Genomic DNA, 230,686 nt, shown 5'->3' with positions numbered 1-230,686 from the left:
GACCAGGCCCATGGAGAAGCCGGTGGCGGCGCAGGCGGTGTAGATGGAGAGCGCGCGATTGCGCTGGGGGCCCTCCTTGAAGGTCGTGGTGATGATCGAGAGCCCGGCGGGGGCGGTGAACGCGGCGCTCAACCCCTTGATGAAGCGGCTGGCGATCAGCAGCGGACCGGAGTCGACGAGCCCGCCCAGCAGGGAGGCGACGGCGAAGACGGCGAGCGCGATCAGGAAGACCCGGCGCCGGCCGAGCAGATCGGCGGCCCGGCCACCGAGCAGCAGCAGACCGCCGTAGCCGAGGATGTAGCCGCTGACGATCCATTGCAGGGTCGAGGTGGACAGATCGAGATCGGTGGCGATCGAGGGCAGCGCGACGCCGACCATCGAGACGTCGAGAGCGTCGAGGAACATCGCGGCGCAGAGCACGAGCAGCGTGCCCCACAGTCGGGGGCTCCAATGCTCGCGCGCCACAGGGGCGTTGGGCGGAGAGGTCATGCGGAGCACACTTACATGCACGTACATTCAATGCAAGTGCATGTAATGCGTGCGCAACAAATGCCGAAGCCTCTGCTACCGTGCGGTCATGGCGGTGAAGAAGCCCGAGCGGGTACTCGTGGACGAGTGGCGGGACGTTCTCTCGCTGCACGCCCGCACGATGTGCGAACTCGACCGTGAGCTGCACCGGCACGGCCTCGGCGCCAGTGACTTCGAGGTGCTCGACCTGCTCGCGGAGCACACGTCGTCCGTGCGGGTGCAGGAGTTGGCGGGCCGGGTCCACCTCAGTCAGAGCGCGCTGTCCCGGCTGATCGCGCGACTGGAGAAGGACGGGTTGGTCGACCGGGTGATGTGCCCCGACGACCGGCGCGGGGTCAAGGTCGGGCTCACCGACGAGGGCCGTGCCCGCCACGCGGAAGTGCTGCCGTTGCAGCGCGCGGTGCTCTCCCGGATGCTCTCGGACGCCCCGTCCGACTGAACTGCCTGGCTGGACTGCCCGATTGAACTGCCTGGCTGAGCTGTCCGACCGGACCGAGGGGGCTGACCGGGCGCGCGGCGGCCGGACGCGGCCATGGCTGTTCGCCGCCGATGCGCACGGCGCGGGTTCCGGCTCCGGTCCATGGCGATGTGCACGGCGCGGGTTCCGGCTCCGGTCCAAATGGCGCCGGCCGGTTCGATCGGGGGGTTGGCTCCGGGGTCCCCAGCCGGTTCAGCCGTGGTATTCGGTGAGGTCGATCGAGTGCACGCTGAGCGCGAAGCCGTGCACCGGGTGGGTCGTCTCGTACTCCGATGTCATGCCCAGCTTGCGCACCACGTTCTCGGAGGCGTCGTTGGCCATCCGGTTGATGCTCACGACCCGGTCGAGACCGCGGTCCTGGAGTGCGAACTCCAGCGTGGCGTGGGCTGCCTCGGACGCGTACCCCTGGCCCCAGAACTGGCGGCCGAGCAGCCAGCGGATCTCCACGGCGGGCAGCACGGCGGGCAGGAAATCGGGCACCGACAGACCCGCGAAACCGGCCAGCTCGCCGGAGGCCAGCAGTTCGATCGCGAAGAGGCCGAAGCCCTCCTCGTCCCACTCCTCCTCCCAGCGCTCGACGGCCTCCGCCGTCTGCTCCAGGTCGAGGACCGAACCGTCGTCCATCCAGCGCATGACCTCCGGGTCCGCGGTGATCTCCGCCAGTGGGAGGAGATCGTCGTCGTGCCAGCGGCGCAGGATGAGTCGGGGGGTGCGGATTTCGGTCATGACCCCATCTTGCCGAAGCCGGGTGCCCGGACGTTAATCGAGCGCGGATCCGGACGCCCTTCGCAGGTCGTACGGGGTGGGGGCCGGTCGGCGGGGGGTGTACGGGGTGGCGCGGGTCGTACGGAGTGGGCGCGGGGCGAACGGTCGGCGGGGGCTGGGGGCTGGGGGCTGGCGGCCGGGGGCCGGGGCGCGGGTCGGCAGCCGCGGTCGGCCGTGCCCATCGGCCTGTACCCATCGGCCCACGCCGGCCGGGGCGGGCCGTCAGGCCCGGTGGGCCTCCTCGGCCGGAGCCGTCGCGTTCCGTGCCGCGTACGCGATGACCGCCGCCGCCGCGGCGAGCGCCGCCACCGTCGTCAGTGCCACCGGCAGCGAGAACCAGTCGGCCAGGAAGCCGATCGCGGGAGGCCCCAGCAGCATCCCGCTGTACCCCAGGGTCGAGGTCGCCGCGACCCCGGTGGGCCCGGCGAGCGCACCCGCCCTGGCCACCGCCACCGGGAAGATGTTGGCGAGCCCCAGCCCCGCCACACCGAAGCCGAGCAGCACCAGTCCGATCGACGGCGCGAGCGCGCCGAGCAGCATTCCGAACGCCGCCGTCATGCCGCCCATGGCGAGCGTGCGCGTCTGGCCGAGCCGCTCCAGGAGGAAGGTGCCGGAGAGCCGGCCCGCGGTCATCGCCAGGGCGAAGAGCGCGTAGCCGAGGGCCGCGACACCGGGCCGGGCGCCGAGATCCTCCTCCAGGTGGAGCGCGCCCCAGTCGGCCATCGCGCCCTCCCCGTACGCGGTGCAGAGCGCGATCACCCCGCAGAGCAGCACGAGATTGCGGGTGCGGCCCGTCAGTCGGCGGGATGTCCCGCTCTTTTCGGCCACCGCGCCGGTCGGGGGCCGGTGGCGCAGCAGGGCGGGGCCCGCGGCGGCCGTCACGATCAGCCCGACACCGGTGAGCAGCAGGAGGTGGGTGGTGGGGGAGAGGCCGCCGGCGAGCAGTGCGCCCAGTCCCGCGCCGACCATTCCGCCGAGGCTGAAGGCGCCGTGCAGGGTGGGCATCACCGGCCGCCCCAGCGCGGCGATCAGATCGACCGCCGCGCTGTTCAGGGAGACGCTCATCGCCCCGTAGGCGGCCCCGAAGACCAGCAGGACCAGGCCGAGGGCGAGCGCCGATCCGGTGAGCGGCGGCAGGGCGATGCTCAGCGACAGCAGGACGGCCGCGGCGATGGCGACCGGGACGCTGCCGTAGCGGCGGCAGAGCCGGCCGGTGAGCGTCATCGTCACCACACCGCCCGCCGATATGCCGAGCAGCGCGAGCCCCAGGGCGCTCGCGGACGCTCCGGTCTGTTCCTTGATCGCGGGGATACGGACCACCCAGCCGGCGAAGAGGAAGCCGTCGAGGGCGAAGAACACGGTGAGGGCGGTGCGGAGGCGCGACAAGGGAGAGGTGGCGGTGTTCCCGCGAGGGCCCCCCGGGACGGCCGTCCGTATTTTGTTCAGTTTCGGCACAAAGGCAGACTAGGGGCAGGGGCACGATCCGGACAAGGCGGCGGAAGAACTCCCGGATCATGGGAGACTCGCCTCCATGAACGGCAAGGTGACGAGCACCAGAACAAAGCTGGAACGGGGCCGGAGCGCACTCGGCCCCGCGCTGGAACTGGTGCATACGGGCCGTGCGCCCACCCGCGCCGTGCTCACCTCCGAACTCGGCGTCACCCGCGCCACCGCGGGCGCCGTCGCCGCCGAACTGGAGGCGCTCGGTCTCATCCGGGTCGACTCCCGGCCCACCGCGGCAGCCGGTTCCCAGGGCAGGCCCTCCCACCGACTCGCCCTGGACGACAGGGGCCCCGTCGTCCTCGCCGCCCAGATCCACCCCGACGGATTCCGGGCCGCGCTCGTCGGGCTCGGCGGCCGGACCGTCGCCACCGCGCCCGGCTGTGTCACCGTCTCCGCCGACCCCGCCCAGGTGCTCGGCGCCGTGGTCGAGGTCGGGGCGGCGCTGCTCCGCGCGAGCGGACGCCGGTGCGTGGGCGCGGGTCTCGCCGTACCGTCCGCGGTCGCCGAACCGGAGGGCACCGCCCTCAACCCGCTGCACCTCGCCTGGCCGGCCGGGTCCCCCGTACGGGAGATCTTCGCCGAGCGGGTGCGGGCGGCCGGGATCACCGGCCCCGCCTTCACCGGGAACGACGTCAATCTCACCGCGCTCGCGGAACACCGGCACGGCGCCGGCCGCGGCGCCCAGCACCTCCTCTGCGTCGCCACCGGTCACCGAGGCGTCGGCGGCGCGCTCGTCATCGACGGCCGGCTGCACAGCGGCAGTTCCGGACTGGCGCTCGAAGTCGGCCATCTCACCGTCAACCCCGAAGGCCGCGCCTGCCACTGCGGCAGCCGTGGCTGCCTCGACGTCGAGACCGATCCGCTCGCCTTCCTCACCGCGGCCCACCGCGACCCCGGCCCCGAGGTCTCCCTGCTCCAGCAGGCCCGGGAACTACTCCGCACCGAGTACGCCGCCCCCGCGGTCAGACGGGCCGGCGAGGAACTCATCGACCGCCTCGGCCTCGGGCTCGCCGGCCTCGTCAACATCCTCAACCCCGACCGCATCATCCTCGGCGGGCTGCACCGCGAACTCCTCGCCGCCGACCCCGAGCGGCTGCGCGCCGTCGTGGCCGATCGGAGCCTGTGGGGGCGGAGCGGCGGGGTGCCGATCCTGGCCTGCGCGCTGGACCACAACAGCCTGGTGGGGGCCGCTGAGCTGGCCTGGCAGCCGGTGCTCGACGATCCCCTCACCGCGCTGGCCTGACGGTCCGGGGGCCGGGAGCCACCCGTCCGGGGGCATGCCGGACGCCTCGCGGGCCGGGAACGGGTAGGCGATCACCCATGACCCCTGAGCCCCCGGGCGCGGAGTCCCACCCGCCCCGGCCGACGCGCCTGTACCGCAGGATCGCCTCCTCACCTATCGGTCTCGGCTGGAACCGCGGCCGGGAGATGGAGCTGCTGCACCGCGCCATGGGGTTCGCCGCGCTCGGCTTCCTCACCCTCGTCCCGCTGCTCGTCGTCGTCGCGGCGGCCGATCCGGCCAGCGGCCAGGGCTTCGCCCGCTGGCTGGGCCAGGCGCTCGGTGTCTCCGAGTCCTCCCAGGAGGAGGTCGAGCAGCTCTTCGGGATGCCGGGAACCGCGCTCCAGCGCACCACGGCCTTCGGTCTCGCCGCGCTGGCCGTCTTCGGACTGACCTTCGGATCCGCCGTCCAGACCGGCTACGAGAAGGTCTGGGACCTGCCGACGGCCCGCTGGCACACCCTGTGGCGCCATGTCATCTGGCTGGCCCTGCTCATGCTCGCGCTGCTGATCTTCGTCAACACCCCGGTGCCGTCCGGCTCCGTCCCCGGTGTCATCGGCGCCGCGCTGGCCGATCTGGTCGGCACCTGCGCCTTCTTCTGGTTCTCCCAGTGGCTGCTGCTCGGTGGCCGGGTCCGCTGGGGCGCCCTGCTGCCCGGCTCCGTGGCGACCGCGCTCGCCCTGCTCGGTCTGCGGGTCTTCTCGCAGTTCGTCTTCTCCCCGCTGATCGCCTCCAACGCGGTGACCTACGGACCGTTCGGGACCGTGCTGGTCCTCCAGTCCTGGCTCGTCGGCGTCGGCGTGGTCGTCTACGGCGGCGCGCTGGTGGGCCGGCTGTTCCACGAGGAGCGGGTACGGCGACGGTTGGAGCGCGAACTGCTGCCGGACGAACCGCTGGACGAAGACGAAGGGGAGCAGTCGTAGCAGCGCCCGGGTACTCCGCGCGGGGTAGGCGCGAAGCCGCTGAACGTACGACGACGCGGCCCCGGCGCGGCGGGATCCTCGGAAGGCACAGGCGCTGAGGCGCCACCGGCGCCACCGAGGAGACGAACCGATATGAACACCCTGGCGTACGGGGACGGATCCGGCCCCGGTCCGTGGATTCCGCTCTTCCCGCTGATCTGGGCGGCCGTCACCGTCGGCGCCATCGCTCTGTTGCGCCGCACCCGGGGCCGCCGCGGGCGGCACGACGTCCCACGGGCCGGCATACGTCCGGACCATGCCGTCCCGGGTGCGCCCGGCGAGAACTCACCCATCGCCCTGCTCGGCCGCCGGTTCGCCGCGGGCGAGGTCGATGAGGAGGAGTACTGGCGGCGGCTCTCCGTCCTGGAGGAGCGTTTCGGCCGCGTCGGCCAGGGCGATGGCCGCTGACCGAAGGGCCGGTACGGGACCGGGGCGGTGGTCTCCGGCCGGCGCTCTGGTACGGGGCCGGTCTCTGGGCGCCGGGTCGCTGAGGGGCCGGGGTCAGCCGGGGAGGGCCGACCCGGCCGCGCTGGGCTCACGCACCCCGTCGGGGGCTCCGGTGAGCGCCGGACCGGTGTCCGGGGCCGGGGATTCGTGGGCCATGGGGCACGGCGGCAGCGCCGGGGCGGGCGGTGTGGCGAGGGTGAACCAGACGGTCTTTCCCGTCTCGCCCTGGGGCCGTACGCCCCAGGTGTCGCTCACGGCCGCTATCAGTCCGAGCCCGCGCCCGGAGGTGGCGTAGAGGTCGTCGTCGCCGGCTCCGGTGTCCAGGGCGGGCAGCCGCGGATCGTGGTCGCGGACCGAGACCGTGAGCCGGTCGAGCAGCAGCTCGATGTCCACGACGCACATCTTGTCCGGCTGGGCGTGCCGATGAACATTGGTCAGCAACTCCGTGACGCCGAGCGCCGCCGGGTCGATCAGGGGATCGAGATTCCAGTGGCGCAGATGCGCGGAGATGATTCTGCGGACCTGACCGATCCGCGACGGCAGGGCCTGGAGCTCGACGGTGCAGTGCCTGCTTGGCTGGCTGATCACGGCTGCGACTCCCCGAAGTAGGTCCGGAAGAAGACGAAGGTCGGATCCAGCAGTTGGCCATCTGCTGAGTCGTGCGCTCCCCGTGGCGGAGGAAGGAGCTGGATCGCAGCGTCACCGCCGACGCACCCTGAGTGAGGTGAGATCAGCGTGGACCACTCCCCTCGGTCCCGCAACTCGGCGCCGCGGAGGGTCGTGGATCGTGACGGGGCTCTGACGCCGCCCGGTACCCGAGGCATCGGACGGCGCCGCGAAGGGACGGGGTCGTCAGTCTTCGGTGACGCCGGCTCCGTGGACGGCTTTCAGGAAGCGGCCCGCCAATATTTCGCCGTCCGAACGCTGGTCGCGCTGTCCGAGGGTCAGCCGGTACCGCGTGCCGTTCACCGTGAGCGCCGTGCTCGCCTGGTCGGCGAACCACGCCTTGCCGGCCGTGACCGCGCGCACCGGAGCGCTGTCGATCACTTTTCCGTAGCTGGTGAGCAACTCCAGCTTGCCGTCCTTGATCAGCACTTGACCGGCCTTGGTGAGCGAGCGGGGCCACCGCTCGATCCGTACGCCCGTGGCCCGGAATTCGGGCTCAGCCATCGTCATCGGCCCTCCGCCCCCTTTCGTCACGTCGCTTCTGGCAGTCTGCACAACTACGGGCGTGCGCACCAGTACGTGTGGACAATGCCCCACACTTCGACCCGCCCAAGTGACTCCTATGGATCCCCAAAGTGAACGTTTGTGCAGGTGGGGTGCTTACTGTGGCGGATGGGAAGTGGTGAGTCGAACACTGCGAGGGATGGCGGACATGGGTACCGATGAGCAGCGTGTGACGGGCGGGGCCATGGCGACGGTCGATGTCGACCACAGCGATCAGGACTATCGGTCCTGGCTGAAAGAGGCCGTCCGCAAGGTCCAGGCGGACGCCAACCGTTCGGCCGACACCCATTTGCTGCGCTTCCCACTGCCGGAGCAGTGGGGGATCGACCTCTATCTGAAGGACGAGTCCACCCATCCGACCGGCAGCCTGAAGCACCGGCTGGCCAGGTCGCTCTTCCTCTACGGGCTCTGCAACGGCTGGATCCGCCCCGGCAAACCCGTCATCGAGGCGTCCAGTGGGTCCACCGCCGTCTCCGAGGCGTACTTCGCCAAGCTGATCGGCGTCCCGTTCGTCGCGGTGATGCCCCGCACCACCAGTCCCGAGAAGATCCGGCTGATCGAATTCCACGGCGGCAGCAGCCACTTCGTCGACGACGCGCGGAAGCTGTACGAGGAGTCGGCCGCGCTCGCGGAACGCACCGGCGGTCACTACATGGACCAGTTCACCTACGCCGAGCGGGCCACCGACTGGCGGGGCAACAACAACATCGCCGAATCGATCTACCAGCAGCTCAGGCTGGAGCGCTACCCCGAGCCCGCCTGGATCGTCGCGACGGCCGGCACCGGAGGCACCTCCGCGACCGTCGGACGGTATGTGCGGTACATGCAGTACGACACCCGGATCTGTGTGCCCGACCCGGAGAACTCCTGTTTCTTCGACGGCTGGACCCAGGGCGATCCCACGGCCGTCGGTGAGCGCGGCTCCCGGATCGAGGGCATCGGACGGCCGCGGATGGAGCCCAGCTTCGTACCGGGCGCCATCGACCGGATGATGAAGGTCCCCGACGCGGCGAGCGTCGCGGCCGTCCGGGCGCTCGACACGGCCATCGGACGGAAGGCGGGCGGCTCCACCGGCACCGGGCTGTGGAGCGCGCTGAAGATCGTCGCGGAGATGGTGGCGGCCGGGCGACGGGGGAGCGTGGTCACCCTGATCTGCGACCCGGGTGACCGGTACCTCGACAAGTACTACTCCGACGACTGGCTGGCCGAACAGGGCCTGGACATCGCGCCGTACGCGGCGGAGCTGGAGCGCTTCCTGGCGACGGGCCTCTGGCCGGAGTGACGGCCGGGGGCCACGGGCGGGCGGGGGCTCTGGGATGGGCGGGGGGTTCTGGGGCGGGTGGCCGCTACCGGGCGGTGGACGCGGCCAGTCGCCGGTCCAACTGGCGCACCGAGACCCGGAACGACCTCGCGAGCCCCGGCCTGAGGAGTCGCATCAGCGCGCGGTAGGGCGGGGGCCCGTCCGTCGCGAACGTCCACCGCACCCGGCTGCCGCCCGCCGTCGGGGTGATCCGCCACTCCTCCGCCAGCGCGCGCATCCCGGGCGCGTTGGTGGCGTCCACCCGGTACGCGTAGCGTTCGCCGGGGTCGGTGGCCAGGATCGTCTCGTGGAAGACCACACCGACCCGGAGCCTGACGTCCCGGCCCGCGCCGCCCTGGGTCGGGGTGGCCGCCGTGACCGCGTCGAACCAGTCGGGCCAGCCCGGCACATCCTCGGCGAGGGCCCGGTACACGGCCTCGGGCGAGGCCACCATCCCGGTCGTGAAGACCAGCCGGACCGGCGCGCAGCCGATGAAGTCGAGTTCCACGGGGCGGAGTCGGCGTGCCATGGACCGTACCTCCGTACGAGAGGGGGCGGGGCTGGGCCGTCACCCTAACGAACGCACCGTCAATTGTCCGCACCTCAGGGCCGTTCCACGGCCTTCCGTCCCGGCCGCCCCGGCTGTCGCGCGGGTGCCCGGAAGCCCCCCTCGTCGGCGTCGTCAGCGACTCGGTGTGTCCCCCGTATCGCCCGTACCGCGTGCCTCAGCCGTACCCGCTGTGCCTGCCGCACCGGCGCCGTCCCGCAGCAGTCCGTCCAGCGCGCGGCCGAACACACCCCGGCCCACCCGGGCGACCAGCGGGTCCAGCGCCCTCGGCAGCGGTCGCAGCCGTAGGTCCTCCGCCCACACCACCACCGCGCCGGTGCCCCGCGGGGACACCTCGATCTCCGCCCAGCCCGTGATGACCCGGCCGCGCTTCTCCAGCCGGCAGCGGCCGGGCCTGTCCCGCGCCGGCGGCTCCCACCGGACGACCTCCATCGGATCGTCGAAGCCGACCGGGCCCACGCCGGACCGTACGACGAACACCGTGCCGACCGCCGTCTCCCCGCTCGTCACCGAGGCGAGCCGCGTCAACGGCACCTGGGCGGCGTGGGACCGCCAGTCGGTCACCCGCCGCCAGACCTCGTCGGCGGTCGAGGCGACCTCCCGGGTCAGCCGGAACTCGGCCATCCGGGTCAGCCGCCCTGTCCGGCGGCGTCGGGACCGCCCGCCACCACCAGACCCGGGAGCTGCTCCGCGCTCTCCGCCCGGGCCTCGGCCGACAACCCCTCGTCGGTCACCCAGGTGTCGACCTCGGCGAGCCGGGCGAACGAGCTGAGCCCCACCGTCCCCCACTTGGTGTGGTCGGCGACCACCACCACCCTGCGGGCGGCCCGCACCAGGCGCCGGTTCGTCTCCGCCTCGGCCAGATTCGGCGTCGAGAGCCCCGCCTCCAACGAGATCCCGTGCACCCCGAGGAAGAGCACATCGAAGTGGAGCGTACGGATTGCCTGGTCGGCGACCGGACCCACCAGCGAGTCCGACGGAGTCCGCACCCCTCCGGTGAGGACCACGGTCGCGGCACCCGGCCGGGGCGCGCCCGGCGGCCGTGCCGCGTGGAACACGTCCGCTACCCGGACCGAGTTGGTGACCACCGTCAGGTCCGGCACCTCCAGCAGTTGGTGCGCCAGCGCGTAGGTCGTGGTCCCACCGGAGAGCGCGATGGCGCTGCCCGGCGCCGCCATGCGCGCGGCGGCCCGCGCGATATCGTCCTTGGCGCTCAGTTCAAGCGCCGACTTGGCCTCGAACCCCGGCTCATGCGTACTCGCCTCGACAACCGGCACCGCGCCGCCGTGCACCTTCTCCACGACCCCCTGCCGGGCCAGCGCGTCCAGATCCCGGCGTACCGTCATATCGGAGACATGGAGTCTGCGGGTCAGTTCGTTGACCCGTACTCCGCCGCGCCTGCGCACCTCGTCGAGGATCAGTGCGCGCCGCTGCTCCGCGAGCAGGTTCTGGTTGTCGGTCACCGCCGGGGCCGGTCCTTCCGTGTCGTCGATGTCCATCGCCGTCCGTGCGACCCTCACCGGGGCGCACGGGGGGTCACATCCTCCCACGGTCCGTTCCTCGCCCGATCGCGGAAATTCGGTGCCAGCGGTGTCATCAACCGTCAGAATCCGGGATTCTGGGGCGGGAACGCGACAGCGTCGCCGCCGCCCCCACCGACCGAACCTCTCAGAAGGCGAGTCACCGAAGTGACCTCTGCAACTCCGGCCCCGCAGACCGGAGGGCCCGCGCTCGAACTGCTGGTCCACGGCGTCGGCGGCACCACCCCACAGGAGATGCTCGGGGATCCCCGGACGGTCCGGATCACCGGGGACCAGAAGGCCGCCGTCTTCCGGCGCGCCGACGACGAGAGGGCGGAGAGCGGCCCCGGCGAGCACCGGGACCGGCCCGTGCCCGAGGCGTACTGCTGGTCCAACCTCACCTCGGGGAACAGCGCTCGCGCGCTCTGGCTGCTGCTGCTCCCCTTCATGGTGGTGAACCTCGCCCACTGGATGCGCCCGCGTGCCAAGGGACGCGCCGGTACCACCCGGTTGTACGGGGTGCTGGTGCGGCTGATCGCGCTGAGCCTCACCGTGCTGCTGACGGCCGCCGCCTGCGAGGTCGCGCTCGATCTCGTCGCCTGGCAGTGCGCCGGGGTGAGCGCCTGCGCCGACGGCCGCTCCTGGCTCGGCTTCCTCTCCGCCGACCAGGGCGGCTGGTGGTCACAGCCCGGCCGGCGCCTCGCGCTCGCCGCAGTCGTGCCCACCGCGCTGGTGGGCCTGCTCTGGTTCCTCTCCAACCGCACCTGGAGCGCGTACGAGTCCCAGCGCCCGCCGACGGGCGGCGAAGTGACCGACGGTGAGATCGGCCCGGACGAGGACGGAGCGGACCGGCCACAGCCCCCCGCCGCGACCACGGCGTCCGCGGCGGGCGGGACGCCGCCGCCCGCCGTCCGGCCCGCCCTCGGCCGCCCCGGCTTCTGGTACGGCCGCCGGCTCGTCGCCCGGCTGCGCGCCGCGCACACCGCGGCCGGATTCCTCACCGTCTCCGCGGCCGTCGCCGGGGCCGCCGCCCGCCACGACCGGGGCGCCGACAGCGCCTTCCGCGAGGTCTTCGGTCTGCTCCTGGAAGGGACGATCGTCGTCGGCGTGCTCGCCGTGGTGGCGGTCGTCATCCGGCGCGGACGCAGCGAACGGCGGCTCGACGCACGGTTCGACCGGATCGCCGTCGGCGCCCTGCCCGCCGCCTCGCTCACCGTGCTCGCCCTCGCCCTGGTCTACGCCGCCTGGTCCCGCCCCGGCTGGGAATCCGCAGGTACCCTCCCCGGCGATGTGACCTTCCGGGTCATCACCCTCGCGCAGGGCGCCCTGGTCGTCGCGCTCGGCGTCGCCGCCTTCCTGCTGCACCGGCACGCGCCCCACCCGCGCACCGCGCTGCGCGGACTCGCCGGCCCCGCCGTCGCCATGCTCGCCTGCGGCCTGGGCGGAGTGATGACCGGAGGCGTCGCCCAGCGGGTCGCCGACTGGCTGGACGGTCCCGGCACCCCGGGCATGGACGGCGACGGCTCCATCCCCGGCCCCCCGATCCTGCTGAGCTGGCAGGCGTCGGTCATCCCCGCCCTGCTGCTCGTCCTGCTCGTCCCGGCCGTGGTGCTCGGCGTACGGACCTGGCGGACCTCCCGCCGGCTCGCCGCCACCGTCGAGACGGAGTACGCCGCCCTGGACGCCGAGGAAGCGGACTCTGGCGGCTGGCGCCCCGACTCCGTCCGTACCCGCCGTATCGCCGGTGTCCGGTCCCGCGCCGGGCTCACCGACGAGGCCCCCTGGCTCATCGGTACCGTCGCCGGCGCCGCCCTGGTCCTGGGCGTGGGCGCGGTCCTCGGCGCCTGGGTGAGCGGGAAGGTCCCCGGCAAGGCGTTCGGCGACAGCGGCGACTTCGCCGAATCCGTCGCCGAGACGGCGCAGTCCCTCGGCTCCTGGCTGGTCGGCCTCGGGTTCGTCCTCTTCGTCACGCTGGGCCGCCGCGCCTACCGCGACGCCTCCGCCCGGCGCACCATCGGCATCCTGTGGGACGTCGGCACGTTCTGGCCGCGCGCCGCCCACCCCTTCGCGCCGCCCTGCTACGCGGAGCGCGCCGTGCCCGACCTCACCTGGCGCATGTGCGTCTGGACCGAACAGACCGGGGGCCGGCTGGTCATCTCCGGCCACTCCCAAGGCAGTGTGCTGGCCGCCGCCGCCGTCTGGCAGTTGCCCACCGCCACCCGGGAACGGGTCGCGCTGCTCACCTACGGATCCCCGCTGGAACGGCTCTACGGCCGCTGGTTCCCCGCCTACTTCGGGCCCGCCGCACTCACCGAGCTGCGCGACCAGATGGACTGCTGGCGCAATCTGTGGCGGCCCACCGACCCGATCGGCGGCCCCGTCCTGGTCGCCGCCGACGGCGAGAACCCCCCGGTCGACCGGGCGCCGCTCAACGATCCACTGGTGTACGGGCGGTCCCGCCGCCACCCGTTGCCCGAGCCGATCCTCGGACACGGCGACTACCAGGCCGATCCCGCCTTCGACCTGGAGCGCCGCGGACTCCTCGACCGGCTGTCACCGACCGTCCCCCGGCAGTCCCGGGAACCGGCCGACACTCAGGGCAGTTCGGGCAGATCCTCCGGATAGAGCAGGGTCAGCGCGTCGGTGTCCACATCGACCAGCTCGGCGACCCGGCCCGCGTGCCGCTCGACCATCGACTCGAAGGTCTGGCGCGCGGTCCGGCCGTTGCCGAAGGCGGCGGTCCTGGGCAGCGCGGTGAAGTACTTCCGCAGGGCGTCGCCCGTGCCGTCCGCCAGCCGGTACTCGTGCTCCTCGGCCTGCTGCTCCACGATCCTGAGGAGTTCGTCGGCGCCGTAGTCCTGGAAGGTGATGGTCCGCGAGAACCGGGAGGCGACACCGGGGTTCACCGACAGGAAGCGCTCCATCTCCGCGGTGTAACCGGCGACGATCACCACGACCGCGTCCCGGTGGTCCTCCATCAGCTTCACGAGGGTGTCGATGGCCTCCTTGCCGAAGTCCCGGCCGGAGTCCTCGGGGGAGAGGGCGTACGCCTCGTCGATGAAGAGCACCCCGCCGCGCGCCCGGTCGAACGCCTCCTGGGTGCGGATCGCGGTGGAGCCGATGTGCTCGCCGACCAGATCGACCCGGGAGACTTCGACCAGATGGCCGCTGCCCAGCACTCCGAGCGCGGCCAGGATCTCCCCGTACAGCCGGGCGACGGTCGTCTTGCCGGTGCCGGGGGAGCCGGTGAAGACCAGGTGACGGCGGACGGACGCGGCCTTCAGGCCCGCCTCCTGGCGGCGCCTGCCGACCTCGATCATGTTCGTCAGCGAGCGGACCTCCAGCTTGACGCTCTCCAGTCCGACCAGCGCGTCCAGTTCACCGAGGACGGCGTCGGAGGTGCGGCGCGGCTCCGCGACGGCGGGTGCCGGGGCGGGCGCGAGGGGCGGTGCCACCCGGGTCGGGGCGGTGGTGAGCAGACCGGGGGACCGATCGGCGGTGAGCACGGAGGCCGTGCGCTCGGCCACCGCCCGCTCGGCGGGCCCCACGCCGCTCTCGTCGCTGACGCAGTCCTCGATGACCAGGAGGGCGGGGTCGGCGAACTCGTAACCGCCGCGCGCGCACCGCTCGGTCCGGCAGCGGCTCAGTGTCGTACGGCAGCCGGCCATCACATGGAAGCCGTAGCCCCCGCTGCCGGTGACCCGGCAGCCGCGGAAGGTGCCACGGCCCTCGGCCGACACATAGAAACCCGCCTCGGCGGGGGAGGTGATCGTGCAGCGCTCGATGACCGGGTCGGCGCCCTTGGTGACGATGACTCCGGTCTGCGCCGCGTCCACGGTGCAGCCGTTGAGCGTGCCGCCGCTGCCGTGGTCACGGAACCAGGCGCCGGTGGACGCCTCCCGGATGCGGCAGTCGTCGAGCTGCGCGGTCGCGCCGTCGCTCACGGACACCGCCGTGTTGCGGATCTGGGAGAGGTCGCTGTCCACCACATCCACGCGCGAGCCCCGGTCGAGCACGAAGAGCGCGTCCGGGACGTCGTGGACCCGGCAGGAGTCCAGCACGGCGGTGGCGCCGTCGCTGACCCAGACGGCGGGGTAGTCGCCCGTACTGTCATGTATCTCGCACTGATTGGCGTCCACCCGGGTGCCCGGGTCCCACACCGACAGGCCGTTCCGCCCGAAGCGGCGCACCGTGGAGCGGGTGAGCGTCAGCACCGACCGGGAACGCAGGTCGATCGCGTTCTCCGGGATGTCGTGGATATCGCAGTCGGAGAGCGTGAGCACGGCGTCCGTGTCGAGGGTGACCCCGTCGGCGGATGTGCGGTGCACCCGGGAGTCGGTGAGATGCGCCGACGCCCGCGACGCGATCTGCACGCCCGCGCCCTTGATCTCGTAGATCTCGCAGCCGACGGCCTCCAGACCGCTGCCCTCGCCGGTGACGGCCAGGCCCGCGCCGGAGGTGTGGTGCACCCGGCAGCGCTCCAAGCGGGGGTGCCCGCCGCCGCGCACCGAGACGCCCGCCTGTCCGGCCGAGACGATCTCGCACTCCTCGAACACCCCGCCCGCGCCGTCCAGCACGGCGATGCCGACGCCGGCCGGATTGTCGACGGTGCAGCGGCGCACGGTGGGACGGGCCGCGCCCCGCACCTCCAGACCGGCCGCGGACCGGGTGGCGATCCGCAGATCGATCAGCTCGGGGGTGCCGTCCTCCACCAGCACGGCGGGCGCGGTCGGATCCTGCCCCTCCACCTGCAGATTCTGCACGGTGGCGGAGGCGCGCACGATCAGCGGCACCCCGTCGACCGGTGCGATCCGCACCGAGCCGAGCACACTGTCGGGGCCGCGCAGGGTGACCGCCCGCTGGACGATCAGATTCTCGCGGTACGTCCCCGGGGCGAGGGTGAGGATGTCGCCGTCACCCGCCGCCTCCAGGGCCGCCGCGAGCGACGCGTACTCACCCGTGCGGCGCCGCCACCGCGACGTGCCGGTGTGGGTCACCTGAACCGTGCCCTGTGCCATCGTGCTGCTCTGCCCCCACCTCGTGGTCTGTACCGGCGCGCCTCGACGAGGGGGACGCCCCCTTGGGACCTGTCTTCCGAACGGTGCCCGGTCCGCCCGGGGATTCCCGGGCCGGCCGACCGACGGGGCCCGTCCGTGCCCCCGGAGCCGAGGTCCTGGCCCCGTGACGGGGTCGCACCACCGTAGCGCGCGCGGGCGGCGGTAGTTGACGGCTCACCGGGTCAGCTACCCGCGCCCGCGCGCCCCCAGTCGGGACCGACGGCCGCCCAGGCCCGGTCGAGCCGGGCGTATCTGCGGCGGAAGAGGCGCCAGAGGAGGAGTCGGTGGACGCAGACGATCAGGACCATGGCGGCGAATGCGGCGCCCGCGCCGGTCAGCGCGGCGTGGACCCGGACGGTGGAGAGGTCCAGCGGTGGCGGGACGATCCGGCCGGTGTCATCGGTCCAGAGGGTGAGCCGGTCGCCCGGGTGGGCCGTCCGCGGGCTGGTGAAGACCCTGCCGGTGTGCCGGCCGCCGTCCACGGATATCCAGCGGGCCAGCACGGCCCGCCGCTTCTCCCGCGCGGTCGGTGCGTCGGGGTCGTACGCCGCCGAGCGGGTCGGCGGGGCCGGTCCGAGCACGGTCGCGATGACGGCGTGGCGCTGCTGGCGCTGTTGACGCGCCGACTGGCGCAGGGAGTCGTCGGTCGCACTGCCGGCGAGCCAGCCCACGGCCGGGGCGCAGCCGACCATCAGCAGGGCGGCGACGAGGGCCACCCACGCCTCGACGAGATCGGTCGGCCGGCACAGCGGCTGACGGCGCCAGCGCCAGACTCCGGTGGCGGCTCGCACCTCCCGCACCCCCCTTCCGCCTCCATGACGGCCCGACGCCGGACGGCACGGGCACGGCCGCTCGGAGAGAGGAACGTCACCCCAGACGTCACGCTGAGGTCACCCCTGTCCGGTCACGCCCTTGCACTCGTCAACGCGCGGGGCACGGCCCGGGGTTCCCACAGACCTCAACGGGTGGGAACCCCGCCGCCGTCGGTGAACGGGGGAAGGGAGTCCGGAAGAATTGCCGCAAGAAATGCCGGAAGAAATCCGGAAGGAAGGGGGCAGTGGTTCGCGGACCTCCCCGTGTCAGTACCCCTGGCCCTGGTACGGGCGGTTGTACGGGTCGTTGTAGGGCGCGGGGGCGGGCGCCGGCCTGGCGGTCGCCGGGCGCATGGCCTCGTACCCCGTGTTCACCGGCCGCTGTTGCGGATATCCCCCCTGCGGGCCCGGATAGCCCCGGGGCACCTGCGGCTGTTGCTGGGGGATGTACGGCGCCGGGGCGTGCTGGAGCGGCATGGGCTGCTGCGCCTGTTGCGGATACCCGTACAGGGGAGCGGCCTGGGCCGCCGAGGGACCCGCCGGGAGGGCGGGCAGCGCCGCGGGCAGTGCCGGCGGGTAGCTGTTGCCGGTGTCGTACGCGGAAGGCACTCGGATCGGAGCGATCTGAGGCGTGCCCCGCTCTGCGACGAGGGAGTCGTAGATCGGGGTGTCAGCGAAAGACGGTGCGGAGTAATAGCCGCCGCCGTAGTTGGCGCGGGGGGAGGTCATGCCACCTAAGTTAAGCCCACGATGTGCCGGTTGGGGAGCCCGGTCCCCGGGTTGTTTCGGTGGATACGGACGCCCCTGTGGAAGCAATGCGAGCGAACCCGGGAAAATCGGTCGCGCGAAGGCGTAAGAATCGGGTAAAGAGCATGTTCGGAGCGGGGTTACTCGTGAGTTGGCACGGGCGCTCGGCAGGGCATGGGGACTACGTTGTCACCCGGTGAACTCCTGGTGACAATCCGACTCGCGATGGGGGTCTTCATGTCCATGCTTAAGGGAGCCAATACTCCGGTACCGGCGCCGCGTGTACGCGTCGAACTGGGGTGGGGCGCGGGACCGTCGGTGCCGGACGTCGACGCCTCGGCGCTCCTCCTCGCGGCCGGCTCCGGAAAGGTCCGCTCGGACGGGGACTTCGTCTTCTACAACCAGCCGGCGCACGCCTCCGGAGCCGTACGCCACGAGGGCAAGCGAACCTCGGCAGCCGGAGTGGTCGACGCGGTGGAGGTCGATCTGGCCCGGGTGGAGCCCGGCATCGAGAAGATCGTGCTCGCTGCCTCATCCGACGGCGGCAGCTTCGGGCAGGTGCCCGGTCTCCATGTACGGGTCATCGACGCCGCCTCCGGCGCCGAGATCGCGCGGTACGACAGTCAGGACGCGACGGTCGAGCGCGCGTTCGTCCTGGGAGAGCTGTACCGCCGGCAGGGCGCCTGGAAGTTCCGGGCCGTGGGCCAGGGATACAGCGCCGGCCTCGCGGGGCTGGCGACGGACTACGGCATCACCGTCGACGCACCCCGACCCGCGCCCGCCCCCGCGACTCCCACCCGCCCCGCCGCCCCGGTGTCCATGGCCCGGCCCTCGACCCCCGCCGCGCCGGTCCCACCCCCTGTCGCCGCCCGACCCGTCCCACCCCCCGCCGCCGCCCAGCCGGCCGCGCCCGTACGCCTCTCCAAGGTGACGCTGACCAAGGACGCCCCCTCCGTCTCGCTCACGAAACAGGGCGGCACATCCGGCGCCATGCGCGTCAATCTGAGCTGGCAGGTCCGCAAGCAGTTCAAGGGCTGGGGCGCCAAACTCGGCCGGGCGATGGCCATGCACGGCGATCTCGACCTCGACCTGTGCGCGCTCTTCGAACTCACCGACGGGCGGAAGGGCGTCGTCCAGGCGCTCGGCAACGCCTTCGGGGCGCTGCACCAGCCCCCGTACATCCACCTCGACGGCGACGACCGCACCGGAGGCACCTCCGGCGAGAACCTCACCATCAACCTGGACCACAAGGACCAGCTCCGCCGGGTCGTCATCTTCGTCACCATCTACGAAGGTGCGCGGAGCTTCGCCGACCTCGACGCCACGGTCACGCTCCAGCCGCAGCACGGCGCCCCCATCGACTTCTCGCTCGGCGAGTGCACCGTCCCCTCGACCGTCTGCTCCCTGGCGCTGATCACCAACACCGGATCCGACCTCGTCGTCCAGCGCGAGGCCCGCTTCCTGGTGCCGGAGCGGGGCGTGAGCCCGCAGCGGACGGTGGACCAGACCTACGGCTGGGGCATGAACTGGACCCCCGGCCGCAAATGACTCCCCGGTCGCCGGCCGGGGAGTGACGGGTGGTCAGCGCTCCGGCGCGGCCTCGGGACGGGCGTACGTACGCCCCTTCCAGGCCGCGCCGCGACCGCGGTGGTGCTGGACGGCCGAGTCGACCGTCATCAGCAGATAGAGCAGCGCGGTGAACGGCAGCAGCGGAGCGAGCAGCGCCGGCTGGCCGTAGTGGCGGAGCATCGGCAGATAGGTGCCCGTCATCACCGCCCACGCCACGCCGCCCGCCCACGCGGCCATGGCGTCCCCGCCGACCAGGCCCGCGACGAGCGCGACGGGCGGCACGAGATAGATCAGGGCGAGCCCGACGACGGTTCCCGCCAGCAGCAGCGGGCTGTGCAGCAACTGCGCGTACGCACTGCGCGAGACCATCCGCCACAGCTGGGCCAGTCGCGGATAGGGCCGCACGCTCTCCACCCGCTCGGCCAGCCCGAGCCAGATGCCGCCACCGCTCCGCCGGACCGCGCGCGCCAGGGACACATCGTCGATGACCGCCCCCCGGATCGACTCCGGTACCGCCGCGCGCTCGGCGGCCTCGGTGCGCAGCAGCACACAGCCGCCCGCCGCCGCCGCCGTCGTCCGCGCGCCCCGGCGGTTGACCCACCGGAAGGGATAGAGCTGCGCGAAGAAGTAGACGAACGCCGGTACCACCAGCCGCTCCCAGCCGCTGACGACCCGCAGCCGCGCCATCTGCGAGACGAGATCGAGGCCGTTGGTCCGGGCCGCCGCCACCAGCTCCCGCAGACTGTCCGGGGCGTGGGCGATGTCCGCGTCAGTGAGCAGCAGATACTCCGGCCCCCGGGCCCGGGCGCTGGCGATCCCGTGCCGCAGCGCCCACAGTTTCCCGGTCCAGCCGGGTTCCGGCTCGCCGGGTGCGACCACGCTGAGCGGCAGTCCGCCGTGGCGTTCGGAGAGGGCCCGGGCCAGCTCCCCCGTACCGTCCGCGCTGTTGTCGTCGACGAACACGATCTCGGCTCGGCCGGGGTAGTCCTGGGCGAGCAGCGAGGGGAGGCTGTGCGGCAGCGTCCCGGCCTCGTCCCGGGCCGGGACCACGATGGCGACATCCGGCCAGTCGGCCGGATCGACCCGGGGCGGCAGCCGCTGGTCCGTCCGCCAGAAGAAGCCCTGCCCGAGCAGCAGCCACCCCCATGCGGCCAGTGATCCGACGGCGGTCCAGGCGACGGCGCTCATGCGCCGCAGTCTGCCCCACCGGACGGCTCCCGGCGGGGGTGTCGACTATGGTGACCGGGTGAAGATCGCGCTCATGGACTCCGGAATCGGCCTCCTCGCGGCAGCCGCCGCGGTGCGTCGGCTGCGGCCGGACGCGGATCTCGTGCTGTCGTCGGACCCCGACGGGATGCCCTGGGGGCCGCGCACTCCGGAGGATCTCACCCGCCGCGCGCTCGTCGTGGCCCGCGCCGCCGCCGCGCACCACCCCGACGCCCTCATCGTGGCCTGCAACACCGCATCCGTCCACGCCCTGCCCGCGCTCCGCGCCGAACTGGAGCCCGCCGTCCCGGTCATCGGCACGGTCCCGGCGATCAAGCCGGCCGCGGCGGCCGGCGGCGCCGTCGCGATCTGGGCGACCCCGGCCACCACCGGCAGCCCCTACCAGCGGGCCCTCATCCGGGACTTCGCCGGCGCTGTCGAGGTGACCGAGGTGCCCTGCCCGGGTCTCGCGGACGCCGTACAGCACGCCGACGAGTCCGCCGTCGACCGGACCATCGCCGCCGCCGCCGCGCTGACCCCGCGGGGTGCCCGGGCCGTCGTCCTGGGCTGCACCCACTACGAACTGGTCGCCGAACGCATCCGCGCCGCCCTGGGACGGCCGGTGGCGCTCTACGGCTCGGCGGGCGCGGTCGCGGCGCAGGCGCTGCGGCGCGTCGGAGTGCCCGCCGCACCCGGTGCGGCCCCCGGCGGACGGCTCATGGTGCTGTTCAGCGGGCGCGAGGCGGCCCTCTCCGAACAGGCCCTGAGCTACGCCGAGGCGCGGCTGTTGCGCACCGTGACACCGGCGCACTGAATGTCACTGATGTCGGAAATGTGATCCTTCTGACGGACTCGATGCCGAGCCGGCGGAAGCTGGGTACTCTGCTGACATGAGGCACCCCCACGACTCGACGCACACCACCGCGTTCCCCGCGGAGCCCGTGCCCGCGGTGTGGACCGGTCGTGCGACCAACCGCCTTCAGTGGCTGCTCGCCATAGCGGGAGCCGCCTGTATCGGCCTCGGCGTCACGCTGGCCGTCCACTCCACCTGGACATCGGGCTTCGCCCCGCTGCTGATGTCCGTCGTCGGCTGCGTCGCCGCGGGGCTGCTGGTGCTCTATGGAACCCTCGCCTTCGTCCATGTCGCCGTCACGGTCGACAGTGACGCCGTCGAAGTGCGCTGTGGCCATATGGGGCTGCCGCGCCGCCGGATCCCGCTCTCCCATGTGGTGGGCGCGGAGTTCGCGCCCAAGGTCAATCCGCGCCACTGGGGCGGCTGGGGCTATCGCTGGCGCCCGGAGATGGGCACGGCCGTCGTCGTCCGCAGGGGCGAAGGCATCATCGTCACGCTGGGTGACGGTAGGACCTTCACCGTGACCGTCGACGACGCCGAAGCGGCGGTACGGGCCATTCGCGACCGGCTCCGTCCGGCTCCGCTCCCCGGCCCCGCCGAGATCTGAGCCCCCCGCCGCCTCTCCCTCCGCCTTCCCGCTGTGCCCGGGGCCGCCCCTTCTCCATGTCGGTGCCGCCCCCGCGCCGCCACCCGAATGCCGTAGCGGGTCCCACCCGCGGGAAGGCCCGCCGCGCTCCCGGGAAGCCGCCGCCGCGGTCTCGGAGGGGGAATGGGCTGCGGTCCCGGAGGGGGAATGGGCCAGGTTGACGTCACCCCGCTCCGAGGAAGTCCCCGGCCCCCGGGTCCACCCGCCCGGCCTGCGGTCCGCATACCTCCCCACCGTAGACTCCGCCAGGTGAGCGCCGCCAACACTGCCCCTGACGCCCCCCGGCCCGCCCCCCGCGCGAGGCGGGCCCTGGCACGCCGTTTCGCGCGGCCCGGCGCCGCCGCTCTCGCCGGAGTGGGGCTCTTCTTGAGCTTCCCGCCCCGCCCCCTGTGGTGGCTGGCGCTCCCCGCCTTCGCCCTCCTTGGCTGGTCCCTCTACGGGCGCCGGGCGCGGGCGGCCCTCGGGCTCGGCCAGCTCGCCGGACTCGGCTTCCTGCTGCCCCTGCTCAGTTGGACCGGCGAAGAGGTCGGACCGGTGCCCTGGATCGCGCTGGCCGCCGTGGAAGCGCTGTTCATCGCCGTCACCTGTATCGGCATCGCCGCCGTCACCCGACTCCCGGCGTGGCCGGTGTGGGCCGCCGCCGTCTGGATACTCGGCGAGGCCGTGCGCGCCCGGGTGCCCTTCGGTGGCTTCCCCTGGGGCAAGATCGCCTTCGGCCAGGCCGACGGTTTCCTCCTCCCCCTCGCCGCCGTCGGCGGCACCCCCCTGCTCGGCTTCGCCGTCGCCCTGTGCGGCTTCGGGCTGTACCAGGGCGTCCGGCTGCTCACCGCCTACCGGCGCACCCATGAGCTGCCGCGCGGCCCCGTCGCCCTCGCGCTGCTCACCGTCCTCGCCCCGGTCACCGCCGCGGTCGCCGCACTCCCGCTCGTCGACGACTCCGCCGAGGACGGCACCGCGACCGTCGCCGCGATCCAGGGCAACGTCCCCCGCCTCGGGCTCGACTTCAACGACCAGCGGCGCGCGGTCCTCGACAACCACGCCAACCGCACCGAGGAACTCGCCGCCGATGTGCGGGCGGGTCGGGTCGCCAAGCCCGACTTCGTGCTCTGGCCGGAGAACTCCTCCGACCTCGACCCCTACCGCAACCCCGACGCCCGGGACGTCATCGACCGGGCCGTGCGCTCGATCGGCGTGCCCACCGTCGTCGGCGCGGTCCTCAGCCCCGACACCGGCAAGCTCCGCAACACCCTGATCGAGTGGGACCCCGAGCGCGGCCCCGTCGACACCTACGACAAACGCCATGTGCAGCCGTTCGGCGAGTACATCCCGATGCGGTCCTTCGTGCGGCTCTTCAGCTCCGACGTCGACCGGGTGCGCCGCGACTTCGGCCCCGGCGACAAGGTCGGTGTCTTCGACCTCGCGGGTACCAAGGTCGGCCTGGTCACCTGCTACGAGGCCGCTTTCGACGATATGGCGCGCGACACCGTCACAGGTGGGGCCCAGCTCATCTCCGTACCGAGCAACAACGCCACCTTCGGTCGCAGCGAGATGACTTACCAGCAGTTGGCCATGTCCCAGGTGCGGGCCGTCGAGCACGGCCGGTCCGTCGTCGTCCCCGTCACGAGCGGGGTGAGCGCGGTGATCATGCCGGACGGGAAGGTCGTCCAGAAGACCCGGATGTTCACCCCGGACGCCCTGGTGGCCGAGGTGCCGCTGCGGTCCTCGCTCACCCCGGCCACCCGGCTCGGCGTCTGGCCGGAGATCGTGCTGCTGCTGATCGCGGCGGCCGGGTTCGGCCGGGTCGGCGCCGGAGCCGTACGGGCGCGGCGCGCGCGGTCGGCGGCGGCGGACGCGGGGACCACGGTCGACACGGGGACCACGGCGGGCGTGTAGCTCGCCGCCGTCCGTGCCCCGGGGAGCCCGCCGCCGTCCGTGCCCCAGGGGCCCGCCGTCGCCTGGTCACTGGTGTGCCCGCGGGGCGAACTCTCCCCGCCGTATGGGCTTTTCCCCATTCTTGGGGCGGGCGGGGTCGCCAGCCGCGGGACCTCGCCCTCCGATGCGACCCGTTCGAACGAGAGTCCTGGACAGGGCTAAGGTCGGGGGTCATGGGGACACCTGATTTCATCCGCGAACTCCGGGCGACGGCCGGTCAACAACTGCTCCTCCTGCCGGGGGTCAGCGCGATCGTCTTCGACGACGAGGGACGGATCCTGCTGGGCAGACGTGCCGACGACGGCAAATGGTCGATCATCGGCGGTATCTCGGAGCCGGGCGAGCACCCCGCGGTCACCGCCGTGCGGGAGGTGTACGAGGAGACCGCGGTGCGGTGTGTTGCCGAGCGGGTCGCCCTCGTCCAGGCGTGGACGAAGCCGGTCACCTACCCCAATGGCGACAGTTGCCAGTACGTGGACATCACCTTCCGCTGCCGCGCGATCGGCGGGGAGGCCCGGGTGAACGACGACGAGTCGCTGGAGGTGGGCTGGTTCGCCGTGGACGCGCTGCCGGAGCTGCCGGAGTATCTGCACTTCCGGATCAAGCAGGCACTGTCGGACGGGCCGACCTGGTTCCAGCAGGCCCCGGACGACGTCTTCGACGATCTGTCGTAGGCCGTCCGCCTCCCTACCCTCCTCGGCCCCTGGCGGATCAGCGCGAGGGGTCCGGGGTGCGGCGGCGCGCGGCCCGCCGCGCTGGCACCACGGCGAGGACGACCGCGGCGGCGACCAGCCCCGCGCACGTCAGCAGCAGCGCCCCCGCCGACGGCGGCAGGGCGACACCCGCGCCGACACCGCTCCTGGCCCCCTCCAGATCGATCAGCGGACGGGCCACCAGGAGGCCCGTGAGGACGCCGACGACGGCCGCGGCCCCCGCCGTGACCGCGCTGTGGGTCACCACGACGCCCGCGAGCTGGCGCGGGGTCAACCCGATCGCGCGCAGCGCCGGCAGCTCGCCGGAGTGGTGCCGTACGGCGGAGCTGACGGAGGCCGCGAGTTCCGCCACCGCGATCAGCGCCAGTACGCCGATGAGCCCTGCGAGGACCCCGCCGGCCGGTGCGGGCGATGCGACCGGGGGCGGCGTACGGCGGATGTCGACACCGGGCAGCGCGGCCGTCAGCGTACGGGCGACGGCGTCCGGGTCGGCCCCCGGCCGCGTCAGCAGCGCGTACGGCTGCGGGGCGGTGGCGGTACCGCTCTCGCGCAGGGTGTCCAGGGTCGTGGAGATGACCAGTCCGCTGTGTTCGGGTTCGAGCGAACGGCCCACGACATGCAGGATGTGCGGGGTGCCGCCCACGGTGAGGCGTACCCACTGACCGACCCGCAGCCGGGTCGCGTCCAACAGCCCCTGCCCGGCCACCGCCTCGTGGGACGCGGACGGCGCCCGGCCCTCCACGGTGACGAAGGAGTACGGCAGCGCCCGGGTGCCGAGACCACGCAGGGTGACCGACCGGGTCTGGCCGGGTATGAGCGCGGTCACCTCGGCCACCGGGTGGACCGACCTGACCCCGGCCTGGGCTTGCAGCCGTGCCAGCGCGGAGGCGTCGAGCCCGCCCTCCTGGCGGGCGGTCAGGGGAGCCACCGGATTCACCCGCCCACCGCCGTCCCCGCCGTCCAGACCGTCCAGGGTCGCGACCGCCGACAGGGCCACGGTGACCATCACGACGGGGACGGCGAGGCGCCCGACACCCGCGAGGAAGCGCCGCCGCCGGTGGACCGCCCCGCGCCACCCCAGGACCAACGGGGGCGGTGCGCCCCGGCGCAGGGCGAGCCGTGCCGTACGGGACATCCGGCGCGGCACCGACCGGGCGCCGTGGGCGGCCGGGATCGGCGGCACATCGGCGGCCCGCCAAGCGGCGTACGCGGTGGCGGCCGCGATGACCAGGACCGTCCCCGCGCCGACCGCCGCGTACGCCCCGGCGGCGCCCGGCAGGACCCAGCCGTACGCCGATGCCTCACCGATCGGGCCCGGCACCCGCGCGCCGAAGGACGCCACTGCGATCGATCCGAGCGCCACCCCGGCGCCGGCCAGTGCCGTGTGCTGTCCGAAGAACATCACGGCGATCTGCGCCGGGGTCATCCCGACGGCCTTGAGCACCGAGATGTCCCGGAGATGACCGATGACCCGGCCACCCACGCCCCCGGTGACGGCGACGGCCGCCGCGAGGAGGGCACCGAGGCCGAAGACCCGGAGCAGCCGGCCGAGCAGCCGGTTGTCGTCGGCGAAGTCGGCCCTCGCCTCGCGCCAGGTGGAGACCCGGACGACATGCTCCGGGCCGACGGCGGCGATGGCCTGCTGGACGACGAAGTCGGTGTCGTCCGGGGTGTCGAGGCGCAGCCCCGCGGTCAGACCGCCACTCGCCGCCCCGGCGTACCGGGCCACCGTCGCGGCCGACGCCCAGGCGACACCGGGCCGTTCGCCCGCCTCGTACCCCGCCTCAGCCGTGGCGACGATCCCGACGACCCGCAGGGTGCGCGGCGGCCCCGGGTGTTTCGTCCGTACGGTCAGCAGGTCGCCCGGCCGCACCCACAGGGCGCGCGCGGTCGACCGCTCCAGCATCACCTCACCCTCGGCGGTGCCGGGCCGGGTGCCGGACAGGGTCCCGCCCGGCGCGGGGTCCGGGGTGCCCGGCTCGGTGGCCCGGAGGTCCAGCGCGGCGCCGGTGGTGGCGCCCACGACCGTGAGGGAGACGGTGGGGGAGGGGCCGGACACCTCCTGGACCCCGTCGAGTCCGGCCAGCCGACGGGTGTCCGCGCCATCGGTCAGCCGGAGCCAGACGTGGTTGCCCCGGGTCTCCGTGAACAGCCGCTGCCACGGACTCGCGGCGAACTGGAACAGTGCCGCCGACAGCAGCAGCGCCGCCGTGATCCCGGCGGTCGCCAGCGTCAGTGTGACGGCCTGCCCCCGATGGGTGCGCAGATCGGCGAGGGCCCAGCGTGAGATGGCGCGCACGGTCACTCCGGTAGTTCGACGGGGCGCGCGACACCGGTCCGGAGCATCCCGCCATCGCCACCATCACCGTCGCCGGCCATGTCAGCGTCACCTTCGGCATCGCTGTCACCGGCCATGTCACCGTCGCCGCCAGCAACACCATCACCGGCCATGTCGGCGTCACCGTCGGCGTCGGTGAACCGGGTGTCGTCGATGATCCGGCCGTCACTGAAGCTGATCACCCGCTCGGCCGCGCTGGCGACCCGGGCGTCGTGGGTGACCAGCACGATCGTCTGCCCCTGTCGGTGCCGCGCGGACAGCAGCCGTACGACCTCCCTGGTGCCCCGGCTGTCCAGACTGCCCGTCGGTTCGTCGGCCAGCAGCAGATCGGGTCCGTTGACCAGGGCGCGGGCGAGCGCCACCCGCTGCTGCTCGCCGCCGGAGAGATCGGCGGGCAGGCTGTTCTCCCGTCCGGTCAGGCCCAACCGGGCCAGCAGATCGGTCGCCGCCGCCGCGCTCTCCCGGGCGCCACGGCCCGCGAGCAGCGCGGGCATCTCGATGTTGTCGGCGACCGTCAGCGTCGAGACGAGCTGGGAGAACTGGAAGACGATACCGATCCGGCGCCGGCGCAGCCTCGCCCACCGCGCCTCGCTCAGCCCGTCCACGCGGCGGCCGTCGAGCGTGATGGTCCCGCCGTCGGGGCGTTCGAGCCCGGCGAGCAGATGCAGCAGGGTGGACTTGCCCGCGCCCGAGGTCCCGGTGATCGCCACGAACTCACCGCGCGCCACCCGGAGATCGACACCGCGCACCGCGCGGACCCGGGCGCCGTCATGGGCATGGCTCTTGGTCAGCCCGCTGACGGCGAGGAGCGGCGGGCGGGCCGCGCCGGTGCTCATTCCAGTTCCTCCTGACATCGCTCCAGCCAGTCCAGATCGGCCTGGAGGTGGAGTGAGGCACCCTCGATCAGCAGCTCCGCGATGCGTGCGTCCCCGGTGGCCTCGCCGGTCTCCAGCCGGGAGAGCGCGCGCATGAGGTTGAGGTAGTGGCGGCGCTGCTTGTTGATCAGATCGATCTGGTCCGGCCGTCCGGTGCCGTGCGCCAGCGCGAGCTTCATGAAGAAGTCGTCGCGGATCCGGGGGGTTTCGGACGGCGTCTCGTACCAGGCGTCCACCGCTTCCCGCCCCGCGTCCGTGATCTCGTAGATCCGCTTGTCCGGCCGGTCCGACTGGCTGACCAGCCTGCCCTTGATCAGCCCGGCCTGTTCGAGTCGGCCGAGCGTCACATAGATCTGACCGATGTTCGGCTGAGGGTACGCCGCACCCAGGAGTTTCTCCAGAGCCTGCCGCAGCTCGTACCCATGGGCGGGACCACCGGCGAGCAGCGCCAGCAGATGAAGACGCACGGTGCCGGGTTCCCTCCTGGGACGGGTGGCCTTGACGACCCCACCCACGACGCTGCGCCGCGGGCGACGAATGAACGCATCCGGGAGTCATATCGGCCCGCGGACCTCCATGATGCCTGGTACGGAGTACAGGCGTGGTGGCGGTACGGGCACGGACGATCCACCCGGACGCGCGCCTCCCGGTGGTGAGGAGAGAGCGCGAGTGAGGTTCAGGACAGGGACGGCGGGCCGGACCCTGCTCGCCGCCGTCGTGCTGCTGACGGCCGTCGCGGGCCCCGGCGGCCAGCGGGGCGGCGGTACGACCGGCTCGGACGGAAGGGGCCCGCTGACCGTGGTGACGGGCCGGGACCTGACCGGCTACCTCCGCGACGTGCTGGCCGGATGGAACCGCACCCACCCCGGCGAGGAGGCCCGTCTCGTCGAACTGCCCGAGGCGGCCGACGAGGTGCACGCGCAGATGCGGGAGAGCCTGCGGGCGGGCAGCGACCGGTTCGACGTGCTCAACATCGATGTCGCCTGGACCGCGGAGTTCGCCGGCCGGGGCTGGATCGCCCCGATCGACCCGAGCGGGCTGCCGCTGGACCGGCTGCTGCCCTCGGTCGCCGACACGGCCACCCACCGGGGCCGGCTGCACGCCGTCCCCTACGTGACCAACACCGGGCTGCTCTTCTACCGCAAGGACCTCCTGGACCGGGCGGGCGAACGGCCGCCGCGCACCTGGGACGAGCTGGCCGGTCTCGCCGAGAGGCTCTCGCGCCGCTACGGCATGGACGGGTACGCGGGACAGTTCCTGCCGTACGAGGGGCTGACGGTCAATGTCACGGAGGCGATCCAGTCGGCGGGCGGCGCGCTCGTCGGCGCGGACGGCCGGCGGGTGACCGTCGACTCGCCGCAGGCACTGGCCGGACTCTCCTTCCTCAGCCGGGGCATACGGGACGGATGGATCCCCGAGGAGGCCCTGCGGTACAAGGAGGAGGACTCGCGGCTGGCCTTCCAGTCCGGGAAGCTCCTCTTCCTGCGCAACTGGCCCTATGTGCACGCCCTGGCCTCCGCGCCCGGATCGCCGATCGCGGGCAGATTCGCCGCCGTGCCGCTGCCGGGGCCCGAGGGGCCGGGCACCGGTGTGCTCGGCGGATCGAACCTCGCCGTCAACTCCCGTACGGAACATCCGCGTTCGGCCGCCGATCTGTTGGCGTATCTGCTCAGCGAGGACGTCCAGCGCCGGGTCCTCACCGCGGGCGGACTGCCGCCCGTCCGGGCGTCGCTGTACGCGGACCCGGATCTGGTGCGGCGCTTCCCCTATCTGCCGGCCCTGGCGCAGAGTGTCCGTACGGCGCGGGTGCGGACCAAGAGCGCGCGGTACGAGCAGGTGAGCCTGGCGGTCGCCGCCGTCACCCATGGCGCGCTCGCGGGGCGAGTCGCCCCAGCGGCGGCGCTCGCTCGATTGCAGCGGGAGCTGGAGTCCGTGGTGACGGGCCGTTAGCCGGCCGTCCCTTCCTCGCTACATACGCGTTCTTCGCTACATACATGTTGAGTAGGGCTGGCTCCTGCCGTTGACGCACCGGGTGCCATCCGCCGCCCGGTTGGTTGTCACGTGCTTCTTCTGATGGCTGAACACCCCTTACTGTCCTGTGAGTTCCGGCCGATGGCTTGACTCTGTCGACCCATCGCTACCTAACATGAATGTAGGGAGAGAAGCGGGGCAGGGGGAAGGTGCCAGGGTGCGCACCCCTTGGCGGACCGCGGAATCGACGCTGATTCGAGGAACCGACCATGCAGACCAGCACCGTGAGCCCCGCCGCCGTCCGGCGTGGCGGACGCCCCCGTGACGCGGCTCCCCGGGTGGTGGTCGTCTCGCTCGACATGGCCGCCAGTCTCGAATGGGTCAACCGGCTGCGCAGGGCGTGCTCACTGCGCTGTGTCGTCCGGCCGTGGGGTGACCGGCTGGGTTACGAGTATCTGCGCCGCGCCCGCGGCGTGCTGGCCGTGCTCGACTGCACCACTCCGGAGCCGGTGGCGGAACTCACCCAACGAGTGCGGTCGTTGCGTCTGCTGGCGCCCGTGACGGTGTCGCTGGACACCCGGGACGATGCGGCGGCCCTGCTGGCTGCCGGCGCGCTCAATGTGCTGCACCGGGGGGCGTCGGAGGCGGCGCAGGCGGCGCGGATCACCGCCGATGTGCGCTGGCTCTGCCGGGAGATCGCCGCGGAGGGGGGTGGCTACCGCGGCGAGGACGACGGTGGTCCGGATGAGGTTCCGTCGCGTCCCTACAAGAGTCAGAGTCTGCTGCTCGACGTACTGGTCAGCGCCCAGCGGCCGTTGTGCTGCCACGATGTGCGCTATCTGCTGGGGGAGGCGGCCCGGCCGATGAGCCTGCCCGCCGTACGGGCGCGGATCCAGCGGCTCGCCCCGCATCTCGCACGGCAGGGGCTGGTGTGCCGTCGTACGGTCCGCTGGGGGGCCGACACGCTGACGCTGCACGCGGTCGACGGGCGGGGCGGGTGGAGCGGGGCGGCGGGGTGAGGTCGACTCAGACGGCGTTACGGATCATGATGCATCCGGCCGTGTCCACGCGTGTGTTCGAGGCTCGGTCGGTCAGCGCCGAGTGGGCCGTTGTGCCCATCCAGAGTGCCAGCGTGGTGAGAATCGTTGCTGACATTGCTGTCAAAAAGACTTTGTGCACGGGGGAACGTTTCCTCTCGCCCTGCGTGATCACTTTCAGGCGAGAACCTACCGCAAGAGTTCTATTCTCGAAAATCAGTGCGGAGTTACCGGCGGTTTCATTTACCGGCCGGCGGGGGTGATTTGTATAGACCATTGTCCGGGCCCCGACAAGTGGCCCCGACAAGTGGCCCGGCAGGCGACCCCGGAGAATGGTGTCGGGCGAGTGCGGCCCCCGACGAGTGGAGCCTCTCGACGCCGGAATGCCTCAGTGGTCCGCGGTCGACGAGTCCCCGGAATCCAGCGCGCGGCGGATCTCGGCCAACACTCCCCGCGCCTTGACCTCTTCGTCGAGATTGTGGGTCCGCGAGGCCGTGACGACCGCCGCCTCCAGATAGCTCCGCGCGGTGGCCGCCCGACCCTCGGCCAAGTCGGCCTGCCCTAGGCCCCGTAGCGCCTGCACGCGCTGGTGGGGTGCCCCGATCGTGTCCGCGATGGTGAGGGCGTCGAGATGGTAGGTAATGGCCTTCTCGTTCTCGCCGGCGCGGTGATAGGCATCGCCCATACCGATCAGCGTATCGGCCTGACTCTTCTTGTCGTCCAACGCGCGGAATTCCTGAAGGGTTTCCAGGTATAGTGGAAGGGCCGACGCGGGTCCACTGGTCTCGGTTAATACATCGGCGAGATTTCTGCGTACCGTCGCCCGGTCGTATCGATTTCCCATGGCTTCCAGAATGGAAAGGGATTCTTCGAAGGATCGACGGGCCGACGGAAGGTTTCCCTTACGCAGATAGAGATCGCCCACGTTGTTGAGGGTTTTCGCGAGAGCAGTCCTGTCGGAGGTCTCCCGGAATCCCGCCAGGGCCTTGCGGAAATGCTCGATCGCACGATCGTGTTCGCCCAGGAAAAGCAGGCTGATGGCCAGGTTGTTGTGTGCCCGGGACAATTCCCAGACATCGCCCGACATCGTTTTGATCGCGAAGTACTTCTGGAAGTGCACGAGGGCGGTGCGGTTCTCGCAGAGGTGCCAGTTCAGCATCCCGAGCGCCAGCAGGGCCTCCGCCTCGCCCTCCGCGTCCCCGGTGCGTCGGGCGATCTCCAGGGCGCGCTCCCCGTTCGCGGCGGCCTCGGGGTAGTGGCCCGTGTTCGCCTGACTGACGCTCAGTTGCGTCAGGGAACGGCTCAGCGCGGATTCGTCGCCGCTCGCTTCCCAGTGCTCGGCGGCGTGCCGGAGTACGTGTCCGGCCTCCTGCCAGTGGCATTCCAGATCAAGGAATCCGGCGATCGCGTAGGCCAGTCGGGCGCCGAGATCCGGATGCCCGTGAGCATATGCGAACTCCTCCGCGGCCAGGAGGTTGCCGTGCTCGGTGGTGAACCAGGATTTCGCGCTGTCGGCGTCGAACGACGGAAGACGACCTTCCGTGGCCGGCCCGTCGATCGGTCCGTCGATCGGTCCGTCGGCCGGGGCGAGCCGCATACGCCGGGGATAGGCTAACTGATCCGCCGACTCGGCCGTCCGAAGATAGAAATCAGTGAGCCGGAGCATGGCCTGCTCGCGCTCCCGCGCGGGATCTTCGGACAGCGCCAGGGCGCGTGCGAACTCGACTAGCAGATCGTGGTAGCGATACCGATTCGGCACTGGTTCACGCAGCAGATGACAGGTGAGGAGATCCTCCAACAGCCTTTCCGTGGCTTCCTGTTCGAGATCGAGCAGCGCCGCCGCCGCGGCCGCTGTGAAGTCCTGCCCCGGGTGCAGGCCCAGCCTCCGAAACGCCGTCCGCTGAGGCTCGGTGAGGGTCTGGTAGGAGAGATCGAAGGCGCGTGCAACCTCGGATTCGGCGTCACGGATCTCAGCCAGCCGTCCCGGTCCCCGGGCCAGCCGTTCGGCCAGCGTGGCCAGCGTCCAGGAGGTGCGGGCGCGGAAGCGGTTGGCGACCAGCTCGATGGCGAGCGGCAGGTAGCCACAGAGTCGGACGATGCGCGCGGTCTCCTGGATGTCCTGGGTGCGCTCCTCGCCCGCGAAGCCACGGAAGAGCGCTATGGCGTCGTGGGCGGGCAGGATGTCCAGCGGTACGGACAACGCGTGCGGCAGACCGCCGAGATGGCGGCGGCTGGTGATGATGGTCAGGGAAGGGGACCCGCCGGGCAGCAGCGGACGGATCTGGTCCGGGCCCGCCACATCGTCGAGCACGATGACCGCCCGGCGCTCGGCCAGCATGGTGCGCCACAGGGCGCTGCGCCCCTCCAACTCGGCGGGGATCTGATCGGCGGGCGCGCCCAGCAGCCGGAGCAGGGTCCCGAGGGCGGCCTCCGGGCTCAATGGTTCCTGAGTGGGGGAGTGGGCCCGGAGGTCGAGATAGATCTGGCCGTCCGGGAACCGCGCGGCGAGCCGTCCGGCCGTGTGCACGGCGATGGCCGTCTTCCCGACCCCGGCCATCCCGCTCACGGCCTCCAGGGTGACCACCGGGCCGTCCCCGGCCGCCGTGTCGATCGCCGCGTCGAGGGTCCGCAACTCGGAGCGGCGGCCGATCAGTGACGGCTGATGGGGGAGGTTGCGGGGCGCCAGCACGGGCGGCCCCTGCGCGGAGCGGGGGACGGACACCGGTGCCGCCGCACCCCGTACCAGCGCGCCGGGGGGAATCCGGTCCAGGACGCCGCGGTGGATACGGTTCAACTCGGCCCCCGGCAGCGATCCGTACTCGGCCATCAGGAGCTGACGGGCCCGCTGGTGCACCCGCAGCGCATCCGTGTACCGCCCGCTGCCGTAGTACGCCAGCATCAGATGTCCCAGCAGGGTCTCGTCCCCGGGCCGCCGATCGGCGAGCGCGGACAGTTCAGCGACCGTCTCCGCGAAACGCCCCAGTGCCAGCAGCGCTGCGAGCCGGGCGACCGTGGCACCGAGGCGTTTCTCCGCGAGGGAGACGCGCACGGTCTCGGCCCACACCCCCGGCAGTCCCGCGAGGGCCTCGCCCTTCCACAACCCTTCCGCCCGGGTGAGCAGTTCCACCGCCCGTGCGTCGTCGCCGTCGGTGCGGGGGGTGTCCGCCAGCCGCTGGAATCGGTACCAGTCGACACACCCCGGATCCGTCTCCAGCGCGTAGGTGTGCGCCCGGCTGGTGACCCGGGGCGCGTCCGGACCCGTACCGGCGGTCCGTAACCGTCGCCGCAACCGGGAGACGTACGTATGCACGTTCTGGCGTGCGTGCGGTGGCGGGTCGTCGTCCCAGAGCCGGTCGATCAGGGTGGCCAGCGCGACCGGTCGGCCGGCCTCCAGCGCGAGCGAGGCCAGGACGATCCGCTCTTTGTCCGATCCCAGTTCCAGCCGACCCCGACCGCTCACCGGAGCCGCCCCCGCCTGGTCCTGCCAGAGCCCTACGGGCCCAAGTAAGTGGATCTCCACAGCGCCCCCGCTGGCTCGTCCTCCGTCGGCCGACAAGCTGTGACCGAGCTTGGCACGGGGTGGTAAGGGCCGCCAGATGTGGTCCCGTACTGGCTGGATCCCATTCAAGGGAGATCGTTTCCGTGCTGGTCAGGGTATGGCTCAGAGGGATCCGTTGAGGGCCGGCCGACAGCGAGGGGGCGGATGGATGAGCGCACGGGGTGCCCATGGCGACAGATCCCAGGCGAACACGGGGGAGGGGAACGTTCCGGCTGCGGAGAACGCCATTGGCGGCTCGGCCCGGTTGTACGGTCCCACCATCCAGGCGCGTGAGGTGCGCGGCGATATCCACATCCACGCCCCGGCGGGGGACGGGCGGCCACCCCTCCCCGTACCCCGTCAGCTTCCCCCCGTACCGACCCACTTCACCAACCGCGAACCTGACCTCACCGCCCTGAGCGCGCTGCGGGCGCGGGCCCAGCCGTTGATCGTGGTGAGCGGTCAGGCGGGGATCGGCAAGACGACTCTGGTCTCCCGGTGGCTGCACGGGCTCGACGGCGCCTTCCCCGACGGCCAGTTGTACGCCGATCTGCGCGGCCATTCGATCACCGGCCGCCCGGCGGGCCAGAGCGAAGTGCTGGGACGGTTCCTGCGGGCGCTCGGGGCCCGGACGGTACCGGCGGACCCCGCCGAGCAAGTGGCCCTGTGGCGTTCCAGCACGGCCGACCGGCGGATCGCGGTCATGCTCGACAACGCGTTCACCGCCGCGCAGATCCGGCCGCTGCTGCCTGGCGGCCCTGGCTGCCTGGTCGCCGTCACCGGTCGCCGGATGCTCTCCGGGCTCCGGATGGACGGGGCGGCGTTCCACAGCCTCGAAGCCCTCGATACGGCGGAGAGCGTCGAGTTGCTCATCCGCGGTGTCGGCGCGGACCGGGTCGCCGGTGAACCCGCCGCCGCGCGCCGGATCGCGACGCTCTGCGCCGGGCTGCCGCTCGCGGTGTGTCTCGCCGCCGCCCGGCTCGCGTCGCGCCCGCGGCAGCCCATGGCGGCGCTGGCCGACGCCCTGGCCCGGACCCCGGGTCGGCTGACCGCGCTGGAGGTGGAAGGGGAAGAGACCGTGCACAAGGCCCTCGACGCGTCGTACGCCGTCCTGACCGAGGGGGCGGCCCGGCTCTATCGCCGGCTCGGCCCGCTGCCGCTGTCCACCTTCGATGCGCTGATCGCGGCTGCCGCCGCCGCGGAACCGCTGGAGCGGGCGGAGCGCGCCCTCGATGAACTGATCGAGGCCAATCTGATGGAGGACCTCGGCGCCGAAGGCTGCCGATTCCACGATCTCGTCCGGGTCCACGCCCAGGACCGCGCTCTCACGGACGACACCGAGGCGGTCCGGGAGGAGAGCCTGCGCCGGGTCTGCGAGTGGTATCTGGAGACGGCGACCGAGGCGCAGCGGCTGCTGACCCCGATCCAGTTGACCCTGCCGCGCGCCTACACCCTCCCCTCGCCCGGCCTGCCGGTTCCGTTCACCGACGACGCCGGAGCGCTCGCCTGGCTGGACGCGCGGCGGCTGCACCTGATGGAGATCGTCCGCGCCGCCGCCGAGCGGGGCTGGCACGCCACAGCCTGGCAGCTCGTCGACGCGCAATGGCCCCTCTACCTGCGGCTGCGGCATTACGACCTATGGATCGAGGCACATGAGATCGGCTTGGCCGCCGCCAGGCGGGACGGTGACGGTGCCGCCGAACGCCAGATGCTCAACTCGGGCGCGATCGGACTGAGCGGCGCCGGGCGCACCGACACCGCCGCCGAGTGGTACCACGCCTCACTCGACGCGGCACGCCGGGCGGGGGACGCGCGGGACGAGGGACAGGCACTGCTCGGGCTCGGTGCCTGCCACCGCGAAGCGGGACGGATGGACCAGGCCGTGCCCTGCCTCCACAGCGCCATCTCCGTCTGGGAGGTCTGCGGCTATCCGCGCGGCGCCGCTCTCGCGCGGATCGTGCTCGGCGAGATCGCCCTCGCCGGAGCCGAACCCGGCACGGCCGTGGGGCACTTCACCCTGGCGCACGACGACATGGTGGCGGTCCGGGACCCTCATGACGCGGCACGCGCCCTCGCCTTTCTGGGCCGCGCCAGGGCCCGTGCCGGGGAGCGGGCGGAGGGCGTGGCCCAGTTGACGGAGGCGCTGGCGGTGTTCGTCGCATCGGGAGCGGCGCACTGGCAGGCCCGTACGCTGGAAATGCTCGGCGAGAGCGCCCGGGACGGCGGGGACGAGGGAAGCGCCCGCGAGTACACCGCGCGGGCGCGCGCCCTCTACGAATCCACCAGCCCAGCCGATGCCCGACGGCTCAGCGAGGCGGGCACCGATCGCGGGACAGAGCGCTGAGCGAACCGCCCGCCACCAGCCACGCGTGCAGACAGGACGGCAGCAGGGACACCTCGGGCCGGACGGCACACGGCACGACGACCGCGGCCGCGGTGCGGGCCGCGCCACCGGTCACCAGCCAGTGGCCGCCCGCCGTCAGCGGAACGGCGAGGAGGCCACAGCCGGGGCCCGCAGATCCGGTCGTGGCCAGCCATCGCAGTGCATCGGCGTACGCCCGGGGACTGCTGCCGTACAGCACGTCGGCGCACTCCCAGGCGGGTGGATCCGGGCAGAGATCGGTGTCCACGGCGAGGTGTTCGTCCACGTGGACAGGGTCCAGGGGGTGTCGCGGTCGGAGGGGCGGCACCAGGAGGACGTACGGTGGGTGGCCGAGCCCGTCCCGTGCGTACAGGCCGTACCGGGGTGGGGCGCCGGCCTCCGGGGTCAGTTCCCGCAGGCCCACCGTCACGAAGCGCCTCATGCCGAGGCTTCCCAGGGCTCCGATCCCCAGGTGTCCAGGGGCGGCGGATGGGGGAGCGGTACGGTCGTCGGCTCGTGGGCGGGTTGGCCGAGGCCGAGGACGCGGTACATCAGACGGCGCATGTTGCGGTTGAACCGGCCCGGTTCCGAGGTGATGCGGGAGCTGATCGCCGCGTAATCCTCCGGGCGGTACTCGGCCGTCGCGTAGTGGAGTTGCTCGATCAGCGGGTGGGCCGCGGAGAGCGCCGGGGCCGTGACGGCGAGTGCCGCCGCGGGGGACGCCGGGTTGATCTCCTGCTCCGGGGACGAGGCCAGCAGCACCGGGGCGCCGGTGAGCGTCCCGTACAGCGTGACGGAGCCGTGGTCGCCGATGATCCAGTCCGCGGCGATCAGGACGGCGCGCCAGTCCGCCCGCGGGGGCAGGAGGACGGTCCCGAGCCGGCTGCACCGGGCCAGCCACGACCTGACCTGCCAGGCGCCGTGCCCGGACCAGACATTGGGATGGACGAGGACGGCCGTGCGGTACCCCTCGTCCGGTAGTTCGCCGATCAGTCGGGGCAGCAGGGTCTCGAACCGTCCGAACGACGACCACGGTCCCCAGGTCGACGCGGCGACCACCAGCTTCTCGCCGTCGGCGAGACCGAGCGCCCGCCGATAGGCGTCACGCAGCGGCAGGCTCGCCGTGATCCGGTCGTGGACCGGGTCGCCCGCGACGCTCACCAGGGGGAGCGCCTCCGGGCAGGTGCGGGCCAGTTCGTCCACTTCGGCGTGGTGCGGGACGACCACGGCGGCCGGCAGCCTGCCGCCGGGGGCGATGTCCTGCCGGCGCAGTCCCGCGACCCCGGCGCCGGGTACCCCGGCGATCCGCTTCAGATAGTTGGCCCCGTGGGGCACGGTGATCAGTGGTGCCCGCAGGTGCTCGACGCCGCGAGGCCCGGCGGCCAGAGCGAGGTCGAAGGTCATCCGTACGGCGTCGTCCCACGGCACCACCGCACTGCCCAGCCGCGCGAGAAAGAGCGGCACCTCGTCCCCGAAGGCGTGCGGCGGTGCGGTGAACACCACCTGTAATCGGAAGTCGGCTTCGAGCAGCGACAGGATGTCGAGGAGCCGTTTGGTGTAGGTGACCGTGTGCACCACGGCCAGGACGCGCTTGCCGCCCACCAGTGTCAGCCACTGGCGTCCCTCTGTGTTCGTCTTCTCCGCCTGCATGATGTCCCCCGTGTCTCCCGTTCGGGTCCGTCCGGACGAGCTGTCGTGGGGGACCTGCCCGGCCTCGCCGGACGGAAGGCTTGCCGGACCCTTGAGAAAACCTTGCAGGGGTTCACGGGGTGGTGTGGACGGCCGCGCGGGTGGGCGCCCGAGGGCCGGGACGCGTCAGATCAGCAGGGCACGCGGTTCCTCAGAACGGCATCCGGCCACGGGCACGTCGCCCCGCCGAACCGCTCTTGCCGACCGCGCGCGAGCTGCTGCGGAAAGGCTTGCTGAAGAGCCTGCCCAGGATGCCCGGGGCCTTGCCCCCGGCGCGGGTTCCGAGGCCGAGGGTGCGTTGAGTGCCCCGCTCGGGATGGCGTGACAGCCGTGGGACCAGGAAGGCCAGTACGGCCAGGACAGCGCAGACGACGACGATTCCGACAACCATCATGGTGGGCTCCTTGGGTCGAGGTTTCCGGTCACCGCTCGCTTGCCCGGTGCGCGGGTCAACATGCGTGGCTGTGATGAGCGGCTCGCACGCGGGTTCGGGGAAGCCGGGGCCCGTGCCCCGGGGTGACCGGTCGGTGCGGGTGATGGGCCGACGGGGGGTGACCTCGATGCTGGTCGGCGCCTCATCGGCGTGCCGGAGCGTCAACCGGCTCCTGTCCTTATAACTATATTTCGTGCCTTCTGTCCTTCGTATCGCGACCGCCGACGACAGCGGGCCGACCTCCGGGGTCCCATGGCGGCGCTGATCCTCTGTCACTTCCTGCTCGCGGCCTGCGCGAGCCCCCTCGTCCGACGGCTGGGCACCCGGGCCTTCGTCGTGTTGGCGCTGCCCCCGGCCGCCGCCCTGGCATGGGCCTGCACGCACTGGGGTGAGGCGGCGGCCGGAGGGGCGGAGAGCTGGACCCTGGCGTGGCTCCCCGCGTACGACGTCTGGCTCGCACTGCGGCTGGACGCACTCTCCCTGCTCATGGTGCTGCTCGCGGCCGGTGTCGGCGCGCTGGTCCTGCTCTACTGCGTACGGTACTTCGCCGACGACACCCCACTGCTCGGCCGGTTCGCCGGCAATCTGTTGGCGTTCGCGGGCGCCATGCTCGGCCTGGTGCTCGCCGACGACCTGGTCCTCCTCTACGTCTTCTGGGAACTGACCACCGTCTTCTCCTATCTGCTGATCGGCCACGGCAGCGAGCGCAAACAGAGCCGCCGCTCCGCCCTCCAGGCGTTGACCGTGACCACCTTCGGCGGACTGGCGATGCTCGTCGGCTTCCTGATGCTGGGCCGGGCCGCCGGCACCTACCGGATCTCCGCCCTCGTCGCCGATCCCCCCGCGCCCTCCACGACCGTCTCGGTGGCCGTCGTACTCATCCTGCTGGGGGCCCTGTCGAAGTCGGCGATCTGGCCGTTCAGCGTCTGGCTGCCGAACGCGATGGCCGCGCCGACACCCGTGAGCGCCTATCTGCACGCCGCCGCGATGGTCAAGGCCGGTGTCTACCTCATCGCCCGGCTGGCTCCCGCCTTCGCCGACGCGCCGCCGTGGCGGCCCCTCCTGCTGGTCCTCGGTGCGCTGACCATGCTGCTGGGCGGCTGGCGCGCCCTGCGCCTCAACGACCTCAAATTGGTGCTCGCCTACGGCACCGTCAGCCAGCTCGGCTTTCTGACGGTCCTGGCCGGGGCCGGCTACCGGGACGCCGCCCTCGCCGCCGCCGCGATGATCCTCGCCCACGCGCTCTTCAAGGCCCCGCTCTTCCTGGTCACCGGGATCGTCGAGCACGCCGCCGGCACCCGCGACCTGCGGGAGCTGTCGGGCGTCGGCCGGGCGCTGCCCGGGGTCGCCGTGGTCGCCGCCGTCGCCGGGGCGTCCATGGCCGGGCTGCCGCCGCTGCTCGGATTCGCCGCCAAGGAGGCGGCGTTCACCGCTCTGGCGCACGGGAGCGCGGCGGACCGCTGCACGCTGGTCGCCCTGGTCGCCGGTTCGGCGCTGACCACCGCGTACACCCTCCGCTTCCTGTGGGGGGCGTTCGCCCGTAAACCGGGCCTCCCGGACACCCCCGTCCACCGCGTCGGCCCCGCCTTCCTCGGTCCACCCGCCCTGCTCGCGGCGGCCTGTGTGGTCCTCGGCCCCGGGGTCGGCTGGCTGAACGGACTGCTCGGCGCGTACGCCGCCGCCTTCCCCGCCCCCGCGTACCCGTACCGGCTCTCGCTCTGGCACGGGCTCGGTGTGGCGCTGCTGCTCTCCGCGGCCGCGTGGACGGGCGGTCTGCTGCTGTTCCTGGCGCGGGGGCAGGTGGTACGGCTGTCCCGACGGGTCGCCTGGCCGACCGCCGACCGGGTCTTCGGGCTGGTCCTCCTCGGACTTGAGCGGCTCGCCCTCCAGGTCACCGGCTACTTCCAGCGCGGCTCCCTCCCCGTCTACCTGGCCACCGTGCTGCTGGTGCTGCTCGGCGGCCAACTCGCCGTACTGGCCGTGGACCGGCCCTGGCGCGGCGCCGCGCCGCCCCGGCTCTGGGACTCCCCCGTCCAGGGCGCCATCGCCCTGCTGACCTGCGTGGCGGCCCTGCTCTGCCTCCAGGTGCACCGCCGGATGAAGGCCGTGGTGATGGCGGGGCTGACCGGCTACGGCACGGCGTTGCTGTTCGTCGTGCACGGCGCCCCCGATCTGGCGCTCACCCAGTTCTGTGTGGAGACCGTCTCCCTGCTGGTGTTCGTCCTGGTGCTGCGCCGGATGCCGGTGCACTTCCGGGAGACCATCAGCCGCCGCCGGCTGATGATCCGAGTACCGCTGGCGCTCGCCGCGGCCACCGCCGTCTCGTTCGTGCTCTGGGTCGTCGCCGCGGCCCGCCGCGCGCCCCCGGCCGGGGAAGCGCTGGTGTACGAGACCGCGCACCACGGGGTGAAGGACGTGGTGGCGACGATCCTGGTCGAGTACCGGGCCTGGGACACCCTGGGCGAGTCGGCGGTGCTCGCCGTGGCCGCGGTGGGGGTGACCAGCCTGGTCTACCTCCAGCGCCGGACCGATTCCGCGTACGAGTCCTCGCCCGTCCCCCGGGAGCTGGGCGGCCGTACCGCCTGGTCCTTCACCTCGGGGATCGTCACCCCGCTGCCCGCCCCGGAGGACACCGCGCCCGAACGCACCTGGCTCGCGGCCGGACAGACCCTCGCCCCCGAGCACCGGTCGGTGGTCTTCGAGGTCGTGGCCAGGCTGGTCTTCCATCCCATCCTCGTCCTCTCGGTCTATCTGCTGTTCTGCGCGGAGAACCTGCCGGGCGGCGGCTTCGTCGCCGGACTGGTGGCGGGGGTGGCCATGATGGCGCGCTATCTGGCGGGCGGGCGCTTCGAGTTGGGCGAGGCGGCCCCCGGCCATCCCGGGCTCTTCACCGGACTCGGCCTGTTCCTCTCCACGGGCGTGGCCCTGCTCGGGCTCATCGACGGCACCGCCCTGCACGCCTTCTCCTACGACGGGCGGCTGCCGGTCATCGGTGCGTTCCACCTGGGTACGCCGGTCCTGTTCGACACGGGGGTGTATCTGCTGGTGCTCGGCGTGGTGCTGGACATCGTGCGGGCGCTCGGCGCCAAGGTGGACCGCCAGATCGAGCGGGAGGCGGCGGCGCGGGAAGCGGCCGGGCGGGGGGCGGGCCGATGACGGTCAGCCTCGCGCTGCTGGTGACCGCCGGGGTGCTGTGCGCCGTGGGCGGTGTCCTGTTGCTGATGCGCGCGCTCAGCCGCATCCTGCTCGGCGCGGTGATCCTCGGCAACGGCATCAACCTGCTGATGATCAGCGCCAGCGGGGCGGCCGGCCAGGCGCCGCTGCTCTATCCGGGCGTCGTCCTCTCCCGGGTCACCGATCCGCTGCCCCAGGCCATCGCGCTCACCGCCATCGTCATCACCCTCGCCACCACGGCGTTCCTGCTGTCGATGGCCTACCGCAGCCAGCGTGTCAGCGGCACGGACGAGGTGCAGGACGATATCGAGGACCGACGGGTCGCACTCCGCGCGGAGGTGCAGGAGCAGCGGGCCGCCCTGCGCGAGCGGCACGGCCCCCGGGGGCGGGGGCCCGAGGGCGACCGGGCCGAGTACCGCACGGAACGCCGCCGGCTGCGCGGGGTGCTGCGGGAGGACCGGGCGCTCCAGGCCAGGGCCCGGGACGCGTCGGGCGATCTGTGGAACGACATCCTCGGCGAGGACCCGGAGGACCCGGAGAGCCTGCGCGGCCCCGAGGACGCAGGGAGCCCGCACGCACCAGAGAACCCGGAGCACCCACAGGACCCGAACACCCCCACGGACCCCACGGACCTCCCCGACGACGGCGAGAAAGGCAGCCGATGAACGCGCTCGTGCCCCTGCCGGTACTGCTGCCGCTCTTCGCCACCGGCTTCGAGCTGGCGCTCGGCACCCGATTCCCGCGCGGCCAGCGGATCGTCAGCGTCGTCGTGCTCACCGCCGTCCTGGGCCTCTCCATCGCCCTGCTGATCGCCGCCGACACCCGGGGCCCGCTCGTCGTCCACCTCGGCGACTTCGCGCCACCCATCGGCATCACCCTGGTCGCCGACCGGCTCGCCGGCCTGATGCTGACGGTGTCATCCGCCGTGACCCTGTGCGTGCTGGTGTACTCCCTCGGACAGGGCATGGCGGACCGGGACGACCGGACACCGCTCGCCGTCTTCCACCCGGCCTATCTGGTGCTGGTGGCGGGCGTCTCCTGCACCTTCCTCGCCGGAGACCTGGTCAATCTGTACGTCGGGTTCGAGATCATGCTGGTGGCGAGCTTCGTCCTGCTGACCCTCGGCGGCACGGCCTCCCGCGTCCGAGCCGGTTCGACCTATGTCATCGTCTCGCTGATCTCGTCCATGGTGTTCTTCACCGCCGTCGCGCTGACCTACGCGGCGGCGGGTACGGTCAATCTCGCCCAACTCGCGGTGCGGCTTGCCGATCTTCCGCTGGGCGTACGGACCCTGCTGGAGGCGACGCTGCTGACGGTGTTCGCCGTGAAGGCCGCCGTCTTCCCGCTGGCGGCCTGGCTGCCCGACTCGTACCCCACCGCGCCCGCGCCGGTGACGGCGGTCTTCGCCGGGCTGCTCACCAAGGTCGGCGTCTACTGCATGATCCGTACGGAGACGCTGCTCTTCCCCGGAAACCGGCTGGGGCACCTCCTGATGGCCGCCGCGCTGGCGTCGCTGATCATCGGGGTGTTCGGCGCCGTGGCCCAGACCGACCTGAAGCGGCTGCTGTCCTTCGTCCTGATCAGCCATATCGGCTACATGGTCTTCGGGATCGGACTCGGCTCCCGCGCCGGACTCGGTGGCGCGATCGTCTACGTCGTCCACCACATCACCGTGCAGACCGCCCTGTTCCTGGTGGCCGGCCTGATCGAGCGGCGCGGCGGGACCACCGAACTGACCAGGATCGGGGGGCTGGCCAAGGCCGCCCCCGCACTCGCCGTGCTCTTCTTCCTGCCGGCGCTCAACCTCGCCGGCATTCCCCCGATGTCCGGGTTCATCGGCAAGCTACAACTGCTCCGGGCCGGTGTCGCAGAGGCCGACGCCTGGGCCTACACCCTGGTCGCCGCCGCCTCGTTGACCAGCCTCCTCACCCTGTACGTCATGGCCAAGGTCTGGAACCTCGCCTTCTGGCGGGCGGCGCCCCCGGGCGGCCCCGCACGGGGGACGGTCCTGGACGAACCGGATCTCGACGATTCCGACGAGGGCAGCGAGACCGGCCCCTCCGGCGGGGCGCCCGCATGGCGGCCAGCCGGGCAGGCCGTGACCGCCACCCTCTCCGGCCGGGCCATCACGACCACCACCGACCGACTGCCCCGCACCATGACCCGGGCGACGGCGGCACTGGTGCTGCTCTCGCTCGCCTACACGGTGCTGGGCGACCCGTTCACCACCCTCACGGACCGCGCGGCGGCCGAACTCCTGGAACGTTCCCCCTATATCGAGGCGGTGCTCGGCCCATGACGGCCCCATGATCTCCCTGAAGTTCCGCGACCCGGAGCTGCCGCCGTACAGTTGCGCGGTGGTGGGGCGTCGGCTCCGAGTGCTGGACCTGCCGCTGATCGCCTGGCTGACCGTCATCTGGACTCTGCTGTGGGGGACTCTGAGCTGGGCGAATGTGCTCAGTGGTCTGCTGGTGGCGGTGATCGTGTGTCTGGTCTTCCCGCTCCCGGTGGTCAATCTCGGGCTGCGGCTGCATCCGCTGGGCATCGCTCGACTGGCGGTCCATCTGCTCTGGGACATGTACACCTCCGGCCTGAAGGTGGCCCGCCCGATGTTCGACAGCAGGCCCTACCGGGCGGCCGTACTGGCGGTTCCGCTGCGCTGCCGCAGCGATCTGATGCTCACCGCTACCGCGGTCGCCGTCTCCAACGTCCCCGACGGATCGGTGGTCGAGGTCCGTCGCTCCAGCGCCACCCTCTTCGTCCACATCCTGGAGGCGGACCACCCGGGCGCGGCCGACCGCGCCAGCCGGTCGGTGTGGCGGATGGAGGAATTGACCGTACGGGCCTTCGGCGACCGGGACGAGATCGCCCGCGTGCGGGTGGCACCGCTGGGCTCGGGGGGCGGCCGGTGAGCGCGGCCGAGACGGTGGACGAGATCCTGCTCACCGCGGCGGCGGTGATGATCCTCGTCGCCGGGGCGCTCGTCCTCTTCCGCCTCTGGCGCGGTCCCTCGATGCTCGACCGGGCGATGGCGCTCGACGTGTGCGCCGCGCTCATGATCGCCGGCATCGGGGTGCGGTCCGCGATCAGCCGGGACGCGTACTACTTCCCGATCATGCTGGTGCTGGCCTTCCTCGGCTTCACCGGATCGGTCGGCATCGCCCGCTTCATCGCGGTCCGCGACCGGGCACCGGAACGGCCCAGGCCCGGGACCGGTACCGGACCCGGGAGTGGGGAGGGACGGCGGTGAACGCCTGGGCGCAGGTGGCTGACACCACCGGTGCGGTGCTCCTCCTCCTCGGCGCGGCCTTCAGCCTGCTGGGTGCCATCGGGATGCTGCGGCTGCCCGATGTGCTCTCCCGCAGCCACGCGGCGACCAACCCCCAGTCGCTCGGCATGCTGCTGGTGCTCGTGGGGGTCGCCCTCCGGCTGCGCAGCGGTATCGACCTCGGCACGCTCGGCCTCATCGGCTTTTTCCAGTTGCTGACCGGCCCGGTCTCCTCCCATCTGGTGGCCCGGGTGGCGTACCGCACCGGTCAGGTCGGCCGGGAGGGGCTGCTCTTCGACGATCTCGACGAGCAGCTCAGCGCGGGGCCGCCGGGGAGTGGTACGGCCCCCGGCGGGCGGGACTCCTCATGAAGCGACCGGCCGGGGGTCGGGTCAGGGTTGCCAGAAGGTGTAGTACCCGTACCACCCGAATTCCGCTCCCAGCAGGTAGAGGGCGTAGAGAGAGTTGAGGAGGGCGCAGAGGACGGCCAGGGAGTGGCGGGCCCCGTCGACGGTCGTGCGGATCAGCCGGACACCGATCCACAGTCCGGCGATGACCGTCCCCCACACCACCCCGTAGGCGAGGAGGCGGCTGACGGAGAAGATCACCCAGTCGGGCAGCCGATCCATGTTCCGGAACAGGGTCAACAGGCCGTAACCGCCCCCGACATAGCCGATGGGAGGGATGGCCAGCCCCGCGACCAGGAGTCTCCGCTGCCGGGCCGCCGACCGGACCGCCGACCGGGCCGCGGTCACCGGGCTGACGGTCGGCGGCGGTGGCGGCCGGAGCGGGGCGAACACGGGCATGGTGGGCAGGGGTCGGTGGGCGGGTCTGGGGGGTTCGGCCGGTCCGGTCGACTGCCGCAGGGCGAGGACGATCGCCCGCATCTCCGCCGCGGAGCACGGCCGCTGGTCCGGGTCCTTGGCCAGGGCGCTCGACACCAGCCGCTGGACCTCCGGGGAGACGGCGACCCCCACCTCCGACAGGAGCGGCGGGTATTCGTACACATGCTGATAGAGCACGGTCGGCACGGATTCGGCCTCGAAGGGGCGTCTGCCGGCGAGTAGTTCGAAGAGCATCACCCCGGTCGAGTAGAGATCCGACCGCGGGTCGAGAGTCAGGCCCCGGGCCTGTTCAGGTGACATGTACGGGGCGGTGCCCACCACGGTCCCGTCCCGGGTGACCGCGGTCGACGTGGCCCGTAAGGCCCGTGCGATGCCGAAGTCCAGCACCTTCACGGTGCCCCGCGCGGTGACCATCACATTGGCCGGTTTGACGTCCCGGTGGACCAGTCCGGCCTCATGGCTCGCGGCCAGTCCGGCCAGGACGTCGGCCGTGACGCGCAGGGCCTCGGCCAGTGGGAGGGGACCGTTGGAGATCATGTCGCTCAGCGACCGGCCGTCGACGTACTCCATCACCAGATAGGGCGTGGGCGCACCGCCAGGGAGGGCAGGTTCCTCCCCGATGTCGTGCACGGCGATCACATTGCCGTGATTCAGCGCGGCGACGGCGCGCGCCTCGCGGCGGAACCGGGTCCGGAAGCTGTCATCGGCGTTCGCGTGATCCATGATCTTCACCGCGACCCCGCGCTTCAGCGCCGTGTCCGTGGCCCGGTAGACGGTCGCCATACCGCCCCGGCCGACCACCTCCTCCAGCGTGTACCGCCCGGCGCCCACCGAAGTCCGCTCTCCTCCGTACGTCATGGCCGTCCCCCTGTCGACTGCGCAAAGAGTAGAAGCAACGAGTGCGGCTGGCAGGAGATATGACGAATCGTCATGGACGTCAGGTGGTCACACCATGGGCGTCAACCGCGAGTTGACACCCATGGTGTGTCAACTTAAGGTTGACGCATGGAGAATCCCGTGGGGATGAAGAATCCCGTCCGGCTCGACGATCTGATCGACGCCATCAAGAAGGTCCACTCCAACGCCCTCGACCAGCTCACCGACGCGGTCGTCGCCGCCGACCATCTCGGCGAGGTGGCCGACCACTTGATCGGCCACTTCGTGGACCAGGCGCGGCGCTCCGGCGCCTCCTGGACCGAGATCGGCAAGAGCATGGGGGTGACGCGGCAGGCCGCGCAGAAGCGTTTCGTCTCGAAGGACGGCGGTGAGGCGCCCGATCTCGATCCCAGCCAGGGATTCAGCCGGTTCACCCCGCGCGCCAAGAACGCGATCATGGCGGCGCAGAACGAGGCCCAGGCCGCTGGTAATGAGCGGATCGCCCCCGCGCACCTCGTTCTCGGCCTGCTGATCGAGCGGGACGGGGTGGCGGCAAAGGCCGTCGTGGCGCAGGGTGTCGCGCTGGACGCCGTCCGGCAGGCCGTGACCGAGACCCTGCCCCCGGCCGTCGACGAGGTGCCGGAACTGGTTCCGTACGACGCCGGGGCGCGCAAGGCGCTGGAGCTGACCTACCGGGAAGCCCTGCGGCTGGGACACAACTACATCGGCACCGAGCACCTGTTGCTCGCGCTGCTGGAGCAGGAGGACGGTACGGGACCGCTCACCGGCCTCGGTGTCGACAAGGCGCGCGTGGAGGCGTACACCGCCGCCGTACTGGCCGCCGTGAGCGCGGCCCAAGAGGGCTGACCCTGGGCCGGGGGCCGTCCGCACCGGCTTCGGCCTGGCCCCCGCCGGGGAGCACCCGTGGCGCCGGCCGGGCCCTGCGGTGACCGACCCGCGGTGGTCGCGGGACCGCACACCGGCCGGACCTCACGGCCGGGAGGCCGCGCCGTGGTCGACCGGCCACCGACCCGAGGCCGGCCGGTCAGCCTCCTCCTTCATGCGTCGGGGATGTCCACCGCGGCGAGTCCTCCATGCGTCGAGGATCTCCACCGTGGGACGCCGTGGCGTGTACGGAGCCCAGCCAGGGTTCCCGGTGGTGGCGAACGCGACGTGGGGCCCGTCGCGTAGGGGAGGGAGCGGTAACGCTCGCCGGCCCCGGCACGCAGGCCGCGCACGGTGCCCGCCGGGGGTCTCGACGACCGGATCCTGCTGTCGGGGCACGGGACATGCCTCCTCTCTGGAGGGGGACATCAGGAGATGCGGGAGAAGCCCGCCCACTCCTTGATCGTGAACTTCGAGCCGCTGCGCGCGACCTCCGCGGCGCCCCGGCCGCCGAAGTGCGCCGGGAAGACCAGCGCGTTGTCCTCGGCGGCGCGGCCGAGCAGCTTGCGCCGGGTGGCGCGGGACTCCGCGGGGTCTTCGCAGAAGCAGGAGTTGATGTCCGGCTCCGCGATCTGCAGCGTGGTGCGCACCAGGTCCCCGACGAACAGGGCCCGATCGCCACCGGATTCCAGCGTGAGCACGGACGAGCCCGGAGCGTGCCCGGGAGCGAGATCGAGACACAGGTTCTTGTCGATCCGGTACGTCCCCTCCCACAGATGCGTGAGCCCCGCCCGGTGGACCGGCGCGACACTGTCCTCGAAGACGTTCTGGTTTCCGCGGCCGAGCACGGTCCTGTTCTCGTTGGCCGGGTCCCAGAAGTCGAAGTCCCGCCTGGTCATCAGGTAGGTGGCGTTGGGAACCAACTGGCGGGCGTCAGCGTCTCGTACTACGCACGGCTGGAACAGGGCCAGTCCCGCGGGGCATCGGCCGAGGCACTCGACGCGATCGCCCGCGCTCCGCTGCTCGACGGCCATGAGCGCGAGCACCTCGACCGGCTCGCCGGGGCCGCCCGCCACACGCCCCGGCCGCGCCGCCCACGGCCCGAGAGGCTCGCCGACGAAACACGCGACCTGCTCCGCGCCGTCGACGGCGTCCCGGCGCTCGTGCTCGGCCGCCGTACGGACGTGCTGGCCTGGAACACCCTCGGGCACGCCCTGCTCGCCGGTCACCCGGACCCCTCGGCCCGGACGACCCGGCGCGCCGCCCGAACATGAGCCGGATGCTGTTCCTGGATCCGCACGTTCAGGAGCTGTACGGGGACTGGAGGCGCAAGGCGCGCGCGGTGGTGGGCAGTCTGCGCGTCGCCGTCGGCTCGTCGTCCGAGACGGCCCTCGCACTCCTCCGGCAGGTCAACGGCAGCGGGGCGCCGCACCCGGACAGCGTCGGCGCGGCGGCGAACTGAGCACTGTGGCCGTCCCTCGCGCTCGTCGCCGCCTGTTCGACGGCCCTGCTGGCGGTGGCGGCGACGGCGTTGCGCGCCCGGGACGTCCGACCGGGCGGCATGGCTCCGGTCCGGGGCGTGGCGCCTCGGGGGGAAGAGAATCCGGCGGCCTCGGCCCAGGGGTAGACCGAGGCCGCCTGATGGGCAGTCCGCAGGGGGCGGAGTGCCCGGACGGAACACCGCGGAGGGCGACGCGAGGAGGAGTGGCGTCGAGGGGTCCCCGGTGTCCGGATCTGGCCGGTCGGCGCGGGCGGATCGTGGTTCCGCCCGCGTTCATCAACCGGTCGGCGGGGTGGGCCCCGGAGGCCGGCCGCTGCGAGCCCCGCATAAGGCGGGGCGAGGAGTGAGGTACATGGTCGCGGACTGCCGACTTTCCTGGAGGGCACGGGCCGCCTGGGATCCCGTGGGCACCCGATCAGTGATTCCCGGGGGTACTCGATCAGTAAATATATATACCGTCGAGTACGCAAGGGTATGAAAAAATTCATGCACCGCGAGGGCTGAAATCCCCTGTTCGCCCGGCGCCGGCGCGGTCCGGCGAGAGGGCGCGGCGGAGGGTTCCGCGCGGTCCGGCGAGAGGGTGTGGCGGAAGGTTCGAGCGGTCCGGTGGGAGGGCTCGGCGAGGGGGCTCGGAGCGGTCCGGCGAGAGGGTGGCGGGGGGAGGTCGGGGACCGGTTGGGCACGTCGGTCCTCGGGCCCCCGAGGGGCGGCGGGGCGCTTCACTCCTCAAGGAAGAAGTTGTGCTGCTCCGCGGCCTGTTCATACCCTTCGAGACGGGCCTGGGTGCGCTGGGGATCGGCGTCCGCCATCGCCTGGAGGAGGGCCGCCGAGAGGACGCCGGGCGCCGCGTACGAGTCGAAGACGAGCCGTGACCCGGTGGCGGCGGTCAGGGTGGCGTCGGCCTCGTCCACCAGCGGGCCGAGCGCCAGATCGGTGATCAGGGCCACCTTCAGCCCCGCGCCGCGGGCCGCCCGGATGGCCGCGAGGGTCTCATGGGCGTGCCGTGGCATCGCGAACGCCAGTACCCAGGTCCCGCCGGCCGCCCGCGCCTGGAGCAGGGTGTCGTAGGCGACGCTGCCGCCCCGGGTCACCGTCCGCACATCGGGATGGATGCGCCGGGCGGCGTAGGCGAAGTACTCGGCCAGCGATCCGGAGATGCGCAGTCCGAGGATGGTCAGGGGAGTCGAGCGCGCCAGCTCGCGGCCGATGTCGAGCATCTGGTCGGGGTCGGCCAGGGCCCGCCGCAGGCTCTCCAGATTCTCGATCTCGGCGTCGACGGCCGCCTGGAGTTCATTGCGCCGGTCGGCCTCGCCGGTGTCGGGCGACGCGGCGACGGCGCTCAGCGCGATCGGCTGTAGCGCCTCCCGGAGCGCCGGATACCCGCTGAAGCCCACCGAGGCGGCGAACCGGGTGACCGACGGCTGGCTGACCCCGACGCGCTCAGCGAGGTCGGTGATCGACAGGAATGCCGCCTCGGTGAGGTGGTCGGCGATGTACTGCGCGATGCGCCGCTGCCCGGGGGAGAGTCGGTGGCCGCCGAAGAGGGCGAGGACCCTGTCCACGGGGGCCGGCTCCGCTTCGGGGGTCAGCCTGCCCGGCGTGATCGCAGACGCCTGTGCGCGTGCCTGCTGATCTGATGGCACCGGTGTCACTCCTTCTCGTCCCACTCGGGGCTCAACATAGCCCAGGAGTCCGGCCCCTGAGACGGAAGTGGGCCCGTATGCGGTCGGCCGTCTCGGATTCCGGACGATCACGGCGTGGTACGGCAGCGCCCGCCCCGGCCGGGAGTTCGCAAGCCCGGATCGGGCGGCACTTGCGCGAGAACCAACGTTCTCCCTAAGCTCGCCCCGAGAAGTAGAGAACGATCGTTCTCAGATCTCTTCGTACTGCCGCACGCTCTTCGTGCTGCCGCACGCATCCGACGCCCGGTCTCGGCCGGCGCCGGAACCGACGCCAAGGAGACCCATGTCCATGCGACCCCCCGTGCCTCCCTTCACCCGTGAGTCGGCCATCGCGAAGGTCCGGCTGGCCGAGGACGGCTGGAACACCCGCACCCCCGAGAAGGTGGCCCTCGCGTACACCGAGGACTCCCGCTGGCGAAACCGCGCCGAGTGGGTCACCGGCCGCGACCAGATCGTCGCCTTCCTCGCCCGCAAATGGGCCAGGGAGCTGGACTACCGCCTCATCAAGGAGCTCTGGGCCCACGACGGCGACCGCATCGCCGTCCGCTTCGCCTACGAGTGGCGCGACGACTCGGGCACCTGGTACCGCTCGTACGGGAACGAGAACTGGGAGTTCGACGCCAGTGGCCTGATGCGCACCCGGCACGCCTGCATCAACGACACCCCGATCAAGGAGCGGGACCGCCGCTACCGCTGGCCGCTCGGTCGCCGCCCCGACGACCACCCCGGCCTCTCCGACCTCGGATTCTGAGACCGGGGCCGCAGCCACGGAGATGCGCGGTACGGCCAGGGTGGCGCATCCTGACTGTGTGACCTGGTACGGCGCGACCGGCCGCCCCCCGCCGGGAGAGCACGAGGCGGCGGCCGATGACGCGACGCCGGACGAACTGGAGCTGGTGCTCGCGCAGGCGGCCGTGCGGGCGATGGACGCGGTCGGCGGCTACGCGGGCGGGGTCTTCCTCCGCTCCGACGCACCGGGCCTGCTGCGGCTCGCCGTGCTCGCCGGGCTGCCCACCCGGCTCTTCCGCGCCTGGTGGCGGATGCATGTGAACCGTTCCTTCCCGGTGGCCGAGGCGTACCGCTCGGGCCGGGCCGTGCACCTCGCCGACGCCGAGGACGCCATGCGCCGCTTCCCGCAGCTCATGGCGGGTCTGCCGTTCCCGTTCAGCTCGCTGTACGAACCGGTCGTCAGCGGACGGCAGCGGTTCGGTGTGCTGGCGGTGCTGCGCCGGGCCACCCCCGGCCGCCCGGTCGAGAGCGCCGACCGTGACCGCATCCACCAGGCGGCACGGCACCTCGGCGCCGCGCTCGGTGCCCTGAGCGAGCGTGGTTCGGCCGTCATCTGGGACCGCGAACCGGTGTCCGTGCAGGTGCCCGCCACCGCCCCCGCGGTACGCGTCGGTCACTTCGCGTGGGAGCTGGACACCGGTGAGGTGACCGCCGACGGTGAGGTGTGCGCCCTCCTCGGGGCCGATCCGGCGCGCTTCCCCGGCACCATCGGGGCGCTGACCGGGCGGCTCGCGCGGGAGGACGCCATCGGGCTCTGGACGCTCGCCCGGCGGGTCGCCGAATCGACGCGCCCGACCTCCCGCCGGATGCGGCTGCGCGCCCCCGACGGTCTCCCGTACCTGCTGGAGCTCTCCGGTGGCGGGGCCACCCCGGCCGGGGACGGCCGGGGCGCCCGCCTCACCGGCTCGCTGCTCGACCTCGGCACCGGTACGGTCCTCTCCGACGCCACCGACCGGCTCCCGCGCGGTGTCCTCTCCCTCGACCGGCTCGGCCGGATCACCTATCTCAACCACAACGCGGAGACCGTGCTCGGCCGGGGCCGGCCCGAACTCGTCGGCCAGGTGCTGTGGGACGCACTGCCCTGGCTCGGGCACCTGTCCTACGAGGACCACTACCGGGCCGCCCTGCTCTCCTACAACCCGGTCCACTTCGTGGTCCGCCACCGGGCCCACGAATGGTTGTCGGTCTCCCTCTACCCCGGCCACGACGGGCTGACCGTCACCCTCGTCGAGGCGGAGGGCCCGCCGCCACCGGAGGCCGATCGGGTCTCCCTCACCGGGCTCGGACCCCCGGGCGACCGGGCGTCGGCCATGTACCGCCCGGTCGCCCTGGCCATCGCGCTGACGGAGGCCGTCACGGCCCGTCAGGTCTCCGCCGTGGTCACCCAGGAGCTGCTGCCCGCCTTCGGCGGCCGGCAGCTCGCCATCTACCTGCTCCACGAGCGGCATCTCTTCCTCGCCTGGGAGACCGGTTTCCCGCTGGGCTTCCTGGACCGCTTCGACGGGGTCGCGCTCGACGCCCGGCTGCCCGGTGTCGAGACCCTCACCTCCGGCCGGCCGCTGTTCTACGAGTCGATGGAGCATCTGGCCGCCGCCTACCCCGGCATCCCGCTCGACGCCCATGTGGGCGCGCGGGCCTTCTTGCCCCTGATCGCCTCCGGTCGCCCGGTGGGCTCCGTCATCCTCGGCTTCGACCAGCCGCGCGGCTTCGGCCCCGAGGAGCGCACGGTCCTCACCGCACTGGCCGGACTGATCGCGCAGGCACTGGAACGGGCCCAGCGCTACGACACCGAGGCGGCCCTCGCCCGGGGACTCCAGGACGCCCTGCTGCCGCACCGACTGCCCCTCCTGGCCAACGCGAGCACCGTCGGCCGCTATCTCCCCGGCACCCAGGGCATGGACGTCGGCGGCGACTGGTACGACGTCGTGGAGACCGGCGACCGACTCGCCCTCGTCATCGGCGACGTCCAGGGACACGGCGTCTCCGCCGCGGCCACCATGGGCCAACTCCGCAGCGCGGTGCGGGCCTTCGCGCTCAGTGGGCACGACCCCCAGGAGGTGATGAGCGGGACGAACCGACTGCTCATCGATCTCGATCCCGGCCAGTTCGCGAGCTGCTGCTACATCGTCATGGACCCGGCCACGGGCCACACCCAGGCGGTACGGGCCGGGCACCCGCAGCCGCTGCTGCGCCAGCCGGACGGCCGGACGGAGGTGCTGGACCTGGCGGGCGGAGTGGTCCTCGGCGTGGACGAGGCGGCCACCTACCCGGTCACCGAACTGCGTCTGGCGGCGGGCGCGGTGCTCGCGCTGTACACGGACGGGCTGGTCGAACAGGCGGGCATCGATATCGACCTCGGTGTCGAGCGGCTGCGCGCCGCCCTCGCCGACTGCGGGCCGTCCCCGCTGGCCGAGACGGCGGACCGGCTGATCAGCGAGGCGCGCCGGGCCACCGACCGGCCGGACGACATCGCGCTGCTGCTGGCGTCCCGCTGGTCATAGGTGCGAGGCCCCCGCACCGCGAGGCCCCCGCACCGCGAGGCCCCCGCGGTGCGAGGGCCCCGCTACGGCGGAGGTCAGGACCGACGCAGGGTCAGTTCGGCGCGGTGGTTGTCCAGCAGCACGGGGAACGGGACGAAACCGCCCGACGTGTCAAGCCGGAGCAGCGTCACCTCGCCCTGTGCGGCCCCGGGCCGGAACCCGGCGCCGTCCCGGTCGACACCGCGCCAGGTGCGGACCCGGCCGTCGCAGCGCGCCGCGCTGCCCTCCGGTTCGGCACGGGCGGCACCCTGCAGCACCTTGGAGCCGATGATGACCGGCCCGGAAGCCGACGACCAGCACCGGTAGGTGCCGGTGAGGGTGAGGGAACCGTCCGAGCCGATCCGGCCGGCCGGATCGATGGTGATGGAGTCGGGGGCGAATTGCGCGCCGGCGGTGCCGGGCGTCAGACCAGTCATGAGGGCGGCGGCGAAGCACACCGCGGAAATGAGGGTAGCGCGTCGAGCGGTGATCATGATCGCCCCAACGAGTGAGGGGCAGCGGGGTATCGGCCGTTCACGCGTACGAGTGAGTCGCACCCTATTCCGAATGCCGGTCGACCGGGTGTTGGATGGTCGAGGATTCAACGAGGTTATTCACTCGTCATCGCTCAGCATCGGTTGGCGTCGGTCGGCATCGGTTGGCATTGGTTCCGTCCATGCCACCGGCGCAACCACCGGGCGGGGTGGAAAAGCATCGGCCGTAGTTACTCGGACGTGTGTTTTCGCTCTCACTTGATCGTGAGTAGGGTGTGGTCCCGCTGCCGGTGATCCACGAGGTTCCGGCGTTGTTCGGCCTGGCCGGAATCGCGGATGACGTCGTCCGGGGGGAACGTGGAGGGGATCGTGCCTGCTGGCTCGTTCGATGGGCAGTACGTGTGGCATCCGGCCGCCGACGACCATCAGCTCGCCCGTGCATGCATCGATGTGAAGGCCGGTCGGTACTTCAGCGCACGGGCCGTACTCCAGGAAGCCCGCGGCGACTACGACCTCAGGGCGCACCGCTCCCTCGTGCTCGCCTCCGAGGCGGCCGACTCCGACCTCGCCGAACGCTGGCTGGGCGAGGAGCCGGGACCCGAGTCCGCACTCCTGTGGGCCCGAGTGGCGATGCTCCGCGCGCTGCGCTCGGCCGACGCCGGCGACCCGCACACCGCCATGCTGCTGACCATCGCGCACACGGCCGGCGAGCGGGCGGCGCGGCTGCTCCCCACCGACCCCACGCCCTGGGTCGCCCAACTGGCCATGGCCCGGGTGCGACGACCCCTCGACCGCGCCCCACAGGGCCTGCTGACCGCGCCACCGGGGCCCTGGCAGCTCTTCGCCCGGATCCTCCGGCTGGACCCCTGGAACCGCGAGGCGCACCATCGGTTCCTGGCGTTCTTCTTCACTCGGCACGGCGGCACGGCCAGCGCGCGCTGGGACGTCGCCTCCTTCCTCAGCTCCCGGGCCCCGGCGGCGTCCGCGCTGCGGATGCTGCCGCTGGTTGCCCTCGCCGAGGAGTACGACCCCTCCTCGCTGCTCGCCTACCGGACCTGGCGGCAGCCCCAGTGGGTGGCGACGGCGACCGGGGGCCACCAGAACTGGTTCCCCGGGGTGTCCGCCTATCGATTCACCCCGGTCCTCGATCTCTCCTATCTGGCCCACGCCCTCTATCTGGGGCGCTGCGAACCCGAGGCGCGTGAGGTGCTGTTGGCCATGGGCCCTTTCGCCTCACGTATGCCATGGAGCCTTTTCGGCGCCCCCGATGTGCAATTAACCAAGGCGAGACGCGCCTGCGGACTTCCCGTGCCGGATTCTGGCTGAATTCCGCCGCCCCGTCTCTCCAGACATCAGCGGAAAGGACGCGGTTGTGTCCGATCGCACCACTGTCCCTCGATCGAGAAAACGTCAGCGCGATGACGCATCGGTCACCCTCGACGACGACGCGACACTCCACGCCATGGGGTACCCCCGCAAACTCACCCGGCGCTTTCGCGCATTCGACAACTTCGCAATCTCCTTCACCATCATCAACATTATCTCCGGGGTGTTCTCCGCCTTCGGCTTCGGCATGGGCGCAGGCGGTCCGCTGGTCCTCGTCTTCGGCTGGATCGGTGTCTCCGTCATGGTGCTGTTCGTCGGCGCCGCGATGGGGGAGATCGCCTCCGCCTACCCCACGAGCGGCGCGCTCTACTTCGCCGCCGGTAAGCTCGCCAAGCGGCACCGCGGCGCCTGGTCCTGGTACACGGGCTGGCTGAACTTCGTCGGTCAGATCGGCGGCACCGCCGCCACGGGCTACGCCGCCGCCACCTTCATCCAGGCGTTCATCGTCATGCAGTGGCCGGGATACGAGGTGACCGGCCACCGCACGGTGGTGATCACCACCCTGATCCTGCTGTTACAGGCGCTCGCCAACACCTACACCGTGCGGCTCGTCGCCACCCTCAACCGGATCTCCGTGTGGTGGCTGATCATCGGGATGACGGTCATCGTCCTCAGCCTCGTCCTCATCCCCACACACCACCAATCCCCGGCGTTCGCCACGCAATTCGTCAACGAGACCGGCTTCACCAACGGCCTCTACGCGGCAATGCTCGGACTGCTCGTGACCAGTTGGACGTTCACCGGCTTCGACGGCAGTTTCCACATGTCGGAAGAGACCGTGAAAGCGACCGTCAACACGCCCAAGGGCATCATGTGGGCGATCGGCTGCTCCGCGGTCGCCGGACTGATCCTCATGCTCTCGCTGGTGTATGCGATCCGCGATTACTCGGCTACAGCGAGTGCCTCCGCGCCACCGGTCCGGATTCTCGTCGATGCCCTCGGCACCGGTACCGCCAAGCTGCTTCTGCTGATCGTGATCGGCGCGATGCTGTTCTGCGGTCTCGCCAACATGACCAGCAATACCCGTCAGATCTTCGCCTTCTCGCGCGACGGCGCGATGCCCGGCTCACGGCTGTGGCATTCGGTGTCCCCGCGCACCCGCACCCCCGTCAAGGCGGTCTGGCTGGCCGCCGCCTGCTCCTTCGTACTGATCACCCCGGCGTGGTGGTCGCACACCGCCTTCACCGCGATCGTGAGCGTCAACGTCGTCGGGCTCTACCTCGCCTACGCGGCCCCCATCTTCCTCCGGCTGCGCCTCGGCGACGAGTTCGAGCCGGGCCCCTGGCACCTCGGCCGCTGGAGCCGACCCATTGCCTGGACGGCCGTGGTCTGGATCGCCTTCAGCAGCGTGCTGTTCATGTTGCCCCACGCCTCCCCGATCTCGCCCACCACCTTCAACTACGCGCCGATAGCCCTGGCGGCGGTCCTCCTGATCGCCACCGCGTGGTGGTTCACCACCGCCCGCCGGCGCTTCCAGGGGCCGGTCAGCTACGGCAGCCCCGACGAAGTCGCCGCCATGGACCTCATCTGACGGCCGGTCAGCACCACTCCAACGGAAGGGACACCCCACCATGAGCAATCCCCTCACCCAGGAGGCGGCCGGACTCACCGTCGCCGGCGCATCCCAGGAGGACTGGCGGCAGGTGGCCGCCTGGTGCGCCGACGAGGGATGGAACCCCGGCGACAACGACGTCGACTGCTTCCACCCCACCGACCCCGCGGGGTTCTTCGTCGGCCGCATCGACGGGCGGATCGTCTCGTCGATCTCGATCGTCACCTACTCGGACCAGTACGCCTTCCTCGGCTACTACGTCGTCCACCCCGACTTCCGCGGCCGGGGCCTCGGGCTCGCCACCTGGCGGGCCGCCTTCCCGCACGCGGGCAACCGACTCGTGGGCCTGGACGCCGTCCCGGCCCAGCAGGCCAACTACCAGCGCTCCGGCTTCACCCCCGCCCACGGCACCGTCCGCTACGGCGGTCGGCCCGAACGGCCCGGCCCATCCGGCCGGTTCGCAGACGGCACCGTGCCCGTCACCCCGGACCTGGTGGACGCCGTCGCCGCGTACGACCGCGGCTGCTTCCCGGCCGACCGGCGCGGGTTCGTCGCCCGCTGGCTGACCGGCCCGGGGCACCTCGCCCGCGCCCGGGTGCGCGGGGGCGAGATCACCGGCTACGGAGTGATCAGGCCCGGCCGGGACGGGCACCGCATCGGCCCGCTCTTCGCCGACACCCCGGGCGACGCGGAGGCGCTGCTCGACGGCCTCACCGCGCACCTCGGCCCCGACGACGTGGTGGCGCTCGACATCCCCGAGAACCGGTCGGATGCCGCCGCGCTGGCGCTGGCCCGCGGGCTGACGCCGCAGTTCCCGACCGTACGCATGTACACCGGACCGGCTCCCGAGATCCGCGCGGAACGGGTCTTCGGCGTCACCTCGCTCGAACTCGGCTGACGCCCGGGACTCCCTCGCGGGGAGTCCCGGGCGCCCGCCCCGGTCACCCCGACGGGGCCGGCGCGACCTCGGACGGCGGGGCCGAACTGCCCACGGTGCTGTATCCGTCCGTCGGCGGCTGGGCCGGGGGCGTCGTCGGTTGCTCCGGTGGTGGTTCGACCGGCGGCGGCTCGGTCGGCGCCGGGGTCGTCGGCACCGGCGTCGTCGGCTTCTCAGCCGGCGTCGTCGTCGTGGGCTGCTTCCCCGGCTCCGTCGGCGGTGTCACCCCCGGGGGCTCCACGGGGAGGGGTGTCGCCGGCGGCGCGGTCTTCCTGTCGTTCGCCCCCGTGTCGCCCGGGGGCCGGGCGAACCAGTCCTTCGTGGCCGGATCGACGACGACGAAGTCCTTCACCGGCTGCGCCGCGGGCTCCACGATCACCACGGTGGACGACTGGTAGCCCGGCCACGAGTCGCCCTTGTGCTGCACATCGCCCTTCAGCGCGACGGGCGGGGTCAGCGGATTGCCGCACGCACAGCGCACTCTCGGGACCCCGCGGTCGTCCACCAGGACGGCCGTCCCGGCCTGGAGCACCGCCTGCCGGCTCGTATCGGCGCCGTCCTTGTAGCCGTGGTACGTGATTCGGGTGTCCAGCCGCAACTGGAGGGGGGTCATGGCCCGCAGGGTGTCCGGTACGGCCCCGGGCTCGATGCCCAGAACGGTTGCGAACGCCGCCGCCCTGGCCGACTGCTCCGTCAGATAGCGGATCTGCTTCTCCACATCGCAACTGGCCTGGTTCTTCGTGCCGCTGTAGAGGCCGGGGGCTGCGCCGTCCACACCGCGGGTGGCCCCGCCGCCGGGCTGCGAAGCGGTCGCCTGCCCGGTCGGGCTCTCGTCGACGGCCTCCTCACGGACGCTCGACGCGGTGTACGGGTCCGGTCCCGGCGCGTTCGCGGCCTGGAGGAAGACCTCGCTCTTGCCGGCCGTGCCGGTGCCCGAACCGTCCCCGCTGCCCGGACGGGTGAGGACCACGATCAGCACCACGGCCGCGACCACGGCGGCGGCGATCGTCGCCACCTTGGGGACGGAGCGCCACCAGGGCCGGTGACCGTGCTCGTCCGGGCCGCTCGGGCCGTCCGGGCGGTCCGGTCCGCTCGGGGGGCCGGTCTCTCCGGGACCACCCGGTCCCGCCGGACCGGTCGGGCCGCCACCGCTCGGTGGCGGTGGCGGTGGCGGGACCGGCTCCTCTCCCGACGGGCCCGACAAGGGGCCGGACGGGGGACCGGTGGGTCGTTCGGAGGACGGCGGTTCGGCGCTCATGGGCTCTTCTTCCCACTGCTCGCATTCGCACTGTTCGAACAGAAGCGAGAAACCTGTACGTTCCTCGCGTATGGGCCCATTGTGTGCCGGGTACTCCTCCGGTCCGCAAGCCGACCGCGTCCGCCCGCCCGCATCCCCGCCCGCCCGCATCCCGACCGGCCCTCCCCGACCGGCCCTCCCTGGCGGGCGCCGCCCCCGCCCGCTGCTTAGCGTGGCAGCGTGAGCCAGCAGGAGACCCCGGACCGCGCCCGCGCGGCACGCCCCCCGCACGGCTGGGTCCAGGCCCTCGTCGCGGTGGTCGCCGGTCTGGTGGCCCTCATCGCCACCGCCGCCATCGGACTCTGGGCGGCCGGGGCGGCGACCCTGCCCGCCGGCGCCTTTCCCCGTGTCGTCGCCGCCACCGTCGTCCTGGCCGTCGGTGGCACCGTCGAACTCTCCGGAGACGCCGGCCCCATCGCCGGCGGCACCTCCGCACTCGCCGTACGACCGCTCTCGGTGACCCTCGCCGGAGCCCTCGCCCTCGCCGCCGGCTTCCTCCGGCCGCTCCGCCACCGGGCCGTCGTCGGCACCCGGGAACTCGCCGGCTGGGCCGCCAGGCTGGCGCTGCTGTGGGCGGTCGCCCTCCTCGCCCTCGCGGCCTTCGCCCGCCACACCTTCGCCGTCTCCCCGGGCGGCACCATCGGCGAACTCGGTGACCTGCTGGACGCCGCGCCGACCGTCGGCTTCCGGGCCGATGTCCCGCGCACCCTCGTGGTCGGACTGCTCTGGCTCGCCGCCCTGCTCCTGCTCTCCCTCGCCGTCTCCCGTACGGCCCCGCTCCCCGCCCGGCTGGTCCGCGGCCAGCAGTCGGTACGGCCCGCCGCCTCGGCCATGGTCGCGCTGCTGCTCGCCTGGGTCGCCGTCGGAGCGGTCGCCGGTCTCGTCGTCGCCGCCACCCAGGGCCACCCCGCCGAGACCTTCGCCGTGATCCTGCTGGGGTTGCCCAACCTCGTCTGGCTTGCCTTCACCCTCGCCATCGGCGCCTCCTGGGACGGCCGGGTCGACGGCCCCTTCGGGCTGCCGATGCCCCGCGTGCTCGACCAGGTGCTGCGCACCCCGGACGGCGGCACCGTCGATCTGGGCACCCTCGCCGGACACGATGCCCGCGTCTGGTTGCTGCCGGTGCTCGGCGCGGCCCTGTTGCTGGGCGCGGCCGTCCTGCTGGCCGTGCGCTCACCGGCCGGAACCCCGCCCTGGCGGCACGCGGTGCGGATGGCGGTGGCGCTCGTCCTCACGGTGCTGATCGTCTGCGCCGTCGTCACGATCCACGCGCACTACGGGCTCTCGCTGTTCGGGATCGGGGACCTCGGCGGTGGACTCACCGCCGAGGTGACCCTGGAACCCCGGATCTGGCGGGCGCTGGGCCTCGCCGCGCTCTGGGGGCTGGCGGCCGGCTTCCTCGGCGGCCCGCTCGCCGCCGGTGTCCACCGGCGCGGCCAGGTGGACCACCCCGACCCCTCTAGCCCGGAGCCGGGTCGGGGCTAGGTCGTGTCTTCAAAGTCCCGTCTGGCTGCCGTGCCCTGGCCCGCACGCCCCCTGGGCCCTGCGGGCCTGGGGGACCCCCACCCTGCGTTGTCGTCAGTCGCCAATACACCGCATTGACTCTCCCCCAGCCTCCGGCCGGGAGGTGCCCCCATCCTCCGCCTTGGGATCCGTCCCCTCGGCCCCTGCGGGCCTGGGGAGACCCCACGCCTCGGCCCTGTGGGGCCTGGGGAGACCCCACGCCTCGGCCCTGTGGGGCCTGGGGAGACCCCACGCCTCGGCCCTGTGGGGCCTGGGGAGGCCCCGTGCCTCGGCCCTTGCGGGCCTGGGGAGGCCCCATGCACCAGAGCCCGCCAGCCCCGCCCTCCGGGCGGACGACGCTACTGTGAAGACACTCCCTAGAGGGGTCGGGCCCGGTTCAGAAAGGCAGCCCGGGGAAGACCGGGCGCGCCCATGCGGGTGGCAGCGGGGGCGGGCCGGGACGCGCCGCCCCTGCCGGGACGGCGTGCGTCACCCGTGTCGGCGGATGCCCCCGCTCGCCGTTGTCCGGCCGCCGCACCGCCGCCCGCAGCGCAGCGACGAACTGGCCGCAACTGTCGTACCGGTCGTCGGGGCTCTTCGCCAACGCCTTCCCCAGGACGGCGTCCACCCCGGCGGGCAGCTCCGGCCGGTGTTCGGTCAGGGGCGGGGGCGCGTCGAACTGATGTGCCCACAGCAGCGCCATATCGTCGTCGCGTTGGAAGGGCGGTGCCCCGGCCAGCGTCTCGTAGACCACGCACGCGAAGCTGTAGACGTCGCAGCGGCCGTCCACCGGCCGCCCGGAGATCTGCTCCGGCGCCACATAGTCGAGGGTGCCGACGAACTGTCCGACCGTGGTGAACCCGGTCAGCGACAGCGACTTCTTCGTCAGCCCGAAGTCCGTGAGATAGACGTGCTCGGGATGGTCGCTGTCGGTGCCCTCGGCGACCAGGATGTTGCCCGGTTTCACGTCCCGGTGTACGAGATCGTGGGCGTGCGCGGCGTCGAGGGCCGACGCGACCTGAGCCGCGATCCGGCCGGCCGTGGCGGTGGGCAGCGGGCCCTCGCGGTTGAGGAGGGCCCGCAGATCCTGGCCCGCCACGTACCGCATGGCGATGTAGAGCAGCCCTTCGGTCTCACCGGCCTCGAAGACCGGCACGATATGGGGGTGGTCGATGGCCGCCGCCACCCGGGACTCATGGGTGAACCGCTTGCGGAAGGTGTCGTTGCGGGCGAGTTCGGGGGCGAGGAGTTTGAGGGCCACGGTCCGGTCCAGCCGCAGATCGCGGGCGCGGTAGACCACGGCCATGCCGCCGCGCCCGATCTCCTGCTCGACGCGGTAGTCCGCGATCTGCCTCCCGACGAGGTCGGACGCCCGGCCGGCCGGCAGACCACCCTCCGTCGGGTCGGTGGCGGGGGACCTGCCGTCGGCCGCGCCATCGGTGGCGTCGGTGCCATCAGCGGCATCTGTGCCATTGTCGGGACCCCCACGCGGTCCGGCGGCCATCAGCGGTCACCCAACCGGGTGGGCGGATACGCGCCGGACCCGTCATCGGCGGCCGGTGGCGCGGTCGGTGACGGCGCGGTCGGCGGTGGCGCGTTCGGTGATGACGTGGTCGGCGGCGGCGCGGTCGGTGACGCGGTCGGTACGGATGGCTCCGGTGCACCGTCCTCGTACGGCTCGGCGGCCACCCGGGTCGGTGGCGACGGCGGTACGGGACCGGCCGGGGCGCCGTCCCGCGATGGTCCGGTGGGTCCCCCCGGTGGCGCGGCCGGGGGGACCCCCGGCCGCGCCGAGTCCGGGACGGGGGTCGTCCCCGCCGGGGTGCTCGCGGTCGGCGGATCGGCCGCATCCGCCGACGCGTCGGCCGGCCCGGGCGTGTCCGCCGCCGCGTTGACCGGTCCCGTCGCGTCCGCCGCCGCGCTCACCGGACCGGCCGGTACGGCGAAGGTGGCCAGCCGGGTGCCGTCCCCGTACACCCAGCGCTCGTGTTCCGACTCGTACAGCCACACCCCCTCGCCGTCCACCACCGCCCCCACCCGCAGCCCCCGCGTTCGGCTCCGGAAGGTCTCGCCGTCGATCCGCCCATTCGACAGCTCGTCCACCGCCTGCCGGTACCGGCCGAGCGCCTCCTCGGCCCGGGCGAGCAGCGGCCGGGGGTCGGCCGTGCGGGCGAGCGGCTGTCCCGACGGCGGCGGGCTGTGCCCCACCGGGACCAGCAGCCGGCCGTCCACCCACGCCGACCAGCCGTTGGCACAGAGGATCCGGCCCCAGTCGCCGCGCCGGTCGAGCAGCCGCACCGGCAGCAGCGGGTCCAGTGGTTCGGTCGGCCGGGAGACGTCGGGGGCCTCCCACGCGGGCAGCCCGTCGTACGGGACGACATGGGTGGGGCGGAAGTCCTCGCCGGCCATCGGCCTCCCGCCCTACTTCCGCATCACGGCGGGCTCATGGCGACGCAGCAGCCGCGCGACGAGGAAGCCGAAGAGGACCGAGAGCACGACCATCATGCCCATGTTGGTGAGCCAGACGGCCGTGGAGTGCTCGAAGAGCGGGTCGGCCGTCAGAGTGCCCGGCACGATCCGGGAGAGCCCGATGGTGCCCGCCATCGCCCCCAGCGCCCACCGGGAGGGCACCAGCCAGGCCAGTTGTTCGGCCACCGGCAGGCCGTCCAGCCGGAGCAGCGCGCCACAGAACACCACCTGGACGATGGCGAGGAGCACCAGCAGGGGCATGGTGACCTCCTCCTTGCGGACCAGCGCGGAGACCAGCAGCCCGAGCATCATCGCGGTGAACGAGAGCAGCGCCACCGCCAGTGTGATCTCCAGCAGGGGTGGCATCAGCACGCCCCGGCCGCCGGGGGCGCCCAGGTCGACGCCCGCGAGGCCGACCAGGGTGAGCACGACGGCCTGGAGGACGGTGATGGTGCCCAGCACGACGACCTTGGACATCAGATAGGCGGACCGGGAGAGCCCGACGGCCCGTTCACGCTGGTAGATGACGCGTTCCTTGACCAGTTCCCGTACGGCGTTGGCGGCTCCGGTGAGCACCCCGCCGACGCACAGGATGAGCAGCGCGTTCATCGCCGTCTCCCGGTCGAGCCGGCCACCGGCGAGGGCGCGGGCCATCGCCCCCATCACGAACGGCAGCGCGATCATGATGGCGAGGAAGGTCCGGTCGGCCGCGAGGGCGGACGCGTACCGCCGTACCAGCGTCCAGAGCTGGGCGCCCCAGCTCTGGGCCTTCGGCGGCGGTGCCACCGGGGCGGCGGCGGCCCCGTCCCCGGCCGGCACCGGCTGGGGCGAGGAGGCGTACCGCTCGTGGAACGGGGAATCGCGGTAGGCGCCGGCCCAGTCCCGCTCGCGGTCGTTCTCGAACGCCTCGAACGCCTCCGGCCACTGAGTGAAGCCGAAGAAGGGGAGGGCGTCCTCCGGTGGGCCGTAGTACGCGATCCGGCCGCCGGGCGCGAGCACCAGCAGCCGGTCGCAGACATCGAGGCTGAGCACACTGTGGGTGACGACGATGACCGTCCGTCCGTCGTCAGCGAGGCCGCGCAGCATATGCATCACCGAGCGGTCCATGCCCGGGTCGAGCCCGGAGGTCGGTTCGTCGAGGAAGAGCAGCGACGGTTTGGTCAGCAGCTCCAGGGCCACGCTCACCCGTTTGCGCTGACCGCCGGAGAGGGAGTGGATCGGTTGGTCGGCCCGCTCCTCCAGGCCCAGTTCGCGGGTGACCTCCGCCACCCGGGCCAGCCGTTCGTCCTTCGCGGTGTCCTGGGGGAAGCGCAGTTCGGCTGCGTAGCCCAGCGCGGCGCGCACCGTGAGCTGGGTGTGCAGGATGTCGTCCTGCGGTACGAGTCCGATGCGCCGGCGCAGTTCGGCGTAGTCGCGGTAGAGGTCACGGCCGTCGTAGAAGACCGTGCCGCGGTCGGCGGGGCGGAGGCCGGTGAGGGCGTTGAGCAGGGTCGACTTGCCCGCGCCGCTCGGTCCGACGACGGCCAGCAGGGACTTCTCGCCGACGGGGAAGGAGACGTGGTCGAGCAGCGTCTTGCGGCCTGCGTCGACGGTCACCGTCAGGTCCTGCACGTCGAGGGAGACCTCACCGGTGTCGACGTACTCCTGGAGTTCGTCGCCGACCAGCGAGAAGGCCGAGTGGCCGATGCCGACGATGTCGCCGGCGGCGACCGGTGCGTGGTCGACGGGGCGGCCGTTGAGGAAGGTGCCGTTGTGGGAGCCGAGGTCGGCGATCTCATAGCTTCCGTCCGGATGGGCACGGAGTTCGGCGTGGTGGCGCGAGACGGTCAGATCGTCGATCACCAGGTCGTTGTCGGCGCTGCGGCCGATCCGGACGGTACGGGCCGGTAGCGGGCGTACGGTGGTCGGCTGCCGGAAGGAGCCGGTGGGGGCCGGCTGGGGTACCCGCACCGCGGGACGGTCCACGAGCCGGGCGCGGGGGCCGTCGGAGGCGCTGCCGAACCGGATCTCGCTGCCCGGTCCGATGCTCCACTCATGGACCCGGCGGCCCTCGGTGAAGGTGCCGTTGGTGCTGTTCTCGTCCTCGATCGTCCACTGGCCGTCGCGCCCCTGAGGCGGGTGCAGCACGGCATGGTGCCATGACACCCGGGTGTCGTCGAGGACGATGTCACTCAGCGGGTCGCGCCCGACGTGATAGTCCCGCCCGGGACGCATCACCGTGGAACCGCCGTCGATTTCGAGGACGAGTTCGGGTGCGGTCGGAGCGGCGGGTCGCTCTGCCATGTTCGAATTCTATCGATTGATGGCGATATGCGCCCCCTGCGGTCCGATGGGGATGCATCCCACCGGACCGCAGGGGGCGTGGTACGGGCGATCAGCCGCGCGTCAGCCGCAGCGTCAGGATCTGGAACGGCCGCAGCTCCAGCGCCACGCCACCGTCCGTCACCGTCACCCCCTCGGCCGCCAGCGGGCGCTCCAGGAGATCCGTGACCACCGCCCCGGCCAGCGGAAAGCCCGTCCGCAGGGTCGCCTTCGCCCGGCCGCCCCGGGACTCGTACAGCCGGACGACCACATCGCCCGAGCGGTCGTCGGCGAGCTTGACCGCCTCCACCGTGACGGCCGGTTCATCGCTGCTCACCACCGGCTCGGAGCCCCCGGCCGCCGCCACCCGCAGCGGCAGATTGAGCGCGTACCCCTCGGCAACGGCGTCCGCCACGCTCGCGCCCGGCAACAGGGAGTAGGTGAAGCGGTGCCGGCCCTGGTCCGCCCCCGGGTCCGGGACGCGCGGCGCGCGCACCAGGCTGAGCCGGACCGTGGTCGTGCTCCCGCCGTCCGCGCGGGTGGTGCGGGAGACATCGTGTCCGTACGTGGCGTCGTTGACGATCGCGACACCGTACCCGGCCTCCGCGATCCGTACCCAGCGGTGCCCGTAGACCTCGAAACGGGCCGCCTCCCAGCTCGTGTTGGTGTGTGTGGGGCGGTGCACATGCCCGAACTGGATCTCGGCGGTGGAGCGGTCGGCGTGGATGTCGACCGGGAAGGCCGCCTTGAGGATCTTTTCGGACTCGTGCCAGTCGATGTCCGTCTCGAAGTCGATCCGAGGGCTGCCGGCCCGTACGGTCACGGTCTGGACGATCCGGGACCCGGTGCCGAAGGTGCGCTCGACCCGGACCGCGCCGAGCAGCGGCCCGGACGCGACGACGGTGACCGTCCCGGCGGCGGGCAGCTCGGTGAATCGGTGGCGGTAGTGCTTGTCGATGTCCCAGGCGTCCCAGTGGTTGGGCAGATCGGTGTGCAGCCGCAGCAGATTGCCGGGCGCGGCCAGCACCTCGCGGTCCGCCACCAGATCGCGCACGGAGGCGAGGGTGCCGTCGTCGGCGAAGGCCACCCGGACCAGACCGTTGTCCAGCACTCCGCCGTCCGCCGTGACCGGGGCCGGGGGAGTGCCGGTGCCCAGCGGCGCGCTGCCGTTCGCCGGTACCTCGCTCCAGACCGGTGGCCCGTCGGCGGGCCGCACCACCTCGGCGCGGGCGTACGGGCTGGTGTTGAACACCCGCGGCCCGCCCGCGCCGAGCGCCGCCAGCGCCCGCCCGATCAGCGCCGCCAGCTCCGCCGCGACCCGCGCGTACTCCGCCTCCGCCTCCTGGTGCACCCAGGCGATCGAGGTCCCCGGCAGGATGTCGTGGAACTGGTGCAGCAGTACCGTCTTCCACAGCCGGTCCAGTTCGTCGTACGGGTAGTCGTACGGGTGGGAGGGGTCCGGTGCGCGCAGCGCGGCCGCCGTCGCCCACAGCTCGGCCTCCCGCAACAGGTGTTCACTGCGCCGATTGCCCTGCTTGGTCCGGGCCTGGGAGGTGTAGGTGGCGCGGTGCAGCTCCAGATACAGCTCGCCGGACCAGACCGGCGCGTCCGCGTACTCCGCGCGCGCCGCGTCGAAGAACGTGTCCGGGTGCTCGATCCGCACCTTCGCCGAGCCTTCGAGATCGGCCAGCCGGCGGGCCCGCTCCATCATCTCCCGGGTGGGACCGCCGCCGCCGTCGCCGTGGCCGAAGGGCGCCAGCGAGCGGGTGCCCCGCCCCTTGTCCTGGTAGTTGCGGACGGCGTGCGCCATCTCCCGGCCGGAGAACTCGACGTTGTAGGTGTCCACCGGCGGGAAGTGGGTGAAGATCCGGGTGCCGTCGATGCCCTCCCACCAGAAGGTGTGGTGCGGCAGCTTGTTGGTCTGGTTCCAGGACAGCTTCTGGGTGAGGAACCACTCGTTCCCCGCCAGCTTAGCGAGCTGCGGGTAGGCGGCGTTGTAGCCGAACGAGTCCGGCAGCCAGACGCCCTTGGTCTCGACGCCGAAGTGCTCCAGGAAGAACCGCTTGCCGTGCACGAACTGCCGGGCCACCGCCTCGCCCCCGGGCAGGTTGCCGTCCGATTCCACCCACATGCCGCCGACCGGCGCCCACCGGCCGTCCGCGACGGCCTTCTTGATGCGCTCCCACACCTTCGGATAGTGCGCGCGGACCCATTCGTACTGCTGGGCCTGCGAACAGGCGAAGACCAGCTCTCCGTACTCGTCGGCCAGCGCCGTCACATTCGAGAAGGTGCGGGACGTCTTGCGCCGGGTCTCCCGGAGCGGCCAGAGCCAGGCACTGTCGATATGGGCGTGGCCCACGGCGGACAGCGTGTGCGCGCTGGCGTGCGCCCGACGGGTGAGCACGGGCCGCAGCGACTCCCGGACGGCTGCCGCCGAACCGGAGACGTCGTCCAGGTCCAGCAGGTCCAGCGCGCGATCGAGCGCGTACATGATCTCGTGGCGGCGCGGCTCGTGCTCGCCCAGCTCGACCATCAACTCCCGCAACACCTGGAGATCGAGCGACAGATGCCAGACCTCTTCGTCGAGGACGGCGAGGTCGGCCCGCGCGAAGGTGTAGAGCGGGTTGCTGCCTGCCGTCGCCCGGTCACCGAGCGGGGTCGGCCGGAAGCCGTGGGCCAGGATGTCCGGATTGGAGGCCGCCTCCAGCAGGAAGTCGATCCGCTCGCCGCCCGCCGCCGTCCGGGCGACGGGAACGTACTGGTTCTGCGGATTGACCGCCTTCAGCGGGGTGCCGTCGACCGTGTGGACCAGGGCCTCGGCCTGATTGCCCGGCTGGTCGCCGGTGAAACCCAGATCGAAGAGGGCCTCCACCCGGCGGCCCGCCCACGGGGCGGGCACCACACCGCGGACCCGGAACCAGGTGGTGCCCCACGGCGGCCCCCAAGGGGTGCCCATGGCGAAGGGCTCGTACGACTGGGAGGCGGCCTCCGCGAACGGCACCGGCTCGCCCGGCGCCTCCCAGGAATCGACGGTGAGGGGGAGGGTGAGGGAGTGGATCGCGGGCTGGACGCGCTCGATCAGAACGCGGGCGACGCGCTCCTCGATACGGCGGCGTTCGTCGTGCATTCACTGCTCCTAGCGGAGGTACCCGAGGGTTCGATGAGCCGCCGTGTACCCCTCCACCAGCCTGCGCGCGACGGCCACCGAGTCCACCAGGGGGTGCAGGGCGAACGCCGCGACGGCCCGTGCCCGGGAGCCGCTCTCGGCCGCTGCCAGCACCTCCCGTTCGACCGCCTTGACCGCGCACACCAGCCCGGTGGCGTGATCGGGCAGCGGCGCCACGGTGACAGGATGCGCGCCGTTCGCGTCCACGAAACACGGCACTTCGACCACTGCGTCCGCGTCGAGCGCCGAAAGCGTGCCCCGATTCCGCACATTGAGGATCAGCGTCGTACGCCGATGGTGCGCGATGGCCCGCATCAGGGCCAGCGCGACCTGCTCGTACCCCCCGGACTCCAGATCGGCGGCGGCGCGTTCACCGGCCCCCGCCGCCTCCCGGTTGTGGGCCATATAGGTGGCCTCGCGTTCGGCGCGGGTACGGTCCCAGGTCCGGAGGGCGGGGGTGTCGGGGCGCTCCATCGCCGCGTAGAACCGGGCCTGTTGTTCGTACAGGAACGTCCCGCGCGTCTGTTCGGCCTCCTGGTACGCGCGCACCGTCTCCCGGTTGAAGTAGTAGTAGTGCAGATACTCGTTCGGGATCGCGCCGAGCGACTGGAGCCAGTCGGCGCCGAAGAGCCTGCCCTCCTCGAACGAGGTCAGCAACTCCCGGTCGGCCAGCAGTCGGGGGAGCTCGTCGCGGCCCCGCACCCGTACCCCGCGCAGCCAGCCCAGATGGTTGAGGCCCGCGTAGTCGAACCAGGCGGTGTCGGGGTCGGCGCCCAGCGCGTGGGCGACCCGCCGTCCCAGACCCACCGGCGAGTCACAGATTCCGATCACCCGGTCGCCCAGCTCCCGGGACATCGCCTCGGTGACCAGACCGGCCGGATTGGTGAAGTTGATGACCCAGGCATCGGGCGCCAGCCGGGCCACCCGGCGCGCCAGGTCGACGGCGACGGGGACCGTACGGAGCCCGTAGGCGATACCGCCGGCGCCGACGGTCTCCTGGCCGAGCACCCCCTCCGCGAGCGCGATCCGCTCGTCGGCGGCACGCCCTTCGAGGCCGCCGACCCGGATGGCCGAGAAGATGAAGTCGGCCCCGCGCAGCGCCTCGTCCAGATCGGTGGTCACCACGACCTCCGGGGCGTCCGGGACACCGGCCGCCTGGTCGGCGAGGACCCGGGCGATGGCACCCAGCCGCCGGGCGTCCAGATCGTGCAGCACGACCCGGTTGATCCGGCCATCGGCGCGATCGCCGAGCAGCGCGCCGTAGACCAGCGGCAGCCGGAAGCCGCCACCGCCGAGGATCGTGAGCCTCATACCCGTACCACCTGTACTCCCGCCCGGTCGAAGGCCGAACCGCGGGTCCCCCCGGCGGGCGGGATCCACAGCCCGGGGTCCACGGGCACGTTACTCGGGAGTGTCGCGGAAGCAGCGCGGTCCGCCCGCGGGGCGGGGCTCCCGCGACACATCCCGTGGCGCCGCGGTCACGGCCGGGACGGGCCCTGGAAGGCGTCCAGGATGCGTTCCGCCGCCAGCGTCGCCGTCAGCTCGCCGTCCCGGACCAGCCGCTCCAGACCGGGCGCGAGGGCCCGCACCCCGGGGTCGGCCCGCAGCCGGTCCCGGAGCGTGTCGTGGACCATCGACCAGATCCAGTCGATCTGCTGGTCCCGGCGTTTGGCGGCGAGCCGGCCCGTCGAGTCCAGCAGCGCCCGGTGCTGCTCGATCCGCTCCCAGACCGTGTCGAGGCCGGTGGACTCGCGGGCGCTGCAGAACAGCACCGGGGGCGTCCAGGCCGCGTCCGCCGGATGCATCAGCCGCAGCGCCCCCGCCAGCTCCCGCGCGGCGGAACGGGCATCCCGTTCGTGCGGGCCGTCCGCCTTGTTCACCGCGATCACATCGGCGAGTTCCAGGACGCCCTTCTTGATGCCCTGGAGCTGATCGCCGGTCCGGGCCAGGGTGAGCAGCAGGAAGGTGTCGACCATCTGTGCGACGGCGGTCTCGGACTGGCCGACCCCGACCGTCTCCACGAGCACCACGTCGTAGCCGGCGGCCTCCATCACGATGATGGTCTCCCGGGTCGCCTTGGCCACCCCGCCCAGCGTGCCCGATGTGGGGGAGGGCCGCACGAAGGCCGCGGGGTCGGTCGCGAGCCGCTCCATCCGGGTCTTGTCGCCCAGGATGGAACCCCCGGTACGGCTGGACGACGGATCGACGGCGAGCACCGCGACCCGGTGGCCGAGCCCGGTGAGCAGCGTGCCCAGGGCGTCGATGAAGGTGGACTTCCCTACCCCGGGCACCCCGCTGATGCCCACCCGCCGGGCCGTGCCCGCGTACGGCAGGAGTTCCGTCAGCAGCCGCTGCGCGAGCGCCCGGTGGTCGGGGCGGGTGGACTCCACCAGGGTGACGGCGCGGGCGATGTACGCCCGCGAACCGTCGCGCACGCCCTTGACATAACTGTCGATGTCGATCGTCGGAGGCATCGAAGGCACGATCTCACAACTCGTGGCCGAGCGAGGCGGCCAGGGTTCGCACCAGATCTCTGGCCGCGTCCGGAATCACCGTGCCCGGCGGGAAGACCGCCGCCGCCCCCGCCTCGTGCAGCGTCTCGATGTCCTGGGGCGGGATCACCCCACCCACCACGATCATGATGTCCTCCCGGCCCTCCGCCGCCAGCTCCTCCCGCAGCGCGGGCACCAGCGTGAGGTGACCGGCCGCCAGCGAGGAGACGCCGACGATGTGGACGTCCGCCTCCACCGCCTGGCGGGCCACCTCACCCGGCGTCTGGAACAGCGGGCCGACGTCGACGTCGAAGCCGAGATCGGCGAAGGCGGTGGCGATCACCTTCTGGCCCCGGTCGTGGCCGTCCTGGCCCATCTTGGCCACCAGGATGCGCGGACGGCGGCCCTCCGCCTCCTCGAACGCCGCCACCAGCGCCCGGGTGTCCGCCACGGACGGCGATTGTCCCGCCTCGTTCCTGTACACACCGGAGATCGTACGGATCTGGCCCGCGTGCCGCCCGTACACCTTCTCCAGGGCGTCGGAGATCTCACCGACGGTCGCCATCGCCCGCGCCGCGTCCACCGCGAGCGCCAGCAGATTGCCCTCCAGGCCCTGGCCACCGCCGCGTTCGGCGGCCGCGGTCAGCGCCCGCAGCGCGTCCTGGCAGACGGCGTCGTCCCGCTCCGCACGCAGCCGCCGCAGCTTGGCGATCTGCTGGGTGCGCACCGAGGAGTTGTCGACCTTCAGCACGTCGATCTGCTCATCGGTCTCGACCCGGTACTTGTTCACCCCGATGACCGGCTGGCGCCCGGAGTCGATCCGGGCCTGGGTACGGGCCGCCGCCTCCTCGACCCGCAGTTTCGGGATGCCCGCGTCGATCGCCTGGGCCATGCCCCCGGCCGCCTCGACCTCTTCGATGTGCCGCCAGGCGCGCCGCGCGAGGTCGTGGGTGAGCCGCTCCACATAGGCGCTGCCGCCCCACGGGTCGATGACCCGGCAGGTCCCGGACTCCTGCTGGAGCAGGAGCTGGGTGTTGCGGGCGATCCGCGCGGAGAAGTCGGTGGGCAGCGCCAGCGCCTCGTCCAGTGCGTTGGTGTGCAGCGACTGGGTGTGGCCCTGGGTCGCCGCCATCGCCTCGACACAGGTCCGGGGCACGTTGTTGAAGACGTCCTGCGCGGTGAGCGACCAGCCCGAGGTCTGCGAATGGGTGCGCAGCGAGAGGGACTTGGGGTTCTTCGGGTCGAACGTCTTCACCAGCTTCGCCCAGAGCAGCCGCGCGGCCCGCAGTTTGGCGATCTCCATGAAGAAGTTCATGCCGATCGCCCAGAAGAACGACAGCCGGGGCGCGAACGCGTCCACGTCGAGCCCGGCACCGAGGCCGGCCCGCAGATACTCCATACCGTCCGCGAGCGTGTACGCCAGCTCCAGATCGGCCGTCGCCCCGGCCTCCTGGATGTGGTAACCGGAGATCGAGATGGAGTTGTAGCGCGGCATCCGCTGCGAGGTGTACTCGAAGATGTCGGAGATGATCCGCATCGAGGGCTTGGGCGGATAGATGTAGGTGTTGCGGACCATGAACTCTTTGAGGATGTCGTTCTGAATGGTCCCGGCCAGCTTCTCCGGCGGTACGCCCTGTTCGTCGGCGGCCACGATGTAGAGCGCCAGAACGGGCAGCACGGCGCCGTTCATCGTCATCGAGACGCTCATCCGGTCCAGCGGGATGCCGTCGAAGAGCTGCCGCATATCGTAGATCGAGTCGATGGCGACCCCGGCCATGCCGACGTCCCCGGTCACCCGGGGGTGGTCGCTGTCGTAGCCCCGGTGGGTCGGCAGGTCGAAGGCGACCGAGAGCCCCTTCTGACCGGCGGCGAGATTGCGCCGGTAGAAGGCGTTGGACTCCTCGGCCGTGGAGAACCCGGCGTACTGACGGATCGTCCAGGGCTGGTTGACGTACATCGTCGGATACGGACCGCGCAGATAGGGCGCGACCCCCGGGTAGGTGCCCAGGAAGTCCAGCCCGGCCAGGTCCTGTTCGGTGTACAGCGGTTTCACGGGGATGCCCTCGGGCGTCTCCCACACCAGATCGCCGTCGCCCCGGCCGGTGGCCTCCTTGACGGCCGTGCGCCACTGGTCCTCGGTGGCCTGCGACGGGCCGCCGCCGAGCTGGACCTTCGTGAAGTCGGGGATGCCCATCACGCCACTCCGATTCGATCGAGTACGGAGGTGAGAACGGCGACCGCATCACCGCCCGCGACGACGAAGTCGTCCACCCCCGCCTGTACATAGGTCTCGCGCAGTTCGCCGGGCCGGCCGGCCAGATACACCCGCAGCGCCCCCGCGGCCTTCAGTGCCTCGGCGACCGGGGCCGCGTGCTCGGCATAGACGGTGTCGCTGGAACAGATGCACGCCACGGTCGCGCCGCTGCGGGTGAAGGCTTCGGCGACCGAGTCCACGTCGACCGTCACCGGATCGTGGACGGGTTCGATCCCGCCCGCCTGGAAGAGGTTGGCGGCGAAACCGGCGCGCGCGGTGTGGACGGCGGCCGGGCCGAGGGCGGCGAGGAAGACGCGCGGCCGGGCGCCGGTGGCGGCCAGATGCGCGTCCGAACGGGACCGCAGGGCCTCGAAGGTCTCGTCCCGGCGCACCCTCGGCAGCCCGCCAACGAGCGGCACCGGCGCGGGGTCGCGCACCACCGGGTCCTGGGTGAGCAGCGGGAACTCGCTGACACCCGTGATCGGTTCCCGCCGCTTGGCGATCCGGGTGCCGCGCGCCCGCCAGGTGGTGTCGATCCGCTCGGCCACCAGTCCGGCGCGGAGCGCCGCGGCCTGGCCGCCCGCCCGCTCGATCTCCTGGAACCAGTCCCAGGCGGCGTGCGCGAGGTCGTCGGTGAGCTGCTCCACGTACCAGGAGCCGCCGGCGGGGTCGATGACCCGGCCGATGTGCGACTCCTCCACCAGGATGGTCGAGGTGTTGCGGGCGATCCGGCGGGCGAAGGCGTCCGGCAGTCCGATGGCGTGGTCGAAGGGGAGCACGGTCACGGCGTCCGCGCCGCCGACACCGGCCGCGAGCGAGGCGACCGTGGTCCGCAGCATGTTCACCCACGGGTCGCGCCGGGTCATCATCACCGGAGAGGTCACCGCGTGCTGCCGCTGGCCCCCGGCCCCCGCAGCGCCGGACGCCTCTGCCACCCGGGCCCACAGCCGGCGGGCCGCCCGGAAGGTGGCGATCGTCAGGAACTGGTCGGCGGTGGCCGCATACCGGAACTCCAACTGCGCGCAGGCCGCTTCGACGGAGAGCCCGGCGTCGGTGAGGGCGCGCAGCATGGCGACACCGGTCGCCAGCGAACACCCCAATTCCTGGGCGGCGGAGCCACCGGCCTCGTGGTACGGCAGCGCGTCCACGGTCAGCGCCCGCACCCCCGGGTGGGAGGTGTGGCAGAGCAGGGCGAGTTCGGCCGCGGCGGCGGTGTGGTCCTCGATGCCGTCGTACGCGCCGGTCCGCGCGGCCAGGCCCAGCGGGTCGGCGCCCAGATTGCCGAGCGGGTTCGCCGTGCCGCGCTCCTCGACGATGCGGAGGAACGCGCGGGCGGCGGCGTCGGTTTCGGCTCCGGCGTCGAGGACGAGGGGCGCGAGGTCGAGATGGACGCCCGCCAGGGCGGTGGCGAGGCCGGAGAGTGGGACGCCGGTGGCGCCGACGGAGAGCCAGACCGAGGCGACGCCGTGCTCCAGGTCCGCGAGGATCGCCTCGTTCGTCCGGGCGGGGTCGGGGCGCTCATGGCGCTGACGTACATCCCAGCCGGAGACCGCACCTCCCTGGGGCCGGCCGCCCCGGGTGAAGGGGGCGAACCCCGGGAAACCCGGGGCAGCGCCGTCGGCAGCGGTGTTGGCGGCCGTGTAGAGGGGGCGGGCGGTGACGCCGTCCCCCAGCGCCGTGGACAGCACGGCCTCGGCCTCCGCGGCCGGAACGACCTTGCCTGTCTTGCCCAGCACGCCGGCGACCAGTCGCTGCCACTCGTCGTGGGTGGCGTCCGGGAATTCGGCGGCCAGGGAGAACCCGTCTTCGGGGAGGACCGTCATGTCTCCGATGCTAGGGCAGCGCGCCAATCACGCAGCAGAGCGAGCACTTGTGACGTTGCACTCTAGGTAATGGCCTTGATCCTCACCGTTCGATGGACTAGATCCCGTCCCGTTCCTCTCCACACCGCCCCCGGCCGTCCGGCGGGGGGCCGGGTCCGTACGCACACCCCCTCGGCCGGGGTCCGCCACCACCGCCGTGCGCTCCCGGGGAGACTGGTTCCATGCGTATCGCCCTCAGCCAGATCACCACCGGACCCGACCCGGCCGCGAATCTCGCTCTCGTCCGCGAACAGACCCACCGCGCGGCGGAGGCCGGCGCCGCCCTCGTCGCCTTCCCCGAAGCCACCATGGCCTGCTTCGGCACTCGGCTCGGACCCGTCGCCGAGCCGCTGGACGGCCCCTGGGCGACGGAGGTGCGCCGGATCGCCCGCGAGGCCGGAGTGGTCGTCGTCGCCGGGATGTTCACCCCGGCGGCCGACGGCCGGGTCACCAACACCCTGCTGGCCACCGGACCGGGCGTCGAGGCCGCGTACGACAAGATCCATCTGTACGACGCCTTCGGCTTCACCGAGTCCGCCACCGTCGCCGCCGGGTCCGAGGTGGTCACCATCGAGGTGGATGGTGCCCGGGTCGGCCTCGCCACCTGCTACGACGTCCGCTTCCCCGAGCTTTTCCGGGCCCATGCCGATGCGGGTGCCGTGCTCACCCTGCTGCCCGCTTCGTGGGGCGACGGTCCCGGCAAACGCGACCAGTGGGAGCTGCTCGTCCGCGCGCGTGCCCTCGACGCCACCCTCTGGGTCGCCGCCGTCGACCAGGCCGATCCCGTCGCGTCCGGCCGGGCGGTCCCGCCGAAGACCCCCGGCGGGATCGGCCACAGCGCCGTCGTCGGCCCGGACGGCACCGTACGGCAGCGGTTGGGGGCGGCGCCCGGACTACTGCTGGCGGAGGTGGAGCTCGCCGAGGTCGAGTCCGTGCGGAAGGTCGTACCGGTGCTCGCCAACCGCAGGCTCCGGGCCTGAGCGCGTGCCGCCCCCGGCCGCCGGGGGCGGCACGCTACCCCGCCAGCAGCACTCCCAGGGTCGTCCCCAGATGGGCGTCGACCGCGGCACACGCCGCCGCAGCGTCGCCCGCCTCCAGGGCCGTGAGGATCGCCCGATGCTCCGCCAGCGCCGCCTCCCGCCGCCCCGGTCGGTCGAAGAGCCCCACCGAGCCGGCCCGGATCTGGCGCCCGCGCAGCCCGTCGTAGTGCCGGTCGAGCAGGGTGTTCCCCACCGCCGCGACGATCGTGGCGTGGAACAGCTGGTCCACCGCGATGAACTCCTTGGCCGTCCCCGGCCCGGTGAGCGCCCGCTGCCGGTCGAGGAGACCGGTCAGTTCCACCACCGGGGGCCGGCCGGCGGCGATGACGGACTCGGCCGCGTACCGCTCGACGACGCCCCGTAGCTCCATCAGCTCGGTGATCTCACGGCCGGTCAGTGGGACGATCTGCGCCCCGCGCTTGGGCACCAGCCGGATCAGGTCCTCGGCGGCGAGCAGCAGCAGGGCTTCACGGACGGGTGTGCGTGACACCCCGATGCGGTCGGCGATCTCCTGCTCGGAGAGGAACATCCCCTGGGTGTCGGGGTCGGTGAGCACCTGCTCCTTGAGAAACGCGTACGCCATGTCCCGGCCCGACGCCACCGTCGACCCCTCCCAGTTGTATACAATGCGTATACAAAAAATACCATGCAATACCCCTATGCGTATTCGAGGGCACCTGGTAGGGGTACCCCTATCGGCCGCCCGGTCCGCTTCGTCCGCGTATCGGGCCCCCTGCCGGGCTATAGCTCCAGGGACCACAGTCCCCGCCTCTCTCCCCCGGTGAGCCCATGTGCTGGAGCGCGACCGCCGACCTCGTGGCCGGGACCGCCGTCGGCGTGATCGGGGTGGTCTGCGTGGCGCACGTCCGCCGCGTCCGCGATCTGCCGCTGGCCGCGCTGCCCCTGCTACTCGGGATCCACCAGATCGTCGAGTCCGCCGTCTGGCGCGGCGGAGGGGGGCCGGGGCCCGCGACCGACGCATGGGCCGTCATCGCGCTGCCGGTGCTGGTGATCTGGGTGCCGCTGGCCGTCCTGCTCGCGGCACCCGCCTCCGTACGCCCGCGGCTGGCCGTCCCGGTCGCGGTCGGCGTCGCCCTGGCGGGCTTCCTCGCCCACCGCCTGGCCACCACCACGGTGACCGCCGAGATCCGGGGCCGGACCGTGGGGTACCTCCTGGATCTGCCGCACGCGCCCCTGGCTGTGGCGGGCTATCTGCTGGCGACCGTGGGTGCCCTGCTGCTCGCCGCCGACCGGACGCTGCGGGTGCTCGGCGCCCTGGTCGGAGTCGGGGCGGTGGTCTGCGCGCTGCTGTGGCGGACCGCGTTCGTCTCCACCTGGTGCGCACTGGCGGCCGTCGCCTCGATCGTCCTCCTCGTCTGGGTGCGCGGCCGGTCAGCCACAGAGACCGCGGGCTGAACCCGTCCGCCTGGGGCCCTCGGCGGATGGATTTCGGCGTACCCCGATATTCCGCGCGGACGCGGGTACCCGACGCCGTAGCCGACCTCAGGAGGCCATCATGACCACCGGCAGTACCGCCTTGCGGGACCGTACCCGCGGACGGATACGCACCTGCGTCCCGGCGTGGGAAGAGCGGCGTGCCGTCGCCGCGCCCGACCGGGACGCGGGCCGGGACGCGCCCGTGCCCGAGAGCCCGGAGACCGGTCCCGAGAGCAATGTCGTCCGAGGCGAGGACTGATCGGATGCGCCAGCCACCACGACACCGCTCACCCGGCCCAGGCGGCCGGGACACCATGGAGTGGCAGCGGGACGCCGCCTGCACGGACGAGGATCCCGAACTCTTCTTCCCCATCAGCAGCCTCGGCCCCGGGTCCGAGCAGGTGGCCCGCGCCCGGGAGGTGTGCAACCGCTGCCCGGTGGCGGATGCGTGTTTCGACTGGGCCAAGCGGACCGGACAGCGCACCGGGGTGTGGGGCGGCGTGAGCGCCACCCAGCGCGGCTCGGTGGGGCGCCGCTCGCGCCGCGCGGGCGTTCGCTGAGGCTTGCCAGAGGCTCCTCGGGTGGACGAATACCCCCCGGCGGACGGATTCGCTGTGGCGCGCCCTCGCCGGCCGGTTCCGGTGACTTCCCCCGGCCGGCCGGCGCGGGGCCCCGTCCGCCAGGAGCAGACCACTTTCCGACCAGGAGGAGCGAGATGACCGACCAGAAGTCCGAGCAGCCGGTCCCCAGGGACCTGCCCGACCAGCAGGTCCAGGAGGATGACGCCCTGGATGTGTCGGTGCCGCGATCCGATACCGCCGCCGATACCGGTACTGACGCCGATGTCGGCACCGATGCCGATGCCGATGCCGACGCCGATCCCGACCGTCGTCTTCCGGACGCGGACGAGTCGGGCGCGGGCCGGAGCGGCGAACCCCGGAGTGGTTCCGTCCACCCCGAGCAGCCCGTACCGGATGAGCCCTCCGGCTGATGCGCCGCCCTCCCGGCGGCACGGCCCGACTCGCCGTCGGGACGGCGTCGGGTGAGCCTGGGAGAGAACAGCGCACGGAGAGCGAGGAACCACGGTGAACACCAGTGAGCAGCGTGCCGAGCCGGTCGTCGTCACGATCAGCGGGTGTCGCAAGGAGGACGCCGACACGGTCTTCCACGTCCTGGCGCGGTCGTACGCGTCGGACCGCGCGGACGACGACAGCCCGCAGTACGTGTCCGAGGACCACGCGACCGTGTGGACCGCGACCTTCGACGTCACGGCCGCGGCGACCCCGACCGGCCCCGTCCCACTCTCCGCGCCCGTCGAGGCGGGAGTCCAGGGCGGCTACTGGGCCGTCGACCGGATGCGGGAGACGCTGGCCGACGCGTTCGACGTCAGGGACGAGGGCATGGCCGCGGGTGACCAGGAGAAGGACGTCCAGCTCCGGCTGGAGAGCCGCAGCCCCGCTCCGGCCGGCGGCTGAGGGGAGCCCGCCATGGCCATCGCGACCGTGAACCCCACCACCGGCGAGACGCTCCAGACCTTCGTCCCGCTGGAAGCCGCGGACATCGAGGAACGCCTCGCCCGCGCCGCCGCGGCCTTCGACACCTACCGCACCACCGACCTCCCCGACCGGGCGCACCTCCTCACCCGCGCGGCCGAGTTGCTCCTGGAGGATCAGGACGCCATCGCCCGCACCATGACCATCGAGATGGGCAAACCCGTCGCGGCGGCCCGCGCGGAGGCGGCCAAGTGCGCCAAGGCGATGCGCTGGTACGCCGAGCACGCCGCGGAACTCCTCGCCGACGAGCATCCGGCCGCCGATGATGTGGCCGACTCGGGGGCGGAACGGGTCGTCGTGCGCTATCGGCCGCTCGGGGTCGTCCTCGCCGTGATGCCCTGGAACTTCCCCCTCTGGCAGGTGCTGCGGTTCGCCGCGCCCGCTCTCATGGCCGGCAACACGGTCCTCCTCAAGCACGCGTCCAACGTCCCGCAGACCGCGGTCTACCTGGAGGAACTCTTCCACCGCGCGGGCTACCCGAACGGCTGCTTCCAGACGCTGCTCATCGGCTCGGGAGCGGTCGAGGACATCCTCCGCGACCGCCGCGTCGCCGCCGCGACCCTGACCGGAAGCGAGCCGGCCGGCCGCGCGGTCGCCGCCGTCGCGGGAGACGAGGTGAAGAAGACCGTCCTGGAACTGGGCGGCAGCGACCCCTTCATCGTGATGCCGTCGGCCGATGTCGAGGCGGCGGCGGCCACGGCCGTCACCGCCCGGGTGCAGAACAACGGCCAGTCGTGCATCGCCGCCAAACGGTTCATCGCGCACACGGCCGTCTATGACGACTTCTGCGCCCGCTTCACCGAGGGAATGCGGGAGCTGACCGTCGGGGACCCCATGGAGGAGTCCACCCAGGTCGGACCGCTCGCCCTGGAACAGGGCCGGGCCGATCTGGAGGAGCTGGTCGGCGACGCCCTGGAGCGGGGGGCGACGGCCCTGTGCGGTGGACGGCGACCCAGCGACCGGGCCCGGGGCTGGTTCTACGAGCCCACTGTCCTCGCCGGGGTCGATGACCGGATGCGGATCCACCGCGAGGAGGCGTTCGGCCCGGTGGCCACCGTCTACCGGGTGGCGGACCTGGACGCGGCCGTCGCCCTCGCCAATGACACGCCCTTCGGGCTGAGTTCCAGCGTCTGGACCCGGGACGTGGACGACATGGCGCGGTTCGCCCGAGACATCGAGGCGGGAGGCGTCTACATCAACGGCATGACTGCCTCTCATCCCGCCCTCCCGTTCGGCGGTGCCAAGCGGTCCGGCTACGGCCGGGAACTGGCCGCCCACGGCATCCGGGAGTTCTGCAACATCACCACGCTCTGGTACGGCCCTGGAAGCTGACCGCCGGGGGGACCCGCTCCCCACCCCTGGCCCCCCGCCGGGGGAGCCGGTTCAGCCCGCCGCCGCCAGTACGGGCCGGCGTCCGCCGAGCGCCGACGAGAACGTGGCGACGGCCTGGTCGAGACCGCCCGCCGCCTCCGGGGCGACGGTGACATCGCCGTCGTCCCGTACGGCGATGTGCCGGTCCAGGGTGAACCAGCCCTGGACGATGTGCGCCGCGCCCATCGAGGAGAGCACCGGCCGCAGCGCGTAGTCGATGGCCAGTACATGGGCGGTCGTCCCTCCGGTGGCCAGCGGCAGCACGGTCTTCCCCGCCAGGGCGTGCTGCGGCAGCAGATCGAGCAGCGCCTTGAGCACTCCGGAGTAGGCCGCCTTGTAGACGGGGGTGCCTATGACGACCCCCTCGGCACGCTCGAAGAGTGCCGTGGCCGCGATGATCGCCGGATGGCTGAAGTCGGCGCCGAGCAGCGCTTCGGCGGGGAGGGTACGGACGTCGAGGGGGAGTATCTCGTGGCCGTCGGCGGTCAACCGGGCATCGAGGTGGCGCAGCAGACGCGCGGTGCGGGAACCAGCGGAGGGGCTGCCGGAGACGGACACGACAACGGCCATGGGAATTCCTTCGTGGGGGAGGGCACCGGGCGCCGCGTCGGGAGGAGCACGTGGCGCGCCGGTGCCGGGCAGGGGTGAAGTGAGGAACGCGGCCTCGTCGACCGGGTGAGCGCGGCACGGCGGCGTGCTACGGACGCGGAACGGTGTCGGGGCGTACGGGGGAGTACCGATGGCCCACCCGCCCCGGGCCGGTATCGGGAACCGTCGCGCACGGGGTGGGCGCGGTGACGCTCACGGGGGACGCGAAGAGCGGGACGGTGCCCGCTAGACGAGCTAGACGAGCTAGACGAGCTCAACAGGCTGGGCGAGCCGGTGCCGTCGACAGGCGGCACTCGACACACGGGCGAGATCGACGTGTCGTCGCCGTGTGAGATCGAGTCGTGGCCGCATGTCCCGATTGCAACAAGTGGTGGTCGGATCAGTCAAGTGATCCCCGGTGTGGTCTTGCATCCCGGACTGGTCCGACCACCGGTGCCGGGCGGGGAGCCCGCCCGCCCCAGGAGCGGGCTCCCACCAGGGGTGTTCACCGGGGTGTTTAAACGTTGGGCACCTTCAGGCGGTCCCAACTGGCCTTGCCCGGGATGCCGTCGGCCGCCGCGCCGGTGTAACCCAGCTTGCGCTGCCAGGCCGCGTACGACGCCCGGTCGGCGTCCGTCCAGGTCGGGCCCGGACCGGACTGGTACCGGCCGCAGCCCTCCGCGACCAGCCGCCGTCCCATCGCCGTCACGATGGCGGAGCGCCGGCCGGCCGCGAAGAACGCGGCCCCCGGGAACGGTTCGTACGACGTGGGCTTGGGCTTCGGCTTGGTGACAGGGGGCTTGGTGACGGGCGGCTTGGTGACAGGGGGCTTCGTGACGGGCGGCTTGGTGACAGGGGGCTTCGTGACGGGCGGCTTGGTCGGGCCCTCCGGGCCGCCGTCGAGCCGCGCCCCGACCCGGGCGCGCATCGACTCCATGGTGAAGCCGCGCGGGTCGATCTTCCCCGGCTGCCACTCCAGATGCCCGATCACCGAGCGCCGTGACCAGCCGTGCGCCCGGCAGATCGCCGCCGACGCCTTCTCGATCGCCGCCAGTTGCGCGGCGGGCCAGGGGTCCTTGCCGTCACCGAGGTTGACGCACTCGAAACCGTAGAAGTGCCGGTTGCCGTCGGTGTTCGCCTCGTTGTCGGCGGGCAGCGACGCGGACTCGCCGACCACGGCGCGGAGCACCTCGTCGTCGCCGAGGCCCGCGTGGTTGGCCCGTCCCGCGCTGACGAGATGGACCGTGCCGTCCTTGGTTATCACGCCGTGACAGAGCGGTCCGGGCAGTGTGGAGTGGCCGTTGTAGCAGAGCTCCACCGAACTCTGCGCCCCCGAGGTGACGGTGTGATGGATCATCACCCCGTGTACCGGCCCCCAAGGGCCCTTGTGATTGCGGTTGTGCGTACGCCAGCTTCGGTGCTCGACGACCGTGAGCCCTTCGTCACGGAGGACCTTCAGCAGCCTCGCGGCCGACAGAGGAGTTGCCATCGTGATGCTCCTTGCGCGCTGGTACATCTGTTCCCGCTCGATCCGCCCGCGTGGCGGTTCGTGCGATGGGTCGCGACAACATTCGCATGAGGGGGTGAAGGTGTCGCAGGGGCCCCAGTCAGACAAGGTCTGTTCTGTCGTCTGATCACCGTCCAGGGATGGGTATTTCCGGGCACAGTGGCTGATTTCTCTGTGAGGGCCGGCTTGTTGTTCCTTGGAGGCGTCAACGTCTGTCGCCGCACCCGGTCAGGCGTCCGTCATGCGGCCCAGGCGGCTCAACGCGCCGTCAGCACCCGACGGTGCCCTGCCACACGGCCATCGGCGCGCTCGGCGGGCGCGTCCGCGCCTCCGGATCGATCCAGGTCACCGCCACGGGATCGAGGAACGCCTCCGCATGAGAGACGTGGCCGCGCCGGCGCACCGACGAGGGCTGTGGATCGCGGATCAGCGACTCCCGCGGCAGCCCGCAGGCGTGGAGCAGTGCCGCCGTCTCCTGTACGAACTGCACCGGACCGCAGAGGTAGACGCTCTCACCGGACCAGTCCCGCCGTCCCCTGAGATGCGTGTGGAGCCGCTCGGCCGCCCGGGTCCTGCCCTCGTCGCGTTCCTCGTGCCACCAGTATGCGCTCAGCCAGGGGTGGTCGCGCAGCAGGTCGTCGAGGAAGGCTCCGTCGTAGAAGTGCGCCTCACCCCGGGCCACGGCGTCGATCCGGACGCGGGGGGCGGGTCTGCGCGCGAGTAACTCATCGAGGACCGGTTTGACCGGGGCCCAGCCCGTGCCCGCCGCGATGAGGGTGACGGCCGGGGTGCCCGGGGGCGGCGCGAGCGCGGCTCCCGACGCGGCGCCGAGCCGCAGCCGCTGTCCGGGTTCGGTGTGGTCGCACAGGACGGTGCTCAGCAGGCCGTCCGCCACCCTGCCGACATGGAATTCGAGGATCCGCTCCCGCTCCCGTGCCTCCGCCGCTGCCCCGCCGGCCAGGGAGTACGGCCGCCAGACCCCTGGCAGGTCCTGGTGCTCCAGTGCCGCGTACTGGCCCGGGAGCCAGGGGTAAGGGGTTCGGACGGCGGCGCGGACGACCGCCGTGTGATCGCCGTGCAGTCGGTGCGAGACCACGGTGGCCTCCCAGAAGGGGGGCTCGTGCTCGGCCACGGACCGCCGGGCCCCGGCCGCCATCAGCTCGGCGACGCCCCCGTACACCCGCAGCCAGGCCGCCCTCGTCGCCCCGTCCCAGGTGGTCGGGGAGTGCTGGGCCACCGCGGCGACGAGGCTCTCGCCCACCGCCGTGTAGTCCCGGTCCACGATGCCGAATTTGCGGTGGTCCCGGCCGAGCCGTGCCAGATGGGTGGGGAGCCCGGGGTGGCCGAGCTGCTCCACGACATGGACCAGCGAGGTGAACATGCGCTGGTACTGGTCGGTCATATCGACCGGGAAGAGTGGTCGAAGATGTGGATGGTGTCTAAACAAATGGGCGTAGAAGAACCGGACCACATGGCCGGCTCGCCGTCGGACACGCTCCAGGCTCGCCCTGACCACATGAATGTCGTGGGCGCTGCCGTCGTCGTTGTCGTCCATGAAGATCCCCCGGGGCTGCACGAATGCGCGTCACGGGAACGCGCGACAAGTGCCGAGCCAGCGCACCGTATCAACTGAGTGGCGGATATGAGCCGTTGAAAGATGAATATGTTCCGGCCGGTGCAAAATCGATGCCACCGGCCGGTTCGGGGCTCTCACCGCCGGGGGGAGCGGTCCCCCCGGCGGGGTGGCCCGGCAGGTCGCTCGGCCGGGGGCGGCCGAACGATCAGATGCCCTGCCAGTCCGGCTTGGCGGCGTACGTGGCGCGGAAGTAGTCGGCGAGTTTCAGCCGGGACGCGGCGGCCTCGTCCACCACCACGGTGGCGTGCGGGTGGAGCTGGAGGGCCGAAGCGGGCACCAGCGCCGCGAGCGGGCCCTCGACGGCGAGCGCCACCGCGTCCGCCTTCGCCTCGCCGGTGGCCAGCAGTACCAGGTGGCGGGCCTCCAGGATGGTGCCGATGCCCTGGGTGATCACATGGTGGGGGACCTCGTCCAGGTTGTTGAAGAACCGGGCGTTGTCCTGCCGGGTCCGCTGGGTGAGGGTCTTGATCCGGGTGCGGGAGGCGAGCGAGGAGCAGGGTTCGTTGAAGCCGATGTGCCCGTCGGTGCCGATGCCCAGGAGCTGGAGGTCGACGCCACCGGCCTCGGTGAGCGCGCGGTCGTACGCCTCACAGGCCGCTGCCACGTCCTCGGCGGAGCCGTCGGGGCCCATGAAGGAGGACTCGGTCAGCCCGAGCGGCTCCACGACCTCGCGCAGGACCACCGAGCGGTAGGACTCCCGGTGGCCGTGCGGCAGGCCCACGTACTCGTCCAGCTGGCATATCCGGGCGCGCGACGCGTTCACATCGCCGGCGCGCACCTTGGCGGCGAGAGATTCGTAGATCGGGAGCGGAGTCGAGCCGGTGGCCACTCCCAGAAGGGCGTCGGGCTTACGGCGCAGCAGGTCGGCCATGGCCTCGGCGATGAGTTCGCCGCCGGCGGCGGCGTCCGGAACGATGACAACTTCCACGAAGATCCCTGTCCCTGTGTGTGCGTCTCGGTGTGCGCAATGGTGTAGACCAATCTACCGGGTGGGTGGGGGTTCTGTCGCGTACGCGATCACCTCCTCGCCGCCGGACGGTCTCATCGCCGGGGGACACCAGCACCGTCCCCGACGGTCACGGAGCCGTCCCGGTGACACCGGCCACCGGGCGCCGTCAGCCCCGGGGGCCGGGTCCCGACGGTCCGGGGGAGCGGTCGTGGCCACGGCCCGGAGACCCCGGGAGACCCCTTGAGGTCGCCCGGAGGCCCAGAGATCAGAAGAGCGGTAGCTGGCCGGGGAAACCGGGCACCACCACGCCGTCCAGCGACGGCTGGAGGGCGCGTTCGTACGGAGCCTGCAACCGCGAGCCGGGGCAGGAGACCAGCTCGGTCGTCGTCCGGGAACCAGCCGGGTCGTGGCGGGCGAAACGGCCCGCGACCACGGCGATCTCGCGACGGCAGACCGGGCACAGCCGGCGAGGAGAGGACATGCCCCCAGTCTGCCAGTCCACCCGGGGCGGGGCCGGTCCAGGCGCCTCGGGGGCCATGACCGCCCATCCGGCCCGGGACAGTGGATTCCCTGGCGACGGGCGGCCACGGTGGTTACCGTGGCGCGCATGGAGTCAGTGACAGTGTTCGGGGAGAACCTGTTTCCCGACCGGCAGCCCTGGGACGTCGTGTTCGACACCCTCAAGGTCTCGCACAGCGAGTTCTGGGTGCTCGCCGAAGGGGGTGACCACGGCGATCTGGAGTCCGCGATCCCCCAGGAGGGTGTCGTGTCGGCCCACGGCACCGCCGTCGGCGTGCCGACCCGTGCGTCCCGGACCCGTATCGGCATCGCCCTCTCCGTCTGGGGCGAGACACCCCCCGACGGCCGGGGCGTGTATCTCGGCACCTGCCGTGTCGACGCCCCCGCCCGGGAGTTGACCTGCGTCAACGTGGAGGGCCGGGAGCCCGGCCCGGCCCTCGTGCTGCCCGACGCCGGCGAGTACGGCGTGAAGGCTTGGCGGTGCGCTTCCGAGGAGCCGGAGCGGTACGACATCCGCGTCTGGCCCTGCCCCGACCGCTGACCCCCCGGCCGGCCTGCCCCGACCGTTGCCCCCCGGCCGGCCTGCCCCGACCGTTGCCCCCCGGCCGGCCTGCCGCGGTCGCTGCCCCGGCCGGCCTGCCGCGGTCGCTGCCCCGGCCGGCCTGCCGCGGTCGCTGCCCCGGCCGGCCTGCCGCGGTCGCTGGACCCCGGCAGCCGGGCCCGTCGGCCGGGCCCGGTCGCTGGACCCCGGCAGCCCGGCGCGCCAGCCCGCCCGCCCGCTGGACCCCGGCAGCCCGGCGCGCCAGCCCGCCCGCCCGCTGAACCGAGCTGCCGGGCCCGGTCTCCCGTCCGACCGCCGCGCCCCCGCCCCACACGGGGACAATGGGCCGGTGACCTACCGCTACCTCATTCTCGGCCCCACCCGCGCCGTCCGGCCGGACGGTACCGGGGTCGGACTCGGCGGAGCGCGGCTCCGGGCGCTGCTCACCGCACTCGCCGCGGGCGCGGGCCGCGCCGTGCGCCCGGCCGAGCTGGGCGCGCTGATCTGGGGAGCGGACGATGACCGGCCCGCCGACGAGGCCGCCGCCCTCCAGGCCCTCGTCGGGCGGCTGCGACGGGCCATCGGACCGGCATCCGTCGAACTGACCCCCGGGGGATACCGGCTCGCCGCCGACCGCGACGCCGTCGACCTCTTCCGGTTCGAACGGCTCACCACGGAAGGCATCACGGCACTCGACGCCGGACACGCCGCCGAGGCCGCCGCCCTCCTGGACGAGGCCCTCACGCTCTGGCGCGGGCCCGCGCTCGCCGATCTGCCCGAAGCGGGCTCCGACCCCGTCGCCGTACGCGCGGAACAGCGCCGCGACCAGGCGCGCGCGGCCGGTTTCAGGGCCGCCCTCGATCTCGGCCGCGCCCCGGACGTACTCGCCGAGCTGACGGCGTACGCCGCCGAATCCCCGTTCGACGAATCCCGCCAGGCGCTGCGGCTCCGCGCCCTCGCCGCTGCCGGCCGCCCGGCCGAGGCCCTCCAGGCGTACGAACAGATACGGGCCCGGCTCGCCGACCGGCTCGGCACCGACCCCGGCGCCGAACTCCGCGCCCTGCACGCCCGGCTGTTGACTCCCGCCGCCACCGTCGCGGCCGGGCGCGGCAACCTCCGCGCCCGTCTCACCTCGTTCGTCGGACGCGAGAGCGAACTCGCCGACCTCGGCGTCGCCGTGCGGACCCACCGGCTGGTGACCCTGGTCGGCCCCGGGGGCGCGGGGAAGACCAGACTCGCGTTGGAGGCCGCCGACGCGGTGATCGGGGCCTGGCCGGATGGTGTCCGGGTCGCCGAACTGGCCCCCGTGCGCGATGAGGGCACCCTCCCCGAGGCCGTACTCACCGCGCTCGGGGCCCGGGAATCGCCACCGAGGCTCCCCGGCGCGGCCGAGCCCCGCGGGCCGCTGGACCAGCTCGTCGAGCACTGCGCGGAGAGCCGGCTGCTCCTCGTCCTGGACAACTGCGAACACCTGATCGACGCCGCGGCCCGGCTCGCCGACGCGCTGCTCGGCCACTGTCCGGGGGTGCACATCCTGGCGACCAGCCGTGAGCCCCTGGGCGTCCCCGGGGAGTCCGTACGGAGCGTCCGTCCGCTGCCCCCGGAGACGGCGCTGCGGCTGCTGGCGGACCGGGGTGCCGCCGCCCGCCCCGGGTTCCGGACGGACGACGATCCGGACGCCTGTGCCGAGATCTGCCGCCGCCTTGACGGGCTGCCGCTCGCCATCGAACTGGCCGCCGCCCGGCTCCGGATGCTCACCCCGCGCCAGATAGCCGACCGGCTGGACGACCGGTTCCGGCTGCTGACCGGCGGCAGCCGCACCGTCCTGCCCCGCCAGCAGACCCTGCGCGCCGTGGTCGACTGGTCCTGGGACCTCCTCGACGCCCCCGAACGCGCCGTCCTGCGCCGCCTCTCCGTCTTCTCCGGCGGCTGCGCGCTGCCCCAGGCCGAGGAGGTCTGCGGAGCGAACTCCCTTAGTGGGCGGGATGCGCCCGACGTGCTCGCCACTCTCGCCGCGCTGGTCGACAAATCGCTGGTCGTCGCCGTCCCCGACGCCGGCGACGGTATGCGCTACCGACTGCTCGAAACCGTCGCCGAGTACGCCTCCGAGCGGCTCGACGAGGCCGGCGAGCGCGACGCCGTCGTCCGCCGCCATCTGTGCGTCTACCGGGAGCTGGCCCGTACCGGCGAACCCGAGCTGCGTGGGCCGGGCCAGGCCGGGTGGCTGGACCGCTTCGAAACCGAGCACGAGAACCTCCGGACCGCCCTGCGGGCGGCCGTCCGCCTCGCCGACGAGCAGGAGGCGCTCTGTCTGACGCTCGCCATGAGCTGGTTCTGGCAGCAGCGCGGCCACCAGGCGGACGCCCGCACCTGGTCCACCGCGGCGGCCGCCCTCACCCCCGACCCGTTCGCCGCCCCCGTCCGGCCCGCCGGGCCGCTGGCCGAACGCTGCACGGACACCCCGCTGCCGTGGACCGGCGAGACACTGTGGGAGGCGCGCCGCAGCACCCATCTGATGGTGCTGGCGTGCAGCGGCATCGAGGACTCGGTGGCGGGGGCGACCGCCGGGCCCCGGCTCCAGGAGTACCTGGGCCGGATCGTCGCCGCCTACCGGCCGGGACTGCCCCAGCTCCGCCGCCAACCGGGCTCCATGTGGTTCTTCGCCCGACTGATGAAGGGCGGCTTCGGCGGTCTGCTCGACACCGTGGACGCCATCGTCGCGGCCAACGAGGACCCGCCCCCGGGCACCGGCTGGGACCTCGCCTTCGCCCTGATCATGCGGTCCCGGCTGCGCTCGGAGGGACGGGACGGGCAAGGGGGTGACGCCGACCGCGCGCTGGCGCTCTTTGCGGAGGCGGGTGACCCGTGGGGCGTCGCCGAGGCGCTCTCCGCGCGCGGCGAGGAACACGAGCGGCAGGGTAGGTACGCCGCGGCGGCGGCGGACTACGAGCGGGCCGCGCGCGACTCCGAACGGGTCGGCGCGCACTCCCAGGCGACCGTCTTCACCGCCCGGCTGGCGGCCGTCCGGTTGAGGACCGCCGCCGACGCCGACGAACTGGCCCGCGCCGAACGCGCGCTTCTCGATGTGGTGGAGGAGGCGAGGGGCCGGGCGAGCGAGGTGATCGGCACCGGGCGGATGCTGCTCGCCCGGCACTACGGCGCCACCGGCCGCACCACGCTCGCCCGGGGCCAACTGCGCCGGATGGACGGCGAGACGCACACCGGCGCCCCCGGCCTCTTCCACGGCCTGCTCGCGGGGACGCACGGCTGGCTGGACTGCCTGGACGAGGAGTACGAGCGGGCCCGGGAGCGGGTGCGGGAGGCCGTGGGGCATCTCGGCAGCCTCGCCTACGTCGTCGCCCCCCAGCTCGTCGCCGACCAGTTCCTCTGCGCGGCCTGGGCGATGGCCGGTCTCGGCGCGGCCGGTGACGGGGCGCGGATCCTGGCCGTGTACGACGACGGTGACCGGGGTCAGGGCAGCCTCGGCTTCCAGCCGTTCGACGACGGGCCGACGGTGCGGCGGCGTACCGAGGCCGCGCTGCGGGCGGTGCTCGGCGACGCGGAGTACACCCGGGCGTACGAGGCGGGCCGGGGCCTCTCCGTGCGCGAGGCCGCCGCGCTGATTTGACGCCCCCGCCCGCCGTGCCCAGGGCTGTCCCCTAGGGAGTGTCTTCAAAGTAGCGTCGTCCGCCCGGAGGGCGGGGCTGGCGGGGTCTGGTGCGTGCGATCGCAAGGCGGAGGAGGGAGTCAACGCGGAGCGTTGGCGACTGACGACAACGCGGCGAGGGTGCGTGCCAGGGCACGGCAGACAGACGGGACTTTGAAGACACGACCTAGTCCGTGGTGCATCCCCGCGCGGCGTCAGATGTACGAGGCCCTCCCGGGCCTGCGGGGATCAAGTGTGGGGTCTCGCTGGGCCGTGTCGAGGTGTGGTGCTTCCTGGGGCTGTGGGGCCGGGGCGTTGCGCCTCCCGGGGCCCGTGGGGGTCGAGGCGTGGCGCCTCCTCAGGCCGCAGGGCCGAATGGTGGGGCCCCCCGGGGCCCGCGGGGGGTCTTCCCGGGCCCCAGGGCCGAGGAGTGGCGCCTCCCCGGGCCCGCGGGGGCCGAGGAGTAGGGCCTCCCCGAGCCCGCAGGGGCCCAGGAGTGGGGCCTCCCCAGGCCCGCAGGGGCCCAGGGGACGCGTCGTAGCCGTCGTCGTGCGCCCGCCAGGGATGTCGTGCGCCCTCAGGGAGCACGGGAAACCCCTTGGGAGGGTGGGCACCGGGCGGGGGCCGCCGGGTGCCCCGGCCGGGGCACCCGGGCGCGGAGGTTCAGCGGACCCCGACCAGACGGGCGGAGACCACCACGTTGTCGTCGTACCCGGTCCGCTCGGAGAACCGACCGGCGCAGGTGATCAGACGCAGCTCCGGCCGGGGCCCGTCCCGGTAGACACGGTCGGCGGGAAAGCCCCGCTGGGCGTGGACCTCGACGCCGTAGACGGAGAAGACCGCCGTACGACCGTCCTCGCGGAGGATCTCCACCCGGCTCCCCCGTTCGAGTGAGCCGAGCAGATAGAAGACGGCCGGCCCCTTCGTACTGTCGACATGTCCGACGATCACGGAGGTACCGCGCTCACCCGGGGCGACGGCACCCGTGTACCAGCCGGCGAGCCGGGCCCGCTCCGGTGGCGGGGCCTCGATCCGGCCGTCTCCGGCGAGACCGACCCGGCTCACCGGGGCGTCCACCCGCAACGACGGCACGATGATCCGCCGGGGCGGGGAGTGCGGGAGCGGGCCGGGTGCGGACAGCCCGGTCGCGACGGCCGGCCGGGGCGCCGTGAGGACGGAGCCCGGCCGGGGCGGCCCGGCGTCCGACCCGCTCGCACCGGCGCGCAGCAGGAAGACGCCGAGCAGCAGCAGACAGAGCAGGGTGAACCAGGCACCGCGCCGGGAGGCCGTGTCCATACCGGGTCGCCGTCCGGGCGTCAGACGCCGTCCACCGCGCGCCGGCGCAGCAGCACGGCGCTCCCGCCGACCGCGCCCGCGACGAGGGCGGAGCCGACGCCGAGCCACACCGGATCCGGACCGGTCAGGCTGCCCCCCGAGCCCGCGGCCACGCCACCGCCGGGCTTCACGGGGAGGTCCGGGAGATGGGATCCGCCCCCGGGGTCCGTGAACGGATCGGCGCCGGTGTGGGCGCCGGGGTCAGGTACCGGGACGGTACCGGGATCGGTGAACGGATCGGCGCCGGTGCGCGTCCCGGGCTCGGCCGACGTGCCGTAATCCGCCTGGGTCACGGAACCGCCGACGGTCAGTGCGGCGGTCCCGCGCTCACCCTGACAGTCGAAGGTGACGTCGTAATCGGTCCCCGGCTTGGCCTTCTCGGAGATCTTCGCGCTGCCGGGCAGCCCCTCGGTGAGGGTGACCGTATCGAAGGCGTCCGACGAGACCGTCACGGCCGCCGACGGACACTCGACGGCGTTCAGCGTCACGGTGCCACCGGGCGCGACCCGCGCGGGCGAGACCGTGAAGCCGAACGAGGTGACGCTGGTCCCGCTACCGCTCCCACCGGGGTCCGCGAGTGCGGCCGGCGCACCGAGGGCGAGCGCGGCGGTGGTTCCGGCGAGGGTGAGGGACGCGATACGTAGGGCCCGCATGGTCAGCTCTCCGATGGTAGGAAACGCACCAGCGGGACCGACGCTAGGCAGCGGGCCGGGGCGCCGCCACTCCTGGGGGGCCGAACGGCACCCGCCCCGTCCCCGCCTCGCCCGCGTCCCGTCATTCCTTCCGGTAGTCGTACGCCTCCGCCGCCGCGGCCTCCACCGCGTCCAGATCGCCGCCCACCGAAGCCGTCACCACGGCGCCGACAGCACCCTCCACGAACGGCGCGTCCACCAGCCGGGCCCCCTCCGGGAGTTCGTCACCCTCGGCCATCATGGACTTCACCGTCAGGACCGCACTGCCGAGATCGACCAGGATGGCGACGCCCGCACCCCGGTCGACGGAGGCCGCCGCCGCCGCTATCAGCTCGGAACTCGTGCCCAGACCGCCGTCGGGGGTGCCGCCCGCCGAGGCGACCGGGGCGGTGCCGCCGCCCGCGAGCCGTACGGCCAGCTCCGCGACGGACCGCGCCACCTCGGCGCTGTGGGAGACCAGGACTATGCCGACCTGCTTGCCCTCACTCATTCCGCCACCTCCGCGTCGTGCCGGACCGGGAAAGGCCGGCTCGCCCGCCCTCGCGGGCCCGGGCCGCCTCTCCGCTCATTCCACCATCTCCGCGAGCGCGGCGACGAGCAGCGCCGACGAGGTCGCCCCCGGATCCTGGTGCCCGATGCTGCGCTCGCCCAGATAGCTCGCCCTGCCCTTGCGGGCCTGGAGCGGAGTGGTCCCCTGCGCACCCTTCTCGGCGGCGTCGCGGGCCGCCGCGAACGACGCGGTGGTGTCCTCCAGCGCCGCGACGGCCGGTTCCAGGGCGTCCAGCATCGTCTTGTCCCCGGGCTTCGCCCCACCGAGCTGCGCCACGGCTGCGACACCGGCCCGCAGGGCGTCGGCGAACTGCTCGGGGGTCACCTCGGGGGCGTCCCCGAGCGCTTTGCCCGCCCGGCGCAGCAGCGTCCCGTAGAGCGGTCCGGAGGCACCGCCCACCGTAGCGATCAGCTCCTTGCCCGCCAGGACCAGCACGGCCCCCGGGGTCGCGGGCGTCTCCCGCTCCAGCGCCGCGGTCACTGCCGCGAACCCGCGCTGGAGGTTGCTGCCGTGGTCGGCGTCACCGATCGCAGAGTCGAGCTCCGTGAGTCTCCCGGCCTCCTGGTCCACCAGCGCGGTGGACATGATCAGCCAGCGTCGGAAGAAGTCGGCGTCGAGCACATCAACCTCCTGTGATGAGTCGGTTCCCGGGCCGATTCAGATGCCCCAGCGGAGCGCGGCGGTTCGTACCGGCGCGTCCCAGAGTCGCAGCAGTTCATCGTCGACCTGGCAGATCGTCACCGAACAGCCTGCCATGTCGAGCGAGGTCACATAGTTTCCGACGAGGGTACGGGCCACGGACACACCTCGCTCGGTGAGAATCCGCTGCACCTCGGCGTTGAATCCGTACAGCTCCAGCAGGGGAGTGGCCCCCATGCCGTTGACGAGCACCAGGACGGGGCCGGTGGGCGTGCGGTCCTCCAGCACGGCCGCCACGACGTACTCCGCGATCTCCCGCGAGGTCATCATGGAACGGCGCTCGCGTCCCGGCTCTCCGTGGATCCCGATACCCAACTCCAGCTCACCGGGGGGTAGTTCGAAGGTCGGGGTGCCCTTGGCCGGGGTGGTGACGGCGCTGAGCGCGACGCCGAAGCTCCGCGAGGTGTCGTTCACCCGCTGGCCGATCTCCTCGACCTGCTCCAGCGGCGCCCCGGCCGCCGCGGCGGCCCCGGCGATCTTCTCCACGAAGAGCGTCGCGCCCGTGCCGCGCCGGCCCGCCGTGAAGAGGCTGTCGACCACCGCCACATCGTCGTGGACCAGCACTCTGCCGAGCCGGATGCCCTCCTCCTCGGCCAGTTCGGCGGCCATGTCGAAGTTGAGGACGTCGCCGGTGTAGTTCTTGACGATGAACAGCACGCCCTGTCCGCTGTCGACGGCACCCGCCGCGCGCAGCATCTGGGCCGGTACGGGACTGGTGAAGACCTCACCGGGACAGGCCGCCGACAGCATTCCGGGGCCCACGAACCCGCCGTGCAGCGGTTCATGTCCCGATCCACCGCCGGAGACGATCCCCACCTGTCCCGCGACGGGCGCGTCCCGCCGCATGATCACCCGGTTCTCCACATCGACCAGGAGGTCGGGGTGTGCCGCCGCCATGCCCCGTAGGGCGTCGTCAACGACGGTCTCGGGACCATTGATCAGCATTCTCAACGCGATCTCCTCGGCAGGCTGGCGGATGAGCCTTTGAACTGCGTTCACGCGGTTCAGGGCGGTTCGAGCAAGCGGTGATCCTGGCGGTACCTGATGACCGGCGGTGAGGTCACCCCCTGGCGGGGGCTGACACCGACCTCGCGCCGACGTTTCTGATGGCTGGTCAGGGTGGTGCGGCCCGGCGGCGTCCGTCCAGTATGCGCGGGAGACGGGCGGGGGAGGAGTCGGGTGCGGCTGTTGGGGCGAGCCCGGGAGTGTCACCGGTCGTGCTCGGCGGGTCGGGAGCGAGTCACCGAGACGGGGCGCGTCCGCGTGCGCAGGGGCGTGGGCCGGCTGCTCGCCCAAGGGTTTCGGGTGGGAGCGGGGTCCGTCCGGGCTGGGGGCTCCGGGCCTCCGCCCGCCTTCGCCCGGGGTGGGCACGGCTCAGGTCCTGTCCGTACGGTCGGGGGACGCGGGCGGACTCCGCCGCGCGGGTGAGTCGCCTCCTCGCGGGAGCGGTGTCGCGCTCCCGCGGGAGCGGATGGGAGGGGCGGGGTCGCCTTCGCCGTCGGTCCGGGCGTTGCCCAGCCGGCCTCGATCGAGCCGGGCGGGATCGAACCGGCCGGCGACAGCCGAAGCCCGCCGCCGAGTAGGGAATCGACCGAAGGAACGAGCCGAAGGAACGGACCGAAGGAACCGACCAGCCGCACCGCCCGAAGGCGTCGGCCGGTGCGGCGCTGGTGGGCAGGGCCGGCCGAAAGGTGTCGGCCGCGGCGGAACCAGCGGTGGGCCGATCGGTGGATCCGGCCGCCGAGCCGGAATACACCGGATCCGGAGACGGGTTGGGGCCGGTATGGCAGACACATCGTTCGACCCGTACGCGCTCCTCGCCCACAGCCGGCTCGGCGTCCTCGCGACGATCAAGTCCGACGGCCGCCCCCAGCTCTCCCCCGTGATGCCGTCGTACGACCGCGCCACCGGTGTCATCCGGGTGTCGACGACCGAGGGCACCGCGAAGATCGCCAACCTGCGCCGGGACCCACGCGCCACGCTGGAGGTGACCAGCCCGGACGGCCGGGCCTGGGCCACCGCCGAGGGCACGGCCACCATCGTCGGCCCGGGCACCGACCCCCGTGGTCCCGAGGTCCAGGCGCTGGTGGACTACTACCGTGCGGCGGCCGGCGAGCACCCGGACTGGGACGAGTACCGGTCGGTCATGGTGTCCGAGCGGAGAGTGCTGATGACGATGACGGTCGACCACATCTACGGCGCCCACATCGGTTGACCGCCGGGGGGCCCGACCTCCACCCGCTCGCCGACCCCTGACCGAACCTGGTCAGGGGTCCTCCGACCGGAGCTTCATGGCAACGGACCATGGGGTGAAGGAGGTTGGGGGCGTCTCCTGCGCATCAGGGGTCCGCCGCTGGACGCGGCATGCGTGAAGCGGGCCTGTTCGGTGTGGCGGCGCTGACCCACCGCGCGGGGCCGGGGCGGTGCGGGGGACGGGCGGACGGAAGCGCCGGACGGGAGCGACACCGGAGGCTGCGGGAGCGGGCGCGGGGCCGACACCTGACGGCGCCATGCGCCCCTTCCCACAGCCCTCCCCGCTGTTGTCCCACTGCCGTACCGGAGGCGGTCGTGGTGGAAGCCCCCCGGAGGATCGTTCACTCCTTGGGGTGGCTCTCCGACCGGGCTGTTGATGCTGTGGTGCTCCGAGGGTCACAGTAAGCGTCGAGTTCCCGGGTATCGCGATGACCCGGCCGCTCATCGGCCGGACGGCGGCCGTGTCGATCGTCGACACACCGGTCGACGCGGTGTGCGGCTGAGTGCGATGAAGCCTGGCCGCGCGCTCGCCGCGCCGGTGCGCGCGCCCGGTGGCGGAAGGGTGGACCTGATGTTCGGCGCGGACCGCTCGGCCGAGACCCCACCATCCCCGTACCAATGCCCCCACCGCCCCCTGTGCGGTGCGCTCGTGGGGAGTGCGCCGGGGGATCCGGACCGCCGCCGTACCCGCCCGCCCGGCCGTCTCCTCCCCAGGGGGACGGTTCGCCCCGCCGTACGGACGCCCCCGGTCGGGGGCCTGGCGCCATGAGCACGGCCATCACCACGAAGGGTTCGACGCCATGACCACCCCCGCACTGGCGGCCACCGGACGGTGGACGAGGACCGGTGATCTGCCCACGGCGGCCAGTTGGTACGGACAGTACGACGGTGCCGTCCTGCTGCGCAGCGGCAAGGTGCTCCTGGTGGGCGGCGCGGACGGACGGGGCGCCCCGGTCGCCGCGACCGCGCTCTACGACCCGGCCGCCGCCCGGTGGACGGCGGGCGCTCCCCTGCGGTCACCCCGGCGACTGCACACCGTGACCCGGCTCGACGACGGAAGGGTGCTCGTCGCTGGGGGTACGGGTGGGGCGTCGCCGCTGTCGCCCAGTCCGGCGACCGCGGAACTCTACGACCCGGTGACCGACACCTGGAGCCGGGCCGGGGATCTGCGCGAAGCGCGCCGAGGACACAGCGCCGTCCTCCTGGAGAACGGGAAGGTGCTGGTGGCGGGTGGTGTCGCGGCCGGCTCCCGCGATCCGGCCGACGGTCTGCGCTCGGTGGAGCTCTACGACCCGGCCACCGACGCCTGGAGCCCGGCCGCGCCGATGGCCCGCGCCCGTACCGGCCACTCCGCCGTACGGTTCACCGGCGGACGGGTGATCGTCTGCGGCGGCGCCGTGCCGCCCGCCCGGACCGGGGAGACCGCGCTCGGCCCCTGCGAGCTGTACACCCCGGCCACCGACTCCTGGGCGCCCACCGGCAGTCTGCTGGAGCCCCGGAGCGACCATCAGACGGTGCCGGTGACACACACGGCGGCGCTCGTCGTCGGCGGCGCCACCCCCGGTGCCCCGGAGGACGGCGCCCACGACCCGTACGGCACGCTGACGACCGAGCGCTATGAGCTGGCGACCGGCCTGTGGACGGCGCTGCCACCGATGCCCGGCGGTCGGGGCGCGCACCGCGTCGTACCGCTGGGACCCACCACCTTCCTGCTGATCGGCGGCACCGCCGACGTCCACGACAACGTCGGCTACCAGAGCGCCCTGATCCTCGACAGCGCGGCCAGGACCTGGACGCCGGCGGCCGGCTCGCTCACCGGCCGGTGGGCCTTCGCGGCCGTGGCGCTCGCCGACGGCAGGGTCCTCGTCACCGGCGGCACCGTGCACTCCGGGCTCGCCGCCGCCGATCCGGACACCGATGAACTGACCGCCACCACGGAGATCTTCACCATCGGGGGTCCATGACCCCGGTCGCGGTGGCGTGCCGGTGCAACGGAGTGAGACACCGTCATGGCGCGGCCAGCGCGACATATCGGGAGTTTAGGGTCGCACCATGGCAATCGACAGACTCACGGTCAGTACCGTGCCGGGGCTCATCGACGCGCTGAGCGGCGCCGGGGGCGCGGCCGACATCCTGATCGAGGGACGGCTGCGCGGGGTGCCGCCCCTGACCCTGCCCGGGGGAGTGGCGCTGCACGGCGCGGGTCCTGGTGCGGCGCTCGTCTTCGACCAGGGCGGGGACGGGCTCCGCCTCACCCGGGACAACCGGGTCGGTGGCCTCCGGCTGGAGACCGCGCCCGCCGCCCGGGCGATCCACAACGACACCGCGGTCGACACCCTGGGCACCCTGGAACTGCGCGAGGTGTCCACCGTGGGGCGGGTCGAACTGCTCGCCCGCGAGCGGGTCCGCGCCGGACACGTCCGCGTCGACGGCCTCGACATCGAGGCGGCGGACGCCCGTGAGTGCCTGCCGCGACCCCGCGGATACAACGTCGAGGTCATTCAGGGCGCCTTCACCCTCTACAACCAGCAGACCGACCCGGCCGCCCTGATCACCTGCGAGCTGACCGGGCTGACGGCCGGACGGGACGGTGCGCCGGTGCGCGGCGGTGGCGTCTTCGTGTCCGGCACCGACGGCGGCGGTCGGGTGACGGGCGAGCGGCTGCACACCGGCCCGGTCTTCTCCGACGGGGGTATCCCGGCCGGTACCCCCGGACAGATCAGCGGTGGCGTCTTCGTCGTGTACGCGTCGGTGCGGGAGGTCGTCAACCACGGCCCGGTGACCACCTACGGCGTCAATGACATGGTGCTCGACCTGTGGGGCGAGGTGGGGAGCTGGACCGCCCACGCGCCGATCACCTCGTACGGCCCCAGCGGTATCGGGTTCGTCCTCTTCGGCACCCTGCGGCGGCTGGCCGTGCACGCGCCGATCGAGACCTTCGGGCTCGGCGCACGCGCTTTCAACGTCTACGACGGCACCGTGGAGACCGCCGAGTTCGACCGGATCGTCACCCACGCGGACGCCGCGGTCGGCATCCAGATCAGCAAGCCGGTCGGCACCATCACCGTACGCCGGGGCATCGAGACCCACGGCGCGAGCGGCGAGAGCCTGGTCAAAGGCGAACTCATGACCCTGGCCGCCACCGCCCTCAGCCTCAAACCGGGCGCCCGCGCCCGGCTCGTCCGCGTCGACGGCGGTATCACCACCCACGGTCCGGGCACCCCGGCGGTGGAGGTCCTGGGCTCCGTCGGGGAACTCGACATCAACGGCCCCATCACCACCAGGGATCCGTCGCCGGACGGCTGACCGGCCGGCCCGTCCGCCGCCTCGGGACGTACGGAGGGGGAAACGGCTCAGCGCACCCCGGCCCGGCCCGATCCACGGCCGTGCCGGTCCACATTCGGCCGACTCGAAGACCGAACCGGCAGCCGGGCGCGGGATCGTTCGGCGGGGTCGCCGGGCGCGGGATGGGTCGCCGGGGTCGCCGCGCACGGGTGTCGGGTGACTGTGGCCCCCGCCCGCCGGAACCCGCTGCCGAACCTGCCGCCGAACCCGCGCCGCCCCGCCCGCATCCGACGGCCCGTCACCCGATCGGGCCCTTCGGCCAGGGCCGGTCGGGCCGCGGCGCGGGACCTGAGTCCGCCGTTGAGGGACCTGCGACCCCTCGCACCCGCGTGTATCCGCGGCCATGCTGGATACGGGATCAAGAAACGGAAGTGATCCCATCCGCTCCAGGAGGTGTGCATCATGTCCCGCACCGTCACAGTCGGCCTCGACGGTTCCCGCGAGAGCCTGGCCGCCGCCGAGTGGGCGGCCCGCGAAGCGAAGCTGCGCGGGCTGCCCCTGCGGCTGGTCAACGTCTGGGAAACGGTGCCCCTGGTCCAGGCGCCCTTCCTGGGCGGCGAGACCCAGCAGCACTGGTCCGAGCAGATCCCCCGGGAAGCCTCCGAAGCGCTGCGGCTGCGCCACCCCGAACTCGACGTCACCGCCGAACAGCTCACCGGCCGGCCCGCCGAGGTCCTCACCGAGGCGGCCGGGGAGGCCGATCTGCTGGTCCTCGGCTCCCGGGGCCTGAGCGGCATCGGCGGCTATCTCGTCGGCTCGGTCGGGCAGGCCGTCATCGCCCGCGCCGAGCGCCCGGTCGTGCTGGTCCGTCCCGCGGAGCCGACGGGCGACGGCGAAGCGGCGGCGGAGGAGGCGCAGGAGGTCCCGTACGGCCCGGTCGTCCTGGGGCTCGACACCAACGACCCCTACGACGAGCTGATTGAGTTCGCCTTCGACGCGGCCGGACGGCGGTCCACACCCCTGCGCGTCGTCCACGGCTGGAACCTGCCGCCCTACTTCGCCTACGGGCTGCCGCCCGACCCCGAGCTGAACGACCGGCTCGCCGAGGAGGAGGCCGCCACCCTCGCGGAGACGCTGAGCCCCTGGCGGCGCAAGTACCCCTCGGTCGAGGTGGTCGAGGAGTCCCGGCCGGGCAAGGCCGTGGACCAGCTCGTGGACGCATCGCGGGACGCCGCCCTGCTGGTCGTCGGGCGTCGGGTGCGGCGTTCGCCCTTCAGCCGCATCGGATCCGTCGCCCACGCCGTACTGCACCACGCCACCGCGCCCGTCGCAGTCATCCCCCACCCGTGAGGCGGTGACTCCCCCGCCCCTCGCCGGGGGAGTGGCCCCCGGCGGGGGGCCCGAGCCGCCGTTCGTGGTCGTTACGAGGCGATGAGGCTCGCCGCGTGATCGGGGACATAGGTCTGGAGATCGCGTGGCGGGCGGGTGTACCCGGTGGACGGCGGGCGGTCCGGAATCTCGATCACAGGGAGCGGCACCTCGCGGTACGGCACCGACGACAGCAGATGGGCGATCATATTGAGCCGCGCCCGACGCTTGTTGTCGCTCTCGACGACGTACCAGGGCGCCTCGGGGATGTCCGTGTGCACCAGCATCTCGTCCTTGGCCCGGGAGTACGCCTCCCACCGGGTGATCGACTCCAGATCCATCGGCGAGAGCTTCCAGCGCCGGGTCGGATCGGTCAGCCGGCGCCGGAACCGCTCCTCTTGGACGGCGTCGCTCACCGAGAACCAGTACTTGCGCAGCAGGATCCCGTCCTCCACCAGCATCCGCTCGAAGATGGGGCACTGGTGCAGGAAGCGCTGGTGCTCGGCCGGGGTGCAGAAGCCCATCACCTGCTCCACACCGGCCCGGTTGTACCAGCTCCGGTCGAAGAGGGCGATCTCCCCGGCGGCCGGCAGGTGTTCGATGTACCGCTGGAAGTACCACTGCGTCCGCTCGCGCTCCGTCGGCTTGGGCAGCGCTACCGTCCGGGCGACTCGCGGATTGAGATGCTCAGCGACCCGTTTGATGGTGCCGCCCTTGCCGGCTGCGTCCCGGCCCTCGAAGACCACCACCAGCCGCACGCCCTCCACGCGCACCCACTCCTGAAGCTTCACCAGCTCCGTCTGGAGCCTCAGGAGTTCCTGTTCGTACACGGAGCGCGGCAGTGTCGCCGCGGATCGTGCCTTCTTGCCCGCCATACGCTCTCCCCAGCTCGGTGATGTTCTCCACCGACCCTAGGGCGTGTCTGACGGATCTTCCTGGGCTCCCGTCCGTCGGCACGCGCCGGCACGCACACTCCTCGGCCGCTGTCCGAACGGATCCAGCCGGGCGGTCAGTGCGGCCGGGGGGTGAACCGGGTGGCGAGGACGGCCGCCTGGATGCGGCGCTCGACGCCCAGCTTGGCGAGCAGCCGGGAGATGTGGTTCTTGACGGTCTTCTCCGAGAGATAGAGCCGCTGGCCGATCTGCCGGTTGGTCAGCCCCTCACCGATCAGGGCGAGGATCTCCGCCTCCCGCTCGGTCAGCCCGCTCAGCGGCGTCGCCGCCTCGGCGGGCTCGTCCGGCGCCCGCAGACTGCTCATCAGCCGCGCCGTGGTGGCCGGGTCGAGCATGGACTGTCCGGAGGCCACCGTCCGGACCGCCGTCACCAGGTCCGAGCCCTTGATCTGTTTGAGCACATAGCCCGCCGCGCCCGCCATGATCGCGTCGAGCAGGGCATCGTCGTCGTCGAACGAGGTCAGCATCAGACAGGCGATCCCCGGCATCCGCGACCGCAGCTCCCGGCAGACGGTGATGCCGTCGCTGTCCGGCAGCCGGATGTCGAGCACGGCGACGTCGGGGCGGAGGGCGGGACCCCGCACCAGCGCCTGTGCACCGGATCCGGCCTCGCCGACCACCACGATGTCCGGTTCGGCGCCCAGCAGATCGTGCACGCCGCGGCGGACGACCTCGTGGTCGTCGAGGAGGAAGACCCGTATCGGGCGCTGCGCGGAGAAGGCGGTCGAGGCGGTCACGTGAGGGGCTCCCTGGTTCTTCGGTGTCCGTTACGAGGGTGCCCCCGGCCGGCCGGGGAGCGCCAGGGGCCGAATGGCCCCCTCGCCCCGGAGCCGGTCTCCCCCCACCGGGGGAGGGGCGCCTATCCTCGCGCGCTCGTCCCGCCGCCGTGGGGCGCGTACAGGTCCAGCAGCCGGGTCCTGGCCGACTGGAGCCGGTGGGCGAGGACCGAGCCGACCCACAGGGCGACCTCGTGCCCGAACCACGGGTCGGCGTCGCACATGCCCCGTACGTCCGCCGCGTCGAACTGGAGCGCCCGTACGGGGGTCGTCGCCTCCGCGCCCATATGCCACACGGCCGGCCGGTACAGCCAGGACCATCCGACGAGTTCGCCGTGGGCCAGGGATTCGATCACCGGTCGGCGGCGGCCGGGGACCCGGATGTCGAGGGTGATCAGACCGGTCCGTACGACCCAGAACCGGTCAGCGTGGCCGCCCTCGTCGAAGAGTCTGGTCCCCTGCGGGAAGCTCACCTCGGTGGCCATCCGCATCAGTTGGTTCCGGTGCTCCGTCGGAAGAGCGCTCATGGTGGTGGTCGGACTCGTCACGGTCCCCTCGCCTTCTCCCCGTTCCCGCTTCCGTACCCGGTCGCGGCCCCTGTCGGTACGGCTCCAGCGTCCACCGCCGGGGCGCCGGAACCACAGGTGCCGGCCGGGGCCGGAGTGGGGGCCGAACGGCCCTGACGCACGGCCGGGTTCCGGCGGGCGATACCGTGCGAGTGGCCCTGGCGGGCCGGGTCGGGTGGAGAGTCTCGGAGGGCTCATGAGTGGGGACGGACAGGGTGCGGGCCGGCTGCCGCGCCTGCGGTTCGACGAGCTGCTGGACGAACTACAGTCCCGTATCGACGATGTACGGGGCACCAGGGACCGGCTGAACGGGCTGCTGGAAGCCGTGCTGTCGGTGGGGCGGGAGCTGGATCTGCCCCAAGTGCTGCGCGGGATCGTGGAGGCCGCCGTCGTCCTGGTCGACGCCGGATACGGGGCCCTCGGGGTCGTCGGCGCCGACCACCGGCTCGTCCAGTTCCTGCCGGTGGGCATCAGCGACGAGCAGTGCGCCAGGATCGGCGATCTGCCGTCCGGACACGGGCTGCTCGGGGAACTGGTCCGGCATCCGGAGGCGCTGCGGTTGGCGGATCTGTCGGACCATCCCGCGTCGTCCGGCTTCCCACCGCACCACCCGCCGATGCACTCGTTCCTCGGGGTGCCCATTCGCGTACGCGACGAAGTCTTCGGAAATCTGTATCTGACGGAGAAGCGCGACGGCGGCGAGTTCGATGCCGAGGACGAGGCGGTGCTGTCGACCCTCGCCGTCGCGGCCGGTATCGCCGTCGAGAACGCCCGTCTCTTCGAGGAGGTACGGCTCCGGGAGCGCTGGCTCTCCGCGAGCGCCGAGCTGACCAGCGCCCTGCTCTCCGGATCGTCCCAGCGCCAGGTGCTGGAGACGATGATCGAACGGGCCCGCGGGATAACCGCCACCGAACTGGGCGTCGTCTACCTGGTGGAGCGCGGCGGCGGCCTCCGCGCCGAGCTGGCGTTCGGACCCGGCGCCGACGCGCACCGGGGGATCGCGCTGCCGGGTGAGGGGGCATCGGCCGGCACGGGGACCCTGGCGGGGGTGGCGCTCGCCGAGGGCGCCCTGATCACCGCCGTTGACGTGGCCGACGACGACCGGGTGACCTTCGAGGCGGGCCGCTGGGCGGGTTTCGGGCCCGCCGTCGCCGTACCGATCGGCACGAAGGGCCGGGTCAGGGGTGTTCTCCTGCTCGCCCGCAAGTCGGGGCGGCCTCCGTTCACCGACGCGGAGACCGCTCCGCTGTCGGGCTTCGCGGGGCAGGCCGCGCTCGCCCTGGAACTTGCCGACCGGCGCCGTGACGCCGAACAGATGGCGCTGCTGGCGGACCGGGACCGGATCGCCCGCGATCTGCACGATCTGGCGATCCAGCGGTTGTTCGCCACGGGGATGACCCTCCAGAGCGCGGGCCGGTTCGTGGAGCATCCGGAGGCCACAGAGCGGCTGGTGCGGGCGATCGACGACCTGGACGACACCATCAAAATCATCCGCTCGACCATCTTCGGGCTGCGTGAGCGTGAGACGCCCAACGCGTCGCCCGGTCTCCGGGTCCGCGCGGTACGGGCGCTCGAACAGGCGGCCGGGACGCTGGGCTTCGCGCCCGCGCTGCGGATGGAGGGGCTGATCGACACGGATGTGCCGCGCCCGGTCGCGGACGAGGTCGTGGCGGTGCTGGGGGAGGCGCTGACCAATGTGGCCCGACATGCGCGGGCGACGAAGGCGGAGGTCTCGCTGGTGGTGCGGTCCGGAACGCTCACCGTGGCGGTTGTGGACGACGGGGTGGGCGTACCGGCGGTGGCGGAGGGTCGGCGCGGCGGGCTGCGCAATCTGGCGGAGCGGGCGGACCGACTGGGCGGGGAGATGACGGTCGCAGTGGCGGGGGCCGGCGGCACCCGGCTGGAGTGGCGGGTTCCGACGACGGCGGGGGAGTGAAACCGGACGGCGCGCGGTACTGGTGCCGTTGATTCTGTCGGTGTCGGTGTCGGTGCTGCCGGATGCGTCGGCGGTGGCAGTGTCGGTGCCCGCCGTGGACCGGTACCGCCATGGGCCGGGTGGTCTCGGTCGGGCGGCCCGGGAGTCCGGGGAATCGACAGATGCGCCCCCGTTGCCGTACCGGACCGGGTTCGGCATGGTGGAGGGAGGACGGGACCGTCCGCCGCCCGTGGCCGTAGCCGCCCACGGGCGGCGGACGGGGGACCCGGAGACGGTGACTCCGCCCAGGGTCCGAGGCGACAGGTCGTCCCCGGGCCCGTGAACGACGTGTCGGGACACGGTCCGGAACCGGCGGGTCGGGACACGGTCCGGCCGGAAGTGACGGGTCGGGACACGGTCCGGAAGCATCGAGCCCGGATGTACTCGGATATGTCCGGACGCATCCCCAGGGATCGGAGGCCCCCGACCATGGCCGTTCCCCGCGCCCTCACCAGCGCCCTCACCACCGTGCTCGGCGCCTTGTTCGTCGGCTGTCTCGCTCTGCTCGTCGGCTGCGCCGACGCCGTCGGTGATCCGACCGCCGCCAGGGGCACCATGAGCGGCGAACGTGCCCCGAGCGACCTGAGCGCCCCCAGCACCCCCGAGCGCCCACTCCCGGTGGCGTCCGCACCGGCGCCGACACCGGTGCCGCCAAAGGACCGGACAGTGCCCGCGACCCTCGCCATCCCCGCGCTCGGCCTGGCGGACCTGCCGGTCGTCCCGTACGAGGGCACGACGGACGACACCCCGGGCACCGTGATCCAGAACCGCGGTGTGGCGGCCAGCCCCTACGGAGCGGACGGCGGGGTCGGCCCCGGCGAGATCGGCAACTACCTGGTGACGGCCCACCGGCTGTCCGCCGGCGGCCCCTTGCGCGATCTGCCGTCGCTGCGGAAGGGCGACACCGTGGTCGTGACGGCGGGCGGCCGGGTCCACACCTACGAGATCACCGAGACCCGGAGCACCTCCTTCCGCTCCGGACGCTCCCTCGCCGAACAGCGGGCGCCGGTCCCCGGGCAGCCCGGCGAGCGGCCCACCCGCGCGATGATCACGATCTCCACCTGCGCCACCCCGGAGGACGACGCGGCGGGGAACTTCTGGCGCGACGACCGGGGCAATCCGGAGCACCGCATCGACAAGATCGGTGTCCTGCGGGGCGCGCCGAGCCCGGCGCCCTCCCCCTGAACCCCGGCCCGGCGCCCTCCCCCTGAACCCCGGCCCGGCGCCCTCCCCCTGAACCCCGGCCGGGGTGCCTCCCCCTGAACCCCGGCCGGGCGGCAGGGCGCGTCAGGGCAGGGTGCTCACAACTCCCGGGCCCGTACCACCAGCGAACGTCCGAGCAGCGGCACCGTGACGGCGGCTATCCCGACGAGCACCAGCAGCCAGGGCCAGACCGCCCCGAAGCCGAAGAGCGCCCCTTCCCGGATGCCACGGATCCCGTAGGTGACAGGGTTGGCCCAGGACAGCCACTGGAGGACCGGCGCCATCCGGTCGACCGGGTAGAACGACGGACTGGAGAAGAGGAGGACGGGCGCCACGATGTTGATGGTGACGCTGAACCGCCGGAAGTCCGAGAACAGCGTGGCGAGCAGCAGATAGAGCCCGTTGAACGCCATCGAGGCGACCGCCGTCACACAGAGCACCGCCGCCCAGTGCGATGCCGGCCAGCGGAAGTCGAAGACGGTGATGGCCACCAGGAGGGCAGCCAGGCTCTGCGCCAGGATCAGCAGGGTGCTGGCGAGCAGTTTGCCGAGCACATAGCTCGCCCGCCCGAGCGGATAGGACCACAGCTCGACGTCCATCCGCCCCATGCGCTCCTGGAACAGCGAGGTCCCGGCGGTGGTGGCCGCCGCGAGCATCGAGGAGAGCAGCACCGCGGGCACGGCGAACTCGCTGTACGGGACCGTCCGGCCGCCGTACTCGACCTCGCCCACCAGATTGGCCAGGGAGGTCGCGAAGAGCAGCAGGTAGACGGCGCTCGGGACGATGGACAGCAGGAGATTGGTGCGGTTACGGGTCAGCAGGCAGTACTCGCGGTACATGGTGGCGGTCAGCCCGCCCCCGGGCAGTGCCGGCGCGGTGGCGGGCGCGGTGGTCAGGTCAACGCTCATGGCCGGCCCCCACGAGTTCCAGGAAGGCGTCCTCCAGCGACGGCGAGCGGTACTCGACGTCGTCGACCCCGATCCCCAGCTCCCGGGCGCCGGTGAGCAGCGCGGGCAGCCGGGTACGCACATCGGGGCCGGCGATCTCGACCCGTCCGTCCGTGACCGCCACCCGCAGCCCGGGGCAGTCGAGCTGGGCGCCGAGCGCGCCGGCCAGCCGGGTGGCGTCCCGCGAGCTGAGCGGGCGCAGCAGGGCGATCTGGCCGCCGAACCGCTCGGCGAGTTCACGGGGCGCCGCGTACTCGACCAGCCGCCCCCGGTCGATGATCAGCACCCGCTGGCAGTTGCGCTCCAGCTCCTCCACGTAGTGGCTGGTCCACAGCACGGTGGTGCCGTGCTCGCGGCGCAGCTCGGACAGCAGTTCCCAGACCTGGCGGCGGCCGGTCACATCGAGTCCGGCGGAGGGTTCGTCGAGCAGGAGCAGTGGCGGGGTGCCGAGCAGGGCACGGATCATCTGGAGGCGGCGCAGCTCACCGCCGGACAGGGTGAACACGAGCTGGGACGCCTTGCTGTCGAGCCCGAAGGCGCCGAGCGAATCGGTCGCCGCCGCGCGCACCTGGCGCCAGCGCAGCCCCTTGAAGGCGGCCGCGATGCGCAGGTTGTCGAGCACGGTCAGCATCATGTCGAACGGGCCGCTCTGGTGGACGACGCCGATGGCGCGTTTGGCGTGACCGCCCTTCGCGGCCGGGTCCGCCCCGAAGATCTCGATGGTGCCCCGGCACGGCACGGTGACCCCGCAGATCATTTTGGTGAGGGTGGTCTTGCCCGCGCCGTTGGCGCCCAGCAGTCCGACGACGGCTCCCGCCTCGATGTCGAAGGAGAGTCCGTCGACTGCGTTCCGGTCCATGTCCTGGTAGCGCTTGACCAGGTCACGGGCCCGGATCGCGGCCGGGGGGCGGGGGCCGGGCTCAGGCATCCGCCACGGCTTCCGTGCCGGAGCGCCGCTCGCCGTTCCCGGATGTCGCACCCGCGTCCGACCCTGCTTCCGAGCCCGCACCCGCGTCCGACCCTGCACCCGCACTCGATCCCGCTTCCGCCTCCGGGCCCGTCGCGCCGACCGTTCCGTCTGTTCCCCCCGCGCCGTCCTTGACGACCAGGCCCTGCCCGGTGAGCCGGGCGAGGAAGTCCGTGACATCCCGGCCGATCTCCGCCAGTTGCTCCGGGTCCTCGGCCCCGTACCGCCGGCCCACTTCGGCGGTGATGTCCTCGGCGCTCCGGCCCTCCGAGATCAGCAGCCACAGTTCGGTCGCGGTGCTGTTGAGGGTCTGGAATTCGCCCGACTCCGGTTCGTAGAGACGCACTTCCCCGTCCTCGGCCATCCAGACGACGTCCGGGTCGATCCGGTAGGTCATGGTGCTTCCCTTCACTTGACCATCGGGAGAATGGGCAGTTGCCGACGGCCCGCTCTCTTCCAGTCCTCGTAGACGGGGTGGACGCTGTCGTCCGCGACCAGTCGGGGTCGCAGCATCTCGTCCTGGTGATCGAGGAGTTGCGCGCCGGTCGCTCCGATTGCGCGCCACCAGTTGGTGACCATCGAGTGCCGCAGCACCCGGCAGAGATGGCGGCCGTTCTGGTGGATGTCGCCCGACTCCGCCATGTGGTAGCCGCGGCAACCGCCGCCGCAGGCCGCCCGGATGTAGCAGCGCCGGCAGTCGCTGAGGTTCTCCCCCTCGAAGACGCTGTTGCGGCGCATGTCGGCGAAGACCGGGGAGGCGAACAGTTCGGCCAGTGGCCGATGTCTGACATTGCCGGCCTGGTGGACGGGCTTGGTGACGAGTTTGCAGGGGTACACGTCACCGAGGGAATTGATATAGATCTCGGTGCCGCCCATACCGCAGTTTCCAGTGATCGAACAGGGTTTGCTGGCGCGGGGGCCGTCGGGCAGCAGTGCGGCGGCCCGGGGATTCGTCCACATGAATCGCTGGACCTTCTGGAATTCGGTCCAGCCGAAGTCATAGCCGTCGCTCGCGGCCCGCCCCAGGTCGGAGTGGTTCATCAGCCGCACCCGGCGGACCTTGAGGCCGGCGACGAACCGGGAGACCTCGTCGAGCGCGTCCACGTTGTCCGGGGTCACCACATGGTTGATGACCGGGACCACCCCGGCCTCGTTGAGCAGGTTCAGCCCGTGGGCGGTGCGCCGGAAGGTGCCCTTGCCGCGGGTCTTCTCGTGGAGTTCCGCCGTGCCGCCGTCGACGCTCACGGTCACGGTGGTGAAGATGTCCGCGATCCGCTGCGCGGTCGCGGCCGTGCGGATCATCGTGCCATTGGTGATCATGTTGACGGTCAGGCCCCGGTCGCGGGCGTGCTCGGCGACGGTGAAGAAGTCCTTCCGCAGCATGGGTTCGCCACCGGTGAGGATCAGCGTGCTGGTGTCCATATCGGCGATCTGGTCCACCAGGCCGAGTGATTCCTCGGTGGTCAGCTCACCGGGCAGACACTTCTCCGACGACGCGTAACAGTAGGGGCAGCGGAGGTTGCAGCCGTCCGTGATCGCGTAGTAGACGAGCCGCAGCGCGGGTTCGCTCTGGCGCACCCGGGGCTTGCGGCCGGGCAGGTAGACGATCCACTTGAGGACCAGTTTGGCGAGCGTCTGTTCCGTGGTCCGTGTGTCGGCGGGGGAGGTGCCGTGCCGGGCGAGGGCCTGGAGCACCCCGGTCTCCGCCTCGGTCAGCGCGCACCACGCGGCCAGTTCGGGGTTGGCGACCAGTCGTTTTCCGGAGTCCGGGTCCAGGAAGTAGACGAGGTCGTCCGGGACGGCCAACGTGTCCCATTGCTCCAGCAGCTTCATCCGTCACCTCTTCGTGGGCTCGCCGATGAACGGGCGGGGGAGCCATGAGGGTCCCCCGCCCGTGGTGCCGTGCGGTGTCTCAGGTGGCTTGGCCGGAACCGGCGCCGGAGCCGCCCGAGCACTCACAGGAACAGGATGCGGCGGCGGTGAAATCGATCGGGAGCAGCTCGGGCCTGACCCAGACAGGAGGCTTCACGATGGAGTGTCCTTTCCTTCGATTGCTTCGACGAAAACGTCCTTGCCGCGCCGGACACAGGGGTGTCCCGACAGTGGGTAATCGGGATCCGGACCGACCCGCCCGAGGAGAAACAGCGGATGGCGTTGCTGAATCTTTTCGGTCTGGCGGGATATCGACGGCCTGGGTGTTTCCCGTGATCCGGGCAGATCACAGTGTTGAAGGAGAGATCAGGCAAGTCAACAAGGAATGCAGTAGTCCGGATTCGGCCTTTCGGTGAGTTAACTTTGCCATTGCTATGGCTTTGAGTAATCGCTAGAAATTCGCCATGGCCGGTAGGCGCCGCTTTCTCCCGCGGCCGGCCCGGAGCACCGACAGGCCGCCGCCCTGCGGCCGATGGGCGTCCCCGGCGGTCATCCCCCCGGCGGCCGACGTGCTGGCGGGGACCCGGTCTACGGTCGTACCGCGTCGGCCGACCGCCGCAGCGCCGCCCGGAACGCGCGGATCGCCGGATGTTGGCTGCGCCCCCGGCGTACGGCCGTGAAGACCCGCCGGGAGCGACGGCCCCGAGGCAGCGAGTGCAACGGCACGGTGGGAGTGCGGCCGTGCCAGACCAGATCCGGCAGCAGCGCCGCCGCGTGACCGTGTTCCACCAGACGCAGATGGAGCAGCAGATCGGTCGACTCGAACCGGATGTCCGGCTCGAAGCCGGCGTCGCGGCAGAGCGTCATGGCCCAGTGCCGCGCCGCCGTGCCCTCCGGCTCCAGTACCCACGGCCGGTCGGCCAGCCCGCGCAGGGTCGTCGGCCCGGCCGCCGCACCGGTGTACGGAGGGGCCAGTCGCAACGGGTCCTCACAGAGGTCCTCCCGTTCGACGCCGGGCGGCCGGGGATCGGGGTTGCCCGGATACTCCTCGGCGACCACCAGATCGAAGTCCCGGGCGAGCAGCGCGGGGAGTGCGTTCTCCGGCTCGGTCTGGGTGACGTGGACGCGCAGCATCGGATGGGTGTCTCGGAGCAGCGAGAGCGCTGCCGGGACCAGGCTGAGGGCGGCGGTCTGGAACGAGGCGACCCGCAGGGTTCCGGTGAGGTCGACGAGCGAGGCGGCGATCTCCGCCTCGGCCTGCTCCAGCCGCTCCAACACCGCCTCGGTGTGGGCGACCAGGATCTCTCCCTGCTCGGTCAGCCGCACCCGCCGCCCCACCGGCTCCAGCAGGGGGACGCCGACCTCCGACTCCAACTGGGAGAGCTGCTGGGAGACGGATGAAGGGCTGTACGAGAGGGCGGCGGCCACCGCGGCGAGCGTGCCCCGGTGCTTCAGCTCGCGCAGTAGCCGCAGCCGGTGCAGGTCAAACATCGGGACCCCGTTTCCATTCATCGGAATTTCCGATGATTATCATTCGAAATGCTTCGCTGGACCGAGCATAGGCTCAGCGGGCACGGTGGTCGGGTGACCAAGACTCCCCTCCGGGGCCGGCCCGACGGCCCCCAGCGCTCCCCCCGGTACGACCGCCCCGCAACCGATCGCCCCCGAGCCGACCGCCCCGAAACCGGCCGCACCCGAGGCATCCACCCGGGGCCCGGCCGCACCTGGTACGCCCGTACCGTCGCCCCCGTCCTGACCTGCGATCCGGTCCCGGCCGCCGTGGGCGAGTTCCATGCCTCGCTGCCCGGCTACGCCCGCACCCCCCTCACCGAACTCCCCGCCCTGGCCGCCGCGCTCGGTGTCGGCCGGGTCTTCGTCAAGGACGAGTCGGCCCGGCTCGGCCTGCCCGCCTTCAAGGCACTCGGCGCTTCCTGGGCGGTGCACCGGGTCCTCGCCGAGCTGCCTCCGGGCAGCCGGGTACAACTGGTCACCGCCACCGACGGCAACCACGGCCGGGCCGTGGCCAGGATCGCCCGGCAGCGCGGCCTGCCCGCCCATGTCTTCGTCTCGCGGGGAGTGCACCCGGAGGCCGTCGCCGCCATCGAGGCCGAGGGGGCGCGGGTCACTCGGGTCGACGGCGACTACGACGAGGCCGTGAGCCGGGCGGCGCGGGCGGCGGCGGACGCCGGCAGCGTGCTCCTCCAGGACACCGTGGTGACCGGGGACGACCGTGTGCCGCGTTGGATCGTCGAGGGCTACGCCACCCTCTTCGCCGAGATCGACGCCCAAATCGCCGCGGTCGGCGCCGGGGGGCCGGCTCTGATCGCTGTGCCCGTCGGAGTGGGTTCACTCGCCCAGGCCGCGGTCACCCATGCCCGCAGCCGCCCGGTCGGAACCGCCGCCCCCGCCCTGCTGGCGGTGGAACCACAGGCCGCGCCCTGTGTCCTGGCCAGTCTGCTCGCCGGACGCCGGGTCACCGTCCCGACCTCCGCCACCGCGATGGCGGGCCTCAACTGCGGCACCCCGTCACGGCTCGCCTGGCCCTTCCTGCGGGACGGGCTCGACGCGGCCGTCGCGGTCACCGAGGCGGAGTGCGCCGATGCGACCCGCGCCCTCGCCGGTCTCGGTGTCGAGGCGGGGCCCTGTGGCGCCGCCTCGCTCGCGGGTGTCCGCGCCGCCCTCACGGGTGACGGCGCCCCCGGCCGCCGTGCCGCGCTCGGCGCCGGTCCGTCGACCACCCTGGTGCTGCTGAGCACCGAGGGCCCTGCCGCCAACCCCCACCGCGTCGACGCGGTGTGAGCCTCCGGGCCCGGCCCACACCGCCCGGTGCCGGCCGCCGGTGGACCGCCGTCCCCGGTCGGCCGGTGACGATCGCCGGGTCGCCCACGCCCGGCCCGCCGTTCTCCAGATGCCCCCCGGCGGGCAGTCCGCGGGACCTCGTGTCCGTTTCGGCGCCCGTACGGCACGAGGCCGGGCGCCCACCCCCGACGCGCCGCCCGGCGCTCTCAGCTCCCCTCAGGGCATCGGGAAGTACTGGCGCGGCGTCAGCCCCACGATCCGGTGGAACGCGGCCACGAACGAACTGGCCGATCCGTACCCCACCCGGCGGGCCACCGCCTCGATCGGCAACTCACCCGCGAGCAGCGGCATCGACGCCTGCATCCGCAGCCGCTCCCGCCACTGGCCGAACGTCAGCCCCGTCTCCGCCGTGAAGAGCCGCGCCAGCGTGCGGGCGCTCGCGCCGACCTCGCTGCCCCACGCCTCCAGACCGCGGCCGTCCCGGGGATCGCCGGCGAGCGCCCGCGCCACCGCCCGCGCCCGGGGATCCCTCGGCTCGGTGACGGACACACTGGTCACCGGCAGCGGATCCAGCACGTCGAACACCACGGACTCCGCCCGTTCCCGCGCCCGCGCCGTCAGATCCTCACGGTGCAGATGGTCGATCAGGGCGCTCAGCAGTGGACCGACCGACACCACCGTCGGCTCCGTCCAGGCGTCCGGGCACCTCAGCGGATCGAGATACGGGCTGCGCATGTCCACGGTCCCCATGGCGCCGGTCGCGTGCGGCAGCCGGGCGGGGATCCACAGCGCCATCGACGGCGGCAGCAGCCAGGCCCCCGCCGCCGTTCTGACCGCGAGCAGACCGCTGCGGGACCAGGCGAGTTGATGGACCGGATGGCGGTGGGTGGGAAACCAGGCGCCCTTCGGCAGCGTGAAGGTGCCGACGACGATCGCGGTCCCCGGGGCGGCTCCGTACGGCGCCAGATGTCCGTTCTGCGACATGAGTCGGAAGCCTAGCCCGTGGCGGCCCCGGAGCGAACCGGCTTACCGTCGAATCATGCCGATGAACAAGGCGCACCGCCGACTGTGCAGCTCGGAGAAGTGGGCGAAGACGATGGAGGAGACCTTCCTCCCCTGGGCCCTCGACGGCGTTGAACTCGGCTCCGACGTGCTGGAGATCGGCCCCGGATACGGCGCCAATCTGCGCGTACTGATCGGACTCGCCCCCCGGGTGACCGCCGTTGAGATCGACGGCGACTCCGCTCGGCTCCTCGACGAGACCTGGGGCGACCGGGCGCGCATCGTGCACGGTGACGCGTCGGCCCTGCCACTGCCGGACGGGTCCTTCTCGGCGGTGGTGGCCTTCACGATGCTGCACCACGTACCGACGGACGAACTCCAGGACCGGATCTTCGCCGAGGCGTTCCGGGTGCTGGCCCCCGGCGGGGTCTTCGCCGGGAGCGACAGCCAGCCGAGTCTCCGCTTCCGGCTGCTGCACATCGGGGACACCATGAACACCCTGGACGCGCGCGAGCTGCCCGGGCGGCTGACCGCCGCCGGATTCACCGGTGTGACGGTGGAACCCTCGCCCCTGCCGGGTGGCCGCAGTATCCGCTTCCGGGGCCGCAAGCCGTCATAGCGGTCGCTGGGCGGCGGACTGCGGTGGCCCCTGGTCGACCGCGAGCGAGAACGAATGGCCGGCCGGATCGGAGTAGATCCGGACGTCGCGCGGCCCGCCGTTGTCCTTGGTGTCCACCGGTCTGGCACCCAGGCCCACGGCCTCGCGCTCGGCCTCGTCCATATCGGCATGGGCCACCAGGACGCGCAGGTGGGCCTGTTGCGAGTCCTCCGGCCTGGGCCAGCTCGGGGGCGCGTACCCGAGGTCCCGGCGAATGGCGAGCCGCACCCCGGCGTTTCCGACGATCTCCACGAAGTCGGGGTCGTTCCCGATCCGGACCTCGGCGTTCAGGAGGGCGGCGTAGAACTCCGCCAACTCCAGCGGTTCGGCGCAGTCCAGGACGAGCACACTGGTCTTTTCGACTGTCATGGCGTGCGTCTACCCCCTGTTCCCGCCGCCATACGGTCGTACGGGCGGTCAGGCGGCGCGTAGCGGCGGGCGACGGAGGGCCGTACGGGGATCGCGCGCGCCCCCCGGCTGTGCAGGCTTTCGATAGCGCCCCCGCCCGCGCGCTCCCCACCGGTCCGGGCGCGCTCCCCGCCCGCCTTCACCCCGCCGTCCAGGCGAGCAGCTCATCCGCGCCCCAGGTATTGATCACCCGCTCGGACGGCACCCCACCCCGTTCCGCGCGGGCACAGCCGATGATCTGCCAGTCGAGCTGTCCCGGCGCATGCGCGTCCGTGTCGATCGCGAAGAACACCCCCGCGTCGACCGCGGCACTCAGGAGCCGCATCGGCGGGTCCAGCCGTTCGGGCCGGCAATTGATCTCCACGGCCGTGCCGTGCGCCGCGCAGGCATCGAACACCCGCGCCGCGTCAAAGTGCGACTCCGGCCGGGTGCCGCCCCGACCGGATCCACCACCGCGCGACCGCTCCCGGCCGATGAGCAACCGCCCCGTGCAGTGCCCGACCACATCCACCAGCGGATTCTCCACCGCCGCGATCATGCGGCGGGTCATCTTCGCGGACTCCATCCGCAGCTCCGAGTGGACCGATGCGACCACCAGGTCCAGTTGCGCCAGCAGTTCCGGTTCCTGGTCCAGCGAGCCGTCCGACAGGATGTCGCACTCGATACCGGTCAGCAGTCGGAAGGGGGCCCACCGCCGGTTCAGCCCCGCCACCACGTCCAACTGCTCCCGCAGCCGCCCGGCTGAGAGACCGTTGGCGACCGTCAGCCGGGGGGAGTGGTCGGTGAGCACGGCCCACTCGTGTCCCAGTGCGATGGCCGTCCGGCCCATCTCCTCGATCGGACTGCCCCCGTCCGACCAGTCCGAATGTAGATGGCAGTCGCCCCGCAGCAGGGCGCGCAGTGCGCCCCCGCCGTCGGCGAGCGGTGCGCCGGCCTCGTCCTCCAGCCGCTGGAGATAGCCGGGCACCTCCCCGGCCAGGGCCTCCCGTACGACCTTCGCGGTCTTCGGCCCGATGCCCTTGATCCGCTCCAGTGAACCCGTCGCGGCGCGCTCGGCGAGCTCGTCGCCCGTCAGCTCCGCCAGGGTGGCGGACGCGGTTCGGAAGGCGCGGACCCGATAGGTCTCCGCCCGAGCGCGCTCCAGCAGGAACGCGACCCGGTCCAGCGCCTCCACGGGGTCCATGTCCGGCTCCCTCACACCCGTCGCGACCGTGCTCCGGGACCACGGTCCCGGAGCCTCCCCCCACTGTCGCGCGCCGCTCCCACGACGGCACGCCGGGGCGCACCCCACGGGCCGGTTCCGCCGCCCGGAGGCGATGGTCATGGGTTTGGAAGGCCGCAGGCGTGCAACACGGAGTCAGGAGGTGCTCATGGCCGACACATCGAAGAACACGCGGGAGAAGGACCGGGAGAAGGACGGTGACGCACCGTCCGCGCCGGGCGTCACGGAGGTCCTGCGCAGAGCCGGCGCGCAGCTCGCCGAACTCACCGGTCGGGAGACCGAATCGGTCTCCTCGTTCGTCCGGACGGAGGACGGCTGGTCGCTGGAGGTGGAGGTGCTCGAACTGGCACGCGTCCCCAGCACGGCCAGTCTGCTCGCCTGCTACGAGGTGACCCTCGACGAGCAGGGTGAGCTCACCGGTTACCGGCGCATCAGGCGCTACGAGCGGGGTAGGCCGGACCCTCGTTAGCACCGGCCCCCGGTAGGGGCCCGTACGCGCGGTCATCGGGCCGGCCGGAGCACCGGCGCGCCACCGAGGGCGCCGCACGGATCGGACGCACCGATCGGACAGACCCCCCGCCGGGGGACCCCGTCATCGACGCGACGCGATCGACACGGCGCACCCGCCGAGGGGCGCCCGCGAAGCGTCACCGACGGCATGTCACGGACGGCATGTCACCGACGACAAGGAAGGCTGATAGCGATGACAGTTGTGCCCGCACAACAGCAGTCAGGCGGAGGCGGCGGCTCCAGCGGCCTCTACGACGTGCTGGAGCTGATCCTCGACCGAGGTCTCGTCATCGACGCGTTCATCCGCGTCTCCCTCGTGGGCATCGAGATTCTCAAGATCGACATCCGGGTCGTGGTGGCCAGCGTCGACACCTATCTGCGGTTCGCCGAGGCGTGCAACCGCCTCGATCTGGAGGCCGGCCCGCGCAAGGACCCGGGGCTCCCCGATCTGCTCGGCGAGATGACCGAGTCCGGCGCCCGCGGCAAGACCAAGGGCGCGCTCTCGGGCGCCGCCCAGACGGTGGCGGACTCGTTCCAGCAGGCGCGTGACGACAGCAAGGGCGAGGAGCGGTCCGAGTCCAAGCCGCGTGCGCGCACCCGCCGCCCGGCCGCCCGGAAGCAGGAGGAGGAGACGGAATGAGCGTCTACGTCTACGGCATCGCCGACAGTGCCCATCCGAGTCTCCCGGAGCGGACAGACGGGATCGGAGATCCGCCCCGGCCGGTCCGGGTCGTCCGGCACGGCCGGATCGCGGCCCTGATCAGCGACGCGCCGGACGAGGTACGGCCGAAGCGCCGCGATCTGCTGGCCCATCAGAACGTACTGCGGGTGGCCGGCGAGACCGGTGCGGTCCTGCCGCTGCGGTTCGGCGGTGTGTCGCCCGACGAGGAGACCCTGACGTCGGTCCTCGCGGACCGTGAGGAGTACTACGTCGAACGGCTCGGCACCCTTCAGGGCAAGGTCGAGTACAACGTGAAGGTCACCCACGACGAGGAGGCCGTGCTCCACCGCGTGCTCGCCGACGACCCCGGCCTCCGGGCGATGGCCGAGACCAACCGGGGCGCGGGCGGCGGCTCGCACAGCCAGAAGCTCCAGCTCGGCGAGGCCATCGCGGCGGCCGTCCAGCGCCGGGAGACGGACGACGCCGATCTGGTGCGGTCCGCGCTGGAGGGCGCCTGTGAGGAGATGAACGCCGGGCCGCAGAGTCTCGGCTGGCTGGCGAACCTCTCCTTCCTGGTGGAGCGCGACCGCAGCGCGGCCGTGGTGGAGGCGGTCGACGCGCTGCGGGTGGCACACCCCCATCTCGTACTGACGCTCACCGGGCCACTGCCCCCCTACAGCTTTGTGGAGTGAGCGTGGGGCTGATCGGTGAACTGCTGGCACTGCCCGCCGCCCCGTTCCGCGGCTCCCTCTGGGTGCTGCGGAAGGTGGTGGACGAGGCGGAGCGGCAGTTCTACGACCCAGCGGCCGTCCAGGCCGAACTGGCCCGTCTCGCAGAACAACTCGAAGCGGGCGAGATAGACGAAGCCGCGTTCGACCGCCAAGAGGACGAACTCCTCGACCGGCTGGAGACCGCGCAGAACAGAGAGCAGGGACGATGAACACCAGGCTGACGATCGGCCTCGCCGTGGGCGCGGGCTATGTGCTCGGGCGTACGAAGAAGGCGAAGCTGGCGTTCGCCGTCGGCACGATGGTGGCGGGCCGGCGGATGACGGCCGGACCCGGGGCCGTCGGAGAACTGATCACCCGGCAACTGCGGGAGAATCCGCGCTTCAAAGAGTTGGGCGATCAGCTCCGCGGCGATCTGAGCGGTGTCGGCAAGGCCGCCGCCGGGGCGCTCGTCATGAAGCGGCTGGACTCGCTCGCCGACCGGCTGCACGACCGGACACTGGACGTCCAGGACCGGATCGACGGCGTCACCCCCGGAAAGTCCGGAGAATCCGGCGACGATGGTGCCGGTGGTGACGACGCTCGGCCCGACGGCGATGGCGATGGCGAGGCGGAGCGGGAGGAGAAACGGCCCGCGAAGAGGTCCACCGCTCGGAAGTCCACCGCCCGGAAGTCCACCGCGCGCCGGGCGTCCACCGAGTCGGACAGGACCGCGGGCACCGCGCGCCGGGCGGCGAAGAAGGCCCCCGGCTCCTCAGCCGGGAAGAACGCGTCGAACGGGGGCCGGAGCCGTGGCTGACACATCGAATCCGTCGCTCGTCGACCACCCCGCCGTCCAGCGGTTGAAGGACGAGGCCCAGGGCTATCTGGCCGCCCGGGCGCAGCGGGCCCTGATGTCCGCCGGCGAGAAGCTGGGCCGGGCCACCGGCAGGCTCGACGACATCGCGGAGGGCCGCAGCCCGGGGCTGGCCAAGGCGGCACTGGCCACCGGCCGCAAGGTGGCCGAGGGAAAGAACCCGGTGCGGGGCGCGCTCGAAGCCGGGGCGTCGCACGTCAAGGACAACGTCACCCAGGCGCTCAAGGGGCTCGGAAAGAAGAAGTCCAAGGGTGGCGGCGGCAAAAAGCCCGTCGTCATCATCGAATCGGTCGATGTGGGTGTTCCGGTCCGTGAGGCGTACGACCAATGGACCCGTTACCAGGACTTCTCCACCTTCGCGCACGGCGTCAAGAGCGCGAGCGCGGCCGACGACACCACATCGGACTGGCAGGTCAAGGTGTTCTGGTCCAGCCGGAGCTGGCAGGCCCGGACGACCGAGCAGATACCGGACACCCGGATCCAGTGGACGTCCGATGGCGCCAAGGGCAGCACCAAGGGCGTCGTGACCTTCCACTCCCTCGGCGACACCCTCACCCGGGTGCTGCTGGTCGTGGAGTACTACCCCCAGGGGCTCTTCGAGCGGACGGGCAACATCTGGCGCGCCCAGGGCCGCCGGGTACGGCTCGACCTCAAGAATTTCGCCCGGCACATCTCGCTCCGCGGTACGGCGGAGGACGGCTGGCGCGGCGAGATCCGGGACGGCGAGGTGGTGCTCAGCCACGATGACGCCGTCGCGGATGAGGAGGAGCGGGCGGCGGACGCCCGGGACGAGGACTGGGCCGACGGCTCCGGCGACGGCCCCGTCGAGTACGAGGACGAGGACGAGAGCCAAGACGCATCCGGCGACGCGGCCGACTACGAAGACGACGACGAGGCCGACGTCGAGTACGAGGACGAGCCGGCCGACCCGGAGGACGAAGCCGAGGACGCGGAGGACGGCGGCTACGAGGACGAAGCCGAGGTCGAGGATGAGCCGGCCGCCGAGGAAGAGGGCTACGAGGACGACGGCTACGAGGACGAGACGAACGCCGATGCCGATACCCGGGAGCGCCGATGACCACGCCGACCAGGCTCTCGGACCCGTACGGCTCCGGTGGTGGCGCCAACCTCGCCGATATCCTCGAACGGGTGCTCGACAAGGGGATCGTCATCGCGGGTGACATCCGCATCAACCTCCTGGACATCGAACTCCTCACCATCAAGCTGCGGTTGATCGTCGCCTCCGTCGACAAGGCGAAGGAGATGGGCATCAACTGGTGGGAGGACGACCCGGAGCTCTCCACCGGAGCCCGGCGCCGGGAGCTGGCAGCCGAGAACGAACGGCTCCAGCGGCGGATCGCCGAACTGGAGTCGGCCGGACGGGAGGGCTCCGGCGAGGTCAAGACCGGGACCGGGACCGTGGAAGAGATCAGGGGAGAACGGGCATGACCGACCTGCGCTATGTGTACGCCGTGACCCGCCCCTTCCAGGCCGCGCTGCCCGCGGATCTGCTGGGTGTGGCCGGGGCCCCGGCGTACCGGCTCGACCATGACGGGCTGGTCGCCGTGGTCTCCGCCGTGCCCGCCGAGGACTTCGACGAGGTTCCACTCAAGGAACGCCTCGAAGACCTCGACTGGCTCGGCGCGACCGCCCGCGGGCACGAGGCCGTGGTGACCGCCCTCGTCTCCGTCACTGGGCCGTTGCCGCTGCGGCTCGCCACCGTCTGCCGTGACGACGACGGCGTACGCCGGCTGCTCGAATCCGGCCGGGCCCGGTTCGTCCGGACCCTGGACCGGCTCGACGGACGGGTCGAATGGGGGGTGAAGGTGTACACGGAGGCACCGGCCGCCGAACCGAAGGCACCCGCCGCTGAACCGGAGGCGCCGGCCGAGCCCGCCCCGGCCACCGGCCGCGACTACCTCCGCCGCCGGCTGCGGGAACGCCGTACGGGCGAACGCTCCTGGGAGCACGCCGACGCCGTCGCGCGTGGACTCCACGGGGAGCTGTCCCGCCATGCGGAGGCCGTCCGCTGGCACCGGCCGCAGCAGGCCCGGCTCTCCGGGGTGCCCGGCGAGAACATCCTCAACGCCGCCTATCTCGTACCGCGGGCGTCCGGCGCCGCCTTCGTCGAGACGGTACGGGAGTGGCCGGCCGCGCCGGGGGTACGGGTGGAGCTGACCGGGCCCTGGGCCCCGTACTCCTTCGCAGACGCAGACGCAGACGCAGACGCAGACGCAGACGCAGACGCAGACGGGGAAGCGGGCGCGGGCCGGGACGCGGCGGGCGATGCCCCGCCCACGGTCACCGGCGACGGGACCGGCGGTACGGAGGGTGGCGGACCGCCGCGCGCGGAGGACGGCCGATGACCTACGCGGAATCGTCCCCGCTGGCGGAACGACAGGTCGCCCTGGTCGATCTGCTCGACCGGCTGCTCGCCGGCGGTGTGGTGATCAGCGGTGACCTCACCCTGCGGATCGCCGATGTGGACCTCGTACGGATCGACCTCAAGGCCCTGGTCAGCTCCGTCACCGACCAGGTGCCCTCCCCCTGGGAGCCGGCCCCGGACCTCCTGGAGGGGAGGCTGTATGACTGAGCGTCGCAAGCTCGACCTCGATGCCGACACGGTCGAACGCGATCTCGCGAAACTCGTACTGACCGTGGTGGAACTGCTGCGTCAGCTCATGGAGCGCCAGGCCCTGCGGCGGGTCGACACAGGAGATCTGACCGAGGAGCAGGAGGAGCGGATCGGGCTTACCCTGATGCTGCTGGAGGACCGGATGGGTGTGCTGAGGGAGGAATTCGGGCTGAAGCCCCAGGACCTCAATCTTGACCTCGGGCCGCTCGGACCGCTTCTCCCCAGGTCCTGACCCGATACCGGATCTTCTCCCCGGACCTGATCCGACCCAGGAAGCAATTGGTGGCGGCGGTGCCCGAAACGCGCACATCGATCGGAGGCGCTGTCGCCGGGTTCGTCGGGCTGCACTGGCGGGACCCCGCCGTGGTCCAGACGGTCCGGTCCGCCACTGCCGCCACCATCGCCTATGTCGTCGCCCTCTGGCTCAGCAGTGAACCGGCCCCGCTCACCGCGCCCCTGACCGCCCTGCTCGTCGTGCAGGTGACGCTCTACTCCACCCTCACCACCGGTATCCGGCGGGTGAACGCCGTGGTCGCCGGGGTGCTGATCGCCAGTGCCTTCAGCGTGCTCGTCGGGCTCTCCTGGTGGAGCCTCGGGCTGATCATCTTCGCCTCGCTGATCGTCGGGCACATGGTCCGGGTCAGCGAGTTCGTCCCCGAGGTCGCCATCAGCGCCATGCTGGTGCTCGGCGTCACCCGGGTGGCGGACACGGCCTGGGACCGGGTGTTGGAGACACTCATCGGCGCGGTGGTGGGGCTGCTCTTCAACGTGCTGTTCGTGCCACCCGTCTGGGTGGACACCGCCGGCGAGTCCATCGCCGATCTGTCCCGGCGGATGCGCCGGCTGCTGCTCCGGGTCGGTGAGGAGGTGAACGCGCCCGCCTCCGTGGAGATCGCCGCCGCCCGGCTGCACGAGGCGCGCCGACTCGACAACGACGTCGCCGATGTGGACGGGGCGCTCCGCCAGGCCGAGGACAGCCTCCGGTTCAACCCGCGCGTCCGGGAGGGGCTGCTCCACCGGGTCGTGCTGCGGACCGGCCTGGACACGCTGGAGATCTGCGCGGTGGTGCTGCGGGTGCTGGCCAGGACCATGACCGACCTCGCCAAGGAGCGGGGCGACGAGGACCTCTTCCAGCCGGAGGCCGGGCGCGCCATCGAGGAACTGTTCGCGCATATCGCCGACGCCCTGGTCAGTTTCGCGGTGCTGGTCACCTCGCAGGTGAGCGAGAGCGCCGAGGCCGCGGAACGCCGTCTCGCCTGGGAACTCGCCGCCGCGGCCGTCAGCCGGGACCGGGTGGCGGCGCTGCTGCTCGCGGGTGTCCAGCGGCATCCGGGGAACTGGCAGTTGCACGGTGCGATGCTCACGGAGGTCGACCGGATCCTGGACGAGCTGGACCCGGAGCACCGTTCCCGGCGCCTGATGGAGGAACTGGACCGCAGCGCCCGCGAACAGCGGGAGAAGTACCCGCGGCTGGCTGCGGCCCTCCAGTGGATGAAGGGCCTGCGCCGGCGCCGGACCGCCTCGCGCTAGCGCACGGCAGTCAGACACGGTCTGACGGGGGCGCCGCCTCCCGGGAACGTACGACAACTCGTGGGTCGAACGGCACGGCTCCGGCATCCGGGCCGTTTCATCCGGTTTGATCCTGGGATACCCGTGTACGGCGCGGCGGTGGGCCCCCGGTCACGGGAGCTCTCCCCGTCAGTCAGGAGGCGCCCCATGAGCGGTACCGGAGAGGCCACGGCGGGCACCATCACCACTCGGGTACCCGCGCGGTTGGACCGGCTGCCCTGGTCGCGATGGCACTGGATGATCGTGATCGGCCTGGGCACCGTATGGATCCTCGACGGTCTGGAAGTGACCGTCGTCGGGAACATCGCCGGCCGGCTCTCCGAGGACGACAGCGGACTCCCCATCAGCGACGCCCAGGTCACCGGGGTGGCGGCGGCCCTCTATGTGGCCGGAGCCTGTTCGGGTGCGCTCTTCTTCGGCTGGCTCACCGACCGCTACGGCCGCAAGAGACTCTTCCTGATCACCCTGGCGGTCTATCTGACCGCGACCGCGCTGACCGCCGTCTCCTTCTCCGTCTGGTGGTTCTTCCTCTTCCGCTTCCTCACCGGCTTCGGTATCGGCGGCGAGTACGCGGCCATCAACTCCGCCATCGACGAGCTGATCCCCAGCAAGTACCGGGGCCGGGTCGATCTGATCATCAACGGCAGCTACTGGCTCGGGGCCATGGGCGGGGCACTGCTCTCGGTGCTCGCGCTCAACACCGACATCTTCCCCGCGAACATCGGCTGGCGGCTCACCTTCGCCCTCGGTGTCGTCCTCGGTCTGGTCATCCTGCTGGTCCGCCGTCATGTGCCGGAGAGCCCGCGCTGGATGCTCATCCACGGTCAGGCCGACGGGGCGGAGCGCCTCGTCGACGACGTGGAACGCCAGGTCGAACGGGAGAAGGGCCGGACCCTGCCCGAACCGGCCACCGAGATGACCATCCACCAGCGGCACAGCATCGGGTTCGGCGAGATCGCGCGGACGGTCTTCCGGGTCTATCCCCGGCGCGCGACGCTCGGCTTCGCGCTCTTCGTCGGGCAGGCGTTCCTGTACAACGCGATCACCTTCGGCTTCGGCTCGATCCTGGTCAAGTTCTTCGACGTCTCCACCAGTACGACCGGGTACTTCTTCGCCGTCATCGCCTTCGGCAACTTCCTCGGGCCCCTGCTGCTCGGCCGGCTCTTCGACACCTGGGGCCGACGACCGATGATCGCGGGAACCTACATCCTCTCCGGGCTGCTGCTGTACGTCACCGCCTGGTTCTTCGGCGCGGGCTGGCTCACCGCGACCACCATGACCGCGTGCTGGGCGGTGGTGCTCTTCTTCGCTTCGGCCGGGGCGAGTTCGGCCTACCTCACGGTCAGCGAGATCTTCCCCATGGAGACCCGTGCGATGTCCATCGCGTTCTTCTACGCCATCGGCACGGCGGCGGGCGGGATCTCCGGCCCCCTTGTCTTCGCCGAGCTGACCGAGAGCGGAGTCGTCGCCGACGCCGTGCTGGCGTTCTGCGTCGGGGCCACGCTGATGGTGCTCGCCGGGTTGGTCGCGGTGTTCTTCGCGGTCGCCGCCGAGGGCCGTTCCCTGGAGGACATCGCGACCCCGCTCTCCGTGCTGCCCCCGGCGGACACCGGCCGACCGACGGCGGGAGGGAAGGAAGGGCGGAACGGCGGCACCCCCGGCGGTCCCGCCCTCTGATCCCCCCGGCAGGTCACCCGGGCGCCCCCCGGGTGGACCGGTATGACCGGGGTGTTTCACAAGAGGCGCAACGGGCACGTTGGGGGCGACAGGTCGCAGCCATGCGCGGGTGATGAGAGCCGGTGCACTGGCGGTGGACAGCGCGCCCTGCCAACCTCGGCGGAGCGCGCCTCTCGCCGGGGGTACGGCGGGCCGGACGAGGGTCAGGGAGACAGGAGAGCCCATGGTGTCGGGAGTTGCCGGACAGCCACCGGGAGACGGCGCGCTCGGTGGTCGCTTCGGCGTCGAGGTGATACCGGATGCCGGCGTGGCCGGCCCCCTTGTTCTCGTCCTCGCGGGCGAACTCGATCACGACACGGCCGAACCGCTCCGTGACGCGCTCCGGGCGGGCGTGGACCATGCCTCCGGGCGCGTGCTGGTCGACTGCGCCGGGCTCCAGTTCTGTGATTCCACCGGACTGAACGTCCTGCTGCGGGCGAGACTGGACGCCAAGGAGAGCGGCTGCCGGCTGGAACTGGCCGCACTCCAGCCACCCGTCGCTCGCATGTTCGAGATCACGGGGGCTGACACGGTGTTCCAGATCCACGAGAGCCTGGAAGCGGCGCTCGCGGACGAGCGACGGCCGGAGACCTAGGGAATCCCCCGCCGACCTGCCCGGACCGGGAGCCCCCGGCCGGGCGGCGGTGACCGATGACAACACAGCGGACGGGCGTGCCGGAGTACGGCGGGCGGTCCGGACTGTGACGAAACGACCCAGCGGAGGAGTGATGGCCACGGACCTCCGTGGGCAGGAACAGACACGCCGGCTCGGGCTGTTCGGTACGGCCGGAGTGGTCGGCCGCTGCCGGGACTTCACCGCGCGGGCGCTCGCCGACTGGGGGTGGGGTCCGGGCGCCGAGGAGCGCGTCGACGATGTACTCCTCCTCGTCTCCGAGCTGATCACCAACGCGTGCCTGCACGCGGGCGGACCGACCGAGCTGGTGCTCCGCCACCGCCCCGACCGGCTGCGGATCGAGGTCGCCGACCCCAGCTCCGAACCACCCCGGCCGCGCCCCCGGGACGTCACCCTGCCCGGCGGCCACGGCCTGATAGTGCTGGAGCGGCTGGCGCGGCGCTGGGGATCGGTGCCGGCCGGGGAGGGCAAGGTGGTCTGGGTGGAGGTCACCCCGACGATCGACCCCGAATGAGCGTCACCCCCCCGCTGAAGGGTCGGCCGCCCCTTCGGCGACGGGGGAACCGCCTGCTCCGTGACCGTCCCGGAGCCATGGCGGTCGTCCTCCGCGTTCACCGGGTGAACTCCCGTTCTGCCGTTGTTCAGGGTGTCACCGGGTTGCCGACATGACAGAGTGGATGCGTGTGGGCAGCCGTTGAAACTGCTGTGCGCCACGGCCAAACCACCTTTCCGAGTTCTCGCAGCGCGGTGCCGTCGACCGGTGCCGGGAGTCATGAGAGGTGAGGTCAGCGATGGATCTGCCCGACCCCGTGGCCGATGCGGGCGGTGCCTCGCCCGGACCGCACCGGGCTCCGCCCTCCGCCCAGCTCAGCGAGGAGGGGCTGCGCAAACTGCTGGCCGGACTCACCGCCGTACGCGACGGTGATCTCTCCGCCCGGCTGCCCGACGAGGCCGAGGGGTTACTCGGGGAGATCGCGACCGTCTACAACGGCATGGTGGAACAGTTGTCGCTGGTCACCGCCGAGGTCACCCGGGTCGCCCGGGAGGTCGGCGGACAGGGCCTCCTCGGCGGCCACGCCCGCGAACCGCGCGTCAGCGGCGTCTGGAAAGAGCTGACCACCGGCGTCAACACCATGGCCGACAATCTGACCGCACAGGTCCGGAACATCGCCCAGGTCGCGACGGCGGTCGCACGCGGCGACCTCACCCAGAAGATCAGGGTCGACGCACGCGGCGAGATCCTGGAGCTGAAGGAGACCATCAACACGATGGTGGACCGGCTCTCGTCCTTCGCCGAAGAGGTCACCAGGGTCGCCCGCGAGGTCGGTACGGAGGGGAAACTCGGCGGCCAGGCCACGGTCCGGGGCGTCTCCGGCACCTGGAAGGACCTCACCGACAACGTCAACTTCATGGCCGACAACCTGACCAACCAGGTCCGGAACATCGCCCAGGTCACCACCGCCGTCGCACGCGGCGACCTCACCCGGAAGATCGACGTCTCCGCGCGCGGGGAGATCCTGGAGCTCAAGACCACCATCAACACCATGGTCGACCAGCTCTCGTCGTTCGCCGCCGAGGTCACCCGAGTCGCCCGGGAGGTCGGCAGCGAGGGGCGCCTCGGCGGCCAGGCCGAGGTGGAGGGCGTCTCCGGCACCTGGAAACGCCTCACCGAGAACGTCAACGAACTCGCCGGCAACCTCACCCGCCAGGTCCGCGCCATCGCCGAGGTGACCAGCGCGGTCGCGGAGGGCGACCTCACCCGCTCCATCACCGTCGAGGCCCCCGGGGAGGTCGGCGACCTCAAGGACAACATCAACGCGATGGTCGAGTCGCTCCGCGTGACGATCCGGGCCAACGAGGAACAGGACTGGCTCAAGACCAATCTGGCCCGGGTCTCCAGTCTGATGCAGGGCACCAGAAGTCTCTCCGCCATCGCCGACCTGATCATGGACGAGGTGCCGCCGCTGGTCTCCGCCCAGTACGGCGGCTTCTTCCTCACCCGCGACGGCGAGCGCGGTCCCGAGCTGGTCATGACCGCCGCGTACGGATCCCCCGACGATCCGGACCACGGACCGCGCCGCTTCCTGTTCGGCCAGTCGCTCGTCGGGCAGGCGGCGCGCAGCCGCCGCACCATCGCCGTCCACGACCTGCCCCCGGGGTACGCCACCATCGCCTCCGGCGCGGGCGCCATGGACCCCAGCACCCTGGTGGTCCTGCCGATCGTCGTGGAGGACCAGGTACTGGCCGTCATCGAGTTGGCGGCACTGCGCCCCTTCACCCCCATCCACCGGGATTTCCTCGATCAGTTCATCGAGACCGTCGGGGTCAACGTCAGCTCGCTCATCGCCAACCTGCGCACCGACGAACTGCTCGAACAGTCCCAGCGGCTCACCGCCGAACTCAGCGCCCGCTCGAAGGAGTTGCAGGCCCGGCAGGAGGAGCTCCAGCGCTCCAACGCCGCGTACCGGGAGAAGGCGGCCCTGCTGGCCGACCGCAACCGGGACATCGAGCGGAAGAACCTGGAGATCGAACAGGCCCGCCAGGAGCTGGAGGCGCGGGCCCAGCAGCTCTCCCGCACCTCCATGTACAAGTCCGAGTTCCTGGCCAATATGAGCCATGAGCTGCGCACTCCGCTGAACAGCCTGCTGATCCTGGCCCAGTTGCTCGCCCAGAACCTGGAGGGCAACCTCTCCGACAAACAGGTCGACTACGCCGAGGTGATCCACTCGGCCGGCTCCGATCTGCTCCAACTGATCAACGACATCCTCGATCTGTCGAAGGTCGAGGCGGGGAAGATGGATGTCCACCCCGAGGCGTTCGAGCTGCGCCAACTCCTGGAGTACGTGGAGGCGACCTTCCGGCCCGTCGCGAGCGAACGCGAGCTGGAGTTCCGGGTGATCGCCGCGCCCGGCATCCCGGCCGGACTGACCACCGACGAGTCCCGGCTCCGGCAGGTGCTGCGCAATCTGATCTCCAACGCGCTGAAGTTCACCGAGCGCGGCCGGGTCGAACTCCGCGTCGAGAACGCCACCGCCGCCGAACTCCCCGCGGTGTTGCGCGGCAGCGGCCCCACCCTCGCCTTCCGGGTCAACGACACGGGCATCGGCATTCCGGCCAACCGGCTCCAGAGCGTGTTCGGCGCCTTTCAACAGGGTGACGGCACCACCTCCCGGCGCTACGGGGGAACCGGCCTCGGGCTCTCCATCAGCCGCGAGGTGGCGCATCTCCTCGGTGGCACCGTCACCGTCGCGAGCACCCTGGGCGAGGGCAGCTCCTTCACGCTCTACCTGCCCGTGCACGCGCTGTCCGGCCCCCGGCCCGCCGTCCCGGACGCGACGGCGGAACTCCTCCCGGACCAGCGGGAGCGGGAGCCCGCCGGGGACCGGACGGTCCTGGTGGTCGACGACGACACCCGCAATGTCTTCGCCCTCACCGAGGTCCTGGAGAGCGAGGGCATGGTCGTCCTCCAGGCGGGTGGCGGCCGGGCGGGGATCGAGCTGCTGCACGCCCACGGCGGAGTGGACCTGATCGTGATGGATGTGATGATGGCAGGGATGGACGGTATCGCCACCATGGCGGCGATCAGGGAGATGCCCCGGTTCGCCCAGGTGCCGATCATCGTGGTGACGGCCAAGGCCATGCCGGGAGACCGGGCCGATGTGCTGGCGGCCGGAGCCAACGACTACGTGGCCAAACCGGTGGAGACGGATGTGTTGCTGAGGAAGATCCGCGCACTGCTGGCGGACAGCCACTGAACCGGTCCCGTACGGGTGTAAGGGGCATTGTTCCTGGGCACCCGGGGCCCGTAATCCCCGTAGGAAAGGCCGGACTCATGGGCTGGATGAAGGCGAAGCTCAAGCAGGCGATGGGCAGCAAGAAGGAGGCGGACGGCGCCGCGCTCGGCGACGAACGCATGAAGCGCGAGGGCCGTGAGGAGCGTGTGCGCGGCCGTGACGAGGCGGCCGAACTCCGGGCGGCGGCGCGCCGCCGCAGGCACGGAGAGTAGGCCGCGCCTCCCGGTGGGTCGCCGCGTTTCCGGTGGCGCGCCGTACGCGTGGTAGGGCCGCACCGCTGTCGGTGCGCACCACGTGTGACAGCGCGTCCCGTGCTTCTGGTGTCCCGCTCCGCGCCTCGACCGCTGGTGGGCCTGCTTCCCGGCGGTCGAGGCGCCCTCGGCGGTCATGCCCACAGCAGGGCTCAGTCCGTGCCCTCGGTGGTGTCCCGGACCCGGACCGCGATGAGGCTCGTGTCGTCGTCCGTGTCTCCCGTCGCCGCCCCCAACAGCCGGTCGACCTGTTCATCCACCCCGTACCCGCTCAACTCCTCCGCGCGGTGCAGCAGTGCCGACAGGCCCTCGTCCAGCGCGTCGTGGCGGCGCTCGATAAGGCCGTCGGTGTACAGCAACAGGGTGTCGCCCGGTTCGAGCCGGGTGGTCGTCTCCTGGTAGGTGGCGTCCGGCATCGCCCCGAGCAGGATGTCGCGGGGCGGTTCGAGCAGCCGCCCCCGGCCGTTGCGCAGCAACAGCAGGGGGAGGTGTCCCGCGCTGGCCCAGCGCAGGGTGCGGTCGGCGGGGTCGTAGAGCGCGCAGACGGCGGTCGCCGTGGGGTGGCCCGGAGTGTGCAGGGTGACTTCGTTCAGCCACGCCATCAGCCGGCCGGGGGTGTGTCCGGTGAAGGCCAGTCCGCGCAGCGCGTTGCGCAGGGCGACCATGCCGGTGGCGGAGTCGATGCCGTGTCCGGCGATGTCCCCCACCGCCACCAGCACCTTCCCTCCGGGCAGGGGGAGTACGTCGTACCAGTCGCCGCCGACGCGATACTCCTGCACGGCGGGCCGGTAGCGGGCGGTGGCCTGGAGCCCCGGCAGCATCTGGAGCGCCGGGACCTCCGGGACGATCGCCTGCTGGAGCTGGAGGGCCAGCCGGTGGCGCATGGCCGCCCGCGCCTGCACGGCGGTGAGCTGGTCGAAGGTCGCCGAGAGCGCGACCTCGGTGTGGTACTCGGCGGACACGTCCTGGTAGACGCCGGTGATGCCGATCAGAACCCCCTCCGCGAGCAGCGGCTCCGCCGTGATCCGGACGTGTCGGGGGCGGCCCTCGTCCCGGACGAAGCGGATCACGGCGGCGGCGCCGTCGCGGCGCTCGGTCAGCTGGGTCAGCAGCTCGTCGAAATCGTCCTGGTCGTCGGGGTGCACCCGGCGCCGCAGCTCCGTGACCGGGATCGGCGGCCGGTCCCTGGGCACACCGAAGATCCCGTACGCCTGCTCGCTCCAGGTCGAGGTGCCCGTCAGCAGACTGTCCTCGAACGAGGCGATGCCCTGGAGCCGGGCGATGGCACGGACGGCGGAGATGCCCCGGTCGCTGCTGGTGTGCCAGAGCACGAGGGTGCGCCGGGAATCCAGTGGCAGCGCCCGTACGTCGAGGAACGGGGCGCTGCCGGAACGAGTCTCGCGCTCGGCGGGCAGCCGGGCCGTGCGCTGGAGTGAAGTGCTCCGCGCCGCCCGGTCCGCCAGCCGGGCGATATCGGCGTGGACCAGCGGGAACAGTCTGCTGAGCGGCTGTCCGGCCGATCCGTCGGCGACGCCGAGTGCCGTTCTGGCGGCCTTGTTCAGATGCTCCACCGTCGGCGCCGGATCACCGGGTTCGCGGTACAGGGTCGCGGCCGGGTGCGCCAGGGCGTCGAGGAGGTCGTCGAGCGCGGGCAGCGGGGAGGTTTCGTGCTCGACGGCGGTCAGTACGCGCGCGGCGACCTCCATCAGGTCCTCCAGGGCGTGGCGCAGTGGCTCGCCGAACTCCGTGCGGTCGGGCCAGACGACCAGCGCCACGCCGACGGTCGCGCCCCGCAGGCGCAGTGGCAGCAGGGCGCGCCCCGCCTGGGGGCCGGGGCCCGGCAGCACATCGCCCGTCGGTGGTCCCGCGTCGAGCCAGACGGGCGTGCCGTCCAGCAGGGGCGACCGGAAGTGCGGGGGGAGCGCGGGGGGAATCCACTGCCACTGGGCCGCCTCGGTGGCGCTCACCCCCGCGTGGCCGGTGAGCCGGAGGCAGCCGGACTCGGTGTGCCGCCAGAGCCAGAGGGCTCGCGCGCCCAGGGGCGTGAGGCCGCCGCGGAGCAGGGTGGCCGCGGCCTCGTTGACGGTGTGGCGGGCCTCCGCCGCCGTCGCGGTGCGGCGGGCGCGACGCGCCTGGGTCCGGTCGGTGCCGGGGGCGGGTGGGGCGGCGGTGACCGAGATGGTTCCGGCGACGCCGTTGACGATGTCGGCGGCGAGGTCCTCCACGCCGACCCCGGTCTCCCGGGCCAGCCGGGTGAGATGCTCACCCGCATCGGCGGGCGATGTGGTGAGCCGGGTGGCCAGGACCCCGGTCGCGAGATCCAGCAGCCTGCGCCTGATGAGCTCGGCCCGTAGCCCGGCGTTCTCGGCGGACAGGTCCGCCACCGTGGCGGACAGCTCGTCCTGTTCGCGGCCCGGATCCGAAGGATCGCGCGGGTCCCGCGCAGGCGTGATCACAAGCACTCCCATCCCGGCAGGAGGCGCGACACCGCGTGATCGCGCCGTTCCGGATTGTACGGGCGCCGCCCCGGCGCGGCACGGGATACCAGTCATGTCATGACCATGCTTGGACAGGAGTGCGAGGCCGTTGCGGAGGGCTTGCGTGCTCCTGTCCTGGTTGTGGCCGGATGGCCGTCGAATGGGTGAGCGTGGCGGGCGGAGGGGCGGGTGCATGACTCGAACGTGAATTCGAACGGCGTGTCGTGGGCATCGCCCCTCCGTGACGGTCGGCGATCCATCCGCCCGATCGGTCCCTCGGCGAGCGCTTCCGTGCGGTCTCCTCCACGGCGGGTGCGGCTCGCGAGGCCCCCGCGTGACCTCAGTGGCTCCGCCCCGGCAGCTCCGCGTAGGCGGCCCGCATGGCCGCGCGGACGGGTGCCGGGGGCGGCGGCCCGTAGGTGCTCTCGACGATCTGCCGCGCGATCTCCCGCAGCTTCACATTGGTGTGCTGGGAGACATCCACCAGTACCCGCCACGCCTCCTCCGGAGTGCAGCCGGCGGTCGCCATGACGATGCCCCGCGCCATGTCGATGACCGGGTGGGAGGAGAGGGCCTGCCGCAACCCCGCCACCTCGGCGCGCAGCGCGGCCGTCTCGCCCGCGCCGGTTCCGGTTCCGGTGCTCGCGAGTCCGCCGGGGTTGGTCTCCGTGCTGGCGGGCCCGCCCGTGCCCGGGCTGGTGTCCGTGCCGGCGGGCCTCCCCGTGACCGCGCTGGTTTCCGTGCTGCCGACGTCGCCCGCCGTGTCCCTGACCTCGCCCGTACCGGTGTCCGCGTGGTCGCCCCCGACCCGGTCCCGCTCCCTGCCGGAGCCCGCCCGGGCCCCGGCGGCGGCGTCCGCGCGGTCCATCCCTCCGTCGTCCGTCCAGGTCATGGCCTTCCGCTCCCTTCGAACGGCCGGGCGGTGCCCCTCATCCACCGCTCCTGCCCCCGGAGCGGCGCCGGACACGCACCCGCAGCCGGGGGGCCTGCGCACGTTTCGGGCCACGGGAGCGCGGTACCGGGAGAGCATGCGCCCCTTTCGTACGGGGGAGCGCAGGCGCCCGACGGTTGGGCCCTCAGCCGTCGGGCGCCGCCCCGGCCCGGGGCGGGGGAACTGTCAGGCGCCGCTGGTGATGGTGAACAGGGCCCCGTCCGGGTCCCGGATCGTCGCCTCCAGGGTGCCGTCCGCCGCCGTCCGCCGGTCCAGGACCGTGCCCCCGTGGTCCCGCGCCGCGTGGGCCGTCGCCTCCAGGTCCGTGACGGGGAAGTGGACGTCCCACCGGGGTCGGTCCAGCGGATGGGGGGCCGCGCCCCGTACCCCCGCCGTACTGAGCCGCGCCAGCACATGGCCGCTGCTGATCAGGACGACCTCGTCGTTCTCGTAACTCACCTCGCAGCCGCCGGGCGCCCCGCTGGCCCAGTCCAGCACCTCTCCGTAGAAGATCGCCGCCTCGAACGCGTTCCGGGTCCGCAGCAGCAGCCACGCCGGCGCGTTCTTGTGCCCGGACTGCCAGTCGGGGATCCTCGCCCCCTCCCAGATGCCGAAGACCGCGCCGTCCCGGTCCGCCGCCAGCGCACCCCGCCCCAGGGAGAAGGCCAGCGGTCCCACGGCGACCGTCCCGCTGCGCTCCCGGATGCGCGCCGTGGTCACGTCCGCGTCCGCGATGGCGAAGTACGGCGTCCAGGCGACGGCCATCTGCATGGTGGGCGCCAGCGCGCCGACACCGGCGACCGGGGCGCCGTCGAGGAAGGCCACCCGAAATTCGGCCCCGAGCTTGCCCTGGTGGAACTCCCACCCCAGCACGGCGCCGTAGAAACGCTGGGACACATCGAGATCCCGGGCCATCAGACTGACCCAGCAGGGCGCGCCGATGGCGTCGGCGGTCGATGCCATGCCCGGCTCGTCGGCCGGATTCGTCTTCTTGTCCATCACACTCGTGTCCTGAGGTAGACGAGGCGTATCGGCGGAGGCCCCGGTGGCGGGGTCCGTGGACCAGGTGGCGCGGGCGTGCCGGGGGTGGGGCGCGCTGCGGAGATCCGGGGTTCCCTCATCCTCCCCGGCACCCCGCGTCCCCGCGAGTCGCGCGCCCTTTCGGCGCGACCGGTGGGGGTGTACGGGGTCACACCGGGCGGGCGGCCGTCTCCCCACCCGGTGTGACCCCGTACGGGGCGACACTGGGAGCGGGGGGCGGGAAGGAGAACGTCGCCATGACGCACGCCGAGAACCAGCACAGGGGCATCGACGCCGGCCGGCTCGGTGAGCAGGAGCTGATCCGGGAACTGGAGAACATCCACCGGAGCAGGCACGACACACTGCTGCACGGCTCGCGCGGCGCGCTCGCCGCGCACACCACCCGCATGGCCGAGCTGGAGGAGGAGTATGTGCGCCGCCATCCGGACCGGCCGGTGGCTCCCGGCCGGACGCGGGCCGGCGCCCGCGCGCGACCGGCCGCGACCTGACCCGTCTCGCGGAGGTGCGGTGGCCGTGCCACGGCCAGGAACCGTCCCGTGACCGCCCGCGCTCGTCGCTCCCGGGAGCCGTCCGGCAGCCGTACCCGGGGGAGCCGTACGGACGTGGCACGCGCCCTGCCGCTCGCCGGTCGCCCCGCTCCGAACGCCGGTGACCGTCGGAACAGCGGCCGCCGTTCGGTGACCGGCGGGACAGCGGCCGTCCGGGAAAACCGCTCCGGCCCTTCAGCGCCCCGGCGCCTTCGCGAACACCTCGGTGAAGGCGGCGGCGAAGGCCGTGAGATCGTCGGGCTTCCTGCTGGTGATCAGGGTGTTCGGGCCGTTCGCACAGATCCGTACCCGCTCGTCCACCCAGATGCCGCCCGCGTTGCGGATATCGGTGCGCAGGCTGGGCCAGGAGGTGAGGGTCCGCCCGCTCAGCACATCGGCCTCGACCAGCGTCCAGGGTGCGTGGCAGATGGCGGCCACGGGCTTGCCCGCCTCGAAGAAGGACCGTACGAACGCCACCGCCCGCTCGTCCGTCCGCAGCAGGTCGGGGTTGGCGACACCGCCGGGCAGGACCAGGGCCCCGAAGTCGTCCACCGACGCCTCGCCCACCCGTTGGTCGACGGGGAAGGTGTCCGCCTTGTCGAGATGGTTGAACGCCTGGATCCGGCCGGACTCCGTGGAGAGCAGCGAGGGCGTGTCCCCGGTCTCCGTGACCGCCTGCCACGGCTCGGTCAGTTCGATCTGTTCGGTGCCCTCGGGCGCCACCAGAAATGCGATCTTCACGGTTGCTCACTCCTCCATATGCGTTTCTCGGGTGCCTCCCACCCTCGGTGACGGGGCTCGCGCTGTCGCGTCCGCGCCGACGTACCTCGCAGTACCCCCGCCCGCCCGTTCCACGCGGCCGGACGCCCCGGGCGCGGTGGGGCACACCCGTTCGCATGACCGGTCCTGCCCCGGGTACCCGGGAGGGACCAACCACCCGCACAGGAAGGTGATCCAATGGGCCTGGGAGGGTGCATCATCCTCATCGCCGTCGGGGCGATCCTCACATTCGCCACCGACTGGGAGATGAAGGGCGCCAATCTCGATGTGATCGGTCTGATCCTGATGGCCGTGGGGCTCATCGGAGTCGTCACATTCAGCAGCATCGCCAAGCGCCGCCGTGTCGTGGTGCCGCCCACCACTCCCGTGATCGACGAGCGGCGGAATCCCCACCCGTACGAGTAGTCCTCACCCGTACGAGTGAGCGATGGTGCGCCGGGTCCGGGGCGGGACCGGGGGCGCGGGTCGCCCGGCAGCGGGGCAGGGGGGCAGGGGGCACCCGGAAGGCCGATCACAGGCTGCGCGGGACCGGTCGAGGGCCGGAGGCTGTACGAGACGGGCGCGGACCACGGGCGTCGGGGGCGGGTCCCCCGGCCGCACATGCGGTGGTGGCGACCGGCTCGGGCCGGCCGGCCCGGGTGCGCCGCCCGCCCTGTCCGCCTTCCGTCCGTACCGGAGTCGCACGTGAGTCGTTCCCGCGCCGTCGTCGCAGCAGCCGGATCCGCCGCGTGTCGGGCCGCCCGCGCCGGCCCCTGACCCCGCGGGGGCAGCGCGGAGATCGCACCGCCGAATCCGGTCGGCCACCTCCTCAGCCCGCCGCCGCTCCGGGCCGTCCGGCTCGGGTCCGTCCCCTTCGGTGGCCCCCCGTCCGAGCCCGCGCGGGTCAACCGGCGTCCCCTCCCGGCGGTTCCGGGAGCCAGCAGATTCTCCCAAGGAGCTGTGAGATGCGAAATGAACAACTGGCAGAGCTGGGACAGCAGTTGCGGGTGGACACGGTCCGCGCCACCGACGCGGCGGGATCGGGACATCCGACCTCTTCGATGTCGGCCGCTGACCTGATGGCCGTGCTCGCCGCCAACCACCTCCGCTATGACTTCGGAGAACCCCACCATCCCGGCAACGACCGGCTGATCCTCTCCAAGGGGCACGCCTCCCCGCTGCTGTACGCGCTCTACCGCGCGGTCGGCGCGGTGGACGACGAGGAACTCCTCACCCTCCGGCGCAGCGGCAGCCGGCTGGAGGGGCATCCGACCCCGCGACTGCCCTGGGTGGACGTGGCCACCGGCTCGCTCGGCCAGGGGCTCCCGGTCGGCGTCGGCATGGCACTGGCCGGCCAGCGGCTGGACCGTCTCCCGTACCGCGTCTGGGTCCTCGCGGGCGACAGCGAGATGGCGGAGGGGTCGATCTGGGAGGCCGCCGAACACGCCGGGTACGAGCGGCTCGACAATCTGACGCTGATCGTCGATGTGAACCGGCTCGGACAGCGCGGCCCCACCCGGCACGAATGGGACCTCGACGCCTACGCGAGCCGGCTGCGCGCCTTCGGCTGGCACACCATCGAGATCGACGGCCACGACGTGGCCGCGATCGACGCCGCCCTCACCGAGGCCACCGCCACGGAGGGGCGGCCCACGGCGATCGTCGCCCGCACCCACAAGGGGCGTGGGGTGGCGGCGGTGGAGGACAAGGAGGGCTGGCACGGCAAGCCGCTGCCCGACGCCGGGCGCGCGATTGAGGAGCTGGGCGGCCCCCGGTTCGTCAGCGTGGACGTGGCAGCGCCGTCGGACGGCCGGGTGCGCCATGAACCCCCCGGCGACCAACCCCCGGCACCGACCTACGCCATCGGCGACGAGGTCGCCACCCGGGACGCCTTCGGGGCCGCGCTCGCCGCCCTCGGCTCCCGGCGCACGGACGTGGTCGCGATCGACGGCGAGGTCGGCGACTCCACCCGGGCCGCCGCCTTCGGCGAGGCCCATCCCGAGCGCTACTTCGAGTGCTACATCGCCGAACAGCAACTGGTGGCGACCGCCGTGGGCATGAGGGCCCGCGGCTATGTCCCGTACGCCACCACCTTCGCCGCGTTCCTCACCCGGGCACACGATGTCATCCGCATGGCCGCCGTCAGCGGTACCGCGATCCAGCTCGTCGGCTCGCACGCGGGCGTCGCCATCGGCCAGGACGGCCCCTCCCAGATGGGGCTGGAGGATCTGGCGATGTTCCGTTCCCTGTACGGGAGTACGGTGCTCTACCCCTGTGACGCCAACCAGACCGCCCGGCTGGTCACGGCCATGGCCGAGCTGCCGGGCATCGGCTACCTCCGCACCAGCAGGGGTGCGACGCCGGTGGTGTACGGCCCCGACGACGAGTTCCCGGTCGGCGGTTCCAAAGTGCTGCGTTCGGGCGACGCCGACCGGGTCACCGTCGTCGCGGCCGGTGTCACCGTCCACGAGGCGCTGCGCGCCGCCGACCTGCTGGCGACGGAGGGGATCGGGGTCCGTGTCATCGACCTCTACTCCGTCAAGCCGGTCGATGTGGCGACCCTTCAGGAGGCGGCCGAGGCGACCGGCTGTCTGATGACCGTCGAGGACCACCGCCCCGAGGGCGGCCTCGGGGACGCCGTCGCCTGTGCCTTCGCGGACGGCCGTCCGCTGCCGAGGCTGATCCGGCTCGCCGTACGGAACATGCCCGCGTCGGCCACGCCGGAGGAACAACTCCTCCTCTCCGGCATCGACGCCGAGTCGATCGCGGCGGGGGTACGGCTGTTGGTGGAACAGGCCGTGGTGCGCTGACCCCGCCCGGGCGGAGGACACGGAACACATGAGTGACGGCGGCCCGCGGGCCGCCGTCACTCATGTGTCCTCAGGTGCTGTCCGCGTCAGTCGCGGCCGACCGCTACCAGCGGTACCAGCGCGAGCGCTTGCCGCCGGCCGACGTACTCCTCATCACGAAGCCGAGGAGCCAGACGGCGAGCACGATCAGGGCGATCCACCACAGTGCCTTCACCGCGAAACCCACACCGAACAGAAGAACAGCGAGCAGAAGAACAAGCAGGATAGGAACCATAGTTTCTGCACCTCCGTCACGCCGTCTGCCCACAATCAATCGATACACGCACACCGTATTCACTCCCTCCATTCAGGGAAGTTCTTTCGCTGCGCCGCGTTTGCCTCGGGGCGTTGGGGGCACGCGCCATTCGTGCTTCGGACCGGAGGCACGCTCGCGGAGCCGGAATGATGTCGCACCGTAAATGAACGCCCGGCAGCCCGCGGTCGCAATCGTCCCGTCCGCACTGCCGAGGGAGTGGCGCGCATCATGCGCACACAGACGAGCACAGAGCATCCGCACGACGACACCCCCGACACCCAGGCCGCCTTCGTACGACTCGCCGAACTGCCCGACGGTCCCGAGCGTGCCGATCTGCGCCAGGATCTGGTGAACGCCTGGCTGCCCCTGTCCGAGCGGCTCGCCGGCCGGTTCCGCAACCGCGGCGAGGCCCTGGAGGACCTCCGGCAGGTCGCCGCCCTCGGCCTGGTCAAGGCCGTGGACCGCTACGACCCCGAGCGTGGCAGCGCGTTCGTCAGCTTCGCCGTGCCGACCATCACTGGCGAGGTGAAACGACACTTCAGGGACCATATGTGGACCTTGCACGTACCGCGCCGGGTCCAGGACCAGCGCAATCGTGTCCGCTCCGCGCAGCACGAACTGAGCCGGACCGTCTCCGGCCGCGCCCCCACCCTGGCGGAGATCGCCGAACAGGCCGGGCTGTCCCCCGAGGAGACCAGGTCGGGCCTGGAGGCCATCGGATCCTTCAGCACCCTGTCCCTGGACGCCGAGATCCCCGGCGCCGGCGCGGGGCACACCATGGCGGACGCCCTGGGCGGACCCGATCCGGCGCTCGATGTCGTCATCGACCGGGAGGCCGTCAAGCCGCGGCTGCGCAAGCTGCCCGAGCGCGACCGGAAAATCCTCTACATGAGGTTCTTCCGCGATATGACCCAGAGCCGTATCGCGGCCGATCTGGGAATCTCCCAGATGCATGTGTCACGACTGATCAGTAATTCCTGCGACCGGCTGCGCCGCGAAGTGATGCAGGACGCCGCATAGGCCCTGGCCGGCGTGGCGGGGGATTCGTTACCAGTGTACGAACGAAGGGGAGGTGTCCCGGTGACGCGGAATGAGAACGGCCGCCGCCGAGGTCGACAGGAGACCGAGGAGGAGCGGGCCGACAGACGCTGGACCGATCTGCTCCAGGAATTGCGGGTGGCCCAGACCGGGGTGCAGATCCTCTTCGGATTCCTGCTGGCCGTGGTCTTCCAGCCGCGTTTCACCACCCTGTCCGACATCGACCGGAACATCTATCTGGTGACGGTGATGCTCGGCGCCGCCACGACCGGCGCCCTCATCGGACCGGTGTCGTTCCACCGGATGCTCACCGGCCGGCGCCTCAAACCGCAGACGGTCGGCTGGGCCTCCCGGCTCACCGTCGTCGGCCTCGTCCTCCTCCTCTGCACGATGGCCTCCGCCCTGCTGCTCATCCTGCGGGTGGCGCTCCACAAGTCGGTCGCCCTCTGGCTCGTCGCCGGCATGTTCCTCTGGTTCGTGCTGTGCTGGTTCGTCCTACCGCTGTGGGCCCGTATCCGGTACGCCGACGACGCCGCTCCGCACGACGACCACGACACGGCGGCCGGTTTCGACGCCGAAGCCGAAGCCGACGCCGAGAGCGCGGCCGGTTTCGACAACGGCTCCGCCGACAAGCCGGGTGATCCGGATGGTTCGGGTGGGTCGGGTGGGTCGGCTGGGCCAACTGGTTCGGGCGGCGGTGGCACCGGGCGCTGAGACCCGCCGCACCCGCGTCCGCCCGGGCCGGCTCGGGGCCGCCCGCACGGCGGCCCCCAGCCGCCTGCCAATGACGCAAGGCCGCCCGCAGAGCGCGAACGGGGACCGCCCCCGGGAGGGCCTGTTCCCATCAGTGTTCGCGCGCCCCCTGGTGCGCCGGGGCGAGGCCCGCGATGCTGACCCGGACAGCGCGTGCCATGTGCTCGACCAGCCGTGATCCAGGAGTAGTCGTGGGCCCAGGCGGAGCCGGTCGGACCGGCGAGACCAGATGGTTCGGCAGCACCGGTGGGTTCAGCCCGTTCAGCGCGTTAGGTGGTTCCGGAGGGTTCGGTGGACCGGGCCGGACCCGGCGGATCGCCGTACTCTTCGCGACCGTGTCCGCGCTGGTGATGGGAGCGCTCTCCCCGGTCGCCGCGGACTCCACCCCCGACCCCCGCCCCGGCAACGCCGCCGAAGTGCTGCGCCCCGTCGCCCCGCCACCGGCGAGCGCCCCCGCCGGCGACGCCCGGCCCACGGCCGACGGCGACGGCATCGAGACCGCGCGCGCCGGCCGGCCGATCGCCCCGGGGATCCGACTCACCTCGTACGACCGGCTCGCATCCGATAAATGGCTGCGCGTCGACACCCTGTCCGTCGACCTCCACGACAGCGGGGTGGGGGCCGACTACCTCTCCACCGGAAAGGTCACCGGCCGGGACACCGTCTCCCGGCTCGCCGCCCGCCATGACCCGGGGCGCGGCCGGCGCACCGTCGCCGCGATCAACGCGGACTTCTTCGACATCAACCAGACCGGGGCGCCCCAGGGCCCCGGCATCGCACGCGGCGCCCCCACCCACTCCCCGGCCGACGGCGCCCACCGGGCCGTCGGCATCGGGCCGGAGGGCGCCGGACGCGTACTCCGGCTCTACTTCGACGGCACGCTGACCCTGCCGTCGGGGCCGCACCCCCTCACCGCGTACAACGCGGCCAACGTGCCCGTGGGCGGGATCGGCGCCTACACCGCGGCCTGGGGCGACGCCGACCGCGCCCTGACCGTCGACGCGGCGACGCCCGTCGCCGAAGCGGCCGTACGGGACGGCCGGATCGTCTCCGTCACCACCCGCCCCGGCACCGGCCCCATCGACCCCGGCACCACCGTGCTGGTCGGACGCGAGGCCGGGGCCGACCGGCTCGCCGCCCTGAGCCCCGGTGACCCGGTCTCCCTCGCGTACCGCCCGCGCACCGACGGCGGTCCCGTGCCGCGCACCGCGGTCGGCGGTCGGGAACTCCTCGTCGTCGACGGCGTACCGCAGAACCACGACGGCCAGGCCAACAACACCGCCGCGCCCCGCACCGCCGTCGGATTCTCCCGGGACGGCCGTACCATGCGGGTCCTCACCGTCGACGGACGGCAGGCCGACAGCGGCGGGGTCACCCTCACCGAACTCGGTCTGATGATGAGCGCGGCGGGCGCGTACAACGCCCTCAACCTCGACGGCGGCGGCTCCTCCACCCTCGTCGCACGTGAACCCGGGAGCGACACCCTCCAGGTGGAGAACAGCCCGTCCGACGGCAGCGAGCGCACCGTCCCCAACGGACTCGCGCTCACCGCGCCGGACGGCAGCGGCCGGCTCCGCGGCTACTGGGTGGCGACCCGTACCCCGCCCGCGAACGCGCCCACCGCCGACCCGGTCAGGGGCGGCCACCCGGAGCGGGTGTTCCCCGGGCTCACCCGCAGGCTCACCGCGGCCGGCCACGACGAGACATACGGCCCCGCCGTGGGGAGCCCGCGCTGGCGGTCCCTGCGGCCGTCGGTGGGCCGGGTCGCCCCCGGCGGGGTGTTCCGCGCCGCGCGGAGCGGTACGACGACGGTCCGCGCCGAACGCGGGCCGGCCGGGGGCGGGATCGCGCTGACCGTGCTGGGCGCCCTCACCCGGATCGAACCCACCACCCGCCGCATCGGACTCGCCGACGCGGACGCCACCGGCTCCTTCGGCGTCCTCGGCCTCGACGCGGGGGGCAACAGCGCGCCGATCGAACCCGCCGATGTCCACCTCTCCTACGACCGTGCGCTCTTCGACGTCAAGGGCGACGGCGCGGGCTCCTTCACCGTCACCTCCCGCACGGGCACCGGCGCCGGGCGGATCACCGCGACCGCCGGTGGTGTCACCACCGCACTCGCCGTCGGAGTCGGCCTCACCGAACAACGGGTCACCGACTTCGACGACGCCGCCACATGGACCTTCAGCCAGGCGCGCGCGGACGGATCGGTCTGGGCGACGCCCGCCGGGCGCAGCGGCACCGGACTCGACCTGACGTACGACTTCACACGGTCGACGGCGACCCGCGCCGCCTACGCCAACCCCCCGGGCCGGATCACCGTGCCCGGCTCGCCCCAGTCCTTCACCCTCTGGATCAACGGTGACGGCAACGGCGCCTGGCCGACCCTCCACCTCAAGGACGCGGCAGGCACGGACCAACTGCTGCGGGGGCCCTACCTCACCTGGACCGGCTGGCGGCGGGTGACCTTCGCCGTGCCACCGGGGGGCGCGCTGCCGCTGTCGGTCCACCGCTTCTATCTCGCCGAGACGGCGGCGGCCAGACAGTACACCGGCCGGATCGTGATCGACGGCCTCGCCGCACAGGTGCCGCCCGACGTCGAACTCCCCGAACAGCCGCGCACCGCCGAACCGTTGATCGACACCGCGGCCGGCACGGCGGGCCGCGAGTGGCGGTTCGCCGTCATGTCGGACGCGCAGTTCGTCGCCCGGGACCCCGACAGCGCGATCGTCCGGCAGGCGCGCCGCACCCTCCGCGAGATCAGGGCCGCCCGGCCCGACTTCCTCATCGTCAACGGGGATCTCGTGGACGAGGGATCACCCGCGGACCTGGCCTTCGCGCGCCGGGTGCTGACCGAGGAACTCGGTGACCAACTGCCCTGGTACTACGTGCCCGGCAACCATGAGGTGATGGGCGGCCGGATCGAGAACTTCACCGCCGAGTTCGGTCCCGCGCACCGGACCTTCGACCATCGCGGCACCCGCTTCCTGACCCTGGACACCTCCCGGCTCACCCTGCGCGGCGGTGGCTTCGACCAGATCAGGAATCTGCGGGCCGGGCTGGCGGAGGCGGCGGACGCCCCGGGGATCGGCTCGGTCGTCCTGGTCGCGCACGTGCCGCCGCGCGATCCGACCGTACAGAAGGGCAGTCAGCTCGGGGACCGCAAGGAGGCCGCGCTGATCGAACGGTGGCTGGCCGACTTCCGGCGTACGACGGGGAAGGGCGCGGCCCTCATCGGCAGCCATGTGGGTGTCTTCCACGCGGGCCGGGTGGACGGGGTACCCCAGCTGATCAACGGCAACGCGGGGAAGACGCCGGCCGGCCCCGCGGCCGACGGCGGCTTCACCGGCTGGTCGCTCGTCGGCGTCGACCAGGTGACCGATGCGGAGCGCCGGGCCACCCGCCAGCGGCCCTGGGACCTCCGGCCCGACTGGCTCTCCGTCCAGACCCGCCCGCACACCGACGCCCTCACGCTGGCCGCGCCCGGCGAATTGCGCCCCGGCGGGAGCGCGGAGGTCCGGGCGACCATCACCCAGGGGGTACGGGAGGTTCCCGCCGCCCACCCGGTGAGCGTGGACTGGACGGGCTCCGCCCCCCTCCACATCGGTCCGCCGTCCACCGCCGGCCCCGGCCACACGGCGGCCTTCGACCCGCGGACCGGTCTCCTGACGGCGCTCCGGCCGGGGACGGTGACCCTGGAGGTGGCGGTGCACGGCGTGGTCCGGCGGGCGGAGGTACGGGTGCCGGGCGCGGAGGTGCGCCGACCGGCCGCGCCGGGACCGCCGTACTCCGCCGTCCCGTACTCCACGGGCCGGGCGCCGGTCCACGCGCGATGACGCCAGGGTGGCCGTGACGGCGGGGAGCTGCGGGTGCCCCCGGCCCGTGTCGGAACCGGCGTCAGACGGGCTGTGCCGAGCCGCCGTCGTCCACCTGGTGGCCGGGTACGGACGGCCACCGGACCGTCAGCACCACGGACTCCTCCTCCGCGTACCAGGAGTGGTCGACACCGCGGCCCCAGACGACGTAGTCGCCCTGCTCGGCCAGGAGAACGGTGCGCCCGGGGAGCCGCACCTGGAAGCGACCGCTGATCAGGACCAGCAGCGCGGTGCGCTCCTCGCCGGTCACCCACTGGGCCCGCTCCTCGCCCGGCCGGTGGACGCCCCACTTGATCTCGACGGCCTCGCTGTGGCGGGGGTCGGCGGCGTCCTTGAAATGGCCGAGCAGCCACCCCCGGTCCAATGCCGCGTCCCGGCCCGCACGGCCCACATACACGCTGTCACTCATGTCCCGGAAGGTAGCAGTCGGGTCTTGGGCCGGCACCGGGCCCCCGACCAGCGCTTTCGCACCACGAGGTGCGGCGGTGCCCATGGCCTCGGACCCACCGGGGCACCCCGGCCCTCGCCGTGCGAGAACCACCGGCACCGGGCAGCCTTGGTCAGGAGCGCTGCTGAGGAGGTGGACAGCTTGACCGGGCCGCGGGCCTCCCGAGCGGCAGCGCCGGGCGGCGGGGACGAGGGCTCCGAGCCCCTGCTGTCCGTCGCCCTGGCCGAGATCATGGAGGGCGTGCAGGCCCAGTCCGGGGCCGTGTACCTGCTCACCCCCGGTGACCACACCGGCGGGGACGCGCTGGAGATGGCCGTCAAGGGCGGGCTGCCCCGCTCCTTCTCCGAGCCCTGGGAACGCATCCCGCTCACCTCGCGCGCCCCGGTCGCCGACGCGGTCCGCGAACGGGGGGTGGTCTGGGTCTCCGGCGATGAGGAGATGGCCCACCGCTACCCCGGGATCGCGATCGTCCTGCCCTATCCCTACTGTCTGGCCGCCGTGCCCGTCATCGCCGGGGACACCGTGTACGGCGCCGTCTACGTCACCTGGCCCGGCAGCCATCCGCCCGAGCTGTCCGAGGCCGAACGCGCTCATCTCACCGCGGCCTGCGACCGACTGGCCGGCCGGCTCCGGCACGCCGCCGACGAGGGACATCCGATCGTCCCCGAGACGTACTTCGCGGGCCCCGACGCGATGGCCCGCTCGGTCGGTGCGATCGAGGCCGTACGGATGCTCGCCCGGCTGCCGCAGGGGCTCTGCGCCCTCGATCTGAACGGGCGCGTCAGCTACGCCAACCCCGCCTCGGGGGAACTCCTCGGCATCCCCGTCTCCCGGCTCACCGGCAGCCGCCTCTGGACCGCGCTCCCCTGGCTGGGCGACCCCGTCCACGAGGAGCGCTACCGCGCGGCGATGATGAGCCAGCGCCCCACCTCGTTCACCGTGCTCCGGCCGCCCCGGGAGTGGCTCACCTTCCGACTCCACCCCGGTCGGAGCGGCCTGAGCGTCCATATCGCCCCCGCCCGCGACGCCGGCCCCGAGGGATCGTCGGACGAACTGCCGCCGCGCCGGCCCGCCCGGCTGGTCACCATCTCCCACATCCTCAAGCTGGCGAGCGCGCTGACCGAGGCCGTCACCGTCTCCGACGTGGTCGAACGGGTGGCGGACGAGATCATGCCCGCACTCGGGAGCAGTGCCCTGGTGGTGCTGGCACCCGAGAACGGCCGGCTGCGGGTCCTGGGCCAGCGCGGCTACGCCGACCCGCAGATCGTGGCGCGGTTCGACGGCACGCCCCTGACCGCACAGATCCCCGGCGCCCAGGCCCTGGGCACCGGCGTCCCCTCGTTCTTCTCCTCGCGGCAGGAACTGGAGCGCGTCTACCCGGCGCGGTTCACCACCCCGGACGGGATGTCGGCCTGGGCCTATCTCCCGCTGATCGCCTCCGGACGCCCGGTCGGCACCTGCGTCCTCGGCTACCAGAGCGAGCACCGGTTCTCCACCGACGAACGCGCCGTGCTCACCAGTCTCGGCGGTCTCATCGCGCAGGCACTGGAACGGGCCAGGCTGTACGACACCAAACTCCGGCTCGCCCAGGGGCTCCAGTCCGCGCTGCTGCCGCACAGCCTCCCCGCGCTGGAGGGCCTGGAGGTGGCCGCCCGCTATCTGCCGGGCACCCAGGGCATGGACATCGGCGGCGACTTCTACGACCTGATCCGCACCGGTCCCACCGCCGCCGCCGTCATCGGCGACGTACAGGGTCACAATGCCGCGGCCGCCGGGTTGATGGGCCAGGTCCGCACCGCCGTACGGGCCTTCACGGCCGTCGGCCAGTCACCCGGCCAGGTCATGGAGCGGACCAACCGGCTGCTGATCGATCTCGACGCCGAGCTGCTGGCCAGTTGCGCCTATCTCCATCTCGATCTCGCCGCGCACCGCGCGTTCATCGCCCGCGCCGGACACCCCCAGCCGCTGCTGCGCGACCCCGACGGCCGGGTCCATGTGCTGGAGGTGCCCGGCGGGGCCCTGCTCGGGGTGGACCGGGCGACGGCCTATCCGACCACGTCGGTGCCGCTGCGCCCCGGGTCCGTACTCGTCCTCTACACCGACGGGCTGATCGAGCGGCCCGGCGCCGACATCGACGAGGGACAGGCCGCGCTGGCCGACCGGCTCGCCCGTGCGGGCGACGGCCCGCTGGAAGCGCTGGCGGACACCCTGGTGGGAGAACCCGGCGTACGTGGCGTACCCGGTGTACCCGGCGTACCCGATTCGCCGGGGCAACGCGGCGATGACACCGCGCTGTTGCTGCTGCGACCCCTCGGCTAGGGCGTGTCCGGTCGGCCGGTCAGTGGCTCATCCAGCGCCATCCGGTCAGGCGGTCAGGCGGTCAGGCGGATCAGGCGGTCGGTCGGCCGCTCAGGCCCAGCTCACGGTCGCCGAGGGGCGCGAAGAACCGGGCCACGTCCGCGTCGGTCACCCCGGACAGTTCGGCGGGGGACCAGCGCGGCCTGCGGTCCTTGTCGATGACCTGCGCCCGTACCCCCTCGATCAGGTCAGGGGAGGAGAACGCGGCGCACGACACCCGGTACTCCTGATCGAGCACCGGCTCCAGCGCGCCGATGTCGCGGGCCCGGCGCAGCGCGGCGAGGGTCACCTTGAGCGAGGTCGGCGACCGGGTGAGGATCGTCTCGGCGGCCTCCTTCGCGGCCGGATCGCCGTGTGCGGACAGCCGGTCCACGATCCGTTCCACCGAGTCGTCCGCGTAACATGCGTCGATCCAGCTCCGGTGACCGGCGAGTTCGCCCTCCGGGGGTGCCTGGGTGAACAGCCGCAGCACGTCGGGGAGTTCCGTACGGGCCAGCGCCGAGATCAGTTCCGGCAGTCGCCCCGCGGGGACGAAATGGTCGGCCAGGCCGCAGAGCACGGCGTCGGCCGCGCCCACCGCCCGTCCCGTGAGCGCGAGATGGGTGCCCAGTTCGCCCGGCGCGCGAGACAGCAGATACGTACCGCCGACGTCCGGCACGAACCCGATGCCCGTCTCGGGCATCGCCACGGCTGACCGCTCGGTGACGATCCGTACGCTTCCGTGGGCCGAGATCCCGACACCGCCGCCCATCACGATGCCGTCCATCACGGCGAGGTACGGGGTGGTGAGGCGGGCGATCCGGGCGTTGAGCCGGTACTCGTCCCGCCAGAAGTCCGGCGATGCGACGCCGCCCGCCACGGCGTCCGCGTGGATGGCGCGGATGTCGCCGCCCGCACACAGTCCGCGCTCACCGGCTCCGGTGACCACGACGACCTCGACCGACTCGTCCCGTTCCCAGGCGGTGAGCGCCGCGTCGATGGCGCGGACCATGGGGTGGGTGAGCGCGTTGAGGGCCCTGGGGCGGTTGAGGGTGAGATACCCCGCGCGGCCCTCGGTACGCAGCAGGACGGAGTCGGACGCGTCGGGGGCCATCGGCGGTTCCTTCCGGTGGTGGATCTTCCGCGCCCATCCTCGCGCACCGGTCGCCGGCGTGATGAGGCGGCCGGGGTGGGAAGGCGGCCGGCACCCGGGAGTTGCCGGCGCGGGGAAGTGCCCCGCCTGCGGGAACTGCCGCCGCGGGGGAGCGGCTGCCGAGTCGCCTCGTCGCCGCCGGGCGGGCGGGGGCTGCCCGGGTGCGTGCCGCTCGGTACGTCCGGGTGCCCGGATCCGCTCCTGGCCCTTCCAGATTTATGCAACACGTTCTACCGTGTGCGCCGCGCCCGGGACGGGCCGCGAGACCCTGGAGGGGCCGTGCACCTCGCATACACGCCTGAGCAACAGCGGTCGCGCGCCGAACTGCGCGCCTATTTCGCCGCACTCGTGCCCGAGAACGGTTACGCCCGCCACGCCGACCCGGCCGAGCAGAAGCGCTTCTACCGCGAGACGATCCGCCGCCTCGGTGCCGACGGCCGGCTCGGCGTCGGCTGGCCCACCGAGTACGGCGGTCGCGGGCTCAGCCCCATGGAACAGTTCATCTTCTTCGACGAGGCCGCCCAGGCCGGGATACCGCTGCCGCTGATGGCCCTCAACACCGTCGGTCCGACGATCATGCGGTTCGGCACGGCGGAACAGAAGGGCTACTTCCTGCCGAAGATCCTCGCGGGCGAGATCGACTTCGCCATCGGCTACAGCGAGCCCGACGCCGGGACCGACCTCGCCGCCCTCCGGACCCGCGCCGTACGCGAGGGGGACGAGGAGACCGGCCACTACACCGTCAACGGACAGAAGATCTGGACCACCAACGGCGACACCGCCGACTGGGTCTGGCTCGCGGTGCGCACCGACCCCGACGCGCCACCCCACCGGGGCATCACCATGCTGCTGGTGCCGACCTCCGACCCCGGCTACTCCTGCACCCTCATCAACACCCTCGCCTCGCACGACACCACTGCCAGCTACTACGAGAACATCCGCGTCCCCGCCTCCCGCCGGGTCGGCGCCGAGAACAAGGGCTGGCGGCTGATCACCCATCAGCTCAACCACGAGCGCGTCACCCTCGCAGCCCACGGGACCATGGCCATCCGCGCCCTGCGCGACGTGCGGAACTGGGCCGCCGACACCCAACTCGCCGACGGGCGCCGTGTGATCGATCTCGGCTGGGTGCGCGGCCGACTCGCCCGGACCCACACCCGGCTCGACGCGATGAAGCTGCTCAACTGGAGGATGATCGACGCTGTCCAGGAAGGCACGCTGACCCCCCAGGACGCCTCCGCCGTCAAGGTCTACGGCTCCGAGGCCCGTCGGGACGCCTACGCCTGGCTGATGGAGGTCGTCGGCGCGGCCGGACCGCTCAAGGAGGGCTCGGCGGGCGCCGTACTCCACGGCGAACTGGAGCGCGGCTACCGCTCCGCCGTGATCTTCACTTTCGGCGGTGGAAACAATGAGATCCAGCGCGAGATCATCTCGTGGATCGGGCTGGGTATGCCGAGGGTACGACGGTGATGTGAGCGATTTCGACACCCATTTCCGGCCATGGAATCGTAGCGGCGCCCGCCGTGTATGACTTCGCTCCCCGTGAGGATTCTGCCTTGGTCGGAACATCTCTCGTCCTGCGCCCGGAATTCAACCTCGGATGCCGGTGGGGAGTGCCGGCCACTCCTCCTCTGAGGGTCGCCACTCGGCCATGGTCCGGCGTCGCCGGCCGTCATCGATACGAGTATCGCGGCTGTCGATGCCGTGTACATCCTGTTCGGTCAGATTCTCGTATTCCGGCCATGGTCTGACCTTATGGAGTTGGCGGCCGGGATTTCCCGCCGATGTGCGCGCCCGGTCGGAAGCAATTCCGAGGACCCCCGCGCGAGCGGGCCATGTGCAGCCGGTGGCTGATTTCGCGAGTCGCCCTTGCGGGGCGATCCCCTGTGGAGGGGTCGGGAGTGGTCGCGGGCTCCCGGGCCCGATGGGCCGCCGTGGCGCGCCGGCCGGTACCGGGGTGAAGTCGCCTCCGGGGCGCGCGAGTTGCCGAAGCGGGCGCCGGCCCGCGACCGCCACCGTCACGGCGGCGCCCGGGTCCGACTGATGTTCGAAACACTCCGCCCCGAAGGTTCCGCTGGAGGTGTCCGCGGGGCTGGAAGTGGCCCGGTTGGCCATTCCGGGAAGCTCGCGGTTGACCGGTGTTGGCAGCCCAGAGAACCCCTATCATCACAGGTCACCAGGCATGTCCTCGTCACCGAGGTGCCCGTGTCCTGACGCCGGGCGGAGGATCCGCTAGCAAAGCTGAGCACAAATTCCACACATCCTCTCTTCATACCGGCTCCGATGCTCTAGATTGACCGTGCTTCAACTGTTCGGACGTGACGCGACCGGTAATGATCTTCAGGTCCGGCGCTACGGACAGGCACTAGTCGCATCCCCGGCGCCGGCCGTGGGGTGATCAATTCTTGGACCCGAGAGGGGCCTTGGGCGTGGGGATCGCCCGAGGTTTCGACGGGTTCCCGCACGCCTTGAGAGCCCGGCAGGGCATACGAGTCCCCGGCCGTCAGGGCGGTTTGTTTAAACGGCACTGAAACAGCCGGGATGTCATGCGCGGGGGGCGGGGGCCTCCCACGGGGAGGAACAGCGCGGCACGGGAGGCGGGGGCCTCCCGGGGGGAGTACCAGTGTTAGGCGAACACGTTGAACCACTGCAGACCTGGGGGGTTCTGTGCATCAGGGGGGATTAATCAACCCGTTTCCGTCGGCGCGCGGGCGTCTGGCGGACGGGGCAATCAACCAGCCCGCGACCGATTGGGAGCGGCGGTACCGCCGTACCGTGATCGTCAGCGATACCGTGGCCACGGCCTTCGTGGTGGCGGCGATCGGTAACTTCTTCGGGGCCCGGGACGCGGCCAACTGGCACGAGAAGTGGGGAATTCTCGCCTTCGGCACCGAGATGCTGGTGCTGGGAGCGCTCGCGGTGAGCCGTTCGTGGGCCCCGGCCGTGCTCGGCCAGGGCGCCGAGGAATTCCGCCGGCTCGGACGCTCCCTCTTCGCGGCGGCCGTCGTTCTGGCGCTCGGCGGGATCGCCTTCACCTCGCGCAACATCAAGCTCTGGATCTTCGTCGTGATCCCCGCGATCGCGCTCGTCACCATGACCACGCGGTATCTGCTGCGCCTCTGGCTGCACAGAGAGCGGAAGGAAGGGCGGTGCCTGAGACCGGTGCTCGCCGCCGGGAGCCCGGCCACCGTACGCGATCTGATCACCCGGGCCCGTAAGTCCCCGCACCTCGGCTGGCGGGTGGACGCGGTCTGCACGACGGACGGTCTCGGGCTCGACGGTGACCACCTGGACGGAGTGCCGGTCGTCGGCCGACTGACCGACGTCGCCAACCACGTCCGTCGCGACGGCTACCGTGTCGTCGCGGTCACACCGGACCCGCACTGGTCACCGCACCGGCTGCAACGGCTGGCCTGGAACCTCGAAGGCAGCGATGCCGAGATGGTCGTGGCCCCCGTACTGATGGAGGTGGCCGGCCCGCGGCTACACGTCGACGCGGTGCTCGGGATACCGCTGCTGCGGGTCAGCATGCCGACCTTCACCGGGGGCCACCGCGCGGTCAAAGCGGTCTTCGACCGGCTGGGCGCCGCGGTGCTGCTGATTCTCTTCGCGCCCCTGATGGTGCTCGTCGCACTGCTCGTGCTGACGGAGAGCCGGGGCGGGGCCTTCTACCGCCAGCGCAGGGTCGGCAAGGACGGCCGCGAGTTCACCATTCTCAAATTCCGCACCATGGTCGCCGGGGCCGACGGGGCGCGTGCCGAGCTGGCCGCCCGCAACGAGGGCGCCGGACTGCTGTTCAAGCTCCGTCGGGATCCGCGGGTGACCCGGGTGGGAGCAGTGCTGCGCCGGTACTCGATCGACGAGCTCCCGCAGCTTTTCAACGTACTCACCGGATCGATGTCGCTCGTCGGTCCGCGGCCTCCGCTACCGGAGGAGTCCGCCGCGTACGGCCCGGACATCCGGCGCCGGCTGCTGGTCAAACCCGGACTCACCGGGCTGTGGCAGATCAGTGGACGCAGCGACCTGCCGTGGGAGGAGGCCGTCCGGCTGGACCTGCGGTACGTGGAGGACTGGTCGCTCGCCCTGGACACAGTGATCTTGTGGAAGACGCTGCGTGCGGTGGTCTACGGGCAGGGGGCCTACTGATGCGCGGGGGGCTGCGGTTCAACGCTCCCGCCGGCGCGCCGACTGCAGGCCGGGAGGGCCTGCCTGGGGGGAGTGACGGGTCATGAGGATCAGTGTGTTCGGGCTCGGCTACGTGGGCTGTGTGTCGGCCGCGTGCCTGGCCAGCATGGGTCATGAGGTCATCGGTGTGGACGTGAACCAGGTGAAGGTCGACCTGGTCAACGACGGCAAGGCCCCGGTGGTCGAGGAGCGGATCGGCGAGCTCATCGCCGAGGTCGTGCGGACCGGGGCGTTACGCGCCACCGACGACGTCCGCGAGGCGATCATGGGCAGTGAGGTGTCGCTGGTCTGCGTGGGCACGCCGTCGGAGCCCAACGGCAGTCTGTGCACCACGTACTTGGAGCGGGTCACCGACCAGATCGGTGCCGTGCTGGCGGAGCGGGGCGGCCGGCACACCGTCGTGTTCCGTAGCACCATGCTCCCGGGCACCTGTCTGAACCTGCTGGTACCGATCTTGGAGAAGCACGTCGGCGGCATCGCCGGGGTGGAGCTGGGGGTCGCGGTCAACCCGGAGTTCCTGCGCGAGGGCACCAGCGTGCAGGACTTCTTCGACCCGCCCAAGACCGTCATCGGCGAGCTCGACCCGGCGAGCGGCGACGCGGTGGCGGCGCTGTACGAGGGCCTGCCCGGCGAGGTGTTCCGGGTGCCGATCCCGACGGCCGAGGCGATCAAATACGCGGACAACGCGTTCCACGGCCTCAAGATCGGTTTCGCGAACGAACTGGGTGCGGTGTGCCAGGCGCTCGGGGTGGACTCGCACCAGGTGATCGACGTGTTCCTGGCCGACCGCAAGCTGAACATCAGCTCCGCCTACCTGCGGCCCGGTTTCGCCTTCGGCGGCTCCTGCCTGCCCAAGGACCTGCGCAGCCTGGTCCACGCGGCGCAGCGGGCCGACGTCTCGGTGCCCATCCTGTCCCATGTGCTGCCCTCCAACTCCGCACATCTCCAGCGTGCGGTGGAGCTGGTCGAGCGCACCGGCAAACGCCGGGCCGGCCTGTTCGGACTGTCCTTCAAACCCGGCACCGACGACCTCCGCGAGAGCCCGCTCGTCGAGCTGGCGGAGAGGCTCTACGGCAAGGGGTACGACCTGCGGATCTACGACGCCAACGTGAGCCTCTCCCGGCTGCTCGGCGCGAACCGCGAATACATCGAGAACCGGCTGCCGCACCTCGCGCACCTGCTCGCGGACTCCGTCGACGAGGTACTCGAACACGCCGAGGTCTGCCTGGTCGGGACCAGGGATCCGGACGTCCTGTCGGCGCTGCCCCATGGTGACGGTCCGGTGCTCATCGACCTCATCCACCTTCCCGACGCCGAGACGCGCCGAACTGAACCGGGGTACGTGGGCCTTGCTTGGTAACACATCGTTCGATGACACGACCAGCGAGGAGCGCCGGGGCCGGCGCGCGCTGATTCTGGTGGAGAACCTGTCGGTGCCGTTCGACCGGCGGGTGTGGCAGGAGTGCACGACACTGCGGGACGCGGGCTGGGAGGTGCACGTCATCTGTCCCCGGGGAAGTACCCGGGACACCGAGGCGGAGGCGGAGATCGACGGGGTGCGGATCCACCGCTACCCGTTGCGCGCGGCCACCGGGGGGCCCAGCGGCTATCTGCGGGAGTACGGGGCCGCGCTGTGGCACACGGCCCGGCTGGCCCGCAGGGTCGGACCGGTCGACGTGGTCCACGCCTGTAACCCGCCGGACCTGCTGTACCTGCCGGCGCTGTGGCTGAAGCGGCGCGGCGCGCGGTTCGTCTTCGACCAGCACGACCTGGTACCCGAGCTGTACCTCTCCCGGTTCGACCGCGGCGAAGACCTGCTCTACCGGGCTGTGTGCGCGCTGGAACGGCGGACCTACCGGGCCGCGGACATAGTGCTCGCCACCAACGAGAGCTACCGGGACGTCGCGGTACGCCGTGGCGGCCGGCGGCCTGAGGACGTCTTCGTGGTGCGCAGCGCGCCCCAGACCGACCGGTTCCAACCCGTACCGCCGGAGCCGGAGCTGAAGCGCGGCAAGCCGCATCTGCTCTGCTACCTCGGTGTCATGGGTCCCCAAGACGGCGTCGACTACGCCCTGCGGGCCCTCGCGAAGCTGCGCGACGAGCTCGGGCGGACCGACTGGCACGCCGTGTTCGTCGGCGCCGGCGATGCCTTCGACGCGATGGTGGAGCTGTCCCAACGGCTCGGGCTCTCCGAACAGGTGCAGTTCACCGGACGCATTCCGGACGCCGACCTGGTGCGCTACCTGTCCACCGCGGACGTATGCCTCTCCCCCGACCCGCACAATCCGCTCAACGACGTGTCGACCATGAACAAGGTCCTGGAGTACATGGCGATGGGCCGACCGATCGTCTCGTTCGACCTCCGGGAGGCACGGGTCTCCGCCGGCGAGGCCGCCGTCTACGCGCCCGCCAACGACGAGGCCGAATTCGCCCGGCTCATCGCGCTGCTGTTGGACGATCCGGAGAAGCGGGCCCGGATGGGCAAGATCGGCCAGGAGCGGATCAGCGGGCAGCTCTCCTGGCGGAACTCCCAACGATCGCTGCTCGCGGCCTATGCCGCCGCCTGCCGCGACCACGCTCCGGTAGCGGCGGGCAACCCGGTCCGGATCCGGAAGAGGCCGCACCGTTGAGCGAGGACACGATACGCCTGGCCACCATCGGGCGGATCCTCCGTCGGCGCTGGCGGTTCCTCACCGTCATCGCCGTGGTGGGAGCGCTCGGCGGCTACGGCACCTCGGTGCTGTTCCCGCCGCGCTACACCGCGTCGGCATCGGTACTGCTGCCGGGGCAGTGGGAGGAGCGCGAGCTGCTGACCCAGGTGAACATCGCCACCAGTTCGGCGGTGGTCGACCGGGTGGCCGCCACACTCCGCTGGAACGGCGTCAGCGGCGCCGAGCTGCGGGATCGAGTGAGCGCCAAGGCCGCTGACGGGAACATCATCAAGATCTCCGGTACGGCCGAGACCCCGGTGCGCGCACAACAGCTCGCGGACCGGGCGGCCCAGCAACTCGTCACCTTCGCCCAGCGGATCGCGGGCGACGGCGCCGACCCCGAAGCGGCCACGGGACCCGAGTCACTGCGGCAGAAGGTCGTGCAGACCAACCGCCGCATCACCGACCTGGCCAATGCGGCCGATCCGGGGCGGACCGTGGAGAGCGTGCAGGCCCGCACTTCGCTCGAAAAGCTGCGCATCACGCTGGAAGAGGCCATGAAGAAGCTGGACCAGGCCGAATCGGCGAGCAGTAAGGCAGGCATGGTCGTCATGGGGCCGGCGGCCCGACCGACCGGCGAGGCGCCGCCGACGAGGACGCACCTCATCGTCGCGGGGGCACTGCTGTCCGTCCTGCTCGCGGTCATCGGCCATCTCGCCGCCGCCCGGGTGAACCGGCGGCTGCGCACCGAACCGGAGATCGCCAGGGCGCTGGGTTCGGTGCTGTTGGGCACCGTCGACGTGCCGGCTGAACGGCGCGCGCACCGGCCCGAAGGCCGTGGCCCGCGGGCCCGGATCAGCCGGCTGTTGGAGATCGACACCCGGTGGGACGTACCGACCCCACAGGCGTCCGGGGACGAGGCCAGCAGACGGATCCGCTACCGCCGGGTCTGCGCTCGCCTCCGGGACCGGCTGCCGGCCCCCGGGCCGCTGCTGGTCGTCGTTCCGGCCGGTGACGCGATCGCCGCCGGGGCCGCCGCACAGCTCGTTGCCGAGGCCGGGAGCGATCCTTCCCCGACCTCTTCGAGCGGGGGAAACCCCGTGCTGCGGGTGGTGGAGGTCTCGATGTCCCGGCCGATGGTGCCGGACAGCGACACCGAGTCCGGAGCCCTGGTCGTGCTCAGCGCGGGCAGTTGGACCGCGCCCGAGCTCACCTCCATCGCCGAGGCATGTGCGGACGGCGGGCACGACGTCGTCGGCATCGTCGTCGCCGGCGCGGTCCGGGACCGTCCGGCGCGCCCCGCCGGCCATCCTCCGGATGACGCCACCCCGGCGCTCGCGGTCCGCGGCCACGCGACGGGAGAGTCAGGGTGACGAGCACGACTCCGGAGCCGTCGGCAGCCGCTCCGCTGCTGGACCTACAGTCGCTGGTGGTCGCGGTGCGCAGACGCCGCCGCCTCTGGTCCGCCATGGCCCTCCTGGGGCTGCTGGCCGGCGTCGCGGTAGCAGTCCTGCTGCCACCGCCGCCGACCGCGGTGACCAAGGTGCTGGTTGCGCATCAGGAGGACCAGCCGAACGACACCGGGACGCTGATCCGCACCGACGTCGCACTGCTGGGGACCACGCGGATCGCCGGCAAGGCCCTGCAATCCCTCAAATCCCCGGAGAAGCCGGAAGACTTCATGCAGGACTACCGGGGTACCGGCCTGACCAACAACCTGCTACAGATCGAGGTGACGGGCGACAACGACGCGCAAGCGGTGGCCCGGGCCAAGGCGCTGGCCGACGCGTTCGTGGCGGACCATGTGAGCCGGATGTGGGAGGCCGCGAAGGCCGAGGCCAAGGTCTTGCTCGACCAGCGTGACCGGATGCGGAACGAGCTCGCCGAGGTCAACAAGGCGATCGGCGACCGGCCGCAGGACAGTGACCCGAAGGCGTCGGCGAGCATCGAGTCGCTCTTCGCCCGCCGGGCCGAGCTCATCGCACGGATCGCCGACTTCGACCAACGCGCCGCGGAGGCGCGCACGGGAACACCCCAGGTCATCGCCGGCACGCAGATCGTGGACGCCCCGCGCGCCGTGCGGCACTCCCTGCCCAGGGCCGCCGCCACCAACGCGGCGATCGGGCTCGCCATCGGGCTCGTCATCGGGCTCGCACTGGCCGCGGTCGGCACGGTGGTGGCGGACCGCCCCGTGCTGCGCCGGGAGATCGCGGCGAACCTCGGCGCCTCGGTCATCGCGGAGCTGCGCCGCGCCCCCGGCCGGTCGGCCGGACGGTGGGGGACCCGACGGACCCGGGCGGCACGCGAACGGCTCACCGCGACCCTGACCCGCACCGTGCGCGGCGCCGCGGAACCGGTATCACTGCTGGAGCTGGGCTGTGCCCGCGGCACGAGCGTGATAGCCCTGAATGTCGCCAGGGCACTGGCGGCGGAGGGACCGGTGGTCGTCATCGACGGCCTGCCGGGAACCGAGCTCACCAACAGCCGCCAACAGCCGGGGGACCCGACCGTGGTCAGCGGCGAGCGTCCCGCGGCCGAGTCGCACCAGGGGCGCCGGATCGGCGTCGGCTCGGTCGCGCCCGGCACGGCGTGGACCGACCTCCGGTACCTCGGCAGCCGGACCGTGCTCGTCGTCCGTGCCGGGCACGGCAGCGCCGCATGGCTGCACACCGTGGCGCGGCAACTCGCGGACCAGCACATTTCGGTGATCGGTGTGGTGCTGATCGACCCCGATCCGCGGGACCGGACCGACGGCACGCTGTGGGACGGGCCGCACATCACGCGCAGCGGCCAGGACGAGCGGTCGGCCTGGCAGAACGGAACGGGCCAGGTGTGGACGGAGCGGCTGGCCCGACAGAACGGGACGGGTCAGTTGCGGACGGAACGGCCGTCGATGCCGGCCGCACGGGTCCCGGACAGCGACCAGGAGGCGCGGTAGAACATGTGTGGCATCGCAGGCACGTACCGATGGCCGGACGGGAAGGTCGTGACCGACCGGCTCACCGATGTCCTCGCCCACCGCGGCCCGGATGGAGCGGGCCGGTACAGCCACTCCGCGGGTGACGCCGAAGTGCACCTCGGGCACCGTCGGCTGGCCATCATCGACTTGTCCGAGACCGGCGCCCAGCCGATGGTCTCCGGCGGCCTCGCCCTCACCTACAACGGCGAGCTCTACAACGCGCCCGAACTGCGCGCCGAGTTGGCCGCCGCCGGGGTGCGCTTCCGCGGTACCTCCGACACCGAGGTGCTGCTGGAGGCATGGCGGCGCTGGGGCACGGACTGCCTGCCCCGGCTGCGCGGCATGTTCGCGTTCGCGGTGTTCGACGAGCGAACCGGTGAACTGGTGCTCGCCCGCGACCAGCTCGGCATCAAACCGCTGTTCCTGCTCCGGCGGGGGTCGGGCCTGATGTTCGCCTCCGAGCTCAAGGCGCTCGCCGCCGCGACCGGCGGATCGCTGGAGGTGGACCATGCGGCACTGGTGGCCTCGCTGCTCTACTACTGGGTGCCGGACTCGCGCTGCGCGTTCCGCGAGGCGGAGAAGTTGCCGCCGGGGAGCTGGCTGCGATGCCGGCCCGACGGCCGGGTGGACCGCGGGCGGTTCTGGAACCTCCGGGACGTCGCCAGCGAAGGTCAGGAACGGGCCCGCAGCGGCGAGCGGCCGGACCTGGCCGCCGTCGTCGAGGAGTCGAACCGGCGGCACCTGCTCTCCGACGTACCGGTGGCGACCTTCCTCTCCGGCGGGCTGGACTCCAGCTACCTGACCGCGCTGGCCGCCCGCCAGCAGCCCGGGATCTCCGCGTACACGATCGCGTTCCGCCCCGAGGACGCCAAGTTCGAGGCGATGCCCGACGATCTGCGCTATGCCCGGCAGGTGGCCGAGCGGTTCGGCGTCGACCTGCATGAGATCGAGATCGCTCCGCAGGTGCTCGACCTGCTGCCGCAGATGACGTACCACCTGGATGAGCCGATCGGCGACCCCGCCGCGATCAACACCTTCCTGATCTGCTCGGCCGCCCGGGAGGCCGGGGTCAAGGTGATGCTCTCGGGGATGGGCGCCGACGAACTGTTCGCCGGGTACCGCAAGCACCTGGCCAATCTGCTCGCGCTGCGCTACCAGCGCATCCCGCGGCCCCTGCGGCGCGGCCTGTCCGCGACCGTGGACCGGCTGCCGGTCGCCACGTCCCGCCGGGGGTACCGGTCGGTGCGGTTCGCGAAGCGGTTCCTCTCCTTCGCCGATCTGTCGGAGGAGACCGCGTTCCGGCGCAGCTACACCATGTACGACCAGCAGGAACTGCTCGCCCTGGTCAACCCGGATCTGGCCGGGACGGTCGATGACGTGCTGACCGAGCATGCCGACGTCTACCAGGACAACGACCTCGACGACTTCGTCAACCGCATGTGCCTGGGCGACGCCCGGATGTTCCTGCCGGGCCTGAACCTCGCCTACACGGACCGGTCGAGCATGGCCGCGTCGACCGAGGTGCGCGTGCCGTACGTGGACGTCGAGGTGGTCAAGGCGGCGTTCGCCCTGCCCGGTGATCGCAAGATCGTCGGACGGCAGAGCAAGGCGGTCCTCAAGGAGGCGGCCACCTCGATCCTGCCCCGGGAGATCGTCTACCGGCCCAAGGGCCTGTTCAGCGCCCCGCTGCGGGCCTGGATGAGCCGGGATCTGGCGCCGCTGGTGCGCGAGGTGGTCAACGACGGCGTACTCGTGCGTTCCGGGTTCCTGCGCCGCGAAGCGCTGGCGCGGCTCGTCGCCGAGGACGCCGCCGGGCACCGGGACTTCTCCAAGCATCTGTGGCATGTGCTGACCCTTGAGTACTGGTACCGCAGTGCGACTTCTGGCTCCGGCCAGAACCAGACGGCTTGACGGCGTGGAATGCAGAAACAAGAGGAGCTCGGGTGAAACAGGTTGTGCAGAACTACAAGAGTGGCGAGCTGGCGCTGCTCGACGTACCGGTGCCGGGGTGCAAGCCGGACGGTGTACTGGTCCGCAGCGGATACTCGCTGATCTCCACCGGGACCGAGCTCATGAAGGTGTCCGAGGCCGGCATGTCGATGCTGGGCAAGGCCCGCTCCCGGCCGGACCAGGTGGCCAAGGTGGTGCAGAGCGTGGCCACCAACGGAGTGCCCGCCACCTACCGCAAGGTGATGGGCAAGCTGGACTCCTACACACCGCTGGGCTACTCGCTGTGCGGGGTGGTCGAGCAGGTCGGCACCGGGATCGACGATGTGTCGGTCGGTGACCTGGTCGCCTGCGCCGGCAATGAGCACGCATTGCACGCCGAGCTGAACTGGGTGCCGAAGAACCTCTACGCCCGGGTGCCGGACGGCCTCGCGCCGCAGCACGCGGCCTTCGGCACCGTGGGGTCGATCGCCTTGCAGGGCGTCCGCCGCGGCGAGTCACAGCTCGGCGATGTGGCACTGGTCATCGGCCTCGGGCTGATCGGGCAGTTGGTGGTGCAGTTGCTGGCCGCCTCGGGAGTCCGGGTCGTCGGGGTCGACCCCGACCCGGTCCGCTGTGAGCTGGCCGAGCGGCTGGGCGCCGCGGCCTGCGGCGCGCCCGATTCCGCGGCCGTGGCGAGCTCCGTCGCCGAGCTGACCAACGGTCACGGCGTGGACCAGGTGTACCTGGCCGCCGGTGGCGCCAGTAACCAACCCGTCGAGCTGGCCGCCCGGATGAGCCGGGACCGCGGCCGGGTCATCGACATCGGCAAGTGCCGCCTGGACCTGCCGTGGAACGCGTACTACGAGAAGGAGCTCGACGTCCGGTTCTCCCGTTCGTACGGCCCCGGGCGGTACGACCCGTCGTACGAGCTGGAGGGGCGGGACTACCCGATCGGCTATGTGCGTTGGACCGAGCGCCGGAACCTGGCGTGCTTCCTCGATCTCCTCGCCCTCGGTCGCGTCGATGTGGAGCCGCTGGTCTCCCATATCGCCGACTTCGATGACGCCGTCGAGACGTACCAGCGCCTGAAGGACGGCGACCTGAAGGCCGTGGCCGTGCTGTTCCGCTACCCCGGTGCCGCCGAACACCCGGCCAAGACGGACCCACCGGTGGTGGCCGTGCCCGCGGTGCGACGCGGTGGCGGAGCCGCCACCCCGGCCCGGTCCGCCACGGCGCCGGTGCGGCTGGCGTTCGTCGGCGCGGGGAACTACGCGACGTCGATGCTGCTGCCGCACCTGGCCGGTCGCGACGGCGTCGAGTTGTCCACCGTCGTCACCACGACGGCGCTGTCCGCGGTCAACGCGCAGCGGAAGTTCGGCTTCGCGGAGGCCACCACCGATCTCGACGCCGCGCTCGGCGATCCGTCCATCGACGCGGTGTTCGTGGTCACCCGGCACAGCTCGCACGCCGAACTGACCCGGAGGGCGCTGCTGGCCGGCAAGACGGTGTTCGTGGAGAAGCCGTTGGCGCTCACCGAGGACGAGCTGACCGGCGTGCTGGCGGCGGTGGAGGAGTCCGGCAACGACCGGATCCAGGTGGGCTTCAACCGCCGGTTCGCGCCGCTGCTGCGGCAGGCCAGGAAGCAGTTCGGCGTCCGGACCGGCCCGGCGAGCGTCCGCTACCTGGTCAACGCGGGCCGGCTGGAGCACGGTAGCTGGTACCTCCAACAGGACAGCGAGGGCTCGCGGTTCGCCGGTGAGGGCGGACACTTCATCGACACGGTGAGCTGGCTGCTCGCGGCCGACCCGGTCTCGGTGTACGCGGTCGCCACCTCCGGCGACGAGGGCGGTGGTGACCTCCAGGTCGTGCTGCGCTACCCGGGTGGGTCCACCGCCACCCTCAGCTATGTCACCAGCGGCCCGGCGAGCTATCCCAAGGAGACGCTGGACCTGATTGCGGACGGCAAGGTGCTGCGCCTCGACGACTTCGTCCGTGCCTCGGTCTACGGCCGCAAGCGGTGGACCAGCCCGCGGCTGTCCAAGGCCCGTGACAAGGGCCAGCGCGCCGAGCTGGACGCTTTCCTCAAGGCGGTACGGACCGGCGGACCGATGCCGGTGCCGCTGGAGTCGCTGGTTGCCACCACGGCGGCCACCCTCGCGGTACAGGCCGGCCTGGTCGGCGGCGCGCCGGTGACGTTGGCGAGGGCGTGATGGCCACGAGCACGCCGGTGGGCTGGTACCTGCGGCGGCTGTCCCGGATGGGACCGCGGGAGATCGGCGGCCGGGTGACCGACGCGGTGCGCAGACGGCGTTGGCGGTCGGCGCAGCCGGACGGCCCGACCGTGACCGGCGCCCGGTTCACCGCGGTACTGCCCGCCGGGACGATTGCCACGGTGCCACCGGACGCCGCGAAGCGACTCATCGCCGAGGCGGACCGGCTGATGGCCGGGCACGTCACCTACTTCGGGGTGGCCCGCGACGACCTGGTCGACCCGGACTGGCGGTATGACCCGAAGACGGGGCGCCGGGCACCGTGGGGCTACGCCTTCGACGTGCCGTACCGGAGCGAGGAAGCGGCCGGGGACATCAAACAGATCTGGGAGCTGTCCCGGCACCAGTACCTCACCGTGCTCGCGGCCGCCTACGCGATCACCGGGGACGAGCGGTACGCCGAGCGAGTGGCCGAGCACCTGCGGTCGTGGTGGACGGCCAACCCGCCGCTGCGCGGAGTGCACTGGATCAGCGGCATCGAGCTGGGGATCCGGCTGCTCTCCTGGGTGTGGGTCCGCCGGTTGCTCGACGGCTGGCCGGGCGCGGCCGGGCTGTTCGAGGGCAATCCGGTGGCGCTCCAACAGATCTGGCACCACCAGCGCTGGCTGGCCGCCTTCCCCAGCCGGGGCTCCTCGGCGAACAACCACATCATCGCCGAGGCCGCCGGGCAGGCCGCCGCGGCCTGCGCATTCGGCTGGTTCCCCGCATCGGCGGGGTGGCGGGCCGACGCACTGCGGTCGCTGGAGCGACACCTGGGCGGCAATACCTTCGACTCCGGCCTCAACCGCGAGCTGGCCACCGAGTATCACGGACTCGTGCTGGAGCTCGGCCTGGCCGCGGTGGCCGAGGCGGACGCCGCCGGCGTGCCGGTGCCCGGGTCCATCCGACCGGTGCTGCTGCGCATGACCGACGCGCTCGCGGCCATCGTCGACGGCCGGCTACGGCCGCCGCGCCAAGGGGACGCGGACGATGGACACGGCCTGGTCGTGGACGGCGCGGGCACCAACCGCTGGGCCTCGCTCCTGGCCACCGGGGACGCCGTCTTCGGCCGACTCGACTGGTGGCCGGCGGTGACCGGCACCGATGTGCGCACCCCGCTGCTGGCCGCGCTCATCCGACCCACGGCACCGGCCGAGCCCCGCCCGCCGGGCCGCCCGAACCACTTCGCCGACGCGGGCATGACCATCCTGCGCGGCCCGGGGGACATCTGGTGCCGCTGCGACGGTGGTCCGCACGGTTTCCTGTCCATCGCCGCGCACGCCCACGCGGACGCGCTGTCCGTGGAGGTCCGGCACGACGGGGTCGACGTGCTCGCCGACCCGGGGACGTTCTGCTACCACGGGCAGCCCGAGTGGCGGCAGTACTTCCGGTCGACCCTCGGTCACAACACCCTGCAACTGGACGGCGCTGACCAGTCCGCCTCCGGTGGCCCGTTCCTGTGGACCCGGCACGCCCGCAGCCGCGTCCTGGTCGCGGACACGTCCGACGCCTCCGCCGGGGGGACGGCCCGCTGGTGCGCCGAGCACGACGGATACCAGCGCTCGGTGCACCGCCGCCGGGTGGAGCTGACCGCCGCGAGCCAGGAGCTGCGCGTGGTCGACGAGGTGCGCGGCCCGCGCCGGGCCGCGCGGCTGGCGTTCCACCTCGGGCCGGCGATCGCCGCTGAGCTGGTGGGCAACCGGGCGGTGCTCACCTGGACCCGGGACGGCGAGGATCGCTCCGCGGTGCTCGACCTGCCCGAGCAACTGACCTGGCGGGCGCATCGCGGCGAGACCGACCCGCCGCTGGGCTGGTACTCCGCCGGCTTCGGGCGCAAGGAACCCGCCACCACGCTGGTCGGCACCGGCTTCGCCGACGGCGCGGCGCCGGTGGGCGAGTTCACCACCGTACTCAGGTTCCGCGATGAGACGCGGTGCCGGGGCGCGCGGGCCCGGCACGACCCGACCTAGACGCGGTGTGCCGGGGCGTACGGGATCCACAAGAAAGGGCTGAGGGGGACGCGTGGGGATCAAGTGGCGGAAGTGGGCGGTGCCGGTGGCCGCGCCGGCGCTGCTGGCGACCGGCTGTGTGAGCACGCCGGCCCCCCAGGCGGAGCCGACCGCCACGCCGCCCACGTCGGTGGCCCGGGTCTGTGCCCAGCCCGCGACCGGACCGACGAAGGCGCCGGCAGGCGCGGTGACGGTCGACCCCGCGGTCGTCGGTGACCTGGCCGCGAAGACCCGGAGCAGCCCCCCGAACACCACGTTCTGGCTTCGACCGGGCAAGCACAGGTTGGAGCCGGACCGCTATGCCCAGGTCATGACCAAGAAGGGGAACCGCTACCTCGGCGCGCCGGGCGCGGTGCTCGACGGCCGGAAGGTCAACCAGTACGCGTTCAGCGGCACCGACCCCGACGTCACCATCCGCCACCTGACCGTGCAGGGTTTCGTCGCGCCGCACAACGAGGGCGTCGTCAACCACGACATGGCCGACGGGTGGGTGATCGAGCATGCGACGATCCAGTACAACTCCGGCGCCGGACTGATGGCCGGTGCTCGGCAGGCGGTCCGCGCAAGCTGCCTGCGCGGAAACGGTCAGTACGGAATGAACGCCTACAAGACCGGCGACTCCATCCGCGGCCTGGTGGTCGAGGGCAACGAGATCGTGGGCAACAACACCGACGACTGGGAGCGGCGCCGGCCGGGCTGCGGCTGTACCGGAGGCGTCAAGTTCTGGGCCGTCAACGGCGCCGACGTACGCGGCAACTGGGTGCACGACAACCGCGGAGCCGGGTTATGGGCGGACAACAACAACAACGACTTCCGCATCGAGGGCAATCTGCTGGAGGCCAACGACGGTGCCGCGCTGATGTACGAGACCAGCTACAACGCGGTCATCCGGCACAACACGATCCGACGGAACAACTGGGTCGAGGGCCGCAAGTACGCCGACCGCGGTGACGACTTCCCGTACGCAACCATCTACGTGTCCGAGGCCGGCGGCGAACCACGGATCCCGGCCCGCACGGACAAGATCGAGATCTATCGGAACGTGCTGGAGAACAACTGGTCCGGGATCACCCTGTGGGAGAACGCCGACCGGTTCTGCAACAGCCCGGCCAACACCTCGACCGGCTACTGCACCCTGCTGGTGAAGGGGACCGACCGCTGCGCGCAGCCCGCGATCGCCACCGCACCGCTCTACGCCGACTGCCGGTGGAAGACCCAGCGGGTGGAGATCCACGGCAACCGCTTCGTACTGGACCCGTCCGTCGTCGAGTGCACGGTGGAGTGCGGCCGCATGGCGGTGCTGGCCAACTACGGCACCTATCCGGACTGGTCGCCGTACCAGGGCAAGCGGGTGGCCGAGTCCATCACCCACAAGCAGCACAACCGCTGGCACGACAACGTCTACCGCGGACCGTGGAGCTTCGTCGCCAACGACCCGAGCCGGAAGCTCGACACCGTGCAGTGGCAGGGCCCGCCGTACCGGCAGGACGCGGGCAGCACCTTCGACCCGAGGGCCGGTGGTTGAGATGGGCGGAGACCTGATGCGCGGCGGGCCCTCGGGGCCGGACACGGCGGGCACCCGGCCCGCCGCCGAACCACGCCCGGCCGGCACACCCAAGGCCGTCGGGATCGTCTGGGCGCTGCTGGCCCTCAACACGCTCGGCTCGGCCGGGGCGAAGACCGTCATCCCGCTGCCGCGCTCCCTCATCCAGATGGCCACCATGGGCGCACTGGTCGCCGCGTTCGCGCTGGCCCTGGCGCTCAATCTCCGGCTGCGCGTCCGGGCCAGCGCCTTCGTGTTCCTGCTCACCCTGCTCCTGGTGCCGAGCGTGATCTCCAGCGCGAACCTGGAGGTCGGCTACGGCGCGCTGTTCCGCTGCACCCGGCTGGCTCTCTTCGTCGGCACGCTGTGGCTGCTCAGCCGCTGGTGGGACGGCAGTCTGACGTTCGTCAGGTACCACATACGGATGTACTTCGCGGTGCTCGGGTCGGTGGCCGCGGGCCTGATCGTCGCACCGGGCGTGGCCATGCCCGAGTACTACGGCGGGCGGCTGGTCGGCGCGTTGTGGCCGCTCACCCCGCCGCAGATCGGACAGTACTCCGCGGTGATCATCGGGCTCACCGTGCTGCTCCTGCTGGGCCGCCGGACCACCGGGGCCAGCGCGGCGGTGATCATCATCCCGACACTCGTCCTGCTCGCGTTGACCCATACCCGGACGGCCACGCTCGGCCTGCTCGTCGGGTTGGCGCTGGCGATCGGCTCGCTCATCCTGACCAGCGCCGCCGCCCGCCGGTTCTTCACCTGGACGGTGCTGTGCGCCGGGGTGGCCGCGGTGGCGTTCAGCTCCGCACTCCAGGCGTGGTTCCTGCGCGGGCAGAGCCAGGAGAGCTTCTCCAACCTCACCGGCCGGGCCACGGTCTGGGACGCCCTGCTGGCGGCGCCCCGGACGACCGGGGAGAAGGTGTTCGGCGTGGGCCTGGGCGACAAGTCGTTCGGCGGGCTGCCGATCGACAACAGTTGGCTGGCCGCCTACCACGAACAGGGCCTGATCGGCGTCACCATCGTGGCGGCGATCATCATCGTGCTGGGCGGCGTCGCGTTGCTGCGGCCACCGTCGCTGCCGAGGGCCTGCGCGCTCTTCCTGATCAGCTACTGCGCCATCTCGTCGTACACCGAGGCCGGTCTTGGCGACGCCTCGCCGTATCTGCTCCATCTGGCCCTGGCCGCCGCACTGCTGGCGGCACCCGCCACGGCCACGTCCCTCTCGACAAGCGCAGTTCCCCGACGACGTATCCCGCGATGGGACCGGAGGTGACATGAGTATGCACGTCCTCGTGGTGCACAACCGCTACTCCTCGGCGCAGCCGAGCGGAGAGAACAGGGTGGTCGACGAAGAGGTGGGGCTGCTGCGTGCGGCCGGCCACCGGGTCGAGGTCTTCGAGCGGCGCAGCGACGACATCGCCGCCCGGTCCCTGCTGGGCAAGGTCGCGGTGCCGCTCCTCGTGCCGTGGAACCCGGCGGTCCGCACGGAGCTCACCGCCCGGCTCCGCAGCGACCGCCCGGACGTGGTGCACATCCACAACGTCTTCCCGCTGCTGTCGCCCGCGGTGCTGGCGGCCTGCGCCGACGCCGGCGTGCCCACCGTCGCCACACTGCACAACTACACCCAGGTCTGCCCGCCGGGCACCCTGCACCGGAACGGCCGGCAGTGCACCGAGTGCGTCGGGTCGGCGACATCGCTGCCCGCCGTCCGGCACGGCTGCTACCGGAACTCCCGGCTGGCGACGGTGCCGCTCGCGGTCAGCCTGTCGATCAACAGGCGGCGGTGGTGGTCCGGCGTCGAGCGGTTCTTCTGCATCTCAGCGGCGCAGCGCGATGTCCTGGTGCGGGCCGGGATGCCCCCCGAGCGGCTGTCGGTGAAGCACAACTTCGTCCCCGACCCGGGCGCCCGCCGCACGGGCGCCGGCGAACATCTGCTCTTCCTCGGCCGGCTCGCGGAGGCCAAGGGCGTCTCACTGCTCATGGCCGCGTGGGACGAGATCGCCGCGGACGGCGGGGTGGGCGTGCCGCTCGTGATCGCCGGCGCGGGGCCACTGGAGCATGAGGTGACCGCCTGGGCCGCGGGCCGTGACGATGTGCGGTACGTCGGCCTGTACGACCCGGCGGAGTGCCGACAGGCCGTCGCGCGGTCGGTCGCCGTGCTCGCTCCGTCGACGGCCTTGGAGACGTTCGGTCTGGTGGTCGCGGAGGCGATGGCGGCGGGGGTCCCGGCCGTCGCCGCCCGCCACGGCGCCTTCGTCGAACTCATCGACGACGGGGTGACGGGGCTGCTGCATCGACCGGGCGAGCCCGACTCGCTCGTCTCCTGCCTGCGCCGGATCACGGCCGAGCCGGCCCGCAACCAGGAGATGGGCCAGGCGGCCCGGCGCCGTTACGAACAGGGTTTCAGCCCGGCAGTCGGGCTGGAGCGTCTGGTGGATGGGTACCGCACCGCGATCGCGGGTTGGTCCGGCGGCGGGGACAGTCCGCCGTCGGTGGCGGACGGAACTGGCTCGCGGCGGGGGAACCCGCGCGGGCAGGATGGGGGCAGTAGATGACAGGATGCCGACTCTGCGGCTCGGCGGCGATGGCAAGCGTCGTCGATCTCGGAGCGACCCCGCCGTGCGAGAGCTTCCTCGCCGCGGACCAACTGGACCAACCGGAGCCGACGTACCCGCTGCACCTGCGGGTCTGCACCGACTGCTGGCTCGCGCAGATCCCTCCGCTGATCACCCCGGAGGAGACGTTCACGCAGTACGCGTACTTCTCCTCCTACTCGACCTCCTGGGTGGAGCACGCGCGCACGTTCGTCGCCGACGCCGTACCGCGGCTGGGTCTCGACCCCCAGCAGAGGGAAGCCTTCGTCGTCGAGGTCGCGAGCAACGACGGATACCTCCTCAAACACCTGGTGGACCGCGGGATCCGCTGCCTCGGCGTCGAGCCGTCGGTGAACGTCGGTGCCGCGGCGCGGGACGCGGGCGTGCCCACGCTCACGGCGTTCCTGGACCCGGCCACCGGCGCCGCCGTCCGTGCCGAGCACGGCCCGGCCGACCTGGTCGTGGCCAACAACGTGTACGCGCACATCCCCGACGTGGTCGGGTTCACCCGGGGGCTGCGCGCCCTGGTCGCCGACGACGGCTGGGTCTCCATCGAGGTGCAGCACCTGCTGACCCTGATCGAGGAGAACCAGTACGACACGATCTACCACGAGCACTTCCAGTACTACACGGTCGCGTCCGCGATCCGGGCGCTGGCGAGCGGCGGACTCGCACTCGTGGACGTCGAGCTGCTGCCCACGCACGGCGGCTCCATCCGGTTGTGGGCCCGACCGGCCGAGGTGGCCGGCGAGCCGACCGGCCGGGTGGCCGACGTGCTGGACCGGGAGAAGGCCGCCGGGCTCCAGGAGCTGTCCGGGTACACCGAGTTCTCCGCCCGGGTGGCCAAGGTGCGCCGGGACCTCCTGCGGTTCCTCGTCGAGGCGGCCGAACGCGGTGAGACGGTCGTCGGCTACGGCGCCCCGGGCAAGGGCAACACCCTGCTCAACCACTGCGGTGTCCGGCCCGACCTGCTCCCGTACACGGTCGACCGCAACCCCTACAAGCACGGCAGGTTCACCCCGGGCACCCGCATCCCGATCCTGTCGCCCGAGCAGATCAGCACCGACAGGCCGGACTACGTGCTCGTCCTCCCCTGGAACCTGCGGGCCGAGCTGATCGAGCAACTGTCCTTCGTGCACGCCTGGGGCGGTCGGCTGGTCTTCCCCATCCCGGAACTGAGCATTGTCGAGGTCACAGCATGAAGGTCGTACTGTTCTGCGGCGGATATGGGCTGCGTATGCGCAGCGGTGCGTCCGACGACATACCCAAGCCGATGGCGATGGTCGGCGCCCGACCGCTGATCTGGCACGTCATGCGCTACTACGCGCACTTCGGGCACACGGAGTTCATCCTGTGCCTGGGATACGGGGCCCACCACATCAAGAACTACTTCCTCAACTACGAGGAGACGACGTCCAACGACTTCGTACTGCGCAACGGACGGACCGAACTGCTCTCCACCGACATCGCCGCCTGGACGATCACCTTCGTCCAGACCGGTATCGAGTCACCGATCGGGGAACGGCTGCGCCGGGTGCGGCACCATCTGGAGGGCGACGACATGTTCCTCGCCAACTACGCCGATGTGCTCACCGACGCCCCGCTGCCGGAGATGATCGACCAGTTCGCCCAGCGGGACGCCGGCGGTTCGATGATGGTGGTGCCCCCGCAGTCCTCGTTCCACTGCGTGGACCTGGGCGAGGACGGTCTGGTGGGAGGCATCACCGCGGTGAGCGAACTGCCGCTGTGGGAGAACGGCGGCTACTTCGTGCTCCGTCAGGAGGTCTTCGACCACATCCCCGAGAACGGGGACCTGGTCGCCGACGGATGCACCCAACTCGCGAAGGGGGGACGGCTGGTGGCACACCAGCACCGCGGCTTCTGGAAGCCCACCGACACCGTGAAGGAGCGGGCCGCGCTCGACGCCGCCTACGCCCGGGGCGACCGCCCGTGGGCCGTGTGGGAACGGGACGCCGCGGGGGCAAGGGTGGATCAGCACAGCAGCAGGGACGGCGCCGAAGCGAGGACCGCGTGATCCGGCTCGGGGCCGGGAGCCCGGACCGGCTCGTCGCGGTGGGCGCGCACTGCGACGACATCGCCATCGGCGCCGGCGGCACACTGCTGACGATGTGCCTCGCCCGGCCGGGCATCCGCGTCGACGCGCTGGTGCTCTCCGGCGGTGGCGGCGAGCGGGAGCAGGAGGAGCAGGCCGCGCTCGCCGCCTTCTGCCCCGGCGCCGACCTGCGCCTGACCGTGCTCAAACTGACGGACGGCCGGCTGCCGGCGCAGTGGGACGAGGCCAAGGCCGCGATCGAGGAACTGCGCGAGCAGACCGAGCCGGATCTCCTGCTGGCCCCGCGCACCGATGACGCGCACCAGGATCACCGCGGCCTGGCCGAGCTGGTGACCACCGCCTTCCGCGACCACCTCGTGCTCGGCTACGAGATCGTCAAATGGGACGGCGACCTCGGCCGCCCGACGGCGTACCAGCCGCTGTCGCCGGAGATCGCCGAACGGAAGGTGCGGCTGCTGCAGGACCACTACCCCTCGCAGCGGCACCGGCCCTGGTACGACCGGGAGGCATTCCTCGGTCTCGCGCGGATCCGCGGCATCGAATGCCACGCGCGCTACGCCGAGGCGTTCGCCGTCACCAAACTCACACTCAATCTGGGGGGATGAACCGTGCGCGTACTGCTGACCGGACACCAAGGCTATCTGGGCACCGTGATGGCCCCGGTACTCGCCGACGCCGGCCACGAGGTCGTCGGGCTGGACTCCGGCCTGTTCGCCGACTGCGTGCTGGGCCCACCGCCCACGGACCCGCCGGGGGCCCGGGTGGACCTGCGCGATGTCACGGCCGAACACGTGGCCGGGGTGGACGCCGTGATCCACCTCGCCGCGCTCTCCAACGACCCGCTGGGAGCGCTGGCGCCGGAGCTGACCTACGACATCAACCACCATGCGTCCGTGCGGCTGGCCCAACTGGCCCGCGACGCCGGAGTGCGACGCTTCCTCTACGCATCGACCTGCTCGGTGTACGGCGCCGCCGGCGGTGACGACCTGGTGGCCGAGGACGCCCCGCTGCGCCCGGTGACGCCGTACGCGGAGTCCAAGGTGCGGGTGGAGGACGATCTGCACGCGCTGTCCGACGGCGACTTCAGCCCGGTGTACATGCGCAACGCCACCGCCTTCGGCTTCTCGCCCCGGCTGCGCGCCGACATCGTGCTGAACAACCTGGTGGGCCACGCCCTCCTCTCCGGCGAGGTGCTGGTGCTGTCCGACGGGACGCCCTGGCGCCCGCTGGTGCACGCGGCCGACATCGCACGGGCCTTCACGGCGGCGCTGACCGCGCCACGGGAGGCGGTGCACGACCGGGCGTTCAACATCGGCAGCGAGATCAACAACGTCACGGTCGCCGAGATCGCCGAACAGGTCGCCGATGCGGTGGCCGGCTCACGCGTGGTGATCACGGGGGAGAACGGCGCCGATCCGCGGTCGTACCGGGTCGACTTCTCCCGGTTCCGCACCGCGGTGCCCGGTTTCGACTGCGCGTGGACGGTGAAGCAGGGCGCGCTCGAACTCGCCGACGCCTACCGGAAGCACGGGCTGACCCGGGAGGACTTCGAGCAACGCTTCACCCGGCTGGCCGTGCTGCGCGCGGCACTCCAGCAGCAGGGCGCCGGCGCCGTCGACGACACCCTGCGGTGGCGCCGATGACCGCGGTCGGCGAGCAGATGCACGCGCTGGTGGAGCGGCTGTACCCGCTGTGCCGGAGCATCACCGGCGACGGTGTGCGCGCCACCCTGGACATCATCGGCGAGTACGTTCCCTTACAGGTGCACGAGGTGCCGACCGGGACGCAGGTGCTCGACTGGACGGTGCCGCAGGAGTGGAACATCCGGGACGCGTACATCGCCGACAGCGCCGGCAACCGGGTCGTTGACTTCGCCGCGTCCAGCCTGCATGTGCTCGGCTACAGCCTGCCGGTGTCGGCGACCATGTCACTGGCCGAGTTGCGTGGACATCTGCACACCCTGCCGGACCAGCCGACCTGGGTGCCCTACCGCACCAGCTACTACCAGCCGGAATGGGGATTCTGCCTGGCCCAGGAGACCTTGGACGCGCTGCCGGATGGCGAGTACGAGGTGCGCATCGACTCCACACTCGCCGACGGCCACCTCACCTACGCCGAGCACGTCGTCCCCGGGCAGGTACCCGACGAGGTGATCGTCTCCTGCCATGTCTGCCACCCGTCGCTGGCCAACGACAATCTGGCCGGTATCGCGGTGGCGGCCTTCCTGGCCCGGGCGCTGGCGGAGACGACGCCGTGGTACACCTACCGGTTCCTGTTCGCGCCCGGCACCATCGGGGCGATCACCTGGCTGGCCCGCAACGCGGAGCGGGTGGAACGGGTCAAACACGGGCTGGTGCTGGCCTGCGCCGGTGACCGGGGCCCACTGACGTACAAACGGAGCAGGCGCGGCGACGCGGAGATCGACCGAGTGGTGCAGCACGTGCTGGGCGTGACCGAACGCCCGCACCGGGTAGCCGAGTTCACTCCATACGGCTACGACGAGCGACAGTTCTGCTCGCCCGGGTTCGATCTCGGTGTGGGCTCGCTCACCCGGACCCCGTACGCCGGCTACCCCGAATATCACACCTCGGCTGACAACCCGGACTTCGTCTCCCCGGAGGCGATGGCGGACACGCTCGCCGTCTGCCAGGAGGCGTTCTCCGTGCTGGACCGCAACCGGCGCTATCTCAACCTCAGCCCCTACGGCGAACCACAGCTCGGCCGGCGTGGTCTGTACGCATCGCTCGGCGGTCGCAGCGACGCGAAAGAGGCCCAACTGGCCATGCTCTGGGTGCTCAACCTCTCCGACGGCGAGCACAGTCTGCTGGACGTCGCCGAGCGGTCCGGGCTGCCGTTCGACACCGTCGCGGTCGCGGCCGACGCCCTGCGCGGCGCCGAGCTGATCAAGGCGTGACACCGATGCCCACCCGGAGGGAGAAGACGACCCCGGCCCCCCCGGCGGCCGGACCGGCCGGAGCCACCACCCGACGGGCCCTGGCCGGCCGGCTCTCCTGGGGACTGGCCGACCAGGCGGTCTGTAGCATGACCAACTTCGCGGTGGGGATCTATGTGGCCCGCTCGCTGGGGCTGGCCGCGTTCGGTGTGTTCAGCCTGGCCTGGGTGACCTACGGCGTGGTGCTCAGCGTCTCCCGGGGGCTGGCCACCGACCCGCTCGTGGTGCGCTTCAGCGGAGTGTCGGACGCGTCCTGGCGCGGGGCGACGGCCCGCTCGTCGGGTACCGCACTCGTCGTCGGTGTCTCCCTCGGCGCGGTGTGCCTGGTGGTCGGGTTGGCTCTCGGCGGCAGCGTGGGGCCCGCCTTCGCCTGCCTCGGCGTCGTGCTGCCGGGGCTGCTGCTCCAGGACGCCTGGCGGTTCTCGTTCTTCGCCGCTGGCACCGGGCGTAAGGCGTTCGTCAACGACCTCCTCGGTGGCATCGCGCTCATCCCGGCCATGGTGGTGGCGGCCCGCGTGGGCAGCGTGGGCGCCTACGTCGTCGCCTGGGGCGCGGCCGCCGCGGTGGCCGCGGGATACGGCTGCCTCCAGTCCGGCATCCGGCCCCGGCTGACCGGAGCGCGCGCGTGGCTCCGCGACCACCGTGACCTCGGCTACCGGTACCTGATCGAGAACGTCGGCGTCAGCGGCGCCGGCCAACTGCGGGCGTACGGGCTCGGCGCGATCGTCGGGGTCAGCGCGGTGGGCGTGGTCCGGGGCGCCGAGCTCCTCCTCGGCCCCTTCCTCGCCGTGCTGATGGGGCTGTCGTTGGTCACCGTCCCGGAGGCGGTACGGGTGCTGCGGCGGGCCCCGCACCGGCTGGGCAGATTCTGCCTCCTGTTGGGCGGCGGGCAGGCCGCCGCCGCGCTGCTCTGGGGCGCGGCGCTGCTGCTGGTGCCGGACCGGGCCGGGGAGCTCGTACTCGGCGGCGTCTGGGACGCCGCGTCCGAGCTCATCGTGCCGGTCACGCTCGGGGTCGCGGGCGCCGGCCTCGGCACCGGCGCGGCGGCCGGGCTGCGCGCCCTCGCAGCGGCCCGGCGCAGCCTGCGCTGCCAGTTGATCGCCTCCGCCTGCTATGTCAGCGGTGGGCTCGGCGGGGCGGTCGCCGCCGGCACGGTCGGCTCGGCCTGGGGCGTCGCCGCCGCGACCGTCTGCGGCTCGGCCGTGTGGTGGCTGCAACTGCGGTCCGCCCTGCGCGAGCGCCACCAGAACCCCATCCCCGAAGTGAGGACACCATGACCGCCCAACCCCGGCTCAGCATCGGCCTGCCTGTGTACAACGGCGAGGAGTACCTGGCCGAATCGCTCGACGCCCTGCTCGGCCAGACCTACGACGACTTCGAACTCGTCATCTCCGACAACGCATCGACCGACGGCACCCGGGACATCTGCCGCCGGTACGCCGCGCGGGACTCGCGCATCCGCTACATCCTGCTGCCCAGGAACATCGGCGCCGCACCGAACCACAACTACGTGTTCACCGAGTGCCGCGGCGAGCTGTTCAAGTGGGCGTCGCACGACGACCTGTACGCGCGGGACCTGCTGCTGCGCTGCGTGGAGGCGCTGGACGAGCGGCCCGACACCGTCCTCGCCCACACCGGCCAGGCGGTCATCGACGGCGACGGGCAGGTGAAGGTCCCGTACGAGTACGGGCTCGCCACCGACTCGCCGCACCCGCCGGAGCGCTTCCGCAGCATGTTGTTCGAGCCCGGCGGTGACGACTTCTACGGGGTGATGCGGGCCGATGTGCTGCGCCGGGTGAAGCCGCACGACAGCTACCACCACGCGGACCGCACGTTCGTCACCGAGATCGGCCTGCACGGGCCCTTCCACCAGGTGCCGGAGCTGCTGTACTTCCGCCGCGACCATCCCACCCGCGCCGAACGGGCGAACCCGAGCAAGCGCTCCCGGTGCGTCAACCTGGACCCGCGCCGGGCGGGCCTGCTGCACCCGACGCCCCGGCTGCTCGCCGAGTACGTCTGGGGCTTCATCGCGGCGATCCGGCGGGCGCCGTTGTCCCCGGCCGACCGGCGTGCGTGCTACCGCCACCTGGTCTCCTGGATGGCCAGCCGGAGCCGGCCGGGCGCCGGCGAGCGGGTTGAGGACCGCGCCCCGGTCGATCCGGGCCTGCTCACCGTCTCCGTCGACGCCCTCGTCGCCGGCCGGGAAGGCAGGCGGGCATGAAGTCCGCGAACGGGATTCCGCTGCGCGTCGGGGTGTTCGGCCTGCTCGGCTCCGGCAACCTCGGCAACGACGGGTCGTTCGAGGCCCTGCTCGGCTACCTCCGCTCCGCACACCCGGACGCGGTCGTGGACGCGCTGTGCGGCGGACCCGAGATCGTCGCCACCCGGTACCGGATCCCCGCGACGCGGCTGCACTGGTACCGCGGGGAGTACCGGACCGCGTCGCGTGCGGGCGCGATCGCGGGGAAGGGCCTCGGCAAACTCGTCGACGCCTTCCGCACCGCCGCCTGGGTGCGCCGGCACGATGTGGTGATCGTGCCGGGCATGGGCGTTCTGGAGGCCACGCTGCCGCTGCGGCCCTGGGGCTTTCCGTACGCGCTGTTCCTGCTCTCCGCGAGCGGCCGGCTGTTCGGTACCCGGGTCGCGCTGGTCAGTGTCGGCGCCGCCGCGATCCGCAGCCGGCCCACCCGGGCCCTGGTGCGCTGGTCGGCGCGGCTGGCCACCTACCGTTCGTACCGGGACACCCTCTCCCGCGACGCGATGCGGGCGATGGGCGTGGACACCGCGCGTGACGAGGTCTACCCGGACCTCGCCTTCGCCCTGCCGACGCCCCCGGCGAGCACGCCCACGGGCCGGCCGGGCCCGGTCTGCGTCGGCGTCATGGCCTTCAGCGGCGGCAACGACGACCGCGCCCGGGCCGAGGAGATCTACCGGCGCTACCTCGACGGGACGACCCGGTTCGTCCGCGCGCTGGTCGCGGACGGCAGACCGGTCCGGCTGCTCACCGGCGACGAAGTCGACGCGCAGGTGGTCGCCGCGATCCTCGACGCGGTGGACTCGCCGCTGGTCACCGCTGCCGAGACGGCCTCGCTCGCCGACCTGATGAAGGAGATGGCGGCCGCCGATTCCGTGGTGGCGACCAGGTACCACAACCTGCTCTGCGCCCTGAAGGTCGGCACACCGACGCTCGCACTCAGCTATGCGGCGAAGAGCGACGCGCTCATGGCCCGGATGGGTCTGGACGCGTACTGCCACCCGGCTCGCGAGGTCGACGCCGACCGGCTGCTCGAACAGTTCCGGGCGCTGGAGCAGAGCGCGGCGGACGTGCGGCGGACCCTCACCGAGCGGAACCTGACCACCACCCGGCGCCTTGAGCACCAGTTCACCGCCTTGACCGCGGCTGTGTTTCCGGCAGTTCAGGCGGCGCCGGCGACCGACCACACCCATGACCACGCCCTACGGGAGACTCCATGAAGGCGACCGGAATCCCGGCGATCGCCGGCGCGTACCTGTTCGAATCGCCGTCCCACGCCGACGAGCGCGGCTTCTTCTGCCGTACCTTCGACGCCGACGTGGTCCGCTCGGTGGGCCTCGACCCGGACGCCTTCGTCCAGGACAGCGTGTCCCGCTCGGTCCGGGGGGTGCTGCGCGGCCTCCACCTGCGCTCCGGAGCCGGCGAGGCGAAGCTGGTGCGGTGCTCGTACGGGAGGATCTTCGACGCCGTCGTGGACCTGCGGACGGACTCGCCGACCTACCGCAACCGGGCCTTCTTCGAGCTGTCCGGTGAGACACAGCAGACCCTGTACATCCCGGCCGGGTGCGCGCACGGATTCCAGGCACTGACCGAGATCGCCGACGTCTCGTACCGGATCGACCGCCCGCACGATCCGACCGAGGACGTGACGATCGCCTTCGACGACCCGGAGCTGGCCATCCCCTGGCCGCTGCCGCCCCTGTCGATGTCCCAGCGGGACCGGGAGGCGCCGAGCCTCGCCGAGGCCCTCCAGCAGAACGAGAAGTGAGGTCCGCGTGGACACCGAAGAGTTCCTCCTGCCCCGGTCGCGGCTGGCGAACGAGCGGCTGCACACCCTGATCCCCGGGGGCGCGCACACCTACGCCAAGGGCGACGACCAGTACCCGGCAGACCTGGCGCCGGTCATCAGCCACGGCCGCGGTGCCCACGTCTGGGACGTCGACGGCAACCGCTACCTCGAATACGGCTCCGGCCTGCGGTCGGTCAGCCTCGGCCACGCCCACCCACGCGTGATCGAGGCGGTGCGGCGGCAACTCGACCGCGGCAGCAACTTCGTCCGGCCGTCCATCGTGGAGGTCGAGGCGGCTGAACTCTTCCTGGCCACCGTGCCGACCGCCGAGATGGTGAAGTTCGCGAAGAACGGCTCCGACGCGACCACCGCGGCGGTGCGCCTCGCCCGTGCCGTCACCGGACGCCCGCGGGTGGCCATCTGCGGCGACCATCCGTTCTTCTCCGTGGACGACTGGTTCATCGGCACCACACCGATGCCCGCCGGCATCCCGGCGGCGGCCACCGAGCTGACCGTGGCATTCCCCTACGGAGACCTGGCCGCCACGGAGGAGCTGCTCACCCGGTACCGGGGCGAAGTCGCCTGTCTGATCCTCGAACCCGCCACCCACACCGAGCCGCCTCCGGGATACCTGGCCGGCCTGCGCGAGCTGGCCGACCGGCACGGCTGCGTACTGATCTTCGATGAGATGATCACCGGCCTTCGCTGGTCCGAGGCGGGCGCTCAGGGCCTGTACGGCGTCGTCCCCGACCTCTCCACCTTCGGCAAGGCACTGGGCAACGGGTTCGCCGTCGCCGCGCTGGCCGGGCGCCGCGCACTCATGGAGCGGGGCGGGCTGCGCCACTCCCACGACCGCGTGTTCCTGCTGTCCACCACGCACGGTGCGGAAACGCACTCGCTGGCCGCCGCGATGGCCGTGCTCACCACCTATGTGGAGGAGGGCATCACCGCGCAGTTGCACGCCATCGGCGAGCGATTGGCCGCCGGTGTCCGCTCCGCCGCGGCCAGTACGGGCGTCGGCGACCACCTCGTCCTCCGCGGCCGGGCCAGCAATCTGGTCTTCGCCACCCTCGACGAGCACCGACAACCGTCGCAGCAGTACCGCACCCTGTTCCTGCGCCAACTCATCGCGGGCGGGGTGCTCGCCCCTTCGTTCGTGGTGAGCAGCGCGCTGAGCGACGCCGATATCGACCACACCGTCGACACGGTGGCCCAGGCATGTGCGGTGTACCGGAAGGCACTGGACGCCGCCGACCCCACCCCCTGGGTGGGCGGACAGCCGGTGAAGCCCGTGTTCCGCCGCTTCGCGTGAGGTGACGTCAGCTGCGCTTCCGTCGCCGGGCATCAGCCAGCCAGCGGGGCGTCAGCCGGCCAGCCGGTCGGTCAGCCACCCGGTCGATCAGCCCTGCGCTCGCCGGTATCACCGCGAGCGCGGTGCACCAGCCGCCGAGGACGTCGGTCGGGTAGTGCGCGCCCAGAGCGACCTGCGCCCAGCCCATGGCCGCGCCGGCGACCAGCGCCGCGGCGAGCACGAGCAGGGTGCCCGCCGTGCTGCCGAGACCGAGCCGGCCGACCGCGAGCAGCGCCACGATGAGGGCGAGCGCGGTGAGGAAGGCGGTGTGCCCGCTCGGGTAGGACAGGTGCGCACCGTGGATGGTGCGCCCGGCCAGCGGCTTGATCAGCGTCGTCGTCCCGACGGTCAGACCGAGGCCGACCACGAGGAGCACCGCGGCGCGAGGTCGTCGAAGCAGCAGACAGCCCATCACGGCGGCCCCGGCCAGCAGCGCCGCTCCGGCGGGCTCCGCCAGGAAGTCCGTCGCCAGCGCGAGGCTCCGCCACGGCGTCCGCACACCGTCCAAGGCCGGCTGGATCCACGCGTCCACCGTGCCCGGCCGGCGGTGGCCGGCGTGCAGGACCCCGAGCCCGACGACCATCAGGGCGGCGAGGACCGCGATCAGTCCGAGCCGTGCGCGCAGCGAGGGCGGCAGCACCGCGGGTGCCGGCCGGCCGGTCACCCGCCCACCGCGCCCGGTCGACCCGCGGTGGCCCGCCGCGATCGGTGGACGGTGGGGCCGATCCCGACTCGTCGGGACGGGGTGCGGACGGGGCCCTTCACTCGACCGGCGGGCAGCCCTGAAGCAGCGGCTTCGCGAGCCCGGCCACCGTCGTGGACCATGTGGCTGATGCGATGCACCGTTCCCCTCCCGTGGGGCCGTTGACGCCATGTCACCCGCCGCTACTTGCCACCCAACCGGTCGTGGCAAACCGCTGCCGGACACTCCGCCACTCCGCCACTCCGTGCCTCCGTGCGGGTGCCGGGTGCCGGTGCCACGGAGTGAGGGGGCACGAGCCACTGATTCACCGAGTCGCCGAAACCGTGAGCGTGTGATGCGTCGTGGTCGCCGCCTCCGGGTAATCCGTCCGTCAATAGGTCGAACCCATGTGCCAACCGCGTCGCGCGAACCATGCGGGGGCGGTGCCGACTCCCGTTGGCACCGCCATGGGTCAGGTCCGTCCACCGGTGCCATCGGGAAAGCTGGTCACATCATGAAGAACGCCGACGGCACCACGGGCGACCCGGGCCTCTTCGGGCCCGACTCCGTCACCTGGCACCTGCACGGCGACCCGATGATGTGGGTCGCCGGGGTCCGGGCGCTGTACCTCCAGGCGCTCCACCCCCGCGCGGTACGCGGAGTCATGCAGTTCTCCGACTTCCGCGAGAACGCCTGGGGGCGGCTGCTGCGCACGGCGGACTTCGTCGGCACCATCAGCTACGGCACCACCGAGGCCGCCGAGACCGCGGGTGACCGGGTCCGCCGCATCCACAGCCGTCTCAAGGTGACCGACCCCGCGACCGGTGAACGCTACGGCGTGGACGAGCCCGAGCTGCTGCTGTGGGTGCACTGCGCCGAGGTCGACTCGTACCTCCAGGTCGTCCGCCGCTCCGGCTATCCGCTCAGCGACGCCCAGGCCGACCGCTACGTCGACGAGCACCGCGTCGGCGCCCGCCTCGTCGGCCTCGACCCGGATCAGGTGCCCGCCACCACCGCGCGGCTCGCCGCCTACTTCGAGGAGGTCCGGCCCCACCTCGCGGTCGGCGCCGACGCCCGTGAGATCGATGACTTCCTCCAGCGGCCACCGGTCCCCGCCCTCCTCGTCCCGGCGCGGGCACTCCTCTGGCGGCGGGTGGCGGACCTCGCCTACGGGGCCCTGCCGCCCTACGCCCACGAGCTGTACGGCAGACCCGCCCCCACCGCCGAACGGGTCACCCGGCAACTCGCCACGACCGGCCGTCTGCTGCGCCGGGTGCCCGCCCGATTGCGCTGGCAGCTCCCCCCGGGACACATCCTCAGGGCGATGGCCCGACTCGGCCCCGGGGTGCGGCCCACCCCGTACGGTCCGCGGTGACAGGAGTCCATACTGGACGGGCCGGGGAGGGCGCAGCAGAGCGACGGGGGCGACAGCACGCGATGGCGGAATCCAGGCTGATCCACGACCGGTACCGGCTGGTCGAGGTGATCGGGCGCGGTGGCATGGGCGAGGTGTGGGGGGCCGTGGACGAGTCGCTGGGGCGGCGCGTCGCGGTCAAATGCCTGAAACCGGTCGGATCCCAGCACCAGTCCTCCTCCTTCGCCCCGGTGCTCCGGGAGCGCTTCCGCCGCGAGGCCCGGGTGGCCGCGGCCCTCCAGCACCGGGGGGTCACCGTCGTCCATGACTTCGGTGAGTACGAAGGGGTCCTCTACCTGGTGATGGAGCTGCTGGACGGCCACAACCTCAGCCAGCTCCTGACCGCGAACGAACAGCGCCCGCTGCCGGTGGACGAGGTCGTCGACATCGCCGAACAGGTCGCCGACGCCCTCGCCTACACCCATGAGCGGGGCATCGTCCACCGCGACCTCAAACCCGCCAACATCATGCGGCTCACCGACGGCGCGGTGAAGATCTGCGACTTCGGCATAGCGCGGCTCGGCGAGGACATCGGGTTCTCCTCCCGCCTCACCGGTACCGGCATCGCCATGGGCACTCCCCACTACATGTCGCCCGAACAGATCAGCGGCGGCCGGGTCGACCACCGCAGCGACCTCTACTCGCTGGGCTGTGTGCTGTACGAGATCGCCACCGGCTTCCCGCCGTTCGACCACGACGACGCCTGGGCGGTCCTCGTCGGACACCGCGACACCGAGCCGCGGCCGCTGCGCGCCCACCGGCCCGACATCCCCGACCACTTCCAGCGGATCGTGCTCGAACTGCTCGCCAAGGCGCCGGACGGCCGGCCCACCGACGCCAAGGACCTCCGGTGGCGGATCGCCCGTGAGGGCCGTACGCGCCCGCTGCCGCCGCCGGCCCTCCCCCGGGAGACGCGCCTGCCACCGTGGACCCGGGGGATGACCACCGGACACAAGGCACTGGGCACCGCGCTGCGGACCGTACTGCCCGACCACACCGAAGGGCTGACCGGCGAGTGGACCACGTCCGTCGAACCCGCCGTGCCGTTCGGCGGGGCCCCGCCCGCGCCGGGCCCCCCGGCCGAGCGGCCCACCCCGTCGCCCGAACTGCTCGCCGTCCTCACCGGCCGGCACAACGGGGGCCTCAGCCTCGGCCGGCTGGGGCGCTGGGAGGAGGCGGGCGAGGTGCACCGGGCGGTGGCCGCCGAGCGGGAGCACGCGCTCGGCCCCGACCATCCCGACACCCTGGCCAGCCGCTACGAGATCGGCTTCACCCTGAGCCGGACCGGCCGGGTCGAGGACGCGCTGCGCGAGTTCGGCCGGGTCGCCGACGGCCGGGAGCGGGCCCTGGGCGCCGACCATCCGGAGACCCTGGCGGCACGGCAGGAGACCGCCTTCGTGCTCGGCAGGCTCGGGCGCCACTTCGAGGCGCACGACGTTTACGCCGCCGTCCTCACCGCGCGCGAGCGGACCATGGGCGCCGACCACCCCGACACACTGCGCTGCCGGCACAACCTCGCCTTCAACCTCAGCAGGCTCGGCCGTCTTGAGGACTCCTTCCGGATGGTCCGCGACGTCGCGGTGGCGCGGACCAGGGTGCTCGGCGCGGACCATCCCGACACGCTCGTCACCCAGTACGAAGTCGCCTACGCCCTCGGTCGGCTGGGCCGCTGGGCCGAGGCGCTGACCACCTATCGCGACGTGGCCGCCGCCCGCGCCCGCGCGCTGGGAGCCGACCATCCCGACACCCTCGCCGCCCGGTACGAGGTGGGCATCAGCCTCGGGCGCCTCGGGCGGGGCGAGGAGGCCCTGGCGCTGTATCGGAGCCTGGTGGCGGACCGCACCCGGGCGCAGGGACCGCACGACCCCGAGACCCTGCGCGCCCGGCACGGCCTCGGTGTCAACCTGGGCCGGCTGGCCCGCTGGGAGGAGGCGCTCGCCGAGGCGCGCGAGGTGAGCGCCCTGCGCGGCCGCGTCCTCGGCGCCTCGCACCCGGACACCCTCGTCTCCCGCCGCGAGGTGGCGGTCGGCCTGGGCTGGCTGGGCCGCTGGGCGGATGCGCTGACGATCTACGGGCAGGTTGCCGAGGCCCGTGAGCGGGTCCTCGGCCCGGACCACCCGGACGCCCTCGCCAGCCGCAACGACGAGGCCCACTGCCTGGAACAACTGGGCCGCCACGCGGAGGCGGTCGACCTCTACCGCCGCGTCGCCGCCCGCCGCGAACGCCGCGCCCCCCAGGGCTGAGCCCCTGCCCGGCACCGAGGCTCGGCTCGGTTTCATCAGGCGTAGGGCCGCCCCAGCGCTGGGTTCTCCGCTCCCCGGCGTCCGGGCGGCCTGAATCCAGCCCCTCCGGTGTTTGAGGAGCGCCCGGTGGCGCTGGCACGTCGTCGAGCCGGGGTGCGCACTGCGGTGAGGTGTCGAGCGGCGGCCTGAATCCAGCTTCTCCGGTGTTTGCGGAGCGCTTGGTGGCGCTGGCACGTCGTCGAATCGGGGTGCGCACTGCGGTGAGGTGTCGAGCGGCGGCCTGAATCCAGCTTCTCCGGTGTTTGAGGAGCGCCCGGTGGCGCTGGCACGTCGTCGAATCGGGGTGCGCACTGCGGTGAGGTGTCGAGCGGCGGCCTGAATCCAGCCCCTCCGGCGATTGAGGAGCACCCGGTGGCGTCGCCAGGCCGCCGAGTGGGTTCGCCCGGCGCTGGGCGGGCCGCACCGCCCCCGGCCTTCGCGGCGTTCGGGAGACCCGAATCCAGCCCCTCCGGCGATTGAGGAGCGCCCCCGCGCGAGCGGGAACCAGGGTTCGGCATACCCGGGAGCGGCAATGTTCCCGGCATGTCCGCCCACACCTCGTACGACACCGTCATCATCGGCGGCGGCCACAACGGTCTGGTCGCCGCCGCCTACCTCGCCCGCGCGGGCCGCTCCGTCCTCGTGCTGGAGCGCGCCGCGCGCGTCGGCGGTGCGGCCGTCTCCACCCGCCCCTTCGCCGGGGTCGACGCCCGGCTCTCGCGCTACTCCTATCTGGTGTCGCTGCTGCCGTCGAAGATCGTGCGCGACCTCGGACTGGACTTCTCCGTACGTAAACGCACGGTCTCCTCGTACACCCCCCGCGGCGACGGCGGTCTCCTCGTGGGCGCCGGGCGCACACGGGAGTCGTTCGCCGCGCTCACCGGTGGCGACCGCGAGTACGCCGCCTGGCGGGAGTTCTACGGCATGACCGCCCGCGTCGCCGAGCGGGTCTTCCCCACCCTCACCGAGCCACTGCCCACCCGTGAGTCGCTCCGGGCCCGTGTCGATGACGAGACGGCCTGGCATGCCCTGTTCGATGCACCCATCGGCGAGGCGATCGAGAGACGGTTCTCCGACGATCTCGTACGGGGAGTGGTGCTCACCGACGCCCTCATCGGGACGTTCGCCGACGCCCACGACCCCGGCCTCGCGCAGAACCGCTGCTTCCTCTACCACGTGATCGGCGGGGGGACGGGGGACTGGGACGTCCCGGTCGGAGGCATGGGCGCGCTCACCGACGCCCTGGCCACCGCGGCCCGGGCGGCCGGGGCGCGGATCGTGACCGGGCACGAGGCGACCCGTATCGAGACGGACGGCCGATCGGCCGATGTCACCTGCCGGACACCGGACGGGGAGGTCACCTTCGCCGCCCGCCGGGTCCTGGTGAACGCCTCCCCGAGGGAACTCGCCGCTCTGCTGGGCGAGCCGCCCCCGGCCCCCGCCGAGGGCGCCCAGCTCAAGGTGAACATGGTGCTGCGGCGGCTACCGGCGCTGCGCGACCGCACCGTCGATCCGCGCCACGCGTTCGCCGGCACCTTCCATGTGTCGGAGGGGTACGAACAGTTGGCCACCGCCTACCGGGAGGCCGCCGCTGGCTCACCGCCGAGCGCGCCGCCGTCCGAGATCTACTGCCACTCACTGACCGATCCGTCGATCCTCGGCCCGTCGCTCGCCGCCGAGGGCTTCCAGACGCTGACGCTGTTCGGGCTGCACACCCCCGCCCGGCTCTTCACCGATGACCACGACGCGGTCCGCGACCGGCTGCTGGCGGCCACCCTGGCCGAGCTGGACTCCCATCTGGCGGAACCGCTGGCGGACTGTCTCGCCCTCGACGCCGACGGCGAACCGTGTGTCGAGGTCAAGACTCCGCTCGACCTGGAGCGCGAACTCCGGCTGCCGGGCGGTCATATCTTCCACCGGGACCTCTCCTTCCCGTACGCGACCGACGACACCGGGCGCTGGGGCGTCGAGACGGCGCACGCCAATGTGCTGCTGTGCGGCGCGGGTGCCGTGCGCGGCGGGGGAGTGAGCGGGGTGCCCGGCCACAACGCCGCGATGGCGGCGCTGGGCCGGTGAACCGTTCCCCCGGCCGGGGGAAGTTCAGTCCCGCGACACCGTCCAGCCGGCCGCCTCGATCCGGGCCGCGTCCTGGGGCCTGCTCTCGTCGAAGACGGCGCGGCCCCGGTCCTCGACCCGGATGGCGTCGACGTACGCGCCCCGGCCGACGTAGCGGTGGTCGGTCGTGTAGCGCCAGCGCAGCCGTACGCCCGTCTCGTGCCAGGACGACAGATCCGCCGTCAGCCGGTGCCAGACCCGCCCCGACCACCCGGTCACCGACGCGGTCGGCGGTTCCGTCCCCCGCGTCGTGGTGAAGGGCACCGGTCGCCAGGTGGCGCCGCCGTCCGGCGATCCCTCCAGGAACAGACCGTCGGCGCCGGGCTCGATGTCCCACCACAGGGAGCAGCGCAGCCGGGTGTGCCGGCCGACGGTGAGCGGGGGCAGGGTGAGGGTCGCGGTGGCGGCGTTCGCCATCCCGGAGAACCAGGCGGTACGTCCCCGCTCCGGGCGCACGGGGACGGCACGGGCCATGTTGTTGGCGGCGGCCACCCGGGGTGCGCTGCCCGACCGCCAGGACCGCACCGGGTGGACGGAGTTGCCCAGCACGATCAGGAACGAGTCGGTGCTCGGGTCCAGGACCAGACTGGTCCCGGTGAAACCGGTGTGACCGGCGGTGCGTGGGGTGGCCATGGCCCCCATGTACCAGTGCTGGTACAGCTCGAAGCCGAGGCCGTGTTCGTCCCCGGGGAAGGCGGTGTTGAAGTCGGTGAACATCAGCTCGACGGAGTCGGGGCGCAGTATCCGGTGCCGGCCGTAGACGCCGTCGTTGAGCAGTGTGCGGGCGAGGATCGCCAGGTCCCAGGCGCAGGAGAAGACCCCGGCGTGTCCGGCGACCCCGCCGAACGCGTACGCGTTCTCGTCGTGCACCTCGCCGTGGATGAGACCGCGTTCCAGACCCGACCAGGGCGCCCGGGCGTCCTCGGTGGCGGCGATCTTCGGTTTCCAGGAGGCCGGTGGGTTGAATCGGGTGCGGCGCATCCCGAGCGGCTCGGTGATCTCCTCCCGGAGCAGCACGTCCAGAGCCCGTCCGGTGAGCTGTTCCAGGATCAGTTGGAGTGAGATCAGATTGAGGTCGGAGTAGAGGTACTTCGTCCCCGGGGTGCTGGCGGGAGCCTCGTTCCACAGCATCCGGAGCTTCCCCTCCCGGGTCGGCTCCCGGTACAGCGGGATCCAGGAGCGGAACCCCGAGGTGTGGGTCAGTAGCTGCCGCACGGTGATGTCCTGTTTGCCCGCGGCCCCGAACTCCGGGAGGTACGAGGCGACCGTGGCCGCCAGGTCCAGTGCGCCCCGCTCGATCTGCTGGACGGCGAGGATCGAGGTGAACAGTTTGGAGACCGATGCCAGATCGAAGACCGTGTCCTCGGCCATCGGGATCTGCTGGTCGGGCGGGAGCTCCACCCCCGTGTCGGTCTTCTCGTCGTACGCGGCGTAGCGGACCGCCTTCCCGATCGGCCGGTGCAGCGCGACGGTGCCGCCGCGACCTGCGAGCAGGACCGCGCCCGCGTACCAGGGGTGTTGGGGGGAGGGGGCCAGAAACGATTCCGCGTCGGTGACCAACTGATCCAGCCGGGCGGCGATCAATCCGGCCCGCTCGGGGGTGCCGCGCCGCAGGGTCGGCCGTCCGCGCCCCGGGGCCACCGAGCCGCCGACGTCGGCCGCTCCCGCCGCCGCGAAGGGAATCGGTGCGAGCGCCAGTGCGCCGCCCAGTGCCAGTGCGCCGCCGCCCAGCCTCCGTCGGCTGATCCCGTCGCCCGCGGTCGCGTCCTCTGTCATCCGGAGCCCTCTCCTGAAAGAACCTGAAAGTGTTTTTCGGGAACTCGAACAGCAATGAAACTTTCTTGCCACTGTCGGAGGCTGTCAACCGCCCAAAGAATCTGACACTGCATCAGAAAACCCCTTCCCTCGGCCACCCGGCTGCGGCATCCTGCCGCCCATGGAGACGGAGCTGAGCAAGTCACTGGGGATCGAGCACGCCATCTTCGGCTTCACGCCCTTCCCCGCGGTGGCCGCGGCCATCACCAGAGCGGGCGGCCTCGGTGTCCTGGGCGCCGTCCGCTACACCGCGCCCGACGACCTCGAACGCGACCTCGACTGGATGCAGGAGCACACCGACGGAAAGCCCTACGGGCTCGATGTCGTCATGCCCGCCAAGAAGGTCGACGGAGTCACCGAGTCGGACGTCGAGGCGATGATCCCCGAAGGGCACCGCCGGTTCGTCCGCGACACCCTCGCCCGGCACGGCGTCCCCGAACTCGCCGAGGGCGAGGCATCCGGCTGGCGTATCACCGGCTGGATGGAACAGGTCGCCCGGGACCAGCTCGATGTGGCGTTCGACTATCCGATCGCCCTCCTCGCCAACGCCCTCGGCTCACCGCCCCCGGACGTCGTCGCGCGCGCCCATGAGCGCGGCGTCCAGGTCGCGGCCCTCGCCGGCAGCGCCCGCCACGCCCGCCACCACGCCGACGCCGGGATCGACATCGTGGTCGCGCAGGGGTACGAGGCCGGCGGGCACACCGGCGAGATCGCCTCCATGGTGCTCACCCCCGAGGTCGTCGAAGCGGTCGACCCGCTCCCCGTGCTCGCCGCCGGCGGTATCGGCAGTGGCGAACAGATCGCGGCCGCCATCGCCCTCGGCGGACAGGGCGCCTGGCTCGGCTCGCTCTGGCTCACCACCACCGAGGCCGAACTCCACTCCCGCGCGCTGACCGCCAAACTCCTCGCCGCGGGCTCCGGCGACACCGTCCGCTCCCGCGCCCTGACCGGAAAACCCGCACGCCAGCTCCGTACCGAGTGGACCGACGCCTGGGACGGCGCGGAAGGACCGGCCGCGCTCCCCATGCCGCTCCAGGGACTCCTGGTCGCCGAGGCCGTCTCCCGTATCCAGAAGCACGGCGTCGTTCCGCTGCTCGGCACCCCCGTCGGGCAGATCGTCGGCCGGATGAACTCCGAACGGAGCGTCCAGGCGGTCATGGACGACCTGACACGCGGGTTCGAACGCGCCGTGGACCGTGTCAACCGCATCGCCGGAAGGGGCTAACGATGACCGAACGGCCGAACGGCTTCTGGGCCCAGGCGACGGCGGATCCGGACCGGACGATCCTGATCGCACCGGACGGCGAACGCTGGAGCGCCCGGCGGCTGCACGCCGCCGCGAACCAGCTCGTGCACGGGCTGCGGGCGGCCGGCCTCCGGCGCGGTGACGTCTTCGCCGTCGTCCTCCCCAATGGTGCCGAGTTCATCACCGCCTATCTCGCCGCCTCCCAGGCCGGTTTCTACGTCGTCCCCGTCAACCACCATCTCGTCGGCCCTGAGATCGCGTGGATCGTCGCGGACTCCGGAGCCCGGGTCCTCATCGCCCACGAGCGGTTCGCGGACGCGGCGACGGTCGCCGCCGACGAGGCGGAGCTGCCCGCCACCCACCGCTACGCCGTCGGCACGGTCGACGGATTCCGCCCGTACGCCGAACTCCTCGCCGGCCTGTCGGAGTCCCCGCCCGACGGACGGACCCACGGCTGGGTCATGAACTACACCTCCGGCACCACCGGACGGCCGCGCGGCATCCGCCGCCCGCTGACCGGACGGCTGCCCGAGGAAGGCCATCTGGGCGGTCTGCTCGGCATCTTCGGCATCCGGCCGTTCGACGGTCACACCCACTTGGTCTGCTCGCCGCTCTACCACACCGCCGTCCTCCAATTCGCGGGTGCCGCGCTGCACATCGGACATCCGCTGGTGCTGATGGACAAATGGACACCCGAGGAGATGCTCCGCCTCATCGAAGCGCACCGCTGCACCCACACCCATATGGTGCCGACGCAGTTCCACCGGCTCCTGGCGCTGCCCGAAACCGTACGGGCCGGCTACGACGTCTCCTCGATGCGCCATGCCATCCACGGTGCCGCTCCCTGTCCGGAACATGTGAAACGGTCGATGATCGACTGGTGGGGAGGATGCGTCGAGGAGTACTACGCGGCCAGTGAGGGCGGCGGCGCCTTCGCGACCGCCGAGGAGTGGCTACGGAAGCCCGGAACCGTCGGCAAGGCGTGGCCCATCAGCGAACTCGCCGTCTTCGACGACGACGGCAACCGGCTGCCGCCCGGCGAACTGGGCACCGTCTATATGAAGATGAGCACCGGCGCCTTCCGCTACCACAAGGACGAGGCCAAGACCCGGAAGAACCGGATCGGTGACTTCTTCACCGTGGGTGACCTCGGCGTCCTGGACGAGGACGGCTATCTGTTCCTCCGCGACCGCAAGATCGACATGATCATCTCGGGCGGGGTCAACATCTACCCCGCCGAGATCGAATCGGCCCTGCTCGCCCACTCGGCGGTCGCCGACGCCGCGGCCTTCGGCATCCCGCACACCGACTGGGGCGAGGAGGTCAAAGCGGTGGTCGAACCGGCCGACGGCCACCAGCCGGGCGACGCGCTCGCCGCTGACATCCTCGCCCACTGCGCGCGTCTGCTCGCGGGATACAAGTGCCCCAGGTCCCTGGAGTTCATCGAGGTCATGCCGCGCGATCCGAACGGCAAGCTCTATAAGCGCCGGCTGCGCGCACCTTACTGGGAGGGCCACGAACGCGCGATCTGACGGCCCGGCTCCCGCGGCCTCGGGAGAACCCCGTTGGCGCAGCACCCCGCGCGCCCCGCTGCCGTTCCTGGCAGCGTGGCGACCATGACGACCGGCACGGCAGGGCTCAGATCGAAGTGGACGACCTGGGTGCCGCCCCTCGCGGTGGTCGCCCTCGCGTGCGGGTGGGGCCGCGACCTCTCCGGAGCGGCCGTCGCGGTCGTCGGGGTCTTCCTGATCGGGGCCGTCCTCGCCGCGGTGCACCACGCCGAGGTCGTCGCCCACCGGTCCGGTGAGCCGTTCGGGTCACTCATCCTCGCCGTCGCCGTCACCGTCATCGAGGTGGGACTCATCGTCACCCTGATGGCGGGCGGCGGGGAGAAGACGTCCACCTACGCCCGGGACACCGTCTTCGCCGCTGTCATGATCACTTGCAATGGGATCGTCGGCCTCTCCGTCCTGGTGGGGGCGCTGCGCAATCGCGTCGCCGTCTTCAACGCCGAGGGCTCCGGTGGCGCCCTGGCGACCGTGTGCACGCTGGCCACGATGACGCTGGTGGTGCCGGCCTTCACCACCGGCCAGGCCGGCGCGGAGTTCACCGGTGACCAGCTCGCCTTCGCCGCCGCCGCCTCCCTCTGTCTGTACGGGCTCTTCGTCGGCGTCCAGACGGTGCGGCACCGCGACTACTTCCTGCCGGTGCGGCCCGAGGGCAGCGAACGCGATCCCGACCCCGACGAGCACGCCCCGCCGCCCAGCCAACGGGAGACCTGGGCCAGCGCCATCCTCCTCCTGGTGGCGTTGGTCGCCGTCGTCGGCAACGCCAAACTGGTCTCCCCGGCCATCGAGAACACCGTGGAGTCGGCGGGGCTCCCGACGGCCGTCGTCGGTGTGGTGATCGCGCTGCTCGTGCTGCTGCCCGAGACCCTCGCGGCGGTACGCGCGGCCCGCCGGGACCGGATGCAGACCAGTCTCAACCTGGCCTACGGCTCCGCCATCGCGAGCATCGGGCTCACCATCCCGGCCATCGCCCTCGCCTCGATCTGGCTGCCGGGACCCCTGGTCCTCGGAGTGGACGCCACCCATATGGTCCTGCTGGCCCTGACTGCCGTGGTCAGCGCCCTGACGGTGGTCCCCGGCCGGGCGACCCTGCTCCAGGGCGGGGTCCATCTCGTACTGTTCGCTGCATTTGTCTTTCTCTCCTTCAGCCCCTGACCAGCCCCTGACCAGCCCCTGACCAGCCCCTGACCAGCCCCTGACCAGCCCCTGACCAGCCCCTGGCCAGCCACTGGTGGCATGGAGGCAATCGAGGGCAGGGGCTGCCTCCGGCTCTACGGGTGGAGTGCTCCGCCCCCAGTCGTACCGGGCGGTGGAGCGCCGCCCCACCTCCTGGCTCCCCTTCCTGGTTCCCGCCGCTGGCCTTGACCTCCTGGCTCCCCCTCTTCCGGCTCCCGCCTCCTGGCTCCAACCTCCCGGCTCCCGCCTGCCTGGGGCCCGGCCCGTGCCGTACCGCTAGCGCAGGTCCACGATCCGCTTGATCTTGCCCACTGACCTTTCGAGGGCCTCCGGGTCCACCACCTCGACCGCCACCGAGACACCGATACCGTCCTTGACCGCTGCGGCCATCGCCTCGGCCGCCGCGGCGCGCTGCGCGGGCGTCGCCGCCGCCCGTGCCTCCGCCCGCACGGTCAGCGCGTCGAGCCTGCCCTCCCGCGTCAGGCGCAGTTGGAAGTGCGGCGCGAGATGCGGTGTCCGCAGCACGATCTCCTCGATCTGCGTCGGAAAGAGGTTCACCCCGCGCAGGATGACCATGTCGTCGCTGCGGCCGGTCACCTTCTCCATCCTGCGGAAGACCCGGGCTGTGCCGGGCAGCAGTCGGGAGAGATCACGCGTCCGGTAGCGGATCACCGGCATCGCCTCTTTGGTGAGGGAGGTGAAGACCAGCTCGCCCGGCTCGCCGTCGGGCAGCACCGCACCGGTGAGCGGATCCACTATCTCGGGCAGGAAGTGGTCTTCCCAGACATGGAGACCGTCCTTGGTCTTCACGCACTCCTGCGCCACGCCCGGACCCATCACTTCCGAGAGCCCGTATATGTCCACCGCGTCGATCGCGAAGCGTTCCTCGATCTCCCGCCGCATCTCCTCGGTCCAGGGCTCCGCCCCGAAGATGCCCACCCGCAGCGATGTCGTCCGGGGGTCGACCCCCTGCCTCTCGAACTCATCGAGCAGGGTGAGCATGTAGGACGGCGTCACCATGATGATCTCGGGGCGGAAATCCTGGATCAGGCGGACCTGACGCGAGGTCATACCGCCGGATGCCGGGACGACGGTGCAGCCGAGGCGCTCGGCGCCGTAGTGGGCGCCGAGGCCACCGGTGAACAGTCCGTATCCATAGGCGATGTGGACCATATGGCCGGGGCGCCCACCGGCCGCGCGGATCGAGCGGGCCACGACATCGGCCCAGACGTCGAGGTCCCGCTCGGTGTAGCCGACGACGGTGGGCCGGCCGGTGGTCCCGCTGGAGGCGTGGACGCGCCGCACCTGGGACCGGTCCACCGCGAACATTCCGAAGGGGTAGTTGTCCCGGAGGTCGGCCTTGCTGGTGAAGGGGAATCGTCCGAGGTCGGCGAGTGTGTGGCAGTCCTCGGGATGCACCCCGGCCCGGTCGAACGACTCGCGGTAGAAGCCGACACGGTCGTACGCGTGGCGGAGCGTCGCCCGCAGGCGTTGCAGTTGCAGTGCTTCCAACGCGTCGCGGCCGAGTCGTTCCGCCGCGTCCAGCAGGTCCGTCATGCCGGCCACTCCTGTTCCATATCGGGCGACCGATCATTCGGTCGTGGCGATATGGATCAGTAACGCAGCCGGACCTGTCCGCTGGCAAGGGGGGTTGACCGCACTTTCCTTCCTGTGGCGGACCGCGCCCGGGACCGCGGTGCACCTCATTGCGGGGCCCGGGCCCGGTCCCGGGCGGCGACGATCTCCGGATGCCCCGGTTCACCGCGTACGACCACGTCCCATCCGCCCATCACATCCGTCCCCCTCGTGACCACCTCCGCCCGGCCCGCGACCGTCGCTCCCGGACCCGGCAGGTCGGTCCCCGCGTGGTGGCGGGGAGAGGCCGCGGCCGGTGGCGGTGGTTGCGCGGGCGCCGACCGCTGGCCCCCCGGCGGTCGCGGCGGTCGCGGTGGTCTCAGGGGGTCTCCGTGACCTCGGCCGGATCCATGGTGGCCGGGTCCATGGCCTCAGCCGCCACGGCCCTCGCCCACCGGTAGTCCGCCTTGCCGCTGGGCGAGCGCTGGATCTCCTCGGCCACCACCAGCCGGCGCGGGATCTTGTAGCCCGCCAGCCTGGTCCGGCAGTGCGCCTGGATGCCCGTCAGGTCCGGGGCCTCGGCACCCTCGCGTATCTGCACCACCGCCGTCACCCGGTTGCCCCAGGTGGCGTCCGGCACCCCGGCCACCAGGGCGTCGTAGACATCCGGATGGGATTTGAGCGCCTGCTCCACCTCCTCCGGGTACACCTTCTCGCCCCCGGTGTTGATGCACTGCGACCCTCGGCCGAGGACGGTCACGATGCCCTCCTCATCGACCGTGGCCATATCACCGAGCAGCACCCAGCGGTCCCCGCCGCGCTGGAAGAAGGTCTCCGCCGTCTTCCGCGGATCGTTGTAGTAGCCGAGCGGGACATGCCCTCGCTGGGCGATGCGGCCCGGCTCGCCGACGGCCACCGGCTCGTAGGTCACCGGGTCGACCACCTGCGTTCGACTGTTGACCTGGAGGCGGAAGCCCTTCTCCGGGCCCGAGTCGGCCGTCGCGGTGCCATTGAAACCCGACTCCGACGACCCGAAGTTGTTCAGCAGCATCACCCGTGGGGCCAGCGCCATGAACTGCGCGCGCACGGTCTCCGACATGATCGCCCCCGACGAGGAGACGCTGAACAGCGAGGAGAGGTCGGTGCCCTTGCCCGGTCCGTTCAACGCGTCGATCAGGGGCCGCAGCATCGCATCGCCGACCAGGGACACGCTGGTGACCTTCTCCTTCTCGATCGTCCGCAACACGTCTTCGGGGACGAATTTCCGGTGCAGGACGACCCGTTGGCCGAAGTTGAGACCGATGAACGCGGTCAGCGTGGAGGTGCCGTGCATCAGCGGGGGAGTCGGGAAGAAGGTGATGCCGTCCCCGCCCGCGGCGACCCGCTGGGCCAGTTCGCCGGGCGTGCTGACCGGCTCACCGGTCGGCGCCCCGCCGCCGAGGCCCGAGAAGAAGAGATCCTCCTGCCGCCACATCACCCCTTTGGGCATCCCCGTGGTCCCACCGGTGTAGATGATGAACTGGTCGTCGGCCGACCGTGTCGCGAAGCCGCGTCCGGGGGACGCCGCCGCCTCGGCCTCCGCGAAGGGGACGGCTGCCAGTTCCGGGGTGCCCCCGGGCGGTGTGCCGACCCGCACCAGATGGCGGAGCTTCTCCGTCCTCGGCAGCGCCGCCGCGACCCGTTCGGTGAACTCGGCGTCGAAGACGAGAGCCGCGAGGTCGGCGTCCCGGTAGAGGTAGACCAGCTCCTCCTCCACATACCGGTAGTTGACATTGACCGGCACGATCCGGGCTTTGAGGCAGCCGAGCACGGTCTGGAGGTATTCGACGCCGTTGTAGAGATGCAGCCCGAGGTGTTCGCCCGGTCCGATGCCCGCGTCGAGCAGGTGGTGGGCGACGCGGTTCGCCGCCGAGTCCAGCTCCGCGTAGGTGAGCCTGCGCTCCGTGCCCGAGCCGGGGCGGTCGACGTACACCAGTGCCTCACGGTCCGGGACCACGTCCACGATCGACTCGAAAAGATCGGCAAGGTTGTACTCCACCGCTCCTCCTGACCCCGGCGCGCGCCGGTTGGGCATTGGCTCGGGCGGTCATTAGAGCGCCCGCGAGCACAACTGTGAAGGGGCCTGGCCAGATTTATCTGACTGCCTGTCAGGAAACTATTGAACTGAGACCCGCCCTACTGCAACCTGTTCTAGGTCTTGAGACGGGAGACCGCACAAATGGGAGAAGACGTGGGACCACACCCGGGAACCGAACATCTCACCGTGCGACGCGAAGGCGCCACGCTGGTGCTCACCTTGAACAGGCCCGAGGCGAAGAACGCGCTCTCGCTGCCGATGCTCGTCGGCCTGTACGACGGCTGGCTGGCGGCGGACGAGGACGACGCGATCCGCTCGGTCGTCCTCACCGGGGCGGGGGGCGTCTTCTGCGCCGGGATGGATCTGAAGGCACTCGCCGGCAAGGGTATGGACGGCCAGGGGTACCGGGACCGGATGAAGGCCGACCCCGACCTCCACTGGAAGGCGATGCTCCGCCACCACCGCCCCCGCAAGCCGGTCATCGCCGCCGTCGAGGGGCACTGTGTCGCGGGCGGCACCGAGATCCTCCAGGGCACCGATATCCGTGTCGCGGGAGAGAGCGCCACCTTCGGCCTCTTCGAGGTCCGGCGCGGCCTCTTCCCGATCGGGGGCTCGACCGTACGGCTCCAGCGTCAGATACCCCGCACCCATGCTCTGGAGATGCTGCTCACCGGCCGTGCGTACAGCGCGGACGAGGCTCAGCGGATCGGGCTCATCGGACAGGTCGTCCCCGACGGCACCGCCCTGGAGCGGGCACTCGCCGTCGCGGAACAGATCAACGCCTGCGGTCCGCTCGCCGTGGAGGCGGTGAAGGCGTCGGTGTACGAGACCGCCGAACTGACCGAGACCGAAGGGTTGGCCGCGGAACTCGCCCGTGGCTGGCCGATCTTCGACACCGATGACGCGCGGGAAGGCGCCCGCGCCTTCGCCGAGAAGCGCGCCCCCGTCTACCGGCGTGCCTGAGCCCAGGAGGATCCGGATGCCCGAAGTGCTGCGCGCCCCGCTCGTCGTCGAGTTCCCCTTCACCCGCTCGCTCGGCCCCGTCCAGAGCGCCTTCCTCACCGGACTGCGTGAGCGCACCGTCCTCGGCGTGCGGACCGGCGACGGCAGGGTTCTCGTCCCACCCGTCGAATACGACCCGGTCACCGCCGACGAGATCCGTGAGCTGGCCGAAGTCGGCTCCACCGGTACCGTCACCACCTGGGCCTGGAATCCGGCCCCCCGCCCGAATCAGCCGCTGGAGACCCCCTTCGCCTGGGTGCTGGTACGGCTCGACGGCGCCGACACCGCCCTCCTGCACGCCCTCGACGCGCCGGGGCCCGACACCGTGCACACGGGAATGCGGGTACGGATCCGCTGGGCGGACGACCGCGTCGGAGCCATCACCGACATCGCCTGCTTCGAGCCGTACGAGAGTGAGCCCGGCCCACCCGCCGCCGACCACCCGGGCGTCTTCCGGTCCGCCGTCACCGGCATCGTCACCCCCGCCCGGCTCGACTACACCTACGCGCCCGGCCGCGCCCAGACCGATCATCTCAACGCCCTCGTGGACCACCGGATCGTCGGCGAACGCTGCCCGTCCTGTCGACAGGTGTACGTCCCGCCCCGTGGCGCCTGTCCGACCTGCGGTGTCGCCACCTCCGAACAGGTCGAGGTCGGCCCCGGTGGCACCGTCACCACCTACTGCGTCGTCAACATCAAGGCGAGGAACCTGGACATCGAGGTGCCGTATGTCTACGCCCATATCGCCCTCGACGGCGCCGGTCTCGCCCTCCACGGCCGGATCGGCGGTATCGCCTACGACCAGGTGCGCATGGGCCTGCGCGTGGAACCGGTCTGGACCTCCGGCAGCCGTCACCCCGACCACTACCGGCCCACGGGCGAGCCCGACGCCGACTACGACACCTACAAGGAGTTGCTGTGACGCGGTACGCCAGGGACACGGCGATCGTCGCCTTCGCGCAGACCGACCACCGGCGCCACAGCGACGAGCTCTCCGAGGTCGAGATGGTGATGCCGGTACTGCACCGGGTCCTGGCGGCGACGGGGCTGACGACCGGCGACATCGGCTTCACCTGCTCCGGCTCCTCCGACTATCTCGCCGGGCGGGCCTTCTCCTTCACCATGGCCCTCGACGCCGTCGGCGCCTGGCCTCCGATCTCCGAGTCCCATGTGGAGATGGACGGCGCCTGGGCGCTGTACGAGGCATGGGTGAAGATCCTCACCGGTGAAGCCGATATCGCCCTGGTCTACGCCTACGGGAAGTCATCATCCGGCGAGGTGCGGGATGTCCTGACCCGGCAGCTCGACCCGTACTACGTCGCTCCGCTCTGGCCCGACTCCGTGGCGCTCGCGGCGCTCCAGGCCCAAGCGCTGATCGACGCCGGGCACACCGACGAAGCCGCGCTGGCCGGGATCGGAGCCCGCAGCCGTGCGGACGCCGCGTCCCACCCGCACGCCCAACTCAAAGGCGTCGTCCCGCAGGGCGACCATATTGTCCGCCCCCTGCGGACCGGGGACTGCCCACCGATCGGCGACGGGGCGGCCGCTGTGATCATCGCGGCCGGGGAGCGCGCCCATGGGCTGTGCGAGCGCCCCGCCTGGATCCGTGGCATGGACCACCGGATCGAGGCCCACAGCCTCGGGGTCCGCGATCTCACCGACTCGCCCTCCACCCGGCTCGCGGCGGAGCGCGCCGGAGCGTTCGAGCGGCCCGTCGACACCGCTGAACTGCATGCGCCCTTCAGCTCCCAGGAGGTCGTCCTGCGGAGAAGCCTCAACCTCGACTCCAGGGTGAGAGTCAACCCGTCCGGTGGAGCGCTCGCCGCCAACCCGGTGATGGCCGCGGGGCTCATCCGCATCGGCGAGGCCGCCGCGCGCATCCACCGCGGTGAGTCCGACCGCGCGCTCGCCCACGCCACCTCCGGGCCCTGCCTCCAGCAGAACCTGGTCGCCGTTCTGGAAGGGGAACCCCTGTGAGCAGAGAGCCCGTCGCCGTCGTCGGGATCGGCCAGACCAACCATGTCGCCGCCCGCCGTGACGTCTCCATCGCCGGACTCGTCCGCGAGGCAGCCCGCCGGGCCCTGGACGACGCGCAGCTCACCTGGTCCGACATCGACGCCGTCGTCATCGGCAAGGCCCCCGACTTCTTCGAGGGCCTGATGATGCCCGAGCTGTATCTCGCCGACGCCCTCGGTGCGGTCGGGAAACCGATGCTGCGCGTGCACACGGCGGGCTCGGTCGGTGGGTCCACCGCGCTCGTCGCCGCCAGTCTCGTGGCGTCCCGGGTGCACTCCACCGTGCTCACACTCGCCTTCGAGAAGCAGTCCGAGTCCAACGCCATGTGGGGCCTCTCGCTGCCCGTCCCCTTCCAGCAACCGCTGCTCGCGGGTGCGGGTGGGTTCTTCGCCCCTCATGTGCGGGCCTATATGCGCCGCTCCGGCGCCCCCGACACGGTCGGCTCGCTCGTCGCCTACAAGGACCGCCGCAACGCCCTGAAGAACCCGTACGCCCATCTGCACGAACACGACATCACCCTGGAGAAGGTCCAGTCGTCCCCGATGCTCTGGGATCCGATCCGCTACTCCGAGACCTGTCCGTCGTCCGACGGCGCCTGCGCGATGGTCCTCACCGGCCGGGCCGGCGCGTCCCGGTCCCCCCGCCCGCCGGCCTGGATGCACGGTGGCGCGATGCGCAGTGAGCCGACGCTCTTCGCCGGCAAGGACTGTGTGTCGCCGCAGGCGGGCAAGGACTGTGCGGCCGATGTCTACCGGCAGGCGGGCATCGTCGACCCACGGCGGGAGATCGATGTCGTGGAGATGTATGTGCCGTTCTCCTGGTACGAGCCCATGTGGCTGGAGAACCTGGGCTTCGCCACCGAGGGTGAGGGGTGGAAGCTCACCGAGTCGGGTGCCACCGAACTCGACGGCGATCTGCCGGTGAACCCCTCGGGTGGGGTGCTCTCCACCAACCCCATCGGCGCCTCCGGAATGATCCGCTTCGCCGAGGCGGCCCTCCAGGTGCGGGGCGCGGCGGGCGAGCACCAGGTCGACGGCGCTCGCCGGGCGCTCGGTCACGCCTACGGCGGGGGCTCACAGTTCTTCGCCATGTGGCTGGTGGGTGCCGAACCGCCCACCACCTGAAGGGAGCAGCCACGGGGCCGACTCGGGTGGCCCCACCGACACCGCCCGGCCATTCTCCGGCCATCGGAAGCCTGTTCGGCGGCCTGCCGGTGACCTGTCCGGGAGGGGGGTCGATCGCTAGGCTGAGCCCGGAGACAATGCGGGAGGAGCACGTACGTGGCCGAGAGCACCACCACCACGCAGACGATTTCGGGATGGCAGAAGCCCGAACTCGACCTCAGCAAGGCCGACTGGCAGTCGAGCAGCCAGGGAACGGGAGACGTCCAGATCGCCTTCGTGGAGGGCTTCATCGCCATGCGCAACGGCGGCCGGCCGGAGAACCCATCACTGATCTTCACTCCGGCCGAGTGGCGCGCGTTCGTGCTGAACGCCCGCGGGGGCGAGTTCGACCTCACCTGAGCGCCACCGGGTGGGTTCCTCCACGACTCCGCGCGCCTCGTTCGCCAGGGCGCGCGGGAGTCACGGCGGGGCGCCCCCTTCGTGCCGCGTCCGGATGTGCACCCGTGTTCCGGACGCGGCCCGCCCTCTCAAGGCTTGTCCCCGGGGCGGCGAGCCTCCACCATCGCGTGCCCCGTGCCCCGTGCCCCGTGCCCCGTGCCCCGTGCCCCCGGCCGACCCTCGGTCGGAGTCTCGTCCGCCCCGGCAGCCGGCCAGCGCCGCGAGGCATGCATCGCCCGTGGCCCGCGCCCGGGCCCTGCACCCCGGCCGCCTCCGCCAGCGGTCCGGTCCGGTCCGTCCAGGGAGCGTCCGGTACCGCTTCGACGCTCCCTGCTCCATGGCCCCGGGCGACCCCGCCGACAGACGACTCCCGGCGCTCGTGCCGTGTTCTGTGCGGACGGCTCCCGGACCGTGTCCGACCGGCGTACGCTGAGCTCCCTCAAGGACGTCGGACCCCGTGTGCCCCGAGCAGTGTGCCGGGCGCACGCCGGGGCGTGGGGGTGTGCATGATGCGTCGTTCCGGCGCGGCCAAACGCCGTCTCTTCGAGCGCGAGGCCGAACTCGCCGCCGTGGACGACGCATTGGACGAACTGACCGGACTGCGTTCCGACGAACCGGGCGGGCCCGAGCATCCCCGCGGCGCCCTTCTCGCCATCGCAGGACACGCGGGCCTCGGCAAGACCACCCTCCTCGCCGAGATCCGCCGCCGCGCCGCCGCCCTCGGCTGCACCGTCCTCTCCGGACGCGGCGGCGAACAAGAACAGGGAGTCGCCTTCCACGTCGCCCGCCAACTGATCCAGCCCCAGCTCGCCGGCGTCCCGGACGCCACCCTCCGCCAACGGCTGGGGAGTTGGTACGCCATCATCGGCCCCGCCCTCGGCCTGTGCGCCGCCGGCGAGGGCTCACCCCCCGACCCCCAGGGGCTGCGCGACGGACTCGACTGGGTCCTCACCCATCTGGCGGTCCGGCAAGCCCCGCTCGTCCTCGTGCTCGACGACGCCCACTGGGCCGACCCCGAGTCCCTGAGCTGGCTCGCCGCCTTCGCGCCACGCGCCGAGGAACTGCCCCTGCTGCTCGTCGTCGCCTACCGGCCCGAAGAACTCCCCGACCACGCCCGGCACTTACGCCGGCTGCCCGGACGCGCCGGACAACGCCCCATCGACCTCGCCCCGCTCACCCCCGCGGCCGTCGCCCGGCTCGTACGGGACCGGATCGGCCGCCACGCCTCCGACACCTTCTGCCACGAGTGCTGGGCCGTCACCGCCGGCAACCCGTTCGAGGCCATCGAACTCGTCGCCAAGGTGAGCGACCGGGCCATCGAACCCACCGTGGCCGGCGCCCCGCTGCTCCGCGACCTCGCGGCGGCCGTCAAGGGCGGCGGACTGATATCCCGCCTCGAACGCCTCGGCCCCTCCACCGTCCGGCTCGCCTGGGCCGGTGCCGTCCTCGGCACCGAGATATCACCCTCGCTCGCCGCGAGCGTCGCCGGACTCGGCGCTGAGGAGGCGGCCGACGCCGCCGACCGGCTGCGCGAGGCCCGGATCCTCACCGGAACCGACGTTCTGGAGTTCGTCCACCCACTGATCGCCACCGCCGTCTACCGGGCCATCCCGGACGCCGTACGGGTCGCACTCCACGGCCAGGCCGCCTGGTCCGTCGTCGACGCCGGGCTCGGTTCGACGGCCGCCGCCCGCCATCTCATGGAGACCCGCCCCGAAGGCGACCCCTGGGTCGTGCGCCATCTGCGTGCCGCCGCCCGCGAAACCCTCCGGGCCGGCGCCCCCGACGCCGCCCGCCGCCAGTTGGCCCGCGCCCTGCGGGAGCCACCGACAGCCGACGACCGGGCCGCGGTCCTCTACGAACTGGGCTGCTCCTCCCTCCTGACCGAACCCGCCACCACCGTCAACCACCTGCGGGCCGCACTCGAAGAACCCATCGCCGACCCCGCCCTCCGCCAGGGCATCGTCTACCGCCTCTCCCAGGTCCTCGCCCACTCCGACCGGCTCGGCGAGGCGTGCGACACGCTCGCCCAGGAGGCCCGGAGCACCACCGACCCCCGAACCCGGCTGCGGATGCGGGCCGAGAAGTTCATGTGGGACGCCTTCCGCTCCGACGAACCCGAGAGCCCCGCCCGCTCCCGCCGCCTGGCCCGCCTCGCCGACCGGCTCACCGGCAGCCACCTCACCGAGCGGTACATCATCGGCCTGCGCGCCTGGGACGCCACCCTGCGCGGCGAGCCCGCCACCGTCGCCCTCCACCACGCCGAACGCGCCCTGCGCGGCGGACTGGGCTGGGCGGTGGAGGACCGCGGTTTCGAAGTCCCCGCGCTGGTCGCCCTCACCTTCCTCTACGCCGACCGCCCGGGCCGCGCCGAGGAGCTCTTCGCGGCCGGTACCGAGGAGTTCGAACGCCAGGGCTGGCACGGCGCGCATCTGTCCTTCGCGTACACACTCCTCGGCTACATCCGCCACCGCCGCGGCCGGCTGGCCGAGGCGGAGGAGTTCGCACGGGCCGGACTGCGCCTCGCCGAACGCGTCGGGCCCCGTACCCCCGCCGAGTGGTACGCGATCGGCGTGCTCGTCGAGGTGCTGCTGGCCAGAGGGCGTACGGACGAGGCGACCGAGGTCGCCCGGGACCACGACTTCCGCGCGCCCTTCCCGGCCGCGGTCACCTTCCCGGACGCCCAGACGGTGTACGGGCGGCTGTTGCTCGCGCAGGGCCGCGCCCAGGAGGCGGCGGCGGAACTCACCGCCGTGGGGCGACGGCTCGACCAACGGGGGATGCGCAACCCGAGCTGGTGCCCCTGGCAACTGAACCTCGCCATCGCCGAGGCGGCCGAAGCGCCGGAACGGGCCAGGTGCACCGCCCTCGACGCGGTGGAGCGGGCCCGCGGATACGGGACCGCATCGGGCATCGGGCAGGCGCTGCGGGTGGCCGCCGAGGTCACCGGCGGCGCCGAGCGCGTCGCCTTCCTCACGGAGGCCGTCGCCCATCTCGAACGTTCACCCGCCGCGTACGAACTGGCCCGCGCGCTGATCGCCCTCGGCGCCGAGCTGCGCGGGACCGGCCGGCCCCGGGAGGCCGCGGACTGCCTTCAGCGGGGCCTGGAGGGCGCGGACCGGTGCGGTGCCGCAGGGCTGGCCGACACCGCCCGCCACGAACTCGCGGCGGTGGGCCTGCGCCCGCGAGGGCTGCGCGCCATCGAGACCGACGTGCTCACCGGCCGGGAGCGCACCGCGGCCGTGCTGACCGCGCGGGGCTGGGACCGGAGTGCCGTGGCCACCGCCCTCCGGATGGATGAACAGTCCGTCGCCCGCGTGCTCTCGGCGGTCTATCGCAAGGCGGGTACGGACGAGGCGGGCCTCGCGCGAACCTTCGGCGAGAGCCGGACCGGACCTCCGCCCGGGAGCGGCGGCTGACGCTCTGGGCACATCGGCGGCCCGCCGTACCGGGTCAGGAATCATCCCCGGGGGCGGGCGCGGGACGCCCCGTACGGTGACGAGAGCCGCCGCGGTGACCCACGGTGCGGTGGTGCGCACGGTGGGTCGACAGGGCCGGTCGGGCGGAGCGGACCAGCGGGAGGGGGTGCGCCGTCAACGGCGCCCGGGAGACCCCGCCCCCGGTCGGCCGGAACACCCCGGCCACGTACCATGGCGGTATGTCCTTCCTCCGCCGCCGCAGCGCCGCCACTCCCGCGGGCCCGGACTTCGACGTCCTGGCCATGGACCCGGGGGACTGGCCCGGAAACCTCGGCGCGGGACTCCTGCCCGCCCCCGACGGCACCTGCCAGGGCGTCTTTCTGCGGTACGACCTCTTCGGTGGTCGTGGCCCCGCGATGATCATCGGAAACCTGCCGGAGGGCTCCCCGGCCCGGGAGATCGACGAGGGCCAGGTCCCCTTCGAGGTGGCCCAACTCCTGCTCGCGCTGGACAACGACGAGCCGGTCGATGTGGTCGGCGGCGAGGACGTCCCCGTGATGCAGGGGGACAACCTTCTGATCGTGCGCCGGCTCAAACTCTCGGAGAGCCGGATCTCCTGCGTCCAGTTCGACCGGAGCGACGGCGTCCTGGTCACCATCGCGAGTTGGGACCGTCCGATCACGGACGATCTGTACGCCCTCCTCAAGCCGCTGCCCGCGGAACTCTTCCAGCAGGGCTGACCCTCCGCGCGACCGCACCGATCGGACGGCACGCGCACACTTCACGACACCGCCGGACGCGCGCCGCGGGCACGAAGCCCCGCGACGCGCGTCTCCCGTCAGGCGCATCGATGAGTCGCCCCGTCGCTGGGGTGGCGTGTCACCGAGTCGGCCAGTCACGGGGGCGGCGCCTCGGTGAGTCGTCCGGTCGTCACCCCGCTCAGCTCACCGCGCGAGCATCGTGGCGAGCCGTACCGCTGCCGTGCCCAACCCCGTCGGCTGCCGCAGCAGTGGAGTCCCCGGCCCGCTGCTCAGATCCTCCTCGCGGTAGCGGCGCACCCCCCGGTGCCAGTTCAGGATCCCGGCCAGCCAGTCCTCCATCTCGCGTACATAGGCGTCGACCGCGGCCCGCTGCTCGTCGCTCAGCCGGAAGTCCTCGTACAGCAGCGGAAGTTCGTACTCCTTCACATGGAGGAACTGCCGCAGCCGCCCGCGCATCAGGTCGTCGACGATCGTGACGGCGGACGGGTAGTCGCAGTCGAAGAACGTCCTTACCACCAGTACCGCGTTGTGCAGCTCGCCCTCGGCTTCGATCTCCTTCTGGTACGAGAAGAGATCGTTCAGCAGGCAGGCGTAGTTCGCGGCCGCGTTCTCCAGGCTCTGGATCGGGCCGCTGCGCAGCACCCCGGCCGGGAGCTGCCCCTCGTGCCGCAGCCGGCAGAGCAGCATGGTGAGGTCCGAGCCGAAGGTATGCCTGCGCATCTCGATGTAGTCGACCGGATCCGGGACCCGGTGCTGGGCCTGGTTGTGCAGTTCCCAGAGCCAGCTCTCCAGCATGTGGTCGATGGTGGACCGCAGCTCCAGGCGCGCGTCCCGGCTCATCGGTCCGGCGGTACGCGCCCACAGGTCGGCGAGTCCCCGCTCCATGGGGCTCACGGCCCGCGCCGCCGCCGTGGCCGGGCTGTCCACCGGCATACAGGCCAGGAGCCGTTCATTGGACAGCTTCGCCCCGATGAGATTGCGCGGCCGGCCGAACACCATGGGGTAGTAGTCGTCGGCATAGGTGCCCCAGGTCAGCCACTCCGCGCTCAGCTCCAGCTCCTCCTGCGTGGCGTCCGGGTCGAGCCCCGCCGCGCAGAGCGCCAGGTCGAAACCCCGCACCATCGGTCCGTCCCAGATGTCGCCGAGCAGGCCCATCCGGTCCGCCCAGGCGATGGACTTCTCCCGCGCGTCCTCGTGGTGCGGGCTGAGCGACAGCGGGAAGGGGAGATCGAACTCCGGCAGCAGTGAGGGCCCGACGCGCTGGTGCGGCAGATGGGCGAGGCCGCGCAGCCGGGCGGTGGCCTGGCGGCCGAAGAGCGTCCTGATGTCCAGTGCGGAGGTGCCGAGCACTCCACCGAACGGCGAATGGCCGCCCACCAGGCCCTCGTTCATATAGCGGCTGGAGCGCAGATGCCATTCGTGGCCGCCCGACTGCCAGTCCTGGAGCCCCTTCACATAGAGCGCGACGGCCGCGCACTCGTCGGCGGTGAGGCCGTGCTCCAGGCAGAGCGCCGGGACCTCGGTCAGCGCCGTGCTCTCGAACTGGTGCAACCGCGAGGTCAGCAGGTCGTTGACGGCTTCGGCGGCCTGCTGGGTCGTACAGCCCAGGAAGGTCTCCAGCACGAGGACGCCATTGCTCAGTTCGCCCTCCTCCTCGACCTCGCGCTGGTACGAGAAGAGGTCGTTCCGCAGATGGACGGAGTCGGCGAAGGTGTCGGTGAGGACCCGCAGCGGGCGCGAACCGGCCACCGCGTCGGGCACCTCGGCCCCGGCCGCGTACTCCACGAGCTGTGCCGACCAGGGGGCGCCGCCCACCTTGCGCCGCATCTCGATGTACTCGACGGGGTTGGCGATACGGCCTTCATTGATGTTGGACAGTTCCCACAGGGATTCGTTGAGCAGATTCCTCGTCGATTCCGCGAACCGGGTCCGCCACTGCGGTGACATCGCCGGCACTGTACGCGCCCAGAGATCCGCCAGCCCCGCCTCGACCGGATTGGTCGGCTCGGGTGTCTTCTCCCCGAGGTCCAGGGGCATGAACGCGGGCAGCCGGTCCAGATATGCCTTTCCGCCCTCCCGGTCCTGGGTGCGTTTGAAGATCTCCAGGAAATGATCGTCGAAGAAGAAGACCCACACGTACCAGTCGGTCACCAGCGCCAGGGTCTCGGCGTCACAGTCCGGATGGGTGTATCCGCAGAGCAGGGCGTAGTCGTGCGCGTCGAGATCGCGCTCCTGCCAGATGCCGGAACCCTCCAGCATCCCCATTCCGCGTGCCCACTCCCGGGTGTGTGCCCGTGCCTCGTCGACATGGGAATTGAGGCGTGCCGGATACGGCACATAGAAGTCGGGCAGGACGAAGGGCTGTGCCATGCGCGCGGCCTCTCGGGTCGGATCGGTCGTTACCGGTCCCAGCTCTACCCTCGGTCTCCACCGAAAACGCACAACGGCCTAATAGTCATATCAAACGATAAGAGGTCCTCGATGGAGCTCCTCAGTTCCGTACACGAGCATCAGTTCAGTACCCGAGCATCCGCCTCCCTCACAAACGCCACGCGATGCCCGAACTGGATCTCGTAATACCACTCATCTCCCCGCACCACCCGGTGTCCGGCCGTGTCGAACGTCGTCGCGTACAGGTACTCGCCGCGCAGCCGGTCACCCACCACGTACCGCTGACCCGCGAGCAGGCGGTACGGCAGCGGGGCGAGCGGCTGGACCGGAACGCCCTCCGGATAGGCCGACGCCTCCGGATAGGCCCTGCCGTACACCGGGATCCCGCTCACACCGGGCCTCGGGGTGAGCAGAACCGCCCGCGCTCCCACGGCCGTCGGCGCACCGCGCGGATGGTGGAACCACGCCCGCTGCCCCAGGTACCAGATCGCCGTCCAGTCGCCCCGACGCCCGGCCACCGCGTACCGCTGCCCCGTCGAGGCCCGCGCGCCCGTGTCGCCGAGCCCGGTCGTGGCGTCCTGGCCCCCGGGACGCAGCCCGATGTCCCGCACCAACGGGGCCTCATGGGAAGGGGCCGAACGCAGCCGGACCGCACCGGAACCGTGCGGAGCGCACCGCCGGTCGGGCTCCCCGCAGCCCGTGTGCATCGGCCGGTGCCGGGCATAGTCGGGACGGATGGTCACCGCGTCGGCGCGCGGACCGGCGGTAGGCGTGAACGGCCGGCCGAGCAGCTCGAAGTAGTGCGCCCAGTCCCAGTAGGGACCGGGATCGGTGTGCATTCCGCGGATCGTCGCCGCCGTCGTGCCCGGCACGTTGTCGTGCCCGATGATGTGCTGCCGGTCGAGCGGAACACCGAACCGACGCGCCAGATGCCGGACCAGCCGCGCGGACGAACGGTACATCGCCTCCGTGTACCAGGCGTCCGGGGCGGCCAGGAAACCCTCGTGCTCCAGACCCACCGACTTGGCGTTCACGAACCAGTTCCCGGCCTGCCAGGCGACGTCCTTCAGCGGTACGTGCTGGGCGACGTGCCCGTCGGACGAGCGCAGAGTGTACTGCCACGACACATACGCCGGATTCCGCACCAGCGACAGCGCGGTGTCCCAGGAACCCTCCGTGTCATGGACCACGATGTACCGCACCGACAGCGACCTCGGCCGGTCGCTCTTGTCGTGATTGCCGTACGTGCCGTCGCCGAGCCGCTCGTACGGAGCGGGGGCCCATTCGCAGGCCACCGTCACCGGGCACTCGGTCCGCCTCCGGTCGGCCGTCCGCAGCCCGAGCCCGGCGATCCGCGTCGAGCCGGGCACCGCACCCGGGTCGGCCGCCAGAGCGACCCGCCGGCCGCTGTCCGTGACACGCTCCGCACCCGAGCGGATCACCGTGAAGACGTCCTGGGCGTAGACCGCAGCGGTCGCCGCGTCGTCCGCGCCGGAGAAGAGCGCCACCGCCCCGAACCAGTCCGCGGGACGCCGGCTGGGCGGCAGCCCCAACCGCCGCTGCGCCTCCGCGAGCAGCGCCGCGCCCCCTCGCACATTGGCGGCCGGATCCCTCCGCAGCGCCGCACCGCTCCGTCCCGAGAGCGTCGCCGCCCGCTCCAGCGTCCGCAGTCGGGCGGGTGGCGCCACTCTCGGCGGCGCGGTCACCGCGGGCCCCGACTGCCGTCGGACGCCGTCACCACGTCGGTCGTCGCCACCGTGTGCGGGGTGTGCAGGGTGCGGGGCGCTGGCGAGTGCGGTCCGCGCGTCGGTGAGATGCATGGGACCGTAACCCCCCGTCACACTCGGCGCCCCACCGTGCGTGTCCCAGCGGGACTGGAGGTACGAGACACCGAGCAGCACGCTCACCGGCACCCGGTACTCGTCGGCCGCCTCGGTGAACGCGCGCTGGAGCGGGTCGTCCGACGACCGACCGACGGCCGCCGCTCCCGGTCCGGAGAGCAGCGACAGCAGGAGGGCGGTGGCCAGCGGAGCGCCCAGGAGATGCGTCCCACAGCGGCGTGGCCACCCCGTCGGTACGGCGGTGGATGCGGACAAGACGGCCTCCCGGGCGGACGGCGTCGCCGTGGGACCGGTACCGACCACCCGGTACCGATCGCACGAACGGCACGAGCCTGATGACCCGTCAATCATCCGGGGCGATGGACACCTGCCGCGGCACCACGGCCGGCACGGCGTTTCGCCGACCGGGGGCGATGGGCCCGATCGGCGAAACGCCCCTGGTGGCTCGGATCCGTGGCCGCCCTGTCCACGGCATTCCAGCGGTGCCGATTCCGCCGGCATGACGGTCGTCCGACGCCTTGGCGCGCCACGCCGCTGCCGGCACCGATGGCACTGCGCTGCGTTCCGGAGTTCCGGAGTTCCCGAGTTCCCGAGGGCGGAGACGCGGTCAGCGGGTGCCGACCGCGGCCCGTACGGCGCGTCGGGCCATGGCACAGTCGTCGTGGAGTCGCCGCAGCAGGAGCCGCTGTTCCTCGCCGGTCGACAGCCCGCTCTGCGTCGTCGCTGTACCGACCCCGCCCGCGGGCCCGGCGTCCCGGATCGTCCGCTGCACGGCCGTCTCGTAGGTACGGATCTCCCGCGTCAGCACCAGCATCAGATTGACCAGAAACGCGTCCCGCGCGTCCGGCCCCGCCTGCTGGGCGAGCTGACTGATCTGCCGGCGCGCCACCGGCGCGTCGCCCAGCGCCGACCAGAGCGTGGCCAGGTCGTACCCCGGCAGGTACCAGCCCGCGTGCTCCCAGTCGACCAACACCGGCCCAGGCGGTGCGAGCAGGATGTTGGAGAGCACGGCGTCGCCGTGGCAGAACTGGGTCATGCCCTGTCTGCCGCCGGAGTACGCGAGCCCGTGCAGCAGCTTCCGCAGGTCACCGAGGTCCCGGTCGGTGAAGAGACCCAGCTCGTGGAAGCGGGAGAGCCGGGAGGCGTAATCGATCGGACGGTCGAACATCTCCGACGGCGGTCGCCAGGAGTTGAGGCGGGTGACGGCACCGAGGACGGTTCGGACGTCGGCGCGGGGCGGCGCCTCGGACGGATGTCGGGTGAGCGCGGCCACCCGGCCCGGCATCCGCTCCATCACCAGGGCGCAGTTGTCCGGATCGGCGGCGATCAACCGGGGCACCCGCACCGGTGGGCGATGCCGGACGAAGGCCCGGTAGACCGCTATTTCGTGGCGGAACCGCTCGGACCAGACGGGCGAGTGGTCCAGCAGGCACTTGGCGAACGCCGTCGTCCGACCGGTCGTACCGACCAGTAGTACGGAGCGTCCGCTGCGGCGCAGCACCTGGACCGGGTTGAACTCCGGGCAGATCCGGTGCACCGACGCGACAGCCATCCGTAGCTGTGCGCCCTGAGGACCGGACAAGTCGATTCTCCCGCTGAGGGGCTGACCGGCCACTCCGGTCGGCCGCCGCTGGCGACCGGCGTGCGTGGGGTCGAGATACGGTCCGGTACCGACCGGTACGGGGGAGCGCTGCGGCCGGTGCGGGGCGGACACGGAGGACGATGCTGTGTGCATGGGGGGTGACAGATCCCTTCGTGCGCCGACAGATTTCGACGGTTCGCGACGGATTCGCGTACGCCCCCCGTCCCGGCCGCCCCAAGTGTTCACATCCTGGGGAATGCGAAGGGCTGCCGGGACGAGGTGGCGCTCTCCTACGTCACACCAGTGCGCGGGTGGCACACCATCTGGCGAACCATGGCGAACCCTGGCGAATGGTCGCCACCCCCCTGACAGAGGGTTACTGTCAACTCAGCCGAGAACCTGGGGGCTTGATGTGACCGGAGAACCCAACACCCGCCTGAGCGACCTGTTCGGCCTGGCCGGCTGGTCGAAAGGCGAACTCGCGAGACTCGTGAACCGGCAGGCGGCGGCCACCGGCCATCCGCAGTTGGCGACCGACACCTCGCGGGTACGGCGCTGGATCGACACGGGGGAGACCCCGCGCGATCCCGTACCCCGTGTGCTGGCGGATCTGTTCACCGAGCGACTCGGCCGTGTCGTGACCATCGAGGACCTCGGGTTCGTACGGAACGGGCGAACGGGTAGACGGAACGACGTACGGGGGACGACCGAGAACCCCGACGGCATCCCCTGGGCGCCCGACCGGACGGCGACGGTCCTCACCGACTTCACGGGAATGGACCTCATGCTCAACCGACGCGGCCTGGTGGGCGCGGGCGCCGCGCTCGCCGCAGGCACAACACTCAGCACCGCCATGCACGACTGGCTGCACACCGACCCCGGACTCGCCCAGGACGCTCCCCGCATAGACAGCCCCCTCCAGGCCGACCCGGCCGGGTTCGACCGCTACGAGGCCGCCCCCATCGGGTCACAGGAGATCGAGGCCCTGGAGCGCTCCGTCGAGGTGTTCCGGGCCTGGGACGCCGCACGCGGTGGTGGGCTCCAGCGCAAGGCGGTCGTGGGCCAGCTCAATGAGGTGGGCGGGATGCTCGCCTACCGCCATCCCGACCACCTCCAGCGCCGCCTGTGGGGCGTCGCCGCCAACCTCGCCGTGCTCGCCGGCTGGATGTCGCACGACGTCGGCCTCGAACCCACGGCGCAGAAGTACTTCGTCATCGCCGCCCACGCGGCACGCGAGGGCGGCGACCGCCCGCGCGCCGGCGAGGCACTCTCCCGCGCCGCCCGGCAGATGGTCCATCTGGGCCGCCCCGACGACGCCCTCGATCTGATGAAACTCGCCAAGTCCGGTTCGGGCGACCAGACCCTGCCCCGCACTCAGGCGATGCTGCGCACCATCGAGGCATGGGCCCAGGCGTCTATGGGACACGGACAGGCCATGCGCCGCACCCTCGGGGAGGCGGAGGAACTCTTCGTCTCGGACAAGGGCGATGTGCCGCCGCCGAGTTGGATGCAGATGTTCGACGAGGCCGATCTGCACGGCATGGAGGCGCTGGCCCACCGCACGCTGGCCGAGCACGACGCATCGGCCGCGGGGGTCGCGCAGAGCCACGCCAAACTGGCGCTGGAACTCCGGACGGGCGGACACCAGCGGTCCAGGACCTTCGACTATCTGTCGCTGGCCTCGGCGTGCTTCATCGGCGACGATCCCGAGCAGGCCGATCGCTACGCACGGCTGGCGCTCGTCTCGATGGGGGAGACCTCCTCGCACCGGACGTGGGATCGACTGCGGGAGATGTACCGCCTCACCGGGCAGTACGCGGGGTACGGACGGATCGAGGAGCTGCGTCAGGAGATCCGTCTCGCGATGCCCAACAGCCCGTCGAGGAAGGCGAGGACGCTGGAGACCTAGCCAGTCTCCCCCGTCCGGGCGATCGTCGCGGGCCCGGCGAGATCGCCCGGACGGGGTCTGGGGCGTCGGACGCGTCCTGGGAAATGTGCTGAGCGACCGGTCCGTCTCCGTAGTGACCGGCCGCCACCGCCTCGGTGTCTCCCCCCGATCGGGCCGTCAGAAGCCCGTACTGATACGGCGGCACTCCTCAGCCTCCGATGCGGGCGACCATCACACAGGCGTCGTCCGCGCGGTCGTCCGCGCCGAATGCCTCGACGACCATGCGGACCGCGTCCGGGGCGTCGCCGGCCCGGGCGAGGAGTGGGGCCAGGGCCAGCAGCCGGCCGGTGTCACACTCCTCGGCCGCGCTCGCGCGGGTCAGCCCGTCGGTGTGCAGCACCAGCAGATCTCCGGGGAGCAGCCGGGCCTCCGCCTGTTCGTACTCCGGGTGCGCGGTGGCGCCGAGCAGGACGCCTTCCGGGGGTGTCAGGGCACGCCCCGTCCCGTCGCGGAACAGCAGCGGGGCGGGGTGCCCCGCTTGCGCCCAGGTCAGGGCGCCGCTCGCCGGGTCGAAGCGGCAGCACACCGCGCTGCCCAGGGTGGGCTGGTCCGATGTCTCCAGCAGTTGGTTGAGATGACCCAGGAGCGGTCCGGGTTCAATTCCGGCCACTCCCATACCGCGCAACGCGCCGAGCAGCATGGCCGTCGTGGAGGTGGCGGCGACGCCGTGTCCGGTGAGATCGCCGACGCTCAGCATCGACGCGCCGGACGGCAGCCGTAGCGCGTCGTACCAATCGCCGCCGATCAGTGCGCTGTTGGTGGACGGGAGGTACCGAGCCGCGACATCCAGCGCGGCGGTCCCCTCCGGTGGGAAACGGAGCGAGCCGCGCCAGGGCGGCAGGACCGCTTCCTGCAACTCGACCGCGAGCCGGTGCTCGGTGTCCTCGAAGTGCCGCCGCCGCTGGAGGGAGTCACGGCTCTCGCGCACCGCCCGCTCGCTGCGGCGTAGTTCACTGACGTCCCTGAGGACCGCCCACATGGCGGCGGTGGAGCCGTCGGAGTCGAGGACGGGCTCGCCCGTCATATGGACCGTACGGACCCGGCCATCGGTCCGGACCATCCGGAACTCGCCGTCGATGGGCCGTCCGTCGACGAGGCAGCCCGTCACCATCGTGGTCAGCAGGGCCTGGTCCTCCGCGAAGACGACGGAGGGCAGCTCGTCCAGGGTCATGGGGCCGCTCAGGGGGGATCGGCCGAGGATGCGGTACAGCTCGTCGGACCATCTGACCTCGTCGGTCAGGAGATTCCACTCGGCGCTGCCGACCCGGCTGAGGAGCGATCCGGAGCGCTGGGCGGCATCGGCCTCGTACGCGGCCAGGGCCCTGGTGGGTGGTTCGAGCGCGGCGGGTGCGACGGAGACCGGATCGTCCGGGGTGTCCGGCAGCCCCTCCTTGAGCTGTCCCAAGTGGGCGCCGAGGTCGTCGAGATGGTGGACCGCGAGATCGCACAGGGCTCGCTGCCATCGGCCGTGCGGATCGTCGTCGTCCACGGTGGCGTCCCGGCGGACGGCGTCCACGTCTCCCCGTAGTCGGCGGGTCCGGTTGATCAGCGCGTCGACGGCGACGGGCTCGGGCTGCTGCTGGGGGGTGGAACGGTCCGCGGACACATGGGACGGCATGTCGTACTCCGATACAGGCGTGGCCACGGCCAGGTCTGAGACACGGTCTGAACAATGGACCGTTACGACTCTTGCACAGGGAGCGACACCTCGTAAGGGATTTGGCAACACTCGATACGGCCATGCCCCGGCCATATGCCGCAGGCTGGGGACAGGCGGTCGCGATCAGGCCACCAGGCATACTGTCGTACGGAATTCCGCTGGCGATCCGCCGCGCGTCGGGGGCTCCGGCGCGCTCCGTGGGACAACGGGTGGATGTGCTTCCACCAGGGGCGCACCGACCGGGTCCGGATATCGCCGATACGGCGTGGAGTAGCAGGTCAGAGCCGTTGTCAGTGGGGGGCGTCACTATAGGGAACATGACGACTCAGACCGCCGTTCCCGTCGCGGCCGTATCCGCCGCACCCGCCGCTGACGTTCCGGCCGTGCCCGCGCAGGCCGTGTCTGTTCCGGCCGTGCCCGCGCCGTGTGAGTCCGTCGGCGCCGACCCGATCACCGGTCCGGCCGGTTACGCGGAGGCGGTCGAGATCGCGACCCGGGCCGCCGCCGCGTACTACACGACGGGGGAGAGCACCCTCGACGACGACGCATACGACCGGCTGGCGCGCGGTATCGCCCGCTACGAGCAGGCCCACCCCGGTGAGGTCTCCGCGGACTCGCCGACGGGCAAGGTCGCCGGCGGCGCGGCCGTCGGCGATGTGCCGCACACGGCGCCCATGCTCTCACTGGACAACGCCTTCTCCGCTGAGCAGTTGCTGACCTGGAGCGCCTCCCTGGAGCGGCGGATCGGCAGACCCGTCGAGCGGTGGAGCGTCGAGGCGAAGCTGGACGGTCTCGCGATAGCGGCCCGTTACGAGAAGGGCCGGCTCACCCGGTTGATCACTCGAGGGGACGGGACCGCGGGTGAGGACGTCTCGCACGCGATCGGTGGCGTCGTCGGACTGCCGGACCGGCTCGCCGAGGCCGTCACGCTGGAGGTGCGCGGCGAAGTCCTGATGACGAACGACCAGTTCGAGCTGGCCAATACTGTACGGACGGCCCACGGTGGCGCCCCCTTCGCCAACCCGCGCAATGCCGCGGCGGGCACCCTCCGGGCCAAGGAACGCGCCTACCGCCTGGAGATGACCTTCTTCGGATACGGCGCGCTGCCGCTGGCCGCGACCGACGCCACTCTCGCCGGGCAGCTCACCGAGTGGCCGCACAGCACCCTGCTGGCATATGTCGGCGGACTGGGAGTGCATACCGCGGCGGCCACCGATGTCGCTCCGCGCGCTCTGACCGGACTGAGCGACGTCCAGGCCCGGGTCGACGAGATAGCGGCACTTCGCCCCGGGTTGCCGTTCGGGATCGACGGCATCGTCGTCAAGGCCGACCTCGCGGCCGACCGGGCCGCGGCGGGTGCCGGGTCCCGGGCCCCGCGCTGGGCGGTCGCCTACAAGCTGCCAGCGGTGGAGAAGATCACCACTCTTCTCGGCATCGAGTGGAATGTGGGCCGTACCGGCGCCATCGCCCCGCGGGCCGTGCTGGAGCCGGTCGAGATCGACGGATCGACCGTCACCTACGCCACCCTGCACAACCCCGCCGACATCACCCGGCGTGATCTGCGGTTGGGCGACCGGGTGATGGTGCACAAGGCGGGCGACATCATCCCGCGCGTCGAGGCGCCGGTCGTCCGCCTGCGCACCGGGGACGAGCGGCCGATCGTCTTCCCGGAGCTGTGCCCGCAGTGCGGATCGGGGATCGACACCTCCGAGCAGCGGTGGCGGTGCGTCCGGGGTCGGGACTGCCGGCTGGTGGCTTCCATCTCCTACGCGGCCGGGCGCGATCAGCTCGATATCGAGGGGCTGGGCGCCAACCGTGTCGGTCTGCTCGTCGACGCGGGACTCGTGGGGGACTTCGCCGATCTGTTCACGCTCACCCGGGAAGGACTGCTGGCGCTGGATCGGATGGGGGAGACCAGTACGGACAATCTCCTGCGGGCGATCGATGCGGCCAAGGGCCGTCCGCTCTCCCGGGTGTTCTGCGCCCTCGGGGTACGGGGTACGGGCCGGTCCATGTCCCGCCGCATCGCGCGCCACTTCGCCACGATGGAGCATATACGGACGGCGGACGCCGAGGCGTTGCGGCAGGTCGACGGCATCGGGGCCGAGAAGGCCGGGATGGTGGTGGACGAGCTGGTCACGCTGGCCCCGCTCATCGAGAAGCTGATCGCGGCCGGAGTCACCATGACCGAGCCCGGGGTAACACCGCCGATCCCTCCGGCTGACGGAGAAGGGGGAGCGGAGGGCACGACGGCTGAGCCCGCCGTCGGGGCGGGGCCATTGGCCGGTATGACGGTCGTCGTCACCGGGGCCATGACCGGGGCGCTGGCGAGGCTGTCCCGCAACCAGATGAACGAACTCGTCGAGCGGGCCGGGGGGAAGTCCTCCGGCAGCGTCTCCCGGCGCACCTCGCTCCTGGTCGCGGGGGAGAACGCCGGGGCCAAGCGGGAGAAGGCGGAGACGCTGGGCACCCGTACGGTGTCGCCGGACGAGTTCGCCGCGCTGGTGGTCGGGTTCCTGGACACGGCCGACTGACGGGCCGGACCGTCCGCCGCACCCGCACCCGCACCCGCACCCGCACCCGTCATCCGGCCGGGACGGGCTCGGCTAGGCCCCGACCGAGGAGTTCTCTAGGTTAGGGTGACCTAAGTTGACGCGCGAGTGTTCGGTGGATGAACCGGACCGATGGGGAGGAGCCTGCCGTGGGACATGGCTGGGAGGGCGTCGTCCTCAAACTGATGCGGGGCAAGGACTTCACCTTCACCGTGACCGGGACCGAAGAGGTCACCGAACACTTCCACCGGATCCACTTCACCGACGGCGGGATGCTGGCGCTGACGGGGACGCACCCCACCATGTGGGTCCGCGTCTGGTTCGACAACGGGGAGAGGCCGCACCAGCGCGCCTACACCCTGGTCGACCCGGACCCGGACGCCGGGACCTTCAGCATGGAGTTCGCCCTGCACGCCGGCCGTGCCAGTGACTGGGCGCGCGGGGCGAAGCCCGGCGACACGGTCGAGGCCACGCTCCAAGGCACCGGCTTCGCCGCCCCCGCCCCGGCGCCCAGCAGGCTCTTCGTCATCGGCGACCCCGCCTCGCTCCCGGCGATCAACTCCCTGCTCGGAGCGTTGCCCGAGGTGCCGGCGACGATCTGGTTCGAGACGAGCCACGGCGCCGGCGAGGAACTGCCGCTCCGACTTGCCGACCACCACGAACTGCGCCGCGTCCCGCGCCGTGACCAGGGCCGCCATCTGGTCACCGAGGTCAAGTCGACGCTGCCCGGACTGCTGGACGACCCCTCGGGCGCGTACGTCTGGATCGCCTGCGACACGGCGACCACCCGTGCCCTGACCGCCTACACCCGGAAGGAACTGTCCCTCCCGAAGGACCGTGTCAGCGCCCTCGGTTACTGGCGCGCGGCCTGACGCGTCCGCGCCGCGAGCGCCGACCGGACCGGGAGGTGGCGCGCCGCGAACGCCGGGCGCCACCTCCGGTCCGTCCGAGTGCCGCCCCTCGGGGACGTGCCCGCCCGGCTGACCGGGAGTTTCAGGGCGTGGTCGGAGGCGCCACCGGCAGGGTCACGGCGCTGACCCCGTCGCGTACCGTCACCCGGGTCCCCGGCTGGTGCCGGAGGGTGTGGTCGTGGTCCGTCGAGATCAGGACCACGCCCAGCCGGTGCCCCTTCTTGAAGACGTACTCCTGCGGTTGCAGGTCCCAGGCGAACCGGTACTCGCGCCCCTCCACCACCGGGCTCTGACGGGCGATCGAATGCCGGTTGCGGACATCCAGCCAGCCACGGGAGACGATCTTGAAGTCGGCCGTCTCCACCCGGTGGCGGGTCCGGTAGGCGCAGCCGGTGTCCCCGGGGACCCCCTGTCCGTAGCAGATCTGCTCCGAGGTGTCGGGCACCGTGCCCGCCACCGCCCGGGTGTCACGGCCGTAGTCGACCAGCAGCGCCGTCAGATACGGGGAGGTCCCGCTCAGCGACGCCCGGATGGAGACCCGCGGCACGCCGTTGATCCTCAGCTCGTCCGGTAGCGGCCCCGTGGTGTAGCCGAGCCGGTTGGGGTCCGGTGTGTCCGGCGCGGCCACCAGCGACTCCGCCCGGCGGGTCCGCCCCGCGTCCATCAGGGTCCGCCGTGTCGGCGGCCCCGACCGGGGGCTGAGCCGGTCCGCGTTCAGCCGCAGCGTCAACTCACGGGTACCGCGCGCCGGCCAGTCGGACTGCCGGCGCCAGTCGAAGCCGGCCTGTTCGACGTCGACCGGGGGCTCGTCCAGAGCACCGTTGTCCAGACCGTACAGCCAGTGGTCGAACCACTGGTGCAACTGGCGCAGCCACTCCTCCATCCGCAACGGCATCGGATTGTTGTGCCCGGCCTGGTGCAGCCAGAGCTTGCGCGGTACGTCGTGTTCTTTGAGCGCCGCCCACAGTCGTTCGACGTGCCGCGTCTTCACATTCCAGTCATTGCCGCCGTGGACGGCGAAGACCCCCGCCCTGATCCGGTGGACGTCCTTGAGGTAGTCCCGGTCCGCCCAGAAGCGGCTCCAGTCGCCGGTCGCCCGGCCCTGATCCGCCGTCAGCCGGTCGAGCACGGGCGCACAGATCTTCCGGTCCGCGCGGCTGTGGACGCCCTTGGCGAGCACATCGGGCTCCTCGCCCTGGTATCCACCAGGGGCCACCACCGCGCCGTTCGCCCGGTAGTAGTCGTACCAGGACGAGATCGCGGCGATCGGCACGATCGCCTTGAGGCCCTCGACGCCCGTGGTGGCCACGCCGATCGGCAGCGTCCCGTTGTAGGAGATCCCCATCATGGCCGTGTCCCCGGTCGACCAGGCCGCGCCGACCGGTCGCCCCTGCGGGTCCCAGCCCCGGGAGCGGCCGTTCAGCCAGTCCACGGCCGCCTTCGCGCCGAGCGTCTCGTTCCGGTCGCCCGCGGTCGGGCAGCCCGTCGAACCCCCCGTACCGACGCTGTCCAACTGGGCGACCGCGTAGCCGCGCGGCAGGAAGTAGTTGTCGGTGTAGCCGGGGAAGGGCGCGGTGGCCATGGACGTGTCGATCAGCCCCGGCAGTCGGGTCTCGTTCCCCAGTCGTCGGGACGGCAGTCCGTCCTCGTCCAGGTCCACCGGGTGGAACGGCACGTCGTTCCCGCCGCCCCAGTACGGGCTCGCCTCGACGATCGTGGCGACCTTCAGTCCCGCGTCGGTCTCCTTCGGCCGCAGGATCCGCATCCGCACGGTGTCACGCGTGCCGTCGTGGTCGCTGTCCGTCTCCGTCTCGACGTCCACGACCTGGGAGATCGCCTCGGCGCGGGAGAAGACGGGCTCGGTCCGGTCGTCGATGATCCGCAGGGCCGGGGCGCGATCGGCCCGCGCCGCCGGCGCGGGCACCGTGGCCAGCAGGGAGACCGCGAGCGCGGCGACCCCCAGCCGCCACACCGTACCCGCGGCCCTTCTGCCGGGCGTACCTGCTGTGTGGGGTCTCGCCATCGTGCCTCCAGGTCCCGGAAGGTGACGATCACGCGGGGAGCGTGCGCACATTCCACCGCGTCTGCTCCCCGTGCACCAGACCCCACTCCCGTCATCCCCGGGCGGTTCCGGACGCCCTCGGCGGTTTCCGGACGCACGCCGCCGAGCAGGTATCCGTCCGGACGGGCCCGCGGCGGCGCCCAGGACGGGAGGGAAGATGACCGAATCCCCGGAGGCCGGCATCGATGGCCCCAGGTTCTCCCTCGCGAGCGTGGTCGTCGACTGCCGTGATGCCCCCGCCCTCGCCGACTTCTACCGGCGCCTCCTCGGCTGGGAGGTGAGGGCGAGCGAACCGAACTGGGTCCACCTCCGCTCGCCGGACGGCACCCTGGGCCTCTCGCTCCAGGGCGAGCCGGACTATGAGCCGCCGGTGTGGCCCGAGGCCCCGGGGAGACAGCAGAAGATGCTGCATCTGGACATCCAGGTGGACGATCTCGCCGCCGCGACCCGGCACGCGATCGGGCTCGGGGCGGTGGAGGCCGCCGTCCAGCCGCAGGACGACGTCCGGGTGCTGAAGGATCCGGCTGGTCATCCCTTCTGCCTCTTCCTCCGCCGCTGACGCCCGACGCCCGCCGATGCGGAATGCCCGACGCCCGCCGTCGCCTGATGCCTGTTGACGCTCGACGCCCGTTGGCACCCGTTGACGCCCGTTGACGCCCGCTGTCGTTGGCCGCGTTGGCCGCGTTGGCCGTCGTCCGCGGAGTGCTCCGGCCGCCCCTCCGGCGCGGAGACCGGCCGATGTAATACTCCTTGCATGGCTTCACGCATGACGTCGTCCCGGCGGGCGACGGACCGGACCGGTACACGGATCAACCGGGCGACCGCCCAGGACGCCAAACGGCTGACGAATCTGGTGCGCCGGTCGAGCGCCTACGAGGGCCGGTACCAGTCGATCGTCGCCGGATGCGTGGTGGGCCCCGACTTCATCGAGAGCAACCGGGTCTTCCTGGCCGTCGCCGACGACGGGTCCCTGCTCGGTTTCTACGCCCTGCTGCTCGGCCCCGCCGAGCTCGACCTGATGTTCGTCGCGGACGCGGCGCAGGGTCTCGGGATCGGCCGGCTTCTCGTCGAGCACATGGTGGGCGAGGCCCGCGCCGCCGGACTCACGGAGGTACGGGTGGTCTCCCATCCGCCCGCCGAGGGTTTCTACCGCAGCGTCGGAGCACGCCGAACCGGTACGGTGCTGGCCAACCCGCCGGTCGTCGGCTGGGACCGGCCCGAACTGGTCTTCCCGATCACCGCGGCCGGCTGACCGCGCACCCGTCCCGGCCTGCGGACCGCACAGCATGACGGCCTGCGACTGCGGAGCTCGGACACGGTCCCCTCGCGGCCCGCGCCAGCGAGGCCGCCGTGGGGGCCTTCCGCACCGCACCGCACCACGGTCGGCCGACCACACTGCACCACGGCCCGGTGGACCGTACATGATCATGGATGGTTGACCCGCGTCACCCGCGCCGGGGCACGGCGGGGACCACACGGCCGGCCCGCGGACCTCCGGTCACCGGCCGGGGCGGGAGCGCCGCCCCGGCCGGTGCGCCGGTCCGTCAGACCACCGCCCCCGTGTCGCCGCGCTTCCGCACCCGGGTCGGCCGGGAGCGCGGCCGGTCCGGATGCCGGTGCTGGAGGTTCACCACGAGGGGCATCGCGGTGAACACCGTTGACGCCATCCCGATGACCACCCCCGCCAGCAGCGCCACGGAGAAGTCGGCCAGCGAGTCCCCGCCGAGCACCGCGAGCGCGATCAGGACGAACAGCGCGCCCATTCCCGTATTGACCGTACGGGGCAGGGTCTGTGCGACCGCCCGGTCCGCCAGCTCCGGCCACGCCCCGTTCGGTTTGGCGCGGCGCAGTTCCCGCAGCCGGTCCAGGACGACGACGGTGTCGTTGACCGAGTAGCCGACCACCGTCAGCAGCGCCGCCAGGAACACGCTGTCCACCGGCTTGCCCAGCCAGGCGAAGAGCCCCACCACCAGCAGTACGTCCTGGACCATCGCGGCGACCGCCGACGCGGCGAAGGTCCAGCGGAACCGTACGGTGAGATAGACGAGCTGAGCGGCGACGGCCACCGCCAGCGCGATCAGCGCATGTGTCCGCAGTTCACTGCCCAGGCTCGGTCCGATGAGTTCGTCCCGTTCGACGGTCACCTTCCCGCCGACCTCGCCCAGCGACGCCCGGATCTCCTCCTGCTCCTGATTGCTCAGCTCACCCGTCCGTACCGTGATGCCGTCATCGCCCGTCGTCTGCACGACGGCGCGCGGGAACCCGGCGTCGGAGACGGCCGCGCGCGCGGCATCCGCGTCCACTGGCCGTTCGGCGGTGTACTGCACCACCCGGCCGCCGGTGAACTCCACGCCGAACTCCAGACCCCGCACCCCGATCCCGGCGAGCGCGAACACCAGCAGCCCCAGACAGATGCCGAGCCAGCGTCGCCGGTGCCGCATCAGTCGAGGCGGCCGGCGCTCCAGCCAGGCCCGTACCCGGCCCGTCGTGGTTAGTCCGGTGAGCGCGGGCCGCCGCTGGACCGGCCCCCGGTTCAGCGCCCAGTCCGCGAGCAGCCGAGTGATCACCATCGCCGAGACCAGTGACGCCAGCACACCCACCGCGAGGGTCACGCCGAAGCCCTTGACCGGGCCGATGGCGAAGACGAACAGCAGGCCCGCCGCGAGCAGGGTCGTCACATGGGAGTCGGTGATCGCGCTCCAGGCCCGGCTGAAACCGATCCGCAGCGGGCGACGGAGATCCGCGTTCCGCGCGAGGGCGTACTCCTCCCGGGCACGTTCGAAGACGAGCACGTTCGCATCGACGGCGATACCGATCGCGAGCACGAACCCGGCGAGACCGGGGAGCGTCAGCGTCGCGCCGATGGCCACGATCGCCGCGTACGAGATCAGTCCGTACAGCGCCAGCGCGATCGTCGCGAGCGCTCCGACCAGCCGGTAGATGGCGATGATGAAGATTCCAGTACAGATCAGACCGATCACCGCGGCCAGCGCGCTGGCCCGGATCGCGTCCGCGCCGAGCGTCGGTCCGATGACACTCTGCTCCACGGCGGTCACCGGCACCGGCAGCGCGCCGCCCTTGACCAGCGCGGCCAGGTCGCGAGCCTCCGCCGCGCTGAACCCGCCGGTGATCTGTGCGGATCCCCCGGTGATTCCCGCGCCACAGGCCACGGACTGTTCCATACCGGGCGCGGAGACGATCGCGTCGTCGAGGACGATCGCCACCCGGCGGGCGGGATCGCCGGGCGCCGCGCACGCCGCCTGACCGGTGATCTTGGCCCAGTCCTCGCCCTTGCCGCGGAAGGACAGATCGACGGTCCAGCCCCGGCCCGACTGGGTGTCGAGGACCGCCTCGGCGTCCTTGACCCCCTCCCCGGTCAGCGCGGGCGGCGCGAGCCGCAGCGAACTCCCCGGGGCGTCGGGGTCCGGCAGGGTCCGGGAACCGTCCGCGGCGGGCGCGGCCGGCGTGGTCTTCGGATCGGCCGTCGCCCCCAGCACCGGATGGAAGGTGAGCTGTGCGGTACGGCCGATGACCTCGGCGGCCTCGCGGGGATCCCGTACACCGGGCAGTTCGACGACGATACGGCGATCACCGGAGCGCGCCAGCGACGGTTCGGAGACGCCGAGCGCGTCGACGCGCTGGCGCAGCACCTCCAACGCCCGGTCGGTGGCCGCCGCGTCGGCGCGCACGGTGGGGGAGTCGCGGGTCTCCAGGACGATACGGGTGCCGCCCCGCAGGTCGAGCCCCAGCCGGGGCGGGGTGGTCAGTGCGACGAAGACGGAAACGGCGATGATGGCGAGCGCGAACAGCGCGCGCCAGAACGTGGCACGAGAACGCATAGAAGCTCCACGGGCAGCACGCGGCCCGCCTCGGCGGAGGCGGCCGCGGACGGAGAAGGACGGAGTGCGCCGGGGCCGCTCCGGTCGTGGGCAGGCCACGGACCGGGCGCGCCGGGGCGCCGGGGATCGTCAGTCGCTCGTGGAGAAGGGCGGTGCGCGGGTGTGCCGAGGGTTGTACGGGGGGTGGGGCGGCGCGCGCTCCTGGCGCGGCCCCACCACGGTGCCCCCGGCGAGCGGTCGCTGCCAGCCGAACGTCACGACGCCGCCGGCGGCCGGGGGAGTGAGGGTCGGACGGCTGCCGGTGTCGGCGGCGACCGTCTCCTGCGCCGCGATGAGGGGGGCGGGGCCGGCCTCGGTCCGCGCGGACGGGGCGCGCTGGGAACCGTCCACCCGGGCGGGGGCGGCCGGCACGAGGGAGGGCGCGGAGAGGGTGACCGCGGCGCCGGTGGCGGGAGCCGCCCCGGCGAGGACCATGAAGGCCACCCAGACACCCAGCAGCACGCCCGGCAGAGCGGTCGTCACCAGCAGGCGTACGCGCTGTGGCATCCGTCCCCCCGGCCGCTCTCGAACTCTCTGTCGGGTCACAGCCTAGGCGACGCCCCCGCCGGGGGGCTCACCCGGTTGTGAACGCCTCGTGAACCGCCCCCGCTCCGGCCGGTGACGCGCTTACGATCTCCCGGCGGACGGTCCCGGGCGTCTCTGATCCGTCAGAAGCGTCCTGGCCCCCGGCGACCGCCCGCCCGCACGCCTGCCTCACTCTGTTCCTCACTCTGGAGGTCCATGTGCTCGGGACGGCCGGAAGACAGCGCAATAGGCCCGGTGGTTTACCCGCCGGGGCCCGTACGGGGGCGGTGGCCCTGGGACTCCTCCTCGCCGTGGGGTGCTCATCGGGCGAGGGGGCGGCCGAGGCGGCGGGTGGTGTTCCCGTCGTCGAGAAGGGCCGGCTGACCACCTGCACCCATCTGCCCTACCCGCCGTTCCAGTTCGAGCGGGACGGCGCGATCGTCGGATTCGATGTGTCCCTGATCGATCTGGTGGCGAAGCGGCTCAAGGTCGAGCAGAAGATCGTGGACACGCCGTTCGAGAACTTCAAGACCGGCGCCTTCCTCAACTCCGGCGAGTGCGATCTCGCGGCGGCCGGGATGACGATCACCGCCGACCGCAAGAAGAACGTCGACTTCTCCGTGCCGTACTTCGACGCCACCCAGGCGCTGCTCGCTACCCGGAAGAGCGGTGTCGGCTCACTCGCCGACATCCGGGCCGGGAAGCGGAAGCTCGGCGCGCAGGCCGGGACGACCGGCGAGAGCTACGCCAAGGAACAGGGCTTCGACCCCGTGGCCTTCGAGAGCTCCGACGCGGTCCTCAGCGGGCTGCGTACGGGGCAGGTCGACGCCGTCGTCATCGACTATCCGGTGGTGCGCGGCTGGCTCAAGGACAAGCGGAACTCCGCCGCGTTCACCGTCGGACAGCACATCGAGACCGGCGAGCAGTACGGGGTCTCGGTGAAGAAGGGCAATGAGGAACTCCTCGCCGCGATCGACGGGGCGATCAAGGAAGCCCGCGCCGACGGCACGTACCAGAAGCTCTACGAGGAGTGGATCGGCCCGCTGCCCCAGAGCGCGCCGTGACCCCACGGCTCACCCGGCGCCGGCGCCGACAGTTGTCCCGGGGCGTCCAGTACGCCGTCTTCGTCGCGGTGCTGGTCCTGGTCGGCGCGCTCGCCGACTGGGACCGGCTGGCGAACCAATTCGCCCAGTGGGACATCGCGGCGGAGTTGTTTCCGGACATCATCACGCTCGCCCTGCGCAACACGGTCGTCTACACGCTCTCCGGCTTCGCCCTTGGACTGGTGCTCGGCCTGCTCATCGCGTTGATGCGGCTGTCGTCCGTCGCCCCCTACCGGTGGGTCGCCACCGTCTACATCGAACTCTTCCGCGGCCTGCCGGCCCTGCTGATCTTCATCTTCGTCGGGGTGGCGGTGCCGTTGGCCTTTCCGGGCACCGAGATCCCCGGCGGGACGTACGGAAAGGTCGCGCTCGGGCTCGGACTGGTCGCTGCCGCCTATATGGCGGAGACGATCCGGGCGGGCATCCAGGCGGTGCCCAAGGGACAACTGGAAGCCGCCCGCTCGCTCGGTTTCTCCCATGCGCGGGCGATGGTGTCGGTGGTCGTCCCCCAGGCGTTCCGGATCGTCGTCCCCCCGCTGACCAACGAGCTCGTGCTGCTGTTCAAGGACTCTTCGCTGGTGCTCTTCCTCGGCGTCACGCTGGAGGAGCGGGAACTGACCAAATTTGGCCGGGACCTCGCCGGCGAGACCGCCAACTCCACCCCGATCCTGGTCGCGGGAGTGTGCTACCTCCTGGTGACCGTGCCCCTGAGCCTGGTCGTACGCCGTCTTGAGGCGCGCGGTCGGCGAGCCGAGTGAGGACCCCGATGGCAGCGACGACGACCGGGCCGACGGACGACCGGGCGATCCGGGTCCGGGGGCTGCACAAGGCGTTCGGGGACCATCAGGTGCTGCGCGGTGTCGATCTGGACGTCGCGTCCGGTGACGTGGTCTGTGTGATCGGGCCGTCCGGGTCGGGCAAGTCCACGCTGCTGCGGTGTGTGAATCTGCTGGAGGAGCCCACCGCGGGGCAGGTCTTCGTCGGGGAAACCGAGGTCACCGACCCCGAGGTGGACATCGACGCGGTGCGCCGCCGGATCGGGATGGTGTTCCAGCAGTTCCACCTCTTCCCGCACCTCACCGTCGTCGAGAACCTCACCCTTCCGCAGCGGCGGGTACTGGGCAGGGACCGGGGGCGGGCGGCTGCCGTGGCCCGGGACCGGCTGGCGCGGGTCGGACTCGCCGACAAGGCGGACTCCTATCCGGCGGTGCTCTCCGGTGGACAGCAGCAGCGGGTGGCCATCGCCCGCGCGCTGTCCATGGACCCCGCGGTGATGCTCTTCGACGAACCGACCTCGGCCCTCGATCCCGAGCTGGTCGGCGATGTGCTGTCGGTGATGCGGACGCTGGCCGACGACGGCATGACCATGATGGTCGTGACCCATGAGATGGGGTTCGCCCGGGAGGTCGCCGACCGGGTGGTCTTCCTGGACGGGGGAGTGGTCGTCGAGGAGGGGCCCGCCGCGCGGGTGATCACCGATCCGCGGCACGAGCGGACCAGGGACTTCCTCGACCGGGTCCTGCGCCCGGCGGCGGAGCGCCCGCCCCGTCCCGGTGCGGCACCCGGCCCGGAGAGAGCGGATGGCTCCGGGAGGACGGATGGCTCCGGGAGGGTGGACGGCTCCGGGAGGGTGGACGGGCCGACGCCGGACTGAGGGGGCTGGCGTCGACGGCCGGCGAACGCACCGTACGGTTCCGTCGTTCCCCCGGCGCCAGGGGAACGACGGAACCGTCAGATCCGACTCAGTGGTGTCGCCGTCCTGCTGCCCGGCCCGGTCCTCTGGTTCGAGTTCGAGTTCGAGTTCGGGTGCGAGTCCGGGCTCCGGCTCTTGCGGGTCCTCGTCAGACGATGCTCACGCCGTAGGCGTTCAGCGCCTCCGTCACGGGCTGGAAGAACGTGGTGCCGCCCGAGGTGCAGTTGCCGCTGCCCCCGGAGGTCAGCCCCAGCGCGGTGCTGCCCGAGAACAGGGCGCCGCCGCTGTCGCCCGGCTGGGCGCAGACATTGGTCTGGATCATGCCGTGGACCACGTCGCCGCTGCCGTAGTTGACCGACGCGTTCAGGCCGGTGACCCGGCCGCTGCGCAGACCGGTGGTGCTGCCGCTGCGCTGGACGGACTGTCCGACGGTCGCGTTGGCGGCGCCGGTGATGTCGCGGAAGGTGCCGTTGTAGAGGGAGACCCGGCCGTCGGCTGCCGCGGGGTTGGAGTGCTGGATGATGCCGTAGTCGTTGTTGGGGAAACTGGAGCCCGTACGGTTGCCGAGCAGGCCGGAGCTGTTGGGCCCGGTGTACCAGGTGGAGCCGTTGTTGGTGCAGTGGCCTGCGGTGAGCGCGTAGTAGGTGCCGCCTCTGACGACATTGAAACCGAGGGAACAGCGGCTGCCGCCCGTGTAGATGGCCTGGCCGCCGGCGATGAGCTTGCTGAATTTTCCGGCAGTGCGCTTGATCTCCAAGGCGCCCGAGCGGGCGCCCGCGGCCTTTTCGAGCGCGGCTATCTCGGCGGCCGACACGCTCTGGTCGGCCGTGACGACGACCTTGCCGGTGGTCTTGTCGGTGTACCAGGCGGTGCCGGCGATATCGGCGTCCAGGACGGCGTCGCCGACCTGCGCGAGCTGGGCCGTGGTGGCCCGGCCGCCGTCGCCCGGCTCGGCGACGGCGGCCGGAACGGCAAGCGCGGAGACGGTGACCAGCCCGGCCGCGACGGCGAGAAGCCGTACGCGCCGGGTGGTGACGCCGCCGTGGGGGGAGAGGCGCTTGATCTTCACTGGTGTTTCCTCCGGTGAGGGATCCGGGGCCCGGTGGGGGACGGGCCGTGGGGAACGCGCCGGACAGGGACGCATGGCCTGGCTTGGTCATGGGCCTGTCAACCGGTGCGATAGGAATCCTGGACTCCGGATGGCGGTGCGACAAGATCGGCTTTCGGACGCTCGTGCGCGGTCGGTGGCGGTGCGGACCGGTCCGGGGTGTTGACGCGTGGGCGCGCTCCGGTCGTCGGGGATGCTCCGGGCGCGGCCCGTCGGAAGCATCGGCCGGAGGGGCGCATGGTGTCGACGGATCGTTCGGTCAGGCGGTCCGGGCGGGTCCGGGCGGCCCGGGCGGTCGGGTGCTCGGCGTCCGCCTCCCGCTGTCGCCGCTGCTCAGGAAGGTGCCACCGGCGAGGGCGAGGAGAGCTGACGCGGGCTCACCCGGGGCCGGGTCCGCCGAGTGCCGTCCTCCGGGTGCGGTGGCCGGGCCCGGCGTGTCGCTCGACGGGTGTGGTGGATTCCCGTCGCTCCGGCGGAGGGGGCTCGAAGGGCTCGACCAGGGTTCCCGGACGGCGTGAAGGGGGGCGCGCGATGGCCTCCCGGAGGGCCACTATGGGGGCTGTCGACACCTTTTGGCCGCCGTGCCCGACTGTCTGATTCTGTACGGTCGGCTTGCCAGGTCGGAGCTTCCGCCTCCGTTTCTCGCACGGCTGTACGACAGATGGCTGTCGTGCCGGCTCGGGGAAGTGGGCGACGGCTCATGGTGTGCTCATGGCGACTTGGGGTGGCTCATGGCAATTTCGGGGGGCTCATGGGTGCTCGGGTGGTGGGTGTTGGCTGTCGCGCGGCCGCGGCCGTGCCGTCCCCGTGGTTCGGCGGAGACTTCCCCGATTGTCGTCAAGAAGACGAGATGGAGGGCGGGGTTGGGCGGGGTGATTCGCCGCCGCCGCGGCCGGATCAGTCGCAGCGGTAGACGAATCGCGTGGTGGACCGGTGGGCCGACGGCGAGATGATCCTCAGCTCGACGCTCGCGCGGTACTCGCCCCGGCCGCGGAACGACCACAAGAGGCTCACCTTGGCCTCCTCCTGACCTCGGCTCAGCTTCTCCCGCAGTTGGCCGGATGCGGTGCCGTCGCTGCGCTCCCAGCGGTAGACGAGGGTGCCCGGTCGGCCATTGGTGCGGACGAATCCGACCACGTCGGCGGTGCCGTCGCAGCCCGGTGCGGGTGCCGGGGGTTGGACGCGCACCCGTGTCACCGAGAGGGGGGTTCCGTAGCGCTGCCAGGCGAGTGCGGCGAGTACGGCCACCAGTAGCGTCGCGGCCAGGAGGTACCGGCGCGGTCGGCGACGGTGCCCGCGCGGGGGTCCGGGGCGCGCCCCGCCGACGGCGCCGTGCCAGACGGCGGTGGTGACGCCGTCCCGGGGAGCGGGTGCGGGGGCGGGGGCGGGGGCGGGTGTGGTGCCCGGGGGGCGCGGGGGCACACCGGGGCCGAAGCGGAGCACCTCGCCCTCCACCCGGTCGGGAACGGCGTCGAAGTGCGGGGCGCGCCCGATCGGCGTGGCGCTCCCGGAGTCCGGCCGGTCCACGGGCCCGGGCCGGCGCCCTGAGCCGGCCCCCGGTTCCGCCTTCGCTCCTGCCCCCGGTTCCGGTTCCGGTTCCGGTTGTTCCGCGATGGTGGTCGGTCGGGCGTCCGGGTCGGACTTCGCGACGGCATTCGGTTCGGTACGGGGCTCCGCTCCGGTTCCGGGAACGGCGATCGGCTCCGTGCGGGGCTCCCGCGTGGGGCGGGACTCGGGACGCTCGAACCAGTGGCTGCCGAGTGCCGTTGCGCTGTAGCCGTCGTCGTCGCCCACGTCTCCGTCCGGGGCGCCGTCTCCGGGCCCGTCGCCCCTTTCACGGGAGGAATGGGAATCGCTCATCCGACCGAGCACCCCCGGCTGATCTGCTGCGAGGCTGCGCCGTTCCCGGCGGCGGGATCGGTCGTCGCCCGCACTCCGACGTAGCAGCCGTTCCCCCGGAACGTGTGGAGCGGTGTGATGGTGTACTCCCGCGCACCGCTGCGCCGGAAGGTCTCCGTCCCGTCGGGCGTGCCGAGTTCTTCCGGCGTGTCGCTGGTGAACCAGGTGACGGTGACGGTGATCGGGCCGGTCCCGTCCGCCGTGACCACGACGGTGGCCGCCGCGCCCGCCCTGGCCGTCAGCCGCAGATCGCTGACCGAGACGGACTTCACGCGCGTCGCGGGAGGGGTGGTGGAACCGGTGGGGCTCGGTTCGGGTGACGCGGTCGGCGTGGGTTCCGACCTCGAGGAGGAGGGCCGGGGAGTGGGGGCGGCGGACGGTGTTCCCGGCCCCGGCGCGGGTGCCCCGGGTCCGGGTGCCGGGTTCCGTGTCGGCGGGGGCGTCGGGGGATCACCGATGAGGCGCGGGGCAGGGCCGGACCGGGACGGATCGGACCGGAACGACGGGGCGACCGGGACCGGGGTGCCGGGGGTCGGCGGTGCTGGGGTGCTGGTTCCCGCCGCGGGGGTCGCGCCGGTAGTGGCGAGGGCGCGCGAGACCGGCCGGCCGGACGGCCCGCCCGCCACGGCGAAGACGAAGGAGAGCGACCCGGCGAGCACCACCAGCGCGGTGACCACCAGGGCGGCCGGGCCGGTCGGCACACCCCACCGGCTCGACGCCGAACCGGCGCCCCGCCCGCTCCTGCTCCCGCTCCTGCTCCATCTCCCGGAGCCGGAGCCGGAGCCGGAGCCGAAGCCGGAGCCGAAGCCGGAGCCATGCCCGCTCCGCCCGACACGTCTGCCACGCCCTCCGGAGCCGGCGCCCCGTCTGCCGCGCCCGGCCCGCCGCACGACGTGGGCGCGGCCCGGGACACCGGCCCCCGGGCCCAGCGTCGTGGTCGCCGTATCGGTGGTGCCGGCCGCATCGCCGCCGATCGATGAGGGGAGGAGCAGCGGCAGCAGGGCGGCCAGCGCGGCGAGTCTGCGCTGTCCCCGTTCCTCCCAGTCCGCGCCGTACGCAGCGCCGGCGATCTCCTCCAGTTCCGCGACGAACGCCGTGGCGTCCACCGGCCGATCCGCGGGGTTCTTGGCCAGTCCGCGTCTGATCAGCGGGCGTACCGCCTCCGGCGCGTCCTGGTCGGGGATCGGCGCGTCGATGTGCTGGAGCGCCAGCTCGGCGACGGTCCCCCCGGTGTACGGCTTGTTCCCGGTCAGGCACTCGTGGAACACCGCGGTCGCCGCGTAGACATCGGCGGCGGGCGAGGCGGGCTCCCCCTGCCACTGCTCCGGGGCCATGTACGCGGGGGTCCCGGCCACCTCGGACAGCGAACCGCTGCCGACGGCGATACCGAAGTCGACCAGCGCGGACAGACCGTCCGCCGAGACCAGGACGTTCTCCGGCTTGTAGTCGCGGTGCACCACACCCGCCCGGTGTGCGGCCGCCAGCCCCAGCAGCGAGCCCTTGAGCACCGCCAAAGCCGCCTCGGGTCCGGTGGCCCCCTCCTGACGCAGCAGTGCCCGCAGGGCCATGCCGTCGATCAGTTCCATGACGATGGCGGCACCGCCGGGCGCCTCGACATACTCGTACAGGCTCACCACATACGGTGACGCGAGCCCGCCGATGAGCTGTGCCTCCCGGCGGAAGTCCCGGACGAAGGTGATGTTGGTCCGGAGCCGTTCGGCGAGATATTTGACCGCCACCGGTAATGCGGTGGCGTCGTGGACGGCCAGGACGACCCGCCCGCTGGCGCCGGAACCCAATTCCCGGGACTCCGTGTATCCGGGCACTGTCCACGCGTTCATCCGGCCCCCTCGCCGCGGTGGCTCGCTCGCCGTGCTCCGTCCGCCGCGGTCGTCGGCGCGCGACCGCCGAACGGTAGCCCACCGGCTTCTCCCACCGCAGGGCGGAAACGCGTCAGGACCGGTTTCCCGGCTGCTGGTGTGTGAAGGGGGCGCACGGGGGCGAGCGCCGCGTCGGGGTGACTTCCGGACGCCCCCGAGGTGCGGTGGGGGATCCGGGCGGGGGCCGGCGACGCCGGGCCGGATTCCGCGGCCCCGGGCGCCGTACGCTCCGGCACCCACGGCTCCCGGACCAGGTCCGGAGAACGAAGGAGCCCCGACTGGACGGGGGGGACCAGCCGGGGCGGTACAGCACGGTCACGGAGGGCGGTCGCCTCTCGGCGAGGGGCGCCATGGGGCTTCAGCCGAACGATCTTCCCCATGGGCCGGGTGTGGGCCCGGGGACACTGCCCCTCCGTAGCCGCATACGGTTCAACGGGCGACTCGCCCGTGTTGTTCCCCGGCCGTCTCCGTACGGAGATGTGAGGTGGGGCACCGCCACGGCCGCGCGGTGATCGTCCGGCGCGTCAGCGCCTGTCATCCGCAAGGACGCGGGCGGCGCGGCGCGCTCCCCGGCCGGGAACTTCACCAGCGGCACACGGCCCGTCGAGGCCGCGTACATCGCCAGGCCGGTGCCGACGCGGATGCCGGTGCGCATGATCCGGCCGGTGGCGACCCGTG

Annotated in this window: 187 protein-coding genes and 2 pseudogenes (1 of these 189 cut by a window edge); 112 read left to right on the top strand and 77 right to left on the bottom strand. The window is 72.2% G+C overall.

Annotated elements, in window-relative coordinates:
* A protein-coding gene (locus ACH4S7_RS25135) for an MFS transporter (RefSeq protein ID WP_398523522.1) crosses the window boundary here: on the bottom strand, positions 1–489 show its 5' portion. The gene continues 1,068 nt to the left of window position 1, outside the view; only the first 489 of its 1,557 coding nucleotides appear in the window; it begins with the start codon at positions 487–489; its stop codon lies beyond the left edge, outside the window.
* Positions 490–577: 88 nt separating this feature from the next.
* Between ACH4S7_RS25135 and ACH4S7_RS25130 the strand changes: the two genes are divergently transcribed.
* Positions 578–967 carry a MarR family winged helix-turn-helix transcriptional regulator gene (locus ACH4S7_RS25130; protein ID WP_398523521.1) on the top strand — a complete coding sequence of 130 codons (390 nt, stop codon included), beginning with the start codon at positions 578–580 and terminating at the stop codon, positions 965–967.
* 231 nt (positions 968–1,198) lie between these two features.
* Here ACH4S7_RS25130 and ACH4S7_RS25125 read toward each other — a convergent pair whose 3' ends face one another.
* Together ACH4S7_RS25125 and ACH4S7_RS25120 are read right to left on the bottom strand one after the other, a co-directional pair.
* On the bottom strand, positions 1,199–1,732 hold the full coding sequence (locus ACH4S7_RS25125; protein ID WP_398523520.1) for a GNAT family N-acetyltransferase: 534 nt from the start codon (positions 1,730–1,732) through the stop codon (positions 1,199–1,201).
* Between the two features lie 261 nt (positions 1,733–1,993).
* Complete coding sequence (locus tag ACH4S7_RS25120) at positions 1,994–3,226, bottom strand: MFS transporter (protein WP_398523519.1); 1,233 nt, start codon at positions 3,224–3,226, stop codon at positions 1,994–1,996.
* A gap of 76 nt (positions 3,227–3,302) precedes the next feature.
* On the opposite strand from ACH4S7_RS25120, the gene ACH4S7_RS25115 reads away from it, so the two are divergent.
* The 3 genes from ACH4S7_RS25115 to ACH4S7_RS25105 all read left to right on the top strand — a co-directional run bounded on the left by ACH4S7_RS25115 (position 3,303) and on the right by ACH4S7_RS25105 (position 5,923).
* Positions 3,303–4,517 carry an ROK family protein gene (locus ACH4S7_RS25115; RefSeq protein ID WP_398523518.1) on the top strand — a complete coding sequence of 405 codons (1,215 nt, stop codon included), beginning with the start codon at positions 3,303–3,305 and terminating at the stop codon, positions 4,515–4,517.
* A gap of 77 nt (positions 4,518–4,594) precedes the next feature.
* Complete coding sequence (locus ACH4S7_RS25110) at positions 4,595–5,476, top strand: YhjD/YihY/BrkB family envelope integrity protein (RefSeq protein ID WP_398523517.1); 882 nt, start codon at positions 4,595–4,597, stop codon at positions 5,474–5,476.
* 132 nt (positions 5,477–5,608) lie between these two features.
* Positions 5,609–5,923 (top strand): SHOCT domain-containing protein, encoded by a 315-nt coding sequence (locus ACH4S7_RS25105; protein ID WP_398523516.1) that lies wholly within the window; start codon positions 5,609–5,611, stop codon positions 5,921–5,923.
* A gap of 93 nt (positions 5,924–6,016) precedes the next feature.
* On the opposite strand, the gene ACH4S7_RS25100 is transcribed toward ACH4S7_RS25105, so the two are convergent.
* Positions 6,017–6,550, bottom strand: coding sequence for an ATP-binding protein (locus tag ACH4S7_RS25100; RefSeq protein ID WP_398523515.1), 534 nt, complete (start codon positions 6,548–6,550; stop codon positions 6,017–6,019).
* Between the two features lie 264 nt (positions 6,551–6,814).
* The gene (locus ACH4S7_RS25095; RefSeq protein ID WP_398523514.1) at positions 6,815–7,138 is read right to left on the bottom strand and encodes a hypothetical protein; all 324 of its coding nucleotides are present in this window, start codon (positions 7,136–7,138) and stop codon (positions 6,815–6,817) included.
* A gap of 202 nt (positions 7,139–7,340) precedes the next feature.
* On the opposite strand from ACH4S7_RS25095, the gene ACH4S7_RS25090 reads away from it, so the two are divergent.
* A complete protein-coding gene (locus ACH4S7_RS25090; RefSeq protein WP_398523555.1) occupies positions 7,341–8,474 on the top strand; it encodes a PLP-dependent cysteine synthase family protein in 1,134 nt (377 codons plus the stop codon).
* 64 nt (positions 8,475–8,538) lie between these two features.
* On the opposite strand, the gene ACH4S7_RS25085 is transcribed toward ACH4S7_RS25090, so the two are convergent.
* From ACH4S7_RS25085 to ACH4S7_RS25075, 3 genes are all read right to left on the bottom strand, one after another.
* The gene (locus tag ACH4S7_RS25085) at positions 8,539–9,021 is read right to left on the bottom strand and encodes an SRPBCC family protein (RefSeq protein WP_398523513.1); all 483 of its coding nucleotides are present in this window, start codon (positions 9,019–9,021) and stop codon (positions 8,539–8,541) included.
* A gap of 153 nt (positions 9,022–9,174) precedes the next feature.
* A complete protein-coding gene (locus ACH4S7_RS25080) occupies positions 9,175–9,684 on the bottom strand; it encodes an SRPBCC family protein (RefSeq protein ID WP_398523512.1) in 510 nt (169 codons plus the stop codon).
* Positions 9,685–9,689: 5 nt separating this feature from the next.
* Positions 9,690–10,523 carry a DeoR/GlpR family DNA-binding transcription regulator gene (locus ACH4S7_RS25075; RefSeq protein WP_398523554.1) on the bottom strand — a complete coding sequence of 278 codons (834 nt, stop codon included), beginning with the start codon at positions 10,521–10,523 and terminating at the stop codon, positions 9,690–9,692.
* A 225-nt stretch (positions 10,524–10,748) separates the two neighbouring features.
* Between ACH4S7_RS25075 and ACH4S7_RS25070 the strand changes: the two genes are divergently transcribed.
* Positions 10,749–13,205: a hypothetical protein gene (locus tag ACH4S7_RS25070; protein WP_398523511.1), complete on the top strand. Its 2,457-nt coding sequence runs from the start codon at positions 10,749–10,751 to the stop codon at positions 13,203–13,205.
* Here ACH4S7_RS25070 and ACH4S7_RS25065 read toward each other — a convergent pair.
* The 3 genes from ACH4S7_RS25065 to ACH4S7_RS25055 all read right to left on the bottom strand — a co-directional run bounded on the left by ACH4S7_RS25065 (position 13,175) and on the right by ACH4S7_RS25055 (position 17,178).
* A complete protein-coding gene (locus tag ACH4S7_RS25065; protein WP_398523510.1) occupies positions 13,175–15,598 on the bottom strand; it encodes a right-handed parallel beta-helix repeat-containing protein in 2,424 nt (807 codons plus the stop codon). The two genes, ACH4S7_RS25070 and ACH4S7_RS25065, sit on opposite strands and share 31 nt — an antisense overlap.
* A gap of 221 nt (positions 15,599–15,819) precedes the next feature.
* Positions 15,820–16,437 carry a hypothetical protein gene (locus ACH4S7_RS25060; protein WP_398523509.1) on the bottom strand — a complete coding sequence of 206 codons (618 nt, stop codon included), beginning with the start codon at positions 16,435–16,437 and terminating at the stop codon, positions 15,820–15,822.
* A 279-nt stretch (positions 16,438–16,716) separates the two neighbouring features.
* Complete coding sequence (locus ACH4S7_RS25055; protein WP_398523508.1) at positions 16,717–17,178, bottom strand: DUF6643 family protein; 462 nt, start codon at positions 17,176–17,178, stop codon at positions 16,717–16,719.
* Positions 17,179–17,433: 255 nt separating this feature from the next.
* Between ACH4S7_RS25055 and ACH4S7_RS25050 the strand changes: the two genes are divergently transcribed.
* Entirely contained in the window at positions 17,434–18,744 is a 1,311-nt protein-coding gene (locus ACH4S7_RS25050) for a TerD family protein (protein WP_398523507.1), read from the top strand.
* A 33-nt stretch (positions 18,745–18,777) separates the two neighbouring features.
* Here the strand turns inward: ACH4S7_RS25050 and ACH4S7_RS25045 are convergent, their stop codons facing one another.
* Entirely contained in the window at positions 18,778–19,953 is a 1,176-nt protein-coding gene (locus ACH4S7_RS25045) for a glycosyltransferase (protein ID WP_398523506.1), read from the bottom strand.
* Between ACH4S7_RS25045 and ACH4S7_RS25040 the strand changes: the two genes are divergently transcribed.
* The 4 genes from ACH4S7_RS25040 (at position 19,952) to ACH4S7_RS25025 (ending at position 24,076) form a co-directional block, all read left to right on the top strand.
* Positions 19,952–20,785 carry a glutamate racemase gene (locus tag ACH4S7_RS25040; RefSeq protein WP_398523505.1) on the top strand — a complete coding sequence of 278 codons (834 nt, stop codon included), beginning with the start codon at positions 19,952–19,954 and terminating at the stop codon, positions 20,783–20,785. The genes ACH4S7_RS25045 and ACH4S7_RS25040 overlap by 2 nt on opposite strands.
* Before the next feature lie 76 nt (positions 20,786–20,861).
* Positions 20,862–21,431, top strand: a complete 570-nt coding sequence (locus ACH4S7_RS25035; RefSeq protein ID WP_398523504.1) for a hypothetical protein — start codon at positions 20,862–20,864, stop codon at positions 21,429–21,431.
* A gap of 288 nt (positions 21,432–21,719) precedes the next feature.
* On the top strand, positions 21,720–23,363 hold the full coding sequence (gene lnt / locus ACH4S7_RS25030; protein ID WP_398523503.1) for an apolipoprotein N-acyltransferase: 1,644 nt from the start codon (positions 21,720–21,722) through the stop codon (positions 23,361–23,363).
* Between the two features lie 212 nt (positions 23,364–23,575).
* On the top strand, positions 23,576–24,076 hold the full coding sequence (locus ACH4S7_RS25025) for an NUDIX hydrolase (protein WP_398523502.1): 501 nt from the start codon (positions 23,576–23,578) through the stop codon (positions 24,074–24,076).
* Between the two features lie 37 nt (positions 24,077–24,113).
* Here the strand turns inward: ACH4S7_RS25025 and ACH4S7_RS25020 are convergent, their stop codons facing one another.
* The 3 genes from ACH4S7_RS25020 to ACH4S7_RS25010 are packed head-to-tail and all read right to left on the bottom strand — an operon-like array spanning position 24,114 to position 27,795.
* Positions 24,114–26,414 (bottom strand): FtsX-like permease family protein, encoded by a 2,301-nt coding sequence (locus tag ACH4S7_RS25020; protein ID WP_398523501.1) that lies wholly within the window; start codon positions 26,412–26,414, stop codon positions 24,114–24,116.
* Between the two features lie 2 nt (positions 26,415–26,416).
* The gene (locus tag ACH4S7_RS25015) at positions 26,417–27,289 is read right to left on the bottom strand and encodes an ABC transporter ATP-binding protein (protein WP_398523500.1); all 873 of its coding nucleotides are present in this window, start codon (positions 27,287–27,289) and stop codon (positions 26,417–26,419) included.
* A complete protein-coding gene (locus ACH4S7_RS25010; RefSeq protein ID WP_398523499.1) occupies positions 27,286–27,795 on the bottom strand; it encodes a PadR family transcriptional regulator in 510 nt (169 codons plus the stop codon). Before ACH4S7_RS25010 ends, ACH4S7_RS25015 begins: the two co-directional genes overlap by 4 nt.
* 202 nt (positions 27,796–27,997) lie before the next feature.
* Here ACH4S7_RS25010 and ACH4S7_RS25005 point away from each other — a divergent pair, with 202 nt between their 5' ends.
* Positions 27,998–29,278 carry an ABC transporter substrate-binding protein gene (locus tag ACH4S7_RS25005; protein ID WP_398523498.1) on the top strand — a complete coding sequence of 427 codons (1,281 nt, stop codon included), beginning with the start codon at positions 27,998–28,000 and terminating at the stop codon, positions 29,276–29,278.
* 290 nt (positions 29,279–29,568) lie between these two features.
* The gene (locus ACH4S7_RS25000; RefSeq protein ID WP_398523497.1) at positions 29,569–30,318 is read left to right on the top strand and encodes a hypothetical protein; all 750 of its coding nucleotides are present in this window, start codon (positions 29,569–29,571) and stop codon (positions 30,316–30,318) included.
* Between the two features lie 406 nt (positions 30,319–30,724).
* On the opposite strand, the gene ACH4S7_RS24995 is transcribed toward ACH4S7_RS25000, so the two are convergent.
* Entirely contained in the window at positions 30,725–33,796 is a 3,072-nt protein-coding gene (locus tag ACH4S7_RS24995) for an AfsR/SARP family transcriptional regulator (protein WP_398523496.1), read from the bottom strand.
* Positions 33,797–34,043: 247 nt separating this feature from the next.
* Between ACH4S7_RS24995 and ACH4S7_RS24990 the strand changes: the two genes are divergently transcribed.
* Positions 34,044–36,218: an NB-ARC domain-containing protein gene (locus tag ACH4S7_RS24990; protein WP_398523495.1), complete on the top strand. Its 2,175-nt coding sequence runs from the start codon at positions 34,044–34,046 to the stop codon at positions 36,216–36,218.
* On the opposite strand, the gene ACH4S7_RS24985 is transcribed toward ACH4S7_RS24990, so the two are convergent.
* The 3 genes from ACH4S7_RS24985 to ACH4S7_RS24975 all read right to left on the bottom strand — a co-directional run bounded on the left by ACH4S7_RS24985 (position 36,181) and on the right by ACH4S7_RS24975 (position 38,319).
* Positions 36,181–36,678, bottom strand: a complete 498-nt coding sequence (locus tag ACH4S7_RS24985; RefSeq protein ID WP_398523494.1) for a hypothetical protein — start codon at positions 36,676–36,678, stop codon at positions 36,181–36,183. The two genes, ACH4S7_RS24990 and ACH4S7_RS24985, sit on opposite strands and share 38 nt — an antisense overlap.
* Positions 36,675–37,886, bottom strand: a complete 1,212-nt coding sequence (locus tag ACH4S7_RS24980; protein WP_398523493.1) for a hypothetical protein — start codon at positions 37,884–37,886, stop codon at positions 36,675–36,677. The genes ACH4S7_RS24985 and ACH4S7_RS24980 overlap by 4 nt, the downstream gene beginning before the upstream one ends.
* A 190-nt stretch (positions 37,887–38,076) precedes the next feature.
* Positions 38,077–38,319 (bottom strand): DUF6411 family protein, encoded by a 243-nt coding sequence (locus ACH4S7_RS24975; RefSeq protein ID WP_398523492.1) that lies wholly within the window; start codon positions 38,317–38,319, stop codon positions 38,077–38,079.
* A gap of 291 nt (positions 38,320–38,610) precedes the next feature.
* On the opposite strand from ACH4S7_RS24975, the gene ACH4S7_RS24970 reads away from it, so the two are divergent.
* The 6 genes from ACH4S7_RS24970 to mnhG are packed head-to-tail and all read left to right on the top strand — an operon-like array spanning position 38,611 to position 45,171.
* Complete coding sequence (locus tag ACH4S7_RS24970; RefSeq protein WP_398523491.1) at positions 38,611–41,514, top strand: Na+/H+ antiporter subunit A; 2,904 nt, start codon at positions 38,611–38,613, stop codon at positions 41,512–41,514.
* A complete protein-coding gene (locus ACH4S7_RS24965) occupies positions 41,511–42,197 on the top strand; it encodes a Na(+)/H(+) antiporter subunit C (protein WP_398523490.1) in 687 nt (228 codons plus the stop codon). The genes ACH4S7_RS24970 and ACH4S7_RS24965 overlap by 4 nt, the downstream gene beginning before the upstream one ends.
* Positions 42,194–43,831, top strand: coding sequence for a Na+/H+ antiporter subunit D (locus tag ACH4S7_RS24960; protein ID WP_398523489.1), 1,638 nt, complete (start codon positions 42,194–42,196; stop codon positions 43,829–43,831). Before ACH4S7_RS24965 ends, ACH4S7_RS24960 begins: the two co-directional genes overlap by 4 nt.
* Positions 43,832–43,838: 7 nt before the next feature.
* Positions 43,839–44,444 carry a Na+/H+ antiporter subunit E gene (locus tag ACH4S7_RS24955; RefSeq protein ID WP_398523488.1) on the top strand — a complete coding sequence of 202 codons (606 nt, stop codon included), beginning with the start codon at positions 43,839–43,841 and terminating at the stop codon, positions 44,442–44,444.
* The gene (locus ACH4S7_RS24950) at positions 44,441–44,782 is read left to right on the top strand and encodes a monovalent cation/H+ antiporter complex subunit F (RefSeq protein ID WP_398523487.1); all 342 of its coding nucleotides are present in this window, start codon (positions 44,441–44,443) and stop codon (positions 44,780–44,782) included. The genes ACH4S7_RS24955 and ACH4S7_RS24950 overlap by 4 nt, the downstream gene beginning before the upstream one ends.
* On the top strand, positions 44,779–45,171 hold the full coding sequence (gene mnhG / locus ACH4S7_RS24945) for a monovalent cation/H(+) antiporter subunit G (RefSeq protein WP_398523486.1): 393 nt from the start codon (positions 44,779–44,781) through the stop codon (positions 45,169–45,171). The genes ACH4S7_RS24950 and mnhG overlap by 4 nt, the downstream gene beginning before the upstream one ends.
* 21 nt (positions 45,172–45,192) lie before the next feature.
* Here the strand turns inward: mnhG and ACH4S7_RS24940 are convergent, their stop codons facing one another.
* Positions 45,193–46,503 (bottom strand): protein kinase, encoded by a 1,311-nt coding sequence (locus ACH4S7_RS24940; protein WP_398523485.1) that lies wholly within the window; start codon positions 46,501–46,503, stop codon positions 45,193–45,195.
* A gap of 147 nt (positions 46,504–46,650) precedes the next feature.
* Here ACH4S7_RS24940 and ACH4S7_RS24935 point away from each other — a divergent pair, with 147 nt between their 5' ends.
* Complete coding sequence (locus ACH4S7_RS24935) at positions 46,651–47,388, top strand: Clp protease N-terminal domain-containing protein (protein WP_398523484.1); 738 nt, start codon at positions 46,651–46,653, stop codon at positions 47,386–47,388.
* A 446-nt stretch (positions 47,389–47,834) separates the two neighbouring features.
* On the opposite strand, the gene ACH4S7_RS24930 is transcribed toward ACH4S7_RS24935, so the two are convergent.
* A complete protein-coding gene (locus tag ACH4S7_RS24930) occupies positions 47,835–48,617 on the bottom strand; it encodes an MBL fold metallo-hydrolase (protein ID WP_398523483.1) in 783 nt (260 codons plus the stop codon).
* On the opposite strand from ACH4S7_RS24930, the gene ACH4S7_RS24925 reads away from it, so the two are divergent.
* Together ACH4S7_RS24925 and ACH4S7_RS24920 are read left to right on the top strand one after the other, a co-directional pair.
* Complete coding sequence (locus ACH4S7_RS24925) at positions 48,570–48,680, top strand: hypothetical protein (RefSeq protein WP_398523482.1); 111 nt, start codon at positions 48,570–48,572, stop codon at positions 48,678–48,680. The two genes, ACH4S7_RS24930 and ACH4S7_RS24925, sit on opposite strands and share 48 nt — an antisense overlap.
* Before the next feature lie 5 nt (positions 48,681–48,685).
* Positions 48,686–48,868, top strand: a complete 183-nt coding sequence (locus ACH4S7_RS24920; RefSeq protein WP_398523481.1) for a hypothetical protein — start codon at positions 48,686–48,688, stop codon at positions 48,866–48,868.
* Positions 48,869–49,626: 758 nt separating this feature from the next.
* Here ACH4S7_RS24920 and ACH4S7_RS24915 read toward each other — a convergent pair.
* Positions 49,627–50,550: a MurR/RpiR family transcriptional regulator gene (locus ACH4S7_RS24915; RefSeq protein ID WP_398523480.1), complete on the bottom strand. Its 924-nt coding sequence runs from the start codon at positions 50,548–50,550 to the stop codon at positions 49,627–49,629.
* 322 nt (positions 50,551–50,872) lie between these two features.
* Between ACH4S7_RS24915 and ACH4S7_RS24910 the strand changes: the two genes are divergently transcribed.
* Together ACH4S7_RS24910 and ACH4S7_RS24905 are read left to right on the top strand one after the other, a co-directional pair.
* Entirely contained in the window at positions 50,873–51,340 is a 468-nt protein-coding gene (locus tag ACH4S7_RS24910; RefSeq protein WP_398523479.1) for a DUF1348 family protein, read from the top strand.
* 22 nt (positions 51,341–51,362) lie between these two features.
* Positions 51,363–53,879, top strand: coding sequence for a SpoIIE family protein phosphatase (locus tag ACH4S7_RS24905; RefSeq protein WP_398523478.1), 2,517 nt, complete (start codon positions 51,363–51,365; stop codon positions 53,877–53,879).
* A gap of 74 nt (positions 53,880–53,953) precedes the next feature.
* On the opposite strand, the gene ACH4S7_RS24900 is transcribed toward ACH4S7_RS24905, so the two are convergent.
* Positions 53,954–54,334: a DUF6299 family protein gene (locus ACH4S7_RS24900; protein ID WP_398523477.1), complete on the bottom strand. Its 381-nt coding sequence runs from the start codon at positions 54,332–54,334 to the stop codon at positions 53,954–53,956.
* A gap of 426 nt (positions 54,335–54,760) precedes the next feature.
* On the opposite strand from ACH4S7_RS24900, the gene ACH4S7_RS24895 reads away from it, so the two are divergent.
* The 3 genes from ACH4S7_RS24895 to ACH4S7_RS24885 all read left to right on the top strand — a co-directional run bounded on the left by ACH4S7_RS24895 (position 54,761) and on the right by ACH4S7_RS24885 (position 58,227).
* Complete coding sequence (locus tag ACH4S7_RS24895; protein WP_398523476.1) at positions 54,761–55,717, top strand: hypothetical protein; 957 nt, start codon at positions 54,761–54,763, stop codon at positions 55,715–55,717.
* 136 nt (positions 55,718–55,853) lie between these two features.
* Positions 55,854–57,308, top strand: a complete 1,455-nt coding sequence (locus tag ACH4S7_RS24890; RefSeq protein WP_398523475.1) for an amino acid permease — start codon at positions 55,854–55,856, stop codon at positions 57,306–57,308.
* Positions 57,309–57,348: 40 nt separating this feature from the next.
* The gene (locus tag ACH4S7_RS24885; RefSeq protein WP_398523474.1) at positions 57,349–58,227 is read left to right on the top strand and encodes a GNAT family N-acetyltransferase; all 879 of its coding nucleotides are present in this window, start codon (positions 57,349–57,351) and stop codon (positions 58,225–58,227) included.
* A gap of 43 nt (positions 58,228–58,270) precedes the next feature.
* On the opposite strand, the gene ACH4S7_RS24880 is transcribed toward ACH4S7_RS24885, so the two are convergent.
* Positions 58,271–59,524 carry a DUF6777 domain-containing protein gene (locus ACH4S7_RS24880; protein ID WP_398523473.1) on the bottom strand — a complete coding sequence of 418 codons (1,254 nt, stop codon included), beginning with the start codon at positions 59,522–59,524 and terminating at the stop codon, positions 58,271–58,273.
* A 219-nt stretch (positions 59,525–59,743) separates the two neighbouring features.
* On the opposite strand from ACH4S7_RS24880, the gene ACH4S7_RS24875 reads away from it, so the two are divergent.
* Positions 59,744–61,048, top strand: coding sequence for a streptophobe family protein (locus tag ACH4S7_RS24875; RefSeq protein WP_398523472.1), 1,305 nt, complete (start codon positions 59,744–59,746; stop codon positions 61,046–61,048).
* A 415-nt stretch (positions 61,049–61,463) separates the two neighbouring features.
* On the opposite strand, the gene ACH4S7_RS24870 is transcribed toward ACH4S7_RS24875, so the two are convergent.
* The 8 genes from ACH4S7_RS24870 to ACH4S7_RS24835 form a co-directional block, all read right to left on the bottom strand.
* Entirely contained in the window at positions 61,464–62,570 is a 1,107-nt protein-coding gene (locus tag ACH4S7_RS24870) for a serine/threonine-protein kinase (protein WP_398523471.1), read from the bottom strand.
* On the bottom strand, positions 62,570–63,475 hold the full coding sequence (locus ACH4S7_RS24865) for a hypothetical protein (RefSeq protein ID WP_398523470.1): 906 nt from the start codon (positions 63,473–63,475) through the stop codon (positions 62,570–62,572). Before ACH4S7_RS24865 ends, ACH4S7_RS24870 begins: the two co-directional genes overlap by 1 nt.
* Before the next feature lie 12 nt (positions 63,476–63,487).
* Positions 63,488–65,818, bottom strand: a complete 2,331-nt coding sequence (locus ACH4S7_RS24860) for an FHA domain-containing protein (protein ID WP_398523469.1) — start codon at positions 65,816–65,818, stop codon at positions 63,488–63,490.
* 91 nt (positions 65,819–65,909) lie between these two features.
* Complete coding sequence (locus ACH4S7_RS24855) at positions 65,910–68,963, bottom strand: alpha-mannosidase (RefSeq protein WP_398523468.1); 3,054 nt, start codon at positions 68,961–68,963, stop codon at positions 65,910–65,912.
* Positions 68,964–68,972: 9 nt separating this feature from the next.
* A complete protein-coding gene (locus ACH4S7_RS24850; protein WP_398523467.1) occupies positions 68,973–70,313 on the bottom strand; it encodes a 6-phospho-beta-glucosidase in 1,341 nt (446 codons plus the stop codon).
* Between the two features lie 167 nt (positions 70,314–70,480).
* Entirely contained in the window at positions 70,481–71,476 is a 996-nt protein-coding gene (meaB, locus tag ACH4S7_RS24845) for a methylmalonyl Co-A mutase-associated GTPase MeaB (RefSeq protein WP_398523466.1), read from the bottom strand.
* 13 nt (positions 71,477–71,489) lie between these two features.
* A complete protein-coding gene (gene scpA, locus ACH4S7_RS24840; protein WP_398523465.1) occupies positions 71,490–73,688 on the bottom strand; it encodes a methylmalonyl-CoA mutase in 2,199 nt (732 codons plus the stop codon).
* Positions 73,688–75,571, bottom strand: a complete 1,884-nt coding sequence (locus ACH4S7_RS24835) for a methylmalonyl-CoA mutase family protein (protein WP_398523464.1) — start codon at positions 75,569–75,571, stop codon at positions 73,688–73,690. Before ACH4S7_RS24835 ends, scpA begins: the two co-directional genes overlap by 1 nt.
* A gap of 221 nt (positions 75,572–75,792) precedes the next feature.
* Here ACH4S7_RS24835 and ACH4S7_RS24830 point away from each other — a divergent pair, with 221 nt between their 5' ends.
* Positions 75,793–76,590, top strand: coding sequence for a carbon-nitrogen hydrolase family protein (locus tag ACH4S7_RS24830; protein WP_398523462.1), 798 nt, complete (start codon positions 75,793–75,795; stop codon positions 76,588–76,590).
* 34 nt (positions 76,591–76,624) lie between these two features.
* Here ACH4S7_RS24830 and ACH4S7_RS24825 read toward each other — a convergent pair whose 3' ends face one another.
* Positions 76,625–77,251, bottom strand: a complete 627-nt coding sequence (locus ACH4S7_RS24825) for a GntR family transcriptional regulator (protein ID WP_398523461.1) — start codon at positions 77,249–77,251, stop codon at positions 76,625–76,627.
* A gap of 188 nt (positions 77,252–77,439) precedes the next feature.
* Between ACH4S7_RS24825 and ACH4S7_RS24820 the strand changes: the two genes are divergently transcribed.
* The 6 genes from ACH4S7_RS24820 to ACH4S7_RS24795 all read left to right on the top strand — a co-directional run bounded on the left by ACH4S7_RS24820 (position 77,440) and on the right by ACH4S7_RS24795 (position 80,972).
* Complete coding sequence (locus tag ACH4S7_RS24820; RefSeq protein ID WP_398523460.1) at positions 77,440–78,066, top strand: DUF6629 family protein; 627 nt, start codon at positions 77,440–77,442, stop codon at positions 78,064–78,066.
* Between the two features lie 100 nt (positions 78,067–78,166).
* On the top strand, positions 78,167–78,346 hold the full coding sequence (locus tag ACH4S7_RS24815; protein ID WP_398523459.1) for a hypothetical protein: 180 nt from the start codon (positions 78,167–78,169) through the stop codon (positions 78,344–78,346).
* Between the two features lie 4 nt (positions 78,347–78,350).
* Entirely contained in the window at positions 78,351–78,647 is a 297-nt protein-coding gene (locus ACH4S7_RS24810; protein ID WP_398523458.1) for a WhiB family transcriptional regulator, read from the top strand.
* 155 nt (positions 78,648–78,802) lie between these two features.
* On the top strand, positions 78,803–79,078 hold the full coding sequence (locus tag ACH4S7_RS24805; RefSeq protein WP_398523457.1) for a hypothetical protein: 276 nt from the start codon (positions 78,803–78,805) through the stop codon (positions 79,076–79,078).
* A gap of 94 nt (positions 79,079–79,172) precedes the next feature.
* Positions 79,173–79,562 (top strand): hypothetical protein, encoded by a 390-nt coding sequence (locus tag ACH4S7_RS24800; RefSeq protein ID WP_398523456.1) that lies wholly within the window; start codon positions 79,173–79,175, stop codon positions 79,560–79,562.
* Positions 79,563–79,574: 12 nt separating this feature from the next.
* Entirely contained in the window at positions 79,575–80,972 is a 1,398-nt protein-coding gene (locus ACH4S7_RS24795; RefSeq protein WP_398523455.1) for an NADP-dependent succinic semialdehyde dehydrogenase, read from the top strand.
* 51 nt (positions 80,973–81,023) lie between these two features.
* On the opposite strand, the gene ssuE is transcribed toward ACH4S7_RS24795, so the two are convergent.
* The 6 genes from ssuE to ACH4S7_RS24765 form a co-directional block, all read right to left on the bottom strand.
* Entirely contained in the window at positions 81,024–81,581 is a 558-nt protein-coding gene (gene ssuE / locus ACH4S7_RS24790; RefSeq protein WP_398523454.1) for an NADPH-dependent FMN reductase, read from the bottom strand.
* Between the two features lie 282 nt (positions 81,582–81,863).
* Complete coding sequence (locus ACH4S7_RS24785) at positions 81,864–81,971, bottom strand: putative leader peptide (RefSeq protein ID WP_398523453.1); 108 nt, start codon at positions 81,969–81,971, stop codon at positions 81,864–81,866.
* 145 nt (positions 81,972–82,116) lie between these two features.
* The gene (locus ACH4S7_RS24780; RefSeq protein WP_398523452.1) at positions 82,117–83,088 is read right to left on the bottom strand and encodes a peptidoglycan-binding protein; all 972 of its coding nucleotides are present in this window, start codon (positions 83,086–83,088) and stop codon (positions 82,117–82,119) included.
* A gap of 286 nt (positions 83,089–83,374) precedes the next feature.
* A complete protein-coding gene (locus tag ACH4S7_RS24775; protein ID WP_398523451.1) occupies positions 83,375–84,661 on the bottom strand; it encodes a globin domain-containing protein in 1,287 nt (428 codons plus the stop codon).
* A 226-nt stretch (positions 84,662–84,887) separates the two neighbouring features.
* On the bottom strand, positions 84,888–85,670 hold the full coding sequence (nagB, locus tag ACH4S7_RS24770; protein ID WP_398523450.1) for a glucosamine-6-phosphate deaminase: 783 nt from the start codon (positions 85,668–85,670) through the stop codon (positions 84,888–84,890).
* Positions 85,671–85,956: 286 nt separating this feature from the next.
* Positions 85,957–86,172 (bottom strand): hypothetical protein, encoded by a 216-nt coding sequence (locus tag ACH4S7_RS24765; RefSeq protein WP_398523449.1) that lies wholly within the window; start codon positions 86,170–86,172, stop codon positions 85,957–85,959.
* 126 nt (positions 86,173–86,298) lie between these two features.
* On the opposite strand from ACH4S7_RS24765, the gene ACH4S7_RS24760 reads away from it, so the two are divergent.
* Together ACH4S7_RS24760 and ACH4S7_RS24755 are read left to right on the top strand one after the other, a co-directional pair.
* A complete protein-coding gene (locus tag ACH4S7_RS24760) occupies positions 86,299–86,751 on the top strand; it encodes a hypothetical protein (protein WP_398523448.1) in 453 nt (150 codons plus the stop codon).
* Between the two features lie 349 nt (positions 86,752–87,100).
* On the top strand, positions 87,101–90,379 hold the full coding sequence (locus ACH4S7_RS24755; protein WP_398523447.1) for an ATP-binding protein: 3,279 nt from the start codon (positions 87,101–87,103) through the stop codon (positions 90,377–90,379).
* 681 nt (positions 90,380–91,060) lie between these two features.
* On the opposite strand, the gene ACH4S7_RS24750 is transcribed toward ACH4S7_RS24755, so the two are convergent.
* From ACH4S7_RS24750 to dhaK, 5 genes are all read right to left on the bottom strand, one after another.
* Positions 91,061–91,693: a class F sortase gene (locus tag ACH4S7_RS24750; protein ID WP_398523446.1), complete on the bottom strand. Its 633-nt coding sequence runs from the start codon at positions 91,691–91,693 to the stop codon at positions 91,061–91,063.
* Between the two features lie 20 nt (positions 91,694–91,713).
* Positions 91,714–92,385, bottom strand: a complete 672-nt coding sequence (locus tag ACH4S7_RS24745) for a hypothetical protein (protein ID WP_398523445.1) — start codon at positions 92,383–92,385, stop codon at positions 91,714–91,716.
* Positions 92,386–92,506: 121 nt separating this feature from the next.
* Entirely contained in the window at positions 92,507–92,914 is a 408-nt protein-coding gene (locus tag ACH4S7_RS24740; RefSeq protein WP_398523444.1) for a PTS-dependent dihydroxyacetone kinase phosphotransferase subunit DhaM, read from the bottom strand.
* Positions 92,915–92,989: 75 nt separating this feature from the next.
* Positions 92,990–93,595, bottom strand: coding sequence for a dihydroxyacetone kinase subunit DhaL (gene dhaL, locus ACH4S7_RS24735; protein WP_398523443.1), 606 nt, complete (start codon positions 93,593–93,595; stop codon positions 92,990–92,992).
* A gap of 36 nt (positions 93,596–93,631) precedes the next feature.
* Positions 93,632–94,624, bottom strand: a complete 993-nt coding sequence (dhaK, locus tag ACH4S7_RS24730) for a dihydroxyacetone kinase subunit DhaK (RefSeq protein ID WP_398523553.1) — start codon at positions 94,622–94,624, stop codon at positions 93,632–93,634.
* An 832-nt stretch (positions 94,625–95,456) separates the two neighbouring features.
* Between dhaK and ACH4S7_RS24725 the strand changes: the two genes are divergently transcribed.
* The 4 genes from ACH4S7_RS24725 to ACH4S7_RS24710 all read left to right on the top strand — a co-directional run bounded on the left by ACH4S7_RS24725 (position 95,457) and on the right by ACH4S7_RS24710 (position 100,561).
* A complete protein-coding gene (locus tag ACH4S7_RS24725; protein WP_398523442.1) occupies positions 95,457–95,888 on the top strand; it encodes a PPOX class F420-dependent oxidoreductase in 432 nt (143 codons plus the stop codon).
* Positions 95,889–96,726: 838 nt separating this feature from the next.
* Entirely contained in the window at positions 96,727–97,890 is a 1,164-nt protein-coding gene (locus ACH4S7_RS24720) for a Kelch repeat-containing protein (RefSeq protein WP_398523441.1), read from the top strand.
* 88 nt (positions 97,891–97,978) lie between these two features.
* Positions 97,979–99,232, top strand: coding sequence for a hypothetical protein (locus tag ACH4S7_RS24715; protein WP_398523440.1), 1,254 nt, complete (start codon positions 97,979–97,981; stop codon positions 99,230–99,232).
* Positions 99,233–99,673: 441 nt separating this feature from the next.
* Complete coding sequence (locus tag ACH4S7_RS24710) at positions 99,674–100,561, top strand: universal stress protein (RefSeq protein ID WP_398523439.1); 888 nt, start codon at positions 99,674–99,676, stop codon at positions 100,559–100,561.
* Between the two features lie 71 nt (positions 100,562–100,632).
* On the opposite strand, the gene ppk2 is transcribed toward ACH4S7_RS24710, so the two are convergent.
* From ppk2 to ACH4S7_RS24695, 3 genes are all read right to left on the bottom strand, one after another.
* Positions 100,633–101,454: a polyphosphate kinase 2 gene (gene ppk2, locus ACH4S7_RS24705; protein ID WP_398523438.1), complete on the bottom strand. Its 822-nt coding sequence runs from the start codon at positions 101,452–101,454 to the stop codon at positions 100,633–100,635.
* Between the two features lie 134 nt (positions 101,455–101,588).
* A complete protein-coding gene (locus tag ACH4S7_RS24700; RefSeq protein ID WP_398523437.1) occupies positions 101,589–102,269 on the bottom strand; it encodes a response regulator in 681 nt (226 codons plus the stop codon).
* Between the two features lie 122 nt (positions 102,270–102,391).
* Positions 102,392–102,835: a Crp/Fnr family transcriptional regulator gene (locus ACH4S7_RS24695; RefSeq protein ID WP_398523552.1), complete on the bottom strand. Its 444-nt coding sequence runs from the start codon at positions 102,833–102,835 to the stop codon at positions 102,392–102,394.
* A gap of 235 nt (positions 102,836–103,070) precedes the next feature.
* On the opposite strand from ACH4S7_RS24695, the gene ACH4S7_RS24690 reads away from it, so the two are divergent.
* The gene (locus ACH4S7_RS24690) at positions 103,071–104,810 is read left to right on the top strand and encodes a GAF domain-containing protein (RefSeq protein ID WP_398523436.1); all 1,740 of its coding nucleotides are present in this window, start codon (positions 103,071–103,073) and stop codon (positions 104,808–104,810) included.
* 468 nt (positions 104,811–105,278) lie between these two features.
* Entirely contained in the window at positions 105,279–106,034 is a 756-nt protein-coding gene (locus ACH4S7_RS24685) for a class E sortase (RefSeq protein WP_398523435.1), read from the top strand.
* A 116-nt stretch (positions 106,035–106,150) separates the two neighbouring features.
* Here ACH4S7_RS24685 and ACH4S7_RS24680 read toward each other — a convergent pair whose 3' ends face one another.
* From ACH4S7_RS24680 to ACH4S7_RS24655, 6 genes are all read right to left on the bottom strand, one after another.
* Complete coding sequence (locus ACH4S7_RS24680) at positions 106,151–106,960, bottom strand: ABC transporter permease (RefSeq protein ID WP_398523434.1); 810 nt, start codon at positions 106,958–106,960, stop codon at positions 106,151–106,153.
* A complete protein-coding gene (locus ACH4S7_RS24675; RefSeq protein WP_398523433.1) occupies positions 106,950–107,927 on the bottom strand; it encodes an ABC transporter ATP-binding protein in 978 nt (325 codons plus the stop codon). Before ACH4S7_RS24675 ends, ACH4S7_RS24680 begins: the two co-directional genes overlap by 11 nt.
* Positions 107,920–108,363, bottom strand: a complete 444-nt coding sequence (locus ACH4S7_RS24670; protein ID WP_398523432.1) for a PqqD family protein — start codon at positions 108,361–108,363, stop codon at positions 107,920–107,922. Before ACH4S7_RS24670 ends, ACH4S7_RS24675 begins: the two co-directional genes overlap by 8 nt.
* Positions 108,364–108,374: 11 nt before the next feature.
* The gene (stsB, locus tag ACH4S7_RS24665) at positions 108,375–109,799 is read right to left on the bottom strand and encodes a StsB family radical SAM/SPASM domain sactipeptide maturase (RefSeq protein WP_398523431.1); all 1,425 of its coding nucleotides are present in this window, start codon (positions 109,797–109,799) and stop codon (positions 108,375–108,377) included.
* Positions 109,800–109,878: 79 nt separating this feature from the next.
* Entirely contained in the window at positions 109,879–109,995 is a 117-nt protein-coding gene (stsA, locus tag ACH4S7_RS24660; RefSeq protein ID WP_398523430.1) for a StsA family sactipeptide RiPP, read from the bottom strand.
* Between the two features lie 431 nt (positions 109,996–110,426).
* A complete protein-coding gene (locus ACH4S7_RS24655; RefSeq protein WP_398523429.1) occupies positions 110,427–111,329 on the bottom strand; it encodes a LysR substrate-binding domain-containing protein in 903 nt (300 codons plus the stop codon).
* Between the two features lie 93 nt (positions 111,330–111,422).
* On the opposite strand from ACH4S7_RS24655, the gene ACH4S7_RS24650 reads away from it, so the two are divergent.
* Positions 111,423–112,637: a pyridoxal-phosphate dependent enzyme gene (locus ACH4S7_RS24650; RefSeq protein ID WP_398523428.1), complete on the top strand. Its 1,215-nt coding sequence runs from the start codon at positions 111,423–111,425 to the stop codon at positions 112,635–112,637.
* Between the two features lie 216 nt (positions 112,638–112,853).
* Here the strand turns inward: ACH4S7_RS24650 and ACH4S7_RS24645 are convergent, their stop codons facing one another.
* Entirely contained in the window at positions 112,854–113,621 is a 768-nt protein-coding gene (locus tag ACH4S7_RS24645) for an AraC family transcriptional regulator (protein ID WP_398523427.1), read from the bottom strand.
* Between the two features lie 55 nt (positions 113,622–113,676).
* On the opposite strand from ACH4S7_RS24645, the gene ACH4S7_RS24640 reads away from it, so the two are divergent.
* Entirely contained in the window at positions 113,677–114,258 is a 582-nt protein-coding gene (locus ACH4S7_RS24640; protein WP_398523426.1) for a class I SAM-dependent methyltransferase, read from the top strand.
* Here the strand turns inward: ACH4S7_RS24640 and ACH4S7_RS24635 are convergent.
* Both ACH4S7_RS24635 and ACH4S7_RS24630 read right to left on the bottom strand, forming a co-directional pair.
* Positions 114,253–114,666: a VOC family protein gene (locus ACH4S7_RS24635; RefSeq protein ID WP_398523425.1), complete on the bottom strand. Its 414-nt coding sequence runs from the start codon at positions 114,664–114,666 to the stop codon at positions 114,253–114,255. The genes ACH4S7_RS24640 and ACH4S7_RS24635 overlap by 6 nt on opposite strands.
* A 178-nt stretch (positions 114,667–114,844) precedes the next feature.
* The gene (locus ACH4S7_RS24630) at positions 114,845–115,888 is read right to left on the bottom strand and encodes a PHP domain-containing protein (protein WP_398523424.1); all 1,044 of its coding nucleotides are present in this window, start codon (positions 115,886–115,888) and stop codon (positions 114,845–114,847) included.
* Between the two features lie 187 nt (positions 115,889–116,075).
* Here ACH4S7_RS24630 and ACH4S7_RS24625 point away from each other — a divergent pair, with 187 nt between their 5' ends.
* The 16 genes from ACH4S7_RS24625 to ACH4S7_RS24550 all read left to right on the top strand — a co-directional run bounded on the left by ACH4S7_RS24625 (position 116,076) and on the right by ACH4S7_RS24550 (position 129,242).
* Positions 116,076–116,396 carry a gas vesicle protein gene (locus ACH4S7_RS24625; protein ID WP_398523423.1) on the top strand — a complete coding sequence of 107 codons (321 nt, stop codon included), beginning with the start codon at positions 116,076–116,078 and terminating at the stop codon, positions 116,394–116,396.
* Between the two features lie 234 nt (positions 116,397–116,630).
* Positions 116,631–117,077, top strand: a complete 447-nt coding sequence (locus tag ACH4S7_RS24620; protein WP_398523422.1) for a gas vesicle structural protein GvpA — start codon at positions 116,631–116,633, stop codon at positions 117,075–117,077.
* Positions 117,074–117,790 carry a GvpL/GvpF family gas vesicle protein gene (locus ACH4S7_RS24615; protein ID WP_398523421.1) on the top strand — a complete coding sequence of 239 codons (717 nt, stop codon included), beginning with the start codon at positions 117,074–117,076 and terminating at the stop codon, positions 117,788–117,790. Before ACH4S7_RS24620 ends, ACH4S7_RS24615 begins: the two co-directional genes overlap by 4 nt.
* Positions 117,791–117,792: 2 nt before the next feature.
* A complete protein-coding gene (locus tag ACH4S7_RS24610) occupies positions 117,793–118,038 on the top strand; it encodes a gas vesicle protein GvpG (protein ID WP_398523551.1) in 246 nt (81 codons plus the stop codon).
* Positions 118,035–118,625: a DNA primase gene (locus ACH4S7_RS24605; protein WP_398523420.1), complete on the top strand. Its 591-nt coding sequence runs from the start codon at positions 118,035–118,037 to the stop codon at positions 118,623–118,625. The genes ACH4S7_RS24610 and ACH4S7_RS24605 overlap by 4 nt, the downstream gene beginning before the upstream one ends.
* Positions 118,618–119,760: an SRPBCC family protein gene (locus ACH4S7_RS24600; protein ID WP_398523419.1), complete on the top strand. Its 1,143-nt coding sequence runs from the start codon at positions 118,618–118,620 to the stop codon at positions 119,758–119,760. The genes ACH4S7_RS24605 and ACH4S7_RS24600 overlap by 8 nt, the downstream gene beginning before the upstream one ends.
* A complete protein-coding gene (locus tag ACH4S7_RS24595; RefSeq protein ID WP_398523418.1) occupies positions 119,757–120,131 on the top strand; it encodes a gas vesicle protein in 375 nt (124 codons plus the stop codon). Before ACH4S7_RS24600 ends, ACH4S7_RS24595 begins: the two co-directional genes overlap by 4 nt.
* Positions 120,128–121,048: a GvpL/GvpF family gas vesicle protein gene (locus tag ACH4S7_RS24590; protein WP_398523417.1), complete on the top strand. Its 921-nt coding sequence runs from the start codon at positions 120,128–120,130 to the stop codon at positions 121,046–121,048. The genes ACH4S7_RS24595 and ACH4S7_RS24590 overlap by 4 nt, the downstream gene beginning before the upstream one ends.
* A complete protein-coding gene (locus ACH4S7_RS24585) occupies positions 121,045–121,275 on the top strand; it encodes a gas vesicle protein (RefSeq protein WP_398523416.1) in 231 nt (76 codons plus the stop codon). Before ACH4S7_RS24590 ends, ACH4S7_RS24585 begins: the two co-directional genes overlap by 4 nt.
* Positions 121,268–121,549: a gas vesicle protein K gene (locus tag ACH4S7_RS24580; protein ID WP_398523415.1), complete on the top strand. Its 282-nt coding sequence runs from the start codon at positions 121,268–121,270 to the stop codon at positions 121,547–121,549. Before ACH4S7_RS24585 ends, ACH4S7_RS24580 begins: the two co-directional genes overlap by 8 nt.
* 59 nt (positions 121,550–121,608) lie before the next feature.
* Complete coding sequence (locus tag ACH4S7_RS24575) at positions 121,609–122,847, top strand: aromatic acid exporter family protein (protein WP_398523414.1); 1,239 nt, start codon at positions 121,609–121,611, stop codon at positions 122,845–122,847.
* A gap of 186 nt (positions 122,848–123,033) precedes the next feature.
* Entirely contained in the window at positions 123,034–124,563 is a 1,530-nt protein-coding gene (locus ACH4S7_RS24570; RefSeq protein ID WP_398523413.1) for an MFS transporter, read from the top strand.
* A 223-nt stretch (positions 124,564–124,786) separates the two neighbouring features.
* The gene (locus tag ACH4S7_RS24565) at positions 124,787–125,197 is read left to right on the top strand and encodes an STAS domain-containing protein (RefSeq protein WP_398523412.1); all 411 of its coding nucleotides are present in this window, start codon (positions 124,787–124,789) and stop codon (positions 125,195–125,197) included.
* Between the two features lie 133 nt (positions 125,198–125,330).
* Positions 125,331–125,750 carry an ATP-binding protein gene (locus ACH4S7_RS24560; RefSeq protein WP_398523411.1) on the top strand — a complete coding sequence of 140 codons (420 nt, stop codon included), beginning with the start codon at positions 125,331–125,333 and terminating at the stop codon, positions 125,748–125,750.
* A gap of 277 nt (positions 125,751–126,027) precedes the next feature.
* Complete coding sequence (locus ACH4S7_RS24555) at positions 126,028–128,991, top strand: HAMP domain-containing protein (protein ID WP_398523410.1); 2,964 nt, start codon at positions 126,028–126,030, stop codon at positions 128,989–128,991.
* A gap of 77 nt (positions 128,992–129,068) precedes the next feature.
* On the top strand, positions 129,069–129,242 hold the full coding sequence (locus ACH4S7_RS24550) for a hypothetical protein (protein ID WP_398523409.1): 174 nt from the start codon (positions 129,069–129,071) through the stop codon (positions 129,240–129,242).
* A gap of 191 nt (positions 129,243–129,433) precedes the next feature.
* Here ACH4S7_RS24550 and ACH4S7_RS24545 read toward each other — a convergent pair whose 3' ends face one another.
* From ACH4S7_RS24545 to ACH4S7_RS24535, 3 genes are all read right to left on the bottom strand, one after another.
* Positions 129,434–131,737, bottom strand: a complete 2,304-nt coding sequence (locus ACH4S7_RS24545; protein WP_398523408.1) for a SpoIIE family protein phosphatase — start codon at positions 131,735–131,737, stop codon at positions 129,434–129,436.
* Positions 131,738–132,098: 361 nt separating this feature from the next.
* A complete protein-coding gene (locus ACH4S7_RS24540) occupies positions 132,099–132,650 on the bottom strand; it encodes an ANTAR domain-containing protein (RefSeq protein ID WP_398523406.1) in 552 nt (183 codons plus the stop codon).
* Between the two features lie 225 nt (positions 132,651–132,875).
* Positions 132,876–133,688, bottom strand: a complete 813-nt coding sequence (locus ACH4S7_RS24535; protein WP_398523405.1) for a VOC family protein — start codon at positions 133,686–133,688, stop codon at positions 132,876–132,878.
* 278 nt (positions 133,689–133,966) lie between these two features.
* Between ACH4S7_RS24535 and ACH4S7_RS24530 the strand changes: the two genes are divergently transcribed.
* Positions 133,967–134,218 (top strand): DUF6158 family protein, encoded by a 252-nt coding sequence (locus ACH4S7_RS24530; RefSeq protein WP_398523404.1) that lies wholly within the window; start codon positions 133,967–133,969, stop codon positions 134,216–134,218.
* Between the two features lie 234 nt (positions 134,219–134,452).
* Here ACH4S7_RS24530 and ACH4S7_RS24525 read toward each other — a convergent pair whose 3' ends face one another.
* Positions 134,453–134,998, bottom strand: coding sequence for a type 1 glutamine amidotransferase domain-containing protein (locus ACH4S7_RS24525; RefSeq protein WP_398523403.1), 546 nt, complete (start codon positions 134,996–134,998; stop codon positions 134,453–134,455).
* A 216-nt stretch (positions 134,999–135,214) separates the two neighbouring features.
* Between ACH4S7_RS24525 and ACH4S7_RS24520 the strand changes: the two genes are divergently transcribed.
* A complete protein-coding gene (locus tag ACH4S7_RS24520) occupies positions 135,215–135,442 on the top strand; it encodes a DUF6458 family protein (protein WP_398523402.1) in 228 nt (75 codons plus the stop codon).
* Between the two features lie 539 nt (positions 135,443–135,981).
* On the top strand, positions 135,982–137,826 hold the full coding sequence (locus ACH4S7_RS24515; RefSeq protein WP_398523401.1) for a transketolase: 1,845 nt from the start codon (positions 135,982–135,984) through the stop codon (positions 137,824–137,826).
* Positions 137,827–137,929: 103 nt separating this feature from the next.
* On the opposite strand, the gene ACH4S7_RS24510 is transcribed toward ACH4S7_RS24515, so the two are convergent.
* Entirely contained in the window at positions 137,930–138,100 is a 171-nt protein-coding gene (locus ACH4S7_RS24510; RefSeq protein WP_398523400.1) for a hydrophobic protein, read from the bottom strand.
* Positions 138,101–138,349: 249 nt separating this feature from the next.
* On the opposite strand from ACH4S7_RS24510, the gene ACH4S7_RS24505 reads away from it, so the two are divergent.
* The 3 genes and pseudogenes from ACH4S7_RS24505 (at position 138,350) to ACH4S7_RS24495 (ending at position 143,748) form a co-directional block, all read left to right on the top strand.
* Positions 138,350–139,141 (top strand): SigB/SigF/SigG family RNA polymerase sigma factor, encoded by a 792-nt coding sequence (locus ACH4S7_RS24505; RefSeq protein WP_398523399.1) that lies wholly within the window; start codon positions 138,350–138,352, stop codon positions 139,139–139,141.
* A 60-nt stretch (positions 139,142–139,201) separates the two neighbouring features.
* A pseudogene (locus ACH4S7_RS24500) lies at positions 139,202–139,679 on the top strand (DUF6328 family protein); the annotation flags it as partial.
* Positions 139,680–140,262: 583 nt separating this feature from the next.
* Positions 140,263–143,748, top strand: coding sequence for a phosphodiester glycosidase family protein (locus ACH4S7_RS24495; protein ID WP_398523550.1), 3,486 nt, complete (start codon positions 140,263–140,265; stop codon positions 143,746–143,748).
* Between the two features lie 61 nt (positions 143,749–143,809).
* On the opposite strand, the gene ACH4S7_RS24490 is transcribed toward ACH4S7_RS24495, so the two are convergent.
* On the bottom strand, positions 143,810–144,196 hold the full coding sequence (locus tag ACH4S7_RS24490; protein WP_398523398.1) for a signal peptidase I: 387 nt from the start codon (positions 144,194–144,196) through the stop codon (positions 143,810–143,812).
* Between the two features lie 180 nt (positions 144,197–144,376).
* On the opposite strand from ACH4S7_RS24490, the gene ACH4S7_RS24485 reads away from it, so the two are divergent.
* Positions 144,377–146,554, top strand: coding sequence for a SpoIIE family protein phosphatase (locus ACH4S7_RS24485; RefSeq protein ID WP_398523397.1), 2,178 nt, complete (start codon positions 144,377–144,379; stop codon positions 146,552–146,554).
* Between the two features lie 70 nt (positions 146,555–146,624).
* Here ACH4S7_RS24485 and ACH4S7_RS24480 read toward each other — a convergent pair whose 3' ends face one another.
* Positions 146,625–147,686 carry an enoyl-CoA hydratase/isomerase family protein gene (locus tag ACH4S7_RS24480; RefSeq protein WP_398523396.1) on the bottom strand — a complete coding sequence of 354 codons (1,062 nt, stop codon included), beginning with the start codon at positions 147,684–147,686 and terminating at the stop codon, positions 146,625–146,627.
* Between the two features lie 318 nt (positions 147,687–148,004).
* On the opposite strand from ACH4S7_RS24480, the gene ACH4S7_RS24475 reads away from it, so the two are divergent.
* The 22 genes from ACH4S7_RS24475 to ACH4S7_RS24370 all read left to right on the top strand — a co-directional run bounded on the left by ACH4S7_RS24475 (position 148,005) and on the right by ACH4S7_RS24370 (position 178,226).
* Positions 148,005–149,195 (top strand): acyl-CoA dehydrogenase family protein, encoded by a 1,191-nt coding sequence (locus ACH4S7_RS24475; protein WP_398523395.1) that lies wholly within the window; start codon positions 148,005–148,007, stop codon positions 149,193–149,195.
* Positions 149,196–150,392: 1,197 nt separating this feature from the next.
* Complete coding sequence (locus ACH4S7_RS24470; protein WP_398523394.1) at positions 150,393–151,871, top strand: sugar transferase; 1,479 nt, start codon at positions 150,393–150,395, stop codon at positions 151,869–151,871.
* Positions 151,872–151,953: 82 nt separating this feature from the next.
* On the top strand, positions 151,954–153,270 hold the full coding sequence (locus tag ACH4S7_RS24465; protein WP_398523393.1) for a nucleotide sugar dehydrogenase: 1,317 nt from the start codon (positions 151,954–151,956) through the stop codon (positions 153,268–153,270).
* Positions 153,260–154,540 carry a glycosyltransferase family 4 protein gene (locus ACH4S7_RS24460; RefSeq protein ID WP_398523392.1) on the top strand — a complete coding sequence of 427 codons (1,281 nt, stop codon included), beginning with the start codon at positions 153,260–153,262 and terminating at the stop codon, positions 154,538–154,540. The genes ACH4S7_RS24465 and ACH4S7_RS24460 overlap by 11 nt, the downstream gene beginning before the upstream one ends.
* A complete protein-coding gene (locus ACH4S7_RS24455) occupies positions 154,537–155,934 on the top strand; it encodes a Wzz/FepE/Etk N-terminal domain-containing protein (protein ID WP_398523391.1) in 1,398 nt (465 codons plus the stop codon). The genes ACH4S7_RS24460 and ACH4S7_RS24455 overlap by 4 nt, the downstream gene beginning before the upstream one ends.
* On the top strand, positions 155,931–157,499 hold the full coding sequence (locus tag ACH4S7_RS24450) for a Wzz/FepE/Etk N-terminal domain-containing protein (protein ID WP_398523390.1): 1,569 nt from the start codon (positions 155,931–155,933) through the stop codon (positions 157,497–157,499). The genes ACH4S7_RS24455 and ACH4S7_RS24450 overlap by 4 nt, the downstream gene beginning before the upstream one ends.
* 3 nt (positions 157,500–157,502) lie before the next feature.
* Positions 157,503–159,431 (top strand): asparagine synthase (glutamine-hydrolyzing), encoded by a 1,929-nt coding sequence (gene asnB, locus ACH4S7_RS24445; RefSeq protein WP_398523389.1) that lies wholly within the window; start codon positions 157,503–157,505, stop codon positions 159,429–159,431.
* A gap of 32 nt (positions 159,432–159,463) precedes the next feature.
* Positions 159,464–161,659, top strand: coding sequence for a bi-domain-containing oxidoreductase (locus tag ACH4S7_RS24440; protein ID WP_398523388.1), 2,196 nt, complete (start codon positions 159,464–159,466; stop codon positions 161,657–161,659).
* Positions 161,659–163,668, top strand: a complete 2,010-nt coding sequence (locus ACH4S7_RS24435) for an alginate lyase family protein (RefSeq protein ID WP_398523387.1) — start codon at positions 161,659–161,661, stop codon at positions 163,666–163,668. The genes ACH4S7_RS24440 and ACH4S7_RS24435 overlap by 1 nt, the downstream gene beginning before the upstream one ends.
* A gap of 52 nt (positions 163,669–163,720) precedes the next feature.
* On the top strand, positions 163,721–165,232 hold the full coding sequence (locus ACH4S7_RS24430; protein ID WP_398523386.1) for a right-handed parallel beta-helix repeat-containing protein: 1,512 nt from the start codon (positions 163,721–163,723) through the stop codon (positions 165,230–165,232).
* Position 165,233: 1 nt separating this feature from the next.
* Positions 165,234–166,523 (top strand): O-antigen ligase domain-containing protein, encoded by a 1,290-nt coding sequence (locus ACH4S7_RS24425; RefSeq protein ID WP_398523385.1) that lies wholly within the window; start codon positions 165,234–165,236, stop codon positions 166,521–166,523.
* A 7-nt stretch (positions 166,524–166,530) separates the two neighbouring features.
* Positions 166,531–167,805: a glycosyltransferase family 4 protein gene (locus tag ACH4S7_RS24420; protein WP_398523549.1), complete on the top strand. Its 1,275-nt coding sequence runs from the start codon at positions 166,531–166,533 to the stop codon at positions 167,803–167,805.
* Positions 167,802–169,046: a class I SAM-dependent methyltransferase gene (locus tag ACH4S7_RS24415; protein WP_398523384.1), complete on the top strand. Its 1,245-nt coding sequence runs from the start codon at positions 167,802–167,804 to the stop codon at positions 169,044–169,046. The genes ACH4S7_RS24420 and ACH4S7_RS24415 overlap by 4 nt, the downstream gene beginning before the upstream one ends.
* The gene (locus ACH4S7_RS24410; protein ID WP_398523383.1) at positions 169,043–169,879 is read left to right on the top strand and encodes a glucose-1-phosphate cytidylyltransferase; all 837 of its coding nucleotides are present in this window, start codon (positions 169,043–169,045) and stop codon (positions 169,877–169,879) included. The genes ACH4S7_RS24415 and ACH4S7_RS24410 overlap by 4 nt, the downstream gene beginning before the upstream one ends.
* Positions 169,876–170,523, top strand: coding sequence for a PIG-L deacetylase family protein (locus ACH4S7_RS24405; protein ID WP_398523382.1), 648 nt, complete (start codon positions 169,876–169,878; stop codon positions 170,521–170,523). Before ACH4S7_RS24410 ends, ACH4S7_RS24405 begins: the two co-directional genes overlap by 4 nt.
* A 3-nt stretch (positions 170,524–170,526) precedes the next feature.
* The gene (locus ACH4S7_RS24400; protein WP_398523381.1) at positions 170,527–171,561 is read left to right on the top strand and encodes an NAD-dependent epimerase/dehydratase family protein; all 1,035 of its coding nucleotides are present in this window, start codon (positions 170,527–170,529) and stop codon (positions 171,559–171,561) included.
* On the top strand, positions 171,549–172,832 hold the full coding sequence (locus ACH4S7_RS24395; RefSeq protein ID WP_398523380.1) for a DUF4910 domain-containing protein: 1,284 nt from the start codon (positions 171,549–171,551) through the stop codon (positions 172,830–172,832). Before ACH4S7_RS24400 ends, ACH4S7_RS24395 begins: the two co-directional genes overlap by 13 nt.
* A gap of 5 nt (positions 172,833–172,837) precedes the next feature.
* Positions 172,838–174,148 carry a hypothetical protein gene (locus ACH4S7_RS24390; RefSeq protein WP_398523379.1) on the top strand — a complete coding sequence of 437 codons (1,311 nt, stop codon included), beginning with the start codon at positions 172,838–172,840 and terminating at the stop codon, positions 174,146–174,148.
* Positions 174,145–175,092 (top strand): glycosyltransferase family 2 protein, encoded by a 948-nt coding sequence (locus ACH4S7_RS24385; protein WP_398523378.1) that lies wholly within the window; start codon positions 174,145–174,147, stop codon positions 175,090–175,092. Before ACH4S7_RS24390 ends, ACH4S7_RS24385 begins: the two co-directional genes overlap by 4 nt.
* Positions 175,089–176,345, top strand: coding sequence for a polysaccharide pyruvyl transferase family protein (locus tag ACH4S7_RS24380; RefSeq protein ID WP_398523377.1), 1,257 nt, complete (start codon positions 175,089–175,091; stop codon positions 176,343–176,345). Before ACH4S7_RS24385 ends, ACH4S7_RS24380 begins: the two co-directional genes overlap by 4 nt.
* Entirely contained in the window at positions 176,342–176,893 is a 552-nt protein-coding gene (locus ACH4S7_RS24375) for a dTDP-4-dehydrorhamnose 3,5-epimerase family protein (protein ID WP_398523376.1), read from the top strand. Before ACH4S7_RS24380 ends, ACH4S7_RS24375 begins: the two co-directional genes overlap by 4 nt.
* 7 nt (positions 176,894–176,900) lie before the next feature.
* A complete protein-coding gene (locus tag ACH4S7_RS24370; RefSeq protein WP_398523375.1) occupies positions 176,901–178,226 on the top strand; it encodes a glutamate-1-semialdehyde 2,1-aminomutase in 1,326 nt (441 codons plus the stop codon).
* 7 nt (positions 178,227–178,233) lie between these two features.
* Here the strand turns inward: ACH4S7_RS24370 and ACH4S7_RS24365 are convergent, their stop codons facing one another.
* On the bottom strand, positions 178,234–178,929 hold the full coding sequence (locus ACH4S7_RS24365; protein ID WP_398523374.1) for a phosphatase PAP2 family protein: 696 nt from the start codon (positions 178,927–178,929) through the stop codon (positions 178,234–178,236).
* 532 nt (positions 178,930–179,461) lie between these two features.
* Between ACH4S7_RS24365 and ACH4S7_RS24360 the strand changes: the two are divergent.
* From ACH4S7_RS24360 to ACH4S7_RS24350, 3 genes and pseudogenes are all read left to right on the top strand, one after another.
* Positions 179,462–180,319, top strand: a pseudogene (locus ACH4S7_RS24360) (oxygenase MpaB family protein); the annotation flags it as partial.
* 65 nt (positions 180,320–180,384) lie between these two features.
* Positions 180,385–182,604, top strand: a complete 2,220-nt coding sequence (locus ACH4S7_RS24355) for a tetratricopeptide repeat protein (protein ID WP_398523373.1) — start codon at positions 180,385–180,387, stop codon at positions 182,602–182,604.
* Between the two features lie 582 nt (positions 182,605–183,186).
* Positions 183,187–184,719, top strand: coding sequence for a phytoene desaturase family protein (locus ACH4S7_RS24350; protein ID WP_398523372.1), 1,533 nt, complete (start codon positions 183,187–183,189; stop codon positions 184,717–184,719).
* Between the two features lie 24 nt (positions 184,720–184,743).
* Here ACH4S7_RS24350 and ACH4S7_RS24345 read toward each other — a convergent pair whose 3' ends face one another.
* The gene (locus ACH4S7_RS24345) at positions 184,744–186,534 is read right to left on the bottom strand and encodes a serine hydrolase (RefSeq protein WP_398523371.1); all 1,791 of its coding nucleotides are present in this window, start codon (positions 186,532–186,534) and stop codon (positions 184,744–184,746) included.
* 160 nt (positions 186,535–186,694) lie between these two features.
* Here ACH4S7_RS24345 and ACH4S7_RS24340 point away from each other — a divergent pair, with 160 nt between their 5' ends.
* The 3 genes from ACH4S7_RS24340 (at position 186,695) to ACH4S7_RS24330 (ending at position 190,542) form a co-directional block, all read left to right on the top strand.
* Positions 186,695–187,798 (top strand): NAD(P)H-dependent flavin oxidoreductase, encoded by a 1,104-nt coding sequence (locus ACH4S7_RS24340; RefSeq protein WP_398523370.1) that lies wholly within the window; start codon positions 186,695–186,697, stop codon positions 187,796–187,798.
* A 2-nt stretch (positions 187,799–187,800) separates the two neighbouring features.
* Positions 187,801–189,351 carry an acyl-CoA synthetase gene (locus tag ACH4S7_RS24335; protein WP_398523369.1) on the top strand — a complete coding sequence of 517 codons (1,551 nt, stop codon included), beginning with the start codon at positions 187,801–187,803 and terminating at the stop codon, positions 189,349–189,351.
* A gap of 84 nt (positions 189,352–189,435) precedes the next feature.
* On the top strand, positions 189,436–190,542 hold the full coding sequence (locus ACH4S7_RS24330) for a calcium:proton antiporter (protein WP_398523368.1): 1,107 nt from the start codon (positions 189,436–189,438) through the stop codon (positions 190,540–190,542).
* Between the two features lie 297 nt (positions 190,543–190,839).
* Here the strand turns inward: ACH4S7_RS24330 and paaK are convergent, their stop codons facing one another.
* Both paaK and ACH4S7_RS24320 read right to left on the bottom strand, forming a co-directional pair.
* The gene (paaK, locus tag ACH4S7_RS24325) at positions 190,840–192,120 is read right to left on the bottom strand and encodes a phenylacetate--CoA ligase PaaK (RefSeq protein ID WP_398523367.1); all 1,281 of its coding nucleotides are present in this window, start codon (positions 192,118–192,120) and stop codon (positions 190,840–190,842) included.
* A gap of 397 nt (positions 192,121–192,517) precedes the next feature.
* Positions 192,518–194,176, bottom strand: coding sequence for an acyl-CoA synthetase (locus ACH4S7_RS24320; protein ID WP_398523366.1), 1,659 nt, complete (start codon positions 194,174–194,176; stop codon positions 192,518–192,520).
* A 180-nt stretch (positions 194,177–194,356) separates the two neighbouring features.
* Between ACH4S7_RS24320 and ACH4S7_RS24315 the strand changes: the two genes are divergently transcribed.
* From ACH4S7_RS24315 to ACH4S7_RS24285, 7 genes are all read left to right on the top strand, one after another.
* Positions 194,357–195,178, top strand: a complete 822-nt coding sequence (locus ACH4S7_RS24315) for a crotonase/enoyl-CoA hydratase family protein (RefSeq protein WP_398523365.1) — start codon at positions 194,357–194,359, stop codon at positions 195,176–195,178.
* Between the two features lie 16 nt (positions 195,179–195,194).
* Positions 195,195–196,139, top strand: a complete 945-nt coding sequence (locus ACH4S7_RS24310; protein ID WP_398523364.1) for a Zn-ribbon domain-containing OB-fold protein — start codon at positions 195,195–195,197, stop codon at positions 196,137–196,139.
* Positions 196,136–197,194, top strand: a complete 1,059-nt coding sequence (locus tag ACH4S7_RS24305) for a thiolase domain-containing protein (protein ID WP_398523363.1) — start codon at positions 196,136–196,138, stop codon at positions 197,192–197,194. The genes ACH4S7_RS24310 and ACH4S7_RS24305 overlap by 4 nt, the downstream gene beginning before the upstream one ends.
* Positions 197,191–198,357: a thiolase domain-containing protein gene (locus tag ACH4S7_RS24300; protein ID WP_398523362.1), complete on the top strand. Its 1,167-nt coding sequence runs from the start codon at positions 197,191–197,193 to the stop codon at positions 198,355–198,357. The genes ACH4S7_RS24305 and ACH4S7_RS24300 overlap by 4 nt, the downstream gene beginning before the upstream one ends.
* A gap of 156 nt (positions 198,358–198,513) precedes the next feature.
* Positions 198,514–198,756 carry a DUF397 domain-containing protein gene (locus ACH4S7_RS24295; RefSeq protein WP_398523361.1) on the top strand — a complete coding sequence of 81 codons (243 nt, stop codon included), beginning with the start codon at positions 198,514–198,516 and terminating at the stop codon, positions 198,754–198,756.
* 548 nt (positions 198,757–199,304) lie between these two features.
* The gene (locus ACH4S7_RS24290) at positions 199,305–202,214 is read left to right on the top strand and encodes an ATP-binding protein (RefSeq protein WP_398523548.1); all 2,910 of its coding nucleotides are present in this window, start codon (positions 199,305–199,307) and stop codon (positions 202,212–202,214) included.
* A 239-nt stretch (positions 202,215–202,453) separates the two neighbouring features.
* Positions 202,454–202,954, top strand: a complete 501-nt coding sequence (locus tag ACH4S7_RS24285) for a hypothetical protein (protein WP_398523360.1) — start codon at positions 202,454–202,456, stop codon at positions 202,952–202,954.
* A 204-nt stretch (positions 202,955–203,158) separates the two neighbouring features.
* On the opposite strand, the gene ACH4S7_RS24280 is transcribed toward ACH4S7_RS24285, so the two are convergent.
* From ACH4S7_RS24280 to ACH4S7_RS24270, 3 genes are all read right to left on the bottom strand, one after another.
* Positions 203,159–205,345 carry a germacradienol/geosmin synthase gene (locus ACH4S7_RS24280; protein WP_398523359.1) on the bottom strand — a complete coding sequence of 729 codons (2,187 nt, stop codon included), beginning with the start codon at positions 205,343–205,345 and terminating at the stop codon, positions 203,159–203,161.
* A 140-nt stretch (positions 205,346–205,485) separates the two neighbouring features.
* Entirely contained in the window at positions 205,486–207,462 is a 1,977-nt protein-coding gene (locus ACH4S7_RS24275; protein ID WP_398523358.1) for an N-acetylmuramoyl-L-alanine amidase, read from the bottom strand.
* Positions 207,463–207,814: 352 nt separating this feature from the next.
* Positions 207,815–208,942 (bottom strand): aminoglycoside phosphotransferase family protein, encoded by a 1,128-nt coding sequence (locus tag ACH4S7_RS24270; RefSeq protein ID WP_398523357.1) that lies wholly within the window; start codon positions 208,940–208,942, stop codon positions 207,815–207,817.
* Between the two features lie 259 nt (positions 208,943–209,201).
* Here ACH4S7_RS24270 and ACH4S7_RS24265 point away from each other — a divergent pair, with 259 nt between their 5' ends.
* Positions 209,202–210,698 (top strand): hypothetical protein, encoded by a 1,497-nt coding sequence (locus ACH4S7_RS24265; RefSeq protein ID WP_398523356.1) that lies wholly within the window; start codon positions 209,202–209,204, stop codon positions 210,696–210,698.
* Positions 210,699–210,885: 187 nt separating this feature from the next.
* Here the strand turns inward: ACH4S7_RS24265 and ACH4S7_RS24260 are convergent, their stop codons facing one another.
* On the bottom strand, positions 210,886–212,355 hold the full coding sequence (locus ACH4S7_RS24260; RefSeq protein WP_398523355.1) for a PP2C family protein-serine/threonine phosphatase: 1,470 nt from the start codon (positions 212,353–212,355) through the stop codon (positions 210,886–210,888).
* Positions 212,356–212,714: 359 nt separating this feature from the next.
* Here ACH4S7_RS24260 and ligA point away from each other — a divergent pair, with 359 nt between their 5' ends.
* Both ligA and ACH4S7_RS24250 read left to right on the top strand, forming a co-directional pair.
* Positions 212,715–214,931: an NAD-dependent DNA ligase LigA gene (gene ligA / locus ACH4S7_RS24255; protein ID WP_398523354.1), complete on the top strand. Its 2,217-nt coding sequence runs from the start codon at positions 212,715–212,717 to the stop codon at positions 214,929–214,931.
* 167 nt (positions 214,932–215,098) lie between these two features.
* Positions 215,099–215,821 carry a siderophore-interacting protein gene (locus ACH4S7_RS24250; protein ID WP_398523353.1) on the top strand — a complete coding sequence of 241 codons (723 nt, stop codon included), beginning with the start codon at positions 215,099–215,101 and terminating at the stop codon, positions 215,819–215,821.
* A 121-nt stretch (positions 215,822–215,942) separates the two neighbouring features.
* Here the strand turns inward: ACH4S7_RS24250 and ACH4S7_RS24245 are convergent, their stop codons facing one another.
* On the bottom strand, positions 215,943–217,883 hold the full coding sequence (locus ACH4S7_RS24245) for a Xaa-Pro dipeptidyl-peptidase (protein WP_398523352.1): 1,941 nt from the start codon (positions 217,881–217,883) through the stop codon (positions 215,943–215,945).
* Between the two features lie 196 nt (positions 217,884–218,079).
* On the opposite strand from ACH4S7_RS24245, the gene ACH4S7_RS24240 reads away from it, so the two are divergent.
* Complete coding sequence (locus tag ACH4S7_RS24240) at positions 218,080–218,481, top strand: VOC family protein (protein ID WP_398523351.1); 402 nt, start codon at positions 218,080–218,082, stop codon at positions 218,479–218,481.
* A gap of 195 nt (positions 218,482–218,676) precedes the next feature.
* Complete coding sequence (locus tag ACH4S7_RS24235; RefSeq protein WP_398523350.1) at positions 218,677–219,174, top strand: GNAT family N-acetyltransferase; 498 nt, start codon at positions 218,677–218,679, stop codon at positions 219,172–219,174.
* A gap of 292 nt (positions 219,175–219,466) precedes the next feature.
* On the opposite strand, the gene secD is transcribed toward ACH4S7_RS24235, so the two are convergent.
* Complete coding sequence (gene secD, locus ACH4S7_RS24230) at positions 219,467–221,761, bottom strand: protein translocase subunit SecD (protein WP_398523349.1); 2,295 nt, start codon at positions 221,759–221,761, stop codon at positions 219,467–219,469.
* A gap of 129 nt (positions 221,762–221,890) precedes the next feature.
* Positions 221,891–222,307: a hypothetical protein gene (locus ACH4S7_RS24225; protein WP_398523348.1), complete on the bottom strand. Its 417-nt coding sequence runs from the start codon at positions 222,305–222,307 to the stop codon at positions 221,891–221,893.
* Positions 222,308–222,612: 305 nt separating this feature from the next.
* Between ACH4S7_RS24225 and ACH4S7_RS24220 the strand changes: the two genes are divergently transcribed.
* The 3 genes from ACH4S7_RS24220 to ACH4S7_RS24210 are packed head-to-tail and all read left to right on the top strand — an operon-like array spanning position 222,613 to position 225,082.
* On the top strand, positions 222,613–223,389 hold the full coding sequence (locus ACH4S7_RS24220; RefSeq protein WP_398523347.1) for an ABC transporter substrate-binding protein: 777 nt from the start codon (positions 222,613–222,615) through the stop codon (positions 223,387–223,389).
* The gene (locus tag ACH4S7_RS24215) at positions 223,386–224,186 is read left to right on the top strand and encodes an amino acid ABC transporter permease (protein WP_398523346.1); all 801 of its coding nucleotides are present in this window, start codon (positions 223,386–223,388) and stop codon (positions 224,184–224,186) included. Before ACH4S7_RS24220 ends, ACH4S7_RS24215 begins: the two co-directional genes overlap by 4 nt.
* An 8-nt stretch (positions 224,187–224,194) precedes the next feature.
* Positions 224,195–225,082, top strand: coding sequence for an amino acid ABC transporter ATP-binding protein (locus ACH4S7_RS24210; RefSeq protein ID WP_398523345.1), 888 nt, complete (start codon positions 224,195–224,197; stop codon positions 225,080–225,082).
* A 187-nt stretch (positions 225,083–225,269) separates the two neighbouring features.
* Here ACH4S7_RS24210 and ACH4S7_RS24205 read toward each other — a convergent pair whose 3' ends face one another.
* The 3 genes from ACH4S7_RS24205 to ACH4S7_RS24195 all read right to left on the bottom strand — a co-directional run bounded on the left by ACH4S7_RS24205 (position 225,270) and on the right by ACH4S7_RS24195 (position 229,969).
* On the bottom strand, positions 225,270–226,190 hold the full coding sequence (locus ACH4S7_RS24205; RefSeq protein ID WP_398523344.1) for a S1 family peptidase: 921 nt from the start codon (positions 226,188–226,190) through the stop codon (positions 225,270–225,272).
* 936 nt (positions 226,191–227,126) lie between these two features.
* Complete coding sequence (locus tag ACH4S7_RS24200; protein WP_398523343.1) at positions 227,127–228,089, bottom strand: hypothetical protein; 963 nt, start codon at positions 228,087–228,089, stop codon at positions 227,127–227,129.
* On the bottom strand, positions 228,086–229,969 hold the full coding sequence (locus ACH4S7_RS24195; protein WP_398523342.1) for a protein kinase: 1,884 nt from the start codon (positions 229,967–229,969) through the stop codon (positions 228,086–228,088). Before ACH4S7_RS24195 ends, ACH4S7_RS24200 begins: the two co-directional genes overlap by 4 nt.
* Between the last annotated feature and the right edge of the window lie 717 nt (positions 229,970–230,686).

The organism is Streptomyces sp. NPDC020965, assembly GCF_044333555.1.
In the GTDB taxonomy this organism is placed as follows: domain Bacteria; phylum Actinomycetota; class Actinomycetes; order Streptomycetales; family Streptomycetaceae; genus Streptomyces.
Note: the sequence above shows the minus strand (reverse complement) of the source record. Positions and strands in the feature narration are given on the sequence as shown.

What these genes read in the sequence shown, in the direction of transcription:
- ACH4S7_RS24835 (WP_398523464.1), bottom strand. Translation starts at nt 75,571, where the DNA reads ATGACGGTCCTCCCCGAAGACGGGTTCTCCCTGGCCGCCGAATTCCCG.
- ACH4S7_RS24795 (WP_398523455.1), top strand. Translation starts at nt 79,575, where the DNA reads ATGGCCATCGCGACCGTGAACCCCACCACCGGCGAGACGCTCCAGACC.
- ACH4S7_RS24490 (WP_398523398.1), bottom strand. Translation starts at nt 144,196, where the DNA reads ATGAGTGACAGCGTGTATGTGGGCCGTGCGGGCCGGGACGCGGCATTG.
- ACH4S7_RS24530 (WP_398523404.1), top strand. Translation starts at nt 133,967, where the DNA reads ATGACGCACGCCGAGAACCAGCACAGGGGCATCGACGCCGGCCGGCTC.
- ACH4S7_RS24750 (WP_398523446.1), bottom strand. Translation starts at nt 91,693, where the DNA reads ATGGACACGGCCTCCCGGCGCGGTGCCTGGTTCACCCTGCTCTGTCTG.
- ACH4S7_RS24240 (WP_398523351.1), top strand. Translation starts at nt 218,080, where the DNA reads ATGACCGAATCCCCGGAGGCCGGCATCGATGGCCCCAGGTTCTCCCTC.
- ACH4S7_RS24350 (WP_398523372.1), top strand. Translation starts at nt 183,187, where the DNA reads ATGTCCGCCCACACCTCGTACGACACCGTCATCATCGGCGGCGGCCAC.
- ACH4S7_RS24635 (WP_398523425.1), bottom strand. Translation starts at nt 114,666, where the DNA reads ATGACAGTCGAAAAGACCAGTGTGCTCGTCCTGGACTGCGCCGAACCG.
- ACH4S7_RS24675 (WP_398523433.1), bottom strand. Translation starts at nt 107,927, where the DNA reads ATGCCTGAGCCCGGCCCCCGCCCCCCGGCCGCGATCCGGGCCCGTGAC.
- ACH4S7_RS25050 (WP_398523507.1), top strand. Translation starts at nt 17,434, where the DNA reads ATGTCCATGCTTAAGGGAGCCAATACTCCGGTACCGGCGCCGCGTGTA.
- ACH4S7_RS24765 (WP_398523449.1), bottom strand. Translation starts at nt 86,172, where the DNA reads ATGTCCTCTCCTCGCCGGCTGTGCCCGGTCTGCCGTCGCGAGATCGCC.
- ACH4S7_RS24640 (WP_398523426.1), top strand. Translation starts at nt 113,677, where the DNA reads ATGCCGATGAACAAGGCGCACCGCCGACTGTGCAGCTCGGAGAAGTGG.
- ACH4S7_RS24810 (WP_398523458.1), top strand. Translation starts at nt 78,351, where the DNA reads ATGCGCCAGCCACCACGACACCGCTCACCCGGCCCAGGCGGCCGGGAC.
- ACH4S7_RS24885 (WP_398523474.1), top strand. Translation starts at nt 57,349, where the DNA reads ATGAGCAATCCCCTCACCCAGGAGGCGGCCGGACTCACCGTCGCCGGC.
- ACH4S7_RS24285 (WP_398523360.1), top strand. Translation starts at nt 202,454, where the DNA reads ATGTCCTTCCTCCGCCGCCGCAGCGCCGCCACTCCCGCGGGCCCGGAC.
- ACH4S7_RS24625 (WP_398523423.1), top strand. Translation starts at nt 116,076, where the DNA reads ATGGCCGACACATCGAAGAACACGCGGGAGAAGGACCGGGAGAAGGAC.
- ACH4S7_RS24605 (WP_398523420.1), top strand. Translation starts at nt 118,035, where the DNA reads ATGAACACCAGGCTGACGATCGGCCTCGCCGTGGGCGCGGGCTATGTG.
- ACH4S7_RS24710 (WP_398523439.1), top strand. Translation starts at nt 99,674, where the DNA reads ATGTCCCGCACCGTCACAGTCGGCCTCGACGGTTCCCGCGAGAGCCTG.
- scpA (WP_398523465.1), bottom strand. Translation starts at nt 73,688, where the DNA reads ATGGGCATCCCCGACTTCACGAAGGTCCAGCTCGGCGGCGGCCCGTCG.
- ACH4S7_RS24355 (WP_398523373.1), top strand. Translation starts at nt 180,385, where the DNA reads ATGGCGGAATCCAGGCTGATCCACGACCGGTACCGGCTGGTCGAGGTG.
- ACH4S7_RS24495 (WP_398523550.1), top strand. Translation starts at nt 140,263, where the DNA reads ATGGGAGCGCTCTCCCCGGTCGCCGCGGACTCCACCCCCGACCCCCGC.
- ACH4S7_RS24725 (WP_398523442.1), top strand. Translation starts at nt 95,457, where the DNA reads ATGGCAGACACATCGTTCGACCCGTACGCGCTCCTCGCCCACAGCCGG.
- ACH4S7_RS24535 (WP_398523405.1), bottom strand. Translation starts at nt 133,688, where the DNA reads ATGGACAAGAAGACGAATCCGGCCGACGAGCCGGGCATGGCATCGACC.
- ACH4S7_RS24740 (WP_398523444.1), bottom strand. Translation starts at nt 92,914, where the DNA reads ATGAGTGAGGGCAAGCAGGTCGGCATAGTCCTGGTCTCCCACAGCGCC.
- ACH4S7_RS24935 (WP_398523484.1), top strand. Translation starts at nt 46,651, where the DNA reads ATGGAGAATCCCGTGGGGATGAAGAATCCCGTCCGGCTCGACGATCTG.
- asnB (WP_398523389.1), top strand. Translation starts at nt 157,503, where the DNA reads ATGTGTGGCATCGCAGGCACGTACCGATGGCCGGACGGGAAGGTCGTG.
- ACH4S7_RS24330 (WP_398523368.1), top strand. Translation starts at nt 189,436, where the DNA reads ATGACGACCGGCACGGCAGGGCTCAGATCGAAGTGGACGACCTGGGTG.
- ACH4S7_RS24830 (WP_398523462.1), top strand. Translation starts at nt 75,793, where the DNA reads ATGCGTATCGCCCTCAGCCAGATCACCACCGGACCCGACCCGGCCGCG.
- ACH4S7_RS24595 (WP_398523418.1), top strand. Translation starts at nt 119,757, where the DNA reads ATGACCACGCCGACCAGGCTCTCGGACCCGTACGGCTCCGGTGGTGGC.
- ACH4S7_RS24775 (WP_398523451.1), bottom strand. Translation starts at nt 84,661, where the DNA reads ATGGACGACAACGACGACGGCAGCGCCCACGACATTCATGTGGTCAGG.
- ACH4S7_RS25115 (WP_398523518.1), top strand. Translation starts at nt 3,303, where the DNA reads ATGAACGGCAAGGTGACGAGCACCAGAACAAAGCTGGAACGGGGCCGG.
- ACH4S7_RS24310 (WP_398523364.1), top strand. Translation starts at nt 195,195, where the DNA reads ATGCCCGAAGTGCTGCGCGCCCCGCTCGTCGTCGAGTTCCCCTTCACC.
- ACH4S7_RS24970 (WP_398523491.1), top strand. Translation starts at nt 38,611, where the DNA reads ATGGCGGCGCTGATCCTCTGTCACTTCCTGCTCGCGGCCTGCGCGAGC.
- ACH4S7_RS25040 (WP_398523505.1), top strand. Translation starts at nt 19,952, where the DNA reads ATGCGCCGCAGTCTGCCCCACCGGACGGCTCCCGGCGGGGGTGTCGAC.
- ACH4S7_RS25045 (WP_398523506.1), bottom strand. Translation starts at nt 19,953, where the DNA reads ATGAGCGCCGTCGCCTGGACCGCCGTCGGATCACTGGCCGCATGGGGG.
- ACH4S7_RS25080 (WP_398523512.1), bottom strand. Translation starts at nt 9,684, where the DNA reads ATGGCCGAGTTCCGGCTGACCCGGGAGGTCGCCTCGACCGCCGACGAG.
- ACH4S7_RS24425 (WP_398523385.1), top strand. Translation starts at nt 165,234, where the DNA reads ATGGGCGGAGACCTGATGCGCGGCGGGCCCTCGGGGCCGGACACGGCG.
- ACH4S7_RS24890 (WP_398523475.1), top strand. Translation starts at nt 55,854, where the DNA reads ATGGGGTACCCCCGCAAACTCACCCGGCGCTTTCGCGCATTCGACAAC.
- ACH4S7_RS25065 (WP_398523510.1), bottom strand. Translation starts at nt 15,598, where the DNA reads ATGGCACAGGGCACGGTTCAGGTGACCCACACCGGCACGTCGCGGTGG.
- ACH4S7_RS24680 (WP_398523434.1), bottom strand. Translation starts at nt 106,960, where the DNA reads ATGAGCGTTGACCTGACCACCGCGCCCGCCACCGCGCCGGCACTGCCC.
- ACH4S7_RS25095 (WP_398523514.1), bottom strand. Translation starts at nt 7,138, where the DNA reads ATGACGATGGCTGAGCCCGAATTCCGGGCCACGGGCGTACGGATCGAG.
- ACH4S7_RS24510 (WP_398523400.1), bottom strand. Translation starts at nt 138,100, where the DNA reads ATGGTTCCTATCCTGCTTGTTCTTCTGCTCGCTGTTCTTCTGTTCGGT.
- ACH4S7_RS24670 (WP_398523432.1), bottom strand. Translation starts at nt 108,363, where the DNA reads ATGACCTACCGGATCGACCCGGACGTCGTCTGGATGGCCGAGGACGGG.
- ACH4S7_RS25015 (WP_398523500.1), bottom strand. Translation starts at nt 27,289, where the DNA reads ATGAGCACCGGCGCGGCCCGCCCGCCGCTCCTCGCCGTCAGCGGGCTG.
- ACH4S7_RS24690 (WP_398523436.1), top strand. Translation starts at nt 103,071, where the DNA reads ATGAGTGGGGACGGACAGGGTGCGGGCCGGCTGCCGCGCCTGCGGTTC.
- ACH4S7_RS25055 (WP_398523508.1), bottom strand. Translation starts at nt 17,178, where the DNA reads ATGACCTCCCCCCGCGCCAACTACGGCGGCGGCTATTACTCCGCACCG.
- ACH4S7_RS24465 (WP_398523393.1), top strand. Translation starts at nt 151,954, where the DNA reads ATGAGGATCAGTGTGTTCGGGCTCGGCTACGTGGGCTGTGTGTCGGCC.
- ACH4S7_RS24655 (WP_398523429.1), bottom strand. Translation starts at nt 111,329, where the DNA reads ATGTTTGACCTGCACCGGCTGCGGCTACTGCGCGAGCTGAAGCACCGG.
- ACH4S7_RS24390 (WP_398523379.1), top strand. Translation starts at nt 172,838, where the DNA reads ATGCCCACCCGGAGGGAGAAGACGACCCCGGCCCCCCCGGCGGCCGGA.
- ACH4S7_RS24620 (WP_398523422.1), top strand. Translation starts at nt 116,631, where the DNA reads ATGACAGTTGTGCCCGCACAACAGCAGTCAGGCGGAGGCGGCGGCTCC.
- ACH4S7_RS24210 (WP_398523345.1), top strand. Translation starts at nt 224,195, where the DNA reads ATGGCAGCGACGACGACCGGGCCGACGGACGACCGGGCGATCCGGGTC.
- meaB (WP_398523466.1), bottom strand. Translation starts at nt 71,476, where the DNA reads ATGCCTCCGACGATCGACATCGACAGTTATGTCAAGGGCGTGCGCGAC.
- ACH4S7_RS24290 (WP_398523548.1), top strand. Translation starts at nt 199,305, where the DNA reads ATGCGTCGTTCCGGCGCGGCCAAACGCCGTCTCTTCGAGCGCGAGGCC.
- ACH4S7_RS24975 (WP_398523492.1), bottom strand. Translation starts at nt 38,319, where the DNA reads ATGATGGTTGTCGGAATCGTCGTCGTCTGCGCTGTCCTGGCCGTACTG.
- ACH4S7_RS24420 (WP_398523549.1), top strand. Translation starts at nt 166,531, where the DNA reads ATGCACGTCCTCGTGGTGCACAACCGCTACTCCTCGGCGCAGCCGAGC.
- stsB (WP_398523431.1), bottom strand. Translation starts at nt 109,799, where the DNA reads ATGAAGCTGCTGGAGCAATGGGACACGTTGGCCGTCCCGGACGACCTC.
- ACH4S7_RS24980 (WP_398523493.1), bottom strand. Translation starts at nt 37,886, where the DNA reads ATGCAGGCGGAGAAGACGAACACAGAGGGACGCCAGTGGCTGACACTG.
- ACH4S7_RS24745 (WP_398523445.1), bottom strand. Translation starts at nt 92,385, where the DNA reads ATGCGGGCCCTACGTATCGCGTCCCTCACCCTCGCCGGAACCACCGCC.
- ACH4S7_RS24715 (WP_398523440.1), top strand. Translation starts at nt 97,979, where the DNA reads ATGGCAATCGACAGACTCACGGTCAGTACCGTGCCGGGGCTCATCGAC.
- ACH4S7_RS24225 (WP_398523348.1), bottom strand. Translation starts at nt 222,307, where the DNA reads ATGCCACAGCGCGTACGCCTGCTGGTGACGACCGCTCTGCCGGGCGTG.
- ACH4S7_RS24415 (WP_398523384.1), top strand. Translation starts at nt 167,802, where the DNA reads ATGACAGGATGCCGACTCTGCGGCTCGGCGGCGATGGCAAGCGTCGTC.
- ACH4S7_RS24335 (WP_398523369.1), top strand. Translation starts at nt 187,801, where the DNA reads ATGACCGAACGGCCGAACGGCTTCTGGGCCCAGGCGACGGCGGATCCG.
- ACH4S7_RS24990 (WP_398523495.1), top strand. Translation starts at nt 34,044, where the DNA reads ATGAGCGCACGGGGTGCCCATGGCGACAGATCCCAGGCGAACACGGGG.
- ssuE (WP_398523454.1), bottom strand. Translation starts at nt 81,581, where the DNA reads ATGGCCGTTGTCGTGTCCGTCTCCGGCAGCCCCTCCGCTGGTTCCCGC.
- ACH4S7_RS24270 (WP_398523357.1), bottom strand. Translation starts at nt 208,942, where the DNA reads ATGCACACAGCATCGTCCTCCGTGTCCGCCCCGCACCGGCCGCAGCGC.
- ACH4S7_RS24315 (WP_398523365.1), top strand. Translation starts at nt 194,357, where the DNA reads ATGGGAGAAGACGTGGGACCACACCCGGGAACCGAACATCTCACCGTG.
- ACH4S7_RS24410 (WP_398523383.1), top strand. Translation starts at nt 169,043, where the DNA reads ATGAAGGTCGTACTGTTCTGCGGCGGATATGGGCTGCGTATGCGCAGC.
- ACH4S7_RS24505 (WP_398523399.1), top strand. Translation starts at nt 138,350, where the DNA reads ATGCGCACACAGACGAGCACAGAGCATCCGCACGACGACACCCCCGAC.
- ACH4S7_RS25105 (WP_398523516.1), top strand. Translation starts at nt 5,609, where the DNA reads ATGAACACCCTGGCGTACGGGGACGGATCCGGCCCCGGTCCGTGGATT.
- ACH4S7_RS25125 (WP_398523520.1), bottom strand. Translation starts at nt 1,732, where the DNA reads ATGACCGAAATCCGCACCCCCCGACTCATCCTGCGCCGCTGGCACGAC.
- ACH4S7_RS25000 (WP_398523497.1), top strand. Translation starts at nt 29,569, where the DNA reads ATGCAGACCAGCACCGTGAGCCCCGCCGCCGTCCGGCGTGGCGGACGC.
- ppk2 (WP_398523438.1), bottom strand. Translation starts at nt 101,454, where the DNA reads ATGGCGGGCAAGAAGGCACGATCCGCGGCGACACTGCCGCGCTCCGTG.
- ACH4S7_RS24645 (WP_398523427.1), bottom strand. Translation starts at nt 113,621, where the DNA reads ATGTCGCAGAACGGACATCTGGCGCCGTACGGAGCCGCCCCGGGGACC.
- ACH4S7_RS24955 (WP_398523488.1), top strand. Translation starts at nt 43,839, where the DNA reads ATGATCTCCCTGAAGTTCCGCGACCCGGAGCTGCCGCCGTACAGTTGC.
- ACH4S7_RS25130 (WP_398523521.1), top strand. Translation starts at nt 578, where the DNA reads ATGGCGGTGAAGAAGCCCGAGCGGGTACTCGTGGACGAGTGGCGGGAC.
- ACH4S7_RS24195 (WP_398523342.1), bottom strand. Translation starts at nt 229,969, where the DNA reads ATGAACGCGTGGACAGTGCCCGGATACACGGAGTCCCGGGAATTGGGT.
- ACH4S7_RS24550 (WP_398523409.1), top strand. Translation starts at nt 129,069, where the DNA reads ATGGGCTGGATGAAGGCGAAGCTCAAGCAGGCGATGGGCAGCAAGAAG.
- ACH4S7_RS24585 (WP_398523416.1), top strand. Translation starts at nt 121,045, where the DNA reads ATGACCTACGCGGAATCGTCCCCGCTGGCGGAACGACAGGTCGCCCTG.
- ACH4S7_RS24820 (WP_398523460.1), top strand. Translation starts at nt 77,440, where the DNA reads ATGTGCTGGAGCGCGACCGCCGACCTCGTGGCCGGGACCGCCGTCGGC.
- ACH4S7_RS24805 (WP_398523457.1), top strand. Translation starts at nt 78,803, where the DNA reads ATGACCGACCAGAAGTCCGAGCAGCCGGTCCCCAGGGACCTGCCCGAC.
- ACH4S7_RS24200 (WP_398523343.1), bottom strand. Translation starts at nt 228,089, where the DNA reads ATGAGCGATTCCCATTCCTCCCGTGAAAGGGGCGACGGGCCCGGAGAC.
- ACH4S7_RS24880 (WP_398523473.1), bottom strand. Translation starts at nt 59,524, where the DNA reads ATGAGCGCCGAACCGCCGTCCTCCGAACGACCCACCGGTCCCCCGTCC.
- ACH4S7_RS24785 (WP_398523453.1), bottom strand. Translation starts at nt 81,971, where the DNA reads ATGCGGCCACGACTCGATCTCACACGGCGACGACACGTCGATCTCGCC.
- ACH4S7_RS25025 (WP_398523502.1), top strand. Translation starts at nt 23,576, where the DNA reads ATGGGGACACCTGATTTCATCCGCGAACTCCGGGCGACGGCCGGTCAA.
- ligA (WP_398523354.1), top strand. Translation starts at nt 212,715, where the DNA reads ATGACGACTCAGACCGCCGTTCCCGTCGCGGCCGTATCCGCCGCACCC.
- ACH4S7_RS24905 (WP_398523478.1), top strand. Translation starts at nt 51,363, where the DNA reads ATGCGCGGTACGGCCAGGGTGGCGCATCCTGACTGTGTGACCTGGTAC.
- ACH4S7_RS24245 (WP_398523352.1), bottom strand. Translation starts at nt 217,883, where the DNA reads ATGGCGAGACCCCACACAGCAGGTACGCCCGGCAGAAGGGCCGCGGGT.
- ACH4S7_RS24920 (WP_398523481.1), top strand. Translation starts at nt 48,686, where the DNA reads ATGCTGTTCCTGGATCCGCACGTTCAGGAGCTGTACGGGGACTGGAGG.
- ACH4S7_RS25110 (WP_398523517.1), top strand. Translation starts at nt 4,595, where the DNA reads ATGACCCCTGAGCCCCCGGGCGCGGAGTCCCACCCGCCCCGGCCGACG.
- ACH4S7_RS25090 (WP_398523555.1), top strand. Translation starts at nt 7,341, where the DNA reads ATGGGTACCGATGAGCAGCGTGTGACGGGCGGGGCCATGGCGACGGTC.
- ACH4S7_RS24720 (WP_398523441.1), top strand. Translation starts at nt 96,727, where the DNA reads ATGACCACCCCCGCACTGGCGGCCACCGGACGGTGGACGAGGACCGGT.
- secD (WP_398523349.1), bottom strand. Translation starts at nt 221,761, where the DNA reads ATGCGTTCTCGTGCCACGTTCTGGCGCGCGCTGTTCGCGCTCGCCATC.
- ACH4S7_RS24860 (WP_398523469.1), bottom strand. Translation starts at nt 65,818, where the DNA reads ATGGCAGAGCGACCCGCCGCTCCGACCGCACCCGAACTCGTCCTCGAA.
- ACH4S7_RS24480 (WP_398523396.1), bottom strand. Translation starts at nt 147,686, where the DNA reads ATGGCCCCCGACGCGTCCGACTCCGTCCTGCTGCGTACCGAGGGCCGC.
- ACH4S7_RS24870 (WP_398523471.1), bottom strand. Translation starts at nt 62,570, where the DNA reads ATGGCCGCCGGACCGCGTGGGGGTCCCGACAATGGCACAGATGCCGCT.
- ACH4S7_RS24855 (WP_398523468.1), bottom strand. Translation starts at nt 68,963, where the DNA reads ATGCACGACGAACGCCGCCGTATCGAGGAGCGCGTCGCCCGCGTTCTG.
- ACH4S7_RS24900 (WP_398523477.1), bottom strand. Translation starts at nt 54,334, where the DNA reads ATGACTGGTCTGACGCCCGGCACCGCCGGCGCGCAATTCGCCCCCGAC.
- ACH4S7_RS24375 (WP_398523376.1), top strand. Translation starts at nt 176,342, where the DNA reads ATGAAGGCGACCGGAATCCCGGCGATCGCCGGCGCGTACCTGTTCGAA.
- ACH4S7_RS24280 (WP_398523359.1), bottom strand. Translation starts at nt 205,345, where the DNA reads ATGGCACAGCCCTTCGTCCTGCCCGACTTCTATGTGCCGTATCCGGCA.
- ACH4S7_RS24960 (WP_398523489.1), top strand. Translation starts at nt 42,194, where the DNA reads ATGAACGCGCTCGTGCCCCTGCCGGTACTGCTGCCGCTCTTCGCCACC.
- ACH4S7_RS24380 (WP_398523377.1), top strand. Translation starts at nt 175,089, where the DNA reads ATGAAGTCCGCGAACGGGATTCCGCTGCGCGTCGGGGTGTTCGGCCTG.
- ACH4S7_RS24985 (WP_398523494.1), bottom strand. Translation starts at nt 36,678, where the DNA reads ATGAGGCGCTTCGTGACGGTGGGCCTGCGGGAACTGACCCCGGAGGCC.
- ACH4S7_RS24615 (WP_398523421.1), top strand. Translation starts at nt 117,074, where the DNA reads ATGAGCGTCTACGTCTACGGCATCGCCGACAGTGCCCATCCGAGTCTC.
- ACH4S7_RS24345 (WP_398523371.1), bottom strand. Translation starts at nt 186,534, where the DNA reads ATGACAGAGGACGCGACCGCGGGCGACGGGATCAGCCGACGGAGGCTG.
- ACH4S7_RS24570 (WP_398523413.1), top strand. Translation starts at nt 123,034, where the DNA reads ATGAGCGGTACCGGAGAGGCCACGGCGGGCACCATCACCACTCGGGTA.
- ACH4S7_RS24685 (WP_398523435.1), top strand. Translation starts at nt 105,279, where the DNA reads ATGGCCGTTCCCCGCGCCCTCACCAGCGCCCTCACCACCGTGCTCGGC.
- ACH4S7_RS24235 (WP_398523350.1), top strand. Translation starts at nt 218,677, where the DNA reads ATGGCTTCACGCATGACGTCGTCCCGGCGGGCGACGGACCGGACCGGT.
- ACH4S7_RS24850 (WP_398523467.1), bottom strand. Translation starts at nt 70,313, where the DNA reads ATGAGGCTCACGATCCTCGGCGGTGGCGGCTTCCGGCTGCCGCTGGTC.
- ACH4S7_RS24260 (WP_398523355.1), bottom strand. Translation starts at nt 212,355, where the DNA reads ATGCCGTCCCATGTGTCCGCGGACCGTTCCACCCCCCAGCAGCAGCCC.
- ACH4S7_RS24965 (WP_398523490.1), top strand. Translation starts at nt 41,511, where the DNA reads ATGACGGTCAGCCTCGCGCTGCTGGTGACCGCCGGGGTGCTGTGCGCC.
- ACH4S7_RS24815 (WP_398523459.1), top strand. Translation starts at nt 78,167, where the DNA reads ATGACCACCGGCAGTACCGCCTTGCGGGACCGTACCCGCGGACGGATA.
- ACH4S7_RS25035 (WP_398523504.1), top strand. Translation starts at nt 20,862, where the DNA reads ATGAGGCACCCCCACGACTCGACGCACACCACCGCGTTCCCCGCGGAG.
- ACH4S7_RS24940 (WP_398523485.1), bottom strand. Translation starts at nt 46,503, where the DNA reads ATGACGTACGGAGGAGAGCGGACTTCGGTGGGCGCCGGGCGGTACACG.
- ACH4S7_RS24630 (WP_398523424.1), bottom strand. Translation starts at nt 115,888, where the DNA reads ATGGACCCCGTGGAGGCGCTGGACCGGGTCGCGTTCCTGCTGGAGCGC.
- ACH4S7_RS24515 (WP_398523401.1), top strand. Translation starts at nt 135,982, where the DNA reads ATGCGAAATGAACAACTGGCAGAGCTGGGACAGCAGTTGCGGGTGGAC.
- ACH4S7_RS24385 (WP_398523378.1), top strand. Translation starts at nt 174,145, where the DNA reads ATGACCGCCCAACCCCGGCTCAGCATCGGCCTGCCTGTGTACAACGGC.
- ACH4S7_RS24760 (WP_398523448.1), top strand. Translation starts at nt 86,299, where the DNA reads ATGGAGTCAGTGACAGTGTTCGGGGAGAACCTGTTTCCCGACCGGCAG.
- ACH4S7_RS24580 (WP_398523415.1), top strand. Translation starts at nt 121,268, where the DNA reads ATGACTGAGCGTCGCAAGCTCGACCTCGATGCCGACACGGTCGAACGC.
- ACH4S7_RS25085 (WP_398523513.1), bottom strand. Translation starts at nt 9,021, where the DNA reads ATGGCACGCCGACTCCGCCCCGTGGAACTCGACTTCATCGGCTGCGCG.
- ACH4S7_RS24560 (WP_398523411.1), top strand. Translation starts at nt 125,331, where the DNA reads ATGGCCACGGACCTCCGTGGGCAGGAACAGACACGCCGGCTCGGGCTG.
- ACH4S7_RS24520 (WP_398523402.1), top strand. Translation starts at nt 135,215, where the DNA reads ATGGGCCTGGGAGGGTGCATCATCCTCATCGCCGTCGGGGCGATCCTC.
- ACH4S7_RS24555 (WP_398523410.1), top strand. Translation starts at nt 126,028, where the DNA reads ATGGATCTGCCCGACCCCGTGGCCGATGCGGGCGGTGCCTCGCCCGGA.
- ACH4S7_RS24695 (WP_398523552.1), bottom strand. Translation starts at nt 102,835, where the DNA reads ATGAGCGCTCTTCCGACGGAGCACCGGAACCAACTGATGCGGATGGCC.
- paaK (WP_398523367.1), bottom strand. Translation starts at nt 192,120, where the DNA reads ATGACGGACCTGCTGGACGCGGCGGAACGACTCGGCCGCGACGCGTTG.
- ACH4S7_RS24540 (WP_398523406.1), bottom strand. Translation starts at nt 132,650, where the DNA reads ATGACCTGGACGGACGACGGAGGGATGGACCGCGCGGACGCCGCCGCC.
- ACH4S7_RS24865 (WP_398523470.1), bottom strand. Translation starts at nt 63,475, where the DNA reads ATGGCCGGCGAGGACTTCCGCCCCACCCATGTCGTCCCGTACGACGGG.
- ACH4S7_RS24435 (WP_398523387.1), top strand. Translation starts at nt 161,659, where the DNA reads ATGGCCACGAGCACGCCGGTGGGCTGGTACCTGCGGCGGCTGTCCCGG.
- ACH4S7_RS24780 (WP_398523452.1), bottom strand. Translation starts at nt 83,088, where the DNA reads ATGGCAACTCCTCTGTCGGCCGCGAGGCTGCTGAAGGTCCTCCGTGAC.
- ACH4S7_RS24565 (WP_398523412.1), top strand. Translation starts at nt 124,787, where the DNA reads ATGGTGTCGGGAGTTGCCGGACAGCCACCGGGAGACGGCGCGCTCGGT.
- ACH4S7_RS24910 (WP_398523479.1), top strand. Translation starts at nt 50,873, where the DNA reads ATGTCCATGCGACCCCCCGTGCCTCCCTTCACCCGTGAGTCGGCCATC.
- ACH4S7_RS24340 (WP_398523370.1), top strand. Translation starts at nt 186,695, where the DNA reads ATGGAGACGGAGCTGAGCAAGTCACTGGGGATCGAGCACGCCATCTTC.
- ACH4S7_RS24590 (WP_398523417.1), top strand. Translation starts at nt 120,128, where the DNA reads ATGACCGACCTGCGCTATGTGTACGCCGTGACCCGCCCCTTCCAGGCC.